This is a genomic window from Streptomyces aurantiacus (assembly GCF_027107535.1).
Classification (GTDB): Bacteria; Actinomycetota; Actinomycetes; order Streptomycetales; family Streptomycetaceae; genus Streptomyces.
This window is the reverse complement of record NZ_CP114283.1, coordinates 1-229,425: the sequence shown is the minus strand read 5'-3', so window position 1 is coordinate 229,425 and position 229,425 is coordinate 1. Positions and strand designations below refer to the sequence as shown.

Here is a 229,425-nt window from a genome sequence, read left to right as displayed (position 1 = left end):
TTCATGTCCCGCACCCGAGTCGTACGCCCCGGCCCCGTCCGTCTGGAGGGCCGGGCCTGGTCGGGCCGCGCGCCGGTCACGAAGGTCGAGGTCAGCACGGACGACGGTGTCTCGTGGGAGGCCGCCGAACTCGCCCCGCCGGACGGGGGTCCGTGGGCCTGGCGTCACTGGCACGCGCCCTGGACGGCGGCCCCCGGCCACCACGTCCTGACGGCCCGCGCCACGGACGCCGGGGGCTCGGCCCAGCCCCTCACCCAGCCGTGGAACCGCGGCGGCTTCGGCAACAACGAGGTCCAGCGAATCCCGGTGGTCTGCCTGTAGGGCCCCCGACCGCCCGCCCACCGGACCGGGTCACCGGATCTGGGTCACCGGATCTGGGTCACCGGGTTGGGGCAGCCGGCCGTTCGGCCGGGGGCGTGACGGGTCGTCAGCCATACGCTCGCCCCCGGCGCGACGCTGACCTCGCGCGGCCGGCGGAACCCGAGGGGCCGCAACTGGTCCCCGTGGCGGGCGGACAGCGTGATCGCGACGGCCGCGGCGCCCTGGTCGTCGACGGTCCGCAGTCCCGGGGCCAGCAGGTCGGCGACCACCGCGCGGTCCCAGGCTTCCGTGTCGTCCGGCGCGCACACGGTGAGCAGCGTCCAGTGCGGCTCGTCGGGCCCGGCCTCCTTCAGCACCGACGGCAGGACGGCGTGGTCCGGCAGGCAGGTGTCGAGCTCACGGGAGAGCAGGCTCCTGAGGTGCGGGCCGGGCAGCTCGGTACCGGATCCGGGCGGCAGCCAGATGCCGGCCGCCAGGAGCATGCCGTCGTCCCGCTCGGCCACCCACACCTCACCCTCCTCCAGGGCGTGGTGGGCCAGCATCAGCCGCATGGCGCGCTGAGCCTGTTCCCAGTCCATCGCGGGACCGTCCGCGACCGGGGCGGGGAACGGGCTCTGGGCCCGGGGCTGGGTGATCAGCCGCACCACGGCGGGCACGTCCACCAGCCCCGCCGCGCGCACGGTCGCCCGGACGGGAATCCGAAGAGTGGTCATGGTCATGGTCGTGTACTCCGTCTCACAGGACCCGGCTCATGCCGGGAAGGTCGGTCGTGACCGCGCGGCCCCGCCCGGAGGCGGACGGCGCGGGGCTGAATCGGGCGGCGGGCCGCAGCCCCGGCACGACGCCCGCCTTCGCCGCCGCCGACACCCCGTGCGGTACGCGGGACCGGGCGACGGACCCGCCGGGGCCCGGGCCGAAGCCGGCGCCGGGGCCACGGCCGGGAACGGCGAGAGCGCGGCCCTGGTGCAGCGGGGCGGGACTGCGGTCGTCGTGGGACCGGGGCCGGCTGAGCAGGACCACTCCGTGGACGGCCGCCGCGGCACCGGCGAGGGCCAGCAGTACACCTGTACCCCCGTACTGGACGCCCTCCCCGAGCAGGGTCACGCCGATGGCGGACGCGGCGACGGGGTTGACGAGGGTGAGCAGGGCGAGGGGCCCGCCGAGACCGCTGCGGTACGCCTTCTGGGAGAGCAGCACTCCGGCCACGGCGAACGCCACGGTCAGGGCCGCCGTCACGGCCGCGCTCCAGGTCGGTTCGGGCCCGAGGGCGAGCTTCTGCGCCAGCGTGGAACCGGCCCCGGAGGCGATGCCGGAGGCCGCCGCGAGAGCGAGGCCCCCGCCCGGGGCGGCGGAGCGGCCCGAGGCGGAACGGACGAGCACCGCGACGGCGGCCGCTGCGGCGAACGCCACCACCAGGACCTCGCCGGTCCCCAGCGTGTCGGCCGGAGCGCCGCCCGACGCGGTGGCGGTCAGCAGCGCGGTCAGTCCGACGAGGGTGAACGCCGTTCCGCGCCACTGGGTGCCCGAGGTCCGGCGGCGGGTGACCAGCGAGCCCAGGGGCACCGCCACCACGAGGCTCAGCGCGCCGAGCGGCTGCACGAGGGTCAGCGGCCCGTACCGCAGAGCGACCACGTGCAGCAGCGCGCCGGTGCCGTTGAGAGCGACGGACCCCCACCAGGAACCGCGGACCAGCGTGCCCCGCAGGCTCGCGGTGTCCGCGGCGGTCCGCTCCTGGACCACGGCGGCCGAGGCGTAGCAGACCGCGGAGACGAGGGAGAGGACGACGGCCAGGACCACCGGGGAGACGCTCATCGACCGGACTCCCCTCGACCATCGATACGAAACGGTTTCGTACAGGTACGCTACGAGGGCCCGGAACGAAACGCAAGCGTTTCTTTAATCCGGTACGAGGTCCTGGCCCGGCCCGGCCCGGTCCGACCCGGCCCGTCTCCGACCCGACAGGACCGGGCAGGAGATGTCGGGTCCGGCACAGTACGACCTTCCTAACGTGGAGGACGCAAAGGAAGGAGACCGAGTTGCTGGAGCGACTGAACGAGGCCCTGGAGCACATCGAGTCGCGCCTCGACCAGCGGATCGAGGTCACCGAGCTGGCACGGATCGCGATGACGTCGGAGTACCACTTCCGCCGGCTGTTCTCCGCCCTGGCGGGGCTCCCGCTGTCGGAGTACATCCGGCGCAGACGGCTCACCGTGGCGGGCGCGGAGGTGCTCGCCGGCGAGCGGACGCTGCTGGAGATCGCGGTGCGGTACGGCTACGGCTCGGGCGAGGCGTTCGCGCGGGCGTTCCGCACCGTGCACGGTGTGGGCCCCGGCGAGGCCCGGCGGACCGGAGCCTCACTGAGCTCGCAGCCCCGGCTCTCCTTCCGACTCGTCGTCGAAGGGAACAGCAGCATGCGATACCGGATCGTGGAGAAGGAACAGTTCCAGGTGGTGGGCAGGAAGGTCCGTGTCCCTCTCGTCCACGAGGGGATGAACCCGGCGATCGTGGAGTTCATCCGCGGCCTCGGCCAGGACACGCTCGCGCGGATCAGCTCGCTCTCCGACCAGGAGCCGGCGGGAATCCTGGGGGTGAGCGACAACCTCGACCCGAGCCGGGCGGAGGGAACCGAACTCGACTACTACCACGGCGTGGTGACCCGGGCCGCCGCCCCGGAGGACCTGGACGCGCTCGTCGTTCCGGCGGGGGCGTGGGCCGTCTTCGAGAGCTCCGGCCCGTTCCCCCTGGCACTGCAGCACATGTGGCGGGACGTGTTCACGCAGTGGTTCCCGTCCAACCCCTACCAGAGCAGGCCGGGCCCCGAGATCCTGCGCACCCGCCTCTCCCCGGACGCCGCGACGGCCGACGCGGAGCTGTGGCTCCCGGTGGAACGAACGGCCTCCTGAAGGGCCGGCGCGGCGGTCGGCCGGTGACGGCCCGACCGCCGCGCCGAGGCACCGGCGCCCCAAAGGGGCGCGGGGAACTGCGCACCCAGCCACAACCGCCCCGCAGCCGAAGCACCAACCCTCCAGCGGAACGCCTGGCCGACCGCTCAGGCGTCGAGCACCTGCCCGACCCGCTTCACGACGGGCGGTTCGACACTCCACGGGAAGTTGATCCACTCGTCGGTGCGCTTCCACACGTACTCGCACTTCACCAGCGACTGCGACTTCTCGTAGATCACGGCGCTGCGGACCTCGGCGACGGCACCGACACAGAAGTCGTGCACCAGCTTGAGCGTCTTGCCGGTGTCGGCCACGTCGTCCGTGATCAGCACCTTCTTGTCGGAGAAGTCGATGGTGTCGGGTACGGGCGCCAGCATGACCGGCATGTCGAGCGTGGTCCCGACCCCCGTGTAGAACTCGACGTTCACGAGGTGGATGTTCTTGCAGTCGAGGGCGTAGGCGAGCCCGCCCGCGACGAAGACACCCCCGCGGGCGATGCTGAGCACGATGTCGGGCTCGTACCCGTCGTCGGCGATGGTCTGGGCGAGCTCGCGGACGGCGGTGCCGAACCGCTCGTAGGTGAGGTTCTCGCGTACGTCACTCATGTCGCCGCCGCTCACGTCCGCGCCGCTCACACCTGGGTCCGGTGGAAATTGAGGAAGGACCGCGAGGCCGTCGGCCCGCGCTGTCCCTGGTACCGGGACCCGTACCGGTCGCTGCCGTACGGGAACTCGGCCGACGAGCTGAGCTGGAACATGCACAGCTGCCCGATCTTCATGCCCGGCCAGAGCTTGATCGGGAGGGTCGCGAGGTTGGACAGCTCAAGGGTCACGTGCCCGGAGAACCCGGGGTCGATGAACCCGGCGGTGGAGTGGGTGACGAGCCCGAGCCGCCCGAGCGAGCTCTTGCCCTCGAGCCGGGACGCCAGGTCGTCGGGCAGGCTGATGACCTCGTACGTACTGGCGAGGACGAACTCCCCGGGGTGCAGGATGAACGGCTCGTCACCCTCGGGCTCGACGAGCCGCGTGAGATCCGCCTGCTCGACGGACGGATCGATGTGCGGGTAACGGTGGTTCTCGAACACCCGGAAGTAGCGGTCGAGCCGCACGTCGATGCTCGAGGGCTGCACCATGGATTCGTCGTAGGGATCGATCCGTACACGCCCGGCGTCGATCTCGGCCCGGATGTCCTTGTCAGAGAGAAGCACGCCCCGAGGATACGCAGAGCGCGCGGGCCCGCCACAATCCGGTGATCGTGGCGGGCCCGCAGGGTGTGAAGGTGGTCGGTACCGCGTGACTGCTGTTGGTGCGAGGTGGTGCCGGGCAGCGCGTTCCTGCCGGTGCTCCACACGTGCGTACCGGATGTCAGGTGCCGGCTGCCCGGCACCTGACGGCTAGCGCTTCTCGAACAACTCCACCGGTACGACGTTGCGAAGCCGTGCGCAACGGGGGCAACGGACGAGCCGTCCCGGACCGAGCCGCTCGGCCTGCTGCATCGGAAGCGATGCGGTGCTGAACACGTGCCCTTCGGCACAACGAACGACGGTGTTGCGTTCCATCAAGTCCTCAGAGTCCCTTCCCCAAGAGCCGCGTCTGACTGACGAGGAAGCCACATTACGGGATGAAAGGGACGGCCTTCCAGCGGCGCTCCGATCCCGCCAGACCCCTCTCCAGCTCCTCCACCGTACGCCCCAACTCCCGCCACCCACAGCCCGGTCCACCCCCCGAAACGACCACAGGCCCCACGGGCTTCAGCGCCGGGGGCCTGGCATGAGGTATGGTGAATTCGCGTTTCCGACACCGGTACGAACAGCACATCTCCGGCGTCTCACGCGGGTGTAGTTTAGTGGTAGAACATCAGCTTCCCAAGCTGAGAGTGCGAGTTCGATTCTCGTCACCCGCTCCATGACAAAGGCCCAGGTCATCGACCCGGGCCTTTTTGCTGTCCGCTGTGATCACTCGCCGCGTGCCAGATTCATGCCAGAACGCTGATCGTCTGGATCATGGGCGTCTTCATCTGGCACGGCCGCAGCTTGCTGCACTTCCTGGCGTGCCTTGCGGACGGTCGCGTCGAGTCCGGCAGCAACTTCCTGCTGTCGCTCGTCGTCGGAGTGCTGATAGATCAGCGCGGCCTTCTCCGAGGACTGCCCGGCCCGGACCATCGTGTCCTTGAGCGTGGCACCCGAGCGCGTGGACAGCGTGTGTCCGGTGTGCCGGAGATCGTAGAACCGGAAGCCCTCCGGCATGCCGACGATCTCACGTGCCTTCCTCCACTTTCGGCCGAAGGAGCTGCGGCGAAAGGGGGCACCCTTCTCGCCGACGAAGAGCAGCCCATCGGGACCCGGCTGGGCGTACGACTCCAGGTGCCACCGGAGCTCCCGGCGGAGGAACGCGGGAAGGATCACAGTCCGGGTTCCGGCCTCAGACTTGGTGTCGCCCTGGACGCGTCGTCCGTTCATCCGCTCCGGCTCAGCGAGGCGAACGCGGATCCGCAGGGGGTCGAGGTCGACGTCCCGACGACGGAGGCCAGCCAGTTCCTCGGGCCGCATCGGACCGTACGCGCCGAGGTAGACCATGAGCCGCCATCGCATGCCGATGGCTTCGGCGAGCGAGTCGACCTGGACAACGGTGGCGATGCGCCGCTCAGCAGCCCTCTCCTTGCCAGCGCCCTTGATCCGGCACGGGTTGCGCTGGATCAGTTCGTCATCAACGGCGGTTTCCATGATGGCCTTGAGTAGCCGGTACGCCTTGGCGGTCATCGTCTTGCCGCCGTTGGCCCGCAGCTGGGCTGTCCGTCACTCACGGACGTGTGGCGCGGTGATCTCGTCCAAGTCGGACTCGGCAAAGCTGCCCAACAGGTACTTGTCGAGGAGATACCGGTAGAGGTCCTGAGTGAGAGGCGCGAGTTCCCGCTCCTCGACCCACTTCCCTGCGTAGACGCGGAAGCCCACCGCGCCTGCTTCGGGGTCCCGCCATTGACCACGCCGGATCTCCGTCTGCTTTTCAGCAAGCCAGTCGTCAGCGTCCGCCGTCGTTTCGAAGGTGACCGGGGCCGGTCGCATCACGCCGTCAGGACCCGGGTAGCGCGCCTGGTAACGGCCGGAAGGCAGCTTCCTGATGGCCCCGAACCGCCTTCGTCGGCCTCTGCTGTTGGCCATCAGGCAGCCCTCCTGTAGCGGGCACGGGGGCGCCTCAGCGGATGCACCATGCGGGATGCGATGAACTCCTCGACCGCGCTCTCCGGGATACGGACGTGCCGGCCAACCTTCACGTAGCGGATGCGCCGTTCCTCGATCAGGCGCCGAGGGAAGCGGACGGTCGTACCGAGCAGCTCGGCGACCTGGTCGACGGACAGGTAGCGCTCGGTCATTGGGTCGGTTCTCCTTCCGTTCCGGGAGCGGGTTCGAGGGATGCGGCGAGCCAGGTCTCACCGGCACTGAGGCCGGTTCCCGCGAAGACCCAGTGGGCGAGGACGAGCGTCGTTTCCTCGGTGTTCTGCGGTGCCGGGTTGGCTTGCTCGCGACGCCAGTCGGCGCGGGCGGTGCGGAGGGCACCGAGGGTGGTCGAGTAGCGGCGGGACTTCGTGGAGAAGTGGCCGCGGAAGCCGAGCATGTGAGCCCAGGCCCGGAGGCGGAGGTCTGCCAGCTCGGGGCGTGCGCCGAGGGTCCAGGCGGTGCGGATCATGCGTCGGGCATGGTCGGTGAGCTTGGCTTGGGCCAGCTCGGCGAGGAAGCGGATCGGTCGGTCGAGGGTTCCGGTCGCTGTCTCGGCACCCTTGGTGGCGTACTTGGCGATGTACGCGGCTACGGCCCGTTCGGTCAGCTCCTGGCCGCCGTCGAAGTCGGCGGTTCGGATCGGTCGGACGTCGAGCTGACGACCGAAGGTGAAGGTGTGGGCACGGCCGTCGAGGACCGGGCCGTCGACTTGTGCCGCGCGGGCGGCGGCTCCGATGGCGTCGGTGAGCAACTCGGCGGTGGCCCAGGCAGGCGGTGCAGTGTCGCCGCCCTCGGGGCCGTCGAGGCGGATAACCGCGTGGAAGTGGACGGCACCGCGCTTCTGGTACTCGGCGACCTTGGCGAACGAGATGCGCGCGTGCTCACGGAAGGCGCGTTGGGTGAGTCCGGCACGCTTGGCGACCTCACGGCGCAGGTAGATGGAAAACCGGCGCCACAGAGCCCCGGCATGGGCGTTCCAGAGGACGGACGCTTCGTAGTCGTACCTATCGGAGTCGAGGGGTGTGCCCAGAGCAGCGTCCTCCTGGTCGTGCCGGGCGCCACAACGGCAGGCACGAGCACTGGACGGGCGGTTGTGTACCGGCCCAAAGCCCGGAGCGGTGAAGGTCGCGAACACCCGCGGATGGGTGCCGACTTGTTCGGGGGTGCCTTTGCCGCCGCGGAGTCCGGCGGTGATCAGGTGGTAGGTGTCGCGGCGGTACGTCTCCGCGCAGGCCGCACAGCGGGTTGCGCGACGGTTGTTGCAGCGGACGAGGAGATGACCGGCCGGGAGGGTCGCTGAGTCCAGGTGATGCAGGGTGCGGCCGATCTCGCCGGTTGTCTTGTTGATCTCGTATTCGGTGCGGTGGCCGTCGAGGCGTACGGGGCGGGTGCAGCCGCCCAGGCCGGACAGTTGGCGGGCCAGCTCGGGCAGAGTGCCGAGGGAGGCCAGCATGGAGAGTTCCGCCAGCGGGGGCGGAGTCTGCCGGGTGATGATGGGGGTTCCTTTCGGCTGTTTCTGCGGTTGGGAGGAGCGGCCCCGGGGCGGCGGGATGCTTGGCGGCGTTGTTGCCGCCCCGGCGGCCGGTCAGCGCGTGTTGGCGCCGTTGACGAGCGAGCGCAGGACCACGGCGGAGATGGCGACGGAGATGGCCGTGATGGCGACGGCCGCCAGGAGCGCGGTGAGGACGACGCCGACGACGACCACGGCGGCGACCGCGCCGGCTCCGACGCCCACGTATGGGGCGACCTGGCGGCCGGCAAATGGAGCGGCCGGAGCCTGAAGGTGCTGGTGAGTGGTGACGGTTGTCGGCAGGGGCGGGGCGTCGGGCAGCTTGGGGCGGAACATGGCGGGACTCCTCTCAGTCGTGGGTGCCGTTGACGACGTCGACCCCGGAGCGGGTGCCGGACTCGATGGCGGGGGCGAGGATCGTGTGGGAGAGCCAGAAGCCGAACAGCGCGATCACGGCGGCGACCCAGAGGCGGACGCCGAGGAACTTGATCGCGGCCCAGGCGATGACGCCCAGGACGAAGACGAGCGGCAGTGAGACGGTCACGGGAGCTCCTCGGCGGTCAGGCGGGGCAGCGGTGGGTGCGGGCGGCCAGCTCGGCGGCGGCGCGGCTGTCGTAGTCCGTGGAGAAGCCACAGCGCGGAGCCGTGCAGGCGGCGGTGTGCTTCTCGTGGCCCCGGCCGTCGTAGCACGTGGCAACCTGGACGGGGCCGATGCGGACGACGTTGCGGAAGCGGCGGTTGGCGGTCATCAGGGGGACTCCTTCGGGTTGTCGTGGCCGTTGTGGTCGTCGTGGGTCTCGCCGGTGAAATCGGTGACGTGATCGGCCAGCCAGCGCAAGATCTCGTCACCCTCGTAGCTGTCGGCGGCGAGGATCACGGGCTCGGCGATCAGCACGGCTTCGGTGAGGCGGTTCTGTCGGGTCAGCTCGGCAGCGCGCTTGAGCGCGCGGAGCGTGGTCGGGCGCAAGGTGAAAGTCCTCCGGAGTCAGGTGAGTTGAGCGGCGATGGCTTCGGCGAGCGGTGCAGGTACGCCGAGGCGGGCGCGAAGCGTCGGGGTGTCGATGGCGGTTCCGGTCCGGGCGCGGTGTTCGTCGGCGACCTTGTGCGCCAGGGCGACGAGCGCGGGCGGGACCGGAGGTGTGGAGGGTTGGGCGGGATCCGTTGCCGCCGCGGGGAGTTCGGGTGCCGTGGCGGTCGGGGCGGACTCTGGTTCCTTCGCCGCCGGACCCTCTGTCGGCGACGGGGCGCCGTGGGCGAGCAGGGTTCCGCCGAGGAAGGCGACGGCGGGCCATCCGGCGACGAGGATGCGGAGCCAGGCCGGTACGTCGTCCAGGTCGAGCAGCCCGGCGGTGGCGACGTTTGCGCCCAGCGAGGCGGTGAGCGCAACCAGGAACCAGCACCACCCCGCCGCTTTCGCCTCGCCGGAGCGCAGTCGATGCCAGGCCGCCACCATCAGCAGGTCGACGGAGACCGGATAGGCCCACGCCTTCCACCCGCCCTGTCCGGCAGCCGAGGCCAGATCGTGAAGGTGGGCGAAGGACAGCGCCGCGGCGATGAGCGCTTGGATGAGTACGGCGTCGAGGCGGACGGGCAAGGCACGCACGGGCGACTCCTTCCGAGTCCGTTTCGGGCATGGAGGGGTAGGGAGTTGGCGCGGGATGGCCGCGCCGGCGGTTGGGTGGGATGCACCTAGTCGGTGACCGGGCGCGGTGTGGCCACCGGTTCGGCGACCGTCACGGGGACCGGCGGGACGTACGGCCGGAAGGGCACGAGCGCTGGTACGTCGGGGGCGAGATGCGCCGTCTCACGACAGGTGGCCGCAGCGTCGGCGAGGGTCATGTACGGAGTGCGGATGCGAGACCAGCCGCCAGAGGTGTCGCCGACGACGGCCAGACCGGGCAACTCGGCAGCGATGGCGCAGGCAGCGCCGACAGCTTCCGGGGCGATGTCGCCGAGCGCCATCTTGGCGGAGGCTTCGTCGTTGACGCGGTGGCAGACCCGGCCGGAGAGCTGAGCACGGAGCATGGTCGCTCCCTTGCCAAGCTCGGCGCCGAACCGCTGTCCGCAGACCTCCAGGTAGATACCGGCGGCGCGACCGAGCTGAGCGAGCCGGATCAGCTGAGTGACCATCTCGTCCCGCCGTTCCTCCTCCTTCCGCGTGGCGATGAGGAAGAGTTCGGCCACCTCGTCGATGAACAGCACGATGGGAGCCGGGCGTTCGCCCTCGGGCAGACCCCAGATGTCCGACGTAATCGACTCGTCCGGGGTCCCAGGGGCGATGCCCTGCCGGGCCTTGATCAGGTCGTAGCGGTCCTCCATTTCCTTCACGAGCACGGGCAGCAGCTCGGCCGATTGCTCCGGGTCGGTCGCCAGCGCGGAGAGCCGGGCGGCGAACGGCGCCAGCTCAACACCGCGCTTACAGTCGATGCCGACCAGGACCACCGGCTGAGCCGCCAGCCCGGTCAGGAGGTTGCGCAGGAACATGGACTTGCCCGACAGCGTGGCGCCGAGGACCAGTTCATGAGGTACGGCCCGGTAGTCCCGTACGAACGCGGTCGCGTCCTGCCGCAACGCCACCGGCACCCGTAGCAACCCGCCGTCGATCCGGCGAGGCATCCGCACCTTGCGCAGTACGTCGAAGCCGACGAGCCGCAGTTCCACGACCCCGGGCTTCACGTCCCGCACGTACACGGCGTGAACGCCCCAGGCATGCCGAAGCCGTTCAGCCGAGGCAGCCACGTCCGCAGGTTCCTGGCCCGGAGCCAACCGCAGCCGAAGCCGCAGACCGGTCGTGGTGGGCCGGATCATGCCCCGACGCGGAGGCACGGGCCGGACCTCACGGCGAGTCGTGGCCTTGACAGCCAGTACCCGCAGCCGGGACGGCGCGACCGTCAGGCCGCACGCGTCCATGGTCGAGGAGTACGAGGCCATCAGCCGGACCACCGAGACCGGCAGCCCGACCGTGGACCAGTACGCCGCCGGGTGGGCGTGCCGGGCGTAGGCCGCGCCGCCTATCGCAGCGAGCGGCCCGCCCAGCTCGGCCAACGTCACCAGGTCGGTCACGTCGATCAGCCCGCCTGGGCGACCGGGAAGGCACCCGAAGTGATGGCAGTGGCCCGGTAGGCGATGCCGTGCCGCTGCTGGCCGTTGAACACGCTCTCCCACGGCCGGGCGATCAGGCCCGGCAGGGAGACCGGAGCACCGACCGACAGCCCGTCCGTCACACCGCTCTCAGGGATGGTGACCTGGACCAGCGACGACTCCCCCTCGTCGATGAAGACGACGCCGACGGTCATCAGTGCCTCGCCGCTCACGGTGTCCTTTGCGATCTCACCGGTCTGCCGGTCGCGCACCTTCGGCGACGGCGCTTCGGTGAGCAGGATCGTTGCGGACGAGGCGTCAATACGGATCACACGCACAGAGATTCTCCTTCTGAGTGGATCAACCCGCCACATGACAAGTTGACTTGGCAAGTTCGAAGTTAGGGATGCCAGGTTGACTTGTCAAGTGAGCATCGAGGGGAACTCGCCCCGAAGGGGGCTTAGTTCAGTCGGTAGGTGTCTTCCAGCTCTTGCCGGTCGGCAGGCAGCAGCACCTCGACGACCTGCAAGGCCTGCCCCGAGGTGTCGCAGGCGATGACCAGCACACTGAGGACGGGAACACCCTCAGGGAGCTCCAGAAGTTCAGTCTCGCCACTGTCGGGCAGTCTCGCGGAGACCCGTTCCGTCACGTGGTCGAGGCGCACTTTCTTCCGCGTCTCAAGATGCTCGCGGACGCTGCCGCTCAGTGCTTCAGAAGTCTCCAGCTCGGTTCCCTCGACCAGGCCGGCGGGGAAGTACGACGAGACCAACTCGACCGCTTCGCCGTCCTCCTCGACCAGGAACCGGCGCATGAGAACCTGCGCCCGCTTGGGCAGTCCGAGCGCCGAGGCGATCCGAGCCGGAACGGGCACGCGGTTGACCTCAACCAGTCGGCCCGGCGCTTGTGACTCGTCGCGCTCCAGCGCCTCACGGCCGCGGCGGTCCCGCTGCTCGACAAGCTCGGGGCGACCCCGCACGATCGTGCCGTATCCCTGTCGGGACTCCAGCCAGCCGTCACGCTTCAGCAGCTCCAGCGCTCGCACGACGGTTGGGCGGGACATCGCGAAGGCTTGCACCAGTTGGTTTTCACTTGGCACCCGTGTGCCGGGCGGGTAGGTGCCGTCCTCGATGCGACCTTGAAGGGTCTGCGCGAGGCGCACGTACTTCGGTGGCTCCACTTCATACGCCATGAACGCCGCCCGTCGGGATTGGACCAGTCAACTGGTCAACCAGACTAGCGACACTTGCACACTCACAGTAGGAGGGGGCCGAATCCTTCGTTCGTCGGCCAGGCGTCAGCCACCACGGCGGAGACCACGGTCCCGCCGAATCGGCTGGGTCCGGAGTGCCATGAGTCGGCGATGGCGTCGACCAGGAACAGGCCGCGTCCGTGTGCGTCGTTGGCCTCTGGGCGCCGCAGTCGCACGTTCGCCGGGAACCCTGGATTGTGCACCTCGATCCGAAGCGACGTCTCCACGCGGTACCACTCAATGCGCACCAACCAGGGTTCATCCGCCCGTCCGTAGAGAATGGCGTTGGTGACCAGCTCCGAGACCATCAGCGTGCAGTCTTCGATCGAGCAGGCCGGGTTGTACGCGGCGACGAACTTCCGGAACCAGCTCCGGGCCCGCGGTACGGACTCCGGCGCCGGGTGCAGGATCATCGCCCCGAGTCGTGCGGTACCGAAACCGTCGCGGCCATCGGTGGTGTCATCCATCCGCGCTCACTCCTTGCCGCTGCCATCACAGTCGAGGCAGCGCCGTTTCGATGTGGCACGAACGCGGTCGTTGACCGTGGAGAGCGCCAGAGCGGTACGGGAGCCGACGCGTTTCCAACCGCGCCCCCGGCATCCCCGGCAAGCTAACCGCGCACCCTTGTCCGGCCGCTGACTCATCACGCCGTGCCCCCTTCCAATACAAGTGGCCTTAGCCACTTTGTGGATAGTGGCATTAGCCACTTGGAGAGTGCAAGTGGTTCGGCATAACTGACGCTCCATCAGGCGAGCGGGTAGCCCTGTTCGAAGGCCCAGCGATGCGGGGGATAGGTGGCTTCGGCGAACTCCAACGGCCGGTCCTGGAGGTCGAAGACGACATGATGAACGATCAGAACAGCTGATCCAGCGTCGAGTTGCAGGTCCGAGACCTCCTCGTCGGTGCCGCTCCGGGCGCACATACGGTCCTCGGCATAGCTGCCCTGGCGCCCCGTCATGTTCTCGACGTACATCAGCGTCCCCTCCTGAATCCGCTCAGGGTCCAGGAGCTTGGGCGCACGCTGGGCAACGTCCGGAGCGAACCACGAGGTAGACAGCGTGATGGGCCCGTCCTGGTTGCTGGTCACCCTCCGCCGGTGCACGGCCCGACGATCCTTGACCAGCCCCAAGGCTTCGGCAACATGATCCGGCGCATCCAGCCAACCAGCCGACGTGATCACCGCGTACTCACCGGGCGTGTAGATCTTCCCGGTCTGCCGGGCCCGGCCGTACAGCTCACGCGCCCGCCGGTTGACCGCCAGGCTGCGCACGTACGTGCCCGATCCCTGGCGCTTCTCGACGAGCCCCTGATGACTCAGCGCTTCCAGCGATCGTGCAGCCGTAGGCCGGGACACCTTCCAGTCCGCCGCCAACTGCCGCTCCGAGGGCACCTCGTCCCCTGGCCTAAGGTCTCCCCGAAGGATCTGATCGCGGATGAAGTGCGCGATCTGGAGATACTTCGGCTGAGCCTCCTCGATCTGAGGCATTTCACCCTCCTCGTCCAAGTGGCTATGGCCTCTAGCCACTATAGAGTGAGTGGTCAACCCTCGACCCCGTACGCTGACCGCATGAAGCGGTTGATCGTCGCAGCAGGAGGAGGGGGCGACGCTGTCGCCGCCGCAATGCTTCACGCCGCCCTCTACGGCGACGAGGACCAGGCAGTGATCCTCACGTACGCGTGGGACCGCCTCCTCATCGACCCGGTACCGGGCCCCCGAGGACCGGACAACTTCACCGGCCTCGAACAGCTCACCCCATCAGTCTGGACAGTGCCGGCGGACGCCCGCCCGATCGCTCCAGCAGGCTCCACACTCCCCCGCCTCGCGGCAGAGCTCCCGCACACGTTCGCGCTGATCGACCCGCACCACGGCGCCGAGGGCATCACGCGCCAACTCGAAGAGCTCATCGCCCACTTGTCACCGGAGTCGATCGATCTGCTCGACGTGGGGGGCGACATCCTCGCGCGGGGCGATGAGCCGACGCTGAAGAGCCCACTGGCCGATGCCCTCACGCTTGCCGCGTGCTGTCAGGTGAACGCGCCCATCCGGCTGCTGGTCGCAGGCCCCGGCCTGGACGGCGAACTGCCACTCGATGACCTCCGCGGCATGCTTGGTGCCCTTGTCCACGCCTTCACGCCGAAGGATGTCGAGCCGGTCAGCTCGGTGCTGGAGTGGCACCCATCCGAGGCCACCGGAATGCTGGCAGCCACAGCCCGAGGCGTACGCGGCACCTGCGAAGTCCGAGACGCCGGACTGCCCGTGGCGCTCACGGACGAAGGCCCCACCGTCCACGTGGTCGACCTGGACGACGCCGTCACCCGCAATCAGTTGGCCCGCACCATCCTGGCGACCGAGACGCTGGACGAGGTCGAGGCCCACAGCCGGGAAGTCTGCGGCTACTCGGAAATCGACTACGAGCGCAACAAGGCCGCATGGCTCAAGGACCAGCCGCCCACGGACCTGGTCCCACAGACCGTCTTGGCCCAACTCGACCAGTTTGAGGGCGAGGCCCGGCGCCGCGGAGTCACCCACACAACATTCCGCCACCTCACCGAAGCCCTCAACCTCAACGGCTCCCAGCGCGAGGACCTACGCCAACTCCTCATCAGCAGCCGCCCCGAGCAGTACACGGCACCCCTATGGAGCATCACGACCAACGACCGTGAGCGCACAGCATGAGCGCATTCAGCAGCGACCTTGATCTGAACGTGCAGGATGTGACGGGCAACGGCACCGAGGTCGACGTCGCGACCAACCTGCTAAACGGCGACATCAGGCTGTCGATCCTGTGGACGCAAGAGATCCTGCTGTCTGCCGACAGCGCGGACCAGGTGGCCCTAGCTCTTCAACGAGCCGCCGAACAGGCTCGCAAGACCACAGCGAACACGACGCCCGAAAGCACGACGAGCACCGATCAGGCCCAGCCGAAGTGTCTAGTCCCAGGTGATGGCTGAGTAACAACTTTCTCTACGGGTTCAAGGCTCGCTGCGCTCGCGCGTCCGGCGGCCAACGGCGCTCATCGATCATCGCCAACCCGGCCGCCACACACTCCGCCCAAGCGCAACAACGGCCCCGTACGGCCCGCATGCCACCGCCACCACGATCCGACCTCAGGAGGGAAGACACAACGGCGGGCCGGACCTCAACGCCCCGCTTCCGGGCCCACGCAGCACCCCTTTCCACCCGGTTGCCTACACCAGTAGGTCGGATCCACCGAGGGCCGCACCAAGCGCGGCGGCGCCGGCCGGTCGCCGCCGCGCCGCCTCAATGTCTCCGCCACCGGCCGCACGTCGCCGCCCGTCCGTCGCCGCACACAGCGGCCACATTCCAACACGGGCACGGGGACAAACGGTGATCCCCAACGGTGCAAGGCAAAGACGCTTCGTGTTACCCAAAGAGGCCGGATCGTGCTGGCGGTGGCATGCGGGCCGAAGCTGCCAGATGCGCGGGAGTTCGTACGGCCCGCTGATCCCCCACCAGGCCACCGGCCGGACGGCGAGCGCCGCCATAGGAGGGGAGAACCCCGCTGTGGCTGGGGCGGTCGGCTCCACGACTTTAGCCAGCCACTTTGGCGCGAGCCTCGAAGATCATGGCCCCAACGTCGTGCTTTAGCAGGCAGGTCCACAGACTGCCCGACGCGCCGGAAGCTTACGGGGCCATGATCACTCGCGCCAAAGCAGCTCCCGGCCAAAGTCGCTACGCCGACCTCGTCATCAAGGTATGGATGCATGCCACGGGCCCATTTCCATCCGCCCTCGTTCGTTGAGAATGTGAGGAAGCAGGGCAACTTGCGACCTGCCAGGGGACAGCGCACCCTGAGAGGACAGGGACGAGGGGGTGATGGCGAGAACTCCAGCAAGGAGAGAATCGTGATCCCACACCGATTCGAACGCTTCCATTACCATTTCACCGAAGACCCCAGGGCCCGGGGAAAGTATCTGGACCCCGACGTGTTGCTGGGTGTGGCATACGACGGCGAACACCAAAGGCCGGCATTCACGTCGGACGAGTCAGCCGCCAGATTTTATCTTGCGGAAATTCTCAAGGACGAGACGGATCCGGGCCTTCGAGCCATTGCGAGTGAAGACGAGCCTCGACAAGTACCCGACCTCACTCATGTAACGACGCGCGACCAAAGGAGAACCGCAACTAAACTCGTCCGTTTTCACCAGACGCATGGCGAAATTCCAGTCTTCGGCGCAGATGTTCTTGTTGAACTGGATGGAGAGCGCCAGCTCGTGTCAATTAATTGCCGCATTGGAGATGTCAATGATATCTCTCTAGTGCCTTCCCTGAAAAGCACTGAAGCACTTGCGATTGTGTCGCAGACCATTGGCATTGACCTTGATCCAGAAACCCTCCCATGCGCGAGCCTGGCCCTCTTCCAGTCCGCCGACGAGGTTTGGCATCTCGTTTGGCATCTGAGGGACATTCCGGGGCAGCCTGTCAGGCCGCAAAGCAGCACCCGCGAACAAGGGCGCGGGCTCGACCTTTCGCCTCGCGAAGAATCCGCGATGACCGGCTATTTGGTGGATGCCCACGGTGGGGAGATAGCGTTCTACTACGGAATGGCGCCGACTGCCACTGTTCCGACCAGACTCGACGGCGATGACGAAGACGGAATCAATCGCGTCTTTTGGGGTCAGTTCAAATCTGACACATTTTACTTCGATGACGTGACGCGCAAAATCCGTACGTTTGACATGCGCGGCGCAGACATCAGTTCCTGCGGGCTGCCCAACACCACCGTTTCCTCCTCGACTCCGACACTAGGTGTCAGCTTTAAGGGGCCCGTCACAGCTCACAGCAATGCCCTTCGGGTCTACACGTTCTATAAGGACGTGCTGGGCCGGGATGGGATTGACGATAAAGGCATGAATATCCTGTCTCACGTAGGCTGCACTTATGGAGGCCATAGCCCGGAATGGAAGAATGCAGTTTGGTGGAAAGGTCGCATGTGGTACGGGCAGACCCGCAATTCAAGCGGCGTCATGGTCAGTATGGCGCGCCATCTAGATGTAATTGCGCATGAATTGACGCACGGAGTGATCGAGACATCAAGTGAGCTGATCTACCGTGACCAGTCCGGCGCCTTGAACGAATCATTCGCAGACATATTCGGCGTCATTATCAGGAACTGGTATGAGGCGAATAACAGGTACGACCCATCAACTTGGTCTTGGGAAGTTGGCTCCGGATTGGGAGTGGCCGGATTGCCGCTTCGCGATCTTAGCGACCCAAGCCGTACTAGCGATCCTGTAAACATGCACGATTATCTACACACAGACGACGACTATGGGGGTGTACATTCAAATAGCAGTATACACAGCAAAGCCGCATATAACCTTCTAACGTCAACCGACGTCAGCGGGACTTCCATCCTATCCGTCGAAGATTGGGCGGTGATCCTGTATTTTTCTATGACGCGACTTCCGCCGTTGGCTTCCTTTTCCGACGTCCCGCAAGAAATGACCAGCGTGGCTGAGACTTTTCTCGCTGGCAGGCATCAAAAACTGCAAACTGTCCAGGCAGCAATAGATCGCGCTTATCAAATGGTGGGGATCTAGGGTTCTGCCGGTTACTGGCAGACCTCAGCAATCCCTGTCCGTTGTTCGCAGTCGAGCGGCACACCTGTCGATCGCCGGCCTGAACCTAGAAAGTGTTAGCCTTCTGGACGCAATGAGGTCGGAGAGGACAGTCAGTGCAGTAGGGCTCACTCTCACGACAGACGGTCATGCCGATCCGCCGTATGCCAGCCATTCGCAAGGGCGCCTCCTCACCCGCTCCTATCAGCCTCGCCAGGTCTACACGGCCATCACTGAGTCGGTTGGACCGGTCGGCCTTGCTGCCGTTGACACGAGCAGCTACGCGGAGCTGCCCTTGTCCAACGAGGAGAAGATCTTCCCCCAGCAGGAGTCGATACAAGGACGTCTCGGCCCCCTTGAAGCCAACTCTCTCGGGTACCTCTAGAGGTTCCCGCCAGACGACGGACTTACCCACTAGTGGCCGCAGCCGCTCGAGAGAAATAACAAGTCTGTCCGTAAGAGCGAGGCCAAGGAGTTTCGCGAACGTTGACCGCCTGAGAGTCTTCTCGCCCTCAACTAGATTCATTGCGTTGGCCAGTGCTGCATCAGGCAGCTTCGAAGAAGAAAGGGCAGCCGCCACTGCAGCTTGGACGGGACCCATCTCGTTTCCTGGGAAATGGAACCAAGCTTCACCGGCACGCTGCTTTTCCGCCCACACCGTCAGATCCTCGCGCGCATCGAGCCAATGAGCTCTCAACGGAGCATCCGACGCAGTCCCCGGCAGCGGGCGCAGGGCTTCTGCTGCAGCCTGCCCGAGCATCGGCGGCACAGCATTACCGATCTGTCTGAAGGCATCACTACGTACTCCCGCGAAGCGGAACCAGTCGGGGAAGGTCTGGATACGCGCAGCCTCCCGTACTGAGAGAGTCCGATGCTGCTCCGGGTGGATGAACCCGTATCCGTCCTTGGCGATATGCGCAGTGATAGTCCGACTAAGGTCGTCCCAGTCGAGCCTCTTGTACTTGTCCTTGAAATGTTCGGTGCCGTAACGCCGCAGATGTTCAGGGATGTCCCGGTACAGGGTACGAGAGGTCATACCCTCGAAAATTTCCCGGTCGTCAGGGCGAACATGCCGTGTCATGTGGTCATGCACGATCCCCCGATGTGCCTGCTCTCGCATCTGTTGCGCGAAGGTCGGCAGGCCACCTGGCTCGATGTAAGCGAGGGCACGGCCACCGATTTCTCCAGCACCGATGGCCGGAAGATCGCCTATGGCATCTCGTAGTGAAGTCCGCTTCTTCACCGCATCCGGCCACTCGATCCGATCGAAATCGTTGCGCGCCAGGAGGATGAGACGTTTACGGTGTTGCGGCACTCCGTATGTCCAAGCGTCGACGAGACGAACCTGGGTGACGTAGCCTTCTTGCTGCAGTTTGTCCTCGATCGTGCGCGTAACAAAGAAGTCGTCCCCGAGTCCCATATCTGGGACGTTCTCCATCAGGACAGCCCGTGGCTTGAGCGCCAGTACGATGTCGAGGTACGCGACCCACAGTTCCTTGCGCCGGTCGTGAGGATCCCTGCCATGCCTCTGCACAAGGCTACGAATCTTGCTACGTCCCGCTCTGCTGAACGGCTGACACGGAGGTCCACCAGCAACGAGGTCGATACCCGCCGGCCGCAACAACTCGACCAGCCGCTCCCGGTGCCCCGGGTTACCCAAGTCCAAGTGGAGGCTCAGACCAGGGAAATTGGCAGCATGAGTCTCTAGGGCGCGTTCGTCAGCATCGACGGCCGCCGCTACCTGCCAGCCAGCCTGCTTGAGGCCAAGACTAAGGCCGCCAGCACCGGAGAAAAGGTCAACGGCCAGCGGCCGGTGGTCGCCGTGCTCCGCAAGCCAGTTCGTGAAGGTCTCCGGTGTACAGCTGTTCTCGTGCGGATCGAGCTTGAGATAGTCACTCCGCTCGAGAGGCACACCGTAGTGACCCCCCACTGTCCAACCTCCGTTTAATGACAACAACGAGCACCAGGAGACCATACATCCACCCAGTCAGGCAAGGTCTCCCGACTTCCTGACCTGGGGCCTTCCGTCGGTGCTGGAACGGAAATGGCGCCCCACTCGGCTCTCCTGCTGGCGGCCCGTCAGGTGCGTGGACCCCAGTCCACCGCGCGAACGGCTTCCCAACACTGGGACTTCTTGCACCACTCCGTGACGTTTCCCGAGCCCGGGGCCGCGACCAGCAGCGGCCGCACGACGTCGACCGCCAGTTCAGGCACAAGGTCGTCGATCCACTGGGGGAGAGCCTGAGCGCGCCAGACAGTGTCTAGATCAACCTCGTCGCCGTACCGGTCTATCAGGAGCGCCACTGCGTAGGCAGTGGTCGGTCCCAAGTAGCCGCCCAGTCTCAATTTCTGGATCGTCTTGCGGGTGTACTCAAAGAGAATGCGCTTGGCCACCACGTGCTTGAAATGACCTGCGTCTGGAGAGCCCTCGAAAGCGTCGACGACGTCCGTCGTCCAAACTCGAAAGCACTTCTCCGCACCCAAACACACGTCGTGTGGGCGTCCCATGTAGGTGAGGTCGTACTTGGCCACATCGGTCTTGCTGAACTTCTTAGTCAGCGGGTACTCACGCGTGAACTTCGTCTTGTCAGCCTGCTTCTCCAAGGCGCTCAGGTCCACTTGGTACTGCCCGCGGACACGCTCGTAGTACCAGCGAGTCTGACGCGTGCTGCCCTCTGGGGCGGGTGCCCAGATCGACCGTGACAGTGCCTGCAGCCTGCGGTGGTACGGGCTGTTGGCTTGGAGGTCCGCTTCCTTGATCGCGTTTTGAGAGTTGGCGAAGCGGGAGATGTTCGGGACGAGCTCGTCCAGCATCTCCTGTCGAACAACGGTGATTTTCGCAGGCACCCTCACCTGAGAAAGGTCGACGCCTTTCTGCATCATGTGGTGAAGGGAAGCGGTGGTCTGCCCACCGTTGACGATCTGCAGGTCGACAAGCCGGGTCAATACCACTCCGCCGTCCGGCATCACAGTCGTGTCCGCCGTGGTCACGGTAGCGGACACGCCATTGTTATATGCAAGGAAGCGTCCCGGCTCCTGACGCACTGTTTCGCTGATTCCTTTGTTCACCTTGCCACGGGCTTGAAGATACGCGCGGACGTTGCGCTGGAGCAGACGACCACCGTGCTCCTTGTAGAGCTCAGCGAGGAGTTGGCCCGGCAAGACGGTCAGGAGGCAGTCGAAGTCCGGGTCGCCCGGCGCATTCAGGCATGGGAGAGGTTCGGCAAGCTCGATAACGGTCTCTTCCTCACGCCGCCCCGACGAAGCCAACCGGTGCAGACGGACGATGTCCCACAACTCGTAGGTGCACCGCAAACCTTCCATCTCACCCGGAGGCATCGACTCAACGGTGAGCCGAGCGTCGGTAAATAGGAAGATACGTACGCGGTTAACGCCTTCCCAAGCATCATGAATGCTCTGCGCCATCGAATAGGCGGAGTCGGTCTCATCCATCTCAAGATGGAGGCCCTTCCGGCACTTCTCTACGAAGGCCTGAGCCCGGCGCAAGGCACGCTGGACATCAGCCTTATGAATCGTCTGTGCCTTCCAGCCATGCTCCGCCGTGACGATGTCAAGGACCGATCCGCCATCATTTAGCGCATACCCGTATACCTCAGCCGTGCTACGGCCGAGCTGCTTACGGCAATAGCAGGGCTCGACGTCCTCCAAGACGCCGTCCTCGACAAGATATTCGCGGAAGACATCGACAAAAGCACCGTTAAACCTCGTGCCCACGGGAGAATCCGTGCGCGCTCGCGCGTCCTCATAGAGATACTCCGCGAACTCCGTGAGCTCGTCCTCGCTCAACCGTCCCCCTCCCCAGGGTGGCGCACACCGGCACCCAGCACAGCCAGAACCTGAGCCTCCCCGACCAAGGCCTGCCCGCAGGCACCAAGGTCCAGATCGTACGACAAGTTGGCTATGCCCTTGGGCAGCAAGTTGGGCACAAGCCGCGGGAAGTCTGCAGTGACCCGGTAGCACCGGCGTGCATCCAACTGCCATCGCTCGCCCTCGTAGTGACTGCGATGCACGTCAAACCATCCGGCCTCGACCAGGCAGTTCTCCAGTACCGCCCCCTGCCCGTCAACGCTGGGGTGGGCTCGCAGCTCGTCGACGAGATCGCACAGACTCGACCCTGCCTGATCGCTGCGCAGTTGCTGATGCACGAGCGCCAGGAAATCGAGTGAGCCCTCGTCCAGCTGCTCCTCTCCATGAATGCGGCACCGCAAGCGGTTGTTGCCGCGGTCCTTGGACCCTGTCTTGACCTCCAGGCCCCAAGCCCCCCATGCGAAATCCCGCACGCCACCCGCCGGCCCCAGCCATCTCGACACGGCGTCCCCGCCACAGGCAGGCAGCACAAGGTCCCGCAGGACCAACAATTCGCCGAAGAGACCGATCCTGGCTTCAGGCTTCAGCATCCCTCCCAGCCCCCGGCCCAGCACCCGCTGCCAGGAGGCAATCCTGCGCACCACTGCAGCCGCCGGCGCGACGGACGTGCGCTCGAGGTGATCGACAAGGTCTGCCAGCAGGGTGCAGAAGATGTGGGTGTCCGTGGTCGGCTGCGCCACGACTTCCACGTGTCCCTCCCGAAATGAGCAGGTGAGACCATTGGCCATGACGAGCTGCCGGTTCTCCAGCCGCTCGCCGCTCGCGATCACGAGGGCACGTTCCCGACCGGGAAACCGCACTTCGAGGAAGACGTCGAGAGGATTGTCGGGCAGCAGTCGGCGCCGTGAGCTGCCGTGGGACGCGGCACGGGCTCGCTCGATGGCGGCGAACGACTCGGCCACCTCTTGGGGGGTCACCCGCGTCACTCTTCGCCCTCCTCGGGGTCCTCGCCCGCTCCGGAAAGCATCCTCTGCAGCTCCCGCAGATAGATGTCGTTGACCCGGTAGCGCTTCGGGCGTGCAGTGGTGGAGACCGGTAGGGACAGCGCATAGCCGACGAGGGGAAGTCCCTTGGGCCGAACTTCGTCGACCTGGTCGCCCGGGTCCACTGGATAGACGAGAAGAAGACCCTCGCCCGGATCTCTACGGCTACGAATCGTATGGCCACTCGCCCTCGAGGAGGCCTTAACGCCCGCCACTTCCGGGCCCCCCGGCCCGATCGCCCGTTGCTGGTAGGCCTCAGCTGGCAAGCCAATAGCTTCATGGACCGGGCTCACCAGCACACCCACCTGGTAGTCGGTGCCTGCAGAGATGGTCTCCTGTAGACCAGCCAACTTGCGCTTCACCATGCGCAGTTCTCGGCCGTCGAGCGTAAATGTGCGCGACGCATTGCCTGTCGTTACCGCGACGGTCCACCTAGTCAACTCACCGCGGCTGTTCTGCTGAGAGATGTAGTCGACGAGCGTCTGCGGGTTGGCCTGCAGGGTGCGGGGCGAAGCAGCAAATCCATCAAGAAATTGCACCACAGCCGAGGCAGGCACGTTTTGGCGGAAGAAGCCTTGCGCACCGCGTCGCAACGGTGGAGGCACCTCGTCGCAGCCCTCAACCGCGGCCACCAGCCTCTCCAAGCGCGCATGGTTGTCGCGCAGAGCCTGCTCGTTGGTGCGCATGTAGAGAGTCTCAGGCCGCTGCCCGGAGGAACACAGAGACACTGAGGTGGAATTGCGCATCTTGGCCGCTGCGGTGACCTGCAGGTGCTCGTAGCCGTCCTGAACACGCATCCCGACGTCCTCCGGCGTGCGGCCGGTCTCAGCCAGGTAGGACACAAGGTCCATCAGTTCGCGGCTGGCCCGTGTCACGTGGACATAGGAGTCCACCAGCTCCTTGGTGGTGTACAGCCGAGTGACGTCCAGATAGCCGGGCCGGTAGCCGAACCAGCGCCCCATCTGCATGAGCGTGTCGTAGGTCTTAGACGTCCTGAGGTAGTAGGAAACCGTTAGTCCCTCCAAGGTCAAGCCCCTGGAGAGCTTGTCACCGCCGACCGCAATCACGGTCGCTGGCGTGCTCGCTTCGTACTCCAAGACGTCCGCGGCATCACCGTTGATGGTCTTCACCCCAGCGGCACATTCGGAGAGAACGCCCGCGATCAACGACTCGACCTGCTCCCAGGTGACCGACTCTCCCACCAGTCCGGGAAGGTCACTGCGCTCGGAGAGCTCCGTGTATGTCGGAACGAAGTCATTTTCCCACAACTCCCGTAGGCGCAACCGAAGTGCAGCTCCAGCAGCCCCTCGGTCTCCCCAAAGGTTCTCCATTCCTGTGAAATGGTCCGTCAGCTGCCGGGCCACCGCGAACTGGACCGCTTTATACCGGGTGACATGCACAAGCATCGTGTTGTGGCCGGATCGGCTTCCCAAATACTCGGTACGGGCCTTGCGTACCGCTGTAGCCAGCACGAACGAATCCAGCGCCTGCCGCAACGAATTGGGAAGCAGCCGGTGGGGCAGATGCTCTTTGCCGTGACCGTCAGGTACCCACAGGGCCTCGTCGGCCACCGCTCTGATGACGGGAAGCGGCTCACGGATGACGTCTGCAGACGCGTCGTCTAGCCCGAATACGACCTCGGGTCCGCAGTAGTTGGTCGGTGGGCGTAGAGCCACCATGAAATTGCGCGGAAAGAGATCATCCCGATAGTCAGGGTGATCGGTCCGGTCGTCTATGAAGATGTTCGCAAAGGGCGTTGCCGTGTAGCCGACATACGCTCGCTTCTCGAAGAGGTTCAACAGGTCACGAATACACTGGTTAATACGAGTCGGATCGTGCTCCGAGTCGCTGGCGTTCTTTCCACGCCGCGGCTTGCGGGTGTCCACCGAAGCATAGTCGGCTTCGTCGTCGATCAGAAGAAGCGGAAGGTCCCTGATGATTCGGCGGCCATCGTCCTGCGTGGCCGTGAAGTTCCCCAGCCAGTCCCTCAGGTTTTCCAGGATACGGGCGTTCTTCTTCACGACGGCCAGAAGGCGCACCCTACGCGGATCCACGGGCGTGCTCTCGAAGACGCTCGCGCTGAAGTCCTTGTCCCGCGTCGTAATCGACAGGCACAGCGGCGGATTCTTCATACTCAGATTCCCGACTCCGATATAGGTCGAGTCGTCAGTCTGTTGGCGCGTGAAACGACTGTTGAAGCCGAGGAACTCCAGGTCCAACCGGGCCTGAGTCTGGTGACGTAGACTCTCGTGAGCGCCGGTGAGGACGACTACAACCTGGTAGCCAGCATCAACGGCCTTGCAGATGAGGCCGGTGTAGTTGGCCGTCTTGCCCGACTGCACCTGTCCGTAGGTGAGGCCTTTCACCGACCATTCGCCCTGACGCTCAGGACTCTCAAGCAAAGAGAGCACCGTATTCGTGGAATCGCTGAGCGCCTCCACCGTGGGTGGCTTCCATCCCGAACGATGCGTGAGCCATGTCTTGTACCGATCCCAGTATGCCCACTCAATTTTTTCTTGACGGTCCGACAGCCAGGGCTGATGATCGTACGGATCCTCAATATGCACCGCAGGTGGCACCCAAACGTCGAATCGAGCCTCCAACTTCCGGGCGATCCGATCCGAGGACACGTCCTTCCCTGTCGCGGCCAGCATGGTGCGGACTGTCTCCGCGATGCCCCTGAGCGTTTCCGGCGTACGGTTCGACTTCTCCGTCTCCAGCAGCATCGCCTCGGCCATGCGGAGAGCGAGGGTCAGCGGATCGATACTCAACGTCATACTCCCGGGTTCATCTGACGGACGATCTCTGTGACCATGTCGGGGAATCGGTTAAACGGCTCCACAGACTTCAGGGCGCGAACGACAGCTGCCCGAGCTTGGGCATCATCGGGCAGAGCCGCAAGCATCACCACTAGGTCTGCCCTTGCTTCGGCCTCCTCCACGCCTTCTAGCGCCGCGTGGGGCATGCGGCCCAAGTTGTTCTCAGCCTCGATAGCAATCACGCCAACCGGGACAGTTCGCTCCACCATGCGGAGGAGGGCTTCGACATGAGCACTTGGACCCGCGGTCAGAGCTGCTTGTACAACAGGATGCTGACGATTAACCAGGTACCGGGACGTGCCGTGCCTGCGTTCCTGAATCCACCCGAACGTGAGCTCACGATCACGTCCCTGTCGTCCGGCCGTAATTGTGGCCCTACGACGAAAAACGGCCACCGATGCCTCACGGGCAGCCGCGGCGAGTCGCGTGAGATCCTCCTCGAGACCGGCAGGCGGGTGTACCCGGGACTTGCGTACGTCCACCTGCCAAAGGTGATCCGAAGCGGGATCCATGGAGATCTCGATTCTCGCCAAGCGAGTCTGCGGCGCGATCACCATGTCAGGCAGTCCGAGCCAACCGCCAGCGGAGACCATCCTGTCCCCGCGGTAAACGTAAAAGCCCTGCTGTGCGTTCCAACCACGCGGTCCCGCACTGTCTTTGATCTCGGCCTCGCTCAGCCGGGACGGGTGGGGCAGGACATATGGAATTACCTGAACCTGCCCGCCGGCCTCCAGTCGCTCCGTTCCCAAGTCCTGCGTCGCCATGTGCTGGCGGCAAAACGGGTCCCACGGCGCCAACACGTGACCACCCACTGTGAGGCGGAGCCTGCCACGCGCGATGTAGCGGTGAAACCACATCCTCAGCCGGCTACGGCTTTGCCCCAGTTTCCGAGCCAGAGCTGCGCCCTCACCCGCGTGATCGAGTCGCCTCCACAGGACCATCGTGCCTGCCCCCTCGAAGCCGATCTTGTGCGCGATACCAACGGCTTCTTCGTCGGCCACAACACGGACTCGCCAGTCGTCAGCAGCACGGACCAGGTCGATGTCCCATGTTCGACACACGAGACCTTGGGGCGTGCGGGACAGGACGGTGAGCACACGACACTGGGACAGAGACGCCGTCTTCAGCCCAAGGCCGAAACGCCCAAGATCGCCAATTCTCCGCTCCATCGTCGGCCCGCTCCCACCGAAGCGGACAGCTTCATGAAGCTCTCTCTCGCTCATACCATCGCCGTCGTCGACCACTGCAACCCAGGCAGCACCCTCATCGGTGCAGAATTCCACACGTACTTCGCGAGCCGAGGCTGAAAGACTGTTGTCAACGAGATCAGCAAGCGCAGTAGCCATGTCGTAGCCGAAGGCACGAAGCGAGTCCATCAACGCTGAGGCACGTGGTGCTACTACCGCCTCTAGCCCATCCGCATCGGGCATAGTTGTCCCCCACCACCGCTCTACATGCGCCTTGTTGAGCAGAGTAGGCGATCAAGATTCGACCAGTCACTGGTCTAGCGAGATCGTCAGATGCAAGGCCTCTTGGCGGCACTTGGCAATGTTCGGCAGCGCCGGAGATGCCGGGTAGGTGTTGACCCGGCTGTACGGGTCTAGCCACCGCGCCACCCCCAGGCGACGCGACGAGGCGTCAACTCTGCAGCGCTCATACTCGTCCCGCCTGAGGGTCGCTCACTTGGACCATGCGTGGACGAGTTCACCTCTACGGATCGCCGCCTCGGCTATGACCAGCGAAGTTCGTCTCACTCGACGCGGCCTCCGGAACCGTGTGCGCGCAGGTTCGAGTGCGACCAGGCCACGTCACCCTCCTCCTCCAGGCTTTGTGATCTTCACGTTGGCTGCTTCCTCGTGGCCAGCCGCTAGCATCGGCCCATGACGTCACATCAGGCGGATGCCGCGTAGGTCACCGCGCGAGGTGAGGGCCACCGTGCCCCATGGGCAAAGCGATGGTGCGGTGAGCACGCTGCTCATCAGCGCATGTCCTGGGCCGCCCGCGTGTGCTGCCGTTCACACGTACCTCTTCGTCGATGGCCTCGACGTCGTTGTGCGCAGCGATAGCAGAATGGCCGGCCTCGATCCGAGGCGACTGCTCCGCCCAGGCGGACCGCTCTATCCGACGGACATGCCGTGCACGGTGGATGTGGCAACCCAGGAGCAGCCCGAGCCAGGGCCGGACAGGCTGACCATCCGGGTCCGGCTCCGGGGCGAGACGGTCATCTGGTCCGACCTGATGTACCCGGGCCTCGATGGCAGGCCCATCGAGGAGGTTCGTTTCCGCCTGGAGCAGTACCTGGGCGAGGTCGAGCGGGCATACGCGGCGTTGCAGGGCCACCCCTTTGGTCAGTAGTTCGGGACGGAGAGGTCGTGCCAGACCCGTGCCAGATCGTGCGGGGAACCACGGGGAACACCGGTGAACCAGCCGACCTCCCGCCAGGCGCCGACACCGCTCAGCCGCAGGTCAGTCTTGGAGCAAGCCCCAGGTGCCCTTAGCTTCCCAAGCTGAGAGTGCGAGTTCGATTCTCGTCACCCGCTCCATCACGAAACCCCAGGTCAGTGGCCTGGGGTTTGTTTGTTGTACTAGTCCAATTTGAGGGTGCCGTGCCCCAGGACGGGTACGTCGCCCCTGGCGTGGACTCGGCCTCGGGGCACATGCGTCCCAGGGCTGAGTCCGACCGCCCCCACGGATTGCGCACGCGACATTGCCGAGGCGGCCTTCGGGCTCGCGCAGCGGGGGAACCTCAGAGGCGAAAGCCGTGGTGAACCGTGGCTACGGGTGGAGGCCGGCCTCACCCACGACGCGGACGCCCATCTCCTCCCCCGGGCGGACGGACAGGGGGCCCGCGACGCGGATGCCGACCGGGGTTTCATGGCCCTGGACGGCCACGGTGACCATGGCGTCGTGGCCGTAGTACGAGACGTCGGTGACCGTGCCCCTGACCGAGCCGTCGGCGTCCGTGTCGGTCAGGAGCAACTGTTCCGGGCGGAGCAGGACCGTGCCGGCGCGGAGCCCGTCGGGCGGGACGGCGAGGGGCACGACGCCCAGGGCGGTCAGGGCCGTGCCGTCGCCTTCTACGGTGCCGGGGAGCAGGACGGCGTCGCCGACGAAGCCGGCGATCCAGGGATCCGCGGGGCGCCGGTAGAGGTCCTGCGGGGTGGCGCACTGGGCGACCCGGCCGTCTCGTACGACGGCGACGAGGTCGGCGGTGGACAGGGCTTCCTGCTGGTCGTGGGTGACGAGGACGGCCGTGGCGCCGGTGGCCCGCAACGCGGACCGTACGTCCGCCCGCACTCCCGCCCGCAGTGCGCTGTCGAGGGCGTTGAACGGCTCGTCGAGCAGCACGAGCCCGGGTCGCGGGGCGAGCGCGCGGGCCAGGGCGACGCGCTGTTGCTGGCCTCCGGACAGCTCGTGCGGCATGCGGTCGCCGTATCCGGCGAGGCCGACCAGTTCGAGCATCTCGTCCGTGACGCGCCGTCGTTCGGAGCGGTCCGCGCCGGTCAGTCCGAAGGCGACGTTGCGGGCCACGCTCAGGTGTGGGAAGAGGGCGCCTTCCTGGGGCACGATGCCGATGCGGCGCCGTTCCGGCGGGAGGTGGACGCCGGGCCCGCTCAGGAGCCGGTCGCCGAGTCGGACGGTGCCCTCGTCTGCGCGCAGGAACCCGGCGACGACCCGCAGCATGGTGGTCTTGCCACAGCCGGAGGGCCCGAGGACCGCCGCCAACGCGCCTGCGGGGACGGTGAGTTCGAGGCCGCGCAGGATCGGCTCCCCGGCTCCGTAGGACTTGGTGAGCCCCTCGACGTGCAGTGCGTTCATCTCGTTCATGTCCGGTGCCTGCCTAGGAGGTACGAGGGGACGGCGGCCAGCAGGATCAGCACGGCGGCGTACGGGGCGGCTGCCGCGAAGGATCCGGCGCCGGTCTCGGTCCACAGCCGGGTGGCGAGGGTGTCCATGCCGGTGGGGCGCAGGAGGAGGGTGGCGGGCAGCTCCTTCATGCAGACCACGAAGGTGAGCGCGGCCCCGGCCGCCACGCCGGGCGCGGCCAGCGGCACGGTCACCTCGCGCAGCACCTGCCACGGCCGTCGTCCGAGCGAGCGGGCCATGTCCTCCAGGACGGGCGCCGACTGGAGCACGGCCGCGCGGGTCGCGGCCACCGCGACCGGGAGGAAGAGGACCGCGTACGCGCAGATCAGCAGCGGGAGTTGCTGGTAGAGCGGGTAGGCGTAGCGCACGGCGAAGAACACCAGGGCGAGCGCAACGGTGATGCCGGGCAGCGCGTGCCCCGCGTACGCCGCCTGCTCCAGCAGACGGGCGCCGCGCCCCCGGTGCCGCGCGGCGATCACCCCGACCGGCAGGGCGAGGACGGTGGTGAGACCGGCGCCCGCCGCCGCGACGCCGAGCGTGGCCCAGGCCGTCTCGGCGAGTCCGCCGAGGTCCCAGGTGGCCGAGGAGCCGACGGCCAGCCAGTACCCGAGGGTGCCCAGCGGGAAGGCGACGGCCACGGCCACCACCGCCGCGCACCACAGCAGGGCGAGCGGCCGCCACCGGCCGAGGGCGAACGGGACCGCCGGGCGGGCGGTGCCCGTACCGGTCCTGGCGTGCCCGGCGCGTCCGCGCGTACGGGCTTCGGCGGCCACCAGCGCGATGGTCATCACGACCAGCACCACGCTGAGGGCGGCGGCCGGTGTCCGGTCGAAGGAGGCGCGGTACGAGGTGTGGATGGCCCGGGTGAAGGTGTCGTACCGCATCAGTGACACCGCGCCGAAGTCGGAGAGCACGTACAGCGCGACGAGCAGCGCCCCGCCCGCGGCCGCCGGGCGCAACTGCGGGAGCGTGACCCGGAGGAAGGTCCGCAGCGGCCCGTGGCCGAGGGAGCGGGCGGCCTCCTCCTGTGCCGGGTCGATGCCTCGCAGCGCGGCGGCGACCGGCAGCTGGACGTAGGGAAAGCTGACCAGCGTCAGGGCGAGCGCGGCGCCGCCGAACCCGGCGAGGTCCGGCTCGGCCGACAGCCAGGCGAACGCGGCGACGTAGCTGGGCACGGCCAGCGGCAGCGTGGCCAGCACCGACCAGGCGCGGGCTCCGGGCAGTGCGGTGCGCACGGTCAGCCAGGCCAGCGAGATCCCCAGGACGAGGCAGGCCGCCACGACGACGACGGTCAGGCCGAGGCTGCGGCCGAGGAGGTCCAGGGTGCGTTCGTCGGCGACGACGTCCCAGGCGAAGGCCGGGCCGCGCTCCAGGGCGCGGACGGCGAGGTAGCCGAGGGGCAGCAGGGCGAACAGGGCGGCCACGCAGGCGGGGACGAGCAGGACCAGGGGTGGCCTGCTGCCGGCCGTACGTGTTTTCCGTGGCGGGCGGGACGGCGTACGTGTCCTTCCGGCCATGGACGGCGATGTGCGCACGGCAGGTCAGACCAGTCCGGCGTCCTGGAGCATGGCCAGTGTCTCCTGGAGGGACTCCAGCTTGCCGAGGTCGATGTCGGGCGACTGGAGCGACTCGAACGGCGGCAGGCCCTCGACGGTGCTGGTGACGCCCGCGGCCAGCGGGTACTCCTTGGTCGTGTCCGCGAAGTAGGTCTGCGCGTCCTTCGACAGCAGGTAGTCCACGGCCTTCTGAGCGGTCTCGCTCTGCCCGCTGTCCTTGAGGATGCCCGCTCCGGCGACGTTGATGAGCGCGCCGGGGTCCTTGCCGGGCAGGAAGTGCAGCTTGGAGTTGACCTTGTCCTCGCCCTTCTCGGCGACCCGCTCGTACCAGTAGTAGTGGTTGACCAGGCCGAGGGAGACCTCGCCGGCCTCGACGGCGTCCAGGGTGGCGAGGTTGTGGGCGTAGGTCTTGGCGCCGTTCGCCTTGAGGTCCTCCAGCCACTGGCGGGTGGTGTCGTCGCCCTTGAGGACGCGCATACCGGTGACGAACGCCTGGAAGGAGGCGTTGGTCGGCGCGAAACCGACCTTGCCCTTCCACTCCGGTTTCACCACGTCGAAGACGCTGTCCGGGACCTCGTCCTCGGTGACTTTGTCCGGGTTGTACGCGATGACGCGGACACGTCCCGAGAGGCCGACCCAGTCACCGTCGGATCCCCGGTACACCTCGTCGACCTGGTCGAGGGTGGCTGCGGGCAGCTTCTGCAGCATGCCCTCCTTGGACAGGGCGCCCAGCGCGCCGGCGTCCTGGGAGAAGAACAGCCCGGCCTTGGTGCGGTCACCCTCCTCCAGGATCTGGGCGGCGAGCTCCGCGCTGTCGCCATACCGCACCTCGACCTCGGTACCGACGGCTTTCTCCAACTTGTCCAGAAGTGGCTTGACCAGCTTCTCGTTGCGGCCGGAGTAGATGACGAGGGAGGAGCCGGCGCCGTCGTCCCCGCCGTCCTTGTCGTCGGAGCCGCACGCCGCGAGGGCGGGGAGCAAAAGACCGGCTGTGACCAGCGCGGTCATCCGGCGAACCGAGGGGCGTCGCATGGTGTGCCTTCCTGCAGGGCTCGCCTGAACGCCACCGCGGTCATGTCGGTGGAGAGCGAAGGACGAAGCGATCCTGTGCGTTTGCCGTGGCTTGATTATGACCATGTTATGAATAAGGTAAAGCTTGCCTAATCGTCAAGGGTTCAGTGCTTAGCGGACGTTGCCGCAGAAAGGGCGCGCCCCATGCCTTACCCATCCAAGTCCCTCTCGATTCCGTCTCCCGGGCGTGCGCCGGTTCCGGCTCCCCACCCAACGGCGACGCCTCGCCCGTCCGCTGTCCCGAGCGCACCTCCGGTGCCGCACGAAGACCCGAACCGCGTACCGTTCGCGCGTGGACTCGCGGCGTACGGCGACCGCGTCGCACTCATCACGCCGACGGGACAGCTGTCGTACCGCGAGCTGGCCGAGCGGGTGGCCGCGACCGCCGAGCGCCTCGGGCCCGTACGGCGGCTGGTGCTGCTGGCGGGGGCCAATCAGACCGATGCCCTCATCACGTATCTGGCCGCTCTGTCCGCCGGTCACCCCGTCCTGCTCGTCCCCGGCGACAACGAGAGCACCCTCCGCTCACTGACGGACGCGTACTCCCCCGACGTGGTGGCGCGTCCGGATGCCCGCGGGACATGGACCCTCGACGAAAGGCATCCCGAGAGCGCCCACGTCCTCCACCCGGACCTCGCCCTGCTGCTCAGCACCTCCGGCTCCACCGGCTCGCCCAAACTGGTCCGGCTCTCGCACGAGAACGTCCAGGCCAACGCCGAGTCCATCGCCGCCTACCTCGACATCACCGACACCGACCGCGCGGCCACCACCCTCCCCATGCACTACTGCTACGGCCTCTCCGTCCTCCACAGTCATCTGCTGCGCGGCGCGGGGCTGATCCTCACCGAACGGTCGGTGTCCGACGCCGCCTTCTGGGACGAGTTCCGCGCCGGGCGCGGCAGCTCACTGGCAGGAGTGCCGTACACCTTCGACCTGCTCGACCGGGTCGGCTTCGAGCGGATGGAACTGCCGCACCTGCGCCGCGTCACCCAGGCCGGGGGGCGGCTGGCGCCGCAACGCGTGACCCGGTACGCCGAGTCGGGGCGCCGTTCGGGCTGGCAGCTCTTCGTCATGTACGGACAGACCGAGGCCACGGCCCGCATGGCCTACCTCCCGCCGCACCTGGCCGCCGAGCGCCCCGAGGCCGTCGGCGTGCCGATACCCGGCGGCTCCTTCCGGCTGCGGCCGGTCGAGGGACACGACCCGGACACCGGTGAGCTGGTCTACTCGGGACCGAACGTGATGCTCGGATACGCCGAGAGCCCGGCCGACCTCGCCCTCGGCCGGACCGTGGAGGAACTGCACACCGGAGACCTCGCCCGGCGCGCGCCCGACGGGCTCTACGAGATCGTGGGCCGCCGCAGCCGCTTCGCGAAGATCCTCGGGCTGCGCATCGACCCCCAGCGCGTCGAGTCCCTCCTGGAGCAGCGCGGGGTCACGGCGTACTGCGCCGGGGACGGGGAGGCGCTCTCGGTCGCCGCCCTCGGAGATGCCGGTGACCAGGCACGGATCAGGCGGCTGGTGGCCCAGGAGTGCGGGCTTCCGCCCCGCGCCGTACGGGTCCGGGTCCTCGCCCGGCTCCCTCGCCTGGCCACGGGCAAGCCGGACTACGAGGCCGTACGGCGACTGACGTGCCCGGCGGACGAGGAGACACCCGGCCCGGGTCAGGACCTCCGCCGTCTCTACGCGGAGATCCTCGACCACGCCGACGTCACCGAGGACAGCAGCTTCGTCGGCCTCGGCGGTGACTCCCTGTGCTACGTCGAGATGTCCCTGCGTCTGGAGGAGGCCCTGGGCCATCTGCCCGCCGACTGGCACAGGAGGACGATCCGCGAGCTGCGCGCCGTGGCGGCGCCCACAACCGAAGGAACGCGAGGGGCCGCAGACGGCGAAGGCGGGCGGGAACCGTGGCGGGCCCCGCCACCCCCGGGACTCCGCAGGACGCTGCGCGCCTGGACCAGCCCGGAGTCGTGGCGGACCCGCCGCACGCTGGAGACCGGCATCGCGCTGCGCGCCGTCGGGATCGTCCTCATCGTCGGCTCGCACATCCGGCTCTTCGAGATCAAGGGCTTCGCCCACATCCTCATCTGCGCCGCCGGCTACAACTTCGCCCGCTTCCATCTGACCGACGCCGTACGCCGGGAGCGCGTCCGGCACCTGTGGCGCGGCATCGCCCGCATCGCGGTACCGAGCATGGCGTGGATCACGGGAGCGGTGCTCCTGACCGACGTCTACGACCCGGCCAACGCCGTACTGCTCAACAGCCTGCTCTCCCCGGGGAACGACCGCTTCGACCGGGCCTACTGGTTCGTGGAGGCCCTGGTCCACTTCCTTGTCGTCCTCGCTGCCCTCATGGCCGTGCCGCTGCTGGACCGGCTGGAACGGCGGTACGCGTTCGGCGTCCCGCTGGCACTCACGGCCATAGGCCTCATCGGCCGCTACGACCTGCTGGACCTGGCGCCCGCGCACCCCCACCTCAGCCCCACAGTGGTCTTCTGGTTGTTCACGCTGGGATGGGCGGCCGCACGGGCCGACACCGTACGGCAGCGGGCGCTGCTGACGGCGGTGCTGCTGCTCACCGTGCCCGGCCTGTTCCAGGACCAGCCCCTGCGCACGGGCATCGTGATCGTCGGTCTGGGGCTGCTGATCTGGGTACCGGTCCTGCCCGGCCTCGGCCCGCTCAACGCGCTCGCAGGCGTCCTGGCAAGCAGTTCCCTCTACATCTATCTGACGCACTATCAGGTCTATCCCTACCTCCAGGAGGACTTCCCGCTCGCTGCCCTGTTCGTCTCCCTCCTGGTCGGCATCGGCTACTCGACGGTCGTGACCCGGGTGACGAGGAGGGTCCGGTGGCTGTGACTGCGACGCTCCGCCACCAGGGGCAGACAGGTGTGATCGCGACCGCACATCGAGGCCAGGTAGCAGCTTGCGAGTCGGGCTCCCCGGACGCGCCACGAGCTGCGTCGGCGGCCGGCTGCCCTTTCTGTCTCTCCGTGCCCGCCGCGTGCCCCCAAGGGCGGGCAACCACAGTGAACAGAGGCGCCTCCTGTCCCACACGGCCACCACAGGGAGAAGGCATCTGCGCAGGTCAGATGCGTTGAGCCTGCCCAGGCGCCGTAGCTTCCCAAGCTGAGAGTGCGAGTTCGATTCTCGTCACCCGCTCTTCTTGAAGCCCCAGGTCAGCGGCTTGGGGCTTTTTCGTTGACAGGGCGTTTCGGCGTTCTGCCTGCGCCCCCGGATCACGCTCCGGCGGTCAGGCCCCAGGCCACCCAGGGCGGTCTGGTGTTCCTGTTGTTCTGGGGCGTGGGTGCGCTGGTCATGGGGGCGGTATTGGCCTCGAAGGAGGGGTCCGCCTGGTTTCGCGAAGTGATCGCGCCGGGGCTTCAACTGACGCGGCAAGCGCGCCTGCGTCTACCGCCGGGTTGCTCCCCGTGACTGCATGGAGACGCCGCGGATCGCTGAGCCGAGGGTTCTCGTGCCCCTGCCGTGCCCGATCGACCGGGAACTGACGGGAACCACGGTGGTCGACGGACAGCGCACACGGGAACGGCCCCCGACCGATTACCTGGTCAGGGCCGTTCACCTGCGGTGGGTACGGGATTTGAACCCACGGTCACACCGCTGCGACGACGGTTTTCGAGATTGCTCAGGTGCTGTCGGCGACCCGCATCCGCACGTGTGCAGGGAAGCCGGGGTTACGCATGTCGATTCGCGCGACCTTGTCCATCCGCCACCACTCGGCGCGCGCCCGCCTGGGCAATCAGCCCTCGGCCTGCGCAGGGAAGCGAACCAGGGGAACCGGCATCAGGCAGAGCGCGAAGGTCACCTGCGCCAGGACCGGGACGAAGAGGAGCGCCACGAAGTTCTGGAAGAGCAAGAACCATGTGGGCAGGAGGAGGAGCCCCGCCAGACGGATACGGAATGCCGCCCCCTTGCGCTCGTTGAGCAGCCCGAACAACAGGATGACCAGCAGCGAGGGGATGCCCACCATGAGCCCCACCGAGGCGATGGAGTCGTCCCACAGGTAGTAGGCGGTGTCCTCCCAGTACGAGCGGGTGCGAGGCAGGTAGGACACAAGCTCGTCCTGGCGGGGAGCTGTCAGGGCATAGACGAGCCAGGCCGCCACCCAGATCAGCAGGTAGCGACCGACGGCATCAGCGAGGCACAGGCCGACACGGCCGAGTCGACGCCAAGGAGAGGTGACCACGAAGGGCATAGCCCATAGTGACACCTTTTTTGAACGCGTTCAAGAAAATCGGGGGGTAGGCCAGGAGTGACTGGCGGTCCGGCCAGCGGTACAGCAGCGGGGAAGCGGCGACATCCTCGCCCGGAGCGGCGTCGAAGCCGCCCCGGGCGAGGGTCATGTGCGGGCAGGCGCCTACTTGGTCGTGAGGTAGGCGCGTTCGATCGTCTGGACCAGGGTGTTGCCCTTGCGGTCGGTCAGCCTGGCCCGCAGCGAAACGGAGCCCGCCTTCGCCGGGTGCGTCAGCGACAGGTGCGTGCCGCCGACGGCCTTGGTGGGCCGCCAGGTGGTGCCCTCGTCGTACGAGACCTCGAAGGCGAGCTTCTCGGGCCGCTGTCCGACGGCCGCTCCCTCGATGCGGAAGGGCACCTCGAACCGCTTGCCCGCCTTCGCCGTGCTGGAGAGGGTCAGCGCCGGGGTGAAGCGGATCACCGACAGCGGTAGCGCGGTCGGCTCGTTCTCGGGGGTCTTGCCGGAGCGGAAGGTCCACTCCGCCCTGACGTGGGTGCTGACCGGGTACACCGCGGGGTCACGGGAGTTGTCCAGGGTCAGGTGGTAGGTGCTGTCCTGGGCGGGAACGGTGTACTCGGTGAGGCCGTCGGTCGGCAGGACGTCGAGGTCGTCGGGGATCTCCTTGCCGTTGGCCTTGAGTGAACTCTCCACCGAGGTGTGCACGCTGGTGCCCCAGTGTCCGGCGCCGTCGCCGAAGAGCGGCAGATGGGCCCTGATGACGTTGCCGTGCCGTTCGGCGCCCGGGCGGTCCGTGCTCGGTCTCGGCGGGGCGTCCGCGGCAGCGCCCAGGGCCGGGCCGAAGACGCCGACGTTGAACCGCTCGGTGTAGCTCCGGCCGGCCTGCCAGGTCCTGGGGAACTGCATGAGGAAGGACTCGAAGCGCTTGTCGTCGTTCTCTCCGATGGTCTGCCACATGCGGAAGGACCACTTGACGCCATTGCCGAGGACGTAGTCGGTGGTGCGCAGGGGCAGGTCCCCCCTCAGGTCCTTGTCGCCGGGAACCAGGCCCCCGACGGGCGCGTCGGGACCGACGTCGACCTGGACCTTCCTGTCCGCGACGGTGGCGCCCGCCTGGAAGTCGACCTCGGCGAGCTGGTTCCGCTTCACCTCGGCGGCGAAACCGCCCAGCCGGCTGCCGCGGTCCCAGGCCAGGTGGTAGGTGACCGGTCTGCCCTCGTCGTCCTTGCTCGTCCAGTCACCGGAGTACAGGACGGACACCTCGCCGACGGACGGCTCGGGGCCGAGCCGTCCGAACCGCGCGCCCTGGAAGGTCGGGAGAATGAAGTGGCGCGTGCCGGCGACCGGCCCCTCGCCCCGGTCGACGCTGATCGTGAGCGTGCCCTCGGTGTTCTCGGCCGCCGTGTCGGGCACGGTGACGTCCACCGGCTGTGCCCGCCGGGCGTCGACGTCGACGATGGTGTCCTTGTCCAGCCGCAGCTTCGGCTGGACCAGTACGGCCAGGCCGGACGTGGAGTCGGGGTGGATCGAACCGTTGACGGTGTAGTCGCCCTTGGGCAGTCGTACCGTGACCTCGCCGTCCTCGTCGCTGGGGTGGTAGGAGTTGGTGCCGTCGTAGCCCTGCAAGGAGGTGGCGGCGTCGCCGGTCGGCCTGCCGTTCTCGTCGATGTGCCTCAGCGTCAGGTCGTACGCCTCGGCCTCGCGCTCCACCCCCACGGCGGTGCGCACGGCGACCTTGTCATCGGCCGAGACGGCGGACACCGAGCCACCGATGGTGCCGTAGCTACTGCCGGTGCGGGTGTCCGCGGTCACGTCGGCGCTCGCCCCGCCGCCCGCCGGGACCGTGAGCCGCTGCGGCGAGACGGTGAAGACGCCCTCCGCGGCGGGCTTGCCGTCCGCGGTGAACGCGTCGACGGACAGGTCCAGGGTGACCGGCTCGGTACCGAGGTTGCGGTAGGTGAGCTGCTTGGTCACCGGCTTGTCGTCGTCGTGCGGCCACTGCCGCATGCCGAAACCGATCGGCCCCTGCTCGGTCACGACGCTCTGGCCCATCGCCCGCACCACGTCGGTGCGGCCGGTGCCCTGCTGGAAGGAACTGTACGAGCCGGGCTCGGCGGAGCCGGTCAGGACCGCCTTGATGCGCTCGCCGCTCCAGTCGGGGTGCCGCTGGGCGAGGATGGCGGCGGCGCCCGCCACATGCGGGGTCGCCATCGAGGTGCCGTCGAGGGTGAGGTAGCCGGGTATGTCGGAGGGGTACTCGCCCTCGAAGACGCTGCCGGCTGCCGCGGCGGCCGTGATGGCGGCTCCGGGCGCGGTCAGGTCGGGCTTGACGCCGCCGTCGCCGACGCGCGGGCCGCGGCTGGAGAAGTCGGCGAGCCGGTCCGCCTTGTCGACCGCGCCGACGGTGAGCGCGGCCTCGGCGCTGCCGGGCGAGGCGACCGTCCGCTCGCCGAACTCGCCGTCGTTGCCGGCCGCGACGACGAACAGCGTGTCGGTCTCGGCGGAGAGCCGGTTGACCGCCTCCTCCATCGGGTCGATGCCGGGGCCGTCCGTGTCGCCGAGGCTGAGGTTGACGACGTCGGCGCCCTCGGCCACCGCCCATTCCATGCCCGCGATGACGCCGGAGTCCGAGCCGAAGCCCCCGTCGTCCAGGACCCTGCCGTTCAGGATCTTCGCGCCCGGGGCGACACCTTTGTACGTGCCGCCGGACCCGGCGGGAGAGGCAGCGCCCGTCCCGGCCGCGGTGGATGCCACGTGGGTACCGTGGCCCTGCCCGTCGCCGGTGCCGGACGCGTCGGAGAAGTTCTTCTCCGCGACGACCTTGCCCGCGAGATCGGGGTGGGTCTTGTCGATTCCGCTGTCCAGTACGGCGATCTTGACGCCGGTGCCGTCGTAACCGGCGGCCCAGGCCGTCGGTGCGCCGATCTGCGGCACGCTCCTGTCGAGGGTGGCCCGGCGTCTGCCGTCCAGCCACACCTTCTCCACCGCCGTCGAAGCGGTGAACTCCGCCGTTCCCACCGCATCGCGATCGGCGGCGCCGGTGCCGGTCACGGCGTCCCAGAACGCGGCGCCACGCTTGTTCACGGAGCGCATCGCCTTGCCGTTGACGACCGGCAGCGCACGGCCGAGCTCGGTCCCCGCTCGTGTGAACGGGCTCATCGCGGGCGCCTTCCTGCCCCGGAACGTGACGATCAGCGGCAGGTCGGCGCGGCCCGTGTCGTCGTAGCCGTCCGCCACCAACTGGGTCACATCGAACAGCCGTGGGTCCAGTTTGCCCCGTGCCAGCAGCAACTCCGCGTCGCCGGGCACCACATGGGTGTGTCCGACGACCGTCCGGACCGAGAACGGTATCCGTTCCCGGCCCTTCGCCCGCTCCATTCCGGTGACCCGGCCGGTGCCGTCCACCAGGACCCGGTCGCCGGTGACGAGTGTCACGGTCCTCACCACCTGGGCGGTACCGGCGCCGCCGGTCCGCTGGGCCACCGCCCCGGAACGCCCGTCGGCGGCCTCGCTGGACTGCGTGGCCTCAGCCACCCCGCCCAGCACAAGAGCCATGGAGGCCATCCCTGCCACCACGACCGCACGCCTTGGTCTCGCGCGTAACCCCACCTGAACTCCAGACACTTCGACATCGGACAGGAGCCGTCCTGCGACCCCGGAAACCCCGGAGCCCCACCCGTTCGCCGGAGGCTCGCCCTAGAGACGGACGGGGGCGTCATCGGGTTGGAAAAACATCCCGCTTCTTTCTGAAGATGCGTCAGCCAGGTGGACTGCTCGTCGGGGTGGCTCGTCCGGGTGGCTCGCCGGAAGCAGCCCAGCAGGCGGTGCCGCGAGGCGTGCCTCCGGCCGAGCCGGGCGACAGGGAATCATGCGGCCGGCGTCTCGCCTGCCCTGTCCGCGACCCCGACATCCAGCAGCGCCTCGTCCGCCGAGCCAAGGAAGTCGAGGGACTCCTTGTCGAAGACCCAGACCGTGCGGCCGTCGCGCTCCTTGAAACTCAGGCCGATGCCGGAGCGGCCGGTGTAGTCCTTGGCGTCGGCGATGACCGAGACGCCCGGGATCTTCGCGGCCGCACGGTAGAGCGCGGCGTCCAGTTCGGGCAGGAGCGTGGCGTCGGGCAGCATGTCGCCGATCCTCTCCAGCGCCGCGCTCTCCCTGGTCTGTCCCTCCCCCTTCGTGTCGGCGTAGATCTTCTCCAGCAGCGAATCGGGGGCGGTGGGCAGCGCCTGAAGCTCACGGAACGTGGTGATGTTCGGGTCGGGGCTCAGCCTCATGTCGTGCGTGCCCTTGGAGTACGAGGAGAACGGGTCCCGGTGCCGGAACGGCGGACCCACCAACACCGTGACCCGGCGCAGTCCCGGGCGCTTGCCGTCGACGGCGGTCCAACTCGCCTCGCGCAGGACCCGGATGTCCTTTTCCGAGAACTTCATGGAGCCCTGCGTGCGGACATAGACGTACTGGTCGTCCCTGACGGCCACGGACTTCTTCGCGGCGGCGACCTCGGCGATGCGGTTGAGAAGGTCGACCGCGTCCGCATCGGTCGTGGCGTTCGTGGCGGTCTCGGACCCGACGCCGCCGACAAGGACCGCGGCGACGATCGCCGCCGCCGTGGCGAGGGGTACGGCGATGGCGGCGAACCGGCGGCGGGGGACGCGCGCTCGTCGGCCGGGTGCCGTCGCGGTGTCCAGGAGTTCCGGGGCTTGCTCGGTGAGCTCTTTCATCAGAAGGTCCTTCAGCAGGTCGTGGCGGTCGCTCGTCAGGACCGGCTCACCCGGGCTCGGCAGCAGCCTGGCCAGTTCCTCGCGCTCTTCGGGGTTCATCGGTGCTTCTCCTGAGTCGACCGGGCCGTTTCGGGACGGCCACCCGGTACCTGTCCGGTGCGCGGGCCGAGTCCCGGCTTTTCCTGCTGAGGTGGAACACCGGTTGCCGCGGCGGCACTTGGCTCCCCCGGGTACCTGGCCGGGTACGCGGCCGGCTGCCCGGGGGGCGTGCGCCGGGCCAACTCCGCCTCCGACAAGGTCCGCAGGCGCTGCCTCGCCCGGGCGAGCCGTGACCGTACGGTGCTCGCCGGCACGCCGAGGGCCTCGCCCGCGGCCGCGTAGCTCAGCCCCGACCAGACGCACAGTGCGAACACTTCACGCTCGGCTCTGCGCAGCCGGCCGAGCGCCGTATGCGCGGCAGCGAGCCGCTCGGCTCTTTCCATGCGCCCGACGACGTCGTCGGCGAAGTCGGGCAGGGTGTCACGGTCCGCCGGGCGGCCGGGGAGCCGGGCGAGCGCGGCGCTGTGCCGGCGGGCGGCGCGCCGCGTGTTGCGCAGCACGTTGGTGGCGATGCCGTACAACCAGGGGCGCAGGCCGTCACCGTCGGGCAGGCCGGCGTCCTCGTCCGGGGCCGCGGCTTCGGGTCTCAGCTTCTCCCGGAGGCGCCAGGCTTCCAGGAAGGTCAGGGACACCACGTCCTCCGCGGTGCCCCGGTCCGCCGACAGGCGGGCGGCATGACCGTAGACGGCCCGGGCATGCGCGCCGAACAGTTCGGCGAAGGCTTCCGGATCGCCGGCGCGTATCCGGTCACGCAGGGAAAGTTCCACAACCAGCCCTGTCCGCTCGGCACCCGTCGTCTCTGTGGCGACGATCACATCCGGAGTGAATCCTCCAACTCGCCCCGCGTGCGGACGCCTTGGCGATGTACGCCGCCACGGCCCGTTCGGTCAGCTCCTGGGCGCGGTCGGAGTCGGCAGTCCGGATGCTTCGGACATCGAGCCGACGACCGAAGGTGAAGGTGTGGGCACGGCCATCTCGAACTGCGGTTCTGGTTGCCGCAGGGGTGTGGCCGCCGCTTCCCACAGTTTGGTGGTCCGCACGTAGCCGTAGACCACTGAGGCCATCGCCAGAAGGAGAAGTGGCCCGAACACCCCCGGATGTCGGGCCATCTCCATCGGCAGATAGCGGTACGACGCCAGGAGCGCGGCGAAGACCGCGGTGCCGTAGACGACCAGCTGGATTCCGGACCGGTCCCAGCCACGGTCGAGCGAACGCAGCGCCGCCTCGATCGTGAGCACGAACACCACGCCGGCGATGAGATCCACGCCGTAGTGGTAGCCGAATCCCAGCGTCGCGGTGAGGGTGGCGACCAGCCAGAACGTGCCCGCGAACCGCAGAATCCGTGGGGCTCTGCGGGTATGTATGAAGATCGCGGTGGCCCACGCCGTGTGCAGGCTGGGCATGCAGTTGCGGGGGGTGATCTCGTCGTACGACATCGAGTGCGGGGTGCTGATCGGCGGCGGCGTGTCCGGCCACAGGTTGGCCAGCGCCCAGTGCACGCCACCGGTGCCGGAGGCGCCCGGGCCGTAGGCGAAGACCGGTCCGACCACGGGGAAGATCATGTAGATGCCCGGCCCGAGAAGGCCGATCACCAGGAAGGTGCGTACCAGGTGGTGGCGCGGGAAGCGGCGTTCGACAGCCACGTTACGCAGCTGGTAGACCGCGACGACAATCGCGGCCACCGCGAGCTGCGCGTAGACCAGGTGGAGAAGACGGTTGCTCATCGGGCCGGCGGCCTCGACCATCCGGCCCACGAGCCACGACGGGTTCCCCAGCGCCTGATCGGCGGTCACCAGGTACGGATCGAGCACCGCCGGGCGGGCCTTCGAGGTGATCAGCAGCCAGGTGTCGCCCGTCTTGCGGCCGGCCACCAGCAGCAGGCCCAGACCGACGCCCTTCAGCAGCAGGACGCGTTCCGGGCCGGTGCGGCACGTGAGGGCGATGACCCCGCAGCCCAGCATCACCCACAACGCGCCGTTGCCGAAGAGATTGCCGTCGGTCATCTCGGCGTCGACGGCCCACCGCACCAGCAGGAAGACGACGTCGATACCGATCGCGGCGCCGGCGGCGACGAACCGTTGCCGCCAGGTGAGCACCACCATCATCAACGCCAGACCGCAGTACAGCGGCCCCGGTCTCGGGGCGAAGATCAGGGCCCTCACCTGGTTGGTGATCGGCCCCGGTTGACCGTAGCGGCGTGCGGCGACCTCCAGCACGACGAGGAATCCAAGAGCCACCACACCCGCCACGACCCACAGCATCACGCGCCAATGACGCCAAGCGATTGATGAAGCCATGCCGCTTATTCGCGAAATCACCCGTGATGCTCTTCCTGTCTATTTTTTGGCTGATTCACCCGAATGACTAGGCGAACGAAAAGCGACGAGGTGTCCATCGCGAGCTCGAACATGTTATCGGATCGGTGCGAAGCTGCGGCTTCGGCGGCCGGTTGGCCACCCGTTCTGAGAGATGCCCGGAGAGGCATGCGGGTTGCCATTCGGCGCCGTGATGGCCGACATCAACGGAGGACGGCGGACGGGCAGCCACCGACAAAGCGGGGCTTGGAGGTGGATGCCGTGGGAGACGAGCACACCCCTTCGCCCGGCGTTGAGCTGCCCGACCCGCATCGGGTCCCCGCCCGAACCGACGAGGCGACGGTGCCTGCGGCCCGGTACGTGACAGCGATCCCCTGGTCGGTGCAGCACCTCCCGCCCCGGTCTCGCTCGAACCTCCAGCCACACCGCATCCGCGATCGCACCGAGTCGGTGCCTCAGCCACTCCAATGAGGTTCCAGCCGTGAGCGACAGGTCAAGGGCGCTCAGGACGCAACGGGCCAGGGACGCTTGCGTCCAGGCGATCTCTCTTTCGGTGTCTGTGAACTGCGGCGAATAGTGGGTCCTGCCACCGGGCGTCACACCCCCGAACATCCCTCACAGCTGCACCTGCAGGGCAGCTGTCCGGGTCAGGAGTGTGTCTCGTCCGCTCGACTTCCATGCCGCAGGAGACACTCATGAAGCTGAGCAACGCCATCCGCCGTACCTCCGCCGCCCTCGCCGTCGGGGCGATGTCCCTCGGGCTGGTCACCGTGACCGGCGGAGCCGCGCAGGCCGTCGCCTCGTGCTCCGGGGACGTGTCGATCTACGGCACGCTGTCGGACGGCCGGCTGACGTACACGCAGGTCGCGCCGAACACCGGGAACCGCGTCAAGACGCTCATCGGCCCGGATCTCGGATTCACGCCCAAGACGATGGCGACCCTCAACTTCAATACGATCCTGGTCACTTCGACGGCCGGCGACCTCTACCGCGTCGACGTCCAGACCAACGGCACCTCCCTCACACTGGCGAAGGTCGTCAAGATCTGGGACGGCGGCTGGACCTTCGACAAGCTCGTCTACGACGGGGCCGGTCACCTCTACGGCACGGTCGACGGACAGCTCCACCAGTACCTGGTGTCGCAGGACAAGCCCTCGGGATCGGCCCACATAGGCCAGCACGTCGTGATCGACACCGGCTTCGTCCTCAAGACCCTGGCCGCCGCGGGCGACGACCGCCTGGTCGCCACGACCTCGGACGGCCGCCTGCTCAGCTACAGGATCAACGGCGTGAACGACTGGGACCGCTCGGTCCTGAAGTCGAGCGGCTGGTCCGCGGTGGACTCGCTCTCTTCCCCGGGCGGCGGCCTCTACTACGGCCGCACCAGCGGCGGCATGTACTGGTACCACGACTCGGACCCGACCGACGGTGACGGCAGCGACATCGCGTACCACCCCAACGACCCGGTGGACGCGTCCGGTTGGAGCCAGAGCCTGCTGTCGGCGTACGCGGACAACTGCGCCTACGTGGCCCCGGCCCCCGCGAAGTCCGTACAGGGCGGGACGATTCATCGCGGCGAGGTCATCACCCGGGCGAAGGACTGGTACAGCCGCAACGTCCAGTACAGCCAGAGCGCGTACGCCTCCGACATCGAGGGCGACGACACCTACCGCACCGACTGCTCCGGCTTCGTCTCCATGGCCTGGCACCTCACCACCTCGAAGACCACCGTCTCCCTCCCCGACGTGAGCACGCAGATCTCGAAGGCCGACCTCCGGCCCGGCGACGCCCTCAACGACAGCGGCACCCACGTGGTCCTCTTCGCCGGCTGGAAGGACCAGGACGCGGGCACCTTCTACTACTACTCCGAGGGCAGCCCGTCCTCGGACATGAACTACTCGACCGCGAACGTCTACAGCGGCACCATCGACAGCCACCCGGCCTCCTCGTACGTCGCCCTGCGCTACGACAAGATCGCCTGACGCGTCCGCCGTCGCCCCCTGTGCCCCGAAGGCCCCGCCGATCCCCGGCGGGGCCTTCGGGCGTGCCCGCGCGGGGTGCCACCCGTGACTGCCGGGCTCCGGCGGCCCACGCAAGAAGGGCGGCGCCCCCTCCGTCCGAGGGGGCGCCGCCCTTGCCGAGCGCGCTGGGATCCAGTGCCGGGCGGGTGCGCGAGCAGGTGGACCGGAATCAGTTCGAGTGGGCTACTGCCAGCCCGCGTCCGCAGGGGCGGCCTGCCAGCCGGCGTCGGCGAGGACGGTGGAGGCCGCAGCCGCGTCCGCCTCGGACAGGGACGCGACGGCCGGCGCGGCGAGGGATGCCGCGAGGGCGAGAGAGACGACCGCGGCGGCCTTGGCGATGCGAGTGCGGAGCATGGCTGATTCCGTTCCTGCCGGAGGTGAACTGCGGTGTCCGGCCTGCCCTCGCGTCCCGCGGTGACGCTCGGTCCGGCCGGTGATCCATAGCTTCGTCGCGGCTCAGGACCGAGAGAAGAGTTCAGGGATGGACGGAACGGGCCTTGGACTCATGCGTCCACACGGGCCGCTTCAGTCCACCGGCTGCGGCGCGAAGGCCAACGGCATCAGCGGCACCCCGGCCCCCGTCAGCCGCGCCGCCGCCAACTGCGGTACGTCACGCAGCAGTCGGGCGCCGACCTGGACCGCCCGGCCCTCCGCCTCCTCGATCCCGTCGGCCAGCAGATAGAAGCCGAGCGTGAGCAGGGTCGGGGAACGGGGATGTACGGCGACGTGCTCGACCCGGTCGCCCGCGGTGATCGCTGAGCGCACCACGGCCCGCATGTTCGTGGGCAGTTGTTCACCTGGAGGCACTTCCAGATGCGCGTGGACGAGGTACATGCCCTCCAGCGTCTCAGCGGATGGCGTCGGCCCGGCCCTCTCGCGGCTGGACGGTTGTGGCCGGGGCCCGTTCCGTCCTTCTCTGGTGACGATCCCTCACCCTCTGCGAAGATCCTGTTCGAAACAGGGGATGTTCGGTGCAGGAAGACCGTGCAGGAATACTGGGGGACCACATGCTGACCGCACTCGGCCTCGACTCCGTCGCGGAGACGGTGTACCGCGCCATGCTCAGACATCCGGCAACGGGTGTCGCGGCCCTGGCCGATTCCGTGGGACTGTCCGAGGAAGAGACGCGGGACGCCCTCGACACGCTCAGCGAACTGGCGCTGGTGCGCCCCGCCGCCGGGGACGCGGGCCGGCTCCGGGCGGTCTCCCCCGACATCGGGATGGAGATCCTGATGGCCCGGCAGCATGCCCAACTCGCCGCTCACCAGCAGCGATTGGAGGCCTCGCGGGCGGCCGCGGCCCAGCTCATCTCCGAGTACGCCGAACTCCGTCCGGCCGCCAGCCATCCCGGTGTGGAGCAGCTGGTCGGCCTCGACCAGATACGCGACCGGCTGGCCGTGCTCACCCGTGAGGTGAGCGAGGAGTTCCTGGCCTTCGCGCCGGGCGGTCCCCAGACCGCGGAGAACATGGCCGCGTCCCGGCCGCTCAACCAGGATCTGCTCGGCCGCGGGGTGCGGATGCGCACGATCTACCTCGACAGCGTCCGTTCGAACCGGCCCACCGTCGAACACGCCGACTGGCTCGCCCGGTTGGGCGGCCAGGTTCGTACGGTGCCGTCGCTGCCCACCCGGATGATCCTGATGGACCGGCGGATCGCCATGATCCCGGTCAGCAGCGACGACACCGCCGCGGGTGCGGTCCTCCTGTCCGGGCAGGGCACGCTCACCGCGCTGTGTGCGCTGTTCGAGGCCACCTGGGGTGCCGCCCAGCCGCTCGGCCAGGTCGTCCCCGTCGATCCGAACGGGCTCACCGGTCAACAGGCCACCGCCCTGCGCCTGCTGGCCGAGGGTCACACCGACGAGGCGATCGCCAAGCGGCTGGGGGTGTCGCACCGCACGGCCCGGCGGATCGCCTCCGAGCTGATGGACCGTCTCGGCGCGCGCAGCCGCTTCGAGGCCGGCGCACGCGCCGTTCAGCAGGGCTGGCTCCCGGCCCGCCCCTGACGCGCCTGCGGGCCGGGACCACCAAGGGCAGGGTGCCCCTGCGGCCCGGGCCCGAGCGCTTCAGGCCGTCGCCCGGGCCTCCGCGGGTGCCGGGACCTCCGCGGGTGCCGGGGCCTGCGCGGCTGCCGGGGCCGGCTGCCGCAGGACGGGGCGGCGCCGGGACGGCATCCCGAGCGTCGGGTTGGCGACGGCCCAGGCCGCGCCCTTGCAGATCAGCTCCTTGTAGAGGGCGGCGAACCGGCCGGTCAGGGCCGCCCGGACGGAGCGGTCGTCGGCGGTGACGTACTGGATCAGGCCGTCCCTGCGGCCGAGCGAGATGCACTGGTTGAAGTAGCGGACCGGTACGTTCGGGACCTTCCCGCCGGTCAGGCGTGCCGCGATGGCGTCGGCGGCCTGCCACGCGGTGGGGACGCCCGAGGCGCAGGACATCCGCAGCGGCTTGCCGCCCGGGCCCGCCACCAGGGCCGCGTCGCCGATGGCGTACACGTCGGGGTGCGAGACCGAGCGCATGGTCCCGTCGACCACGATCTGGCCGGTGTCGGTGACCTCCAGGGTGGTGGCCCTCGCGATCGGGTGGACGGCGAAGCCGGTGGTCCACACGGTGACCGCGGCCGGGACGGACGTGCCGTCCGCGGTGGTGATGTGCCCTGCCTCGACGGCGGTGACGGCGGCGTGCTCGTACGTGGTGATGCCGAGGCCGCCGAAGACCTTCCGCAGGTGCCTGCGGCCCTTGTCGGAGAGCCAGTCGCCGAGTGCGCCGCGGGCGGCGAGGGCGACGTCCAGGTCCGGGCGGGCCTCGGCGATCTCGGTCGCGGCCTCCACTCCGGTCAGGCCGCCGCCGACCACGACCACGGACTGTCCGGCGGCCAGGCGGGCCAGGTCCTCACGCAGCCGGAGCGCTCCGGGGCGGCCGGCGATCTCGTGGGCGTGCTCGGCGGTGCCGGGGACGCCCTGGTCGTTCCAGCCGCTGCCGAGGGCGTAGACGAGGCTGTCGTACTCCAGTTCCTCGGAGCCGTCCGCGTCGACGACGGCGACGGTCCTGCGGTCGACGTCGACGCCGGTGACCTTCGCGAGCCTCAGTTCGACGCCGGTGCCCGCGAACATCTCGCTGAAGGGGCGGGGTTCGAGGGGGCGGCCGACCGCCAGTTCGTGCATGCGGACGCGCTCGACGAAGTCGGGCTCGGCGTTGACCAGAGTGATGGCGACGTCTTCGCGGCGCAGCCGCTTGGCGAGGCGCCCGGCGGCGATGGCGCCGGTGTATCCGGCCCCGAGGACGATGATGCGGTGCTGCATGGCCGTACTCCTGTCTTCAGCGGATTCGCCCCTTGAACCGGGCGGCCCGCCGTTTCCTGACAGGAACCCGATGTGAAGCACCTCACATCGGGATCGTCCCGTGGTCGAACCGGGGTCAGAAGGCCTTGAACAGGGCTTCTCCGTGGTCCGTGGCCGCCCACAGCCGGTTCGCGCGTTCGAGCTTGTCGGGGTTGACCTGGTTGCGGAACGCGGCGATGCCCTCGGCCGTGATCTCCACGCACATGACGCCGACGACCCTGCCGTCGACGACCGCGACGACTGCGGGGCCGCCGTTGGCGGTCGTGACGTGGATCTCCGGTGAGCCGCCGACCAGGGCGCGCTTGGCCTTGCTGGGCTTGAACAGGCCCCGCATGAACTTCGCGACCGCGAGAGCGCCCTCGAACGCCCTGGCGCGGGCCGGGACCTTCCCGCCGCCGTCACCGATCGAGACGGCGTCCTCGGTGAGCAGCCGCACGAGCGGCTCGGTCCGGCCGCTGGTGGCGGCCGCGAGGAACTCGTCGACGATCCGCCGGGCGGTGGCCTCGTCGACCTCGGTACGGGCCTTGCCGTCCGCGACGTGCTTCTTGGCCCGGTGGTAGACCTGCTGGCAGGCGGCCTCGGTGATGTCGAGGATCTCGGCGATCTCCTGGTGCGGGTAGCCGAAGGCCTCCCGCAGCACGTACACCGCCCGTTCGTTGGGCGAGAGCCGCTCCAGCAGGGCGAGCACCGCGTACGAGACCGATTCGCGCTGCTCGGCGGTGTCGGCGGGGCCGAGCATCGGGTCCCCGCCGAGCAGCGGCTCGGGCAGCCACTGGCCGACGTAGGTCTCGCGCCGCGCCCGGGCCGAAGTGAGCTGGTTGAGGCACAGGTTGGTGAGCACCTTGGTCAGCCAGGCCACGGGGACCTCGATGCGGTCGACGTCGGCGGCCTGCCAGCGCAGGAACGTCTCCTGTACGGCGTCCTCGGCCTCGCTCGCCGAACCGAGCAGGCGGTAGGCGATGGCCTCCAGGCGGGGCCTCGACGCCTCGAACCGGTCCACGTCGTTCATGGTCAGGGCCATGGCACGGATCCTAACGCGCGCGGCAGGCGAGGACCGTTGCGCGATCGGCCGCACGGTCGGCGGGGCAGGCCTGCGCGGCCCTGGACGGCCCTGGACGGCCCTGGACGGCCTGGCAGTCGGGGAGTTGCCACTCAGGTCCCACGGTCCCAGGGTCCGCGGTCGTCCCCGGGGTCCGCGTGCCCCCAGCCCTGCTCAGCCCTGCTCAGACCAGTTCCAGCAGGGGTTCCGGACGTCGTACCGGCGCGGGCTTCGGGTCCCATGCCCTGGTGGTGCGTACGTAGCCGTAGATCACCGAGGCCGTCGCCAGGAGCAGCAGCGGTCCGAAGACCCACGGACGTCCGGCCATGTCCGTCGACAGATAGCGGTACGACAGCAGGAGCGCGGTGAAGACCGTCGTGCCGTAGGCGACCAGTTGGGTCGCCGACCGGTCCCAGCCGCGGGCGAGCGAGCGCAGCGCCGCCTCGACCGTGATGGCGAACACCACGCCGACAAGGAGATCCGCGCCGTAGTGGTAGCCGAATCCCAGCGTCGCGCTGAGCGTGGCGACGAGCCAGAACGTGCCCGCGAAGCGCAGGAAACGCGGGGCCCTGCGGGAGTGGATGAAGATCACGGTGGCCCACGCCGTGTGCAGGCTCGGCATGCAGTTGCGGGGCGTGATCCCGTCGTACAGCATCGGTTGCGGGTTGCTGCTCGGCGGCAGGACGTCCGGCCACAGGTTGGCCAGCGCCCAGTGCTCGCCGCCGGTGCCGAAGGCGCCGGTGCCGTAGGCGAAGACCGGTCCGACCACGGGGAAGATCATGTAGATGCCGGGCCCGAGGACGCCGACCGCCAGGAAGGTGCGCACCAGGTGGTGGCGCGGGAAGCGGCGCTCGGTCGCCACGTGGCGCAACTGGTACAGCGCGAAGACGACCGCGGCCACGGCGAGCTGCGCGTAGACCCAGTCGAGGACGTGGGCGGGGACCGGGCCGGCGGCCTCGATGACCCGGCCGGCCAGCCACGACGGGTCGCCCAGCGCGTGGTCGGCGGTCGCCACGTACTGGTCGAGCACCACCGGGCGGGTCTTCGAGGTGATCAGCAGCCAGGTGTCGCCCGTCTTGCGGCCGGCCACCAGCAGCAGGCCCAGCCCGACGCCCTTCAGCAGCAGGACGCGTTCCGGGCCGGTGCGGCGCGTGAGGGCGATGACCCCGCAGCCCAGCATCACCCAGAGGGCACCGTTGCCGAAGGGATGTCCCTCGGCCGCCTCGACGCCGGCCGCCCACCGCACCAGTACGAAGACGATGTCGATGCCGATCGCGGCGCCGACCGCGATGAACCGCTCCCGCCAGGTGAGCACCACCATCATCAGCGCCATGCTCGCGTACAGCAGGGGGCCCGATTTGGGGGCGAGCACCACCTCCTGCGCCTGCGTGGTGATCGGCCCCGGCAGGCCGTAGTGACGTGCGGCTATCTCCAGCGCGATGAGGAATCCGAGACCCGCCAGACCTGCCACGGCCCAGAGTCCCGCCCGCGGCTGACGCCATGTGGGGAACGTCGGTCTGCCGGGTATTCGCGAAAAGAGCTGCAACGGCATTTATCTTGATTTCTAGGTGATTTGCCAGGTTCTGGCCGAAAAACTGCTGATGAAGACGGGTAGCGGTTCAGGTGATGGACGGATGACCGGGTAATTCTCGCTGGTCGTCCTTCCGGTAAACAGACTCCCGCCGCAGGAAGACGGAAGGATCACAGTCCGGGTTCCGGGCCGGGGAGGGTCAGCGCGGGCGCAGCCGGCGGAGGAGGCGAGGCAGGCGCATGCGGGCGGCCGGGTCCAGCAGGATCTCGTAGGTGATCACTTCTGTGCGTGCGAAGTGGTGATCCAGGTGCGCACGCTCCGTGTACCGAGTGCTGTGTGGCCCGACATCCCGGACAGGTTCGGCGCGAGAGCCACCGGGATGCGCCCGCCCCCGCAGCGCCGTGCGGAACCGGACCGTCAGAGGGCCGTCGGTCCCGCCTGCACCAGGCCCGTCTGGTAGGCGATGACGACCAGTTGGGCGCGGTCGCGGGCACCCAGTTTCGTCATGGCCCGGTGGATGTGGGTGCGCACGGTCAGCGGGCTCACCGTGAGGACCTCGGCGATCTCGGTGTTGGACTTGCCCTCCGCCGCCAGGGCCATGACCTCGCGCTCGCGGACCGTGAGCTCGTTCAGCCGTTCCGGGGGCGCCAGTTGGGCCCCGGGAGCGGGCGCCGTGAGGAACCGGGTGATGAGAGTGCGGGTCGCGCCGGGCGAGAGCAGGGCCTCTCCCGAGTCCACGGTGCGCAGGCCGGCCAGCAGGGTGTCGGCCGTGACGTCCTTGCCGAGGAAACCGCTGGCACCCGCGCGCAGCGCCTGGGCCACGTAGTCCTCGGTCTCGAAGGTGGTCAGGATGAGGACGCGGGTCGCGGACAGTCCCGGGTCGGCGCAGATGGCGGACGTGGCGGCGAGACCGTCCACGCCCGGCATACGGATGTCCATGAGGACGATGTCGGGGTGGTGGGCCCTGGTCAGGTCCACCGCCTCCGCGCCGTCGGACGCCTCCCCGACCACCGTCATGTCCTCGCAGGAGTCGATCAGGATCCTGAAGGTGGCCCGCAGCAGGGCCTGGTCGTCAGCGAGCAGCACCCTGATACTCATGGCTTGTCTCCTTCTGCGGGATCCACCGGATCCACCGGATGTGGTGGACGTACTGGATGTACTGGTGCGGCCGGTTCCGCGGGCCCGGCGGTTTCTGCCGCCCCCGGCGCCGAGGGCTGGAGCGGCAGTGCGGTGGTGACCTCGAAGCCGCCTTCCGGACGGGGGCCCGCGCACAGTTCGCCGCCCACGGAGTGGGCGCGTTCGCGCATGCCCATGAGTCCGAAGCCCTTGCGCTGCTCGACCGCCGCGGCCGAAGGGGCGGCGGGGCCGTCGTTGCTGACCGTGATCAGGAGGCGGGAGTCGGCGTAGGCGAGCCGCACGTGGGCGGTCTCGGCGGCGGCGTGCTTGGTCACGTTGGTCAGCGCCTCCTGCACGATCCGGTACGCCGTCAGGTCCACACCCGGCGAGAGCGGCCGGGGTTCGCCCTCCGTGGTCACGGTGACGGTGACGCCCGCGGTCGCGCACGCCGTCACCAGATCGGGCAGGCAGTCGAGGCCGGGCGCCGGTTCCAGCGAGGGGGAGGCGGGGTCGTCGCTCTGGCGCAGCAGCCCCAGCGTGGACTTCAGCTCGCGCAGCGCGGAGGACGTGGTCCCGGTCAGGTCGGTGAGGATCTTCTTGGTCTGCCGCGGATCGGCGAGCGCGAGGTGGGCGGCGGTGCCCGCCTGGGCGTTGGCCAGGGCCAGGTGGTGGGCGACGACGTCGTGCAGCTCGCGGGCGATGCGCATGCGTTCCTCGGTGACGCGCAGCCGTGCCTCCTCCTCGCGGGTGCGCTCGGCGTGTTCGGCGCGGGCCTGTACGGACTGGAGGTAGGCGCGCCGCAGCTGGGTCATGCGGCCGGCGGCGAGGGGCAGCAGCAGCCAGAAGAGGGGGCCGATCACCCTGAGCACCAGGGAGAGACCGTCCATCGAGTCGGAGAACGTGGCCGCCAGCATCAGGGCCACCGTTGCGGTCACGCCCCAGGTACGTGTGGTCTTCCGGTCGCTGACGGTGGCGAGCCAGTAGAGCGCCGCCATGATGGGGGCCAGCAGCAGGGGGGTGAGCAGGTACCCCAGCCCGACCGCGATCACCGTACAGACCGCGGTCACGGCGAGGGAGGTGCGCGGGTGTTCGCGGTGCCTCAGCAGTGCGAGGCAGGACACACCCATGAGGATGACGGCGGCCTTGTCCTGGTCGGGCGGTTCGGCGCCCGGCATGGTGAGCGCGCTGCCGAAGGTCGCGCAGCCCATCAGCGCCAGGACCACGATCACGTCGAGAGCGCGGGGATGGCGGTCCGCGTAGTGCTCGACGCGGTCCGTGTAGCGCTCCATGCTGGCACTCATCTGTTCTCCGGTCGGTGGACTGGGTCCATCCTGGCCGCCCGCGGGCGCGAACGGCCGACAGGGGCCGCCCGTGTCATCGGTCTCGGGCGGCCCTTGCCGGGGGTGGGCGGTCGGGTCAGGTGCGCACCGCTTCCAGGTCGGCCGGGTCGGACGGGCCGGACGGTGCCGGGACCGTCTCGGGGCGGCGGCTCAGCGCCTCGCCCTCCACGTCGACGCGGGGCAGCAGCCTGTCCAGCCAACCCGGCAGCCACCAGGCCTTGTGGCCGAGCAGGGCGAGGACGGCGGGCACGATCGCCATCCGTACGACGAACGCGTCGAGGAGGACGGCGAAGGCCAGCCCGAAGCCGATCATCTTGATCATGGAGTCGCTCTCGCCGATGAACCCGGCGAAGACCGCGATCATGATCAGTGCGGCGGCCACGACGACCCTTGCGCTGTGCCGGAACCCGCTGGTGACCGCCTCGTCGGGCGATTCGCCGTGGACGTACGCCTCGCGCATCCGGGAGACGAGGAAGACCTCGTAGTCCATGGCCAGTCCGAAGACGATGCCCACCAGGAAGATCGGCATGAGGCTCATGATCGGACCGGTCTGTTCGACGCCCAGGAGTTCGGCGCCGTGGCCCTGCTGGAAGACCAGGACGACCACGCCGAGGGAGGCCAGCACCGACAGGAGGAAGCCGAGGGCCGCCTTGAGCGGGACGAGCAGGGACCGGAAGACCACCAGCAGGAGCACGATCGCCAGGCCGACCACGACGACCAGGTACGGGACCAGCGCGGCCTGGACCTTCTCGGAGATGTCGATGTTCAGGGCGGTGGTGCCGGTGACCTCGAAGGTCGCCCCGGTCTCGGACTCGACCCCGGGGCGTTCGCCCCGGATGGTCTTCACCAGGTCCTTGGTCTTCTCGTCGGTCGGCGCGGTGGAGGGCACGACCGCGAAGACGGCGGTGTCACCGGCTTCGTCGAAGCGGGCCGGGGAGACGGAGACGACGCCCTTCGTGGCGCCGATCTCCTTGGCGATCGCGTCCGCGGCGCCCTTCGGGTCGGAGTCGCCCCTGGCGTCCACGACCACGGTCAGCGGACCGTTGAAGCCCGGCCCGAAGCCCTCGGCGAGCGCGTCGTAGGCCCGGCGCTCGGTGGTGGAGGTCGCCTTCGCCTCGTCGCCGGGCATGCCCAGCTGCAGGTCGGTCATCGGCACGGCGAGAGCACCGAGGCCCACCACGCCGAGAAGCAGTACGGGCACGGGGCGGCGCAGTACGAACCGGGCCCAGCGGGTGCCTCCGTTGGTCTCGGCGCTCTTCTCGACCCGGCCGCTCTTGCGGTCCCGCCGGGTGAGCACGGCGTTCGGCCAGAAGCCGAGGAGTGCCGGGACGAGCGTCAGCGCGATCAGTACGGCCACGACGACCGCGCCCGCCGCGGCCAGCCCCATCTTGGTGAGCATCGGGATGCCGACCACCGCGAGTCCGGCCAGCGCGATGACGACGGTGAGTCCCGCGAAGACGACCGCGGACCCGGCGGTGCCGGCCGCGAGCCCGGCCGCCTCCTGCGGCGCACGGCCCCGGGCGCGTTCCTCGCGGTAGCGGGAGACCACGAAGAGCGCGTAGTCGATGCCGACCGCGAGGCCGAGCATCATCGCGAGCGTGCCGGTCGTCGTGGACAGGCCGAGCGCGTCCGACAGAGCCAGGATCGTGGCCATGCTCACCCCGACGCCGATGACGGCGGTCAGCAGGGGCAGCCCGGCCGCAGCGAGGGAACCGAAGGTGATCAGCAGGACGACCGCGGCGACCGCGATGCCGATCACCTCGGCGATGCCGCCCGCTCCGCCACCGTCGTCCATCGCGCTGCCGCCCGCCTCGACGGTCAGCCCGGAGTCCCGCGCCTCGTGGAGGGTCTTCTCCAGGTGGGTCCTGCCGGCGTCGGTGAGTTCGGTGGCCGTGACCTTGTAGGTGACGGTCGCGTACGCCGTCGTGCCGTCCTTGCTGACCGCCTTCGCCTTGAAGGGGTCGACGGCGGTCGCCACCTGCGTGCCGTCGGCCAGCTCGGTGACGGCCTTCTCGACGGCCTGCCTGTTCTCGGCCGCGGTGACCTTCTCGCCGTCGGGTGCGACGAAGACGACCCGGGCGGTCGCGCCGTCGGCCGACTGTCCGGGAAAGCGCTGCTCCAGCAGGTCGAACGCCTTCTGCGACTCGATGCCCGGCATGGAGAACCCCTCGTCGGAGGCTCCCGGGGCCTTGAGGGCGCCCAGGCCGACGCCGGCCAGGACGGCCGCCCAGACCAGGACGACGTACCAGCGACGCCGGAAGGCCAGACGGCCCATGCGATAGAGGAAAGTAGCCACGACAGGAGGTCTCCACATCTGGTGCCGGATGTCCGTCCAGGCTGTCCGGTGGGGTGCTGTCCTGTCGTCGTGCGCCTGCCGACACTCTCCGCTACTCAGATCGCAGTACGAGCGGGCCGGCAGGTCAGCCTCGGGTACGACAGGCGCGCCCCCGTGTCAGCCCCTCGTCCCGATCGCCCGCAGTACGGCCTGCGCCATGCCGCGCTCACCGCGCTCGTTGGGATGCACGGACGCGGCGGGAGCCTGCGGTACGAGCGGCTCCACCCAGCGGGTGTCCGGCCCGGCGCACGCGTCGCGCCCGACGGAGGGGGTGTACGTGTCGACGTAGGTCGCCCCTGCCGCCTCCGCCCGCTGCCGCAGCATGGCGTTGAGCTGCTGTTCCTTCTCGTGGAGGAAGTGCGCGTCACCCTTCGCGAGGCTCATCCGGCGGGCGCAGCCGGTGCCATCGGCAGGCAGGATCGCCGGATAGCCGACGACGTACACGCGGGCTTTCGGCGCGCGCCGCCCGATCTCGTCGAGGGCGCCGGAGAGCCGCGTCCCCGTCGCGCGGATCTTCGTCTCGACCTCGTCGGCCCTGCCGGAGACGTACGTCGCCCGGCAGGGGGCGTCGTCCGCGCCGGGTTCGTCGCCGTCCACCAGGAGGTGACGGGCGCCCGCCACCACGCAGGAGGTGACGGTCGAGGCGAAGCCGATGTCGTTGCCGCCGATGCCCAGGGTGACCAGCCCGGTCCGGGACGACAGCGCCGACAGCTGGGCGGCGTTGACCCCGTCGTCGGTCGACTGGGGCGCGGTGAGGTCGCCGATGGTGGCTCCGCCGCAGCTCACGTCACGGAAGTCGGCCTTCCGCAGGCCCAGTTCACCGGCGACGACCGCCGGGTAGTTGCGGTCGGACCGGTCGCATCCCGGGGGCTGCCCGGCCCGGTCCGGTATCCCCGGCTCCGCGGTGTAGGAGTCGCCCAGAGCCACGTACGGCCCCTTCGGCAGTTCCACCGCCATCGAGGCTCCGCCGTCACCGCCCCGCCCGACGGTGACCGCGGCGACCAGCACCCCGCACGCCGCCACCCCCGCCAGTCCGACCCGTATGTACATCCCCATCCGCGCGTCCGCCTTCCGGCTCAGGGGCCCGTACGGGGAAACGCGTGCGAGCGGCTCCCGCCCGTACGGGCGGCACGCGAGCCGCTCCCGGACACGCGTGAGACGCCCTCGGCTCCGCGCCGGACGCCCGACGACGGCCGGCGGTGCGGCGCCCGAACCCACCCCGGGTGCCTGTCCGCCGGCCTCTGTCCCCGCCCAGGCTTCCCGGTCGGGCACGGCCCGTCGTCGTGCCCCTGCAGACAATCCGGCTACTGAGAGCGCAGTACGCGCAGCCGGACACGTCCTCCTGACGCAGGCCCCGGAGCCCCGTCCGGGGACTGCGCCGGCGCCATGGGCGACGGGCCCGCGGTGACTGCCCGGCATCGCTATTAGACAGCCAGTCAAATTACCGAACCGTAACCTTCCGCCTGCTACCACGAGTAACTTACTCACAGGTAAGTTCCAGGCGAACTACTTCCCGGCGGCACGGCCGGACCCGCGGGACGCGAGTGCGACACCGTGCCGCCACCCCTGTGCACCTCTCTGCCGGCCGCATCACAGGAGGTTCGCCATGCCCGCACGCAGAAGGCTTCTCGCCGCGGCAGTCACCGCCGCCGCCTGCCTCGGCACCCAGGCCCTCACGACCACCGCCGCCACCGCGGCGGACGAGGTCGTGTCCCGAGGCGTCACGATCCCCGCGTTCTACAACCCGCCCGCCGCCCTGCCCGCCGCCGACGGCACACTCGTCCGCAGCGAGCCCCTCCCTCTCGCCCTGAGCCTGCCCACCCTCCACGGACCACTGCCGGGCAGCGCCACCCGGCTGATGTACAAGTCCACCGACTCGAACGGGAAGCCCGTCGCCGTCACCGGGGCGTACATCGAACCGACGGCCCGCTGGAAGGGCGACGGCCCACGGCCCCTGGTCGCGGTCGCGCCCGGCACCATGGGACAGGGCGACCAGTGCGCCGCGTCCATGGGCCTCGAACACCCGCTGACGTTCAACGGGCAGACGGTGTCCGTCGGCTACGAGGACCTGGCGATCTACCGCCTCCTCGCGAAGGGCGCCGCCGTGGTCGTCACCGACTACGCCGGCCTGGGCGCGACCGACCGGCTGCACACCTACGTCAACCGGGTCGACGAGGCACACGCGGTCCTCGACGCCGTCCGCGCGGCCCGCTCGGTCGACGGGGCCTCGGTCACCGCCGGCTCCCCGGTCGGCCTGTTCGGCTACAGCCAGGGCGGCGGAGCGACCGCCGCGGCCGCCGAACTCCAGTCCTCCTACGCCCCCGACGTCACCCTGGCAGGCACCTACTCCGGCGCACCGCCCGCCGACCTGACCTCCGTCACCAGGGCCATCGACGGCAGCGAGCTGGCCGGCGCGCTGGGCTGGTCGCTCAACGGGTTCCTCCAGTCCGACCCCGCCCTGAAGCCGATCGCCGAGGCGCACCTGAACACGGCGGGAAAGGCGGCCCTCGCCGACCTGTCCACCATGTGCGTCGGTGACGCGCTCTTCGGCTACGGCAACGCCAAGAGCACCAAGTGGACGACCGACGGCCGTTCCATCAGCGACATCGTCGCCGCCACCCCCGCGCTCCAGGCGTTCCTGGACAGCCAGCGCATCGGCAGGCTGAAGCCGTCCGGTCCCGTCCGGCTCGCGACGGGCGTCAGCGACAACCTCGTCCCGCACGGCCAGTCCCGGGACCTCGCCGTCGACTGGTGCCGCAAGGGAGCCGACGTCACGTACAAGGCCGTCCTCCTGCCGAACGTCGGCAGCGCGCTGCTCAACCACTTCGCCCCGCTGCTGACCGACCAGGGCGACGCCGTCGACTGGCTGGCCGACCGGCTGGCCGGCAAGCCGGCCGCCTCCAACTGCCGGACCATGCCCCTGCGGCCCTGACCTGGTTCACAAGGGCCGCGTCCACCGGACGCGGCCCTTCCGCTCACGGCGTCCCATCGGCAGAACCATGCATCCCGAGCGCGCCAATATCTGTGCCCGCGAAGTGAGAATTGAGCGCGACGCGCGATGAATATTACTTACCCGACAGGCGGAACGGATTTCCGCGCCATGCACGGCCGATCGCACCGTGCTACTGTCGATCTCAGTTGCAGTTGTGGTTCCCGAAATCTTGCAGGTGTCCCCACCAGTTCATTCGGGTGGGGATCCTTTATGGCTCCGGTTGTTTCCGGCGGGGTGATCATCACGGCGACACGGAGTACACGCAGTGTGAACTCCGACACCGCCCCGAAGGAGAATGACATGGCTTCCGGTACCGTGAAGTGGTTCAACGCAGAAAAGGGCTTCGGCTTCATCGAGCAGGACGGTGGCGGCGCTGACGTCTTCGCCCACTACTCGAACATCGCCGCCCAGGGCTTCCGTGAGCTGAACGAGGGCCAGAAGGTCACGTTCGACATCGCGCAGGGTCAGAAGGGCCCGACGGCCGAGAACATCGTTCCCGCCTGACGTCGGCACGCACTTCGCAGCTGGGGCCCGCACCTTGGGGTGCGGGCCCCAGCTCGCTGCATTTCAGGGGATTCGCGACCCGCTCGCCGGGATCCTCCGTCCGCGCTCCGGCCGAAAGATCTCCGGAGCTTCCCGTACGGAATGACCGGCAATGCCGCCGGATTCGCGCCACGCGCCCCGGCGAAGCATCCCGCGACCACTCCCCGCCGTTTGGATTCCCTATCCGATTCGGCTCTCATTTACTTCGGCTCGTTCTTGCAATTCTCTGCGCTGCTCGTTTTTCGCGGGAATTCCTTGATACGTGCCATGTCAAGGAAGGTTCCCCGTGAACCGCATGCGTACGAACGACCGCTACTCCCGCACTCGCTCCGGAAGTTCGGGCTCCAGTTCGGGCTCCAGCTGGGGCGGCAACCGCTCCGGTGCCCCGCGCCGTTCCGAAGGCGGCCACAGCCGTCGACAGAGCGGCCCCCAGGGTGAGTTCGCGCCGCCGAAGAGCATCACCCCGGCGCTGCCGGCCGTCGAGGCGTTCGCCGATCTCGGCATGCCGGAGCCGCTGCTCGCCGCGCTCGGCCACGAGGGCGTGACCGTGCCCTTCCCGATCCAGGCGGCGACGCTGCCGAACTCCCTCGCCGGCCGTGACGTACTCGGCCGCGGCCGCACCGGTTCGGGCAAGACCCTCGCCTTCGGCCTGGCGCTCCTCGCCCGTACGGCCGGCCGACGCGCCGAGCCGCGCCAGCCGCTCGCCCTCGTCCTCGTCCCCACCCGCGAGCTGGCCCAGCAGGTCACCGACGCGCTCACCCCGTACGCCCGCTCCGTGCGGCTGCGGCTGACCACCGTGGTCGGCGGGATGTCGATCGGCCGGCAGGCAGGCGCTCTGCGCGCCGGCGCCGAGGTCGTCGTCGCGACGCCGGGCCGCCTCAAGGACCTCATCGACCGTGGCGACTGCCGCCTGGGCGAGGTCGACATCACCGTGCTCGACGAGGCCGACCAGATGACCGACATGGGCTTCATGCCCCAGGTCACCGAGCTGCTGGACCAGGTGCGTCCCGGGGGCCAGCGGATGCTGTTCTCCGCCACGCTGGACCGCAACGTCGATCTGCTGGTCCGCCGCTACCTGACCGACCCCGTGGTCCACTCCGTCGACCCGTCCGCGGGCGCGGTGACCACCATGGAGCACCACGTGCTCCACGTGCACGGCGCCGACAAGCACCGGACCACCACCGAGATCGCGGCCCGCGAAGGCCGGGTGATCATGTTCCTGGACACCAAGCACGCGGTGGACCGCCTGACCGAGCACCTGCTGAGCAGCGGTGTCCGGGCCGCGGCCCTGCACGGCGGCAAGTCCCAGCCGCAGCGCACGCGGACCCTGTCCCGGTTCAAGACGGGGCACGTGACGGTGCTGGTGGCGACCAACGTCGCGGCCCGCGGGATCCACGTCGACAACCTCGACCTGGTCGTCAACGTCGACCCGCCCACCGACCACAAGGACTACCTGCACAGGGGCGGCCGCACGGCCCGCGCCGGCGAGTCCGGCAGCGTCGTCACCCTGGTCACCCCCAACCAGCGCCGCGAGATGAGCCGGCTGATGGTCGCCGCGGGCATCACCCCGCAGACCACCCAGGTGCGCTCGGGCGAAGCGGAGCTGAACCGCATCACCGGCGCCCAGACGCCCTCGGGCATCCCGGTCGTCATCACCGCGCCGGCCGCGGAACGCCCCCGGCGCAGCAGCTCCTCGACGTCCTCCTCGCCCCGTGGCCGCCGCAGCCGCGGTGGCCGGGGCCGTCCCATGGGCGACAGCGCCCGCCGCCCGGCGCAGCGCTCCTCCGCGGTCGACACCGCCGCCTAGGCCCGGTCGCGCCGACCCCGTCGCGTCCGGCCCGTCCCGTCCGGAACACCGCCCATCGCAGCAGGAGCACCCTTTGACACTGGCTCGGACCAGGCAGCGCCCCGCGTACTCCCTCCCCTCGGCTCCGGCCGCGGCCGAGGCCATGGATCTGTCCGGACCGCGGGTCTGCGACGACATGACCGTCGAGGTGGCCCTGTCCGTCATGGCCGGTGCTCAGGTCGGGTTCCTGCTCCTGTGCGACCGGGACGAGCAGGTGACGGGCTCGATCACCCGCAGCCGGCTCGTCGCCGTCCGTGACGGTTCCGCCTACACGGACCGGATCCGGCTGCGTGACATCCTTCGCGTCGACGGGCCGTTCGCACTGCCCGTGACCACCCTCCCCGCCGCCGCGGCGGTCTCCGGAGCCGGGCACCCGACGAGGTACCGGCAGCCCGGCGTCCTGTCCGCCGCCGTCGGCGAGCACCGTCCCGCCACGGGCGCGCTCGCCCTGTCACACTGATTCCACCGCCCCGCCCCGGGATCAGCCCGGTCCCTCTTCTTCCTTCACTGTGAGGCATCATGCGCTGCGTCATCGCCCGGTTCCCGTTCGACCTCACCAAGAGCGGTGTGCTGGACTCGATGAAGGGCATCAAGCCCGAGACCATCACGGGTGAGTCGGTGCTCATCGGCCGCCGCCAGTACCCCGTCAAGCAGGTCGGCGAGGTCATCACCCGGCAGGACCGCCGCGACTTCACCAGCGGCGAGGTCACCCGGGCCATGGCCCGGCTGGGCTTCACCTGCCGGAACAACCAGGCGATCGCGCCTGTCCCGCAGGCCTCCACGCCGCTCCAGACCGCGTCGGCGCTGCTCGGCAGCCCCAGTCCCATGGGACTGTGACGACGCGTACCGGAAGCTGACCCCACGGGGCGGCCTCAGGTACCGGTACAGCGACGAAGGGCCCCGCCGACATGTGTCGGCGGGGCCCTTCGTCGCTGTCGTGGTCCGGTCGGCCGGCGCCCTCCGTCCGTGATCCGTCAGGGCGCCGGGTACGGCGTCTCAGTGGTCGGAGTAGCTGAAGTCGCCCACGGTCCAGGCGCTGACGTCCTTGATCGCGACGCGGTACATCCCGCCGGTCTCGGGAATTCCGACGTTGCCCTGCAGGATCCGGGCGAGATGGAAGTGGAGGTGCGTGGGCGCCTCGCCGCGGTCGGCGCGGTCCTGCGGAGGGTCCGCGTTGAAGACGCCCGAGAACGTACCGAGATGGTCCGAGTCCTCGAGCACCTCCGACACCCGCTCCCTCCACACGGCTTCGGGAGCCAGTCGGCCGGTGATGACAGCACCGCCGGCGACCACGGTCAGCGACATCCGATTGCTCTGCCCGGCCTCCACCATGGCGGAGATGCCGACGAGCAGTTCGTCAGGGTTCGACATGAGGCCCGATTCTATCCAGCGCGCCGCGCCCGCTCCCCCACCCCTGGAGATGACGCCAGGATTCCTGGGACTCCCGCCGAGCAAAATCTGTGTTTGCCAGGGTAGACATTGGCCGCGCCTGTGGTTAGTGTTTCTCTCGTAGACGAGATCGAGCGAGACCCGACAGACACGAACTGACGGGTAGAAGTATGTGAAGTACGCAGGTCAGGGCGGTTGTGGAGTTCCGAAGCCAGTCGTTCGCAGGACGGTGACGGGACTGACGACCGCACTGGGTGGCTCGCGGTTCGAGGAGCCACCGAAAGCAACACCACAGATACCGAGAAAGGACGGAAGGAGCAGACGCCATCAGGATCGCCCGGCCGAGAGCGTTCGGACCGGGTACCGCAAGACCCCGGATTGGAAGGTGGTCCCCGGTCACGCAACCGCGATCCCCGCACACCGCGCCCTCTCCCGGGCCGGTCGGCGGAAACAGAAGGTCGGCGAGACAGTAACGCCGACAGATGGTGTTCAATTTCCTTCGGGGCCCTGGTGCCGTACGGCACCAGGGCCCCTCGACGCGTTGCAGAACGAGGTGACATGACAGCAGACAGTCCGTTGAGCGATCGTCTGGAAGACGACGACTATCCCGCCTACACGATGGGGCGCGCCGCCGAGATGCTCGGCACCACCCCGGGTTTCCTCCGGACCCTCGGTGAGGCCCGGCTCATCACTCCGCTCCGCTCCGAGGGCGGCCACCGGCGCTACTCGCGCTACCAGCTCCGGATCGCCGCCCGCGCCCGCGAGCTGGTCGACCGGGGCACCCCGGTCGAGGCCGCCTGCCGGATCGTCATCCTCGAGGACCAGCTGGAAGAGGCACAGCGCATCAACGCCGAGTACCGCCGCGGGACGCACCCGCCGTCGGACGGTGCCGGTTCCGCCTGAGCACGTCCGCCGAACCGGCCGGCCCGCCCCGCGCGGCCACCGGCCCGGCTCGTCCACGTACTGCGCGGGGGCGGCCGTCGCCGAGGCCCCCGCACCCCCGGACCCCGCGGAGGAACACCGGGACCCAGGGGCACTGGAGCACAAGGACCGCCTACGGGGCGTCGATCAGCTCGTGCGGCGGCACGGTCACCGTGCGGGCACCCGGCTCACCGGCCAGGACGACCTTGCGCAGCGCGACGTTGTTCTTGAGGTTGGTCTCCTGGAGCCGGTTCTCGGGGTTGGCGATCACCTGGATGTAGTACGTGCCGTTCGGCAGGTCGGTGACGTCGAAGGACTGGCCGGGACGGTACTGGGTGTACGTGTCGCCCGATCCGACGTCGAGGACCTCACGGACCGAGATCGAGTTCTGCTGACCGCAGGCCGTCGACAGATCGGTGTTCTCCGGGTGCCAGTTGGCGTTCTTCACCGTGTAGTCGACGGCGTCGGTGTTGGCCAGGCAGAAGGCCTCCTTGCCGCTGCGCACCTCCTTGGTCTGGTCCTCGCTCAGCAGCCGGTAGCTGGCGAAGTCCGTGAAGTGCCAGTGCTCGTGGCCCTCGCGCGGGTCCCACTCCATGGTGCCGGTGGGTGTGTAGCCGACCTGCTTGCCGTCGGCGTCGTAGAAGTACTGGTACGCGTCCATCAGGTCCTTGCCCGGGGCGCGGAAGCCGTCCACGACGAGCGGGGCGGGTCCCGCGTTCCAGACGTTCGCGCTGAAGGCGAGGTAGTCCTTGCCCGGGGCGTCGCCGTCCTCGCCGTCGGTGATGGCGATGTCCCAGGCGGGCAGCGAGCGCAGGTCGGGCTTGGGGACGTTCGCCGGGGCGCCCGCCCGGCCGGTGGGCCGCTTGGCAGCCGGCTTCAGTGCGGGCGCGATGCGCGAGCCGTCGGTGTGGCCCGGTCCGTCGCCCAGGTGGTGGGCCGTTCCGCGGTCCTCGAGGGCGTGCGAGAGGGCGGGCGGAGTGGGGGCGTCGGCCCCGCGCGGACCGTAGTGGTGGGCGGCGTCGGCGGAGGGCGCCCCGTGCCCGGCGCCGTGGCCCGCTCCGTGGTGGGCGGAGGAGGAGCGTGAGGAGGCCGCGCCCTGCCCGCTCCCGTCGCCGACGTCCCGGACCGTCACCTTGACGGTCGGCCGGTCGTCGGGGATGTCGAACAGATCGCGGTACTTCTCGGCGACCGAGACCCTGGCCGTGTACTCGCCGGCCGGCAGGTCGACGGGCTTGTCGTAGTCGACCGTGCTGGAGTTGGACGCCCAGCCCTTCTCGACGCCCCACACCGAGCCCAGCGTGAACGGGTTGGTGGGACAGCTCTCCGGATAGTGCGAGGTCGCGGGGGCGTCCGGGCGCAGCCGTCCGGAGGCGTTGTTGGGGCAGAACGTGCCCGCGCTCGACGCCACCTCCTCCCCCGCCGCGTTCTCGACCGTCACGTCGAGGAAGCCGGGCAGGCCGGAGAAGTCCTTCACCAGCCCGGCCGGCAGCTTCTTCGTCTTCGTGCTCGTGCCGTCGCGGAGGATCTGCTGGGCGACGACCGGGTCCTTGTACGACTTCCGGGTCACCTTGAACTCCAGCGGCGCGTCGTCGACCGTGACGTACGTGCCGAGGTCCAGGAAGACTCCGGCCTCCCCCTTCCAGCGGTCCAGCGTCACGGAGTTCGACGCGGCGATCAGTTTGAGCTTCGGCTTCCCCGCCGTGCTCGCCGGGGCCGCCCCGGCTCCGGGAGCGGCCCCGGCCCCCGTGACGACGACGGTGAGCGCGGCCAACCCGGCCAGCGTCGAACGCCTCAGGCGACTGCGGTGTTTCTGAGTGGTCATCGGTTCCTTCGTCTGCGAGTGCCGTGGTCAGGCGGCATCGGACTGGACAGCTCAGGACCGGCCGACGGCACGAACGCGCCCCACGCGCGCCGGCGCACCACGGCCGGAATCCATGAGCAGCCTGTGAGAGGGGCGAAAGCCGTGCCGGGGTTGCCTGTTGAGGAGGAAACGAACGGCCCGCGCAACGCGACGACCAGTCCAAAAGCTCCTCACGGCCGCCGACGGACCGGCATCCGGGGACCAATATCCGTTCACACGAAGGAGTGACGGGTGTGACTGGGGTGTCGTTACTGCGCGTGACGTAATGGCCCCCAGCACTCGGTGGTACCCCTGCCGCGCAGGGGTACGAGTTCGGCCGGTCGGACCCTCTTATGCAGGAGCCTTGCGAACAGCTGAACAGGTTAAGCGCTTCATCGACATATGGTCAGCGAATAATCTGCACACAGGACATGCGGAAACCTTTTGTTCCGGCTACCGAGAACATCGACGCGACTAACCAACGCAAGAAAGCCACGGCTTTTTCACCTTGTTGATTCCCCCGGTTTTCCGGCGCCCACACTTCACCGGTCACTCGAAAACCGATTCGCCCGTCGAACCGGCACACACGGGGTCGGCCCGGCCCCGCACACCCGGCACCGCCGACCCGAGAATCGGAACCACGCAGGAAGGAGGCCGGAAAGGCGCCGCGGGCGCCCCGCGGAGGGGCCGGACCCGGCAGCGGGGTCCGCTCCGGACGGTTGCCCCGTGCGAGTGATGTTCGACCCAACCACAAGCCTGCCGCGCCGGGAGGAAGTAGAAAGCTACGTGAGGCGCATCACGGGGGGCGAGCTCACCGACCGGCCTTACCCATAGAACCGGTGAGGCAAAATCCTTCCCGGCGGGGTATCACCGGTAGCTCGCCTCCTGTCGATGGTGTTTACTAGTGAGCGGTCTGAGCCTTGGCGGGTCCAGGCCCTTTCAGGGAGGCCCCGCGGATGGTTACCGCGGGGCCTCCCGCATCTTCCCGTACATCTTCCGGCAATGCATTCGGAAGACAATCCACCAGTTGCCGGTGCAACGAATTCTGGATTTGCTCGCGATATCCGGCGGCGAATTTCCTTAATCCGCGCCTTTCGATCGATGGAAATCCTGTTCCGCTTCCGTGCGCCACTCGCACGGCCTTCGCCACAGTTGATCTTGGGGCCTTCGGGCATGAAGAAGCCCCGCCCCCAGGGATTTGCAGCAACCCTTCTCGAGGGGTTTTACCGACGCGCCGAGGAGAGCCTCCAGAGGCTGTGTGCGCCAAGTGGGCGAGGGCGGTACGGTTCTGCTTGCAACGTCCTTGGAAGCCTCAGTCGCCCGGTCTCACCAGCCGGTCGCGCCATGTGGTGGAGAGGGCACTGGACCCGCCAACTCCTGTTCCTCGAACCGAAGGAGCTCAGACCCTCATGGCAACCGCCGTCGAGCGCGGCGTAGTTGTGCCGACCGCCCGGCCCGCCCCGGCATCGGACGACTCTGCCCCTCAGCGACCCGCTGTCCGCCCCTCACCCTGTGTGACCCCGGCCCTTCCCGCCGCCGACGCCCGAACCCGGGAGCCCGGAGGCGGGCCCACACCCGTGCCCACGTCCCGGCCGCGGGGGTGAGGACCGTGGCGTCCCCGTCCCCCGACACCCAGGTCTTCAACACCATCGAGGTACTGCACGGCCGCCAGCCCATGCCGCGGGGCAGCTTCCTCGACCACCTCCCGGCCGCCAAGTGGGCGCTGTTCGTGGCGATATGGGGCTCCGACGCCCGTACGTACCTCAAGGGCGAGGAACTTCCGCTGCGCCCGAAGGACACGAACATGTACATCGTGCTCGGCGGATGCGTCGTCCAGGAGCGGTTCCCCTTCGGCACGAAGATCGCCCGGTTCCGTGGGGTCGGGCAGGTCCTCGGCGAGGCCAAGCTGATAGAGCCGCGTTCGTCGGTACGGACGGTGTGCCTCGCCACCACCTGGGTGCTGCCCTGCGACACCCGGCGCGTGAACCTGCTGCTCGCCCAGGACCACGAGGCGGAGCGGGCCCTGCTGCGCAGCCTCGAGGACCGCAACCGGAGCGACGAGAGGATCTACGCCACCACGAACCGGTCACCACTGGCTCGGGTGAGCGCCCTGCTCCACCACCTCGCCACGATCGCCGGCACCAGGGACCCCGCCGACCCCTCCGGGCCCACGACGATCGTCGGTCCGCGCCAGCGGGATCTCGCGGAGGCGCTGCTGCTCGGCCAGTCCACCGTCGAGAGCGCCGTCGCCACCCTGCGGCAGAAACAGCTCGTCGACAGCAGGTACCGCCAGTTCGTCGTCAGCGACCTGGCCGCACTCAGGGCCCTGGTCACGTCCCAGTCCTGACGGCGGGACGCGACCAGGGTCCACGGCAGCACACGGGCCACACCCCACACGTCTTTCACCCGGGCACGGCACGGCTCTCCCACGACCGGCCGGGTCCCGGTTCCGAGAACGGAAAACCACATACATGTCCCCCTTGACGACGTCGCTCGCGCAGCAGGTCAACACGGTCTGGACGTCATGGCAGGTGATCGTCTCCGGGCTGGTCGGGGCCACCCTGGTGGTCCTCGCCATCCTGACCTACCGCCTGTCCAAGCGCGTCGCCGAACGCAACCGCCGCCATCACGCGGACGATCCCGACCTCGACCGGCTCGCGGGGTACCTCGACGAAACCCTCAAGGTCGCCTGCCGGTTCGCGCAGCACCCCGCCACCGAGCTCGACTTCGAGCCGCTGCGCGAGCAGCGTCATCTGCTGGAGAGCGACGACCGCGGCCGGCCGCTCCACGACGAGTTGGAGGAGGTCGTACGGCGTATCGACTTCTACGTCGAGAAGGCACTGCCGGCGTTCGAGGAGACGGCGATCCCCGACGGCTGGAAGGCCACGACGCTGCTGACGCGTGCCATGCAGCAGCAACAGGCCCTCGCCCAGCTCAAGTCGGCCGTCAAGGCGGCCCAGCAGGAGATCCACAGCCTGCGCAGCCGCTGAGCGCCGTCGTCACCATGTTCTGCCGTCCGGGCCCGGACGGCAGTGCCCGGACGCCGGCGGCCGGGGCCTGTCCTCCGGGCCCGGTGGTCGGCGGCCGGGGCGGGGCCTCCGCTCCGGCCGTTCCCCCGGCTGCCGCGGCGGGGTTCCGGGCGGGGCTCCGGGCGGGGCGGGGGCGCGATGTCCGGATGCGCACGGCATGCGCGTGAGCCCACGGCTGAATCCGTGCAGGAGCGTCACACAGGCTGCACACAGTGGCTCGAAAGCCTCGTTAGCGTTGCTGGCCGTTCGACCCCACGTACGACCGTGACCAGGCAGCGGCCCGGCGGGTCGACGACTGTCAACTCAGGAAGACGCTGATGGACTACTGCTCCTCGTGTCGTCGGCATCTCAACGGCGCTCTCGTGTGTCCCGGGTGCGGTGCCTACGCCCCGGACATCGCCCCCGGCACCGCCCATGCCACCGTCGGCCGCCCCACCGTCCAGCCCCGGGTCACCATGGCCGCCGGCAGCGCGGCGGCGGATGCCGTCGCGGCGTGGCAGCCCGCCGCCTCCGTCCCGTGGCAGGACGGCCGTCCCCATGAGGGGGCGACAGCCGGGCCGGACTCCGACGACGCCCCCGAGGCGGACCCGTACGGCGGCTTCGAGGGTGCGACGCCCGCGCCGCAGGGACGGGCGGCACGACGCCGCCAGCGCATCCGCTGGAAGAAGAACCAGCGCCGGGCCGTGGTCGCGACCGCCGTCGCGCTCGTCGGAGGCGGTCTGAGCTTCGCCGCGCTGGACCGGCACTCACCCGACCACGCGGAGGCGGCCACGGCGCCGGAGGCCCCCGGCCCGGGCTCCGCGGCGGAAGAGGCCACGCAGTACACCCGCCCGACGGCGGCACGGCCCGACGCCCGCCGGTCCTCGTCCGCTCCCGCCACGCAGTCGCCCGCGAAGGACCGGCCGCACCGGCGGACCGCCGCCGACCCGGCCTCCCTCACCCCGGAGGGCGCCCGCTCGGACGCCGTCCCGTCCGCGCCCACGACGCCGGCGTCCGACGCACGGTCGCGGACCTCGTCCCCGCCCTCCGACGACACGGCCGGCAGCGCCGCGCAGCAGCCCTCCGCGCCCGCCACCGACGGCACGGACGGGACAGGCGGAAACAGCGGTACGGGCGGGACGAGCGGCTCGGGCGGCACGGGCGGCACGGACTCGGGCGCCGCGCAGGCGAGCCCCGCGCCGACGGCGACCTCGCCGTCACAGCTCTGCCTGCTCGTGGTGTGCATCGGCTGACGGGAGCGGTGCGCCCGGTACATGGGCGGTACGACCGGTACGCGGGCGGTGATCCGCCCACCGTGCCCGCCGTCGACCACCGGACGGCCGTCGTCCGGCCCGTGAACGTGTCCGGCAGCGCCGGGTCGCACGGGCCCCGGTGACGGAGTAGACATGGTGGCATGAGCGAGAGTGATGCGCCTGGTGGGAGAGCGAGCCCGGGCATCGGGAACGCCATCGACTTCGCGGAGGTCTTCCAGGCGCTGCCCAGCCCCGTGCTGCTCCTCGCCCCCGACCTGACGATGGTCTGCGCGAACCGGGCCTACTCGAAGGTCACCGGGCGTCCCGCCGAGGACCTCGTCGGCCGCTTCCTGTTCGACGTGTTTCCCGACAGCCCCACCGACGGGGCCACCGGCGCCCGGACCCTGCGGGCGTCGCTGGAGCGGGTGCTGGCCACCGGCGAGCGGGACACCATGGCCCTGCAGAAGTACGACGTGGAGGTGCCCGGCAGGCCGGGCGTGTTCGAGGACCGCTACTGGAGCCCGGTCAACATCCCGGTCCTCGACGCCGACGGCCGGGTGTCGCTCCTCGTTCACCGCGTCGAGGAGGTCACGGCCCTGGTCCACGCCCGGCAGGCCGCCACGAAAGCACCGGGAGGCACGCTCAGCCGCGAGGACGCCATGACCGCCGACCTGCTCACCCGCTCCCAGGAACTGCAGGAACTCAACGAGCGGTTGCGCGAGGCCCACGCCCGGTCGCACGAGGTCGCCGTCACCCTGCAACGGGCGATGCTGCCCGGCGCCACGCTGCCGCCGCGCTCCTTCGCCGCCGTGCGCTACCGGCCGGCGGCCAGTTTCCTGAACGTCTGCGGCGACTGGTACGACCTGATCGACCTGGACACCGACCGGCTGGCCGCCGCGGTCGGGGACGTCGTCGGGCACGGCCTGGAGGCGGCCGGTGTCATGGGGCAGCTGCGCGGCGCCCTCAGTACCGCGATCCGCGCCACCGGCCGGCCCGCCGCCGCGCTCACGACGCTCGCCCAGCACGCGCACACCGTCGAGGGTGCGCTCGCCACGACCGCCGTCCAGGCCGTCATCGACCGGGCCGGGCACACCGTCACCTACAGCTGCGCCGGTCATCCGCCGCCGCTCGTCGCGCACACCGACGGGACCGTCGAGGCCCTCGGCGCGGCCACCGACCCGCCGCTGGGGGCGGGCGACGACGACGCGCCCAGATGCCAGGCGACCGTCGAGTACGCGCCCGGCGCCACGCTCGTCCTCTACACCGACGGGCTGATCGAACGCCGCGGCGAGGACATCGACCAGGGACTTCGCCGCCTGGGCGACAGCCTCAGGCGCCATCACACCCTCGACCCCGAGCCCCTCGCCGACGCCGTCCTGGCCGACCTGCTCCCGGCCTCGAGAAGCGGCCCGGACGACGACACGGCACTCGTGGTGATCCGGCTGTAGCGAGCCCCGGCAACCTCGTACCCGTTCCACGGTGCGGCGGTCGCCACCGGCGGCGGCCGCACAGCGCCCTGGTTCGCGACGACCTCGCTCGCCAACTCCCCGCAGGACCTCGGCTGTCGGGCGGCGCCGCTCCGCACTCGCGTGAGCGTACCGACGACGCACTCCCCACGTGGTGGAACGTCATGCGGCTGATGCCGACGCCCCGTTTACCCCGGCGGCTCCGGCTGTGATGATGTTGGTCCGGGGATACCCGTCCCACGGCCGGGGGAGGCCCGTATGGCAGAGGTGTACTTGCGCAGGCTGTCCCGGTGGCAGGCCGAGCAACAGCGGGACGAGATCGCGGACGTGCACGTCACCGCGTACCGGGGCGTGGCGGGGGAGGAATACCGTGACCGCCAGAGCTTTCTGCACCGGTTCGAGCAGCATGTGCAGCACACCGGCTTCGACATGGTGGTCGCCGACACGGCGGGGCTGGTCGGCTGCACCTACGGGTTCCGGGCGCCCCGTACCGGCGAGTGGTGGTCGGACTTCCACGGGGGGCTGCCCGCGGACATCGAGGAACTCACCGCCTCGGGCCGTGCCTTCCTGCTCGCCGAGCTGATGGTGCTGCCCGCCCACCGTCGCCTCGGCGTCGCCACGCGCATGGTCGAGTTGCTGCTGACGCGGCTCGACGCCGATCTGGTGGTCGCGGTCTCCAGCCGCTCCGGCGACGACGGCGACAGTGACAGCGGCGGCCCGGGGGGCGCGGTGGAGGCGGCCTTCCGTGCCTGGGGGTGGTCGAGGCTCGGGGTCCTCGGTCCTCGCGCCGTCTCGGACATCGGTTCCGGTACCGGCACGGGCCCCGGCCCGTACGCGGTGGCGCACGAGGCCTGGATCCGCAGGCCCCCGCAGTGAACCGGCGGCGCCCGACGGCCCCCGTGCGAGCGGGGCGGACTACGCGGTGGCCACCGGCGCCGACGCGGCCGCCATCAGCGGCTCCGCGTCCACCGCGTCGATCTCCGGAGGAACGACCAGCAGGTCCCAGCGGCCCCGGCCGGGGCCGAGCAGGCGGATGGTGTGCCTGCTGTGCGTCACCGAGGACCGGTTCAGGCGTACGACGTGATTGGCCACGAGCATCCGGCCGGGCGACGTCGACCACATCGCCGTGTCCACGGTGACGCCGTCGATCTGACCCCACGTACGGGGCAACGCGCCGATCAGCAGCGGAAGTTCGGACAGCAGGTCGCGCGAGTGGGGCCACCACGCCCCGTCGATACGCCGCGGCACGGTGCTGTGCGGGGCCAGACGCAGACGAACGAAGGGCTGGGAAGCCGGAGGTCCGAGGTCCGGGACGGTGGTCATGGGGCGCTCCTGTCTGGGGGCACGCGTGGGTTGTGCCGGTGGCTCGCCCGCGATGGGCCGCGGAACGGAACGGCTTGCTTCTCCGGCGGCTCGCGCGGGCAGGATCTCGTGCCGCTTCTGGCGCGCGTGCGGAACCGGCGGAACGTGAACGGTTTCGGCCCTCAGGGGGGCGGGCCCTGCCACAGGCACTGAACGGCCCGGCGTCGGCATGCGCCAAGGACGAGACCGGCTTGATCACCGGTGTACGACATGCCCTCGGTTCCCCCACCGTACCTCGGCCGGTGGGCAAGGAGACTTCCGTGGCCACCGGCCTGCGAGGCCGCGGTCCACGTCAACCTCCTCGTGGATCTCGCGGCTTCGGCTCCGGACCGTCCGGATCCGGTCACTCACCAGCAGAGTCGGAACGATTCGAGCACCCCTCTCCGCGGATACCGGGACGGCACGGCGGGCGGACCTTCACTGCACTAGGCTCGCCGTACGGCAGCCCGTGCCCCCGGCCCTCTCCGTGAAGTCCCTTTCCGCGCAACAGAGGCCCTGCGCAGGTCGAACCACCGGAGAGCCCCCCCCCGTGGCGCTGCTCCACAGCCGGAGGAGATGGGGCGCATGGGCCCGTATCCAAGCCTGTTCGACGAATGCCGTGTGGTCCGGGCACGCGGTGAGCTGGACCTGACGACCACCCCGGGCCTCGTCCGGGACCTGGAGGACGTCCGCCGCGGCTCCGGGCAAACCTTCCTCATCGTCGATCTGAGCGGCGTGACGTTCATGGACGGCAGCGTCCTGGACCCGCTGTGCGCGGCCTGGGACGAGTGCCGCAGGCGGCGCGGGTGGGCGCGGGTCGTCTACGTCCGCCCCTGCGTAGGTCTGCTGTTCCGGGCCGGCGCCGTCACCGAGCGGTTCCCCCGGTATGCGAGTGTCCAGGACGCCTGGCGGGGTCTGCTCGCCGATGGCCGGGAACAATGGGACACCGCGGCGGACCAACCCGCGTAGGGTGACAACGCAAGCTGGTCGGCGCCTCTCCCCGGGGCCCCGGCCGCGGCGGAACGGAATCCGGTGATCAGCGACGGCATGGCCGACGTGCTCCGGTCGCTACGCCAGGGCAGGCGCGGCGATCCGGCCCGGGAGTGTGCGCAGGCACTGGGTGCCGAGGGAGTCGCGCTGTCGCTGCTCGTGGGCTTCGGCCGGGCGCCGGAGCCGCTCTGGGGCCATCCCGAGGTGAGCGCGCGTTTCGAGGAACTCCAGTTCACGCTGGGCGAGGGCCCGGGCCCGGACGCGGTGCACACCGGGACACCCGTCCTGGAGCCGGACCTGGAGTGCGTACGGCCCGACCGGTGGCCCGTACTGCTGCCGTCCGCCCGGGAGTTGGGTGTGCACGGGGTCTGCTGCTTCCCGCTGGGCATCGGCGCCATCCGGGTGGGCGTACTGACCGTGCTCTGCGACGCACAACGCACCATGACCGAGCAGCAGTGCGTGGACGCCACGGCCCTGGCCGCCGCGCTGACCGGCACGTTCCTGAACCGGGACGGGCCCGGGAACCCGGGCTCGGACGGGAACGGCGGCGCGGCAGCCGACTGGTTCCTGGAGCGGTCGGCGGGACTGCATCGCGCGTCGGTGCACCAGGCGACGGGAATGATCAGCGTCCAGCTCGGTGTGCCCGTGGCGGAGGCCCTCCTGAGGCTGCGGGCCCACGCCTACAGCAGCGAGCGCCCCCTCAGCGAGGTCGCGGACGACGTGGTCGCCCGCAGGCTCCGTTTCAACGACAACGACAACGACGCCTCCGACGGCGGCTTCGACGGCGACATGAACGGGCCGTACTCGCCCGAAGGTGGAAAGGGATGATCGGCATGGCCCGCGAACAACGTCTGGCCGAGATCTTCGTAGAGGTCGCGGACTCCCTCGTCGAGGATTTCGACGTGATCGACCTGCTGCAACGGCTGTCCACCCGCTGTGTCGAGCTGCTGGACGTCTCGGCGGCCGGGATCCTGCTCGTGGACGCGCACGGCGAACTGCAGATCATCGCCGCGTCCGACGAACACACACACCTGCTGGAGCTGTTCGCGCTCCAGCACGACCAGGGCCCGTGCGTGGAGTGCTACCACACCGGAGCGGCCCGTACGAACATCGACCTCACGCACCAGGAGGCGGCGAGCTGGCCGCGGTTCGCCGCACGGGCCCGCGAGACGGGGTACGTCACCACGCACGCGCTTCCGCTGCGCCTGCGCAACCGGGTCGTCGGCGCGCTCAACCTCTTCCAGACCACGCCGCACCACCTCGGCGACGCCGACATCGCGCTCGCCCAGGCCCTCGCGGACGTGGCGACCATCGCCATCCTCCAGCAGCGCACGCTGGAGCAGTCGCATGTCGAGAACAGCCAGTTGGCGACCGCGCTGACCAGCCGCATCCTGGTCGAACAGGTCAAGGGGGTGCTGGCCGAGCGCTGGAACTCCTCCGTGGACGAGGCCTTCGCCGTGTTCCGCGCCTACGCGCGAGCCCATCGGTTGCGCCTCGTGGACCTCGCCGCGCGGATCATCGCGGGCGACTTCGACACCGCGGACATCCCTGCACCGGCACCGGCACCGGCACCGGCCGCGTCGGAGGAGCGCTCCGACTGACGGGTGACGACCGTCAGCCGACGCGGAAGCCCGCCTTGGCCGTGTCGAAGACCGGCCGGTACGTGTCCCACTGGGCTTCCGGTGCCGAGAGGTAGATGTCGTACTCCGTGCCGCCCTCCTCGCCGAAGCCGAAGTCGATGGCACGGAAGGCCCGGACCCGCCCCTGGAAGGTGAACTCCCACACCGCCGCGGGCTTCCCCCGGAACGTGGTGCGCAGCATGCGCAGGTTCAGGTACGTGTCGTAGTTGCGCTTGGTGTTCGCCTCGATGTTCTCGAAGTGGGTCACGGGGTTCTCGCCCGCCGGGTTCACGGTGCCGATGGTGAGCTCGGCCAGGCCCGACTCGTCGGTGTAGGTGATCTGCTCGGCGCTCGCCCTCTTGTCGAGGCGCTTCCAGCCGTCCGGGACGGGAAAGGAGACGCCCAGCGCCTTCTCCCTGACCAGATGGAAACCCTCGGGCACGGCAGGCAGGCCATCGTCGGGCGCGGGGGACGAGGTCGGCGTCGCGGTGCTCCGCGTCCCGCGGCCGTCGCCGCCCGACACCGCGTAGAGCCCGCCCGCCACCGCGGCGGCGGCCAGCGTCACGGCCACCGCGCTCCGGACGAGCGTGCGCCGCCTGCGGCCGCCGTCTCCGCCGTCGGCGGGGCGGGGGCCGGCGGCCGAAGGGGCGGGCCCCGAGACGGAAGGGGCGGGCCTCGTGGTGGAAGGGGCGGGCGCCGGCCCTGCATCGGGGAGTGTGCCGCCCGCCTCGGTCGTCGGGCTCGTCACCGTCCTCGGCGCGGCCGACGCCCACGCGGACTCCCTCGTGGCGCCCGGCGCCGCGTCCGGTGCCCGGGACGCCACGACCCGCAGCGCCCGCTCGGTCTCCTCCACCGACGGACGCTCTTGCGGGTCCTTCGCCAGCAGCATCTCGATGAGGGGTTCGAGCGGCCCGGCCTGCTTCATCGGGGCGAGCGGGTCGACGGCGATGGCGTACGCGGTCTCCATCGCCGTGTCCTTGCGGAACGGGGGCCGCCCCTCGACGGCCTGGTAGAGCGTCGCCCCCAGGGCCCAGAGGTCCGCGGCGGGGCCCGGCTTCTGTCCCCTCATCCGCTCGGGCGCGATGTAGTCGATCGACCCGATGATCTCGCCGGTCCTGGTCAGCGTCGAGGTACCGGTCGCCATGGCGATGCCGAAGTCGGTGAGCACCACGCGGCCGCCCGCGTCCAGCAGGACGTTGCCGGGCTTCACGTCGCGGTGCAGGACCCCTGCCGCGTGCGCCGCCCGCAGTGCGGCGATCATGCCGAGGCCGACCCGGGCCGCCTCCTCGGGAGGGACCGCGCCACCGCCCTTGAGCACCGCGTCGAGCGTGGTGCCGTGGACGTACTCCATGACGATGCAGGGCAGTCCCTCGTCGTCCACGACGTCATGGACGACGACCACGTTCGGGTGGGCGATGCGGGCGGCGCTGCGGGCCTCACGGCGGGTGCGTTCGTGGACGGTGGCGACATCGTCGTCGGTCAGGTGGTGCTGGACGTGCAGACGCTTGAGTGCGATCTCGCGGCTGAGGACCTCGTCCTCGGCACGCCACACGGTGCCCATGCCACCGCGGCCGATCCGCTCGATCAACCGGTACCGGCCGGCGATCAACCGCCCCTCGTCCGACACTGCGCGCCCTTCGCCGACCCTCTACGACGTATCCGTGTTCGGCGAACGTCCCGTTCGACCCTGGTCGACACGATAGTCGCAGGGGCCGCCGGGCACTGAGGCGGATGCCGTGCCGCCCGCCGCTCCCGCCGGGGCGGACGCGGCGACGGCGTCCTCCGGGCCCGGCGCCGCTCCTCCGGTGCCGGGCCCGCCGGTCAGACTCCCGCCGGGGACGGTCCGACCAGCTCCGACAGGACGTCCTCCATGGTCACGAAGCCGAGGACCTTGCCCGCCTCGCCGGTGACCGCCGCGAGGTGACTGCCCGTGGCCCGCAGCGCGGTGAGGGTGTCGTCCAGCGGGGTGTCGATGCGGACGCGGGTCACCGGGTGCAGGGCCGCCCGCGGGAAGGGACGGTCACGGTCGGTGACGCCGAGGGTGTCCTTGATGTGGAGGTAGCCGAGCAGCGTGCCGTCCCCGCCGGTCACGGGGAACCGGGAGAAGCCGGCCTCGGCGGCCGCGCGCTCCAGCCGCGCCGGGGTCACGGTGTCGTCGACCGTGCGCATCCGCGGGGCCGGGACGAGGATCTCGCCGACCGGGCGGGTGCCCAGCTCCAGGGCGTCGCGCAGCCGCTCGCCGTCGGCGGCCGTCAGGAGACCGGCCTCGCTGGAGTCGACGACCATCCGGGCGAGCTGGTCGTCCGTGAAGGCCGACTCCACCTCGTCCCTGGCCTCGACGCGCAGCAGCTTCAGCAGGGCGTTGGCGAAGGCGTTGATCCCGAAGACGACCGGCTTCAGCGCGCGGGTGAGGGCCACCAGCGCCGGGCCGAGCAGCAGGGCGGCCGGTACCGGCGCGGCGAGTGCCAGGTTCTTCGGGACCATCTCGCCGATCAGCATGTGCAGGTACGTCGCCACGGTGAGCGCGATCACGAAGGCGATCGGGTGCACCAGCCCGTCCGGGACGTGCGCCGCCTCGAAGGCGGGCTCCAGCAGATGTGCGATGGCCGGCTCGGCCACCGCGCCCAGCACCAACGACGAGACGGTGATGCCGAGTTGGGCGGTCGCCATCATCGCCGAGATGTGCCGCAGGCCCCACAGGGTCATCCGGGCCCGCTTGTTGCCCTCCTGGGCCAGCGGCTCGATCTGGCTGCGGCGCACGGAGATCAGGGCGAACTCCGCGCCGACGAAGAACGCGTTGGTCAGCAGGGTCAGCGCGCCGATGGCCAGCTGGACAGTGGTGGACGTGCTCATCGGGACTCCCGCACGCTCGGGCCGGCCGGCACTGCGGACGGCTCGTCGGACGGTTCGGTGATGCGGACGCGGTCGGCCCGGTGGTGCTCCACGTCGAGGACGTCCAGCCGCCAGCCGTCGAGGTCGAGGACATCGCCCTCGGCCGGGATGCGGGCGAGCCGGGTGGCGACCAGGCCGGCGACCGTCTCGTAGGGCCCGTCCGGCGCGCGCAGGCCTATCCCGGCCAGCTCGTCGATCCGTACACCGCCGTCCGCCTCCCAGACCGCGCGGCCGTCCGGCGAGGCGGGGGCGGGCAGCAGGTCGGGCACCTCGACGGGGTCGTGCTCGTCGCGGACCTCGCCGACGACCTCCTCGACGATGTCCTCCACGGTGGCCACTCCGGCCGTACCGCCGTACTCGTCGATGACGACGGCCATCGTGCGGGCCGTCCGCATGCGTTCGAGCAGGCGGTCGGCGGGCAGGCTGTCGGGCACCAGCAGCGGTGCCGTGGCCAGCTCGGTGACGGGGGTCACGGCCCGCCTGCCGGGATCCAGTGCCAGTACGTCACGGATGTGGACCGTGCCGACGACCTCGTCCAGGCTGTCGCGGTAGACCGGGAAGCGGGACAGGCCGGTGGCGTGCGTGAGGTTGGCGGCGTCGGCGGCCGTGGCGTGTGCCTCCAGTGCCCGTACGTCGACGCGCGGCGTCATCACGTTCTGGGCGGTCAGCTCGCTCAGGTGCAGCGTACGGACGAACAGCTCGGCGGAGTCCGGCTCCAGCGCGCCCTGGGCGGCCGAGTGCTGGGCCAGTGCGACCAGTTCCTCCGGGCCGCGTGCGGAGGCCAGCTCCTCGGCGGGCTCCAGGCCGAAGCGGCGTACGAAACGGTTCGCGGTGTTGTTGAGGTGCCGGATGAACGGGCCGAACGCCGCCGTGAAGCCGCGTTGCGGTCCCGCGACGACCTTCGCGACGGCGAGCGGGCGCGAGATCGCCCAGTTCTTCGGCACCAGCTCGCCGACCACCATCAGGACGACGGTGGAGACCACCACACCGAGGACGGTCGCCACCGTCGAGGACGCGCCGCCCAGGCCCGCCGCCTCCAGGGGCCCCTTGAGGAGCACGGCCAGCGACGGCTCGGCGAGCATGCCGATCACCAGGGAGGTGACGGTGATGCCCAGCTGGGCACCGGACAGCTGGAAGGTCAGTTTCCGTACGGCCTTCAGTGCGCCGTCGGCGCCCCGCTCGCCCGCCTCGGCGGCCCGCTCCAGGTCACCGCGCTCGACGGTGGTCAGGGAGAACTCGGCCGCGACGAACACCGCGCAGGCGAGTGTCAGCGACAGGGCGAGCAGAAGCAGCAGGATCTCCGTCACCGTGCCACCCCCGCTCCCGAACGCATGCGTCCCGGGCCGAAGACGGCACGGCTGGTACTGGGAGGTTCACCCATGGTGTTTCCGCTGCTCCTTTGGTCGTACTCACACGCTGGTCGTACCCACACGCCGCACCCAGTGTAAAGGAATCGCAAAGTGGCGAGTGGGGAGTGGGGGAACAGCAGGAGCGGGGGAACAGCGGGAGCGGGGGTGCGACTCACGGCACGGCGGTCCACGCCCGGCCGGCCCGTGGCGGGCCCCTGGAATCAAGTGTCGTCGTGGACGGCCGGTCCCTACGGTGGGTCCGTGCACCAGAACCCGGGACGTGTCCGACGCGGCCGACGCGCCCGTGGGCCGGTACGCACGCCCGCCCGCCCCGAGCGCCCCGCCCGGGCACGGCCGGGCGTCGCGGACACGACGGCCGCCGGGGCCGGGGTCGTACTGGAGGGCGCCGACGTCGTGGTCGCGGGGCACCTCTCCGCCAAGCGCAAGGACTTCGCCGCGCTCATGGACACGGCGGAGGCCGACCTGACGGCGCGCGGTGCCCGGGTGGTGGGGCGGGTCGTGCAGCGCCGGGGCGTCTCGGACGGCGGGGTGCGGAAGATGCACCTGCCGTACTCCTCGCGCACGCTGATGAGTTACGGGAAGGTCCGCGAACTGGCCGCGCTGTGCGAGCGTTCCGGGGCGGACGCGGTGGTCTTCCTGAATGTCCTGACGGAGCGTCAACACCTTGTCCTGACCAGGCTTTTGGGATGTCCGGCCGTGAGCCTGACCGAGGCTCCGCCGTCCGCGGCCGCCGACACCGGCCCGCACCCTGGGGCACCGGATTCCGGGACGACGGGCCGCCCTTAACCTTCTACATGTACGTAGAGCAAGACCCACCCGCACAGAAGGAGTGGACCCCTCAATGGTGTTCAGAAGGCTGCTCGGATCACTCGGCGTGGGCGGCCCCACGGTGGACACGGTCCTGGGTCCGGGCCCCGCCCTGCCCGGCGGCACACTGTCGGGCGAGGTCCGGCTCAGGGGCGGCGACGCGGACTTCGACATCGAGCACCTCACGCTCGAACTGGTCGCGGGCGCCGAGGCCGAACACGCGGACGGGGAGAGCGAGAACACGGTCGTCTTCGACCGGTTCACCGTCGGCGGCCCCCTCCGCCTCGCCGAGGGCGAGGAGCGGACCGTGCCGTTCACCGTCACGCTCCCCTGGGAGACCCCGGTCACCGAGCTGTACGGGCAGGAGCTGGGCATCGTCCTCGGCCTGCGCACGGAGCTGTCGGTGGCGGGCGCGAAGGACAAGGGCGACCTGGACCGGCTGCGCGTGACCCCGCGGCCCGTGCAGGAGGCGATCCTGGAGGCCTTCGGGCAACTCGGCTTCGGCTTCCGGTCGGCCGACCTGGAACTGGGCCGGATCGGCGGCACCGGTCAGCAACTCCCCTTCTACCAGGAGCTCGAACTCACCCCGTCGCCCGCCTACGCGCAGGCGGTCGCCGAGATCGAGCTGACCTTCCTCGCCGCCCCCGCCGGCATGGAGGTGGTCCTGGAGGCGGACAAGCGCGGCGGCCTCTCCTCCTCCGGCCACGACGCGCTCGCACGGTTCGCCGTCTCCCACGAAGGGGTCGGGCACCAGGACTGGAACACCGTGGTCGACGGCTGGGTCCGGCAACTGGTCGAGCACCGGGAGTCGTACGGTCCCGACGCCGCGTACGGGCACGACCGGCACGGGCGGTCGGTCCCCGGCGCCGGCACGGCGGTCGCCATGGGCGCGGCGGGGCTCGCCGCGGGTGTCGCCGGCGGCCTGCTGGCGGCCGAAATCGTGGACGAGGCGGGCGACTTCCTCGAAGGGCAGGAGTAGGAGAGGAGCGGGAGACGAGTGAGGAGCCGGACTCAGCTCTCCGTCTCGGGGCGGTACAGCAGTTCGCGCAGCAGCCGTTCGTCGTCCGGCTCCAGGGACGTCACGAAGCTGGCGAGCACGGCCTCCCGGTCCCGCGCGCCGTCCAGCACCTTGCGCATCCGGCGCGCGGCGAGGCCCGCCTCGTCCGAGGCCGGGGTCCAGGCGAAGGACCGGCCCTCCCGCTCCCGGGTCACCGCGCCCTTGTCCAGCAGCCGGGTCAGGATCGTGATCACCGTCGTGTAGGCGAGGTCGCCGCCGAGCCGCTCCTGCACCCAGCCCGCGGTGGCGGGGCCGTCCGCCGCGCGCAGGGCCGACAGGACCTGAGCCTCCAGCTCGCCCTGTCCCCGCCGCGGGGGACGCTGTCGCCGGTCCGTCATGTCCTGTCTCCTTCCTTATTTTCTACAGTGCTGTAGATTCTGCACCACGACGTACGTCCGTACCAACAAGGAGATCAGCGTGGGAGTTTCCCTGTCCAAAGGCGGCAATGTCTCGCTCAGCAAGGAGGCGCCGGGCCTGACCGCCGTACTGGTCGGCCTCGGCTGGGACGTGCGGACCACGACGGGCACCGACTACGACCTCGACGCCTCCGCGCTGCTGGTCGACGAGTCGGGCAAGGTCCTCTCCGACCAGCACTTCATCTTCTACAACAACCTGAAGAGCCCGGACGGTTCGGTCGAGCACACGGGTGACAACCTCACCGGTGAGGGCGAGGGCGACGACGAGTCCGTCAAGGTGAACCTGGCCACCGTGCCCGCCGAGGTCGCGAAGATCGTCTTCCCGGTCTCCATCCACGACGCCGAGAGCCGCGGCCAGAGCTTCGGCCAGGTGCGGGGCGCGTTCATCCGGGTCGTCAACCAGGCCGGTGGCGCCGAGATCGCCCGCTACGACCTGTCCGAGGACGCCGCCACCGAGACCGCCATGGTCTTCGGCGAGCTGTACCGCCACGGTGCCGAGTGGAAGTTCCGCGCGGTGGGCCAGGGTTACGCGTCCGGCCTGGCGGGCATCGCGTCCGACTTCGGCGTCGGCGTCTGACGAGCGCCGGACCCGGAGGGCAGGAACCGCATGTTCGGGCTGAGTGAACTCGCCGTCGTCCTCGTCGTCGTCATCGTCGTCCTGGCCGTGAAGAAGGGCCCGGAGCTGGCCCGTTCCGCCGGCAGGTCGGCCCGCGTCCTCAAGTCCGAGGCCCGGGTGGCGCAGGAGACCGAGAGGGCCGCGCGGCACGGCGGGAGCCGGGAGAGCGCGGAGAGCGGGCACGAGGGGCCGACGGCCCCCGGGTGATCCGGGGCGAGACGGTCGCCCGGTCCGGCCCCGCGCGGACCGACCCGGCCCGGCCCGCCGCGGAACCCGCAGCCGACCGGGGCCCCGCCGCCGGGCCGCGCGACAGAACCCGGTCGGCGGCGCCCCGGCGGCGGGCCCGCACCCGCGTCGGCAGTAGCGTCGGCCAGGTGCGTCGGACAGGTGCGTCAGCAGTCGCGGAACCCCGGTGACTGGTTGAGGATCTGCGAGCGCGGCGAGGTGAAACGGCGGTGGGTCTCGCCGCCGCGGGCCTCGGGGTGGAAGGCCGCGACGCGGTGGCAGTTCTGGAAGGCGAGGGCGACGCCGAAGTGCCGTTCCAGGCTGCCCCGGATCGCGTCGCTGGACAGGGCGCGCAGCAACTGCCCGCGCTCCCTCTCCGAGGGCGGCGGCGTCCGGTTGTCGGCGAACTCCGCGCTGCCCGCGAGCAGTTCGTCGGCCAGGCGGGCCACCAGGTCGTAGGCGTACGGCAGGGACGTGCGGACGGTTTCCACGAAGTCCTCCTCCCGCACCTTGCCCTGCTCGGCTTCGGCGAGCAGCTGCGGGGAGACGTCGAGCGACATGAGCGTGTCCTGTCCTTGGGTCGGGCGGGGGGAATCCCCCCCCCGGTCGGGCCGGGGCGTGTCCGCCGGACCGGGGGAGGCGAGGCGTCGCGGCTCGGGCGCGGGCTCGGGCGCGGGCTCGGGCGCTGGGGCGGCCCGGGCTCACGTGCGGGCGCGGACTCAGACCTGGGCCGTCAGAGCCGCGGGGCCGTGGCGGAAGTCCGGGTCCACCTGGGCCGCGAGGTCCAGGCCCGTCGCCCGGTCGGCCCACGCGGTGGCGTTGCGCAGGTGGAACTCGACCGCGTGCCGCTGGAAGGCGTCCCAGTCCTTCGTACGGGCATCGACCGCGTCCTTCAGCAGACGCAGCGTGTGGCTGTTGTGGGGCTCCAACTCGCCCTGGTTGCGCCCCTGTTCACGGGCGCGCACCCACGAGGAGTGCTCGCAGTACGCCAGGAGGTCCTCACCGACGTGCTCCTTGAGGAACAGCAGGTCGTCCTCGCCGGCGACCTTGTTGCCGACGACGGCGACCGGGATGCCGAACTCGGCCGCGTGGTCGCGGTACTGGCGGTAGACCGAGACGCCCTTGCGGGTCGGTTCGGCGACCAGGAACGTCAGGTCGAAGCGCGTGAACAGACCGGAGGCGAAGGCGTCGGCGCCGGCCGTCATGTCGACGACGACGTACTCGCCGGGGCCGTCCACCAGGTGGTTGAGATACAGCTCCACCGCGCCGAGCTTGGAGTGGTAGCAGGCCACGCCGAGGTCGCTCTCGTCGAAGGCGCCGGTCACCATCAGGGGTACGCCGTCCACCGGGCGCACATGGCGGCTGTGGATCTCGTCGTCGCCGAGCGGGCGCAGCAGCCGGGAGCCGCGGCCCGGCGGGGTGGTCTTGATCATGGCGTCGCGGGAGGCGATGCGCGGGTTGGTGCCGCGGAGGAAGTCCTTGATGTCTCCGGTGTGCGAACTCAGCGGCGGGGCACCGAAGTTCTCGTCCTCGTCGAGCCCGAGGGCGTACGCGAGGTGCTGGTTGATGTCACCGTCGATGGCGACGACCGGGGCGCCGGAGCGCGCCAGGTGACGGGAGAAGAGGGCGGACAGGGTGGTCTTGCCGCTGCCGCCCTTACCCACGAATGCGACGCGCATGGGGCCGCCCCCTACGCTTCACTGATGAAAACGAATGTCATGTGGGTAGAGTTACTGGGGAGGTCGGGCCGCTGTCAAATTGCGGTGGTACGGGGGTGGGGGTGCGGGTTTGCCGTGCGGGTGCGGGCCGTTCGTGGCTGGTCGCGCAGTTCCCCCGCGCCTCTTCGGATGGTTCCTCACGGCCGCCGTGAAGGCGAAAACCGGGGCGCAGCCCCGCTATCAGGGGCGCGGGGAACCGCGCGACCGACCCCCACCGGCCCGCACCCGACGGACCGCCCGGACGCCTACTTCTCCAGCGGAGCGTCAGGGCTCGGGACCAGGTCCCGGTCCGGCGCCGTCTCGGCCCTCACGGCGGCGGACCCCCGCGACCGGCCGGTCAGACGCATCGCCACCGGCTCCGTGAAGCGCGCGGTGAGCGGGCCGACGATCACCAGGATGAGGACGTACGCCGTGGCCAGCGGGCCGAGCCTGGGCTCGATGCCGGAGGTGACGGCCAGCCCGGCGATGACGATGGAGAACTCGCCCCGCGCCACCAGCGTGCCCCCCGCCCGCCAGCGGCCCTTCGCGGAGATCCCGGCACGCTTGGCGGCCCAGTACCCGGTGGCGATCTTCGTGCCGGCGGTGACGACGGCCAGGGCCAGCGCGGGCAGCAGCACGGGCGGAATGCTCGCCGGGTCGGTGTGCAGCCCGAAGAACACGAAGAACACGGCGGCGAACAGGTCGCGCAGCGGGGAGAGCAGCCCGTGCGCACCCTCGGCCACCTCGCCCGAGAGCGCGATGCCGACGAGGAAGGCCCCCACGGCCGCGGACACCTGGAGCTGCTGCGCCACACCGGCGACCAGCAGGGTCAGGCCCAGCACCACCAGCAGCAGCTTCTCGGGGTCGTCGCTGGAGACGAAACGGGAGATGTGACGGCCGTAGCGCACCGCGACGACGAGGACGAGTCCCGCGACACCGAGCGCGATGGCCAGCGTGGCACTGCCCGCCGCCAGACCGGCGCCGGCCAGCAGGGCGGTGATGATCGGCAGATAGACCGCCATGGAGAGGTCCTCGAGGACCAGGATGCTCAGGATCACCGGCGTCTCGCGGTTGCCGAGCCGGCCGAGGTCGCCGAGGACCTTGGCGATGACACCGGAGGAGGAGATCCACGTGACTCCGGCGAGGACGACGGCGGCCACCGGACCCCAGCCGAGCAGCAGCGCCATCGCCGCACCCGGCAGGGCGTTCAGGGCGGCGTCCACCAGACCTGCCGGGTACTGCGTCTTGAGGTTGGAGACCAGGTCGGTCGCCGTGTACTCCAGGCCGAGCATGAGCAGCAGCAGGATGACGCCGATCTCGGCGCCGATCGCGACGAACTCCTCGCTGGTGCCCAGCGGCAGCAGTCCGCCCTCACCGAAGGCCAGTCCGGCGAGCAGATAGAGCGGTATCGGGGAGAACTGGAAGCGTCCGGCGAACCGGCCGAGCAGTCCGAGACCGAGGATGATGGCGCCGAACTCGATCAAGAAGACCGCGGACGAGTGCACGTGTCACTCCCTTCCGAGTATGGTCGCGGCCGACTCCACGCCCTCGCGGGTGCCGATCACGATCAGGGTGTCCCCGCCGGCCAGCCGGAAGTCCGGCGTCGGCGAGGGGATGGCCTCGGCCCGGCGCAGTACGGCGACGATCGACACACCGGTCTCGGTACGCATACAGGTCTCACCCAGCAGCCGCCCGTTCCAGTGCGAGACCGACGACAGCTCGATCCGCTCGGCGACCAGTCCCAGCTCGGTCGTGGACAGCAGGCTGGGGCTGTGGTGGGCGGGCATCAGCGCGTCGATCAGCGCATCGGACTCTCCCGCGGACAGCCGTACGGAGAGCGCGCAGGCGTCCGGATCGTCCTTGCGGTACGCGCTGAGGGTGCGGCCGCCGTCCCGGTGCGCCACCACGGAGATGCGGCGCTGTTCGCGGGTGGTCAGGTCGTAGCGCACACCGATGCCCGGCAACGGTGTACTGCTGAGGCGTGGTGTGCCCATGACGGGTCCCCTGTCCGGTGTCGTTGCAAGGTGTGCGTTCACCCTACGGGGGCCCGCGCAGCGGGTTCGGCCGCGGCCCGGTGGGGGTCGGTCACGGCCCCCACACACCCGCGGACGACACCCGGCCGTACCTCAGCCGTACCGTCGGCCCGACGGTCCGTCAGTCCGTGACTTCGACCTTCCCGTTGACCTCGACCGCGGCAGCGGCCTGCTTCGGCGCCGTGACGCTCTTGAGCAGCTCGGCAAGATCGACGCCCGTCGTCGAGCTGAGCAGCTCGACACCCTGGGCGACGTTGTCCGCGACCGTCCGGGACAACTGGCTCGCCCCGTCCGTCGATATCACCGTCATCTTGTCGATCGCGCTGAGCGGCTCGGACGCCTTGGCGACGACCTGCGGCAGCACCTCGACCAGCATCTGGATCACGGCCGCGTCGCCGTACTGGGAGAACGCGTCGGCCTTCTTGCGCATGGCCTCCGCCTCGGCGGCCCCCTTCGCACCGATCGCGGCGGCCTCGGCCTCACCCTCGATGCGTACGGCGTCGGCGAGCGCGGCGCGGTGCGCCTTCTCGCCCTCACCGGTCAGCCGGGAGCGCTGCGCGTCCGCCTCGGCCTCCTTGACCTGGGCGATGCGCCGGGCCTCGGCCTCCTGCTCGGCCTGGTAGCGGGCGGCGTCGGCGGGCTTGCGGACCTTGGTGTCCAGCTCGCGGTCGGTCAGCGCGGCCTGCCGCTGGGCGACCTTCTCCTGCTCGGCGAGGACCTCCTGCGACCGGGCGGCCTCGGCGAGCGGACCCGCTGCGGCGGCACGGGCCGCGGCCTCGTCCGTCTCGGCCTTGATCTCCGCCGTCTTGAGGGCGAAGGTCCGCTGGGCGATCGCGATCTCCTCCTCGGCCTTCAGCCGGGCCTGCTCGGCGGCACGCCGGGCCACCGCCTCGGCGATGTCCGCCTCCTGCTTGGCGCGGGCGGCCTCGGGGCGGCCGAGGTCCTCCAGGTAGGAGCCCTCGGTGGTGATGTCCTGGATCTGGAAGGCGTCGAGCACCAGGCCCTGCCCGGACAGGCTCGCCTCGGCCTCCTCCGCGACCTGCCCGGCGAACGCGGCACGGTCCCGGATGATGTCCTCCACCGACATGCGGCCCACGATGGAGCGCAGGGCGCCGGAGAGCACTTCCTGGGTGAAGCCGACGATGCCGTCCTGCTGCATCAGGAAGCGCTGGGCGGCGGCGCGGATGGAGTCCTCGGTGCCGCCGACCTTGACGATGGCGACGCCTTCGAGGTTCGCCTTGACGCCGCGCAGCGTGACCGCGCCGCGCACCGAGATCGGGATGTGCCGCGACGACAGGTCGAGGGTGAACTTCTGCTGGACGAACGGCACGACGAAGACACCGCCGCCGACCACGACCTTCTGGCCGCTGTTGTCGGTGAACACCCGGCCGGTCTCCGGGTCGGTGGACTTCTTGCCGCGCCGCCCGGTGACGATGAACGCCTGGCTGGGGCCGGCCACCTTGTAGCGGGTGACGACGACGAGTGCGAGCAGGACGAGGAGTACGACGACTCCCACGACCGCGACGAGAACTGGACTCATGGTGAATTCCCCCCTGCCACCCCCAAGGCGGCAGATCAGTGCGGGTTACGGGACAACCTGCAAGCGGTGCTGACAGTAAGAGCGAGCGGTGAGAGCGGTGAGAGCGGTGAGAGCGGTGAGAGCGGTGAGAGCGGTGAGCACGAACGGTGTGGCGGGGACGGCAGGTGTGGTGGGCGGCGGTTCAGCGCCGGACCGGGCGGACCGCCACCGACGTCGGTGACAGGGACTCCTCGACCCAGATCTCGGCGCCCCGCGCCACCGCCTCGGGACTCTTCGCCGCGAGCTTCACCGGCTGGCCCGCGAGGTACACGAGCACCTCGCCGTAGCCGTCCGCCGGGATCGGGGTGACGACGGAGCCCGAACTGCCCACGAGGTCGGAGCCGCGGGGCGTGGCGGAGGGCTCGTCGCGCATGAGGGCCCGGCTGAACCGCCAGGTCAGCCAGCCCGCTCCGGCCCCGGCCCCGATGCCCACCGCGGTGGCGGGCCCGGCCCCGAGTCCGGTCGTACCGAGCACGAGTGCCCCGCCGAAGCCGAGCATCGACACGAACCCGGCGATGACCGGCAGCGACAGCAGCCCGTCGAAGAGCCCGTCCAGGAAACCCGCCCCGCCGAAAAGCCCTTCCAGTACGCCGTCGAAGACGAGCGTCAGGAGCAGCAGAACGATTCCCGCGATGCCGAGACCGAGAAACAGAGTCAACCGGTCCACCTCCCCCGCCTGTGCCGGTCACCTGTGTGGACCGGCATTGTGTCAGGTTCGTACACGTGTGCACATTGCCGGGCCACGGCAGCCTTTACGCGTTCTTGATGCCGCGTCGGCACCTGCCGGACGGACCACCCCGGATCCCTACACCGGTCCGGCATCAAGGGCGCGTAAAGACTGCCGGAATCCGGCAATGCGGCGGGCCCTCGGCCCGGGGCACGATGGTCGGGCAGAAACGGGGGAGCCACGGGGGACGGATCGGGCCCCGGTACCGGAAGACCGTCAGCGGACGTCCGGTACCGGGACCCTATCCCCCTGTTTCTCTTCTCCCCCTTCTCCCGCAATCCCTGGAACCTCCTCCGTGGCGAGTGAGCCGACGTCCCCCGCACATCTGCCGTATCCCGGCAGCGAGACCGGCCCTCGCCGCCCCGCACACCCCCCTCATGCGCTAAAAAGGCGTCAGCGGCTCATCGAGGAACCGGGGGACCAGATGGCGGGGCGGGACATACCGGAGGAGTACCTGGACGGGTACGCGCGCATCCTCGCGGACGCCTCCGCGACCGGCCGCCGGCTGACCCGCGACGAGCTCGACTCCCGGCGAGCGCTGGGCGAGCGGGCCGCCGAGGCGGGCTTCGGACTGCGCGCCCTGGTCGGCGCGCACCTCACCGCCGCCCGCCTGCACTGGCCGGCCACCGCCACCGAGAGCACGCTCGCCGCCGTCGAACAGGCCGTCGACGCGTTCGCCGAGGGCTACGAGAGGGCCCAACTCCTCGCCGTACGCCAGGAGGAGGCCGCGCGCCGGGAGTTCATCGACGACCTCCTGCACGGCCGCAGCGACCTGGGCCTGCTCGCCGAACGGGCCGAACGCTTCGGGCTGCGCCTGTCGCACTCGCACGCCGTCGCCGTGGCGCGCGGCAAGACCGGTTACGACGAGGGGGACACGGTTCCCCGCGAGGTGGAGCGCGCGCTGATCGGCCGGTTCGGCGACCGCAGCGTCCTCGTGACCACCAAGGACGGCCGTCTGGTGTGCATCGCACCCGGCGAACAGGACGACGTGCTCTCCTTCTTCGCCAAGCACGCGTACGCGGCCACCGACGGCGGCCAGGTCGCCATCGGCCGCTCCCAGCCCGGGCCCGGCGGGGTCGTCCAGTCCTACGAGGAGGCCCTGAACGCCCTCGACCTGGCCGACCGCCTGGAGTTCGACACCCCCGTGCTGCGCTCCGCCGACCTGCTCGTCTATCCCGTCCTCGCCCGGGACCGGCAGGCCATGGCCGACCTGGTGCTCAGCGCCCTCGGACCGCTGCGCGGAGCCCGCGGCGGCGCCGAGCCGCTCCTCGACACCCTCACCGCGTACTTCGACTCGGGCTGCGTGGCCGCGGAGGCCGCCCGGCGGCTGTCGCTGAGCGTCCGCGCGCTCACCTACCGGCTGGAGCGCATCCACAAGCTGACGGGGGCGAACCCGGCCGAGCCGGTGCACCGGTACACGCTGCAGACCGCGGTCATCGGGGCCCGGCTGCTGGACTGGCCCAAGAAGGATCTCTGAGGGCCTCACCCTCGGCCCCCTTCAGCCCCCTTCAGCCCCCCTCAGCCCTCCCGGCGCCGCTCAGTCCTCGCCGTCCCCGCCGTCCTCGTCCCCCGCCTCGTCCTCGTCGCCGACGTACTCGCCCGGCCCGGCCTGCGGGCCCTTGTCCGGCTTCTCCGCCTTGTTCCCGTCGTCCGCGGGGCCCGGCGGGACCACCGGGACCTCCTCCGAGACGGAAGGTGACGCGGAGGGCTCCGAGTTGACGTCGGGAGTGGTCTGCGGCTCCTCGGTCCGGGGCACCGTGCCCGCCGCGGGCTCCACGGGGGCCGGGTCGGAGGCCCCACCGGCCCCGGATCCGGCTGCCGGGCCCGCCGAGGGCGCCGAGCCCCCCTTGCCGGAGTCCCCCGCGGTGTTGTCCGGCGAGAACATCGACATGCCGGCGAGCACCGCGAGGACGAAGAGCACGGCACCGGCGAGGATGCCGAACACCCGGGGCCGTCTGCGGACCGCGGTCCCGACAGCGCCCCGGCCGCCGGCGGCCGGCCGCGCGCGGCGCGAAGGCCCGGAGCGGGCGGAGTGCGACGCGTGGGCCGAGTGGTCGGCGCGGGTGGAGTGCGCGGCCGGGGCGGCGGCCTGCGGCAGCCGGTACGTCGTCGGGGACCCGGAGTCCGCGCCACCGGACCGTGGTGGCGCGGCCGCGTAGGACTGCTGGGTCACCGGCTGCCGCGCCCGCGACGACCGGGTTCCCGGACCCGAGGACGACGCCGGTGAGGCCACCGGCAGCGGCTCGGCCCGCCCCTGCCAGGATCCCGCGGCGAACCAGTCCGCGACCTCCTGGGCCGTGGGCCGGTCCTCGGGCTGCTTGGCGAGGAGGCCGAGGAGGTAGTTCTCGAAGGCGGGCGGCAGCTGGACGCCGCGCTCGCGGGGCGGCACCGGCGCCATGTCGATGTGCTGGTGCAGGGTGACCGTCGCGCTCTCCCCCTGGAACGGCGGTCTCCCGGTGAGGAGTTGGTAGAGCACGCAGCCGAGGGAGTACACGTCGGAGGCCGCGGACGCCGGGCGGCCGAGGGCCCGCTCGGGGGCGAGGTAGAGGCTGGTGCCGACGATCTGGCCGGCCGTGGTGAGCGCGGACGAGGGGTCGTCGACGAAGCGGGCGATGCCGAAGTCACCGATCTTCACGGTGCCCTGGGCGTCCGCGAGGAGGTTGCCGGGCTTGATGTCCCGGTGCACGATCCCCTCGCGGTGCGCGGCGGCGAGCCCGGCGGCGGCCTGGGCGGCGACGACGGCCACCCGTTCCGTCGTGAGGGTGCCGGACGCGGTCAACTCCTGGGCGAGACTGCGGCCTTCGACCAGTTCCATCACCAGATAGAAGCGGTCGTCCCAGGCACCGAAGTCGAAGACGGCGACGACGTACGGATGACTCAGCCTCGCCGCCGTCTGCGCCTCCAGCCGGAACCGCGCGGCGGCCGCGCTGTCCGCCTCGTCCCCCAGCAGCAGCTTGACGGCCACGGACCGGCCGAGCACCTCGTCGGATGCCTGCCACACCTCGCCCATCCCACCGCGGCCAATGGACGCGTGCAACCGATACCGCTCCGCGACGAGCACCAGCGAATCATCCTCAACACAGCAGAAGGCCAACACGACTACCGCGAACGGCACTTCATGCGACGCAGAAGCGCAGGTGGGGGGAGATCCGCAGCAGGGGTCAGCCTACCGACACGCGACCGGGCCGATGTCCCGCCGGAGCGAGGGGCGCGGGCACCGGCGGCTCCGCCGCGCCCGCGCGCCCGTCCCGGCTCGGCCGGGGGACCACAATCCGGCCGGTTTCCCGCCCCCGGAAGGGCGGGAAACCGCACGGCCGGCCCAACTCAGCCCGTGACAGGCTCACTTGACTCGGGCCGCATCATCACACAGTCGAACTCGACGACCCGTCCGGTGGCGGGCTCCCGGGTCACGGGATACATCCCGGTCACCCCGAACCCCGCGGCCTCGTACGCGGCGATGGCCTCGCCCATCCCCGGGCTGCCCTCGTAGAGCTGGAGCGCCGCGACCTCGGACTGCATCCCGACGAACTCCGAGATCCGCTCCCCGGCCCCGGCGAACACCTCCATGTCGAAACCCTGCGTGTCCATCTTCAGATAGGGCCGGGGATCGGCGATGCCCTCCAGCGCCTTCTGCAGCACGTCGTCGAGCCGCCGGATCTCGATCTCCTCGGTGCGCCCCTTGGCGAACCGCTTGTACCGCTCCTTGCCGTACTCACTGGGCGGCAGCAGGGAGTTCATGGACTTCCAGTCGATGGAGATCGACTGGACGGCCTCCTCGCGCCCGAGCGCGAAGTTGTACACATGCCAGTCGGGGTCCTTCTCCGCGGACCGCTGGAGCTTCGCGAACGTGTCGGAGACCGGCTCGAACGACACGATGCGCCCCGTGTAGCCGAAGCGCCGCAGGCCCTTCCCGTACTGCCCGGTGTTGGCCCCGACGTCGAAGACACAGTTCACCCGGTTGAGTTCCAGCAGCGCGGCCACGTGCTGAGTGCACAGGTAGTGGGCCGCGGCGAGCTGGAACTCCCGTTCCCCGCTCGCCGGCACCTCCTCGTCGAGGAGCAGTCGCGCGCCGGTGTCACCGAAGGGAACGCTCTTCATGCTCCGCTTCGTGGAGCCGCGCGCCACCACCCAGGTATCCGCGCCGGCGTCCGTGACGGCGTACCGCCCCTTCCCGTGGGTGACCAGATCGGCCCCACTGCCCACGGGCAGGACGGTGCGATCGCCCCGCCGGAACACCACGGCGGTACCGGGACCGACATCGACCACCTTCACGCCTATCCGGGGAAGGATCCTGAGCAGTCTTCTGTAAAGGGTCTGCATCCGGTCAGCCTCGCAGAAGACGTCATGGATTCACTCGTACTTCACCGAACAACCTTTTCGCGAGTGGTGCGTCGCGTGGCGGTCCAGTTCGTACGCCGCTCTGATGAGCGGCACGTGGGTGAACGCCTGAGGGAAGTTGCCCAGTTGGCGTCGGGCGAGGGGGTCGTACTCCTCGGCCAGGAGGCCGACGTCGTTGCGCAGGAGCAGCAGCCGTTCGAACAGGTTGCGGGCGTCGTCCTCGCGGCCGGTCAGCCGCAGGGCGTCCGCGAGCCAGAAGGAACAGGCCAGGAAGGCGCCCTCGCCGCCGGCGAGGCCGTCGGGGCCCTCGGCCGCGCCGGAGCCCGTCGAGTAGCGGCGGACCAGTCCGTCGCCGGTCGCCAGCTCGCGCTCCACGGCGGTGACCGTGCCGACGACCCTCGGGTCGTCCGGCGGCAGGAATCCGGTGCGCGGGATGAGCAGCAGCGCGGCGTCGAGCGCGCGCGATCCGTAGGACTGCGTGAACGTGGCGCGTGCCGGGTCGAAGCCCCGCTCGCAGACCTCCCGGTGGATACGGTCCCGGATCTCGCGCCAGTGGGTGACGGGCCCGGGGCGCCCGTGGTCCTCGGCCATCCGGACCGCGCGGTCGAAGGCCACCCAGCACATGACCTTGGAGTGGACGTGGTGACGGGGTTCGCCGCGCATCTCCCACAGGCCCTGGTCGGGCCGGGACCACACCTTCTCCAGGTGGTCGAGCACGGCCCGCTGGAGCGCGATCAGATGCCGCTGGGGGCGCAGGCCGGAGCTCAGCGTCAGGGCGAGGGTGTCCATCAGCTCGCCCGGCACGTCCAGCTGTTGCTGCAGGGCGGCCCCGTTGCCGATCCGCACCGGCCGCGAACCCTCGTACCCGGCGAGCCAGTCGGCCGTCCACTCGGTGAGCCGGCGCTCGCCGCCGATGCCGTACATGATCTGGATGTCCTGGGGCCGCCCCGCCACCGCCCGCTCCAGCCAGCCCCGCCAGGCGTCCGCCTCGGCGGTGAAGCCGCTGCGCAGCAGCGCCTCCAGGGTCATGCCGGCGTCACGCAGCCAGCAGAAGCGGTAGTCCCAGTTGCGTACACCGCCGGGCTGCTCGGGCAGGGAGGTGGTGGGGGCGGCGACGATCCCGCCGGTCGGCTCGTAGGTGAGTGCCTTGAGGGTGATGAGGGAGCGGACGACCGCGTCACGGTAGGTGCCGTCGTACGTGAAGGGGCGCAGCCACTCGCTCCAGTACTCCTCGGTGCGGCGCAGCGCGTCGAAGGGATCCACGGGCTCGGGGGCGGGCAGGTGGGAGGGCTGCCAGGTCAGCACGGAGGGGATCCGTTCGCCCGCGGTGACGGTGAAGTCGGCGGTGTGGACCTCGCCGTGCGCGGCCAGCGGGACGGGGGTGGACAGCCACACCGACTCGGGTCCCGCGATGCCGTTCAGCTGCCCGTGCACACGGTGCATCCACGGCACCACGCTGCCGTACTCGAAGCGCACCCGCAGGTCCATGCGCAGGTCGACCGTGCCGGACAGGCCCTCGACGACGCGTACGACACAGGGGGCGCCGTCGCGGCGCGGCATGAAGTCGACGACGGTGGCCCGGCCGGTGTCGGTCTCCCACTCGGTCTCCAGGACGAGGGAGTCGCCGCGGTAGCGGCGGCGGGAGGTCAGGCCCTCGTCGACGGCCACCGGGGCGATCCGCCACCGGCCGTTGTTCTCGTCGCCCAGCAGCGCGGCGAAGCAGGCGGAGGAGTCGAAGCGGGGCAGGCACAGCCAGTCGAGGCTGCCGTCGCGGCCGATGAGGGCCGCGGTCAGCAGGTCTCCGACGAGGGCGTAGTCCTCGATCCGTCCCGGCATGGGGCCAGTCTGGGCGCGGGAGCGGGCGCGGGCATCTCGGGCTCACCCGGTCGGCCCGGTGCGCTGGTGGGACGTGCCCCGCGGTGGTGCCGTGGGACGAGATCCACCGTCGCCAGGAGCCGTAGGAGGCATCCGTGCTGAACCGTCCGTCCCGCCGGCCCCGGCGTACCGTCCCTGTCCTCGCCCCGGCCCTGGCGGCGGCCGCGCTGCTGACGACGGCCGGCTGCTCGGGCGGTGACGGCGGCGCCGGGACGGCGGCGGGCGAGCGGGCGGCCTCCGCCTCGCCCGTGGCCGCACGGGCGGCGTCACCCTCGCCGTCGGTCACCGTCGCCCCCACCCTCACCGAGGCGCAGGCGAAGTCCGCGCTGGTCACCGCCGAGGACCTGGGCGGCGACTGGGAGCAGACCCAGGGCGCGGCGACCTGGCGGGACGCCCTCCTCAAGGGGAAGGCGGACGTCGGCGACTGCCAGCGGCTGCTCGACGGCCTGTACGCCGAGAACCTGCTGGGCGAGCCCGCCGGGGCCCGCGCGGTGGCCGGGTTCGACGACGCCGACGACGGGGCGCAGCTGCGGTACCAGGTCGGGGCGTACGACCGGGCGGCACTGGACGCCTCGCTGGACTGGCTGCGGAAGGTGCCGGACACCTGCGGGCAGTTCACGGCCACGGACGTCCGCGGCGGGCAGGTCACGGTCCAGGCCGTCGCCGCGCCGCTGCCCGGCGTGGGCGAGGCCCGCGAGGGCCTGCACGTGACCGTGACCGGCGAGACCTCGTACCTCAGCCTGGACTTCGCCGCCGTACGGGTCGGCGACAGCGCGCTCTCCCTCACCAACGGCGGCCTGGCCGACATCGACAGCGACGACACCCGGCGGGCCGCCCAGCTCGGCACCCAGCGCCTCCAGGAGGTCCTGGCCGGCCGGACACCCGCGGCCCGGCCCTCACAGAGCGAGGGGCGGGGTGACGGGCGGAGCGACGAACAGGGTGACGGGCGGGGCGACGGGCGCGAGGACGAACAGGGCTGATCCCGCGGGCCCGGTACAGGGCCTGGCAGGTCCGGCAGGTCCGGCAGGTCCGGCAGGTCGGAGCGGGGCGGGTCAGGCGGGCGTGGGCGGCCGACCTGCGGCACACCACCGTCTCGCGCGGCCACTTCATGGCGGAGGAGGCTCCCGACGAGGTGGTCGAGGCGGTACGGGACCTGCTGAACGACGCGTGAGATCCCCCCTTGACCTCAAGCATTCTTGAGGTTGGAGGCTGGTCCCCATGAACACAGCAACGAACAAGCACACGGCGGACGCCGACGCGACAGACGGCGACACCGCGGACGGAAACGTGGCAGACGGAAGCGCCACGGTCGTGGACGTCAGGGGCGCGGGCGGACAGGACCGGCGTGCCGACATCGAGGCCATCGAGCAGGTGGTCGCCGCGGTCGAGCACGCCCAGCGCAACGAACTGCCCGACGCGTTCGTGAGCCTCTTCCGGCAGGACGCGATCTGGACCACCGGGCACGGCAGGAGACTCATCGGCCGGGACGAGATCTCCGAGTTCACGCACCGGGTACTGCCCGGAGCGATGCGGGACATGACGGCCACATACGAAGTGGTGCACGTGCTGTTCGTCCGGCCGGACGTCGCCGCCGTCAAGGTCCGCCAGCGGTACGCGACCCTCGACGGCCGGCCCGTGGAGGGCAGCCGGGAGGGCAGCCCGCTCTACGTGATGGCCAGGGAGGACGGGCGCTGGCTGCTGACCGCCTGCCAGAACACGCAGGTCATGGAGGAGTGATCGGGTAACCGGCCGTGCGAGGGGAGTAGTGGCAGGTGGCTGGGGGTGGTCCTCCAGGTGAAGCGTGAGCGAGTATGGGGTCATGACCGCGGCCCCTCGCGCCATGGCTCTCCTGGAGACCTGGCCGAACCTGGTAAGTGGCCCGCCCCGGTGCGCCGTTGGGCATGCCTTCGCTTCGGCGGGACACGAGATCGTCCACTTCCACTCCGACGACTCCGCCGACCTCTGCCTCACCTCCACGGCGGTCGAGCGCCTGCTTCCCCAACTCCTGCACACCAGCGCCATCAGAGTCCGCCCCGGCGCGTCATGGATCACCGTGCTCCTGGACTGCGACGCGGACGTCCAGCTCCTGCTCGGCCTCGTGAGCCTCGCCCTGAAGGAGCAGGGCGTGGTCCCGCCCCGCCGCCCGTCACCGCCCTGCGACTGGGAGCGTCCGGCGGCCGTCCCCGGGCCTCGTCCGGGCGCGGCCCGCCGCGTGGTGGACCGGATCATGGCGCACGGCCACTGAGCTCCCCTCCGGCGGGCTGTGCCTGGGGCTCACGCAGGCCCGCCGTCCACCGCTCCTCGATCCGCCCGACCCGCCACACCACCAGCGCGACCGCCCAGGTGGCGACGAACAGCCCCACGATGACGAACCCGACGACGTTCAGGTCGACTCCGGCCACCCCATCCCAGAACTCCCCGTGCAGGGAGAACCGTTCGGCGAGCAGATCGAGGAGTTCCACGGTCCCGACGAGGAGGGCGACCGCGACCGACAGCCCGGTGACGGTGAGGTTGTAGTAGACCTTGCGCACGGGCTTGGAGAAGGCCCAGCCGTACGCGAAGTTCATGAACGAGCCGTCGATCGTGTCGAGGAGCGACATGCCCGCGGCGAACAGCACCGGCAGGCACAGGATCGCGTACCACGGCAGCCCGGAGGCGGCCCCGGACCCGGCGAGCACCAGCAGCGCGACCTCGGTGGCGGTGTCGAAGCCGAGCCCGAACAGCAGCCCCAGCGGGTACATCTGCCACGGCCTGGTGATCGACCTCGTGACCCGGCCCAGCAGCCGGTTCAGCAGACCGCGGCTGTTCAGCTGCTCCTCCAGCGCGGCCTCGTCGAAGCGTCCGTGCCGCATCTCCCGGAAGACCTTCCAGATCCCGGCGAGGACCACGAGGTTGACCGCGGCGATGAGGTACAGGAAGGCCCCGGACACGGTCGTGCCGACCAGCCCGGTGACGTCGTGCAGGCGGGAGCCGTCGTCCGTGACGGGCCCGGCGACCGCCTTCACGCCGAGCGACAGCAGGAAGGCCAGCGCGAACACGACACTGGAGTGCCCGAGCGAGAACCAGAAGCCGACCGACAGCGGCCGCTGCCCCTCGCTCATCAGCTTCCGCGTGGTGTTGTCGATCGCGGCGATGTGGTCGGCGTCGAAGGCGTGCCGCATGCCGAGCGTGTACGCGGTCACACCGATGCCGATCCCGAAGGACTTCGTCCCGATGCTGTGGTGTTCGGGCGCCACGATCGCGACGAGCGTGAACCAGCCGATGACGTGCAGCGCCACGATGAAGGCGGCCATTCCGCCGAGCCGCACCCACTCCTCCCGGTTGAGGGAGGCACGCCAGGAGGAGCGGGTGGTCATCGGGGGTTCGCCTCACGTGCGTCCGGTGGAACTGTCCCCACCCTCACGCCACCTGGGCGCACCTGCAACTAATGCGCAGTAAAGCTCGCCCCAGGACTTGGCCCGCAACAGGTCCGCGGCAGGGAAAGTCCGCGCGCCTCAGGAGCGCGAGTCGCGGCCCGCGGTCGCCGAGGCCACCGGTGGCGCCAGGGAGGCGGGGGACTCGGGGGACGCCCTCTCCGGTGGCGCCGGGGACGCCGTGCTCCGCGCGGCCGGAGTCGCCGGGGCCGAGCTCAGCACCTGCACCACCGACCCCGGCCTGAGCTCCTTGTAGAGCCACATCGCGTCGTCGGACCGCAGACCGATCGCGCCACCGGTGATGTCGTAACCGCCGGGCGCCTTCTCGTTCCAGCTGAGGGCGAGGAGGTAGTTCGTACGGCCGTCGGGACCGCGCAGGGTCATCACCCAGGTCGTCTTGAGGTCGTACTCCTTCCCCTCGCCGAAGCCCGCCGTCTGGCCCGGCACCGTCGCGGTCGGGTACTTCGCGGTGACCGTCATCAGCCCCGTCGGCGTCGGCGTCCGGGCCCTCCCGGAGGAGATGGGCAGGGTCCGGCCCTCGGCGATCAGTTCGCGCCGGGAGAGATCCACGGTGGCGGCGACCGGGGCCGCGGAGGGCTCGGTCGTGGCCGACGGTGTGTGCGCGTAGGAGGCGGCGGGCGGAGTCGACCGGGTGTCCCCGTCACCGGTGAACGCCACGGTCAGGACCAGGGCCAGCGCCCCCGCACCGGCGGCGCCCGCCGCGGCCAGCGCGGCCCGCCTGCGCCGGCGGCGGCCCACCGCGCGACGGCGGATCTCCGCCCCCGCCACGGGCACGGGTGTCTCGTGCTGCTGGGCCAACTCGTGCAGGGCGACGGTCAGTTCGGATCCGCCGGGGCCCACGCCAGGGTCCTCGCCCGGGTGCCCTCGACCGGGCGTGAGTTCATCGGACACGGCCGCCCTCCCTCTCACCCAGTTCGTCGGCCTCGCCGAGCCGCCGCGCCAGTGCCGCCCGGCCACGGGACAGCCGGGCCTTGACCGTGCCCACCGGCGCACCGGTTTCGGAGGCTACCTGTTCGACACTCAAGTCGCACAGATGGTGCAGAACGACAGCCATGCGCTGCGCCTCCGGCAGCTCCCGCAACGCCCCCACCAGTACCGCCCGTTCCGGCCCCGGTCCGGGCGTGTGCTCCGGCGGCGGATTGCGGCGCACCAGTTCCAGCCAGCGCCGGGCCCGCCGCCAGCGGCTCACGGCGAGCCGCATCGCGACCGTGCGTATCCACGCCTCGGGCGCCCCCTCGGCGAGGAACTCCCGCCGCCGGTCCCAGGCACGCACGAACGCCTCCTGGACGACGTCCTGCGCCTCGCCGTGATCCCCGGTGAAGGCAAAGAGCTGCCCGGTCAGCCGGGGGAACGCGGCGGCGTAGAAGCCGTCGAACTCCTCCTCGGTCATACCCCGCCCCGCCCTCTGCCGCTGTCGTCGTGTTCGGCGTGCAACCCGGTCGCCTCCGCCGTGCGTACAGGTCTCGTACGTCACAGACGTCACAGAGGGCACGGAGGTTTCGGACGCCGCGTACATCGAAGCACAAGCACCACACAGGTCTGAGCCGGAGGGAGTGGCGCGCACCGGCGCGCTCGACTGACCATGGACGACGACTTCACCGCCCGTGCCGGGGCGTACTGGCCCCGGCTCACGCGTACGGCCCGTCTGCTCACGGGGAACGCCGCCGACGCGGAGAGACACGCGAGAGCGGCCCTAGCGGAGGTGTACGCACGGCGCCGGACCCCGGGCGACGACGCGGAGTTCTACGTCCGGCGGGCTCTGGTGCGTGGCTTCACGCGGCGGCGGCCCCGGCCGCTCGCCCGGTCCGGGCAGGCGCCGGAGCCGTACGTCCCCGACCCGCTCGACCCGCTCACCGAGGTGCTCGCCGCCCTTCCGCCCCGGCGACGGGCCATTGCCGTCCTGCGGCACTGGGACGGTCTGTCCCCTCGCGAGATCGCCGCGCTCCTCAACTCCTCGCCGGGGGCGGTCAAAGCGGTCGGACGCCGGGCGGAGAAGGCCCTGCGCGCCCATCCGGCACACGGCAAGGCTCCCCACGCTGGGAGGCCGCCCGTGTCCCGGCCGGTCCCCGTCGCCGAGGTCGAGGCGGCGGGCCGCACGCGCCGCCGCCGGCGCCGGCGCACCACGACCCTGCTCACGTCGGCGGCGGCCCTGCTCCTCGCGCCCCTGGTCGTGGGGGCCGTGCGCGGCACGGCCGGCGGGTCCGGCGACGGCTCGACTCCCCCGGCCAGGACGGCGGTTCGCGTCGTCACGCCCGGCGAACGCGTGAGCGCCGCACCCGGTGTGCAGTTCTGGCTCACCAAGGACGGCACGCACTGGTCGACACCGCGGCAGCCGAAGCAGTTCCGCGGCGCGGGTGAGGGCGAGGGCCCCGCCCTGACCGTCCGGTCGGCCCCCACGGCCGGGAAACGGCTGTTCCTCTCCGGCGTCCACCGGGGCACCCGCGAGGCGTCCCGCGTCGAACTGACCACTCCCGACGGCACGTTCACCGCCCGTGTCCTCACCCTGGCGGGAGCGCCCGGCTGGTCGGCCTGGTACGCGGACTCCCAACTCCCCGACACACAGCAGCCGTTGAAGGACGTCACCGTGAAGGCCTACGACTCCGCAGGCAAGATCCTCGCCCGGACGGACACCCCCTCATGAGCGCCCGTGACCGGCTGCACGGCGTCGGCTCCCGCCTCCGGCGGGCCCGCCTCCGGCTGCGCCGCACCCGCGTCCGCCGCCTGCGCCGCGCCCTGGCCGCGCTGCTGGCGCTGTTCCTGTCGGCGTGCGCCGCGCTCGTCGTCGCGTACCGGATGACCGGCATCCCCGACCCGCACCCCGAGACCGTCAGCCAGAGCACGGTCTTCGTGGACGCCGAGGGCGAGTACCTGGGCCGCCGAGGACCGGTCGACCGCCAGGACATCCCCCTCCGGCAGGTCCCGCGGCATGTCCAGGACGCCGTGATCGCCGCCGAGAACCGCTCCTTCCGTACGGACTCCGGGGTCGCCCCGACGGCGATCCTGCGGGCCGCGCTCGCGGCCGTGACGGGCGGCGAGCGCCAGGGCGGTTCCACGATCACGCAGCAGTACGTGAAGAACGCCCTGCTGACCCCCGAGCAGTCCCTCGAACGCAAGGCGCACGAGGCACTGATCGCCGTGAAGCTGGACCGCACGCGGTCCAAGGCCGACATCCTGGCCGGCTACCTCAACACCGTGTACTTCGGGCGCGGCGCCGCCGGTGTCGAGTCGGCCGCACGGAACTACTTCGGCGTCGGCGCGCGGGACCTGACCGTCTCCCAGGGCGCGGCCCTCGCGGCGATCCTCAACCTGCCCTCGTACTACGAGCGGGCGGGCGCGGACACCAAGGTGACGGGGACGCTGGAGCGCCGCTGGGCGTGGGTGCTCGACGCGATGGCGGACTCGGGCGCGATCAGCGGCCGCGAGCGGACGGCCGCCCGGTTCCCCGCCTTCCGCTTCTATCCGCCGGGCGGCACCGACGGGCAGCGCCAGTACCTGATCGACGCGGCGTCCGCCGAGGCCGCCGACCGGCTCGGCATCACGGAGGACGAGCTGGCGCGCGGCGGCTACAAGGTGCACACCACCTTCGACCTCGGCCTCCAGGACGAGACGGCGGAGCTGGTGCGCGAGCGGACGCCCGCAGACGTGAAGGGCGTCCGGCTGCACACCGCCGTCGTCGCGACCGTGCCCGGTGACGGCGCGGTCCGTGTGCTGTACGGCGGGTCGGACTACGCGCACCAGCCGTTCAACGACGCCGTCGACGGGGCGGTCGAGGCGGGCACGGTCCTCGACCCGTTCGCCTTCAAGGGCATGCGGCGCGACGGCCCGCTGGGCAGCCTCGCCGAGGAGATGGCGCCCACGCCGCTGCGCCTCAACTCCGCGTACGCCACCCTTGCCGCCGGCGGCAGGCACGCGACCCCGTACACGGTCGCGAAGATCACCAGGGCGGGCCGTACGGTCCACACCGCGCGTCCGAAGACGCGTACGGCGATGCACGAGAAGGAGGCGGCGCTCATCACCGAGCTGCTGAACGAGCAGGTCGCGCCGCCGGTCGCACCGGACAGCGCGTACGTGCCGGCCGCGACCGTGCCCGACCAGCCGGTCAGCCACTCCGCGGGCGCGGGCAGCGGGCCGGGCACGCGGACGGTGTGGCAGAGCGTGCACTCGCCGCGACTCGCCCTCACCCTCGCCCTGTTCGCCGAACGCGGCGGAAAGCCCGCCCGGGTCGCGGGCCTCACCGGCACGCTCCCGCCCGCCGAGTACGCGGCGCTGGAGACGAAGGACATCTGGCAGCTGGCCGGCTCACCGGGAGGCCGGGCCCCGGAGTCGGCGGTGCCCGCGCCCGCGGTCACCCGGACAGACCCGCCCGTTGGTGGGCAGGAAGGCGCCGTGGTGCCGTGGAAGGGTGCCCGGTGACCAGGTCCAGCCCACACCGCGCGTCCTGCTGACCCAGGCGGAGCTGGCGGCACTCGCCGACGCGGTGCACCGTGCCGAAGGGGTGCGGGAACCCGCGGAGCGGCTGCTCGACGAGCTGACGCTGACCCGGCGGCTCCTCGACGGCTGCCCGGCCGGCATCGCCGTCCTCGACACCGAGCTGCGCTACCTCTATCTCAACGACGCGCTCGCCCTCCTCAACGGCGTCCCGGCCGCCGAGCACATCGGCCGCCGGCTGCGGGACGTACTGCCGGGCCTGGAGTCCTCGGAGCAGCTGCTCCGGCAGGTGCTGCGGACAGGGGTTCCGCAGGTCATCACGGTCGGCGGGCAGACCCCGGCCGACACGGCGCGGGACAACCGCTGGTGGCTGGGCGCCTACCACCGGCTGTCCGCGCCGTCCGGTGAGGTCCTCGGCGTGGCCGGAGTCCTCCTGGAGGTCACCGACGCGCTGCGCGGCCGCGAGGACCTCGTACGGGCGCGCAACCGGATGGCGCTGCTCGACGAGGCGAACCGCAGCACCGGCGCGACGCTCGACCTCCGCCAGGCCTGTCAGGCGCTGGCCGACCTGCTGGTGCCGCGCTTCGCGGACTACGCGGCGGTGGACGTGGTGGACCCGGAGGGCACCCCCCGGGTGCCCTCCGACCGCTATCCGCTGCGTCTGCGCCGCATCGCGCTCGCCACCACCCCGGACCTGGCGGAGGTGTCCTCCCCGCTCGGCCTCCTCGGCGAGTTCGTCGTGCACCGGGCCGAATCCCCCATGGCCCGCGTACTGGCCGACCGCCGGCCGCTCGTCCTCAGCCACCCCGACGACGAGGCCATGCGTCAGTTCTCACCGTCGGCCGAACGCAAGGAGCACTACCTCCGGATGGGGGCGCACTCGGGGATCTTCCTGCCCCTGACGGTCCACGAGGAACTGGTGGGCGCGGTGATGGTGTTCCGCACCGGCGACTCCCCCCGGCTCACCGACGCGGACGTCGAGCTGCTGGGCGACCTCACCGCCCGTGCCGCCACGGGCATCGCCCACGCGGTCCGCTTCACCCGCGAGCACGAGACGGCCCTGGAGATGCAGCGGGCCTTCCTGAACGCACCCACGGTGACGGGCCCCGGTGTGGAGACCCTGGGCCGCTATCTCCCGGCGGGCTCGGGGGCGGAGGTGGGCGGCGACTGGTTCGACACGCTCGCGCTTCCGCACGGCCGGACCCTGCTGGTGGTGGGGGACGTCATGGGCCACGGGGTCCGCGCGGCGGCGGCGATGAGCGAGTACCGCTCGGTCCTGCGCACCCTGGCCGTCCAGAGCAGCACCCCGGACTTCATCCTGCTCCAGGCCGAACGGACCGCGCTCACCCTGGAGCTGGACCGGGTGGCGACCTGCCTGCTGGCCCTCCTGGACCCCCGCCGGGAATGCGCCACCTTCTCCAACGCCGGCCACGTCCCCCCGCTCCTCGTCACCCCCGACGGCACCCGGACCCTGCTCAGCCTCCCCGTCGCCCCGCCCCTGGGCGTGGGCCTCGGCTCCTTCTCGGCCACCACGGTCCCCGTCCCGCCGGGCTCGGTCCTCCTCCTGTGCACCGACGGCCTGGTCGAACGCCGCGACCGCGACATCGAGACCGGCCTCCACGCCCTCGCGACCCTCCCCATCAACCCGGCCGCGCCCCTCCCCACCCTCCTCGACACGGTCATCACCCACCTGGACCCGTCCACATCGGAGGACGACGTCGCCGTCCTCCTGGCCCGCACGGGCCCCACGAACCCGGAGACACCCCCACTGGGCTGGCTCCCCCAGGACTGGGTGAGGGGGCGGGGCTCAGCGCCGGGGTGAGCCCGGTCGCCGGCCGGGACGGCCTACCGCTTCTCGTACGGGTCCGAAGGCGCCCCCGTCCTTCTCACCGACACGGCGTCCAGGACCGGGCGGGCCGTGTCCGAGCCGGGTTCTCCCATGGGGTGCCAGGTTCCGGTGACCGTGACCCAGGTGTCGGGGGCCGGGGCGTCCGCGCCGCGGATCTCCACCTTCAGCGCCTGGGCGTCGGCGGCGCAGCAGGTGACGAGCAGCCGGGCGACGGACCAGGTGCCGTCGTCGGCACGGGTCACGAAGCCGGTCAGCCGGACCGTGCGGCCCTTGAGGGACGCCCCCGTGTCCCACTCCGCCCGGGAGGCGAAGGCGCCGAGGGTCAGGTCGACCGGGTTCCCGGCGGGGAGCTCGGGGAAGGTGCCGGCTCCTTGCGCGGCGACCCTCGCCTCCTCGCGTTCCGCGCTGTACGAGCCGAGGGCGGGCGGGGGGAAGAGGAGGAGGGCGAGGGCGGGAGCGGTGAGGAGCCAGGCGACGCGCGGATTGCGGGCGTGGTCGTGGCCGTGGTCCTGGCTGTGGTCCTCGTCCTGACGGTGGTCCTGGTCCTGGTCACGGCCTTCGTCCAGGTCATGGCCGTCGTCCTGGCCGTTGTACGGGACGTGGTCATCATCCTGGCCGTCGTCCGGGGCCGGGGAGTGGGTGGTCTTCTCGTCGTGGGCGTGGTCGTGGTCGCGGGCGAGCAGGCCCACCAGGCCGAGTGCGATCAGTGCCACGCCGGAGACGACGAGGTAGGGGCGGAGCCCCTCCTTCACGTACCGCAGGTACAGCTCGCTGAAGAGCGCGATCCTGAGCAGCGCCGCTCCGCACAGGAGCAGCAGCACGCCCTGGGGGCGCAGACGTATTCGCGGGCTCACAGCAGCCACCAGCCCACCAGCACGCTGCTCGCCACGGCCACCACCCACGTCACGGAGGAGAACCGCACCGCGAACGCCCGCCCGAAGGTGCCCGTCTGGAGGGCGATGAGCTTCAGGTCGACCATGGGTCCGACGACCATGAAGGCCAGCCGGGCCGTGGGGGAGAACCCGGTCAGCGAGGCCGCCACGAAGGCGTCCGCCTCGGAACACACGCACAGCACGACGGCGAGCACCGCGAGCAGCAGCACCGACAGCCAGGGCGACCCGGTGAACACGTCGAGCACGGACCGCGGCACCAGGATGTTGAACGTCGCCGCGGCGGCCGCCCCCAGGACGAGGAAGCCGCCTGCGTGCAGGAAGTCGTGCTGGAGCCCGTCCCTGAAGCCCCGCCATCCGCCGGGGGCGGCCGGCCCCCGGCCCGCGCGCCGTACGGAAGGCAGCCACTCCTCCTTGCCGAACCGCACCCACAGCCAGCCCATCACCACGGCGGTGGCGAGCGAGGCGACGAGGCGGGCGCCGACCATGGCCGGATCCCCCGGGAAGGCGATGGAGGTGGCGACGAGGACGACCGGGTTGATGGCGGGCGCGGACAGCAGGAAGGCGAGGGCGGCCGCCGGAGCGACCCCGCGCCGCATCAGGCTGTCCGCCACGGGTACGGACGCGCACTCGCAGCCCGGCAGCACGACCCCGGCCGCCCCGGCGACGGGCACGGCCAGCGCCGGGTTCTTCGGCAGCACGCGCCGGAAGACCCGCTCCGGCACGAACGCCCCGATCGCCGCCGACACGACCGTGCCCAGCAGCAGGAACGGGATTCCCTGTACGACGACGGCCGTGAACACGGTCCACCAGGCGGCCATCGCCGGGGTGGCGAGGTCGAGCGCGACCATCGGGCCGAGCACGGACCCGACGGTGGCGATGGTGATCAGCGCGACCCCGCCGACCACCGCGTACACCAGGGCACGGGCCGCCACCCTGGCCCCGTCGGCCACACTCCGTCGGTTCTCCACGCGCCTTGCTTCCCGCCCCGCCTCACCCGTTCGTACGTTCGGGCAGGTTATCGGGTACTTCTGTGCGGGACCCGCGGATGGGCCAGGAGAGACCTGTCGACGGGCGCGGCGCCCCTCAAGGGCATCGCGCCCGCGGCGGGCACGGGGAAAGGGCGCGGGGAACCGCGCGCCCAGCCCCCTTCGGCTCGCGGACGCGAACCGAAGCGCCCGGCGGAGCTCCTACTGGGGAATCGCGTTCGCCGCACTGATCAGCGCGGAGAACGCGATGACGGCAGCCCCCAGCGCGGCGATGAACCGAGCCGGGATGTAACGCGCGGCAATGCGTCGGAACACGGCGGCAACCTCGCATCGTCAACGTAGGCCAGCGTATTAAATGTGCGTCATCGTGCGTTTAACGCGCCGCTTAACCTAGGGCGTGTTCGCCTTCGGGGCAAGGGCCGCATTGAGCCGTTCGGGTTGCCGCCGGGGCTGTTTAACTCCCCCTTTTCAAGAGGAAGTTGGATAGCAGACGGGTGTAAGTCGCCTTACTGGCATGCTTACGCCATGGCCGAGCGCGACGACCCGGGAATCATCGGGCGCAGAGTGCAGCAACTGCGTACGGAACGCGGGCTGACACAGAAGCAGTTGGCGGAACCCGCCTACACCCCCGCCTACGTCTCCACACTGGAGGCGGGGCGCGTACGGCCCTCCGAGGAGGCCCTGCGGCACATCGCCGAGCGGCTCGGGGTCGCGTACGAGGAGCTGGCCACCGGGCGGCCCGCCCACCTGGCCACCGACCTGCGGCTGAGGCTCACGGACGCCCAGCGGACCCTGGCGACCGGAGAGGCGGAGATCGCCGCCGAGCAGTACACCGCGCTGCTCGCGGAGGCCGAGGCCCACCGGCTGGACGCCGAGTGCGCGGCGGCCCTCCTCGGGCTCGGCGAGTGCGCCCTGGACACCGGCGACCTGGCGACGGCCCGAATGCGGTTCGAGCAGACGGAGAAGCGGCTGGCGGACGCCCCGCTGCCGGTCCGGGTCCCCGCCCTGCGCGGCCGGGCGGTCTCGCACTACCTCGCGGGCGAACTCCGGTACGCCTGCTACCTGTTGGAGTCGACGCTCGACGAACTGAACCGGGGCGGACTGCACGACCCGGACGCCCTGCTGCTGCTCTACGCGGCGGTGATCGCCCCGTACATGGACATGGGAGCGCACGCGCGGGCCGCGCAGGCCGCCGAGTTCGCGCTCGCGCTGGCCCCACAGGTCGGCGATCCCGCGCTGCTGGCCCGTATGCACCGGTCCGTCGCCCGCACGATGATCGCCGAGGGGCGGATGGCCGAGGCCGACGCGTCCCTGGGAAAGGCGGCGGAGCTGTACCGGCAGCTCCAGATCCGCACCGAGCTGGCGAACTGCCACTGGATGCGGGGCTACCTGTACGCGCAGAACGGCGACCTGGAGCGGGCGGAGGCCGAGCTGCGCGAGGCGCTGGAGATGCATTCCGTCCAGCGCGCCGCGCTCTACACCAGTCAGGTCGCGGTGGAACTGGCGGACGTGCTCCACCGGCGCGGGAAGTCGCAGGAGGCGGCGACGCTGCTCCACGGCGTGCTGGGGGACCTCAACTCGGAGCGGGGGGCCGTCCATTCCGCGGCCGCGCACCGGTTGCTCGGCATCATCGCGGACGACGCCGGGGACACCGAGACGGCCGAGGAGCACTACGTCCGTGCCCTCAGCCTCCTCGAACGGGCGGGCGCGGCGGGCGATCTGGCCGATCTGTGCCGCCTGCTCGGCGACCTGCTCCGGCGTACGGGCCGGATCGACGCGGCCCTGGACGCGTACCGCACGGGACTCGGGCACCGCACCGCGCCCGGCACGACGACACTGGGCCCGGCACCGGCGCACCCACCGCTCTGAACCGCATCCACCGCTCCGAACGCGCACGCCTCACCGGGCGGAGCCGCCTCCCCGCGCACACCCCACCGGGCGGAGCCGCCTCACCGCGCCGCCGGCCCCGGGCGTCCAGCCGTCGCCCACGTCTACGCCCGCCAGGCCGGATCGCGTCCGAGGAAGCCCGCGAGCCGGTCCACGGCCGGCGCGTCCCCGGGCACGGGGACGATGTCACCGAAGGACATGCCCTCGCCCCGGTACCGCGGCGGCAGCGTGACCTCGGCGCGGGCCAGGACCTCCGCCGCCTCCCGCTCCGTGAAGGGGACCGGCCGGCCGGTGGCCACCGCCAGGTCCCAGCCGTGGACCGTGAACTCCATGAGCGCCATGTCGAACACCATGGCGGCGGGCAGCCCGCTCGCACCGGTCAGGGCCACCTCGCGGTCGAAGCCGTACTTCTCCCACCCGGCGACCAGCCCTGACGCGGCGGCGCGGAACTCACCTGCGGGGTCGGCCCCGCACCTGTGCCGCGCGGGGTCGGCGTCGTACGCGCGGCCGTTGCAGCGGGCCTCGAACAGCAGCAGCCAGCCGACGAGATGGCCGACCAGGGTCCCGACGTCGTACTCGTCGCACGGCGTCGGCGAACCGAGCTGTCCGGCCTCCACGCCCTCGATGAGGTCACCGGTCTTGGACAGAACACCTGAAAGCAGATCAATATCGGCCATGCCGCGAGTCTAGGAGCGCCCACGGACCCCGGTCTTGAAGAAACACGTCACGGAGGGGGCGCCCCGGACCGTCACGTCGAGGGCACCCCGGCGCGCGCCGGCCCGGGGTGCACCGCCGTCGGACGCTCCGGCTCCGTTTGCCGCGTAGCAGGTGTTACCCACTACCTGCCGGTACGTGTGACGATGTGCGACCAGCGATGTTGAAACCTCAATCGTCCCCACCCGCACGGCCGGTACAGCGAAGGAACAGGACATGACCGCCCCTGTCTCCGCGGCCCCCGCCCATCTCCTCGTCGTGGACGACGAGGAGGGCGCCCGCGGTGAACTCACCACGGCGATGGAGTTCCTCGGCTTCCGGGTGACCGCCGCCGCCACCGGCCACCAGGCCCTGGAAGCCCTCTCCCACCACAGACCCGACCTCGTGCTGCTCGACGTCGGCCTCCCCGGCCTCGACGGCTTCGACGTCTGCCGGACGCTGCGGACCCGGGGGCACACCATGCCGGTGATGTTCCTCGCCGGCCGCGACGACGTCGACGAAGGCGTACGCGGACTCGACCTGGGCGGCGACGACTTCGTCACCAGGCCCTTCGAGCTCAAGGAGGTCGCGGCACGGATCCGCGCCCTCCTGCGCCGTACCGCCGACCGCTCGGCCGAACACCGCACCCTGCGCGCCGGCGACGTACTGCTGGACGCCGTCACCTACGAAGTGTGGTCCGGCGGGACCCCCGTGCGTCTCACCACCACCGAGTTCGCCCTGCTGCGCTACCTGATGGAGAACCCCGGCCGCGTGCTGACCCGCGCCCAGATCCAGGAGCGCGTCTGGAACCACCGCGCCGAGGGCCCGGGCAGCGTCGACACGTACGTCTACTATCTGCGCCGCAAGCTGGGCACCCCCGGGCGGACGCTGATACGGACCGTGCGCGGGGCGGGCTACCTGCTGCGCGCGGACTGACCCGGGTGGTCCGCCCGCCGCGTCGCACCCGGTCTACCCGCATAGGGATTTCTGAGAGAAATCTGATGCGGGGCACACCATTTCGTGATCTTGGCTTGATTCACTCAGTACCTGGAAGTGCGCTCCCCGGCGGCTTCCGTCGACGAGGAAAGGCTCAGCCTCGTCACACCTGCGCCTGAAGCCGGCTGAGGTGCCGCTGGACGTCGTCCAGCGCGCCCTGCCGACGCCCCGGAACGCGCAGACGCAGGTCGGCCAGCGCGGGCCCGAGCTCACGGGCCCGCGCCGAGTCGTCGATACGGCCCCACTGGTGGTGCGCCCGGTCGACGGCCGCCTCCACCCCGGGCGCGTCCGCCGGCTGCCCCGCGGTCAGCCGTGCGTCGGCCACGGCCAGCCAGATCCGGCAGCTCAGCTCGGCGTCGCCCGCGAACTTGGCCAGATCCGCTCGTACCTCCATCCAGTGCACGACCTCGTCGGCGCCCGGCCCGTGCGTCCGCAGCGCCGCCCGCTCCCACCGCTCGGCCAGCGCGACGGCCTCGGCGTGACGCCCTCCCTGCACGGCGGCGGCGATCTCGGCGTGCGGGTCGGCGGGCGGGACGGGCGCGGGCACCTCCACGGGCACCACCACCGCCACGGGCACGGATGCGGGTGCGGCGGCAGGTGCGGGTACGGGTACGGGCTCGGCGGACGATGTGGGGTGGGCCGCCGGTGCCGTCCAGGCGGCTGCGGGAGCCGGGTTCGCGGGATCGACCGTCAGCAGCAGGTCTCGGCGGGCGGCGTCCGGGTCCTCGCCGTACGACCGGGTCAGTGCCTGCTGGTGGAGCTGCGCGAGCGGCGGGCGGTGACCACTGCGGAGGATCGTGGCCAGGGACTTCATGTACGTGGGCACCGCAACCGCGCGCCGCGGGGGAGGCGGGGCCACGCGGCCGTACAGCGCGGCGCCCGGTCCCACGGCGAGGGGCCGGGTGGCCAGGTACTGCCAGGTCTCCGCGTCGGCGTGCAGGTCGACGACCAGGGTCGTGGTGCCCGGGGTGCGCAGGCGGAGCTCTTCGGGGATCCAGTGCCACGGGAAGCCGGTGTAGCGGACGGTCGCGGGGGTCGTCCGGGCGAGCGCGAGGTGCGGAAGCCGCTGGCGGCGGTCCAGCTGGAGCTGCCCGGTGAGGAAGACCGTGAGCGGGCCGGGGGCCGTCGCGGCCGCGCGCAGCCGGGTGAGGACCGCCTGCGGTTCCAGGGGGTCGGCGAGTTCGACCACGTTCGCGGTGTCCGTGCCGGAGAGGACGGAGGGTGCCACCGCCGCGAGCACGGGGAGCACGGACGCGGCGTCCACGAGGCAGCTCCTGCCGGTCGGCGACGCCGCGAGCAGCAGTACGGTTCCTGGCATCGCCGTTGTCTCCTGCCCTTGGATCACCACGGTCAGCACCGTAACCGGTGCGGGTGCAAAGGGGGTTGGGGTGGGGGCGATAGAGGGCGGGTGATGCCGGTTTGTTCAGCCCTCGCGGGGTGTTCCGGGCCGGTCGGGCGGTTCACCGGGCCCCTGGTGCGCCCCGGCGGGCGCCTGCCGCACCGCGAAGATCGTCGTGTCGTCCGCGAGGCGGTCCGTGCTGTGGCGGAGGGTGCCCTCGCGGACCAGCTCCACCAGGTGGCGGGGGCGGGCGGCCGTGGGGTCGGCGGCGACGGCGCGGACGACATGTTCGCGGAGGGGGAAGAAGACGCCGTCGGCGTCACGGGCCTCGGTCACCCCGTCCGTGACGAGGAGCAGGGTCTCGTCGGGGGCGAGGGGCACCCGGCGGACCGGCGGGACTCCCGAGTCCGGCCCGGCAAGACCGCCCAGACCGAGCGGCAGGCCGTCACCGGGCGGCAGGACCCGCACCCCGGACGGCCCGACCACCAGCGGGGGCTCGTGCCCGAAGTTGACGACCTCGATGTGGCCTCCGGGGACGCCCGGCGGCGGGAACGCGACGAGGAGCGCGGTCGCGAAGCGCTCCACGCCCCGCGCCGGTTCCCCCTCCGGGTCCTCGCCCAGGTCCGTCACGTACTGCCGGTGGCGGCCCATCCGCACCTCCAGCCGTTCGGCGACAGCGGCCAGGGACGCCTCGTGGAAGCCGGCCTCGCGGAACGTGCCGAGCAGCGCGGCGGCCGCGGCGACGGCGGGCAGGCCCTTGCCCTGGACGTCCCCGAGGAGCACCCGCGTGCCGTACGGCCCCGGCTGGATGTCGTAGAAGTCGCCACCGACGCGTGCCTCGCTGTCGGCGGCCAGGTACACGGCCGCGTGCTCCAGCCCGGCCCAGGGGGACGGCATGGGGCGCAGCACGGTACGGCGGGTCGTGTCGGCCACGTCCTGCATGTGGAGCATCCGCCGCTCCTCCCGCACCCGCACGGCACACGCCGTCGTCGCCAGTGCCCCGCCCACCGCGACGAGGATGAAGTCGGGCAGCCCGGTCTGGTCCTGGTGCGGCCAGGCGGCGTCCACCTCGATGTACGTGACGAGGGCGAGCACGGCGAAGCCTGCCGTGCCCCCGACCCCGCAGATCGCCGCCGCGATGCCGGGCACGAGGACGATCCAGGAGATGATCCTGAACTCTCCCGAGGTGTTGCTGTCGACCGCGGCGATGGCGACGAGCAGCAGCAGGGGCGGCACCCAGGCGACGCTCCGCCCGCGCACGCGGAGCAGTTGCTGCCGCCCGGCGCGGCTGCGCGGGTCCGTGCCGCTCACTCGCCCAGCGAAGCATGGGCGGGTGCTTGGCGCACGCCGGGATGGTTCTTGGCGGCTCGTGTGTCGGGTGCGGGTGCGTGGGGGACGGTCGCGCGGTTCCCCGCGCCCCTCAAAGGCGGGGGCTGCGCCCCTGGCAGACGGGGCCGCGGCCCCCACCGACTTGCCGGGGCACTCCCCCAGGTGTGCTCTGGAAAGCGGGGGCGAGGAAAGAGAGGAGTGCTGTCATGGCTCATGCGGCACCCGCAACACCCGCGCCGGCCACGAAGCGGTCGGCGATCCCCGCGGTCACCGCGAAACTGGCGGTCCCCGCGCTGGCCGGCGTCGTCTACGGCCTGTGGACCTCCGGCATCGACCGGCACGCGGGCCCGATCACCGGCTGGAACGTCCTCCTGGGCGTGGTGTCGGCCCTCGTGTTCGCCGGGGTGATGTACGGCGTCCACACCTTCGCGCCGCGCCTGCCCCGCGAACTGCACGCGTTCGCGTGGGCGGCCTTCGCGGGCATCTCGTTCGGCTTCCTCTACAGCCTGTCGGACGCCAGCGTCCTCAAGTCCGCGGGCCTGTCCCTCGTCGTCACCGCGGGCGTGTTCGCGGTGGTGTTCTACCGCTTCTACACGACCGAGGACTGACCGGCGCCCGGCGAACGAAAGCGGTAGAGGCCGCACGAAAGCGGTTCCGGGCCCCGGCTTCTCGCCGGGGCCCGGAACCGCGCGGGCGTCCGGGCCTCACCCACCACTTCCCCGTCCCGGACGACCCGTCGTCCTCGGACTCACCGCCTGCCGGGCACCCACTCCCAGCCCGAGCCCGAGGCGTCCCAGGAGCCGGAGAAGGTCCAGCTCCACGTTCCGGACGCGGTCCAGGAGCCGGTGGAGCTCCAGGAACCCTCGTCGCAGCCGTTGCAGTTCCCGGTGTCGTGCCACCGGTCCTTCCAGTCCCCCTCGCAGGGGTCGGAGCACTTCGGCACCCCCGCCGTGCCGATGTCCACGAACGCGGCACTCGCCCAGGCCCGCGCCCCGACGAGCCAGTACCAGTACGGGTCGCCGAAGACCCGCGATCCGGTCGTGGCGCACGCGACCCGGTCCTGACTGCCGGGCGAGAGCCGCCCGAGGACGGCCGAGCCGGTGTCGGGGTGGGCCCGCAGGTTCAGTTCGCCGCGGGAGACGACGGTGCCCCACACGGGTTCCCCGTCGTCGTGGCCAAAGCCGCGGGAGTCTCCCGCGGTCGCCGTACCGGCGGCCGCGACGGCCAGCACACCACCGCTGACCAGGGCGATTCCAAGGGTCCGCAGAGCCGGGGTCACACGCATGATCGGCCTCCATTCCCCAGAACCAGGTAACACCCGTTCGGGTGAACCCTCCACCGGAGGCCCGTCGGGCACCGCCGTCACGGGCCCCGCGCACATCTCCCGCCGTCCGGCCGATGAGTTTTCGAACCGTCGGAGGTCTACATCCCGAGACGGATCGAAAACCGCGCCGCCGGACCGATGCCCTTCAGGGACGGCGGACGCACCCTTGAGGGGCCCCGGCAGCGAGGCGGGGGATCTCGGAGGACACCGGCAGGGCCACGGGCAGGCGACGAGCAACCACGTGAACGACGCGAATGGGCGGACCGACATGACGAGCAGCAAGCGCACCGACCAGTGGACCGGGCCGGCCATCGAGACGGCGGGCCTGGTGAAGACCTTCGGCGACAACCGCGCGGTCGACGGAGTGGATCTGCGCATCGAGGCGGGCACGGTCTACGGCCTCCTCGGTCCGAACGGCGCGGGCAAGACCACGACCGTGCGCATGCTGGCGACCCTGCTGCGTCCCGACGGCGGCGAGGCCCGCGTCTTCGGCCACGACGTCGTACGGGACGCGGACGCGGTCCGCAGCCGGGTGAGCCTCACCGGCCAGTACGCCTCGGTGGACGAGGACCTGACCGGCACCGAGAACCTCGTGCTGCTGGCTCGCCTGACGGGCCACGCCAAGAAGGCCTCGTACGACCGCGCGGCCCAGCTGCTCGACGCCTTCGGCCTGTCGGAGGCGGCCGGCCGGCAGGTGAAGAACTACTCCGGCGGCATGCGGCGCCGCATCGACATCGCCGCGTCCATCCTCAACACACCCGACCTGCTGTTCCTGGACGAGCCGACGACGGGTCTGGACCCGCGCAGCCGCAACCAGGTCTGGGAGATCGTGCGGGCGGTCGTCGCCCAGGGGACGACGGTCCTGCTGACGACCCAGTACCTCGACGAGGCCGACCAGTTGGCGGCCCGGATCGCGGTCATCGACAAGGGCAAGGTCATCGCCGAGGGCACCAAGGGCGAGCTGAAGGCGTCGGTGGGTGCGGGAGCGGTCCACGTACGGCTGCGGGACGCCGACCGCCGCCCGGACGCCGAGCGGCTGCTCCGGCAGGCCCTGGACGCCGACGTCCAGCTGGAGCCGGACCCGGTGGCGCTGACCGCCCGGGTCGGCAACAGCGGCCGGAACGGGAGCGGGGCCGCCGAGAAGGCGTCCCGGGCCCTCGCCGAACTCGCCCGAGCGGGCATCACCGTCGACAACTTCTCCCTGGGCCAGCCGAGTCTGGACGAGGTGTTCCTGGCCCTCACCGGAAAGTCCGAGCACCCGCAGACGCCGTCCGACACACAGCCCGAGACGCGGCACGAGTCGCAGCAGAAGAAAGAGGCCACGGCATGAGCACCGCGACCAAGTCCACCCCCACCGCGGACGCCGCGGACCTCGCGCCGGTCCGCGCCGAGAGCCTGGCCGAGGTCCTCGTCTCCGGCGAGCGGCCACCGCGCCCCAACGCGCTGCAGACGTCCCTCACCTTCGGCTGGCGGGCGATGCTGAAGATCAAGCACGTCCCCGAGCAGCTCTTCGACGTGACCGCGTTCCCGATCATGCTGGTGCTGATGTACACGTACCTGTTCGGGGGCGCGCTCGCCGGTTCCCCGCGGGAGTACATCCAGTACCTGCTGCCCGGCATCCTCGTCATGTCCGTCACCATGATCACGATGTATACGGGTCTCGCGGTCAACATCGACATCGAGAAGGGTGTCTTCGACCGCTTCCGCTCACTGCCCATCTGGCGTCCGTCGACGCTCGTCGGTTATCTGCTCGGGGACGCCCTGCGCTACACGATCGCGTCCGTCGTGATGCTGGCGGTCGGGCTGATCATGGGCTTCCGCCCGGACGGCGGTGTCCGGGGCGTGGTGGGCGGCGTCCTCCTCCTGATCGTCTTCTCCTTCGCCTTCTCCTGGGTGTGGACGATGTTCGGCCTGCTGCTGCGCACGGAGAAGTCCGTGATGGGCGTGAGCATGATGATCCTGTTCCCGCTGACCTTCCTCAGCGACATCTTCGTCCGCCCCGAGACGATGCCCGGCTGGCTGCAGGCCTTCGTCAACAACAACCCGGTCACGCACCTCGCCTCGGCGGTGCGCGGCCTGATGGACGGCTCCTCGCCGACCACCGAGATCGCGTGGTCGCTGGGCTGGGCCGCGGTGCTGATCGCCGTCTTCGGCCCGGTCACGATGAGGCTCTACAACCGCAAGTGACCCGGCGGGGCCCGAGCGGCCGAAGGCCCGCGGGTCCCCCGAAAGAACGCAATCCGCGTCCGGATGCAGTCACCCCGGCCGTGCCCCGATGGCGTGGGGCACGGCCGGGGTTCTTCCTTGAGGGGTGCGGAAAGTCCTCTCGGCGGTGCTGATCGTGCTCGCCTGCGTCCTCGTGCCGCTGGGCGGCCTCTCGGCGTGGGCGAAGTACGAGATCGGCGACACCGGGCGGTACGTCGAGACGATGGCGCCGCTCGCCGCCGGACCCGACGTGCAGGGCGCGATCGCCGACACGGTCACCGACGGGATCATGAGCGAGGTCGAGGTGGTCGGGCCGCTGGAGGGCGAGGTCCGCGCGTACGTGCGCAGGGCGGTGCGGTCCTTCACGGGTACGGAGGCCTTCCGCGCGGCCTGGAACACGGCGAACCGGGCCGCCCACGACGCCGTCCTGCGGGCCCTGCGCAGCGACAGCGAGGGTGCCGTGACCCTCGACCTGGCGCCGGTCACGGCCCGGCTCAAGGCGCAACTCGCCGACGACCGCGTGCCGTTGGCGAACCGCATCCCCGTCGAGCACACCGAGGTCACGGTCCTTCGGGCCCAGGAGCTGAGCTCCCTGCGAAAGGGGTTCCACATGCTGGAGGTCGCGGGTTTCTGGCTTCCTCTCACGGCCGTCGCCCTGGCCGCCGGCGGCATCCTCCTGGCGGTACGCAGACGCCGCGCCGTCACGGCCACGGCACTCGGCCTGGCCCTGGGCGCCGCCCTGCTGGCCCTCGCCACGGTCGCCGGACGGGCCCTGACCCTCGCCGGCCTGCCCCCGCACGTCTCCCGGGCGGCGGTGGGCGCGGTCTACGACGCCCTCACCTCGACCCTGCGCACGGCCACCTGGTTCATCCTCGCCCTCGGGCTCACGGTGGCCCTGGCGACCTGGCTCACCGACCACCGCGCGCGACGTCGCGCAGCGTCCGCAGCGCCTGCCCCAGCACCGGCACCGGAACCGACGCGAGCCCGAGCCTGACGGCGTCCGGCGCGCCCTGCGGCCCCACGGCGAAGGCGGGCCCGGGAGTGACCGCGATGCCACGCGCGGCGGCGGCCGCCGTGAAGGTGTCCGCGCGCCAGGGCGCGGGCAGCTCCCACCAGGCGTAGTACGCGTACGGATCGGCCCGCACCGCGAATCCGCCGAGCAGTTCCGCGACGATCCGCTGCCGCCGGGCCGCGTCCGCCCGCTTCTGCCCGACGAGCGTCTCGACCGTCCCGTCCCGGATCCACCGCGTGCCCGCCTCCAGCGCGAACCGCCCCGCCGTCCAGCCTCCCGACCGCAGCGCCCCCGCCACCGCGTCGACCCGTTCCTCGGGCACGACGAGGAAGCCGACGGTCAGTCCGGGCGCGACACGCTTCGACAGGCCGTCGACGACGTGGACGCGCTCGGGAGCGTAGGCGGCGAACGGCACGCCCTCCGCGTGGAGGAAGGACCAGATGCGGTCCTCCACCACGGGCAGGTCCAACTCCCGCACGACATTGGCAAGTTCACGCTTGCGTGCGTCACCGGCCGTCACCGAGGTGGGATTGTGCAGCGTCGGCTGGACGTACAGGGCGGAGAGCGGCGCGGCGCGGTGGGCGGCGACGACGGCGTCGGGCCGCAGCCCCTCCTCGTCCGTGGCGAGGGGGACGAGCGGGCATCCGATCCGCGCCGCGATCTCCTTGACCAGCGGATACGTCAGCGCCTCGACGCCGACCCGCCCGCCGGGCCGTACCAGCGAGGCGAGGACGCCCGCGATGGCCTGTCGCGCGTTCCCGGCGAAGAGGAGCTGTTCCGGGCGGGGCCGCCACCCCGACCCGGCCAGCAGTCCGGCGACGGCCTCCCGTGCGGGGGCGGTCCCGGTGGCGGGGACGGTACGGGTGGCCTCGCTCAGCACGTCGGTCCGCAACAGCGGCGCGAGTCCGCCCGCCAGCAGCTCCGACTGGCCTTCCACGGACGGGTAGTTGAGCTCCAGGTTGACGGCCGCCTCGCTCGTGGCTTCGGCGAGGGCCCGGCCGGACGGCACCGGCGCGGCGCGCACGAAGGTGCCCCGCCCGACCTCGCCGACGACGAGTCCGCGCCGCACCAGCTCCCCGTACACGCGTCCGGCCGTGGATCCCGCGATGCGCCGCCGCCGGGCGAACACCCGCTGCGGCGGCAGCCGTTCGCCGGCCTTCAGCCGCCCCGAGTAGATCTCCTCGGCCAGCCGGTCGGCGATACGCCGGTAGTCCTCCACGCCCACCCCTCCCTGGATTGCACCGAGAGCAAAGATCCTATTGCACCGAGGAGTTGCCTCGATCTAGGGTCCGTTTCATGGCTCCCTTCCTCGCATACGAGGACAAAGGCGTGCAAGCCACCACAGCTGTGCCCCTTGTCCTGATCCACGGCCATCCCTTCGACCGCACGATGTGGGCTCCCCAGGTGGCGGCCTTCTCCCCGGCCCGCCGGGTGATCGCCCCGGACCTCCGCGGCTACGGCGCGTCCCCCGTGGTCCCCGGGATCACACCGCTCTCCGTCTTCGCCGAGGACGTCGCGGCACTCCTCGACGACCTCCGAGTACCCGAGTTCGCCCTGGCAGGCCTCTCGATGGGCGGCCAGATCGCCATGGAGTGCTACCGCCTGTTCCCGGAGCGGGTGCGGGCCCTGGTCCTGGCGGACACCTTTCCGGCCGCCGAGACACCGGCCGGAAAGGTGTCCCGCAACGCGACGGCGGACCGTCTGCTCCGCGAGGGGATGGACGGGTACGCCGACGAGGTCCTCCACAAGATGGTCGCCCCGTACGCCCGCCCGGAGGTGGCCGCCCACGTCCGCCGCATGATGACGGGAACGCCCGTCGAGGGGGCCGCGGCCGCCCTGCGGGGGCGCGCGGAGCGTCCCGACTACCGCGAGCTCCTGACCCGGGTCACGGTCCCCACGCTGGTGGTGGTGGGCGAGGACGACGAGTACACCCCCGTGGCGGACGCGCAGGCCATGCACGAGGCCGTTCCGGACTCGGTCCTCCACGTCGTCCGCAACGCCGCGCACATGCCGAACCTGGAACAGCCGGAGGAGTTCAACGAGGCCCTGGCAGGGCTGCTGGCCCGGCTCTGACGGGAGGGGCGCCGGGGGCGCTCCGTGACCCCTGACGGGGCCCTCTCGCGCAACCCTTGTCACGCTCCCTCCGTCTTTGAGGGAGGATCCATGCAGATGGACGGGGTGGGAGGGACTGACGGGGTGGGAGGGGTGGGCGTGCGCAGTGCGACGGCCGAGGCGGGCCAGTGGACCGAGGACGAGGACATTCCGGTGTCGCGGCACGGCGGCACACGGGCGGGCGCGTGGTTCGCCGCGCTGCTGCTGCTCTGCGTGAGCGTCGTCATGGGCTGCCGCATCGCCGACACCGACGCCGTCACCCCCGTACCGCAACTGCTCGCGTTCCTGCCCTGGCTCCTCGCCCCCACCGCGGTCGCCCTCGTCTTCGCCGCACTCTCCCGCTGGCGCATCGGACTCGTCTGGGGTGTGGCCGCCCTCGCCGTGATCGCCTGGTACATCGAGCCGTACGGAAAGACGATGGAGCCCGGGGGCGTACCGGCCGCCGAGATCCGCGTCCTCACCTCGAACGTCGAGTTCGGCCGGGCGACGGACGCCCTGATCGAGGCGGTCGGGAAACAGCGGCCCGATCTTGTCTTCGTCCAGGAGTGCGAGCGCACCTGCGAGGAGAAGCTGGAGCAGGCCTTCGGCAAGAGCAGCAAGAGCAGCAAGGCCGAGGGGAACGGGAAGGGTAAGGGGCTCTATCCCTACCGGCAGGCGGTCGAGGGCACCGGATCCGACGGGTCCGTCATCCTCAGCCGTCACCCCCTCACACCGGCGAAGGGCATCCCCGCCACCTTGGGCATGCCCGGCGCCACCGCCGACGTGAAGGGCCACGCGATCCGTCTCCAGCTGGCCCACCCCATGCCGCCGCTCCCGTCCCACCTGGGCACCTGGCGCAAGGAGCTGTCCGGCCTCCGCGACTACGCCGCCGCGAACGTCGCCCGCCCGACCATCGTCGCCGGCGACTTCAACGCCTCCCAGGACCACGCGGCCTTCCGCCGCATCCTGGACACCGGCTTCATGGACGGCGCCCGCCTCACCGGCGACACCCGCACTCCGAGCTGGCCCGCCCTGACGGCCCCGGCCTTCGGCACCCAGATCGACCACGTCCTCGTGTCCCGGAGCTTCTCGGCCACCAGGACCCGGTTCCTGGACCTCGGGGACACCGACCACCGGGCACTCGTCGTGGACCTGACCCTCCACAAGAACCCCTGACGCGACGTGGGCCGCCCCTGTGCAGGAGGGACGGCCCACGTCAGTGGGGGGTGGGGTGGTACATCCGGAGGGGGACCCGACGGTCCCGGTGGTGGATCAGTCCTGGTTCACCTTCGCCAGCGCCTTCGCGAGCCCGTTGGCCCACAGCTGGTTCACGCGCGCCCGCTCCTGCGCGTTGGGGTTCGCGTTCCGGCAGGACGTACCCGGCCCGCCGCCCGACATCAGCTCGCTGCACGGCCCGGAGTAGTGGTCGGGCAGACCGAGCACGTGGCCGGTCTCGTGAGCGGTCACGCGCGTGGAGTCGTACCGCTGGTTCTGCGCGTAGTCGAGGAATATGTAGCCGCGCCCGTGCCCGTCCGTCGAGGCGTACGAACCGCGCGAGTCGTTCCCCTCGCGGTACGTGAAGTCGGCGCGGGAGCCGGCCTGGAGCTTGACGTTCGAGACGGAGCTGTTCCAGATCTGCGTACTGCGGGCTATCTGGGCGCTGAAGGACGGCGCGGCCGAGGCGTTGTAGACGACGGTGACGGCGGCCGCCGCCGGGTTCGCGGCCCGCTTCTCGGCCACGGACTCCAGCACGGCGTCGAAGAAGGCCCGGTTGGCTCTGGCCTCTTCACCGGAGCCGTTGTAGCCCGCTGCGGCAGCGGCGGACACCGGGTCCGGCGCCGGGGCCGCCACGGCCGGGACGCTGCCGAGCGCGGCCCCGGTGAGGCCGAGGCCCACCGCGAGCGAGAGCATGGGAGTGGACAGTCGCATCGATGACTCCTTGAGTGGGGGGTGAAGTCGTCACCGGTGAGTGTCGGCGCCTGTGAGGCGGCTGTGATGATGCCAACTGGCGATAGGACACCCCTATCGGCCCGGAACCGATCGCCCAACTCGCCTCTTTTGGATGAGGTTTGTGCGTCTGGTGAAAGCTGTACTTCCGCCTTAGGCTCCGACGGCATGGACCTCGAGGTGAGGCACCTCCGCGCACTGTGCGCCATAGCCGACACCGGCAGCCTGCACCGGGCCGCCCGCCAGCTCGGTGTGGCCCAGCCCTCGTTGAGCACCCAGCTCAAACGCATCGAGCAGGAGCTCGGCGGCCCCCTCTTCCTCCGCGAACGCACCGGCTGCCGGCCGACCCCGCTCGGTCTCGTCGTCCTCGGCCGCGCCCGCCCGCTCGTGGCCGAAATGCGCGCCCTGGTGGCGGAGGCGCGGGCCGCCGCCACCGACGCCGACGGGCCCCAGCTCCGTATCGGCTCCACCGCGAGCCGCGCCCTCGCGGGCTGGCTGCGCCGGCTGCGCGCACGGCAGCGGGAGCCGGTCCTCCAGATGGACGTCTCGCCGAACGCCCTGCTGCGCATGCTCGCCGACGGACGGCTCGACGTGGCCTTCGTGCACGAGGTGGAGGGCAGTCCGCTGCGCGTGCCGGACGGGCTGGCGTTGCGCGTCCTCATCGAACGCGAGCCGCAGTTCGTCTCGCTGCCGGCCGACCATCCGGCGGCCGGACGCCCGGAGGTCCAGCTCTCCGACCTGGCCGAGGACCGGTGGATGATCGATCCGTCGGTCGACGGCGAGTGGGACGCCGTGCACCGCATGCTGCGGACGGCGGGCCTCAGCCCCCGGGTGCTGCACGGGGATTACCACACGGCCGCGTCCCTGGTCGCCACCGGCGAGGTCGTCACCGTGTGCCAGCCGACGTGCCAGCCCCGCCCCGAGATGGCGGTGCGGCGGATCCAGGGGGACCCGCTGGGCGTGCGGCTGCTGCTCGCGGCGCGTACGGAGGGGGAGCTGGACTGCGTCTATCCCGAGCTGTGGGAGGCGTACGCGGAGGTCGCCCGGGAGGCGCCGGGGTACCGGGAGTGGCTGGATCGGGTGGGTGTGTGACGGGTGGCTGCCGCCGGCTTGTGGGAGACCGCCGTCAGCTCGTGAGTCGTGTGCGGGTGGGTGGGGGCTGGGCGCGCGGTTCCCCGCGCCCCTGACAAACAGGCGGTTGCCGGCGCCGTTGAAGACAGAGCTGAAGACAGAACACGGCCCGGCAACGGCATGGGGCGCCCCTCCAAGTAGGGCGCCCCAGCACCGTGCGTACGCCTGATCGCCCGCCGCGTCTGTGGCGTTGGCGGACGTCTCAGACGCCGATGTCGCAGCCGTCCTTGCGCCAGACCGCCACCACCGACGGGCGGACGATCTTGCCGGGCCCGTCGGGCCAGACACTCGCGGGCTTCTCGACGGTCGCGCCGCTGATCTCACCCGGGTGCTGCACCGCCACGAGGACACGGCGGTCCTGCACGATGGGGCCGCAGGTCTCGGCGCCCTTCGGCACGGTCAGGAACTGCTTCAGCTCACCGCGCCGGTCGCCCTTGGTCGCCACGCCGAACAGGCCGTCGTGGGAGCCGAGCTGGGCACCGTCGGTGGAGATCCACAGGTTGCCGTGCGGGTCGAAGGCCACGTTGTCCGGGCAGGAGATCTGGCTGACCCTGTCCTTCGGGAAGCCCGCGAAGTACGTGGCCGGGTCCTTCGGGTCGCCCGCGACGAGGAACAGCGACCAGGCGAAACTGGTGGCGTCGGCACGGTTGCGGCGCTCGGTGAGCTCCAGGACGTGCCCGTGCTTGTTGGCGTTGCGCGGGTTGGCCTCGTCCGCCTTGGCGTTCGAGCCGACACCGCGGTTGGTGTTGTTCGTCAGGGCGACGTACACCTTGCCGGTGTGCGGGGAGGGCTGGATGTCCTCGGGGCGGTCCATCTTCGTGGCACCCACCTTGTCACCGGCGAGCCGCGTGAAGACGTACACCTCCTCGGCGGTCATGCCCGGGACGTGCGAGACGGCGCCCTTCGCGGTGGCCGTGGCCAGCGGGATCCACGTACCGCTGCCGTCGAACTCGCCGTCCGCCGGGAGCTTGCCGGTGCCGTCGATCTCGATGGCCGGGGAGTCGCCGGTGAGCTTGGCGACGTAGAGGGTGCCCTCGTCGAGGAGGGTCATGTTGTGCTCGCGAGCGGACCGGCTGTTGCCGTGGCGCATCCGCTTGCTGCCGACGAACTTGTACATGTAGTCGAAGCGCTCGTCGTCACCGGAGTAGGCGACCGGGCGGCCGTCGTCCGTGAGGCGGATGGTCGCGCCCTCGTGCTTGAACCGGCCGAGCGCGGTGCGCTTGCGGGGCGTCGAGGTGGGGTCGTACGGGTCCAGCTCGACGATGTAGCCGAAGCGGTGCACCTCGTTCGGCTCCTGGGCGACGTCGAAGCGCTTGTCGAAACGCTCCCACTTGCGCTCGCTGGCCCCGGTGCCGATGCCGTAGCGGGCGTCCGTCGGCCGGCTCGCGTTGGCGAAGTACTGGTTGAAGTTCTCCTCGCCGTGCAGCGTGGTGCCCCACGGGGTCTCGCCGCCGGCACAGTTGTTGAGCGTGCCGAGGACCTTCTTGCCGGTCGGGTCGGCCGAGGTCCGAAGGAGGGCGGAGCCGGCCGCCGGGCCGGTCACCCTGAACTCGGTGGTCGCGGTGACGCGGCGGTTGAGGTGGTGGCGGGGGACGACGGTGAGCTTGCCGCTCCTGCGGTCCTCCTCGACCACGACGACGCCCAGACCGTGGGCGGCCCAGGCGATCTCCACCTGCTCGCGGGTCGGGTTGGCGGCGTCGTATCCCCTGAACATCAGGATCTCGTCCGTGTACTCGTGGTTCGCCACGAGCACCTGGCGGCCGCGCTCGCCCGGCAGCGGGAGCAGGGCGAGGAAGTCGCAGTTGTAGCCGAACTGGCCCGCCTGCGCCTTCGCGGTCTGCTTGTCCGGGTCGAAGGCCGGGGCGCCGCGCAGGATGGGCTCGCCCCAGCGGACGACCACGTTCTGGGCGTAGCCCTCGGGGACGGTCACGGCGTCGGCGGTGTTCGGCGCGACGGCGGTGAAGCGCAGGCCGCGGGCCGCCTTGTCCTTCGTGAACGCGGCGGGAGCGCCCTCGGCCGACTGTGCGGCGGCGGGCGTCGCACCGGCGCCGACGACCGCCCCTCCGGCGGCCGCGGTCACGGTCACGGCGGCCGCGGCCCGCATCATGGAACGGCGGCTGAGCGCTCCGGCGATGACGTCGCCGACGTATTCGTTGGCGCTGGTGTTGGGCGCCGGGTGGAAGCAGGCGTCACCACAGCGGAACCGACAGGTCATCTCGGATCGGCCGCCCGGGTGTGAGCCGGTCGGACCGATCAACGGCAGCAGGTTGCGCACGTTCCCTCCCCTATGTCTGTGTCGGGCGTGACGCTAGGGGCACGCGCGTGCGAGGGCGCGGACGTGAGGTGAACGGAGAGTGAACTGGCAGGAGCTAGCAGGGTATTGACCCCGACTGGCGTGCGGGAACCGGACCCGTGTTTGGGCCCGATAAAGATCTTCGGTCCTGGCGGCTAACCTTACGTGTCCGTCCTGGCCAGGGATTGACGGAACCAACTCACGCGAAGGGTTGCGCACATGGGCATTCTCACCCGCCTGCGGAATGCGTTCGGAAAGTCACGCAAGGGGGACGCCGACACCGCTGCGGCCCCTTCCGCCCCGGTTGCCGAGCCGACCGTGCCGGCGGCCCGGCAGGAGACGGCTCCCGAGCCCACGCCTGCGGCAGCCGAGCCCGAGGTCTCTGTCCCCGCACCGGCCACCGAGCCCAGGGCCGAGCGCGGGCCCGAGCCCAAGGCGTCCGTGGTGGACGACCTGGTTTCGGCGGCGTTCGACAACGTGACGGTCCCGAAGCAGGCACCTGCGGCGACCAAGCCGGCAGAGGCGAAGACGGAGCCCGCGGCGAAGACCGACCCCGAGGCCAAGCCCGAGGCGGAGCCTGCCGCGAAGCCGGAGCCCGTGGTGGCGGAGGCCGAGCCGGAGGCCACACCCGAGCCTGCCGTGGCTGCCGAGCCCGAGGCCGAGCCCGTCGCGGCTGCCAAGCCCGAGGCCGAGCCCGTCGCGGCTGCCAAGCCCGAGGCCGAGCCCGTCGCCGCCGAGCCCGAGCCGGAAGCGGCACCGGAGCCGGAGCCCGTCGTGGCGGAGGCCGCCCCGGCGGCCGAGGCGGAAGCGACACCCGAGGCCGAGTCGCAGCCCGAGCCCGTTGTCGCCGAGGTGGCCCCTGAGAAGGAGCCCGAGCCTGTCGTCGCGGCCGAGCCCGAGCCGACGCCCGAGCCGGTGGCCGTCGATACCGACGCCGAGCCCGAGCTGATCATCCAGATCGTTCCGGAGCCCGAGGTCGAAGAGGCCGTCGAGGCGGACCCCGTCGTCGAGGTCGCGCAGGAGTCGGCGGCCAAGGCCGTCGCCGCCCCTGAGCCCGAGGCCGAGGCCGAGGCGGTCGCGGCCGAGGTGGCCCCCGAGCCCGGGGAAGAGGTCACCGAGACGGCCCCCGCGGCCGAGGTGGCAGAGCAGTCCGAGCCCGTCGCCGCGCAGGCGGACGAGCCGTCGGCCGCCGACGGCGACGAGGCCCCGCAGGGGGCACCGGCAGCCGACGACGAGAGCAGCACGGGCGGTGGTGCGAAATCCGGCGCGGCCGATGGCGAAGCCGATGCCGATGCCGTTACCGAGCCGGAGCCCGAGACGGGCGCGGCGGGGGAGCCGGCCGCTGGGGCCACCCCCGCAGTCCCCGCCACAGTGATCACATCCCGCGCCCCCGGCCTCCTCACCGCCTTCGAGGCCGCCGCCACCGCCCTCGAGAACAGGGACCTCACCGGCACCCGCGCCAAGGTCTACCTCGTACTGGACCGCTCCGCGTCGATGCGCGCGTACTACAAGGACGGCTCCGCGCAGGCCCTCGGCGAGCAGACGCTCGCCCTCGCCGCCCACCTGGCTCCGGAGGCGACCGTCCAGGTCGTGTTCTTCTCCACCGAGCTGGACGGCACCGGCGAACTCACCCTCGCCGAGCACGACAACAAGATCGACGAACTGCACGCCGGCCTCGGCCGCATGGGCCGTACGAGCTATCACGCGGCCGTGCAGGAAGTGATCGCCCTCCACGAGAAGTCGGACGCCCCCGCGGGTCCCGCCCTCGTGGTCTTCCAGACGGACGGTGCCCCGGACGCCAAGACCCCGGCCACCCAGTCCCTCACGGAAGCCGCGAAGAGCCACCCCGGCATCTTCTTCTCCTTCGTCGCGTTCGGCGAGCACGAGAACAAGGCCTTCGACTACCTCCGGAAGCTGAAGACGGACAACACCGCCTTCTTCCACGCGGGCCCGACCCCGCGCGAGCTCACGGACGCGGAGATCTACGAGGGCGTACTGGCGAACTGGCGCCCGTAACCAGCGCCGTATCCACCCCCCTCACACCCCTGGGCCGCCCCCTTCTCACCCCGTAAAACGAGGAGCGGGCGGCCCACCCGTGTCGGCTACGATTTCAAGGTTCGTAAGACGGTCGAAAATCGCGGCACCACATCGCGATCCGTCACCACACGTAGCGACTCGGGAGCAGCCCGCAATGGCTCGACACCTCATCACCAGCGCCCTTCCGTACATCAACGGGATCAAGCACCTGGGCAACATGGTGGGGTCCATGCTCCCGGCGGACGTGTACGCCCGCTACCTCCGCCAGCGCGGTCACGAGGTCCTCTACATCTGCGCGACGGACGAGCACGGCACCCCGGCCGAACTGGCGGCCAAGGAGCAGGGTCTCCCCGTCGACGAGTTCTGCGCGCAGGCGCACGACGCCCAGAAGGCGGTCTACGACGGCTTCGAGCTGGCCTTCGACTACTTCGGCCGCAGCTCCAGCCCGCAGAACGCCGAGCTGACGCAGCACTTCGCCCGCAAGCTCAACGAGAACGGCTTCATCGAGGAGCGCGCGATCCGGCAGGTGTACTCGCCCGCCGACGGCCGCTTCCTGCCCGACCGTTACGTCGAGGGCACGTGCCCGCACTGCGGTTACGACAAGGCGCGCGGCGACCAGTGCGAGAACTGCACGCGCGTCCTGGACCCCACGGACCTGATCAACCCGCGCTCGGCGATCTCGGGTTCGACGGAGCTCGAAGTCCGCGAGACGAAGCACCTCTTCCTCCTCCAGTCGAAGCTCCAGGGCGAGGTGGAGGCGTGGATCGACCAGGTCGCGGACGAGTGGCCGCAGCTCGCCTCCTCCATCGCCCGCAAGTGGCTGACCGAGGGCCTGCACGACCGCGCGATCACCCGTGACCTGGACTGGGGCGTGCCGGTCCCGGCCGACACCTGGCCGACGCTGGCCGCCGAGGGCAAGGTCTTCTACGTCTGGTTCGACGCACCGATCGAGTACATCGGCGCGACGAAGGAGTGGTCGGACGCGGCCCCGGCCGGCGAGAGCCGCGACTGGAAGTCGTGGTGGTACGAGCCGGCGGGCGCGTCCGACGTGCGCTACACCGAGTTCATGGCGAAGGACAACGTCCCCTTCCACAGCGTGATGTTCCCCGCCACGGAGATGGGCGTGCGGGAGCCGTGGAAGAAGGTCGACCAGCTCAAGGCCTTCAACTGGCTGACGTACTACGGCGGGAAGTTCTCCACGTCCCAGAAGCGGGGCGTCTTCACCGACCAGGCCCTCGACATCCTGCCCGCCGACTACTGGCGTTACTTCCTCATCGCCAACGCCCCCGAGTCGGACGACTCGTCGTTCACGTGGGAGCACTTCACGGCGACGGTGAACAAGGACCTGGCGGACACCCTCGGCAACTTCGTCAACCGCGTCCTGTCCTTCTCGAAGAAGCGCTTCGGCGAGGAGGTCCCGGCGGGCGCGGAGGCGGGCGAGCCGGAGACGCGGCTGGGCGAGGAGATCGCGTCGCTCCTCGCCGAGTACGAGACCCAGATGGAGGCGCTCCAGTTCCGCAAGGCCGCCGCGGCTCTCCGCGCCCTGTGGTCGGCGGGCAACTCCTACCTGGAGGAGAAGGCCCCCTGGCTGGAGATCAAGACCAACCCCGACGGGGCGGCCCTGACCCTGCGCACGGCGATGAACCTGATCCACCTCTACTCGGTGGTCTCGGAGCCGTTCATCCCGGCCTCCTCCAAGGCGATGCGCTCGGCGTTCACCCTGAAGGACGACACGGCGACGTGGGTGACACCGACCGAGGCGAGGTCCCTCGACTCCCTCCCCGCCGGCACACCGTTCACGGTCCCCCCGGTCCTCTTCGCCAAGATCACGGACGAGGACCTGGAAGCGTACAAGGAGCGGTTCGGCGGGGCGCCGGAGTAACAGCCACCCGTGTCCGGAAGGGGCCGATGGACTCGCTGAGACGGTCTTTCCTGAGATTCGACCGGCGTCACGGCGGGGCCGAGCCGCCGCCCCGGGTCCAGGTGTCCATCGCCCGTCATCCGGTGGGCTCGGGAGTGGTGTTCGGCGTTCTCCCGCGCCACGCACATGAGCTGGGCGCAGGAGAGGCCTCCTTCTGCACGGGCGCGGGAAGGAGCGGATGCTTTTCCCCGGCCCTATTGCTCGTCTGCCGCCGACGTCGACCTCAGCACGCCGATCTTGTCGATGCGGTGTTCCGGATTTCCTCTGTCGTCGCGCCAGTGGTTTCCCGCCGCGTCGTCCTCCGGTGTGGCGCAGGTGGAGATGGTGATCATGGCCTGGGTGGGGCGCCTGCCAGGGAAACCCGGTACCGGTGCACGCTGTTCGGCGAGTGAGCGCTCGGAGCGGAACGAGGTCTCCCTCGTGCCGGTGATCACGTACTCGTAGACCGTGCCGCCCGAAGTGACGCGGACCGCGTCGCCCTCGCCGAGACGTGGGAGGTCGCGCAAGGGACCGCCGGCGGAGAGACGGTGGGCCGTGACCAGGTAGTTGCCGACCTCGCCGGGGGCGACGCCGCCACGGCTGCCGTACGGGCTGGCGCCGACGCCGCGGTTCTGGATCCGGGTGCCCGGCCAGTCGTCGGTCGTCCCCTCGTACGGGACGACGCGCAGATCCTTGAGCCCGATCTTCGGGATGCTGAGCGAGCTGGTCAGGGCCCGGGTGCCGGTCTCGCGGGGTGTCGGCGTGGCAGAGGGGGTGGCCCGTGAGGGCTCGGCGGGGGTGGTCGCCGGACCGGTCACGGTGGACGCCGCCGGTCCGGGGGCACCCGAAGACACGTCGGCTGCGCCCTCGCCGCCGGAACAGCCAAGAAGCAGGCCGACGACGACGCCCGCGAGGGCGGCGGGACGGGTTCGGGTGCAGGTTCGCTTACGGGGCATGGCACTCGGGATCGGTCGCCGGAAGGGCGTGCGCACCACCTCGGCCGGTGGGCGGTTGCCTGAAGGGAGAACGACGGGAACGGGCCGGGCGTTCCCCGTCCCCGGACGACGCGGCCCGGGGGAAGTGGTTGATCGGCGCCATCAGGTCCCTCCAGATCCACTTCGCCTGGGGATCGACCAGGCGTGACTCGGTGAACTCCGCGAAGTCCGACATGATCAACGAGCTACGCGGCACCCAGGTCGCACCACACGTACTTGCCCCTGTTGCCTTCTCTCGCCAGTGGGTGCCAGCCCCAGACGTCCGCGCAGGCCCGGACGAGGGTCAGGCCTCGGCCCGTCTCCGAGTCCACGGAGGCCTGGTCCAACGCCGGTGCCGGTTCAGGGGGTTCGGGGTCCCCGTCCCACGCTCCGATCCGCAGGACTCCGTCCCGCCAGGTACGCCTGGGTTCCGAGCTGCGGAAACTGCGCGAAGCAGCAGGCCTGAAGGCCCGCGAGGCCGCGGAACTGCTCGGAGCCGACTCCGTCCAGATGAGCCAGATCGAGTACGCCATCGCGGGCGTGAGCGAGACACGCATACGCCGTCTCGCCGCGCACTACGCCTGTGTGGACGAAGAGTTGATCGCGGCGCTGGTCGCGATGGCCACCGATCGCACGCGCGGCTGGTGGGAGGAGTACCGGGGCTTGCTGCCCACCTCGTTCCTGGACCTGTCCGAGCTGGAGCACCACTCCAACTTTCGGTGGGACGTGGACTGCCTGTACGTGCCGGGTCTTCTCCAGACAGAGGAGTACGCCCACGGGGTCTTCTCACACAGAGTGCCCGCGCTTCCTCAGAGTGAGCTCGGCCTGCGCGTTGAGCACCGGATGAAGCGGCGCACCATCATCGAGGGCGCGCAGCCCACTCCGTACACAGCAGTGATGCACGAAGCAGCCCTGCGCATCAGGGTCGGCAGCCGCGCCGCTTCACGCGCCCAGCTCGCCCGCGTCCTGGAACTCTCGGAAGCGGATCACGTGACCGTGCGGGTGATCCCGTTCGACCTCGACGGGTTCATCGACGCCGGGAGCGCGATGGTCTTCGCGGGGGGCGCGGTTCCCCAGCTGGACACCGTCGTACGAGACGCGCCGCACGGCTCGGCGTTCGTCGACTCCGAAGCCCAACTCAACAGTTTTCGAACGCTTTTCCATAGAGTGGAAGGTGCGTCACTCGAACCCGAACGGTCGCGTGACTTCATCCACCGGCTGGCGAAGGAACTGTGAGGCGCACCATGCAGACCCCCGACAACTGGCAGAAGTCGTCCTTCTCCGGTGGCGGCGACGGCAACGCCTGCGTCGAACTCGCCACCACTCCCCACACCGTCCACCTCCGCGAGAGCGACGACCCCGCCATACAGCTCGTCACCACCCCCACTCCCCTCGCCCACCTCCTCCACGGCATACGTTCCGGCGGGTTCCAGGGCGTATGAGTGGGGCCCGGGACGACCCCAAGTCCCGGGCCCCACTCATGTCCTGAGGGCTGGGTCAGGAAAGAACCCCGGCCCCCGTCGTCCCCAGCAGCTCCGTCGGCAGACTCTTCGCGGAGGTCTGGAGGCCGGCCGTCAGGGCCGGCTTCCAGTTCACCGTCGTCTTCAGCTTCTTCGAGTTCGCCGAGTTGTACGCGGCGACGATGTCCGTCGCCTTGCCGTTGACGAGGTTGCCGCTGCCCGCGACCGAACCCGTTCCGTCACCGCTCAGCAGCTTGGCGACCTTCGCACCGGACGGCAGGGTCCAGGAGTTGTGCTCGGCGACGACCTGGGCCTTGGCCCGCGAGTCGAGGCTGTACTTGGGCTCGTAGCCGTTGAGGGTCGTCGTGTCGTACACGTTGTTGTAGAGGTGGATCTGGCCGATACGGGCCAGCGGAGCGCGCTGCGTGATGCCCTTCCACACGTTGTGGTGGATGGAGACCCGCAGCTTGCCGACGCTGTCGGTGTCGCTGCTGCCGATCAGCATCGTCTTGTCGTGGTTGGTGAACTGGTTGCGCTCGACCGTCACCAGGTCGGAGCCGTTGGTGATGTCCAGGGCACCGTCGTGGACCTGGTACTTGCGGCCGAAGTACGTCTTCTCGGACTTGTCGAAGAACGGCGCGTCACTGAACGTGTTGTGGTCCGCCCAGACATGGGTCGCCCCGCGCAACGTCACCGAGTCGTAGTTCGAGTTCCACTCGCCCGCGGAGCCGTCCGTCGGGTCCCACTGCGGGAAGCAGTCCTCGGTGGCGGTGAGGGAGAGGTTGCGGATGATGACGTTGTCGACGTCCTGCACCTGGAGGCTGCCGCCGGTGATCCCCGCCTTGCTGCCCGGGACGCCCACGATGGTGGTGTTGGCGGGCACCCGGAAGACGATGTTCTTCTTCTGCTTGGTCTGCGCGGCGGCGCGGGCCTTCTCCTGCGTGCCCGCGGGGGCCTTCTTGCCGTACGTGGCCGGGTCGAACGCCTTCAGGTACGCGGACAGTGAATAGCCCGTCCCGGAGGCGTAGTCGGCGCAGGTCAGCTTCTTGCCGGCGTCGTCCGTGTTCGCGTCGATCGTCCCCTTGACCTTGATGATCTTCGGGGTGGAGTTCGTCTGGGAGCCGAGCGCCTTCACCAGCTGGGCCCGGGTGCTGACGGTGAAGGTGTGCGCCGAGTCGGCCTTGGCGCCACCGGTCGTTCCTGAACCGGAGGCCGCCCAGCCGTCCTTGGCGGGCAGGACCTGGTGCGCCAGGTCGACGGCACCCGCGTTCGCGTTCATCACGAAGGTGCCGGCGCCGAGACCCGCGGCCGCGACGGCGGCGACGGAGACGAGGACGGTGCGCCGCTTACGAAGGGACCTGCGGTGGGAGGGGGATGCCACGGATGAGTCCTTACGTGGTTCTTGTGGGGCTCGTGCGTTGTGTGGAGCTCCCGTGAACGGAGTTCCGACTCATCTGTGGTCGCAAGGCTCGGAAAGGTTGCCGTGAGTTCTTCGACCGCCCGCTCAGGACACGGTCGGCCGCCCGCTCAGGACACGGCGGGCCCCGTGACGAACCGTCCCTTGGTGTCGTACGGCCACACGTTGGGCTTGCAGCCGCGCATGCCCTTGATCTGCTGCATCATCGCCGGGGCAGGCTTGCCGGCCCCGGGGCACGTGACGTGGCCGTGGCCCAGGAAGTGGCCGACCTCGTGGTTGATGATCAGCGCCCGGTAGGCGTCCACGTCGTCGGCGTAGACCGGAGTCGCCAGCAGCCACCGCTTGAGGTTGACCACGACGTCCTTGCCCACGCTGCAGTTGACCTCGCCGCGGGTGTTGAGGCCGTACTTGCCGCAGATGGCGTCCACCGTGCCCGGTGTGGCGAGCCGTACGACGAAGTCGGTCGTACCGCTGGAGACGCGCCGGAAACCCGACCGGCCGTCCGCCGTCCAGCCGCGCCGGTCGGCGAGGATTCCCTCCACCTGCCGGGCGACGTCCGCCGCCGACTGCGTGAGGCCGTCCTCGACGACGACCTTGTAGCGCAGGACGCCGGCGCCCTTGCCCACGGTCCCGCTCCCGCCGCCGGCGGTGGCGAACGTGCCGGGGCCCGTCGCGGGAATGGAGGCCGAGTCCGGCGGGTCGACGCCCTCCCCATCGGCGTCGGAGTCCCTGTCAGCCTGCTCGTCCGGCCCGGCGTCCGGCTCGCCCCCGGCGTCCGCCGACGCCGTGCCGCCGCCACTCGGTTCCGCCGGCTCCGAACGCTCCGGTGCCGGGACCGGGGCGGACGGCCGCGCGGCGTCGGAGGCTCCGTCGTCGGAGCTGGACGCCGCGGGTGTCGTCCCGTTCACGATCAGGGCGCCGACGGATAACACCGCCAGCGCGGCCAGGCCCCCCAGCAGGGGCCCTTTCCCTCTCCCGCCGCCATGTCCGCCGCCGCTGCGCGCGGAACCTCTGCGGCGGCGCCGTGATCGCGTGGTCGAAGGTGCGTCGGTCGCGCGGCGATTGATCATCGTCATGGACATCAAGAGGGAATACGTGACGCGATGGTTTCCGGCTCAGAAGACTCATAAGACTCAGAAGACGGAGAACGAAAACAGACAACAGAACAGAGGGCAGAGAGCAGAGAAGTGCCCCGGGCCGGACCCGGCCCCGGACGGCCGGGCCCCGGGCCCCTTCGAGACGAAAGGGACCCGGGGGCTGCTCGGCCGGAAGGTCACCCCGGAACTCGGCGACCTCGATCACGAGTCCTTACGGCTTGGTCAGTTGCGTCCAGCCCTCGTTCCAGACGAACGTCGTGCCGTTGGTGTCTCCGTGCGTCTCCCAGACCTCGCCACCCGTGGTCAGCACCTTGATCCAGGCGTCGTTCCCCTGGGCGGAGATGGAGACGGCACAGGCGGTCCTGGGGAACCTCGGGTTGTCGGCGTTGGTGAGGTCCTGCCAGGCGTATGCCCCCTGAGGCTGCATGGGGTTGAGCTCCCGTCGCCCCGCGTACGCCTTCCCGCCGGTCAGTACGGCACTGAACTCCTCCGAGTTCGAGGGCGCGTACGAGTCGATGTCCGAGCACGGGCCCGCCGCGCCGGTGTCACCCTTGGGGCCGGGCGGGCCCGTGGGGCCCTTCGGGCCGGGCGGACCCGTGGGACCGACCTTGCACTTGTCGTGATGCCCGTCGGTGGACGGCGCCTGCGCCTTCCCCTCCGGTCTCGGACCGTTCGGATTGTGGGGCCTGGGCGGATGGTTCGGCTTCTTGCAGCCGTCGCCCGTCGAAGGCGCCGACAGGCCCCACGGGCCCGGTACTCCGGACGGACCCGACACGCCGGACGGACCCGACACGCCGGTCGGACCCGACGGCCCTGACAGACCGGACGGGCCCGTCGCGACGGTGCCGGCAAGCGGCGCGACCGTGCGCGACGCGGCCACGGCCGGGTTCGCGACACCGGCGAGCGCGAGGGCGATCGAGACGACGGCTCCGCCGGTCAGCAGGACGCTGCGGGCGGGAAGCGGGCCGAGGGACGACCTGGTCCCGGGTGCAGGACTCATGCACTGCTCCTTCTGATCCGGTGCACCGCTGCACTGCCGCGTTGATGCGCAGATTCACGGACGCACGAATGCACAGATGTACGGATTTTCCGGAAGCGAGTTCGAGCTTCCTCGGGGTACATCGGACCGCGGCTCCGGCGACTGAAGAGTTTTCCGGAACGATCAACAGATCAGCCGACAGGCGAAACCCCAATGGGCGCCTGCGTGACAGCGAATCGGGAACCGGTCGCGGCGAGCCTCACCAAGGCCGACGGCGTCCGGTGCCTACGGTCTCCCGCGCCGAGTCACCGGGAGTGGTGTTGCCGTGAAGCCGTCCATCTGCCTGTGCATGATCGTCAAGAACGAGGCGAAGGTCATCGAACGATGCCTCGCCTCCGTCCGGGACCTGATCGACAGCTGGGTCATCTCCGACACCGGTTCGACGGACGGCACGCAGGACCTGATCCGTACGGCGCTGGACGGCATCCCCGGCGACCTCCACGAGGACCCCTGGGTCGACTTCGGCCACAACCGCAGCCGGAACATCAGCCGCGCCCGGGGCCGGGCGGACTACCTGCTGCTGCTCGACGCGGACCTCGTACTCCGCCAGGACGGGCCCCTGCCGCCGCTCACCGCCGACTCGTACATGCTGCGGCACGAGGGCACGACCGAGTACCGCATCAAGCGTCTGGTGCGCGGCGACCTGCCCTGGCGGTACGAGGGCGTCACCCACGAGTACCTCACCGCCGACCGGGACCACACGCAGGAGAACCTCGACGCCGTCGTCGTCGAGGACTTCGCCGACGGCGGCTCGCGCGACGACAAGTTCGAGCGCGACGCGCGGCTCCTCGGCGCCGAGCTGGAACGGGACCCCGCCAACACCCGCACCGTCTTCTACCTCGCCCAGACCATGCGCGACCTGGGCAGGACACCCGAGGCGATCGATTTGTACGAGCGACGGGCCGCGATGGGAGGCTGGCCGGAGGAGGTGTACTACGCACTCCTCCAGGTGGGAATCCTGAGCGCGGAGCCTCAGGCCCGTCCCGGCTCAGGTTCCGGGGCCGAGGTAGGCGCCGACGGCTGGGCCGGCGCGGTGGACGCCCTCACCCGGGCCTGGGAAGTCCGGCCACAGCGGCTGGAGGCCTGCTACGAACTCGCCTCGCGCCTTCGCGTCCAGGGCCGCCATCACAGCGCGCACGCTGTCGTCCGCGCGGGGCTCGACCGGGAAGCCCCGGACGACCTCCTCTTCGTACAGCCGTGGGTGTACCGCTGGGGGCTGCTGTTCGAGTACTCGATCACGTCCTACTGGGTGGGCGACCCTGCCGCCTCGCTGCGGGCCTGCGACCGGCTCCTGGCGATGCCGGACCTGCCCGACGCGCACCGCCGCCAAACGCTCACGAACCGGGAGTTCGCACAGCGGCGCGTCGGCGCCGGCTGAAGGCCCCACTCCTGTTACGGGACCCCGCTCCTGGCATGGGCACGATTCATCCGTATGGTTTCGCCATGGCAGTCCCCCAGCTCATCCCGATCGCCTACGAGCCGCGCCACCGCACCGAGGCCATCGGTCACTACGCGGCGGGGCAGTTCCTGGGGTCGGTCACGTACGCCTTTCCCGAGGGTTTCCGCCCCGCCGACGGCTGGGAACAGCACAAACGACTGTTCACCGTGCTCCACACCTTCGACGCCGAGGGCCGTCACCGCGACTCGGAGATCTGGTGCGCCGGCACGTGGGCCGAGCAGCAGCGCACCCCGCACGGGCCGGACTCGGTCCTCTCCCAGGCACAGGCCCACCTCGCGAAGCTCCTGCGCAGCCTCCCGCGGCGGCGCTACACGGACATCGCGATCCGGCCCTTCCAGCTCACCCGCGACGGCGTGCTGTTCGGCCTGCTGACCGGCGAGGACGAGGGGGAACCGTGGGGCGAGCTGTACCCGGAACGGCTCGGCTTCGGACCGCCCTGGGACGGCTCGTACGACACCTGAGTCGGTACGTCGCGTGCTTCGTACGTCACGTGACCTCGTACGTCACCTGAGCTCGTACGTCACGTCACGTCACGTCACTGCGGTCGGCGTCAGGCCGCCTGTGCCTTGATGTGGTCGATGACCTCGTTGAACTCCTTCGTCGGCGAGAAGTCGACGTACTCGCAGTCCTCGAGCGCCTCCGGTACGTGGCCGGGCGCCCAGTAGAAGGCCTGGCCCTCCTCGTAGATCTCGTCCCCCGACTTGGTGCTCATCCTCAACCGGCCCTTGAGCAGGTAGCCCCAGTGGGGGCACTGGCACAGGTCGTCGGGAAGGCCTTTGACCGCCGGCGCCATGTCCGTCCCCTTGGGCAACCGTGCGAAGGCGACGCTCATGTCGCCCCCGACCTCCTGCGTGCGCAGCTCCACACCGTTGCCCTCGATCGCGACGGGGGTGTCGTTCCGCGTCATTGCCGTCATGATTCCTCCACGGCCGACGGGCTACGGGGCCCGGGTGCTGTGGGTCGGCCCTTGTGGATCGACCCCTGCGCCCCGGCCTCCGTGTCTCGGCCCCGTGTCTCGGAAATCCCGCCTCCCCCCAGTCTGGACCCGGGGGTCACGGAGTGCGACAGCTCGCCGGTTCGCGAAGGCCCGGCCGGATCTCGTCATGTCCGGACGTGATCTCGGTGGTGCGGCCGTTGGCCTGGGGAAGGCCGGCCCGAGGGCGGAAGGTCCGCGGAACGCGGGCCCGCCGACGGGGCGATGCCCAGTGCTGTCCGGGCCGCGCGGACGTGGTGCATGCCCTCCTGGGCCGTTCGCGTCACGACCACGTACTCGGCGGGGGTGCGGGCGGCGGCCAGCTGAAGCCGGGCGGTGCGGTGGCGCTCGGCGGCGGCCGACAACTCGCGGGCCGCGATGCGGTCGGCCCGGGCACCCGCTCCGAAGACGGACAGGCTGCCGCCCAGCCGGACCACCCAGCGGTTCGCCTCGGCCTCCGCGTCCAGACCGGACACGGCGCCCGCGCCGTACGACCGCCGCTGTGCGACGACCGCGGCCACCGTCCCGGCGATCAGGAACAGTGCGAGCAGCATGAACCCCATGGTTTCCTCCGGCGCTTCGTGGTGCTGCGCGGGGCGATCACACCCCGCCACAGTTTCCATGACACGCCCCGCCGCTGTGCACTCCCGACGAGAGGCCTGTGCGTCGACTGCGAGCTTTCCGGAGTCACGAAGTCCCGGAAGGGCGGCTGGCGTCGGGGTGCCGGCGGGCCCCGGCCGCGGACGGCCACCGACAGCCACGGGCGGCCACCGACGTCCGAAACCGTCGGCGTCAGCGTGCCTCGCCCGTCGCCATCCGGCCCTTGACCAGCGTCGGTTCCGGTTCGCCCCGGCCGGTCGCCGTACCGTCGCCGCCGTTCCTGCGGATCAGGGCCACCCCGATCACGGCGAGGATCGACGCCGCCGACAGCGTGTAGAGACCGCCGTTCGTGCTGCCCGTCGAGTCCTTGAGGTGGCCGAACAGGGTGGGGGAGACGAAACCGCCCAGGTTTCCGATGGAGTTGACGACCGCCAGACCCGGCGCCGCGATCTTCAGGTCGAGGCCCGACTGGGCCATCGGCCAGAACAGGGTGGCCGCACACTTCCCGCCGACCGCGGCGAGCGTGATCGCGGCGAGCCCGAACCAGGGGGAGCCGAGGGTGGCGAGGAAGGTACCCGTCGCCGACAGGACCAGGGCGGCGGCGAGATAGGGGCGCCGGCCATCACGTACGCGGGAACTTGGGGAACGTAGCGGAGGCAAATCTTCCGGGTCAATGGGTTGGACTTGCAATCACACATATGAACGACTGGGTGAGCGGGCCCGGAATCGAATGTTCCGGGCCCGCTCCGCGCGGCCGGCTCGGCCGGCGGCAGGACTCAGTCGGTGACCGGGACGATCAACTTGCCGCAGCCGACGCCGAGTTCGAGGACGATGCTGAAGCCCCCGGCTGCACGGCGTCGCCCGTGCCCTCGTGGGTCGCGTCCGGGTCGACGCCCATCGTGATGGTGCCGAGGACGCCCTTCGCGATGCCGTTCTTCTTGTACTTCAGCTTGAGGAGACCGCCCGTCGTGCCGGACTGGTCGTAGATCGTGTCCTCGGTGAGCGTGGTGCGCTCGGTGGTGCTCGTGGAGTACGGCTCGACCTCCGCGGAGGCGAGCACCGACTCCTCGTCGAAGAAGAACTGGCCGGTGTGGCAGGTGTTCCCGCCCTCGTACCCGGCGTCCGTCCAGGTGCCGCCGACGTGCACCTTGGTGTGGATGTGGACGCAGCGGCCCCGGTACCAGCCCGGGAAGACCGTCTTGAAGGTGACGAAGCCCTGCCTGTCCGTCCTCCACGTGCCGCGCAGGTAGCGCTTGTCGTCGGTGGGCTCCTCGTGGACGCCACCGCCACCGCCGCCTCCCTCGGGAGGGGAGCCGGTCGGCGTACCGGACGGAACGTCGGTGGGTGTCCCGCTGGGCGGCGTACCGCCGCCACCGCCGCCGCTGGAGAGGTCCTCGTAACCGGAGTAGAGGCCCAGCGCGTCGCAGTGCCAGATGTCGACGGCGGCGTTCCTGAGGGGCTTGCAGGTCTCGTTGTCGATCACCTTGAGGCGGAGGGTCAGGGGGATGCCCTCCCTGTCCTCGGTGATGTCCTGGCGGAGCTTGTCGGCGTCGATGTAGTACGGGCCCTCGGTGGTCTCCGACGTGAGCTTGTAGCACGTCGGGGACGAGGTGGAGGAGGCCGTGGAGGAGGCGGTCGGCGAGGCGCCCTTCTTCGTCTGGCCGGCGTTCGCGGTCGCGGCGATCGTGCCGCCCACGCCCACCGCGGCAACCGCCGCGCCACCTGCCACGACGACCTTTCGGCGCGTCACGTTCCGCTTGTGTTTCGGCCCTTGGGCCGTCTGGTTTCCCTGGATTCCGGTCATGGGGAGGGAAGTTAGGCAAGCAGCCTGTCAGGGGCGTGGGCGCCGACTGTGCGTTGCTGTGCGCATGAAGAACGTGGCGGGAATTCGCTCGCGGCCCGGCAGTTGCCTCGCGTGGCGCGGGGGGTGCGGGATCCACGGGGGACGGCTGGTCGCGCGGTTGCCCGCGCCCCCGTGTGTCGCGGTGCGTGTCGCGCTGATGAGCTGCCGGGAGCCTCGGCGGCTCGGCGCGACAGGTCGCCGGTCAGGGGGCGCGGTCCGGGATGCGCGCCAGACGGACGGGTGGGGCTGCTGACTCGGCCGCGCCCCGAAGCCGGGGCGACGCGCACTGTCCGGAATTCTCCGTCCGGTCCGGGGGAGCAGCGGGGATCACCCATATGGGTGCCCGCAGGCCCGCTCCTCGCCGTCGGTCCGGCGCCTTCGGCCGGGCGCTCCCGTTCGGCACTCCCGACCCGGCACTCCCGGTCGGGCGCCGTCCGTGACGGCGCCCTCGCGAGTCCTACTTCGCCGGGTTCACCGGCTTGCGCACCGAGAGGTGCAGCTCACGCAGCCGCGTCTCGTCCAGCTCCGTCGGCGCGCCCATCATCAGGTCCTGCGCGTTGCCGTTCAGCGGGAACGCGATGGTCTCCCGGATGTTCGGCTCGTCGGCGAGGAGCATGACGATGCGGTCGACGCCGGGCGCGATGCCGCCGTGCGGAGGGGCGCCGAAGCGGAAGGCGCGGAGCATGCCCGCGAACTGCTCCTCGACGGTCTCACGGTCGTAGCCCGCGATCTCGAAAGCCTTGAGCATGATCTCGGGCTCGTGGTTCCGGATCGCGCCGGAGGACAGCTCGACGCCGTTGCAGACGATGTCGTACTGCCAGCCCAGGATGTCCAGCGGGTCCTGGGTCTCCAGGGCCTCCAGACCGCCCTGCGGCATCGAGAACGGGTTGTGCGAGAAGTCGATCTTGCCGGTGTCCTCGTCCTTCTCGTACATCGGGAAGTCGACGATCCAGCAGAAGCGGAAGACGCCGTCCTCGAAGTGGCCGGCCCGCTTGGCGGTCTCGACGCGCACCGCGCCCATGATCTTCGAGACCTCGTCGAACTCGCCCGCGCCGAAGAACACGGCGTGACCGGCGGCCAGCTGGAGCCGCTTGGTCAGCTCGGCGACGTTCTCCTCGGTCAGGAACTTCGCGATCGGGCCCGTCAGCGAGCCGTCCTCGGCCACCCGCACCCAGGCGAGGCCCTTCGCGCCCTGCGAGACCGCGTAGTCACCGAGCTGGTCGAAGAACTTCCGGGACTGCGCGGCCACGTCCGGCACCGGCAGGGCCCGTACGTGCTTGCCCGCGAAGGCCTTGAACTCCGAGCCCTCGAAGATGTCGGTGATGTCGACGAGCTCCAGCTGGGCCCGCAGGTCCGGTTTGTCGGAGCCGTACTTCAGCATCGACTCGCGGAACGGGATCCGCGGGAACGGGGAGGTGACGTTCCGGCCGTTGCCGAACTCCTCGAACAGCTCGGTCATGAGCTTCTCGATGGGCTGGAACACGTCCTCCTGCTCGACGAAGGACATCTCCACGTCGAGCTGGTAGAACTCGCCCGGCGAACGGTCCGCACGCGCGTCCTCGTCACGGAAACAGGGCGCGATCTGGAAGTACCGGTCGAAGCCCGAGATCATCAGCAGCTGCTTGAACTGCTGCGGGGCCTGCGGCAGCGCGTAGAAGCGGCCCGGGTTCAGGCGCGACGGGACGACGAAGTCGCGAGCGCCCTCCGGGGAGGTCGCGCTGAGGATCGGGGTCGCCATCTCGTTGAAGCCCAGCGTCGTCATCTTGTGACGGATCGCGGAGATGACCGACGTGCGCAGCAGGATGTTGCGGTGCATGCGCTCGCGGCGCAGGTCGAGGAAGCGGTACTCCAGGCGCCGCTCCTCGTTCACACCGTCCTCGGTGTTGATCGTGAAGGGGAGCGGGGCGGCCGCGCCGAGCAGCTCGACCTCACCCACCTCGACCTCGATCTCACCCGTCGGCAGGTCCGGGTTCACGTTCTCCGCGCCACGCGAGACGACCTTGCCGTCGACCCGGACGGTGGACTCCTTGGAGACCTTGTCGAGGGCCGCGTACGCGGGGGTGCCGGGTCGGGCGACGAGCTGCGTGATGCCGTAGTGATCGCGCAGATCGATGAAGAGGATGCCACCCAGGTCTCGGCGATTGTGCAGCCAGCCGCTCAGCCGGACGTCGCTGCCGACGTCAGAGGCGCGGAGCTCGCCGCAGGTGTGGGACCTGTACCGATGCATCGTCGTTCATCCAGTCTTCGCGGATCGGGGACGTGTTTCACGTGAAACACGTGCAAGCGTACCGGCCACCCCAAGGTCACCGTCCGCAATAGTTCCGGGGCCCGGCGCCCACCCCCGCCTCACCTGCCTCAGTGGCACCCTTCGTTCACCTCTTCATACAGTGGGTCAATGCGCATCGGTGATCCCCTTCCCTCTGTAGGGGACGTCCTCGCCACTCTGTCCACCGGCCTGTGGAGGTGGGACGACGCCGCCGGGAAGGTCACCCTCGACGCCGAGGCCTCCCGGCTCCTCGGCCTGCCCGCGGAGGCGGCCGTACTGACGGAGGCGGGCGTACGGGCCCGTTTCCACCCCGTCGACTGGAACGAGGTCAACGGGGTCGTCCAGCTCGCCGCCGCCGAGGGCACGCTCGCCGAGTTGCGCCTTCGGGTGATGGACGAGCAGGGCCATGTGATCCGGACCGTGCGCAGCCGCTCCAAGCCGTCGTTCGACCCGGGCACCGGCTCGTACCAGCTGATCGGCACCCTCCAGGAGGTCACCGAACAGTCTCCGGGGGCCGCCGCCCGTACACCGGTCACCGGCGACTGGAGACGCTCGCGCGAGGCGTTCCTGCTGGACGCGGGGCGCGCGCTGGCCGAGGCACGGTCCACGGAGGAGGTGCTGCGGGTCGCCGCCGGCCTGTCGATGCCCGGGTTCTCGCCGGACGGGCTGGCCGTCTTCGGCGCGGAGGGCGACCGGCTCACGGTCATCGGGCACCACGGGCACCAGCCCGGGGACGAGGAGCCCTTCACCCAGATGCCGCTGGACACGGACTATCCGGCCGCCGAGGTCGTCCGCGCGGGCCGTGCCGTCTATCTCTCCTCACCCGACCACTACCGCGACCGCTATCCGGCCGCCTGGCCGCTCGCCCAGCAGTTCGGCCGCCAGTCCTGGGCGTTCCTGCCGCTCACGTTCGCGGGGCGCACGATGGGCGCGTGGATGGCGGCCTTCACGTATCCGGTCACCTTCACGCCCGACGAGCGCTCCGTACTGACGACCGTGGCGCGGATGCTGGCCCAGGCCCTCTCGCGGGCCGGAATCGCCGAGTCCGAGCGGGAGCTCACGGACGGCCTCCAGCGCTCGATGCTGCCCACCCTCGGGCCGCAGATCCCCGGGATGAGCGTCGCGGCCCGGTACGTGCCCACGGGCGGTGGGCTCCAGGTCGGCGGCGACTGGTACGACATGATTCCGCTGCCCGGCGGCACCTCGCGGACGAGCCCCGGGGCCGGCCGCTTCGCGCTGGTCATCGGCGACGTCCAGGGCCACGACGTACGCGCCGCGGGGCTGATGGGCCAGCTGCGGATAGCGCTGCGGGCGTACGCCTCCGAGGGGCACCGCCCGGACGCGGTCCTCTCGCGCGCCTCACGCTTCCTGTACGGGATCACATACGACGAGGAGATCTCGGACCTGCGCTTCGCGACCTGCCTGTACGTCGAGGTCGACCCGGAGAGCGGCGTCCTGGAGATGGCCAGGGCCGGGCACCCCGACCCGGCGATACGCATGGCGGACGGGACCGTGCTGACCCGGACCACCGCGGGCGGGCTGCCGCTCGGCATCGACCCGGACGCCGACTATCCGACGACGCGGTTCGTGCTGGAGCACGGCGAGACGATGCTGCTGTGCACGGACGGGCTGATCGAGACCGGCGGGCACGACCTGGACACCGGATGGCTCAGGATCCGCAAGATCCTGGAGAGCCACGACGGCGACATGGAGGTACTCGCCGACGCGCTGGTCCAGGCCGTGCACGGGCCCTCCTCGCACCACACGACCGGGCCGCTGGCGGACCGCCGCGAGGACGACATAGCGGTGCTGCTGCTGTGCCGGGCGGGTGAGGAGGGCTGCGATCCCGACGGTTCGGTGACCGAGCGGCCCGCAGTACGGCGCACCATGCTGACCGTCGCGCAGGCCGAGCCCCAGAAGGTCGCGGGGGCCCGGCAGCAGTTGCGGGAGTTCCTGCACGACTGGACCTCCGCCGACCAGGTCGACTCGGCGGTCCTGCTGGTCTCCGAGATGGTCACGAACGTCCTCGTCCACACGGACGCGGACGCGCTGCTCGTCGCCGAGATGACGGGCCCCGCGGGCGCCCGCCGCATCCGGATCCAGGTGACCGACGGCAGCGACGACCTGCCCCACAAGCGACAGCCCGGCGAGCTCGCGTCCTCCGGGCGGGGCCTGGTGCTGACGGAGCTGCTCGCCGACGCCTGGGGGGTGGACCCCCGGGGCGAGGGCAAGAGCATCTGGTTCGAGCTCTACGAGGAGGAGGCCGGGCCCGACGAGGACGGCCGGCCCGGGCTCCCTGAGGGCTCCGCGGCCCCACGGTGATGCAGACGGCATGGCGGCGCGCCCCGAGGGCTGAACGGGGGGGGCGCCGATGACGGCAGCCGGGCCCTCTCATCGACGGCGTGAGGGCCCGAGCGACGGCAGAATCGATACCTCTGCCCCTATCGGGTGAACATCCTTGCTGTGGACATGAGTTGCGCTTTCGCCTGCCTACTTTCCGGAGCGGAGGTGAGGCTCGATGTACGAGCAGAACAGCACACGGCAGGACCGGTCGGCGGCGCCGCGACGGGACGCGATCGATGTGAACGACTTCGTGTTCGCGGCCACAGGGGCGCGCCTGAGGAGGCTTACCCTGCCGGACGGCTCCCACTGGTTCCCCGCGGTCGACGTGTGCAAGCAACTGGGCTACAGCCACACGGGCTCGGCTCTGCGCAATGTCGCGGACAAGGCCGACTTCGGAAGTGCCGAGAGTGTGCTTGGGAAGCACACTCTCAGCATTCCCGCAGGTCGAGAGTGGCGACGAGACATGAACCTCGTGAGTCTCGAAGGGCTGATCCGACTGGTCAACGGCTGCACGAAACAGCAGTCCCAGCCCTTCAAGGCATGGGTGGCCTCGGTCATCGCATCCATCCAGCGCGACGGCTCCTACACCCTGGAACCGGCCCCCGTTCAGCCCGCTCCCGACGGCGCGACCGCATACGTCATGCCCCAACGGATCGCCGACGCCATCGTGCGACTCGAAGAGCGGAACATCCGGGCGGACGAGTTGCTGCTCGCCGGCCAGGAGGAGCGCGGCGAACTGCTGCGGCAGATCAACCGCAGCCAGAATCTGATGGCTGAAGCGCTGCAGCAGATCGCCGAGGCCCTCCGGCGTCCGCACAGCAATCCCCGGCCCACCGCCGTGCCGGAGCCGGAGCCCGAACTGACGCCGCAGGGACTCCTCGCCTCCTGGCAGGCGAAGAACCTCGTCGTCACGGGAGACGTCCACGCGGTGGCCGCCTACCTGGCCCCGGCTCTTCTGCGGGGCGGCGCCCGCTACCGCTTGGAGGAGATCGCCGCCCGTACGGGTCTGTCGCAGGAGCGCGTCCATGACTGCGTACGGATGCTGATCAAGCGACGGTGCGTGCGGCAGGCGGGGTGTGATGCGGACGGGGCGCCGGTCTACGTACTGCCGTAGTGCCTGAGAGAGGCATACGGAAAGGCCCGAAGCCGCAAAACGAGATTGCGGCTTCGGGCCTTTCCGTATCGTATCGGACCGCACGGATCCGTCGTATGGGAAAACTACATCCCGCCCTCGGACATCCCGTGGACCGCCGGGACCGTCCCCAGCCGCCCCTTCTGGAAGTCCTCGAAGGCCTGCTGGAGCTCCTCGCGGGTGTTCATCACGAACGGGCCGTAGTGCGCCATCGGCTCACGGATCGGCCGGCCGCCCAGGATGACGATCTCCAGGTCGGGCGTGTTCGCGTCCTGCTCCTCGTCCGCGCGGACGGTCAGCGAGGAACCCTCACCGAAGACGGTCGTCTGGCCGGTGTGCACGGGCCGGCGCTCCGCGCCGACACTGCCGCGGCCCGCCATCACGTACGCGAGGGCGTTGAAGTCCTCGCGCCACGGGAGCGTGAGCTCGGCGCCCGGCGCCACGGTCGCGTGGATCATGGTGATCGGCGTGTGCGTGATGCCGGGGCCCTCGTGACCGTCCAGCTCACCGGCGATGACCCGCAGGAGCGCGCCGCCGTCGGGGGTGCTGAGCAGCTGGACCGAGCCACCGCGAATGTCCTGGTAGCGCGGCGCCATCATCTTGTCCGCGGCCGGCAGGTTCACCCACAGCTGGAGCCCGTGGAAGAGACCGCCCGACACGACGAGCGACTCCGGCGGAGCCTCGATGTGCAGGAGGCCCGAGCCCGCCGTCATCCACTGGGTGTCGCCGTTGGTGATGGTGCCGCCGCCACCGTTGGAGTCCTGGTGGTCGAAGACGCCGTCGATGATGTAGGTCACGGTCTCGAAGCCGCGGTGGGGGTGCCAGGGGGTGCCCTTGGGCTCGCCCGGCGCGTACTCCACCTCGCCCATCTGGTCCATCATGATGAACGGGTCGAGGTGGCGGTAGTTGATCCCGGCGAACGCGCGACGGACCGGGAAGCCCTCTCCCTCGAAGCCGCTCGGCGCGGTGGTCACGGTGAGCACGGGACGGGCCACGGCCTCGGCCGACGCCGCCACACGCGGCAGGGTCAGCGGGTTCTCGACGGTCACTGCAGGCATGTCGGTACCTCCTTGTGCTCCGAGTTTAGTTGAACGTAGAACTTTCTGCCACCGGGAACACAGAACGCCCGGAGGGCATTCCCTCCGGGCGTCGCTCGTGGAACGGGGCGCGCCGGCCGTCCGAGAAGCAAGGGCGGCTAGCCGTACATACGGCGCATCGCGAAGTCCACCATCTGCTCGACCGCCTTCGCGTCGAAGACGATGCGGTGCTCACCCTCCATGTCGAGGACGAAGCCGTAGCCGGTGGGGAGCAGGTCGATCACCTCGGCTCCGGTGATCACGAAGTACTTGGACTCCTTGCCGGCGTACCGGCGGAGCTCCTTGAGCGAGGTGAACATCGGGATCACGGGCTGCTGGGTGTTGTGCAGCGCCAGGAATCCGGGGTTGTCGCCTCGCGGGCAGTAGACCTTGGACGTGGCGAAGACCTGCTGGAAGTCCTCGGGGGTCAGCGACCCCGTGGTGAACGCGCGCACCGCGTCCGCGAGCGACGGCGGCGACGGCTCGGGGTAGAGCGGCTGCTGCTGGCCGTACCCGCCGACCCCGCCGACGCCACCGGGCATCTGCTGCTGCGGGGGCGGCTGGGACTGCGCGTACTGCTGCTGCCCCGGTCCCACGTTCTGGTCGTAGCCGTACATGGGGGCAAGACTACCGAGGGCATGGGGCACAAGGTCGCCGATGCCGGATTTCCTCGAACAGGTGGCGGATTCATGGACCCGCACCCGAAGGTGGACCCCGAAATGTAGAGCCTGCTCACACTTGGGCGTTCAGGGGTTGATTCTTATTACCGACGGGTAGCATCATCGTAGCTACTAGTTGGTACGTGAACCAGATGCGCACCAGACTCGAACCAGGTACGAGCCCTCGTCACCGAGGACTCACCACCTCCCCGATCTTTCAACGGAGCCGTCGCCATGGGGCACTACAAGTCGAATCTCCGCGACATCGAGTTCAACCTCTTCGAGGTGCTCGGGCGCGACAAGCTGTACGGCACCGGCCCGTTCGCGGAGATGGACACCGAGACCGCCAAGAGCATCCTCGAAGAGCTGACCCGCCTCTCGGAGAACGAGCTGGCGGAGTCCTTCGCGGACGCCGACCGCAACCCGCCGGTCTTCGACCCGGAGACCAACACGGCGCCCGTCCCGGCGTCCTTCAAGAAGTCCTACCAGGCCTTCATGGACTCCGAGTACTGGCGGCTCGGCCTGCCCGAGGAGATCGGCGGCACCACCGCCCCCCGCTCCCTGATCTGGGCGTACGCGGAGCTGGTGCTCGGCGCGAACCCGGCGGTCTGGATGTACTCCTCCGGCCCCGCCTTCGCGGGCATCCTCTTCGACGAGGGCAACGAGGTCCAGAAGCACATCGCGAAGATCGCCGTCGACAAGCAGTGGGGCTCCACGATGGTGCTCACCGAGCCGGACGCCGGCTCGGACGTCGGCGCCGGCCGCACCAAGGCGGTCGAGCAGGAGGACGGCTCCTGGCACATCGAGGGCGTGAAGCGGTTCATCACGTCCGGTGAGCACGACATGTCGGAGAACATCCTTCACTACGTACTCGCCCGCCCCGAGGGTGCCGGGCCCGGCACCAAGGGCCTGTCCCTCTTCCTCGTCCCGAAGTACGAGTTCGACTTCGAGACCGGCGAGCTGGGCGCCCGCAACGGCGCGTACGCGACGAACGTCGAGCACAAGATGGGCCTCAAGGCCTCCAACACCTGCGAGATGACGTTCGGCGACCGCCACCCCGCCAAGGGCTGGCTCATCGGCGACAAGCACGACGGCATCCGCCAGATGTTCCGCATCATCGAGTTCGCCCGCATGATGGTCGGCACGAAGGCGATCTCCACGCTCTCGACGGGGTACCTGAACGCCCTGGAGTACGCCAAGGAGCGCGTCCAGGGCCCCGACCTCGCGCAGTTCATGGACAAGACCGCGCCCAAGGTCACCATCACGCACCACCCGGACGTGCGCCGCTCGCTCATGACGCAGAAGGCGTACGCGGAGGGCATGCGCGCCCTCGTGCTGCACACCGCCGCACTCCAGGACGACATCCAGGTCAAGGAGGCCGAGGGCGAGGACGCCTCCACCCTGGAGGCGATGAACGACCTGCTCCTGCCGATCGTGAAGGGCTACGGCTCCGAGAAGGGCTACGAGCAGCTCGCCCAGTCGCTGCAGACCTACGGCGGCTCCGGCTTCCTGCAGGAGTACCCGATCGAGCAGTACATCCGGGACGCGAAGATCGACACGCTGTACGAGGGCACCACCGCGATCCAGGGCCAGGACTTCTTCTTCCGGAAGATCGTCCGCAACCAGGGCGCGGCGCTGAACTCGCTCGCCGAGGACATCAAGAAGTTCCTGGCGCTCGGCACCGGCGGCGAGGAGCTGTCCGGCGCCCGCGAGCACCTCGCCAAGGCGGCCGTCGAGCTGGAGGCCATCGTCGGCCTGATGCTCACCGACCTCGCGGCCACCGAGCAGGACGTCAAGAACATCTACAAGGTCGGGCTGAACACCACCCGCCTCCTGATGGCCTCGGGTGACGTCGTCGTCGGCTACCTGCTCCTGAAGGGCGCGGCCGTCGCCGCCGAGAAGCTGGAGACGGCCGCGGCGAAGGACAGGTCCTTCTACACCGGCAAGATCGCCGCGGCGAAGTTCTTCGCGGCCAACGTCCTGCCCGGCGTCACCGGCGCGCGCAAGCTCGCCGAGGCCGTCGAGCTGGACCTGATGGAGCTGGACGAGGCCGCCTTCTAGCCGACCGGAGCGGGCGGACGGAATCGGCCGACCGCACCCGGCCGGAGCCCGTGGAAGCGGGCGGACGGTGCCACCGGGGACGTGATCCGTCGCCTTCGCGGCGGATCATCCCCACCCGTCCCGCCGTCTGTACACACCCCACACGAGGGCCCGTTCCCATCCCCGGGAGCGGGCCCTCGTACGTCGTTAAGGTGAACCCATGCGCACACCCCCACGCTTCGACCGCGGCCACACCGACGACCTCATGTCCTTCCTGGCGACGAGTCCGTCCCCGTACCACGCCGTGGCGAACGCCGCCGAGCGGCTGGAGAAGGCGGGCTTCCGCCAGGTCGTGGAGACCGACGCGTGGGACGGGACCAGCGGCGGGAAGTACGTGCTGCGCGGCGGCGCGATCGTGGCCTGGTACGTGCCGGAGGGCGCCGAGCCGCACACCGCCTTCCGCATCGTCGGGGCGCACACCGACTCCCCCAACCTGCGGGTGAAGCCGCGTCCCGACAGCGGCGGGCACGGCTGGAGACAGGTCGCTGTCGAGGTCTACGGCGGGCCGCTCCTCAACTCCTGGCTCGACCGGGACCTGGGTCTGGCCGGGCGGCTGACGCTGCGGGACGGCTCGACCCGCCTCGTGAACGTCGACCGGGCTCTGCTGCGGGTGCCGCAACTCGCCATCCACCTCGACCGTTCCGTCACCGCGGAGGGTCTCAAGCTCGACAAGCAGCGGCACCTGCAGCCCATCTGGGGCCTCGGCGACGACGCGCGTGACGGCGACCTGATCCGCTTCCTGGAGCAGGAGTCGGGGATCACCGAGGGCGAGACCACCGGCTGGGACCTGATGGTCCACCCCATCGAACCGCCCGCCTACCTGGGCCGGGGCCAGGAGCTGCTCGCGGGCCCGCGCATGGACAACCTGCTGTCCGTGCACGCCGGTACGGCCGCGCTGGCGGCCGTGGCCACCGCCGAGGAGCCCCTGCCGTACATCCCGGTCCTCGCGGCGTTCGACCACGAGGAGAACGGCTCGCAGTCGGACACGGGCGCGGACGGGCCCCTGCTCGGCAGCGTGCTGGAACGTTCGGTCTTCGCACGCGGAGGGTCGTTCGAGGACAGGGCGCGTGCCTTCGCGGCCACGGTCTGTCTCTCCTCCGACACGGGCCACGCAGTGCACCCGAACTACGCGGAGCGCCACGACCCGACGCACCACCCGCGCGCGGGCCAGGGCCCGATCCTCAAGGTGAACGTCAACAACCGCTACGCCACGGACGGTTCGGGCCGCGCGGTCTTCGCCGCGGCCTGCGAGAAGGCCGGCGTGCCCTTCCAGACCTTCGTCTCCAACAACTCCATGCCCTGCGGCACGACCATCGGCCCCATCACCGCGGCCCGCCACGGCATCAAGACGGTCGACATCGGTGTGGCCATCCTGTCGATGCACAGCGCCCGCGAACTGTGCGGCGCGGACGACCCGTTCCTGCTGGCGAACTCGCTCGTGGCGTTCCTGGAGGGCTAGGCCCTGTCGTCAGATTGCCGTCGTCCGCCCGAAGGGCGGGCCGGGCGGCGTCTGGTGCGTGCTCTCGGCGTGCCGGCCGGAAGCCCTCGTACTGGACGTACTTGGGCGTTCGGCCGGTGCGGCAAGTGGGGGTCCCCCCGGCCGGTGGCTGGGGGAGCGTGCCAGGCGTCGCCCGGCAGACGGGAATGTGACGACAGGGCCTAGGGAGCCGGGTCCCCTGCATGGAGGGACCGGGTCCGGGTACCCGCAGTGGACCCGGGAACCGTACGGTCTCCGGGCCCGGCACGACACCGTGTGCAACAGGAGGCGACACCCATGGGCCTGGGCGGGTGCATCATTCTGATCGCCGCAGGGGCGATCCTCACGTTCGCGACCGACTGGGACATGCAGGGGGTCAACCTCGACCTGGTCGGCATCATCTTCATGATCGTCGGGTTGATCGGCGTGGCGACCTTCAGCAGCATCGCCAAGCGGCGGCGGGTCGTGGTGCCGCCGACCGCACAGGTGGTCGACGACCAGCGTCGCCACAACCCCAGCGGATACAGCGACGGTTACGGCGCCTGATCGGCGTACGCCCCGACCGTCCGTCCCGCGAGGACGAGCGAGTGCCGGTCCGTCCCACCGTCGGTGCGGCCGGACCGGCACGTCCGCGCTCCTCACCGGCCCTCACGCGAGCGCGTGGCCCGCGGTCGTGCCCCCGTGGGCCGGGCACCTCGTCGTACCGGTCGCCGGTCGGTCCGGCCTCCCTTCCCGGCCGCGGCGGGAGACGGGAATCAGCCTGTCGGCCTATCGCCGGCGTTCCCGGCCTCTCGCCGGGGAAGCGCTGAAGACATGAAATTCCTCGTACGCGACCGGATCCTGGGTATCGGTGACGACTACTGGATCGAGGACGAGCGGGGCCGCAAGGCCTTCCTCGTCGACGGCAAGGCGATGCGGCTGCGGGACACCTTCGAGCTGAAGGATCCGCAGGGGCGTGTGCTGATCGACATCCGCAAGAAGATGCTCGCCCTGCGGGACACGATGGTCGTCGAGCGGGGCGGCGAGCCCCTGGCGACCATCCGCCGCAAGCGACTGTCGCTGCTCCGCAACCACTACCGCGTCGCCCTCGCCGACGGCACCGAGCTCGACGTCAGCGGCAAGATCCTCGACCGGGAGTTCGTCGTCGAGTACGACGGGGAACTGCTGGCGCACATCTCGCGGCGCTGGCTGCGGCTGCGGGAGACGTACGGCGTCGAGGTCGTACGGGAGGACGCGGATCCGGCGCTGCTGATCGCGGTCGCGGTGTGCGTCATCCACCTGGCGGAGAAGGAGAACGGGTCGGACTGACGGAGTTCTTCCGCCCCCGCCGCCCCGCCACGCGTCACCGGCGAGGCGGCGCGACCCCCAGCAACCGGTCCTTCAGGGCCGGGAACTGTTCCCGCGTCGTACCCACCTTGGACGGGTCGAACGACACCGTGAGGACCTCCTCCCCGGCCCCCGCCTCCGCGAGAACCTCGCCCCACGGATCGACCACGATCGAGTGACCGGCCTGCGGAACCCCCGCATGCGTCCCGGCCGTTCCACACGCGAGCACGAACGACTGGTCCTCGACCGCCCGCGCCTGGGCGAGCAGGGTCCAGTGCGACCGGCGGCGCTCGGGCCACCCCGCGGAGACGACGAGCGTCTCGGCCCCGGCGTCGACGAGCCCGCGGAAGAGTTCGGGGAAGCGGAGGTCGTAGCAGGTGGCGAGGCCGAGCGTGGTCTGCGGCAGCCGGACGGTGACCAGCTCGGAGCCCGCGCTCATCAGCACCGCCTCGCCCTTGTCGAAGCCGAAGCGGTGGATCTTGCGATATACGGCGGCGAGTTCACCGGAAGGAGAGAAGACGAGAGAGGTGTTGTAGAGGGACCCGTCACCCGTGCCGGAGCCACCGCCGGATGCGGGCGTCCCGGCACCGACCGCGATCTGTTCAGCACCGGACGGGACCCGTTCGGGGATCGAGCCCGCATGCAGCCACACGCCCGCGTCACTGGCCGCCTTGGCCATCACCTCGTACGTGGGCCCTTCGAGCGGCTCGGCCTCGGCGCCGAACGACTCGTAGGCGAAGGCTCCGGTCGTCCACAGCTCGGGCAGGATCACCAGATCGGCACCGGCCTGTTGCCGTACCAACGAGGCGACGCGCTGCCTGCGGGCGTCGACCGATTCGCCCTCGTCCACGGCGATCTGGAGCAGAGAGGCGCGCACACTACCACCGTCCTGGCATTCGAACCGTTGATCCGGGCCTACGATCGTCACACGAAAGCACTGCCGGGGTGCCTCACAGCAGCGTAACTTAGCGTCCCAAGACACCCGCTGCCTGTGCACTGCCCGCGCCCAACCGCCCGAGGGGTCCCGTTCCGTGAGTCTGCATCCAAGCCTTCAGTCCTACGCCGACGCCTGGACCCACTCCATCGACGCGATATCCGAGCTGGTGACGCCCCTGGTGGAGGGCGAGTGGAACCGGCGGACCCCCTGCCCGGGCTGGTCGGTGCGCGACCTCGTCTCCCATGTGATCGGCCTCGACTGCGAGATGCTGGGCGACCCCCGGCCGATCCACACGCTCCCCCGCGACCTCTACCACGTGACCAACGAGCACCAGCGGTACATGGAGATGCAGGTCGACGTCCGCCGTCACCACACCGCTCCGGAGATGACCTCCGAGCTGGAGTACACGGTCATCCGCCGCAACCGCCAGCTGCGCAACGAGTCGCGCCAGCCCGACGCGCTGGTGCGCGGCCCGCTCGGCACCGAGGTCACCCTCGAAGAGTCCATGCGCAACCGGGCGTTCGACCTCTGGGTGCACGAGCAGGACCTGCGCACCGCTCTCGGCCGGCCGGGCAACCTCGACTCGCCGGGCGCGTACGTCGCCCGCGACGTGCTGCTCAGCAGGCTCCCGAAGGTCGTCGCCAAGGACGCGGGCGCGCCGGCGAACTCGGCGGTCGTCTTCGACGTCCACGGGCCCGTCGAGTTCCTGCGCACGGTCCGGGTCGACGCCGACGGTGTCGGTTCGATAGACGGCGCCCCCTCCCTCGGCCCGGCCGCCACCCTCGCCCTCGACTGGGAGACGTACTTCCGTCTGGCCTGTGGCCGGGTGACCCCGGAAGCGGTGTCGGACCGCCTGAAGACAGAGGGCGACCCGGAGCTGACGGCTGCGATCCTTAGGAACTTCACCGTCACGCCGTGATGTTTCGGCCGGTCCGCCCGTGTCTCAGCCCCTCCGGCGTCTGAGGAGCGGGGCCCGGGGCGGAGCCCCAGGTTCGGGACGGGAAGGGGCGGTGGGGGCGAGAAGACCCACCCCGCCCGCTCACGCGGTCACGCGGTCACGCGGTCACGCGGTCACGCGGTCACGCCGGAACGTGCACCGTCTCCACCCGGCTGGCGACCAGCCGTTCCCGTTCCCGCCGAGCCGCCTGCTTCCGCAACCGCAGAATCTGGCTGAGGCCGAGCGCCTGCAGGACGAACACCGCGGAGAACGCGACGGTGTAGCTGCCTCCCGTGGCGTCCAGCAGCACCCCGATCGCGAACAGCGTCGTCATGGAGGCGACGAAACCACCCATGTTGGTGATGCCGGAGGCGGTGCCCTGGCGCTCGGGCGGATTCGCCGGACGGGCGAAGTCGAATCCGATCATCGACGCGGGACCGCAGGCTCCGAGGACCGCGCACAGCACGACCAGCAGCCACATCGGCGCACGGTCGGCCGGGTAGGCGAGCGTGGCGCCCCACACGGCGGCCGTCGACAGGACCGTGCCGAGGGCCAGCGGCAGCCGCGCCGCGTGGTGCCGGGCGACGATCTGCCCGTACACGAGGCCGATGAGCATGTTGGAGAGCACGACGAGCGTGAGGAGTTCGCCGGCCGTCGCCCGCGACAGGCCCTGGGCCTCGACGAGGAACGGCAGTCCCCACAGCAGCAGGAAGACCATCGCGGGGAACTGGGTCGTGAAGTGCACCCACAGCCCGAGCCGCGTCCCGGGCTCCCGCCAGGACGCCGCGATCTGGCGGCGCACGTACGCGGCGCCCCGGTGCGGGAACGGCTCCGGCTCGTGCCCCTCGGGGTGGTCCTTCAGGAACGCCAGCATCAGGGCGAGGACGACGACACCGGCGACCGAGCTGCCCGCGAACGCGGCCGTCCAGCCGACGCCGTGCAGCAGCCGGGCGATGACGAGCGTCGAGACCAGGTTGCCCGCCATGCCGACGAGCCCCGCGAGCTGCGCGACCATCGGCCCGCGCCGGGCCGGGAACCAGCGCGAGCCGAGGCGCAGCACGCTGATGAACGTCATCGCGTCACCGCACCCGAGCAGCGCGCGCGAGGCCAGCGCCGTCCCGTACGTCGGGGAGAAAGCGAAGCCCAGCTGGCCGATGGTGAACAGGACGACGCCGAGGGTCAGCACCCTCTTCGTGCCCAGCCGGTCGACCATCAGACCGACCGGTATCTGCATGCCCGCGTAGACGAGGAGCTGCAGGATCGAGAAGGTCGAGAGCGCCGAGGCGTTGACGTGGAAGCGGTCGGCGGCGTCGAGGCCCGCCACCCCCAGCGACGTGCGGAAGATGACCGCGACGAAGTAGACGGAGACGCCGACGGACCAGACCGTGACGGCTCGCCGGCCGCCCGGCGGGTCGCCGGGGAGCGTCAGGGAGGACGACGAGGACGAGCTCATCGGACGTCCCCCCGCGCCAGGTTGGAGAACCAGCTGACGTGCCGGTGGACCAGCGCGACCGCCGCCTCCGCGTCGCCCGAGCGCAGCGCGTCGAGGATCTCCTGGTGCTCGCTGAGCGTCTTGGTGATCCGGTCGGGATGGGCGTGCATCACGGCGACCCCCATCCTCAACTGACGGTCGCGCAACTGGTCGTAGAGGCGGGAGAGGATCTCGTTGCCCCCGCTGCGGACGATCTCGGCGTGGAAGCAGCGGTCGGTGACGGCGGCGCCGGCCAGGTCTCCGGCGGCGGCCTGCTCCTGCTGTTTCGCCAGGAGTTCGGTGAGGCGCTCGATGAGCGCGGGCGAGGCCGGTACCGCCTTGCGGATCGCGTGCTCCTCGACGAGCTGCCGGGTCTCCACCACGTCCGCGATCTCCTGCGCCGAGACGGGCAGGACGAGGGCGCCCTTCTTCGGGTAGAGCCGGATCAGGCCCTCGACCTCCAGCTTGAGCAGCGCCTCGCGCACCGGTGTCCGCGAGACACCGACGGCCTCGGCCAACTCGCCCTCGGTAAGCAGCGTCCCGCCCTCGTAACGCCGCTCCAGCACGGCCCGCTTGACGTGCGCGTAGACACGCTCGGCCGCGGGCGGCTGCTTCACGGCCCGCTCGTCGGTCTGCCGGTCGGGCGCGGGCGCGGCGGGGGACGGGGCTGAAGGCATGAGCACAGCATAGATACAACATGGACGCATGGTCGCGAGTGGTCCAGGATATGGACGAGGTAAAAAGACACACCCCGGCTCAGCAACCGTGCATCTTTTTGTGCTAGTTACGTGTCTCAAGAGAAGGTGCCACTCCAAGTGGTCGTCTTCTTGGGGCATTTGGCACCTAATCGGTGCTTTCAACGTAATCGGGGTAATCGACTTGAATACCGGTATAAAGGGTATGCGGATCCGCAGAGCTGCCGGCGTGGTCCTCACCACCGGAGCCGTGCTCGCGACCGGAGCCCTCGGCACGGCGCCCGCGCAGGCCCTCACGAAGCCCACGATCGCCGCCAAGGGCGGTTTCGTGATGAACAACGGCTCGGGCACGTCGCTCTACACCAAGGCGGCGGACACGCGCCGTTCCACCGGCTCCACGACGAAGATCATGACCGCGAAGGTCGTGCTGTCGCAGCCGAACCTCAACCTGGACTCCAAGGTCACCATCCAGAAGGAGTACAGCGACTACATCGTCCGCAACAACGCCTCGTCGGCCCGTCTGATCGTCGGCGACAAGGTCACCGTCCGCCAGCTCCTGTACGGCCTGATGCTGCCGTCCGGCTGCGACGCCGCGTACGCGCTGGCCGACAAGTTCGGCTCCGGCTCGACGCGTGCCGCCCGCGTGAAGTCGTTCATCGGCAAGATGAACAAGCAGGCCAGGGACCTCGGCCTGCCGAACACGAAGTTCGACTCGTTCGACGGCATCGGCAACGGCTCGAACTACTCGACGCCGCGCGACCTGACGAAGATCGCCAGCAGCGCGATGAAGAGCGCCAACTTCCGCGCGATCGTGAAGACGAAGAAGTACACGGCCAAGACCGTGACGAAGACCGGCGGCACCCGCACCATGGCGCCGTGGACCAACACCAACGGTCTGCTCAGCAGCTACACCGGTGCGATCGGGGTGAAGACCGGCTCCGGCCCGGAGGCCAAGTACTGCCTGGTCTTCGCCGCCACCCGCAACGGGAAGACGGTCATCGGTACCGTCCTCGCCTCGACGTCCATCTCCGCCCGGGAGTCGGACGCGAAGAAGCTGATGAACTACGGGTTCGCCCGATAGCCCTGTAGCCCGATGGCCTGATGGACGGACGACGGACCGCGCCGTTGCCCGCACCCCTGGAAAGGGGGCGCGAGCAACGGCGCGGTCTTTTGCTCCGGTGGGCGCCGGGAGCTGTGCGACCAGCCCCCGCTCACCCGCGGTCCTGCCGCCTACCCCCAGGTGATCAGTCGCTTGGGCTGCTCCAGGACCGCCGCCACGTCGGCGAGGACCCTGGAGCCGAGCTCCCCGTCGACCAGGCGGTGGTCGAAGGACAGGGCCAGCGTCGTGACCTGTCGCGGTTTGACCTTGCCCTTGTGGACCCACGGCTGCGGCTTGATGGATCCGACGGCGAGGATCGCGGACTCGCCCGGGTTGAGGATCGGTGTGCCGGTGTCGACGCCGAAGACGCCGACGTTGGTGATGGTCACCGTGCCGCCCTGCATGGCCGCCGGTGAGGTCTTCCCCTCGCGGGCGGTGCCGACCAGCTCCCCCAGCGCCTCGGCGAGCTGCGGCAGCGTCTTGGCGTGGGCGTCCTTGATGTTCGGGACGATCAGGCCGCGGGGTGTGGCCGCCGCGATGCCGAGGTTCACGTAGTGCTTCTGGACGATCTCCTGGCCGGCCTCGTCCCACGAGGCGTTGACGTCCGGATTGCGCCTGATGGCGACCAGCAGGGCCTTCGCGATCAGAAGCAGCGGATTCACCCGCAGCCCCTGCATGTCCTTGTCCTGCTTGAGCTCCTCGACCAGCTTCATCGTGCGCGTCACGTCGACCGTGACGAACTCGGTGACGTGCGGCGCGGTGAACGCCGAGCCGACCATCGCCGCCGCCGTCGCCTTGCGCACCCCCTTGACCGGGACCCGGGTCTCCCGCGCGCCGTCGTACGGGGCGAGCGGGGCCGGAGTCCGGTCCTGGACGGGAGCCGGCGTCGCCGCGGTGACCGGAGGCGCCTGGGCGGGGGCCGGGGCCACCGCCGCGTGCACGTCCTCGCGCGTGATGATGCCGTCCGGGCCGGACGGCCTGACCGCGGCCAGGTCGACCCCGAGGTCCTTGGCCAGCTTGCGCACCGGGGGCTTGGCCAGCGGACGGGCCGCCGGACCGGCGTGTCCGTTCAGCTCGGCCTGGACCACCGCGACCGCGGCGACCGCCTCGGACTGTTGGGACGGAACGCTCCTGCGGGGACGGCGCCTCGTGGAGGACTCCGCGACCCCGTACCCGACGAGGACCGGCTTGCGGCCCTCCGGCTTGGGCTTCTGCGCGGCGGCGTCGGACTCCCCGGAAGGAGCCACGGGCTCCGCCGAGGGGACCGGGGCCTGGGCCGGCGCGGCCGGAGCGGCTCCACCGGCCACGTCCACCGCGATGATCACCTGGCCGACGTCCACCGTCGTCCCTTCGGGAAAGCGCAGCTCGTGCACCACCCCGTCATAGGGAATCGGCAGCTCGACGGCGGCCTTGGCGGTCTCGACCTCGCAGACCACCTGACCGTCGGTGACGGTGTCGCCGGGCTGGACGTACCACTTGAGGATCTCCGCCTCGGTCAGCCCCTCGCCCACGTCGGGCATCTTGAACTCGCGCAGCCCCGAGGCGGTTTCAGTCATCGTCGTCACGACCCTCTCCTCAGTACGCCAGCGAGCGGTCGACGGTGTCGAGCACCCGGTCAAGGCCCGGCAGGTACTCGTCCTCCAGGCGCGCCGGCGGATACGGGGCGTGGTAGCCCCCGACCCGCAGCACCGGCGCCTCCAGGTGGTAGAAACACCGCTCCGTGATCCGGGCCGCGATCTCCGCGCCCGTCCCCAGGAACACCGGCGCCTCGTGCACCACGACCAGGCGGCGGGTCTTCTCGACCGAGGCCTGGATGGAGTCGAAGTCGATCGGGGACATCGACCGCAGGTCCACCACTTCGAGGGACTTGCCCTCTTCCTGGGCGGCCGCCGCGGCCTCCTGGCAGACCTTCACCATCGGCCCGTACGCGGCCAGGGTCAGATCGGTGCCCTCGCGCACCACACGTGCCTTGTGCAGCGGGCCGGGGATCGCCTCGCGGTTGACCTCGCTCTTGTCCCAGTAGCGCCGCTTCGGCTCGAAGAAGATCACCGGGTCGTCGCTGAGGATGGCCTGCTGCATCATCCAGTAGGCGTCGCTCGCGTTCGACGGGGAGACCACCTTCAGGCCCGCCACGTGCGCGAAGAGCGCCTCGGGGGACTCCGAGTGGTGCTCGACCGCGCCGATGCCGCCGCCGTACGGAATGCGGATCACGACGGGGAGCTTGATCTTGCCGAGCGCTCGCGCGTGCATCTTCGCCAGCTGCGTGACGATCTGGTCGTACGCCGGGAAGACGAACCCGTCGAACTGGATCTCGACGACCGGGCGGTAGCCGCGCAGGGCGAGGCCGATCGCGGTGCCCACGATGCCCGACTCGGCGAGCGGGGTGTCGATGACCCGGTCCTCGCCGAAGTCCTTCTGCAGGCCGTCCGTCACCCGGAAGACGCCGCCGAGCTTGCCGACGTCCTCACCCATGATCAGGACCTTGGGGTCCGCGTCGAGGGCCGTGCGCAGCGATTCGTTGATCGCCTTGGCGAGCGCCATCTTTTCCGCTGTCATCGCTACTTGCCCTCCCCTTCATCGGCGAACGACGCCTGGTAGGCCGCGAACTGGGCCCGCTCCTCGTCGACGAGCGTGTGCCCGTCCGCGTACACGTTCTCGAAGATGGCGAAGTGGTCCGGGTCCGGCATGGCGCGGACGACTTCGCGTACTCGTTTACCCAACGCCTCGCTCTCGGCTTCGAGTTCCGCGAAGAATCCCTCGTCCGCGTGGTTTGAGTCCTCCAGATACGTACGCATGCGCTGGATCGGGTCCTTCACCTCCCACGCCTGGCGCTCCTCGTCGGCCCGGTACTTGGTCGGGTCGTCCGAGGTGGTGTGGGCGCCCATGCGGTACGTGTAGGCCTCGACGAGCGTGGGGCCCTCGCCGCGGCGGGCCCGCTCCAGGGCCCACTTGGTCACGGCGAGGCAGGCGAGGACGTCGTTGCCGTCGACGCGGACGCCCGGGAAGCCGTAGCCCTGCGCGCGCTGGTAGAGCGGGACGCGGGTCTGGCGCTCGGTGGGCTCCGAGATGGCCCACTGGTTGTTCTGGCAGAAGAACACGACGGGCGCGTTGTAGACAGCGGAGAAGGTGAACGATTCAGCGACGTCGCCCTGGCTGGAGGCGCCGTCCCCGAAGTACGCGATCACGGCCGAGTCGGCGCCGTCCTTGGCGATGCCCATGGCGTAGCCGGTGGCGTGCAGCGTCTGCGAGCCGATGACGATCGTGTACAGGTGGAAATTGTTGCTGTTCGGGTCCCAGCCGCCGTTGTTCACCCCGCGGAACATGCCGAGCAGGTTGGCCGGGTCCACTCCGCGGCACCAGGCGACGCCGTGCTCGCGGTAGGTCGGGAAGACGTAGTCGTCCTCCCGGGTGGCCCGTCCGGATCCGATCTGGGCGGCCTCCTGGCCGAGCAGCGAGGCCCACAGGCCCAGCTCACCCTGGCGCTGCAGGGAGGTGGCCTCGGCGTCGAAGCGTCGGGTGAGCACCATGTCGCGGTACAGCCCGCGGAGCTCTTCGGGGGTGATGTCGGCTACGTACGCGTCATACTCGCCATTCTCGACGCGCTTGCCCTCGGGCGTCAGCAGCTGTACAAGGTCGGGCTGGGAGCCCGGCGGCTTCTTCGCAGCGGTGCGCTTGGTACCGGCGCTGCGTCGCGGCTTACGCGCGGCAGTGCTCTCCACGGTCACGTGTGCTCCTCCGTCGGTCCGGCCCCCGGGGTTGCCGGGAACTGGGTCCCCCTCGGCTCGTCGTGAGCCTGGGGGAGCGGCTCGCCTGATCTCCGTACCCGTGCACGGGGTGGGTGCCCTCGGCCGGGAACAGGCGTGACAGGTGCCCCGGCGAGCGCCCTGCAACAATCACGTTACCCAGTGCTCCACATTACTGTGAAACCCATCCTGACCTGCGATTTTGATCGGATTTCCAAGTACTTTCCACTCGGACTTCCACGTACTTCGCGCGAGTCGGGAACAGCTGCTGGTCACAGCACTGGTTACAGCCTTGCAGGGGGCCGGAACACCGGCACGTTATCCCGGTCACCCCGGGGACGGGAAGGGTTCCACTGGCGCGAACGGAAAGATCGTGTGTGAGACTGGCTCCGTGCGCGAAGAAGGAAAAATCACCGTATTTCTTCTCGACGACCACGAAGTAGTCCGCCGGGGAGTCCATGAGCTGCTTTCGATGGAGGACGACATCGAGGTGGTCGGCGAGGCCGGTACGGCGGCCGACGCGCAGGCGCGGATTCCGGCCACGCGCCCGGACGTCGCCGTCCTGGACGTGCGTTTGCCGGACGGCAGCGGAGTCGAGGTCTGCCGCGAGATCCGCTCCCGGGACGAGTCGATCAAGTGCCTCATGCTCACCTCGTACGCCGACGACGAGGCCCTCTTCGACGCGATCATGGCGGGCGCCTCGGGTTACGTACTGAAGGCGATCCGCGGCGACGAACTGCTCTCGGCGATCCGCGACGTCGCGGCCGGCAGGTCCCTCCTCGACCCGGAGGCGACGGCCCGCGTCCTGGAGCGGCTGCGCGACGGCGGCGGCCCCAAGGGCGACACCAGGCTCGCCAAGCTGACCGACCAGGAGCGCAGGATCCTCGACCTGATCGGCGAGGGACTCACCAATCGCGCGATCGGCGAGCGGCTGCACCTCGCCGAGAAGACGATCAAGAACTACGTCTCCAGTCTGCTGGCCAAGCTCGGCATGGAGCGGCGGGCACAGGCGGCCGCCTACGTGGCCCGGCTGCAGGCGGAGAAGCAGCGCTGAGCGCCCGGGGCATCCACGGGTCGGGTTTTCTGCGCACTACGTAGAGGTCGATCAGGGATACCCGGACGAGACGGATCCGGGACCTACGTCCTGCCCCGGAAGGGCCCGGAGCCCCTGTCCCCGCCTCCTCCCGGTACCTCAGATTGGGGACATGCCGACCGACGAACAACGCGCCGCCGGCCTGCTCGGCCGCGTCGAGTACGGCCGGGTGGCGGCCAGTGCGCGCGCCCTGCCCTTCCTGGCCCCGGCCCGCCACATCGTCGCCGAGGACCGTGTTCTGCTGCGGATGCACCGGGGGCACGGCCACCACCGGGTGTGCGCGGGCAGCGTCGTCGCGTACGGCGTGGACAACCTGGGCTCCGCGCACGCGGGCGAGGAGCAGTGGTCCGTCCAGGTCGTCGGGGTGTGCGAGACCGTCGAGCCGACCGCCGCCCAACTGGAACGCTTCGGCCCCGGCCCGCTCCGTGTGGACGGCCTCCCTTTCGACCCGGTCTATCTGGGCATCGCGCCGCGCTTCACCACCGTGCAGTGCATGGGCGGCGACCCGGAGCGCCCGGGCGGGCACCGTACGTGACATCCGTGAGGTGGGGGGCCCGTCCGGTGCCCTAACATCTGGCGCGTGCCGCGCTCATCTGTTCCGCCCGCTCCCTCCCCCGCACCCCCGTTGGGCGCCCTGCTGCGGCGGTATGCCGCCGGGGCCCCGCTGGCCTGCGAACCCGTCGACCAGGGGCTGCTCAACCGCGGCTACCGGCTCGCCACCACCCGGGGCCGGTACTTCCTGAAGCACCATTTCGACCCCGAGACGGCCGACCCCGCGGCGATCGCCCGCCAGCACGACGCGACCCGGCGCCTCGCCGGCCTCGGCCTCCCGGTGGCCCCGCCGCTGACCGGAACGGACGGCCGTACGGTCGCCGTCGTCGGCGGCCACGCGTACGCGCTGCATCCCTGGATCGACGGACGTCACCGCAACGGCGCCCAGCTCACCGAGGAGCAGTGCCGGCGTCTCGGCGCCCTCCTGGGGGTCGTCCACGCGTCCCTGGAGCGGGTGATGCCGCCGCGGCGGACCGAGGAGCGGACCGAGAGCGCCGACCCGGCGGACACCTTCGCCCTCATCGACGACCTGCTCGCCCGGGTACGCCGCCACCGCCCGGCGGACGCCTTCGACGAGCTGGCCGGACACCGTCTCCTGGAGCGTCGGGACCTGCTGGAACGGCACGCGGACGCACGGCCCCCGCAGGGCGGCTCGGTGGGCTGGGTGCACGGGGACTTCCACCCCTTCAACGTGCTCTACAAGGGAGGCGCCCCCGCCGCGATCGTCGACTGGGACCGGCTCGGGGTCCAGCCGCAGGCCGAGGAGGCGGTCCGCGCGGCGGTGATCTTCTTCGTGCGCCCCGCCGGCACGCTCGACCTGACGAAGGTACGGGCCTACGCGCGCGCGTACCGCCGCTCGGCGCGGGCCGCCCCGTCCGAGCTCTCGGCCGCCGTGCACCGGGTGTGGTGGGAGCGGCTCAACGACTTCTGGATGCTGCGCTGGCACTACGAGCGCGGGGACACCCGCGCCGACCCGCAGTTCCCGGCGGCCTCGGCGCTGGCGGTGTGGTGGACGCGGCGGTACGACGCGGTGAGCGAGGCGTTCGTGGGGTGACGCTCCGCCGAGGAGACTGCGGACACGGGCGGATGACACGCACGCGCGCGGGGACCCCGATACCGGGCTCCCCGCGCGCGTGAAGGGTGTTGCGGAGGTGCCGGGTCAGCCGCCGCTCCCGCCATCCACTTCACCGATGACGCCCGTCTCCTCGTCCGTCGGAGTCGGATCGCCCGACGGGGTCGTCTCCTCGTCCGTCGGAGTCGGATCGCCCGACGGAGTCGTCTCCTCGTCCGTCGTCTTGCTCTGCGAGGGCGAGGGGGACAAGCTCGGCGATGGTTTGTACGACGGCGTGAAGTCCGGATCGCCGCCCGTGCCGGTGTCCTGGTCCGTAGCCTCGTCCGACGCCTCGTCGGACGCGCTCTTGCTCGGAGTCGAGTTCTTCTCGGTCTCCGAGGCGGTCGGCGACTTGCTCGTGTCGCCCCCACCACCGCCACCCCCGTCGCCGTTCAGCGCCAGGGCCACCCCCGCCGCGATCGCGACCACCGCGAGGACCGCGAGGATCCACAGCTTGCCGCGGCCGCTGCCCCGGTTGCCGTGACCCTCGAAGCCGCCGTCGTCGCCGCCTCCGCCCCGGCCCGAGGGCAGCATCGGCGAGGGGATCTGGGTGGTGCCCGAGTCGCCGGGGTGCGGCAGCCCGGCGCCCGCGAGGCCCATGGCCGGAGTGCTGAGGCCCTCGTGCGCCTGCACAGGACCGGTGTTCCAGGTGCCGGTGTGGCCGCCCTGGTCGTACAGCATCTGCAGCCCGTACTGGGTGAGCCCGCGCATCTCCTCAGCGGTCTGGAACCGGTCGTCCGGCTCCTTCGCGAGCGAGCGCATGACCAGACCGTCGAGCTCGGGCGGCACCCCGTCCGAGACCTCGGAGGGCGGCACCGGAATGTCCTGGACGTGCTGGTAGACCACCGACAGCGGTGTCTCACCGGTGAACGGCGGCCGCAGCGCAAGCAGTTCGTAGAGCAGACAGCCCGTCGCGTACAGGTCGCTGCGGTGGTCGACGGCCTTGCCGAGCGCCTGCTCCGGAGAGAGGTACTGGGGCGTGCCCATGACCATCCCGGTTTGAGTCATCGTCGACTGGACGCCGTGCAGGGCGCGGGCGATGCCGAAGTCCATCACCTTCACCGCGCCGGTTTGAGTGATGATCACGTTCGCGGGCTTGATGTCCCGGTGGACGATGCCGTGCTGATGCGAATAGGCAAGCGCTTCCAGCACGCCGGAGACGATGATGAGCGCCTGCTCGGGTCCCGGGGCCTCGGCGTTGATGAGGAGGTCACGGATCGTGCGGCCCTCGACGAGCTCCATGACGATGTACGGGACGACCTGGTGGCCGACCACGTCCTCGCCGGAGTCGTAGACCGCCACCACCGCATGGTGGTTGAGGCCCGCGACCGACTGGGCCTCGCGCGTGAAGCGGGCCTTCGAGACGGGGTCTTCCGCCAGGTCGGAGCGGAGCAGCTTGACCGCGACGGTCCGCCCCAGACGGACGTCCTCCGCCGCGAACACCTCGGCCATGCCGCCCCGGCCGAGTCTGTGCGTCAGCCGATACCGGCCGTCCCCGACCAGTCCGCCGTTACCCCACAACTCCGGCGCATCTGACATACCGCCGCCAGTCGCCTCGGGGTCGGACGGGCCCTGAGCGCGCTGCTGCTGTGCCATCAGTCCTCGCCGTCGTTTCTGTCCGCACCGGTCGAAGTACGCGCGGTGGTTGTTACGGTCTCCGTCGTGCCACGCTACAGCCTCTGCGCGAAACGCCGGTCCGGGATGGACGGGCCATGGAACCCGCAGCCGGCCCGCGGGTGCAAATCCTGTGTACCGGCGGTAGGGCACCTGTAACGCTTCCGCGACTCTTCTTTCGCGTACGGTCACGGAACGGGCACCGAGCTTGACGTGTCGGTGCCCTCCGGCAGACTTGGCCGGAATAACACCAGAGATCACCGGCCGCGGGAGCCACACCAGCAGCTTTCGCCCGCGTGACGGCGCACGGCCGATGGGGGACGCAGAAAGATGAGCCAGGACGGCGCACATGGCCGGTACGTGGGGCGCTCGGTCGCCGGCGGGCGCTACCAACTGCGCGACTTGCTCGGCGAAGGCGGCATGGCCTCGGTGCATCTCGCGTACGACTCGGTGCTCGACCGACAGGTCGCGATCAAGACGCTGCACACCGACCTCGGGCGTGAGCAGGCCTTCCGTGAGCGTTTCCGCCGCGAGGCCCAGTCGGTGGCGAAGCTCTCACACACGAACATCGTCTCGGTCTTCGACACCGGCGAGGACGACCTCGACGGGGTGACGACTCCGTACATCGTCATGGAGTACGTCGAGGGCCGCCCGCTCGGCTCGGTCCTCGACCAGGACGTCACGCAGCACGGCGCGATGCCCGCCGACAAGGCCCTGAAGATCACCGCGGACGTGCTGGCCGCTCTGGAGATCAGCCACGAGATGGGCCTGGTCCACCGCGACATCAAGCCGGGCAACGTCATGATGACGAAGCGCGGCGTGGTCAAGGTGATGGACTTCGGCATCGCCCGCGCCATGCAGTCCGGTGTGACGTCGATGACCCAGACCGGCATGGTCGTCGGCACCCCCCAGTACCTCTCCCCGGAGCAGGCCCTCGGCCGCGGTGTCGACGCCCGCTCCGACCTGTACTCCGTGGGCATCATGCTGTTCCAACTGGTCACCGGACGGCTGCCGTTCGAAGCGGACTCGCCGCTGGCGATCGCGTACGCGCACGTCCAGGAGACGCCCGTCACGGCCTCCTCGATCAACCGCTCGCTGCCGCCCGCCGTGGACGCCCTGATCGCCCGCGCGCTGAAGAAGAACCCGAACGAGCGTTTCGTGAACGCCGAGTCGATGCGCGACGAGTGCCTGCGCGTCGCCCAGTCCTTCCAGGCCGCGCCTCCGAGCATCGTGCCGGGCGTGCAGACGTCGAGCGGCGCCGGTGTGGGCTCCGCGGTGTTCCCGCCGGTCGACCAGTCGGTCCAGGCACCGCAGGGGAGCGTGCAGACGCCGTACCAGCCCGGCCCCTACGGTCCGCCGACTCCGGCGCCCTCGCACACGCCCGCTCCGTCGTACGGCTATCCGCAGCAGGGCGGCTACCAGACGCCGCCCCAGACCGCCGCGTACTCCCCGCAGCAGGGCCTGTCGACCCCGCCGCCTTACACGATGTCCCCGCAGGCCTCGGCGCCCTCCGGCGGTGGCGGCGGCAAGAGCAACATGCCGGTGATCGTGGGCTCGATCGTCGTCGCGCTCGTCGCCATCGGCGGGCTGATCGCCGCGCTGACCCTGGGCGGCGGGGAGGACGACAAGAAGGCGGAGGCCTCCGAGAGCGCCCAGGCGTCGGCCACCGAGGAGGTCGCCGGGCACAAGGGGCCGGACACCACGAAGAAGATCGACAAGACCGTCTGCACGGAGCCCGACGAGTCGTACGACGACGCCGACAAGATCAAGGTCCCGGACTTCAAGTTCAAGAACATCGAGTCCGTGAAGGCGTGCTTCCAGGCGGCGGGCTGGCAGTACGAGTCCAAGTCGGTGAACGAGAACGCCTACGGGGAGGGGACCGTCATGACCCAGATCCCCGAGGCGGACACGGACGTCGACCCCAAGGACATGCCCAAGATCCAGCTCTACGTGTCGACGGGCAACCCCGCCTGATCCCGTCGCCCGCACACACGGAAGGGGCCCGGCAGGAATGCCGGGCCCCTTCCGTCTGGCCGCTCTCCAGGAATCGTCTGCGTTGCCTGCGTTTTCCGTGACGCCTGTGGCGCCCGTGTCTACCGCGCCGTCCGCGCGTCGTGAGGGCCTACAGGTACGGACCGCCCGTGCGGCCGCCCGCCCGCGGGTCCAGCTCCTCCTCGCCGCCGCCGGTACCCGGGGGCAACGCCCGGCGCATCTGCTCCAGCTGGGCCCTGGCCGCCATCTGCTGGGCGAACAGGGTGGTCTGGATCCCGTGGAAGAGGCCCTCCAGCCAGCCGACCAGCTGGGCCTGTGCGATCCGCAGTTCGGCGTCGGAAGGGATTCCCTCGTCGGTGAACGGCAGGGACAGCCGCTCCAGTTCCTCGACGAGATTGGGGGCCAGACCGTCTTCCAGCTCCTTGACCGAGCTGGCGTGGATCTCCTTGAGCCGGACCCGGCTCGCCTCGTCCAGAGGTGCGGCACGCACCTCCTCGAGCAGCTGCTTGATCATGCTCCCGATGCGCATGACCTTGGCGGGCTGTTCCACCATCTCCGTCACCGGGACCTCACGGGAGTCCTCGTCTCCACCGCCGCCGAGAGCCATCCCGTCCTGGCCTACGACCAGGATCTGAGGGTTCTCCGGCGACCTTTCGTTCCTCGGCATCTCCATGCCGCCATTCTCTCGCACGCGTACACCTCCTCACTCTGCTGCCCCCTTCCGAGCGTGATCCACCCTGTAGGGACCGGCGCTCCGCGTCAGGAGGACGGCGCCGGCGGAGGCGGCGGCTCCGTGGCCGCCGCCTCCGCGAGCCGCAGCAGACGGGCCTCGCAGTGGTCCAGCCAGCGGATCTCGGCCTCCGCCCGGAAGATCAGGTGCTCCAGGACGAGCAGCCGGGCCACCTCGTCGCGGTGCGCGGGAGCCTCCGCGAGCGCCCGCGCCCTGAGCCGGGTGTGGGCGTGCATGGCCTCCGACAGATGCCGCCGCTGTGCCTCCACGATCGCCCGTACGTCCGCTCCCGGTGCCCCGACCGCCATGGCCAGCTTGATCGCCAGTTCGTCGCGCGGCAGGTTCGTACGCTCGACGGGGCGGGTGAACCAGGACCGCAGCTCGGCCCCGCCCTCGTCCGTCAGCGCGTACAGCACGTGTCCCGCCTCGTCCGCGCCCTGCTGTACGACCAGACCGTCCCGCTCCAGGCGGGCGAGGGTCGTGTAGACCTGGCCGATGTTCAGCGGCCAGGTCGAGCCGGTGCGGGCCTCGAACTCGGTGCGCAGTCGCGCCCCGTAGCGGGGACCGCGCTCCAGGAGCGCCAGCAGACCATGGCGTATCGACATGACCGACCTGTACCCCATACACCCCTATGAGCCAACGTTTCACCGAGGGTTACGGACGGTGAGGCCGAGATGCCCGTCCGGACACCCCGTGTGAGGCTGATGCCGTTGGTCTTGGCTTCTCCGTACCGGGAGGGGGTCACCGACGTGGCTCCATGGCTCAGCACACTTCGCGTGACCGGCCTGCTGCTGTTCCTGCTGGCGGGTCCCGTGGACACACCGCATGCGGCCGCGTACGAGCCCGGCCCCGCCGAGTCGCGTGCCGGCAGCCGTGCGGGAGAGGGACGTGAGCGCCCCGGGCGGGAGGCGACACCGACGGACGAGGACAGCGCGGCGGCTCACCCGGACAGCTCAGCGGGCCGGAGGAGCCCGGGGGCCTCCGTCGCTCCCGAGTCGCCCTCCGCGGACACCGCTGCACCCACCGAGCGGCCCGACCGCCCGGTGGACGCGCACGAGGCCGCCGACCACCCCGTGCGCACCTCGGAACCCGTCCTCCGGGTGCTGCCCCTCGGCAGCGGACTGGTCCTCATCGGTCTCGGCCTGGGCCTCGCGTTCCTCGCGCTGCGTACGCGCCGGAGCTGAGGCGGCACGGGAACGGCTCCGCCCCCGAAGAACGGGGCGGAGCCGGAACCCTGTCGAGGGCCGAGCACCGCTCGCTACGCCAGGGTGAGCAGCACCTTCCCGATGTTGCCGCTCTCCTCCAGCACCCGGTGCGCCGCGGCCGCCTCGCTCATGGGCAGCTCCCGGTCGACCACCGGACGCACGTGCCCGGCGGAGACCAACGGCCACACGTGCTCCCGTACGGCCGCGACGATCGTCGCCTTCTCACCGGCCGGGCGGGCCCGCAGCGAGGTCGCGGTGACGGCGCCGCGCTTGCTGAGGAGCGTCGCGATGTTCAGCTCGCCCTTGATGCCGCCCTGCATGCCGATGATCGCGAGACGTCCGTTGACCGCGAGGGCCTTGACGTTGCGGTCGAGGTACTTGGCGCCCATGTTGTCGAGGATGACGTCGGCGCCCGCCCCCTCGGTGGCGGCCTTGATCTCCTCGACGAAGTCCTGCTCGCGGTAGTTGATGAGCACGTCCGCGCCGAGTTCGGCGCAGAAGTCCAGCTTCGCCTTGCTGCCCGCGGTGACGGCGACCTTCGCACCGACGGCCTTGGCCAGCTGGATCGCCATGGTGCCGATACCGCTCGCTCCGCCGTGCACCAGGAGCGTCTCGCCGGGGCGGAGGTGGGCGATCATGAAGACGTTGGACCAGACCGTGCAGGTCACCTCGGGCAGCGCGGCCGCCCTGTCCAGGCCGACGCCCTCGGGCACGGGCAGCAGTTGCCCGCCCGGGACCACCACCTTCTCCGCGTACCCGCCGCCCGAGAGCAGCGCGCACACCTCGTCCCCGACGGTCCACTCCGAGACACCGGGTCCGAGGGCGGCGACCCGTCCGGAGCACTCGAGTCCGGGGTAGGGGGACGCGCCGGGCGGTGGGTCGTAGAACCCCTGCCGCTGGAGCAGATCGGCGCGGTTCACCGCGCTCGCCGCCACCTCGACCAGCACTTCGCCCTCTCCGGGCACCGGATCCGGGACCTCGTCCCACACCAGCGCCTCGGGCCCACCAGGTTCAGGAATCGTGATCGCTCGCATGCGGGCGAGGCTACTCCCGGCAGCCGCCGGGGCGGGGGCCCGGGCACTCAGTCGTGGGGCAGCGGCCGCATGTCCGGCGCGACCTGGGTGTGCGGGCTGACCCGCACGATGGTGATCAGACGGTCCGTCAACTGCACCTTCCCGATGGCCGGGTCGTCGTAGCCGAGCACGCGGTGCCCTCGTACGACACTCACCACCAGGTCCTCGATCTCGCGGACGCTCTTGCCGACCTCGGCCTTTATGACGGTCCGTTCGACCATGTCGAGTCCGCTGCCCTGCTGGATGAGGTCCTCCATGACCATGCCCGCGCTGGGGCTGAGCACGGAGAGCCCGAGCAGGCGGCCGGCCGCGCTCGCGCTGGTGATGACGGCGTCGGCGCCGGACTGCTTCAGCAGCGGCGCGTTCTCCTCCTCACGCACGGCGGCCACGATCTTCGCCTTGCGGTTGAGCTGCCGGGCCGTCAGCGTGACGAGCACGGCGGTGTCGTCGCGCTGTGTCGCGATGATGATCTGCCGGGCCCGCTGCACCTCGGCCCGGATCAGGACGTCACTGCGCGTGGCATCGCCGACCACCCCCGCGAAACCGTCGGCCGTCGCCGCCTCGATCACCTTGGAGCTGGGGTCGACGACCACGACCTGCTCCTTCTTCAGCCCCGTCGCGCACACGGTCTGGATCGCCGAGCGGCCCTTGGTGCCGAACCCGATGACAACGGTGTGCTCCCTCAAAGCGGCCCTCCAGCGGTTCAGTCGCCATTCCTCCCGGGTGCGTTCGGTGAGAACTTCGAGAGTGGTGCCGACCAGGATGATCAGGAAGAGCACGCGCAGCGGCGTGATCAGGAAGATGTTGGTGAAGCGGGCGCCGTCGCTGACCGGGGTGATGTCGCCGTATCCGGTGGTGGAGAGAGTGACGGTCGCGTAGTAGAACGAGTCGAGCAGGTCGACCGGCCCGTCCGAGCTGTCCTTGTAGCCGTCACGGTCGAGATAGACGATGAAGGCCGTGCCGACCAGCACCAGCAGCGCGATGACGACCCGCTTGGTGACCTGGCGCAGGGGGCGTTCCACCCGTTGCCGGGGCAGCTTCACCCGATGGGTGACTAGGCGTTCGTCCGCCTGTCGGGCGATCGCGTCTTGGCCCGGAAGTTTCACGTGAAACACACCCCGATCCCGGCCATCGCCCAGGGCAGGTCGAGGATCTCCAGTTCCTGGCCGGGCCGCGCACCGCCGGGCGGGACGACGGCGAGCGCGTCGGCCACGGCGATGCCCCGCAGCATGGCCGGTCCGTTGTAGTGCAGCGGCACGGCCCGGTCCCCACGCAGCACGACGGGAATCAGCCGGGTGTCGTACGGGTGACCGTGCACGGCGTCCTGGAGGGGCAGCGTGTACGGCTCCGGGGCCGCGCGTCCCGCGAGGGTGCGCAGCAGCGGCTCGGCGAGCGTGAGGAGGCCGGAGACCGCGGCGAGCGGATTGCCCGGCAGACCGACGAGGTGCCGGCCCTCCTTGAGACGTGCCAGGAGCATCGGGTGCCCGGGGCGCACCTTGACACCGTCCACCAGCAGTTCGGCGCCGATGCGGCGCAGGACGGGGTGGACGTGGTCGACAGGGCCGGCGGCGGTGCCACCGGTCGTGACGACCAGGTCGGCGTCGGAGTTCTTGATGGCCTTGCGCAGCGCCTCGGCGTCGTCGCCGAGCCTGCGCACCGCGATGACGTCCGCGCCGAGGGCGCGCAGCCAGGGCGGCAGCATCGGTCCGAGCGCGTCCCGGATCAGCCCGTCGTGCGGCCGGCCCTCGGTGAGCAACTCGTCGCCGAGGACCAGGACTTCCGCACGCGGTCGGGGGAGGGCGGAGACGGTGTCGTACCCGGCGGCGGCGGCGAGCCCGAGCACGGCCGGGGTGACCAGCGTGCCCGACGGCAACAAGGGGTCGCCGGAACGGCACTCCTGGCCGCGGGGGCGGATGTCCTGACCCGGCACGACGTCCCGGGTCGCGTGCAGCCGGCCCTTCTCGTCGGTGCGGCCGTGCTCGCTGCGGATCACGGCGGTGACATCCAGGGGGATGCGCGCGCCGGTGGCGATCCGGACCGCCTCGCCGTCGGTGAGCGGTTCCGGCTGGTCGTGACCGGCGAGCACTCCTTCGGCCCGGACGTCCCACGGGCCGGGCCCGGCAACCGCCCAGCCGTCCATCGCGGACGTGTCGAAGGACGGCAGGTCCGTGAGAGCGCCGAGCGGAGCGGCAAGGACGAGGCCCAGCGCGGCCTCCAGGGTGACGGAGACCGGGGCGTCGGGACGGCGCGGGGCTCGCTCCGCGATGACACGGGCCTTCGGCCAGGGCGTGGCGGTGTGGTGCCCAGTGCTGTCCTTCCGGCTGCCGTCCTGCGGGGACGGCGAAGGGACGGAGCGGGGGGCTCCGGCCGTTCCGGAGTCGTCGGGCACCTTGGCACCGCCTTCCTTGGCCAGGGCGAGGGCCTCGTCGACGTCGAAGTCGACCTCCTCGTACTGCCCCGAGGCGGTCATCCGGCGTCCGGCCGGACGTCACCGGCGGGGCGGGCGGCTGGGGCGTCACCGGTGCCGGGAGCGGCGGTGGCACGGGTCCCGGGCGCCCGCGTGGGGTCCGTGCCCGGCGGGGTCGCCGTGACGTCGGTCTCCGCCTCCGCCTCCGCAGCCCATCGCAGCGCCAGCGCCTCAGCCTTGCGCGCGACCTCCGCGACCACCTCCGGGCCACCCCCGGCCCGGCCCGCCGCGTACCCCACGAGGAACGTCGTCAGCGGGGCTGCCGGACGGGCCACGCCGTGGGCGGCGTCGCGGGCGAGGTCGAGCAGGGTGCCGGTGTCGACGTCCAGGTCGATGCCCAGTTCGTCCTTGACTGCGGTAATCCATTCGTCCAACACGTGCCCATGCTCCCTGATACGTGCCCGGGCGGCGGCGATGTCGTCCCAGGTGTCGCAGTCGAAGGACGCGACGGGGTCGGTGATACGGGTCAGTTCGAGCGCGCCGGTGAGCCGTCGCAGCGGCAGGCCGGTCAGTTCACCGTGCTCGGCGCGCAGGACCGCCAGCTCGCGTCGCAGGGCCGAACCACGGTACGCGGCCACGAGAGGCTGGTCGCGGCCGCCCGTGTCGGTGAGCAACACGCCCTCGCCGTCCGTCTCGTGAAGAGCGGTCAGCAGCCTCCGCACCGTCTCCCTGTCCAGGAACGGGAGGTCGGCGGAGAGCACCACGACGTACTCGGCGGTGGTGTGCCGCAGTCCGGCGTCCAGTGCGGCGAGCGGGCCCGCGCCGGGCGGGTCCTCGCGGGCCCACGTCACCGGGCGGGCGGTGGGCCGGGGCTCGGCGACGACCACGGTGGTGGCCGCGCCGGAGCAGGCGGCGAGGACCCGGTCGAGCAGTGCGCGGCCTCCCACGCGTACGCCCGGTTTGTCGGCGCCTCCGAGGCGGCGGGCGGCGCCGCCGGCGAGCACGACGGCGTCATGGCTTTCCGTAGCGGGTGCGCCGGAGGAACCGGAGGACCCGAGGGGGCCGGAACCGGGCGCGTTGGGAGGCTCGGACGCGGTCACCCCCCGAGTATGAGCGTCCGGTGGATCATTTCCACCCCCGCGCACAGCATGTGGACGGGGGTGGTGGCGGGGCCGGAGGGGCCCAGGAGGTCACAGGGTCCGCAGCAGCACCGCCGGCTGTTCCACGCAGTCCGCCACATACCGCAGGAAACCGCCGGCCGTTCCGCCGTCGCACACCCGGTGGTCGAAGGTGAGCGAGAGCTGCACGACCTGCCGCACCGCCAGCTCGCCCTCGTGCACCCAGGGCTTGGGGACGATCCGGCCGACGCCGAGCATGGCCGCCTCGGGGTGGTTGATGATCGGAGTGGAGCCGTCGACGCCGAACACCCCGTAGTTGTTCAGCGTGAAGGTGCCGCCGGTGAGTTCCGCCGGTGTGAGCTTCCCGGTGCGGGCCGACTCGGTGAGCCGGGCGAACTCCGCGCTCAGCGACTCCGCGCCGCGCGCGTGGGCGTCCTTGACCACCGGCACGACGAGTCCGCGCTCGGTCTGTGCGGCGAACCCGAGGTGCACCTCGTCGAGCCGTACGACCTCGCGGGCGTCCATGTCGACCGTCGAGTTGAGCTCGGGAAAGCGGGCGAGCGCGGCCGTGCAAACGCGGGCGAGGAGCGCGAGGAGGGAGATTCTCGGCCCGCCGGCCTCGTTCATCCGCACGCGCGCGTGCATCAGTTCCGTGGCGTCGGCGTCCACCCAGCAGGTCGCGTCGGGGATCTCGCGGCGGCTCCGGGAGAGCTTGTCGGCGACGGCACCGCGGACGCCCTTGAGGGGGATGCGGGTGCCTGACGCGCGCGCGGGTGCCGCGGTGGCCGGCGCCGCCTGACTCCGCTCGACGGGCGGGGCGCTCGCGGTGGCCGCACCGCTGAGAACGGCGTGCTCCACGTCGGCGCGCGTGATCAGCCCGTCGGGCCCCGATCCCGCCAGCGCCCGCAGGTCGAGCCCGTGTTCGCGGGCCAGCCGGCGCACGAGCGGGGAGATCACCGGCACGGGCCCGTCGCTCCGGCGCGGCGAATCGACACCGGCCCCGTCGACGAGCGGTCGCCGTTCCCGTACGGCGTTTCGGGCGACCGCACCGGACGCGGCAGCGCCGGAACCGGCGGGCGCCGCGGCGACAGCCCGATCCCGTTCCGGACGCCCGACGAAACGGCCTTCACCGGGTCCTGTTCCTGCTCCGCCCCCGGCGCCGGTCCCGGTCTCGACCCGCCCCGCTCCCACTCCCACTCCCGCGGCATGCGCGCCGCCGGGCTCCCCCGGTGACCGGTGGCCCGGAGTCGCGCCGGACGCGGGCGGCCGTACCCGGCGGCGGCGCGCCGGAGGCGCCTGCGTGCCGTAGCCGACCAGCACGTTCCCCGAGCCCTCGCCGCCGGAGCCGGGCGCGTCGAAGTCGGGCGCTCCGGAAGCAGGTGCTCCCACCGCCACCGTCAGCAGCGGGGCGCCCACCGGAAGTTCCGTTCCCTCGTCGCCGTAGCGGGCCGTGACCACGCCCCCGTACGGGCAGGGGACCTCGACCATCGCTTTGGCCGTCTCGACCTCGACGACGGGCTGGTCGACGGCGACGACGTCACCGACCTGGACGAGCCAGCGGACGATCTCGGCCTCGGTGAGCCCCTCGCCGAGGTCGGGCAGCTTGAATTCGAGGACCTGTGCCATCAGCTCTGCGCCTCCCACTGCAGCCGCGCCACGGCGTCCAGGATCCGGTCGACGCCGGGCAGGTGGTGCCGCTCCAGCATCGGCGGCGGATACGGGATGTCGAAGCCGGCCACGCGCAGCACCGGCGCCTCCAAGTGGTGGAAGCAGCGCTCCGTGACGCGCGCGGCGATCTCCCCGCCGGGCCCGCCGAAGCCTCCCGACTCGTGCACCACGACGGCCCGGCCGGTACGGCGCACGGACGCGGCGACCGTCTCGTCGTCGAACGGCACCAGGGAGCGCAGGTCGACGACTTCGAGGTCCCAGCCCTCGGCCCCGGCCGCTTCCGCGGCCTCCAGGCAGACGGGCACGGACGGACCGTACGTGATGAGCGTGGCACTGCGGCCCGGCCTGCGGACCACCGCACGGCCGATGGGCTCGACGGCCTGCGGCTCGTCGGGGTTCCAGGAGTCCTTCGACCAGTACAGGCGCTTGGGCTCCAGGAAGACGACCGGGTCGTCGGAGGCGATGGCCTGGCGCAACAGGCCGTAGGCGTCGGCGACCGTCGCCGGCGTGACGACGTGCAGCCCTGGAGTCGCCATGTAGTACGCCTCGGAGGAGTCGCTGTGGTGCTCGACGCCGCCGATACCGCCGCCGTAGGGCACCCGCACGGTGATGGGCAGCGGCATCGCCCCGCGCGTGCGGTTGCGCATGCGGGCCACGTGCGAGATCAGCTGCTCGAAGGCGGGGTACGCGAAGGCGTCGAACTGCATCTCCACGACCGGCCTGAGCCCGTACATGGCCATGCCGACCGCCGTGCCGAGGATGCCCGCCTCGGCCAGCGGCGTGTCCGTGACCCGGTCCTCGCCGAACTCCTTCGCGAGCCCGTCGGTGACGCGGAAGACGCCGCCCAGGGCGCCGACGTCCTCGCCCATGACGTGGACGGTCGGGTCGTCGGCCAGCGCGTCGCGCAGGGCCCGTCCGAGGGCCTGCGCCATGGTGGCCGGCTTCACCGCGACGGTGGTCATCGCGTGTTTCCTTCCGGCTCGTCCTCGTGCTGACGCGCCTCGGCGTCCAGCTCGGCCCGCAACATGGCTTCCTGCTCCAGGAGTTGCGTCGTCGGCTGGGCGTAGACCTCCGCGAAGAGGTCCATGGGGTCGAGCGCCGGGTCCTGGTTCATGCGCTCGCGCAGGTCCGCGGCCATCGCCTCGGCGTCCTCCCGCGCGGCCCGCATCCCGTCCTCGTCGAGCAGTCCACGATCGGTCAGCTCGCGCTCCAGGAGTGCGATCGGGTCGTGCGCACGCCAGGCCTCGACCTCCTCGTCCCCGCGGTAGCGCTTGTCGTCGTCGGCGTTCGTGTGGGCCTCCATGCGGTACGTCACCGCCTCCACGAGCGTGGGACCGCCGCCCGCGCGTGCGTGGGCGATCGCCTCGCTGAGTACCTCGTGCACGGCGGCGGCGTCGTTCCCGTCGACCAGCCTGCCGGGCATTCCGTACCCCACGGCCTTGTGGGCCAGGGAAGGGGCGGCGGTCTGCTTGGCGAGCGGGACGGAGATCGCGAAGCCGTTGTTCTGCACCAGGAAGACCACCGGGGCCTGCCACACGGCGGCGAAGTTCAGCGCCTCGTGGAAGTCGCCCTCGCTGGTGCCGCCGTCGCCGACCAGCGCGAGCGCGACCACGTCGTCGCCCTTGAGGCGGGCTGCGTGCGCGAGGCCCACGGCATGCGGCAACTGGGTGGCGAGCGGAGTGCACAGGGGGGCGATGCGGTGCTCGTGGGGGTTGTAGCCGGTGTGCCAGTCGCCGCGCAGGAGGGTCAGCGCCTGTACGGGGTCGAGGCCCCGGGCGACGGCGGCGAGGGTGTCCCGGTAGCTCGGGAAGAGCCAGTCCCGCTCCTCGAGGACGAGCGCGGCGGCGACCTCGCAGGCCTCCTGGCCCGTGGAGGAGGGGTAGACGGCGAGGCGGCCCTGCTTGGTGAGGGCGGTGGCCTGCGCGTTGTACCGACGGCCGCGCACCAGCTCCGCGTACAGACGGCGCAGCAGTCCCGGGTCGACCCGCTCGGCCGCCTCGGTGCCGAGGACGCGGTGGGGTGACGCGTCGGGCAGCAGCGGCGCTGGGTCGGTGCGGGGCTGCCAGGCGGGCGGCGGCGTGGGCCGGTATGCGCCTCGCTGCTCCAGGACCGTCATGTCGGCACCTCCTCGTGGGAGCGACTTCGAGAGGCCTGCCGTGAGTGACACGCCTCACCTACCGATTGTTCGGTCGTCGGCACATTTTGGCTACAGGCACCTTCAGGCTGTGGACAAACGGTTCTCCACAGCCTGAGATGGATGCAGTACGTCCATGGTAGGGAGGCGGGGGGACATGGCACCTGAACAAATGGCCGAGGGGCCGGAGGCCGGGACCGCCCTGCCGCCGCCGCGCCCGCTCGACTCCACCGACCAGGACATCCTGCAGATGCTCCAGGCGGACGGCCGTGCCTCGATACGGTCCGTGGCCGAGCGGGTCCACGTCTCCCGCGCCAACGCCTACGCGCGCATCAACCGCCTCGTCGAGGACGGCGTGATCCGCGGTTTCGGTGCCCGTGTCGACCATGAGCGGGCGGGGCACGGCACCTCGGCGTACATCACTCTCAAGATCGTTCAGAACACCTGGCGCACCGTGCGCGAGCAGCTCAGGCTGCTCCCCGGGGCGTCGCACATCGCGCTGGTGGGCGGCGACTTCGACGTCCTGCTCCTGGTGCACACGCCGGACAACAGGGCGCTGCGCGAGCTGGTGCTCACCCGGCTCCAGGCCATCCCCGAGGTGCTCAGCACGAGGACGCTCCTGGTGTTCGAGGAGGAGGACCTGGAACCGCAGGGGTGATCGGGCGCACGCCCTCAGGGCGGGCCTTGAGCGGCTTTCCTGGAGCCACGGGGAGGGCGCTGGGCCGGCGGTGGGGCAGGGAGCCGCGCAGGCGGCCAGGAGCCGCCGCAGGACGGCCGGGGGCCGTCCGCCCGTCCGCCCGGCCCGCGGCTCCCGGAAGCCCGAGACGCCGACCCGCGGGCCCTCCAGGTACCCGGCTCAGCCCTGCTGCCGGAGTCCCCCGAAGACCATCAGCACCACCGCGTCGGCGACCTCGCGCTCGCCCATGCCCCGCCCGTCCGGGCGGTACCACTCGACGATCGAGTTGATCATCCCGAAGACCAGCCGGGTCGCGAGCCGGACCTCCACGTCACCGCGTACGTCCCCGTCGGCGGCCGCCGCCTTCAGGAGGGCGGCCACCTCGTGGTCGAAGTCCCGGCGCCGTTCCAGGGCCCACCGCTCGGTGTCGGTGTTGCCGCGCACCCGCAGCAGCAGGGTCACGTACGGCAGCTCGGCGGTGAGCACCTCGACCATGCGCCGGGTGACGTACTCCAGGCGCTCCACGGCACGCCCCACGCGCGCGTGCTCCTCGTCGAGGATCCCGAAGAGGCCGTCGAGCGCCCGGCTGACGGCCCGGCGCAGCAGCTCCTCCTTGCCCGTGACGTGGTGGTAGATCGACGACTTGGAGATGCCGGCCGCCTTGGACAGGTGCTCCATGGAGGTGCCGTCGTAACCACGCTCGTTGAAGACCCGCACCGCCACGGAGAGCAGCGTCTCCGGGGTGTAGGTGTCGCGCTTGGCGGTGGTCATGAGGTGCCCTCCCGCTTGTCGGCGGCGTGCCCGTGGCGGTAGAGGGCGAGAGAGGGTGCGTAGCGGCCCGAGGGTTCCCGCAGGTGCAGTTCCTCCAGGAGGTCGTGCGCCCAGGTCTTGCCGAGCCTGCGGCACCATTCGAAGGGACCCAGCGGGTAGTTGACGCCCAGCCTCATCGCCGTGTCGACGTCCTCCTCGGTGGCCACGCCCTTGGAGACGGCGTCGTGCGCCAGGTCCACGATCCGCGCCACGGTACGGGCGACGATCATGCCGGGGGCGTCCCCGATGACGCTGACGTCCTTGCCGAGCGCCTGGAAGAGCCCGGTCGCCTCGGCGAGGGTCTGCGGCTGGGTGTCCTGCGAGCCGGACAGGGCGATCCGGGTGGCCCTCCGGTAGTCGAGCGCCAGGTCGAAGTAGACGACGTCACGGAACTCGACCGCGGTCTGGCCGTCCGCGAGGGCCAGCTGGCCGCCGCTGGGGAGCACCAGGCGCGTGCCGTGGTCCTCCTCGTCCTCGCGGACCTGGATGCCCGCCTCGCGGATCAGCGCGAGCAGCTCGGAGGCGGGGCCCAGGTCACCCTCGGCGACGACGTAGGCGGGCGGCTGGGCCTTGTCCGCGGTGTGCGGCTCGGGACGCTCGGCCCCCGCCCCGTGGTCGTACCAGCCCTGTCCCGTCTTGCGGCCGTGCCGGCCCGACTCGACGAGTCGGCGCTGGGCCAGCGAGGGCGTGAAGCGCACGTCCTGGAAGAAGGCCTCCCACACGGAGCGCGTCACGGACTCGTTGACGTCCTGGCCGATGAGGTCGGTCAGTTCGAAGGCGCCCATCCGGAAGCCGCCCGACTCGCGCAGGATCGCGTCGATCGTCGCGGGGTCGGCGGCCTGGGACTCGTAGACCGCGAACGCCTCTGCGTAGAAGGGCCGCGCGATGCGGTTGACGATGAAGCCGGGGGTGTCGGCGCAGGCGACCGGGGTCTTCCCCCAGGCACGGGCCAGCTCGTACGCGCGCGTGGCCGACGTGACGTCGGTCGCGAACCCGGAGACGACCTCGACGAGGGGCAGCAGCGGCGCGGGGTTGAAGAAGTGCAGCCCCACGAAACGGCCGGGGTTGCGCAGGGCGCCGCCGATCGCGGTCACCGCCAGGGAGGAGGTGTTGGTGGCGAGCAGGCAGTCGTCCGCGACGATGTCCTCCAGCTCGCGCAACAGCTGCTGTTTGACGTCCAGCCGCTCCAGGACGGCCTCGACGACCAGCCCGGAGTCGGCGAGGTCGGCGAGGCTTTCGGCGGGGCGCAGCCGGGCGCGGGCGGCATCCCGCTCGGCGCCGGTCAGCCGGTCCTTCTCGACGAGCCGGTCGAGGCGGACGCCGATCGCTTCGGCCGCCGCCCGGGCACGGCCGGGCGCGGTGTCGTACAGCCGCACAGGGTGGCCCGCGACGAGCGCGACCTGGGCGATGCCCTGGCCCATGGTGCCGGTGCCGACGACGGCCACGGGGCCGGCGAGGTCGAGTGCTGTCATGCTCGCGATCCTCCCGCACGGGGTTTTCCACAGGTTCAGCGGACCCCCTTGTCCCGACCGATCGTTCGGTTACTCTAACTCTGTCCGGCTGTTTCTGCCCAGGTCATGAGCTCGACGAAGAGTTCGTGAAACGAGGAGTTGGTCCCGCATGGCCGCCGCACCGACCGCGCACGAGCTCATCGCCAAGCACCGGCCCACCCTTGACCAGGCGCTGGAAGCGATGCGCACGCGCGCGTACTGGTCGCCGCACCCCGAGCACCCCAAGGCCTACGGGGAGAACGGCAGCCTGGGGATGACCGAGGGCAAGGCCGCCTTCGACGCCCTGCTCGGGAGCCGCCTCGACCTCGGACAGCCCGGCACCGACGACTGGGTGGGCGGCGAGGTCTCGCCGTACGGGATCGAGCTGGGGGTCACCTACCCGCACGCGGACGTCGACACCCTGCTGCCCGCCATGCGCGCCGGGCAGCGCGCGTGGCGCGACGCGGGCGCTCAGGCGCGCGCGGTGGTGTGTCTGGAGATCCTCAAGCGGATCAGCGACCGTACGCACGAGTTCGCGCTCGCGGTCATGCACACCAGCGGCCAGGCCTTCATGATGGCGTTCCAGGCCGGCGGCCCGCACGCCCAGGACCGCGGCATGGAGGCGGTGGCGTACGCGTACGCGGAGCAGGTCCGCACCCCCGACAACGCCGAGTGGACCAAGCCGCAGGGCAAGCGTGACCCGCTCGCGCTGACCAAGCAGTTCACGCCGGTGCCGCGCGGCGTCGCACTGCTGATCGGCTGCAACACCTTCCCCACGTGGAACGGCTATCCGGGCCTGTTCGCCTCGCTGGCCACGGGCAACGCCGTACTGGTGAAGCCCCACCCGCGCGCGGTGCTGCCGCTGGCGCTCACCGTCCAGGTGGCCCGCGAGGTGCTCGCCGAGACGGGCTTCGACCCGAACCTGGTGGCACTGGCCGCCGAGCGGCCCGGCGAGGGCATCGCCAAGACCCTGGCCACCCGCCCCGAGATCCGGATCATCGACTACACCGGTTCGACGGAGTTCGGCGACTGGCTCGAGGCCAACGCCCGCCAGGCGCAGGTCTACACGGAGAAGGCCGGCGTCAACACGGTGATCGTGGAGTCGACCGGCGACTACAAGGGAATGCTGTCGAACCTCGCCTTCTCCCTGTCCCTCTACAGCGGCCAGATGTGCACGACCCCGCAGAACCTCCTCGTCCCGCGCGCCGGCATCCGTACGGAGGAGGGCCCCAAGTCGTACGACGAGGTGGTCGCCGACCTCGCGAGGGCCGTCGACGGGCTCCTCGGCGACGACGCCCGGGCGAACGCCCTGCTGGGCGCGCTCGTGAATCCGGACGTGAAGGCCCGTCTGGAGGCCGCGGCCGGGCTCGGCGAGGTCGCCCTCGCCTCACGGGAGATCGACAACCCGGAGTTCCCGGACGCGGTGGTCCGTACGCCGGTGATCGTGAAGCTCGACGGCGGCAAGCCGGACGACCAGGCCGCCTACATGAGCGAGTGCTTCGGGCCGGTGTCCTTCGCCGTCGCGGTCGACTCGGCGGCGGACGCCGTGCAGCTGCTGCGGCGGACCGTCCGTGAGAAGGGCGCGATGACCGTCGGCGCGTACACGACCTCGGACGAGGTCGAGGAGGCCGTGCGGGAGGCGTGCCTGGACGAGGCGGCCCAGCTCTCGCTGAACCTGACCGGGGGGGTGTACGTCAACCAGACGGCCGCCTTCTCGGACTTCCACGGCTCGGGCGGCAACCCGGCCGCCAACTCGGCGCTGTGCGACGGGGCGTTCGTGGCCAACCGCTTCCGCGTGGTGGAGGTCCGCAAGGAGGCGTGAGCGCCCCCGCAGGCGCGGGGAACCGCGCGTACGGCCACGGACGACCCGCGCCGTGGCCGTGGCACTGCCAGTGGCAGTGGAGTGCGCCTACGAGGCACTCCAGTGGAAGAGGGTCATCGCCACGCTGGTGGCGAGGTTGTAGCTGGACACCTGGGGCTTCATCGGCAGGGACACCAGGTGGTCGGTGCGCGCACGCAGTTCGCCGGACAGGCCACTGCGCTCCGAACCGAAGGCGAGGACGGCGTCGTCCGGGAGCTTCAGCTCCCGGATGTCCGCGCCCTCCGGGTCCAGTGCGAACACCGGTCCGGTCGGCAGCTCTTCCACGGCCAGGCGCTCTACGGCCGTGGCGAAGTGCAGGCCCGCTCCGCCGCGCACGACCGTGGGATGCCACGGATCGAGCGTGCCGGTGGTGACGACCCCGGTCGCGCCGAAGCCGGCCGCGAGGCGGATCACCGCTCCGGCGTTCCCGAGGTTGCGCGGCTGGTCGAGGACGACCACGGGCGCGGTGCGCGGGGTGCGGGCCAGCGCCCGCAGGTTGGCCTCGCGCGAGGGACGTACCGCCAGGGCGGCCACCGCGGTGGGGTGCGGGCGCGGGACGAGCTCCCGGTACGTGGCCTCCGGCACCTCCGTCAGGAGGGCGTCCAGCGTGTCCCGTACGTCCGGAGCCAGCTCGTCGGCGAGAGCGAGCGCGGCCTGCCGGTCGGTGGTGACCGCCACCGGGACGTCGGCCCGGAAACGCACCGCGTGCTTGAGGGTGTGGAAGCCGTCCAGTAGTACGGCGGTGTCGGCGAGCCGGTGCCAGGCGGCGACGGGCTCGGGGTCGCGGGGGTCCCTCATGCCGTGAAGCCTACGTGCGGGTGCTCGGCCGGCTCCGGGGAGCGCGGGGCTTGTTCCTCGTCCTCCTCCCGCTTCCTGCGCTCCTTGCGCGGGCGCGGAAGCGCACGGCCGAGGCGGGACGACAGCCCTCCACGCGCGCGTGCCGCCCAGCCGCCCAGCCGGCGCAGGAAGGACGTCGGCAGGAAGACCGCGTCGGCGGCGATCATCGCGAGCGAGAAGAACGGCAGGCCCAGCACGACGGCGATCACGGCGTGCTCGGTCATCATGGCCGCGAGCAGGACGTTCTTCACCCGCCGGTTGAACAGTGTGAACGGGAAGGCGACCTGCACGGCCACCGTCCCGTACGTGACGAGCATGACCAGCGTGCCGTGTGCGGACAGGAGGTCGGACAGGGCCGGCCAGGGGGAGAAGTAGTCCAGGTGCAGCGGGTAGTAGACGGCCGTGCCGTCCTGCCAGCGCGATCCCTGGATCTTGTACCAGCCGGCGGTCGCGTAGATCAGACACGCCTCGGCCATGATCACGAAGAGCGCGGCGTTGTGGACGAGGTTGGCGACGACGTCGAGGAAGACGCGCGGCTGGACGCTCCTGCGGGTGTACCGGCCCGCCAGCCACCACAGGGCCTGGGCGGCCCACAGACCCCAGTAGACCGTCCGCCAGCCGCCGAACAGACCGCTGTCGATCTTCCCGGCGAGCGTGGCGGCCGCCAGGAGGAGACCGAGCACGGCCCACAGGGCGGGACCGACCCGGTCCGGGGGGAATCGTCCTTCGCGCGCGCGTGCCCCCGCCGCCCGGCGCTCGCGCCGCGCGTCCAGTGACCACACCTGGCCGCAGCGCGTGAACACCAGATAGATCGCCATCAGGTGGATGACGTTGTCGCCGCCGTCCCCCATGAAGATGCTGCGGTTCTGGAGGGAGAGCACGCCGACCAGGAAGAGCACGGACATGGTGCGGGTGCGCCAGCCGAGCAGCAACAGGGCGCTCGACAGCACGGCGAGCAGGAAGACGATCTCGAACCAGACCTGACTGCCGGACCACATCAGGGCCGTGAAGGCGTGGTTGCTCGCGGTGAGCTGCTGGGCGAGGTCCCAGCTCCAGGGGCCGTCGGGCCCGTACATCTCCTGCCGGTGCGGGAACTCCCGGAGCAGGAAGAGCAGCCAGGTCGCGGCGAAGCCGATCCTGATCACCGCGGTCTGGTACGGCCCGAGCGCCCGGCCGGTGAGACGGGAGACGACCTGCGCCAACGTCCGGTCGAGCCGGTGCTTGCGATCGAAACGACTGATCCGCCCGGCCAGCCGCTCCCGTCCGAGGCTGCGCATCCGGTGGGGGTCGTGGGTGCCTGCCGGGGCGCCGACAGGGGTGTCGGCGGGGGCGCCGAGCGGGGCGCGGCCGGGGGTGCCCGAGGGAGCGGTCACGGGGAGTCGTCCAGGAGCACCCATGGAGGGACCCTGTCCGGGGGTGCCCGCCGGGGCGGAGGCGTCCGGCGGGCCCGGTGGGACGGAGGCGTCCGGCGGGCCCGGTGGGACGGAGACGGCCGGCGAGCCTGCGGGTCTGCTCGCAGGCGTGGTGTTCTCCGGCGGGCTCGGCGGATCGGTCTCGTCCGGCGTACCCGGTGGAGTGCTGTCGTGGTTGCTCATCGCGCGTTCCCCGCCGTCTCCGTGGAGTCCGCGGGCCGCGTCCCGGCCGCCCGGTCGGTCTTCGACACCGGCCACCAGGGCAGCTGCCGCAGGACGGGCTTGTCGGACACCTGCTCGCGGCTCCACTCCGGCGGCGGCACGTTGGCCGTACGCGAGCGGACCTGGACCTGCTGGATGACCGCCCCTCGGCCGCCCGCCTCCTCGCGGTCCAGGCGCAGGACCACGATCCGGCGCAGATAGCGCTCGGAGAGGTCGCCGCGCAGGCCGTTCGGGCGGTTCGCGGTGTCGTGCGTGGCCACGAAGAAGTCCCAGGCCCGGCGCAGTTCGTTCTGCTGGGTGTGGCTGGGCAGCAGATTGCCGTCGATGGCCCGGCCGTCCAGCGCGGAGAGGTCGTACCAGCGGGTGGTCCTGATGGAGCCGTCCACGGCCCGTACGTCGGCACGGACCTGGACCGCGATGTTCTGCTGCAGCGGATTGGGCGCGAAGAGCTTCCAGTTCTGCTCGAACTCCGGGTAGACCCATTCGTCTATCGCCTGCCCGTGCTGCTTGGTGACCGTGTTCGACGGCGCCACATGCAGGAACACCATGCCGATGTGCACACAGGCGACCACCGCGACGAACGCGAGCGCGAGCGCGGCGGCGATCTGGAAGGGAAGGGAGAGAGCGGCGATGCCACCGGAGGGAGGGGCGTCCGCGGAGGGAGGCGATCCGGCCGGGCGGGAGACAGGGGCGGGCGGCCCTTGGCCGTAAGCCAACGAGTCGTGCACCACCGGGTCGCGCACCACTGAATCGAGCACCACCGAATCGTGCGCCGCGTGGCCGTACGCAGCCGGCTCGTGCACCCCGTGATCATGCGCAGTCGGCTCGTGCACCGGGTCACCGAGCTGATGCGGGACCCCGGCGGAACCGTCCCCCGGGGCCGCCCGGCCGTCCGGCGGAGGGGTGCCGGGGGCGGTGGCCGCGGGCTCGCGCGGCACGGGCCGGGCGTTCGAGCCCTCGTCGTACGCGTCCATCCCCACCCGTTTCCCCATGTCTGCCCGACTGTCGTCGCCCGTCCCGCGACGGCCGCACCGGAACGGTACTCAGACCCACCCGTCCGGCACAGCCCCAGGGGGCACAGCGGCCACCGGCCGTCCACAGCGGTGGACACCTTACGGCTCCGCTCTGCCCCCGAATCGAACGTACCGAACGATCGGTCGGCGCCTTCTCTCGCGCTCCTTGCCGTAAAGGGACGACGACCGGCCCATCCCCGTTCCCTTCTTCTAGAACCTGTTCTATCTTGACGTTCCGCCAGGTCGACTCAACGGATCAAGCGATCGAACCGATCAATCGGATCAGCCGGGAGGACGGGACCGTGGACTTCACCTTCACCGAGGAACAGCAGGCGGCCGTGGAGGCGGCGAAGGCGGTCCTCGCGGGGGTCGCGCCGGACGGCGTGCCCAGTCCCGCGCTCACCGCTGGAGCCGTCGCGGACGACTTCGACCGCGTCCTGTGGGCCCGGCTCGCCGACGCGGACCTGCTGAGCCTGCTGCTCGACCCCCGCCACGGCGGCGCCGGTCTGGACGCCATCGCGCTGTGCCTGGTGCTGCGGGAGTCGGCGAGGGTGCTCGCCCGGGTGCCGCTGCTGGAGAACACGGCGGCCGCCGTCGTCGTACAGGCGTACGGCGGCGAGGAGTTGAAAGCCGATCTCCTCGCGCGGACCGGCCGGGGCGAGCTGGTCCTGACGGTCGCCGCGAACGGGCGCACCGGCCATGACAGCGCCGAACTCGCCGTGACCGCACGGCAGGAGGGCAATACCTGGGTCCTGGACGGACTGCAGACGGCGGTGCCCTGGGCGCAGAACGCCGACTTCGTCCTCGTCCCCGCCCTGAGCAGCGGCTCGGGCCGCTCGGTGCTCGCCCTCGTACCCCGCGTCCACGAGGGCGCGACGTTCGCCGAACAGATCTCGACGTCGGGAGAGCGACTCGGCGAACTCCGCCTGGATTCCGTACGCGTCCCCGTCCGAGACGTCATCGAAGCCGATGGCGCCTGGGAACGGCTGCGGGACCTCCTCGCCACCGGGACGTGCGCGCTGGCGCTCGGCCTGGGTGAGGGCGTACTCAGGATGACGAGCGAATACACCAGCAAGCGGGAGCAGTTCGGGTTCCCGGTCGCCACGTTCCAGGCGGTGGCCGTGCAGGCGGCCGACCGCTACATCGATCTGCGCGCGATGGAGGCCACCCTCTGGCAGGCCGCGTGGCGGATCAGCACGGGGGCGGGCGGGCCCCTGCCCGCGTCCGGTGACGTGGCCGTCGCCAAGATCTGGGCCTCCGAGGGCGTACGCCGTGTCGTGCAGACCGCACAGCATCTGCACGGGGGATTCGGCGCGGACACCGACTACCCACTGCACCGGTACCACGCCTGGGCCAAGCAGCTGGAACTCTCGCTCGGCCCGGCGGCAGCACACGAGGAGGCCCTGGGGGACCTTCTGGCGGCGCACACGCTGGGGTGACCGAAGGCCGCCCGCCGCCCGGAGTTCGCTACAGCACGAACCCCGGCTGCCCCTCCGCGTTCACCACGGGGCGGCCCGTGGCCGCCCAGACCTGCATGCCGCCGTCGACGTTCACCGCGTCGACGCCCTGCTGGCTGAGGTACATCGCGACCTGCGCCGACCGGCCACCCGAGCGGCAGATCACGTTGACCCTGCCGTCCTGCGGCGCCGCTTCGGTCAACTCGCCGTACCGCGCAACGAATTCACTGATGGGGATGTGCAGTGCCCCCTGGGCGTGACCCGCCTGCCACTCGTCGTCCTCCCGGACGTCCAGCAGGAAGTCTCCGTCCGCGAGATCCCCGACCTCGACCGTGGGCACACCAGCTCCGAAACTCATGTCCCCGACGCTACCCGACCGGCCCGTTCCACAGAGCCGCGGATCCGCCCGGCAATCCCACCCGCCAGGGGCCCCGGCCACCACCGCGTTCCGGAAGCAGGGACGCATCCGGAAGCCGGCCACGACCGACCGCGGCCGACCACTCAGACGCCTGCGGCTTGCCGTCCGCCCCCGCCTTGTGCCGCCGCTGCCGAAGCCGGCCACGCGCCCGGCGCCGGCCACGCCCCCGGCGAACCCTTCTCAGGCACCGCTGCCGAGCAGCCCCGCCAGCTCCGCCTCCCGCTCGCCGACCTGTGTGAGCAGTTGCTCGGCGATCTCCTCCAACAGCCGGTCGGGGTCGTCCGGCGCGATCTTGAGCATCGCGCCGATCGCGCTCTCCTCCAGGTCGCGGGCGACGAGCGCCAGCAGTTCCTTGCGCTGGGCGAGCCACTCCAGACGGACGTAGAGCTCCTCGCTGCGACTCGGCCGCCACTCCTCGGGCACAGGACCGGCCGCCCACTCCTCGGACAGCTCCCGGAGCAGGGCCTCGTCCCCACGGCCGTAGGCGGCGTTGACACGAGCGATGAACTCGTCGCGCCGCGCGCGCTCCGTGTCGTCCTGCGCCAGGTCGGGGTGCGCCTTGCGGACGAGCTCCCGGTAGAGCTTGCGGGCCTCGTCGCTCGGCCGCACCCGCTGCGGTGGACGCACGGGCTGCTCGGTGAGCATCGCCGAGGCTTCCGCGGACAGCCCGTCCGAGTCGAGCCAGTCGTGGAACAGCTCCTCGATCCCCGGCATCGGCATGACCCGGGCCCGGGCCTCCTGCGCCTTGCGCACGTCCTCCGGGTCGCCGGTGCTCGCGGCACGCGCTTCGGCGATCTGTGCCTCCAGCTCGTCGAGCCGCGAGTACATCGGCCCGAGCCGCTGGTGGTGCAGCCGGGAGAAGTTCTCCACCTCGACCCGGAACGTCTCCACGGCGATCTCGAACTCGATCAGCGCCTGCTCGGCCGCACGCACGGCCCGCTCCAGGCGCGCCTCGGGCCGCTCCGCCTCATCGCCCCCGGCACCGCTTACGGGCTCGTCCTCCGCTGGTCCGCCCTCGGCTGGTTCGTGGCTCCTGCCCGCGCCCGTCGACGCGGAGGCGCTCGATTCGGCGCCGGTCCTGACGGATGCCTCGGCCTCCGCTTCGACGTGCGCCTCCTCGGCGACCGCCTCCCCAGCGCTCGGCTCACCGGCGACCGGCTCCGCAGAGGGCTCGGACGGCGGCTCGGACGGGGACTGATCAGCTTCCGGGGTCGTCACCCGACCAGCCTAGGCCACGGCCCCACCGGCCACCCGGAGCTCCCTCGGACAAGGGCTTTCGCCCCTGCCGCCGGTTCCTCACCCCCGCCTGGCCACCGTTGAAAATCCCCGCCGCCCAGGTCCCAGCCCTCAGGCTCTGCCCGCCACCTCCACGGCGGATACCGGCTCGCCGGCACGCAGGGCCCCCGGCGTACAGGCTCACCGCCGCGGAGGCTCCCGACGCCGATGCACGAGCCCGCCCGTTGCCGTTCAGACCCCCAGCTCGCCCGCGATCCGCCCCGCGCGCACGGCTGCCACCAGCTCCGCGTGGTCGGCCTCGGTGCGGTCCGCGTACGCCATCGAGAAGGAGGCGACCGCCTCGTCCAGCTCCTCGCTCTTGCCGCAGTAGCCCGCGACCAGCCGCGGATCGGCACTGTGGGCGTGTGCCCGCGCCAGCAGCGCCCCCGTCATCCGCGCGTAGTCGTCCACCTGGTCCGCTGCCAGCGCCGCGGGATCGACGCTGCCCTTGCGGTTGCGGAACTGCCTCACCTGGAACGGGCGCCCCTCGACGGAGGTCCAGCCGAGGAGGTTGTCACTGACGACCTGCATGCGCTTCTGGCCGATGACGACCCGGCGGCCCTCGTGCGCCACCTCCGGCACCGCGAAGCCGACCGTCTCCAGATGCGGCACCAGGACGGACGTACGGGCCTCCTTCACCTGGAGGACGAGCGGCTCTTCGCGGTGGTCCAGCAGCAGCACCACGTACGAACGCGTGCCCACGCTGCCCGTGCCGACCACGCGGAAGGCGACATCGTGCACCGCGTACCTCGCGAGGAGAGGGCGGCGGTCCTCGGAGAGCGTGCCCAGGTACTCCTCCAGCGACAGCGCGACCGCGGCGGCCTCGGCGTCCGGGACGCGACGCAGCACGGGAGAGGCGTCGACGAACCGGCGCCCGCCGCCCTCCACCTCCTCGGTGGACTTCGCCGCGAACCGCCCGCTGGTGTTGCCCCGCGCCTTCTCCGAGACCCGCTCCAGCGTGCCGAGCAGGTCGTGTGCGTCGGCGTGCGAGACCAGCTCCTCGTCCGCGATGGCGTTCCACGCGTCCAGGGCCGGGAGCTTGGCGAGCAGCCGCATCGTGCGCCGGTAGGAGCCGGCCGCGAAGTGGGCGGCCTTGCGGCACGTGTCCTCGTCCGCTCCCGCCTCACGTGCGGCGAGCACCAGCGAGGTCGCGAGACGCTTGAGGTCCCACTCCCAGGGCCCGTGCACCGTTTCGTCGAAGTCGTTCAGGTCCATGACGAGGCCGCCCCGCGCGTCCCCGTACAGGCCGAAGTTGGCCGCGTGGGCGTCGCCGCAGATCTGCGCGCCGATGCCCGTCACCGGCGTACGCGCCAGGTCGTACGCCATCAGGCCGGCCGAACCGCGCAAAAAGGCGAAGGGCGTGGCCGCCATCCTGCCCACCCTTATCGGGGTGAGCTCGGCGAGGCGGCCGCGGCTGGACTCCTTCACCGCCGTCAACGCGTCCGGGCGGTCGCCGTCCGCGTCGAACGACGCGTGCACGCTGCGCGGGACGCGTGCCCGAAGGTCCTTGCCCTCCTTCTTGGACAAGTCCTCCGCGGGCCATCCCGCGAACCCGTCCACCTTCGGAATCCTCATCGTCCCGGTCACCGCACCGCCGGTCTCGCTCACCCGAATCGCCTCCCCCGCACACGAACATCAACTCGTGACGACGGTACCGCCGGGCGCCGATTCGCGTGAGCCCCTGTGGACAACTCCGCGGCTGTGGAAAACACACAGCTCAGAAGCGGCAGCCGGACCCGGATCCCCTCCCGGCCGCCAGGGGGAGGACACGCACCGAGCAGATCGGCTCACAGGCCGACAGAACCGCCCGACGCGGAAGTGCGCCACCTGCCCGCGGTGACGACCGGATCCACGGACCGCCACCACAGTGAGTAGGGCGCGCGCCCCGGCCGTACCGCCCGCCCCGGGGATCCGGACACCTCGCCGGGCCCCGCAGACGGGCGGAATCCGCCTCACGCCCCCGCGAGCCTGTTGATCCCCTCGGGCTCCAGCACCCGGTCCTCCGCCCCGTCCCGGGCCACCGCGATCATCGCCAGGCCCATGTGTTCCGTCGTGGTGATCCAGCGGGGCGCCAGCCTCCGCAGGACGGGCAGCAGCCTCCCGGTCAACGCGTAGAAGACGCGGTACACCCGCGTCTTGGACGTGATCCCGTCGAGCGGCTGGACGAGCCCCGGCCGGAACATGTACGCCTCCACACCGTCCAGCGCGAGCAGCGCGTTCTCCGTCTCCCCCTTGACCCGCGCCCACATGACCCGCCCGCGCGCGGAGCTGTCGGTCCCCTGCCCGGACACGTAACAGAAGGTCAGCCCCGGATTCCACGAGGCCAGGGGGCGCGCCACCGCGAGCGTGAGGTCGTACGTGACGGTGCGGTACGCGGCCTCCTTCATGCCTGCCGACGAGACACCGAGGCAGAAGAAGCAGGCGTCGTACCCGGAGAGTCGCTCCTCCAGCCCGCCGAGGTCCATGAGATCGGGCCGAACGACCTCCCGCAGCTTCGGATGCGAGACCCCCAGCGCCGTACGGCCGACCACCAGCACGCTCTCGACCGCCGCGTCCCGAAGGCACTCCCGCAGAACCCCGCGGCCGACCATCCCGGTCGCCCCGAAGAGGATCACCTTCACGAAGCCCCACTCCCCTCACGTACTCCGGACCGGCAGCATCCCAGGTGCTGCTCCGAGTCACGAACACAGGACCAGCGACGCCCTCCGTACCGAAAAGGCAGGACCCGACCGTGAGATACCTCACCGTCACGGGCCCAGCTCTGTGAACGGACGACCGCAACCCAACCCCGTCCCACAACGAGAAACGGGCCCCCGTCAGAACTTTCGTCCTGACGGAGACCCGTCTTCTGCTGGTGCGCGAGGGGGGAGTTGAACCCCCACGCCCTTTCGGGCACTGGAACCTGAATCCAGCGCGTCTGCCTATTCCGCCACCCGCGCATTGGGTGTGTCGTCCGTCTCTCACAAGGGGGGTGAGCGCCTTCCGACATCCAGAAGATTAGCACGCTGGATGGGGTGGATTCACATCCGTTTCCGCGGGCAGCGGGAGGGCAGCGGCAAGGCAACCGGCCCCCGTGTCACCCCACCATCACCTGCGGGAGCACCTCCTGTGGCGCCCCGGATCCCACCGCTCCCACCCTCCACGTACCAACCGGAACCGGTTCACGTATCAACCTCGTACCGGTCCCGGCCATCTGCCCTGGAGAGGGCCGGGACCCACAGTCGGGTGCGGGACACTGTGGTGAGGCCGCCTCTACGATCCTTCCCATACGGAGTACCGCGGGAGAGTTCGAAGAGGAGCTCGGGCGGGAACTTCGGGAGGGGACTTCAGTGGACGTCGACTTCTGTCGACCGGTCCGACAGGGGGAACCAGCCGATTTCCCGGCGCGTGGATACGATCAGTAAGCAGTACCAGGGCAACGACGACGGAGGAGGTGCCCCATGGGAGTCCTGAAGAAGTTCGAGCAACGTCTCGAAGGTCTGGTCAACGGCACCTTCGCCAAGGTGTTCAAGTCCGAGGTCCAGCCCGTGGAGATCGCGGGAGCGCTTCAGCGCGAGTGCGACAACAACGCCACCATCTGGAACCGCGACCGGACCGTGGTCCCCAACGACTTCATCGTGGAGCTGAGCACGCCGGACTTCGAGCGTCTCAGCCCCTACTCGGGCCAGCTCGGCGACGAGCTGGCCGGCATGGTGCGCGACTACGCCAAGCAGCAGCGCTACACCTTCATGGGCACCATCAAGGTCCACCTGGAGAAGGCGGACGACCTCGACACCGGCCTGTACCGGGTACGCAGTCGTACGCTCGCCTCCTCCGCGAACCAGCAGGCCGCTCCCGAGCGCGCCCCCGCGGGCCCGCCCCCGGCGGCCGCCCGCGGCCAGGCCGGTGGCTACGGCTATCCGCCCGCGGCCGCTCCTCCCATGCCTGCCGCGCCGCCGCCCGGCGGCCGTCCGGCCGCAGCACCCGCGGGCCAGCGGCCCGCCGCGGCCCCGCAGCCGGGTGGCCGCACGCGGCACTGGATCGAGGTCAACGGCACCCGCCATCAGATCTCCCGCCCGACGCTCGTGCTGGGCCGCAGCACCGAAGCCGACGTGCGGATCGACGACCCCGGCGTCTCACGTCGGCACTGTGAGATCCGGACCGGAACGCCCTCGACCGTCCAGGATCTCGGGTCCACCAACGGCATCGTGGTGGACGGGCAGCACACCACCCGCGCTACGCTCCGCGACGGCTCGCGGATCGTCGTGGGCAGCACCACCATCATTTACCGGCAAGCCGAAGGGTGAAGCGGGGGCAATGTCAGAGCTGACCCTCACGGTCATGCGGCTGGGTTTCCTGGCCGTACTGTGGCTGTTCGTGATCGTGGCCGTGCAGGTCATCCGCAGCGACCTGTTCGGAACGCGCGTCACACAGCGCGGGTCGCGACGGGAAGCCCAGAGGCCGCAGCAGACCGCGCGCCAAACCGCGCCACCACCGCAGCGCCAGCAGGCGGCGCCCAGCGGCGGCGGCCGCCAGCGCCGTGGCGCTCCCACCAAGCTGGTCGTCTCCGAGGGCACCCTCACGGGCACGACGGTCGCCCTGCAGGGGCAGACCATCACGCTGGGCCGCGCACACGACAGCACCATCGTGCTGGACGACGACTACGCCTCCAGCAGGCATGCCAGGATCTACCCGGACCGTGACGGCCAGTGGATCGTCGAGGATCTCGGGTCCACCAACGGCACGTATCTCGACCGGACCCGACTGACGACTCCTCTGCCGGTTCCGCTGGGCGCGCCGATCCGCATCGGCAAGACCGTCATCGAGCTGCGGAAGTAGTACCACGTCATGAATGAGCGCGAGCGGAGCGAGCGAGCAGCGGCGGTCCACACGACGGACCCCGGCACGCTCCCGACCGGAGGGTGGGCACCGTGCGGATGTACCCGGAGCCGACGGGCGAGGTGCGCATGAGTCTGTCACTGCGCTTCGCCGCCGGATCGCACAAAGGCATGATCCGCGAGGGCAACGAGGACTCCGGTTACGCCGGTCCCCGCCTGCTCGCGATCGCCGACGGGATGGGCGGCCAGGCCGCCGGTGAGGTCGCCTCCTCCGAGGTGATCTCCACCATCGTCGCGCTCGACGACGACGTGCCCGGCTCCGACATCCTCACCTCGCTCGGCACGGCCGTTCAGCGCGCCAACGACCAGCTCAGGATGATGGTCGAGGAGGACCCCCAGCTCGAGGGCATGGGGACGACCCTCACCGCGCTCCTGTGGACCGGTCAGCGGCTCGGCCTCGTGCACGTCGGTGACTCCCGCGCCTACCTCCTGCGGGACGGCGTGCTGACGCAGATCACGCAGGACCACACGTGGGTCCAGCGCCTCGTCGACGAGGGACGCATCACCGAGGAGGAGGCGACCACCCACCCGCAGCGGTCCCTCCTCATGCGCGCGCTGGGAAGCGGCGACCACGTCGAGCCCGATCTCTCCATCCGTGAGGTCCGCGCCGGCGACCGGTACCTGATCTGCTCCGACGGGCTGTCGGGGGTCGTCTCCCACCAGACGATGGAGGACACCCTCGCCAGCTATCAGGGCCCCCAGGAGACCGTGCAGCAGCTCATCGAGCTCGCGCTGCGCGGCGGCGGCCCCGACAACATCACCGTCATCGTGGCCGACGTCCTCGACATCGACGGCGGGGACACCCTCGCCGCGCAGCTCTCCGACACCCCGGTCGTCGTGGGCGCGGTCGCCGAGAACCAGCACCAGCTGCACGACAACGGCGCCATGCAGACGCCCGCCGGCCGCGCCTCCAGCCTCGGCCGGCAGGTGCCCGGACAGGGTGGCGGCGGTGAGTTCGGCCCGCCCGGCAGCGGCGACACCACCGGTTACGTATCCACGGCGGGGTTCGGCGGCTACTCCGACGACGACTTCGTCAAGCCGAGCTCCGGGCGGAAGTGGCTGAAGAGATCTCTCTACATCGTGCTCGCGCTCGGCGTCATCGGCGGCGGTCTGTACGGCGGATACCGCTGGACCCAGACGCAGTACTACGTCGGCGCCAACGACGAGCACGTCGCGCTCTACCAGGGCATCAGCCAGGACCTTGCCTGGGTCTCGCTCTCGAAGGTGGAGAAGGACCACCCCGAGATCGAACTCAAGTACCTGCCGCCGTACCAGCAGAAGCAGGTCAAGGCCACGATCGCGGAGGGCGGGCTGAGCGACGCCCGGTCGAAGATCGAGGAACTGGCCACCCAGGCGTCCGCCTGTAAGAAAAACTCCGAACGCCGCAAGGCCGAGAGCGAGCAGAACGCGAAGACCGGCGAGGGCGAGGCCGGCGGTGTCACGGGAACCACACGTACCTCCGCCGCGTCCAAGGCCACACCGACGCCGACGGCACCCTCCTCGGGGCAGCAGTCGCCGTCACCCGACCCTTCCAAGTCCACGACCGCACCCACTCCCACACCCGGCCCCAGCCTCTCCGACGAAGAGCAGAAGCTGGTCTCGCTGTGCGGTAAGCAGTAAGCAGCCGTGAGGGGCCCTGTCACGCCATGAGCAGTTCTACCAACCCGTCGACGCACCAGACGTCCACGATCGGCTCGATCGGCACGCCGAGCAGACGTAACACCGAGCTCGCGCTGCTGGTGTTCGCCGTGGTCATCCCGGTGTTCGCCTATGCCAACGTCGGTCTGGCCATCAATGGCTCGGTGCCTCCGGGACTGCTGAGCTACGGCCTCGGTCTCGGCCTGCTCGCGGGCGTCGGCCACCTCGTCGTACGGAAGTTCGCGCCGTACGCGGACCCGCTGCTGCTGCCTCTGGCGACGCTGCTCAACGGCATCGGACTGGTCGTCATCTGGCGCCTGGACCAGTCGCAGCGACTGCAGGCGCGCAGTACGTTCGTCGAGGCGGCCCCTCGGCAGCTGCTCTACTCCGCGCTGGGTGTGGCCCTCTTCGTCGCCGTACTGGTCTTCCTCAAGGACCACCGCGTCCTGCAGCGCTACACGTACATCTCCATGGTGGGCGCGCTCGTCCTGCTGCTCCTGCCGCTGGTCCCGGGACTCGGCCAGAACGTCTTCGGCGCGAGGATCTGGATCAAGATCCCCGGCCTCGGCACCATCCAGCCCGGTGAGTTCGCGAAGATCGTCCTCGCGGTCTTCTTCGCGGGCTACCTCATGGTGAAACGCGACGCACTGGCCCTCGCCAGCCGCCGTTTCATGGGCATCTACCTGCCACGCGGACGCGACCTCGGCCCGATCATCGTCGTCTGGGTCATCTCGATCCTGATCCTGGTCTTCGAGACCGACCTCGGTACGTCGCTGCTCTTCTTCGGCATGTTCGTGATCATGCTGTACGTCGCCACCGAACGGACCAGCTGGATCGTCTTCGGTCTGCTGATGTCCGCGGTCGGCGCCGTCGGCGTCGCCTCCTTCGAGACGCACGTCCAGCAGCGTGTCCAGGCCTGGCTCGACCCCATGCGCGAGTACACCCTCAGCCAGGAGGGCGTGGCCGGTCACACCGAGCAGTCCATGCAGGCCCTGTGGGCCTTCGGCTCCGGCGGCACCCTCGGCACCGGACTGGGCCAGGGCAACTCCGACCTCATCGGCTTCGCCGCCAACTCCGACTTCATCCTCGCCACCTTCGGCGAGGAGCTGGGCCTGGCCGGCGTCATGGCGATCCTGCTGATGTACGGCCTGATCGTGGAGCGCGGCGTACGCACCGCCCTCGCCGCCCGCGACCCGTTCGGCAAGCTGCTCGCGATCGGTCTGTCCGGCGCCTTCGCCCTCCAGGTCTTCGTCGTCGCCGGCGGCGTCATGGGCCTGATCCCGCTGACCGGTATGACGATGCCGTTCCTGGCGTACGGAGGTTCCTCCGTCATCGCCAACTGGGCGCTCATCGGCATCCTGATCCGGATCAGCGACACCGCCCGGCGCCCCGCGCCGGCCCCCGCACCCAACCCCGACGCCGAGATGACCCAGGTGGTCCGACCGTGAACAAGCCCCTGCGCCGGATCGCGATCTTCTGCGGCCTCCTCGTCCTCGCCCTGCTCATCCGCGACAACTGGATCCAGTACGTCCAGGCGGACACGCTGAAGAAGGACCCCAAGAACCGCCGCGTCGCCATCGCCCGCTACGCCACCCCGCGCGGCGACATCATCGTCGACGGCAACCCGATCACCGGGTCCACCAAGACGAGTGGCGACGACTTCAACGACTTCGAGTACAAGCGCACCTACAAGGACGGCGCGATGTGGGCCCCCGTCACGGGCTACGCCTCGCAGGCCTTCGGTGCCACGCAGCTGGAGAGCATCGAGGACGGCATCCTCACCGGCAACGACGACCGGCTCTTCTTCCGCCGCACCCTCGACATGATCACCGGCGAGAAGCAGGAGGGCGGCAATGTCGTCACCACGCTCAACGCCGCCGCGCAGAAGGCCGCGTACAAGGGTCTGTTGAAGCAGGGCAAGGGTGCCGTCGCCGCGATCGACCCGGAGACCGGGGCGATCCTGGCACTGGCCTCCACCCCCTCGTACGACCCGTCGTCGTTCGCCGGGAACTCCACCAAGGTCGACGGCAGTGCCTGGGAGAAGCTCCAGAAGAAGAACAACCCCGACAACCCGATGCTCAACCGGGCGCTGCGCGAGATCTACCCGCCCGGATCCACCTTCAAGGTGGTCACCGCCGCCGCGGCGCTGGAGAACGGCGTCTACGACGACGCCGACGAGAAGACCGACTCGCCGCTGCCGTACACCCTGCCGGACACCACCACCGAGCTGAAGAACGAGGGGAACATCCCCTGCAAGAACGCGACGCTGCGCGAGGCGCTGCGGGTGTCCTGCAACACCGTCTTCGGCAAGCTGGGCGTCGACGTCGGCAAGGAGGACATGCTGGAGGAGGCCAAGAAGTTCGGCTTCAACTCCGAGCAGTTCGTGCCGATCCGTTCCAGCGCCTCCGTCTTCCCCGAGAAGATGGACCGGCCGCAGACCGCGCTCAGCTCGATCGGCCAGTTCGAGACCGCCACGACTCCGCTGCAGATGGCCATGGTGTCCGCGGCCATCGCCAACGACGGCAAGCTCATGAAGCCGTACATGGTCGACAAGCTCCAGGCGCCGAACCTCGACGTCATCGCGCAGACCGATCCGGAGCAGATGAGCGAGCCGCTGTCCGAGAAGAACGCCCAGATCCTTCAGTCGATGATGGAGACGGTCGTCAAGGAGGGCACCGGCACCAAGGGCCAGATCAACGAGGACGGCGTCACCGTCGGTGGCAAGACCGGTACCGCCCAGCGTGGTGTCGACAACAGCGAGAACCCGTACGCCTGGTTCATCTCGTACGCGAAGCTCGACGACGGCAGCTCTCCGGTCGCCGTCGCCGTGGTCGTCGAGGACGAGAGCGCCAACCGTGACGACATCTCCGGCGGCGGTCTGGCCGCTCCGATCGCAAGGGACGTGATGAAGGCAGTCATCGACAGCAAGAAGTGACCCCGCTCACGTCCCCTTCGCATCGGTGCACGTTGCGATACCGGTCCTGTATCGGGTGACGGTTGTGGCCAGGTCAGTCAAGGCGAGCCGGGTACGGTATGCCCGGACAGCACACCGCCGGACCACACGTGGTGTGGTCCGGACCGTCGGAAAAGGCTGGTAGGTAGCTATGGAAGAGCCGCGTCGCCTCGGCGGCCGGTACGAGCTGGGCCACGTGCTCGGCCGTGGTGGCATGGCGGAGGTACATCTCGCCCATGACACCCGGCTCGGCCGCACGGTGGCGGTGAAGACGCTGCGGGCCGACCTCGCGCGCGATCCGTCGTTCCAGGCCCGGTTCCGCCGGGAGGCCCAGTCGGCCGCCTCGCTCAACCATCCCGCGATCGTCGCCGTGTACGACACGGGTGAGGACTACATCGAGGGCATCTCCATCCCGTACATCGTGATGGAGTACGTCGACGGGTCCACGCTGCGCGAGCTGCTGCACTCCGGGCGCAAGCTGCTGCCCGAGCGCACCCTGGAGATGACCATCGGCATCCTCCAGGCCCTGGAGTACTCGCACCGTGCCGGTATCGTCCACCGCGACATCAAGCCGGCCAACGTCATGCTGACGCGCAACGGCCAGGTCAAGGTCATGGACTTCGGTATCGCCCGCGCGATGGGCGACTCCGGCATGACGATGACGCAGACCTCGGCGGTCATAGGGACGGCGCAGTACCTCTCTCCCGAGCAGGCGAAGGGCGAGCAGGTCGATGCCCGCTCCGACCTGTACTCGGCGGGCTGTCTGCTGTACGAGCTCCTCACGGTCCGCCCGCCGTTCATCGGGGACTCCCCGGTCGCGGTCGCGTACCAGCACGTACGCGAGGAGCCGCAGCCGCCGAGCGTCTTCGACCCCGAGATCACGCCCGAGATGGACGCCATCGTCCTGAAGGCGCTCACCAAGGACCCGGACTACCGCTACCAGTCCGCCGACGAGATGCGCGTGGACATCGAGGCCTGCCTCGACGGCCAGCCCGTCGCGGCCACGGCGGCCATGGGCTCGGTCGGTTACGGCGGCTACCCGGACGACCAGCCGACGACGGCCCTGCGCTCGTCGGACGGCCAGCACACCGCGATGATGCCTCCGGTGAATCCGGACGACGGCGGCTTCGGCTTCGACGACCGGGCCGGCCGGCGCCGTCAGCAGCAGCAGAAGAGCAACACGTCGACGATCCTGCTGGTCGTCGCCGGTGTGCTCGTGCTGGTCGGCGCGATCCTCATCGGCAAGTGGGCGTTCAGCGGGGACGGGGGCGCGGGTGACGATTCCTTCCCCGCGCCGAACTTCGTGAACACGACAGAGACCGACGCCAAGCAGAGGGCGAAAAACCGCGAGCTGGAGCTCACCATCAACCGGAAGGCGTGCGAGAACACGCCCAAGGGCAGCGTCTGCGACCAGAACCCCGCGGCGAAGACCGACGTCAACAAGGGCGACACGATCACGCTGACGGTGTCGACGGGGGCGCCGAAGGTGGCGGTTCCGAACGTGATCGGGGAGGACGTGGACGAAGCCACGTCCGAGCTCGAGGGTGACAACTACGAGTTCAAGGTCGAGACGAAGTCCAAGGAGTCCGAAGAGCCCGTGGGCTCCGTCCTGAAGACGGACCCCATCTCGGGCAAGGAGGTGGAGAAGGGTTCCACGATCACCCTCACCATCGCCAAGGAGAAGAAGCAGGTCACTGTTCCGGACGTCACCGGCCAGTCCTGTGACCAGGCCAAGGCCCAGATGCAGCAGAACGATCTGACGGGCACCTGCACAGACGTGGAGACCGACGACCAGAACCAGGTCGGCAAGGTCATCGCGACGGTGCCCGCGGTCAACTCGCAGGCCGAGCCCGGCGACACGGTCACCATCCAGATCGGCAAGGCGAAGGAAGAAGAAGAAGAGGACGAGAAGTTCGCCATGCCGAAGGTGACCCAGATGACTCTCGCCCAGGCCAAGCAGGTTCTGGCACAGAACCAGCTGCAGCTCGGCAACATCCAGGGCTCGCAGGACGACAACGCCATCGTGCTCGCCAGCAACCCGCAGGAGGGCCAGCAGGTGAAGGCCGGCGACAGGGTCAACCTCGGCACGATCGACGCCGGACAGCAGAACAACGGCGGCAACGGCAACGGCGGCGGCCTCTTCGGAGGCAACACCGGTACGGCGCCACGCACCGAGGGCTGACGCCTCGTACTACGCGCTACGACGGAGCTCTCGTCACCCCTGGGCAGAGGGGTGACGAGAGCTCCGTCGTGTTTGGCCGGGCAGGGCTTCCGGAAACCCGCCTCGACCCTCCGTGCGAGAACCGACCACACCTTCATACCGCCCCTACCCGTTGAGCTGACGGGTGGGAAGTCAGAGCCTTCCGCTGGCCCAGAGGCCACTGCACCAGCGGAAGGGGTAGAGCGTGATCAACGAAACGGCTCTGCTGGAATCCAAGACCCTGCGCGACAGCGCGCTGTCGCGCACGGAAGTGCTCGACAAAGTCAAGGCACTGTCACTGCTGCCGGACGGCATGCATGTGACTACGGCGATGGCGGCCGCATACTTCCAGGTTGGCATCAAAGCCATCCGTTCTCTGGTGGTCGACCACCGAGCAGAACTGGAAGCCAACGGCTACCGGGTTTTGACAGGTCCAGAACTGAGCTCCTTCAAGGAGCTCAGTGGGAATCAGTCACGCACAGCATCCCTTGCGCTCCTCTCCCGCCGTGCCGTCCTCAACGTCGCCATGCTCCTCCGCGACAGCGAAATCGCCCGTCAGGTACGCACATATCTCCTCGACATGGAGTACCAGGCGCGCACACGGCCTGTGGATACCCCTGTCGACAGAGATGCCTTCTCCCTCGACGACCGAATCGACCAGCGCATCACCCACATCCTCGGCCGAACCGTCGTCCCGATGTTCAACTCCCTGATCGAGACATCCAGCGAGCAGCGTCAGGAGCTGATCGCCCTGCGCACCGGCGTCCAGCGCATCGAGCGGCGGCTCCGCCAGCACAATGCACGACTGCAGCGGCTGGCAAGCCCACACGGAGACCGGCCTCTCGCCGGTGTCATGGCGTCCCTCGACGCCCTGAGCGGGGCTGAGTTCGAGGAGCGCGTCGCCGAACTGCTGCGCCTCGACGGCTGTACCGCAGTCGTCGTACGAGGCGGCCGCGGAGACCGGGGCGTGGACATCACCGGCCGTACCGCCGACGGGCGGCATCTCGTCGTGCAGTGTAAGAGATTCGCACCCTATGTCTCCGTCGCCAGTCCCGACATCCAGAAGTTCCTCGGCGCGGCCAAGGTCCTGCACAACGCGGACGTGGCGCTCTACGTCGCCACATGTCCGTTCACGCGCGACGCTCTGAATATCGCGGGCGACGGCGGCATCACCGCCGTACCTCGCGCACTACTCGAGGCATGGGCTTCAGGTACGTCGCTGGACGTCCTGGGATAGACACCTGCCACGCGCGGAAGCCCCGAAGTCGCAAGAGAAAGTCGCGGCTTCGGGGCTTCCGCCATGCTAGGTGACTGGCCCTCCGGAAGAGGACCAGTAAGTTCAGCGCAGCTCCGCCGGCGGCGTCCGCTCGTCGTTCACCTTCTCCACCCGGTCCAGCTCGCCCCAGACCACGTACCGGTAGCGGGACGTGTAGACCGGCGTGCAGGTCGTCAGCGTGATGTAGCGGCCCGCCTTCTTCTTCCCCGACTCCTTGGGGACGGGCGCGAGAACCTTGACGTTGAACTTCGACGTCTCCGGAAGGGTCGCGTAGACCTTGTAGACGTACCAGTCGTCCTTGGTCTCGAAGACGATCGCGTCGCCCTTCTTGAGCCGGTCGATGTTGTGGAACTTCGCGCCGTGGCCGTCGCGGTGGGCGGCCAGCGAGAAGTTCCCCTTCTTGTCCTGCGGAAGGGCGGACTTGACGGGGTCCGTGTAGTAGCCGGCGATGCCGTTGTTGAGCAGCTTCGCGGAGGTGCCCTTCTTGACCAGCACCTCGCCGCTGCCCATCGCCGGGACGTGCAGGAAGCCGATGCCGTCCTTGGTGTCCAGGCCGACCGGGCCGCGGTCCTCGGCCCAGTGGTCGCGCACCTTGTCGCCCTGCTTGTCGGCCTCACGGTCCGCGATCACGTTCGTCCACCACAGCGAGTAGGCGACGAACAGCCCGAGGATCAGACCCGCGGTGATCAGGAGCTCGCCGAAGACGCTGACGGCCGCCGCGATCCGGCCGCCGCCACGCCGCCGCCGCGGCGCGGGCGAGGACGCCGACGCGTCCGTGTGCTCTTCGTGGTCGGTCGTCGCTGCCACTGCGTTTTCCCCGTCTGGTGTCTCAGAAGTTCTGATGTCCATGAATCGTGGGATGCGGTCCTGGAAAGCCCGTCATGCGCTTCCAGGAACTCCCACGCGTGCTCAGCCGACGAGTGCGTCCGGTTTCCCCTCGCTGCGCGGCCGTTCCTCGACCATGGTGCCCCAGACGATCATCCGGTACTTGCTGGTGAATTCCGGGGTGCAGGTGGTGAGGGTGATGTAGCGGCCCGCCGACTTGAAGGTCGATCCCTTGGGGATCGCGTCCAGGACGGCCGTGTTGCTCGGCGCGGTCACCGGCAGGATGGACGCCATCTTGTAGACGAAGTACTTGTCCTGCGTCTCGACGACGATCGCGTCGCCCGGCTTGAGCCGGTTGACGTACCGGAACGGTTCGCCGTGCGTGTTGCGGTGCCCCGCGAGCCCGAAGTTGCCCGTCTTGGCGTCCGGCATCGCGGTCTGCAGGCCCTTCTCGGCATAGTGGCCGACCATGCCGCGGTCCAGGACACGCTTCTTGTCGATGCCTTCGGCGATCGGCACGACCACGTCCAGCTTCGGGATGCGCAGAAGGGCGAATCCCTGCCCGGGCTCGAAGGTGCCCGGGTTCCGCTTGCCGTTGGCCCAGTCGTTCTGGAGGCTGCTCGCCTCGCTGCCCGCCTGCGCGTTGGCCCTGATGTTCGTCCACCACAGCTGGTAGGTCACGAACAGCAGCATCAGTACACCGGTGGTGATGAACACCTCGCCGATCGCCCGGCTGGCCATCACCGCCGCGCCCGGCTTCCGCGCCTTGGCCGCGCGGCGCGCGGCCACGCGCGAGAGGGGCGCACCGGTGTCCGCCTGTTCCTCGTGGGTCTCGCCGACTCCACCTGCCCCGCCGGCCCCGCCGTGCTTCCCGTGACGCCTGGCGGCCTTGCGCCGGGCCGCACGGCCGCCTGAGAGAGCCTCCGCGTCCGCGGGCCGTACGGGGGCCGCAGCGGGCGCGGAGGGCGTCGGGAAGCCGGATATGGACTCGGCCCCGACGACGGGCAGCGCCACCGTCTCGTCGGGGGCGGGCGTCGTGCCGTACAGCGGCGAGGAGGGCGAAGAGGCCTGGGAGCGCCGGGAAGGGCCAGGGAAGGGTGCCGTCGGGGCGTAGGCGGCGTCGTACGGCGCCTGCGGGGCTCCTGACGGCCCTGGCGCCCCTGCGTACGGCGTTCGGGCCTCCTGGTACCCAGCACCCGCCCCGGGCTCCCCAAGGCCCGTCCGCGGCTCCTGGTACGGCCGCGGCGACGCGGTGAACGGCGGCTGCGGTTCCGTGAACGACATCGGTGGCTCTGCGAACGACGTCTGCCGTTCCGCGTAGGGCGGCTGCGGTCCGGCGTACGACGACGACCGGGCGTCCGGGTAGGACGGCTGCGGCTGCCCGTACGAAGCCTGTGATTGCACGTGGGGCGACTGGGGAGCGGTGTACGGCGGCAGCGGTTCGGAATAGCCGTGCGCCGGCTCCGCGTGCGCGCGGCGCACCGGCTCCGCGGGCGACGAGGTGCTCTGCCCGACGCTCCAGTCCCGCGTGTACGCCTGCGGGTCGTACCACTCCTGCTCCGGTGCCGCGTGCCGGCGTCGGCCCGGGAGGGGGTCGCTGAGCGGGTCGGCGAGCCCGTCGACGGCGGCCCGCATCGCGCCACCCGTCCGGCCGTCACCGGTCGGCCCGGCATCAGGGTTCGCTTCGAAGGCGGTCGCTCCCTCGAAGGCGCCCGTCGCCTCGAACGCCGCAGCGCCCCCGTACCCGGCGTCCTCGCCGTACGGGGCGGCACTGTCGCGCTCGGGGCGCAGGGCGGTCACGCCGTGGCCCTGCCCACCACCGGGGCGAGCCCCACCGACCTGGCGACGGCTCCCTGGTCGCCGCACTCGACCAGCCAGTTGGCCAGCATGCGGTGCCCGTGCTCGGTCAGCACGGATTCGGGGTGGAACTGCACTCCCTCGACCGGGAGTTCACGGTGCCGGAGCCCCATGATGATCCCGTCGTGCGTGCGGGCCGTGACCTGGAGGTCGGCCGGCACGGTCTTCGGTTCTGCGGCCAGCGAGTGGTAGCGGGTGGCGGTGAAGGGGGACGGCAGCCCGGCGAACACGCCCGTGCCCTCGTGCTCGACGAGGGACGTCTTGCCGTGGAGCAGCTCGGGCGCCCGGTCGACCACCCCGCCGTAGGCCACCTGCATCGACTGCATCCCGAGGCAGACCCCGAAGACGGGAACTCCGGTCGCCGCGCAGTGCCGCACCATGTCCACGCAGACCCCGGCCTCCTCGGGAGTGCCCGGGCCGGGCGACAGCAGGACACCGTCGAACCCGTCCTGCGCGTGTGTCATCGCCACCTCGTCGTTGCGCAGCACCTCGCACTCGGCGCCGAGCTGGTAGAGGTACTGGACCAGGTTGTAGACGAAGCTGTCGTAGTTGTCGACGACGAGAATCCGTGCGCTCACTGGTTGTCCACCGTCACGTCGTTGAAGGGCAACAGCGGTTCCGCCCACGGGAAGACGTACTGGAAGAGCACGTAGACCGTCGCGAGGGCCAGCACGATGGAAAGCAGCGCCTTGATCCACGTGTTCCCCGGCAGATGCCGCCAGATAAAGCCGTACATGCCGTCCCTTCCGTCGCACCACGGCACCAGACTCACGCCGTACCCAACCAGACTAACGGCGGAGAGCCTCCGGTTTCCCAGCCTCCACAGGCTGGGTCGCATCAAGGTGCGCCCAGACGATCAGCCGGTGGCTGTGTCCCCATTCCGGTTCGCACGTGGTCAGCGTCAGATATCGGCCCGCTCGCGTGTACCCGGACTTCTTCGGCACGGGGTCGATGACCGCCGTGTCACGAGGCAGCGTCTTGTAGGGCTTGGTGTCGATGCGGTAGGTGAACCACGTCGTGCCGTCGGTCAGCACCACCGCGTCTCCCGGACGCAGCCGGGGGAAGTCCTTGAACGGGTCCCCGTACGTACGGCGATGGCCGGCGACGGCGAAGTTGCCCTGCTCGCCGAGACGCGCGGTGCTCGCGTAGTGGCCCAGGCCCTTCTTGAGGGTGTTCGTTCTCGTGCCTTCGAGGACGGGCTTGTTCCACGTGAAACCGAGCCGCGGAATGTACATGACGGCGAAGGGCTTGCCGTCCTTGTACGCGGCGGGTTTCCCGGGAGCCGCCTGAGGGTTCTCCGTCGCCGTCGCTTCCCGGGGCCCGGAGGCCACGGCGCTCCTCGCCCACTGGTCCTGGAGCTGCGCGATCTGGTCGTCCATCGCGGTGTCGGCCTTCACACCCGTCCAGAACAGCACGTAGACCACGAAGAGCACGATCACGGTGCCCACCGTGATGCACAGCTCGCTGAACGTCCTGACGACCACTCGCACCGGCACAAGGCCCCCCAGCGGCAGCTGCTCCACTACTTCACAGCCTTCTACCCCATGGGCTCGCGCTCCACAGGCCTTTGGGGCTTCCGCTCCACGGACGTGGCCGGCCCCGTCGGACCATGGCAGGTTCCGCTCCGCTACTCCACGGGCTTCGCGTAGTGCAGGTCCACCGTGCCCGAGTAGCCGGGAAGAGTCGCCGTCCCGTTCTCCTCGACCTTCCAGCCGAGCCCGTAGACGTTGACGTACACCATGTAGTTCTGGATGGCGGGCGAGGCCGAGAGGGCCTTCTGCAGCTTCTCCGGGTCACCGACCGCCTGGATCTTGTACGGGGGCGAGTACACGCGGCCCTGGAGGATCAGCGTGTTGCCGACACAGCGGACGGCACTGGTGGAGATCAGCCGCTGGTCCATGACCTTGATGCCCTTGGCTCCGCCCTGCCACAGGGCGTTGACCACGGCTTGCAGGTCCTGCTGGTGAATGACCAGATAGTCGGGCTGCGGCTCGGGGTAGCCGGGCAGCTTGGCCGTCGCGTTCGGAGGCGCGTCGTTGAGGGTGACCGTGAGGGCCCTGCCCCTGAGCTTCTGGGTGCCCGCGTTCTTCTCCAGGGCGGCGAGCTTGGCCTCCTCCGCCGCGGTGCTGCCGTTGTCCCGCTCGGCGAGGGCCTCGACGTCGTCGCGCAGTGATCCGTTGCTCTCGTCGAGCTGCCCGTTCTTGTGACTGCGCTCGTGGATGAGATCGGAGAGCTTCAGCAGCGAGGCGTCCGTGCGGATGTTGGTGCCCTTGGCGGTGTCGAAGCTGGTGAAGAAGATCAGTCCGGCCAGGGCGAAGACGGCCGCGGTCAGCACCCGTACCGGCTTGAATCGCCGGATACGGTCCGGGCTGGAACCCGACTGGGGAGAGTCGGCAGAATTGCTCAACGTACCCTTATCTCCTTCGGCGCCGCGGAAGCACTACGCTAACGGACGCCCGGGGGAGCGCTAAGAGTCCCCTTGTACGCTGCCCGGAGTCAGCCCACGTTCCCTGCGCGGCCACGCAGCGCATCGACAGGAGAGACCCTCGTGCCGAAGTCACGTATCCGCAAGAAGGCCGACTACACGCCGCCCCCGGCGAAGCAGGCGACCAACATCAAGCTGAACAGCAATGCCTGGGTCGCCCCGGTCATGCTGGCCATGTTCCTCATCGGCCTCGCCTGGATCGTCGTGTTCTACGTGACGGACGGGTCCCTGCCGATCGATTCGCTGGGCAACTGGAACATCGTGGTCGGCTTCGGCTTCATCGCCGCGGGATTCGGCGTTTCCACTCAGTGGAAGTAGCGCCCGCTCAGGGCGTCGAGGGCTTGCACGAGTGCGGTGCGAGCCCTCGTCGGCAATCCCTGGCCCAAGGTGTCCGCTGAGTTATCCACAGCGGTTTCCACAGTGGGGAAAAGGTCAGAAGATCTGTGGATAACCCATCGGGTGTTGACGCCGGTGTGACTGACCTACCGGGATCCGGAAGCGTGTTCGCCCCCTGTCCTGCCTGGGGAAACCCAGGTCAGAGGCAGGGGGCACACTTGTTCCCCAACAGCATGCACAAGATCCGCCACCGTCTGTGGACAACGTGGACTTCCGTTGACTCTCCGCGGCCTCGGTGTGACTTTCCTGTGACGCCACAGGCGATCCCGCCGGGCCTCGACGCGGGCGGGCTGAACGGACCGGTCCCCGGTGACGCGGGCACGCCGGCTCGCAGGACACCGAACGGCTCGCTCAGGTGAGCTGACCCGTCCTGACAAGGGTCATGATCACGACCGCGAGCAGGACCAGCGCGCAGGCGCCGTACTGAACGAGCGCCCGCCGTTCCCGGGGCGCGTGCACCATCGCGTAGCCGATGAGGACACCGCCGACGAGGCCGCCGATGTGGGCTTCCCAGGCGATGTTGCTCCACCCGAAGGTGAAGATCAGGTTGATCACCAACAGCGCGATGACCGGGCGCATGTCGTACTTGAGCCGCCGCATCAGGATGGCCGTCGCCCCGAAGAGACCGAAGATCGCGCCGGAGGCTCCGAGCGAGGGCTGGTTCGGCTCGGCGATCAGATAGGTGAGTGCGCTGCCCGCGAGGCCGGAGACCCCGTACAGGGCGAGATAGCGGGCACGGCCGAGCGCCGCTTCCAGGGGCCCACCGATCCACCACAGGCTGAGCATGTTGAAAGCGATGTGCATATAGCTTCCGTGCAGGAACATCGCCGTGACCATCCGGTACCACTGGCCCTCGGCGACACCCTCGACACTGCCGAGCAGCGGCACGAACGCCCTGCCGATCAGGTCGAAACTGTCGGTGAAGCGGTCGCCCACGGAGAGCTGCACCATGAAGACGGCGAGGTTGATCCCGAGAAGGATCTTGGTGATCAACCGGGGGTCCGCGGTGATCGTGCCGCCCGCGAGGGTGCGGGGCTGGGAGGCACTCGGCGCGTGTCCCGTGCCGGACCCGTCCCGCACGCACTCGGGGCAGTGGAAGCCGACCGAAGCACTGATCATGCACTCGGGACAGATGGGGCGCTCGCAGCGGGTGCAGCGGATGCCGGTCTCCCGGTCCGGGTGCCGGTAGCAGGTGGGCAGGCTCGGGGCACCCTGCGGTTCCTGCGGGCTGCCTGGCGCCTGATCCATGGGGTCCCCTCATCCTTTGTACGCACTTGGTACGCAACGCACCGCCCCGCTCATCCTTACGGATGGGCGGGGCGTTTGGTTCCCTTCGCGAGCCCTCCGGCACGGGGCCGGGGCCGGGCTCACCGACGGGTATCGGTCAGCGGGTCTCCACGACGACCGACTCGATGACCACTTCCTTGACGGGACGGTCCGTGCGCGGGTTGGTCTGCGCCGAGGCGATGGCGTCCACGACCTTCTGGCTGGCACCTTCGGTGACCTCACCGAAGATGGTGTGCTTACGGGTCAGCCAGGCCGTCGGGGAGACGGTGATGAAGAACTGCGAGCCGTTGGTACCCGGGCCGGCGTTCGCCATGGCCAGCAGATACGGCTTGTCGAAGGCGAGGTCCGGGTGGAACTCGTCCTCGAACTCGTAGCCGGGACCGCCGGTGCCGTTGCCCAGAGGGTCACCGCCCTGGATCATGAAGCCGCTGATCACCCGGTGGAAGACCGTGCCGTCGTACAGCTTGTCCGTGGACTTCGCACCCGTGGCCGGGTTGGTCCACTCACGCTCGCCCTTGGCAAGCTCGACGAAGTTGCGGACCGTCTTGGGCGCGTGGTTCGGCAGGAGCCGCACTTCGATGTCGCCGTGGTTGGTCTTCAGGGTGGCGTAGAGCTGCTCGGCCACGATCTGCCTTCCGTTGTCCTTTGTGACTCCCCGATCCTCGCACGGACCGCACCGCCAGTCCTCCGTCACCGCCGTTCGGAACACTTCAGCCGCTTCGCACCAAACAGGCGCGCGGTTCGGGGATCCGTGGCATTGTCGTCGCAAGCTCCTGTTGCACCGTATTGATCGGTTATTGCACCAAGTGCTCCCGAAGTCAGCATTCATGACCCGGATGCCCGCCCTCGCATGCCCCGAAGTGCTCCGGCAGGCATGATCCGCATAAGGGTGGAAAGGTGAACTGTGACTTTCTGGGGGACGGCCCCAAGCCCCCATGTACGCCACCGAGGAGGAGGATCCCGTGACCCGCAAGGACAGCGTGCGCGCGGCGGCCGAGTCGGCGAAGGACAGCGTGCGGCACGCCGCGGAAGTGGTGGCGCCCTACGCCGACACGACAAAGGACCGAGCCACCCACTACGCGCATGAAGCACGCGTCAAGCTCGCGCCCAAGGTGTCGTCCGCCGCTCTCCAAGCCGCCGAACAGGCACGCACTCAGTACGACGCACATCTCGCACCTCGCCTTGAGCAGGCACTCACCCATGTGCCGCCCAAGGTCGACCAGGCCGCACACGAGGCCGCCGTTCGTACCCGCAAGGCTGCCCGACAGGCAGCGGACTACTCCCGGCCCAGGATCGAACAGGCCAGGGCTGCGGCCGGGCCGGTCCGTGACCAGGCCACCTCCCGCAGCACGGCGGCTCTGGCAGCACTGCGCGGCCAGGTGACGGCCAAGGAGATCGAGAAACTGGTCCGCAAGCACGAGCGGCGGGCCAGGGCCGGCCGCCTCGCGAAGGGCCTTGCCGTCCTGGGCATCCTGGCCGGCGGCACCTTCGCCGCCTGGAAGTGGTGGGACAAGCAGGCCAACCCCGACTGGCTGGTCGAACCGCCTGCCGCCACCGAGGTCCCGGAGACCGGACGTCTGACGTCGGTCGACGGCACCGGTCAGGAAGACCTGGACCCGGAGGTCCAGGCCAAGCAGGCCGAGGCGGAGGCAGCGGCGGACCACAAGGACCGCGGCTGACCCGGCCGGCACTTGTCGCACTGCGCGTAGGACATGCACGGCACGCAAGGCGCTGACAATGGACATGCTGCACAGCTGTGGGGCAGGAGGCTCACCCCTTCTGCCCCACAGTCATGTTTCACGTGAAACAGACACCGCTTCATACGGAACGGACACTGCCCCACTCGGGCGGCGCCGCCTCCCGCAAGCCGGCACCGGCGGGCCGACAACGCCCATCCGATGTGGGCGCCGGTCGCCCGACTACTGCGTAGGCGGCGCCGAGTTCCTCACCAACCGGCCCTCGGTGGCGCCCGCCTGACACGGCGCCAACTCCTCAGAACCGGCATCACCCATGACCGCGGGGGCGACGGTCGCACATGAAGCTGCCGGAGAACGTCCTGACTCAGGACCACCCCGCCCCGCACTGCATCTCTGCCGCTCGCGTCCTGCCCGCATCCCGCCCCGCGGACCCCGTGAGCGCACTGTTCACGCCACTCTCCCGTGATGACGTTTGCAACGAGCCGGGCGCGCCACATCGACAGAGACCCCCTTAACGGAATGCAGTGCCCCGATCACGCATTTCCGTTCACAGCAGCTCACGGAAGCCTTCACGACTCCTGCGCGCGATCCTCACGCCACCGCAACCACCCGCATGGTGCCCGTACGGCCCAGGATCCGACATGCATTTGCGAAAACAATCGCAAATATCGCAACGGGGTATCTGTGATGCGCATCACCACACACGCCGGTCGTGGCGCACCAGCACCCCGCAAGGCGGTTCATCGGAGAGTGGCGAGAGCGCGTCACCCCACGACAAGCGCTCAAATCCCGTCCGCCTCAGCCCTGTTGATCAATCCGGCACCCGATGACGCATCCCGAAAGCACTCGAGATCAAGAAATCTTCCGCCGCCCTGCAGTCCGACACTCCGGCCCCCGAGCCGGGGCGGTCCCCCGGAGTTCTCCACGACGGCCGCCCCTCTGACGGGCCACACCCTCCAACCCATAAGAAAACCCCCTCCGACCTGCGCAAAAGCAGGTCGGAGGGGGTTTTTCCGTGGAGCCTAGGGGAGTCGAACCCCTGACATCTGCCATGCAAAGACAGCGCTCTACCAACTGAGCTAAGGCCCCGAAAGCGATGCATACGCCGGAAGGATCTCCTTCCGGACCTGCACCGCAGACCAGAGTACCGGGTCACCCCGGGTATCCCGCAAAATATTGGGGGTCCCCGTGTACGACCACTCTCCGTAAGATGCTCGGCGTGGTTCGCTACAGCGAACCACGGTATTTGGGGAAGCGATGGGGAGACGCGCATGGACGCCGCACAGCAGGAAGCGACCGCTAGAGCCCGGGAGCTGCAGCGGAACTGGTACGGGGAGCCGCTGGGGGCGCTCTTCCGTAGGCTCATAGATGACCTGGGTCTCAACCAGGCGCGTTTGGCGGGGGTGCTCGGCCTGTCCGCACCCATGCTGTCCCAGCTGATGAGCGGCCAGCGGGCCAAGATCGGCAATCCCGCGGTGGTCCAGCGCGTGCAGCTGCTGCAGGACCTTGCGGGACAGGTCGCCGACGGTAGTGTGAGCGCCGCCGAGGCCACTGAGCGCATGGACGAGATCAAGAAGTCTCAGGGGGGCTCGGTGCTCAGCAACACCACGCAGTCGACGACCAGTTCGGGCGGGGCGCCCACGGTGAAGCGCGTGGTGCGCGAGATTCAGTCATTGCTGCGCTCGGTGGCCGCGGCGGGGGACATCATCGACGCGGCGGACACTCTCGCCCCGACCCACCCGGAACTGGCAGAGTTCCTCCGGGTGTACGGGGCCGGCCGCACTTCGGACGCCGTCGCCCACTACCAGTCCCACCAGAGCTGACACACCGCCCGGCCGCCGAACAGCCCGGCTCCGGACGCCTGTCGGTCGTCAGACAGCCGGGATCCAGGCAGTCGGGCACCTCGAAGAGGCCGCCGCACCGACCGCCGAAGGGGGAGCGACGCACGACCATGGGTGAGGTCTTCGCCGGCCGGTACGAACTGGTCGACCCGATCGGACGCGGGGGAGTCGGTGCCGTCTGGCGCGCCTGGGACCACCGGCGGCGCCGGTACGTGGCCGCCAAGGTCCTCCAGCAGAGCGACGCCCACTCGCTGCTGCGGTTCGTGCGCGAGCAGGCGGTGCGGATCGACCACCCGCATGTGCTCGCTCCGGCCAGCTGGGCCGCCGACGACGACAAGGTCCTGTTCACCATGGACCTCGTCGGCGGCGGCTCGCTGGTGCACCTGATCGGGGACTACGGCCCCCTGCCACCGGCCTTCGTCTGCACACTGCTCGACCAGCTGTTGGCGGGGCTCGCCGCGGTGCACGCGGAGGGGATCGTCCACCGCGACATCAAGCCCGCCAACATTCTGCTGGAGGCGACCGGCACGGGCCGTCCGCGACTGCGACTGTCCGACTTCGGCATCTCCATGCGTCTCGGTGAGCCACGGCTCACCGAGACCAACTACGTGGTGGGAACGCCCGGATACTTCGCGCCTGAGCAGATGCTCGGCGCCGACCCGGACTTCCCCGCCGATCTCTTCGCCGTGGGTCTGGTGGCCCTCTATCTCCTGGAGGGTGCCAAACCCGACGCCAAGGCACTGGTCGAACACTTCGAGGCCCACGGCACACCGGGCGCCCCGAAGGGCGTTCCCGAGCCCCTGTGGCAGGTCGTGGCGTCTCTGCTCGAACCGGATCCGCAGGCTCGGTTCCGCACCGCCACAGGAGCGCGCAAGGCGCTCGCCTCGGCCAGGGAGCTCTTGCCGGAGCCCGGGCCCGACGACGAACTGATCGAGATCTTCGACCAACTCGGCCCGCTTCCCGCCGGGTTCGGCCCCGAGGGCCCTCTCACGGCCTCGCCTTCCTCCGGCCGGACCCGGTCCCAGGGGCACGACACCGTGCCTCAGCAACCCGGCCCCAGTGCCCCGCCACCGTCCTCGCGGGCAGGCGCCGTCCCTCCAGAAGATCGAACGGGCACAGCATGGCCGGAGCCACCGGCAGTCGGCGCCTCGTCGTCCGGGACCCACACGGGAGCCGTCTCCCCAGGGGGCCACCCCTTTTCCGAGCACCCGACCGGCGACGTGTCCTCCGGCGCGCACCCGGACACCGCTGGGCCCCAGCCGGATGCCGTATCGCCGGACGCCCCCACGGGCGCCGCCCCGCCCGCTCCTCCCACGGGCTCCATATCTCCACAGCCCCACGCCGGCATGAGCGCGGAGCCCTCCGCGGAATCCGTGCCGCCCCACGTCTCCTCCGCCGGCACACCGCCCCAGCCGACCAGCGCTCCCGTCCCCCCGCAGCCGCCCCCGTCCGACACCGGCAGCTTGCACCCGCAGGGCACACCTCGGGGCACCGCTTCGCGCGTAACAGGGCACCCGTCGCAGCCCACTCCACAAGAGCACCACCACCCGCAGACCCAGACACCGGCTCAGCCGGAGCAGCCCTCCACTCCCCCCGCCGCTCCCGAGTACCCACACCCCGGCCACGCCCAGTCGCTGCCGTACGAACCCACGCACGTGCCCTCCCCCCAGGCCTCGTACCCGTCGCTCCCGGCTCCTTCGCCCCCTCCGCATCCACAGCTCCACCCGCAGCCGCAGCCGCAGCCACACGAATCCGCCGCTACTGCTTCATACACCGCTCGGGACATTCGGGTTCCCGCTCAGTCGCAGCCGGTCGCGCGGCATCGCGCCAAGCGGGCACGACGACGTCCCGGGCCATCCATGGCGGTGGCCCTTCCGGTGCTCCTGCTCGCGCTGGTCTGCTTCGCGGTCGGCTTCTGGGCACTGGCACGGATCTGAACCGGCCCCGGACCGGTGGGTCGCTGGGGCGGCGGGCTACCGGCCCCGCGGACGTCCGTACGTCCGTGCGGCCACGCCGCCACCCGGCGCCACTCCCTCGGCCGTTTCCGCAGCCGCCCGCCGCCGGGCGATCACCGTCCACATCCCGAGCCCCAGAACCAGGACGCACCCCGCGCCGATCCCGCCCGCGGCCACCGCCTTCATCGCGGCGTTTCCGGCCGGGCCGTCGTCCTGCCCGGTCGCCGCACTGCCGCTCGCCGCGGCGTCCCGGTCCCCCGCGGTGACCTCGAACACGTCACGCGGCGCGGCGCGGCCGCCGTACACGGGCGCCGCCTTGGCCGCACCGCTCACCCGCACGCGCAGCGTCAGCTCGAACGGCCCGTCGCCGAACTTGTCGGCCATCCCCGCACCGAGATGAACGGCGAGGTAGTACCAGCCGGCGAACCGCATCCCGCCCACCTGGTCGTCGACGGCGTACCGGTTCTCGTACGCGACCGGCGGCAGCGGTTCCAGAGCGGTCTCCTTCCGCGTGCCGTCGTATCCGGTGTCGGCGTCGTCCACCAACGCGCGCGTGGGGTTGTGGAGCGACATGACGAGGGCGTTTCCGAGGAAGCCGTCGCCGTCCGCCGGTCCCAGTCCGGCGGTGGCGCCGACCTGTTGCCCCCAGTCGACGGGAACGCGGTAGAAGAGCGTCTGTCCGGCCCGGATCCGGTCCTTCCAGACGCCCTGTTCCAATGAACGCGCCTCGCTGAAGCTCGATCCGCCCTCGCGGGTCCTGGCCGCGCTGTCGAGTGCTTCAGGGGAGGCGGAGTCCCACACCTGGGGGGCGGTCGTCGGGGCGGTCTTCTCGAGCGCGGGCTCCGACACGTACTGAAGCTCCAGTTCCCAGTCGTCCGGCGAGGATCCGGCGCGGCTCGTGCGCTCGACGAGCACCGAGTACGTACCGGCGCTCTTGCAGGAGTAGGTGCCGGGGCCGGCCCGGCGCGACGCCCAGGCCGTGAGCGGGCGAGGGCTCTCTGTGGGTCCGAAGCGGGCGGCGCCGGCGTCCCCGGAGAAACACTTGTGACCGTCGGGATCCTGCAGGGACACCTTGATGCCGTCGGAATACACGACCTTCGTGCCCCGCTTGGGGACGGCGGTTGCCGACACGTACGCGCTGGACGTCCTGTCGAGCCGCAGCCCGTAGTACAGCTTGCCCTTGTCTCGGAGGGTGCTCCGGTAGATCGCACCGGGCTTCAGACGTTCGGCGTCAGCAGTCGTCGCCGCGCCCTCGACCCGCACGGCATCGGCGGCGAAGCGGTACGGAGGGGGAGTGCCGGCCGCTGTCGCCCGGTCCGCCGGTGCCACGACCGAGAGCAGCGCCGCCGCTCCGGCCAGGACCGTACGGCCGCGCCACCATCCCGTGCGCCGCCCCATCACGCGCCCCCTCACCCCGGACCGTCACCCATCGGGCTCCTCGGGCCGGCGCCGTTCCGACGCTGTGTTCGAACGCCCGCGAAGCCTCGACCATCCTGCCTGTCGGACCGCCGCGCCACCCCTTCTTCCGTGACACAAGCGCTTCCTGTGACGTTCCGCGCGCTCCTGACAGGAATGAAGCCCCGGGGCAACACAAAACCCCGACCGCGAGGCGGCCGGGGTCTGTACTGAGACTGTCGTCGATGCTCACGAACCCGTGGGCACGGAGTCGGTCGCCTCCGTCCACAGATCCTGCTCGGCGCGATCCGCCTGGATCTGGCGGTACACGAGGAGCCCGCCGATGGCGGCCAGTGCGACCAGGAGAAGCTTCTTCACCGCGAGACCTCGTCTTTCCTTGGTGTTGGGGGCCTTCTGGCGCCCGACTATACACACCGGCCGATACCGATCGGTGACCTGCGTCAACAGCCAACTCCCGCCCGGCGCACAGCAGTACAACCGGACGACGCGGCTCCCGTCACGGCTCGACGAGTACCCGCACACCCCGACTTTCACCTCCTTCTGCTGCCTTTCGGCCTTCTTGGGGCCATCCGAGTGGTGTTGATCTGAAGATCGACGCGCCACGGGCGCGGATCCACCACTTCGCGGCCTCCATACACATCATGAGGAAAGTACGCAAATCGCCCAACCTGAAAGTGAGGGGCCATGGCCAAGAACCGGGTCATGAAGCTGTGGACCGCGGTCATCACCGCGTTCATCACGCTGTGCACGACGCTCGGACTCGTCACGACGGCCGGTGCGGCCACGGCTGTACAGCAGCCGGAGAGCCCGCGCAAGAGCAGCGCGAGCGTGATGTTCCCGACGACGGTCCACTGGGCGTGGGCATTCACCCGCTCCCTGCCCCCCACCATGAAGCAACGCATCCGCGCCGAGGCACACGGCTCCTCACCGAGCTGCCGCCACCGCGCACCGGCGGACACGGACGAGACCTCCGACGAGGAGGCGGATTCCGCCGCGCCATGCCCGGATCAGACGTAGCCAGGCGGCGTCCTCTCTCTCCATGGACCCGCCCCTGTCTGACCCGACCTCTACGTAGACCCCCTTTACCTGTTTCACACGTCACGTCCGGGCGAACTTGCGTACGCAATCGGACACACGGAAAGACCCCCAACCGGTACTGGTTGGGGGTCTTCGTCTGCGGTCAGGAGGACCGGGGAGGGTTGCGGCACAGACAGAACGGATGCCCGGCCGGGTCCGTGTAGACCTGCCAGCCGTAGCCGGACTCGCCGACGAAGCTCTTCTGGAGGGTGGCTCCCAGCTCGGTCGCCCGGCGGTTTTCGGGCTCGAACTCGTCCACTTCGAAGTCGAGGTGGAACTGCTGCGGATGCTCCTGACCCGGCCAGGTGGGCGGCTGGTAGTTCTCCACCCGCTGGAACGACAGCTCGACGCCGTCGTTGCGCAGGTTGACCCAGTCCTCCTGGCTGATGTCGGTGTTGATCTCCCAGCCCAGCAGCTCGGCGTAGAACTCGGCCAGCTTCCAGGGATCGGGACAGTCAAGGATGACATCGGTGAACGTCAGCATCCGATCATCATAAAACGCGGCGCCTGACGACCGCGATGCTCGCCGAGCCACTGGAATACCGACTCGTCGGCTGATGTCGGCCGGGATGCCAAAGACCCCCAACCGCGATCGGTTGGGGGTCTTCTGGCTGGTGGGGCTAACAGGATTTGAACCTGTGGCCTCATCCTTATCAGGGATGCGCTCTAACCAACTGAGCTATAGCCCCGCCGCGCTCTGCGGTGTATGTCCCGCGCGCTGACCTCTGAAGATTAGCGCACGACGGGGTCAGTCCCAAAATCGGTATCCGCGCCCCGCTCCAGCCTGCCCCGACAGCGCGAGAGCGCACCCCGGACAGGGATGCGCTCTCGCCGTGAAGCGGTGGTGACAACGTTTACTCGTCCTCGGCGAGCGTCAGCTCGACACCGCCGACGAAGCCCGCGGAGAGGTTGTAGATGAACGCGCCGAGCGTGGCGAGCGCGGTGGCGAGGACGACGTCGATGACAGCGATGATCGACGTGAAGATGAGCACGCGCGGCAGCGACAGGAACGACTGCAGGTCGAAACCGTTGGACTCGTTCGAGCCGGTGGCCTCGGAGATCGTGCCGCCCACCGTGGAGAAGACACCCATGGCGTCCATGACCATCCACAGCACCGCGGCCGCGACGATCGTGCAGATGCCGAGCGCGATGGAGAGCAGGAAGCTGACCTTCATCACCGACCACGGGTCGGCCTTGGACACCCGCAGACGCGCCTTGCGGGTGCGGGGCGTCGTACGGGCCCCGGTGCGCGGCAGGCGAACGGCGGGGCCGGCGGCGGGTGCCGCCTGCGCCGGGTACGCCTGCGGCGGGTGGTAGGGCTGGGCGGCCTGCTGCGGCTGCCGCTCCCCCGGCAGGGGCGAGGCCGGAGCCGGGGGCCCCGCCGTGCCCGAAGGTGCCCCCGGGCCCGGAGGCGCCGGCGAGGCTGGGGCCGCACCGGCCGCGTACTGCGGCGTCTGTGGGCCTCGGGTGTCCGTCACAGTTCCCCCCTGGGATCCATGAGAGTCATGGGAGTCAGTCGCCTCCGTGGCGGGGCCACGGCCGCCGTCCGTATCCGTATCGGTCGAACCGGCGCCCGTGGCTCCGCTCACGATGACTCACTCCTCGCGCTACTCGTCCGAGGACCGCTCGCCCTCGTCCGTGCCGGCGACCGTCTCGACCTCGTCCGAGTCGTCGACCACCCCGTCGACTTCCTCGGCCTCGCGACCGGCCTCGGCGTTACGTGCGATGCCGACGACGGCATCGCGCTTGCCCAGGTTGATCAGTTGGACGCCCATGGTGTCACGGCCCGTCTCCCTGACCTCGTTGACTCGCGTACGAATCACACCGCCGGACAGCGTGATGGCGAGGATCTCATCGGTCCCCTCGACCACCAGCGCGCCGACGAGAGAACCGCGGTCCTCGACGATCTTGGCGGCCTTGATACCCAGGCCACCGCGACCCTGGACGCGGTACTCGTCGACGGCGGTCCGCTTCGCGTACCCACCGTCTGTGGCAGTGAACACGAACGTACCGGGTCGAACAACATTCATCGAGAGCAGCTGGTCCCCCTCGCGGAAGCTCATGCCCTTGACGCCCGAGGTCGCACGGCCCATTGGACGCAGTGCGTCGTCCGTCGCCGTGAACCTGATCGATTGTGCCTTTTTGCTGATCAGAAGCAGATCGTCCTCTGCCGAAACCAGTTCGGCTCCGATCAGTTCGTCATCGGAACCGTCCTCCGTTTCGCGGAGATTGATCGCGATCACGCCGCCCGAACGCGGTGAATCGTAATCCTTCAAGGGCGTCTTCTTCACAAGTCCGCCCTTGGTGGCGAGCACCAGGTAGGGCACCGCGTCGTAGTCGCGGATCGCGAGGATCTCGGCGATCGCCTCGTCCGGCTGGAAAGCCAGGAGGTTGGCGACGTGCTGTCCACGCGCGTCACGCCCGGCGTCGGGAAGCTCGTACGCCTTCGCCCGGTAGACGCGGCCCTTGTTGGTGAAGAACAGCAGCCAGTGGTGCGTCGTCGACACGAAGAAGTGGTCGACGATGTCGTCTTCCTTGAGCTTCGTGCCGCGTACGCCCTTGCCGCCGCGCTTCTGCGAGCGGTAGTCCTCGGTCTTGGTCCGCTTGATGTAGCCGCCGCGCGAGATGGTGACGACGATGTCCTCTTCGGCGATCAGGTCCTCCATGGACATGTCGCCGTCGAAGGGCACCAGCTTGGAGCGGCGGTCGTCGCCGAACTTCTCGACGATCGCGGCGAGTTCCTCGCTGATGATGCCGCGCTGACGCACGGGCGAGGCCAGGATCTCGTTGTACTGGCGGATCTTCGCCTGGAGTTCGTCGTGCTCGGAGACGATCTTCTGGCGCTCCAGGGCGGCCAGGCGGCGCAGCTGCATCTCGAGGATGGCGTTCGCCTGGATCTCGTCGATCTCCAGGAGGCCCATGAGGCCCTCTCGGGCGATGTCGACGGTGTCACTGCGCCGGATCAGCGCGATGACCTCGTCGATGGCGTCCAGGGCCTTCAGGAGGCCACGCAGGATGTGCGCACGCTCCTCGGCCTTGCGCAGCCTGAAGCGCGTACGGCGGACGATGACCTCGATCTGGTGGCTCACCCAGTGGCGGATGAACGCGTCGAGCGACAGCGTGCGCGGCACGCCGTCCACCAGCGCCAGCATGTTGGCGCCGAAGTTCGTCTGCAGGTCGGTGTGCTTGTAGAGGTTGTTCAGGACGACCTTGGCGACCGCGTCCCGCTTCAGGACGATGACCAGGCGCTGGCCGGTACGGGACGACGTCTCGTCGCGGACGTCCGCGATGCCGCCGACCTTGCCGTCCTTCACCAGGTCGGCGATCTTCTGCGCGAGGTTGTCGGGGTTGACCTGGTAGGGGAGCTCGGTGACCACCAGGCACTGGCGGTTCTGGATCTCCTCGACCGCGACGACCGCGCGCATCGTGATGGAGCCACGACCCGTGCGGTACGCCTCCTCGATGCCCTTTCGGCCCACCACCAGAGCACCGCTCGGGAAGTCGGGGCCCTTGATGCGCTCGATCAGCGCGTCCAGGAGCTCCTCGTGCGAGGCCTCGGGGTTCTCCAGGTACCACTGGGCGCCGGACGCGACCTCGCGCAGGTTGTGCGGCGGGATGTTGGTGGCCATGCCGACCGCGATGCCCGCCGAGCCGTTGATCAGCAGGTTCGGGAAGCGGGCCGGCAGGACGGTCGGCTCCTGGGAGCGGCCGTCGTAGTTGTCCGTGAAGTCGACGGTGTCCTCGTCGATGTCCCGGACCATCTCCATGGACAGCGGCATCATCTTGCACTCGGTGTACCGCATGGCGGCGGCCGGGTCGTTGCCCGGAGAACCGAAGTTGCCGTTGGAGTCCACCAGCGGCATCCGCATCGACCACGGCTGCGCGAGTCGCACCAGCGCGTCGTAGATCGAGGAGTCGCCGTGCGGGTGGTAGTTGCCCATGACGTCGCCGACGACGCGGGCGCACTTGTAGAAGCCCTTCTCGGGCCGGTAGCCGCCGTCGTACATGGCGTACAGGACGCGGCGGTGGACGGGCTTGAGACCGTCCCGTACGTCGGGCAGCGCACGCGACACGATGACGGACATCGCGTAGTCGAGGTATGAGCGCTGCATCTCGGTCTCGAGCCCGACGGGCTCGACACGCAGGGAGAACGCGCTGTCCTCTTCAGGGGTGATCGGAGTGTTCTCGTCGGTCATTGCTGGTGCAGATCCTTTCTGACGCGGTCAGCTGAGACCGACTCAGATGTCGAGGAAGCGGACGTCCTTGGCGTTGCGCTGGATGAACGCGCGGCGCGCCTCGACGTCCTCGCCCATGAGGACCGAGAAGAGGTCGTCGGCCTGGGCGGCGTCGTCGAGCGTGACCTGGCCGAGGACGCGGTGCTCCTGGTCCATGGTCGTGATGCGCAGCTCCTCGGCGTTCATCTCACCGAGACCCTTGAAGCGCTGGATCGAGTCCTCCCTGACGCGCTTGCCGTTCTGCCGGCCCAGCTCGATCAGGGCGTCGCGCTCGCGGTCCGAGTACGCGTACTCGAAGTCGTCGCGGCCCCACTTGATCTTGTAGAGCGGCGGACGGGACAGGAACACGTGCCCGGCCTCGACCAGCGGCCGCATGAAGCGGAACAGGAAGGTCAGCAGCAGGGTGTTGATGTGCTGGCCGTCGACGTCGGCGTCCGCCATCAGGATGATCTTGTGATAGCGCAGCTTCGCGATGTCGAAGTCCTCGTGGACCCCGGTGCCGAAGGCCGAGATCAGCGCCTGGATCTCCTGGTTCTGCAGGATCTTGTCGATCCGCGCCTTCTCGACGTTCAGGATCTTGCCGCGGATCGGGAGGATCGCCTGGTACTGCGGGTTCCGGCCGGACTTGGCCGAACCGCCGGCGGAGTCGCCCTCGACGATGAAGATCTCGCACTTGATCGGGTCGTTCGACTGGCAGTCGCTCAGCTTGCCCGGCAGCGACGCCGTCTCCAGGAGACCCTTGCGGCGCGTCAGGTCGCGGGCCTTGCGGGCCGCCACGCGCGCGGTGGCCGCCTGGATGGACTTGCGGATGATGTCCGCGGCCTCGTTCGGGTTGCGGTCCAGCCAGTCGCTGATGTGCTCGTGGACGACCTTCTGGACGAAGGTCTTCGCCTCGGTGTTGCCCAGCTTGGTCTTGGTCTGGCCCTCGAACTGCGGCTCGCCCAGCTTGATCGAGATGATCGCCGTCAGACCCTCGCGGATGTCGTCACCCGTGAGGTTGTCGTCCTTCTCGCGGAGCAGCTTCTTGTCGCGCGCGTACCGGTTGATGAGGCCGGTGAGCGCCGCACGGAAGCCCTCCTCGTGCGTACCGCCCTCGTGGGTGTGGATGGTGTTGGCGAAGGAGTACACGCCCTCGCTGTAACCGCCGTTCCACTGCATCGCGACCTCGAGGGAGAGCATGCGCTCCTTGTCCTCGGCCTCGATGTCGATCACGGTGGGGTGGACGACCTCGCCCTTGCGGGAGTTGAGGTACGTCACGAAGTCGACGATGCCGCCCTCGTAGTGGTAGGTGACGGTCCTGACCTCTACGGGCTCGTCCGCACCGGCCTCGTCGGCGCCCACCGTCGCCTTCGCCGAATCGCGCTCATCAGTGAGTTTGATTGTCAAACCCTTGTTGAGGAACGCCATCTCCTGGAAGCGCCGCGAGAGCGTCTCGAAGGAGTAGTCAGTGGTCTCGAAGATGTCCCCGTCGGCCCAGAAGGTGACCGACGTGCCGGTCTCGTCCGTGGTCTCGTGCTGGGCCAGCGGGGCCGTCGGGACGCCGAGCTTGTAGTCCTGCGTCCAGCGGCGGCCCTCGGTCCTGATCTCCACGGCCACCTTGGTGGACAACGCGTTCACGACGGAGACACCCACGCCGTGCAGACCGCCGGAGACCGCGTAGCCGCCGCCGCCGAACTTGCCGCCCGCGTGCAGCACGGTCAGTACGACCTCGACGGCGGGCTTGCCCTCGGAGGGGACGATGCCCACCGGGATGCCGCGGCCGTTGTCGACGACGCGGACGCCGCCGTCGGGGAGGATCGTCACGTCGATGGTGTCCGCGTGGCCGGCCAGCGCCTCGTCGACGGAGTTGTCCACCACCTCGTACACGAGGTGGTGCAGTCCGCGCTCACCGGTCGAGCCGATGTACATGCCGGGTCGCTTGCGGACCGCGTCCAGACCCTCGAGGACGGTGATGGCGCTGGCATCGTACGAGGCTGTGACCTCGCCGTTCGAGGTCTGAAGCTCGATTTTCGCGCCCGCGTCGGTGGACGGGATGTTCTCGTTGGGGTTGCCGGAATCGGCCACGAAGCGCCCTTTCTGGCACAGCACAAGCCGAACTCCCGGCGGGTGGCCGGAGCGGCTGCGGCGTGTTGCGTTGGTAAGCCTTTGTCAGCGTTGCTCGGTGTGTCCCACAAGTGGGGCGGTATTAGCTTCCAGTCTACCGGTAGCGCCGACAGTGATGGGGGTTTGCCGGTACCTGAGTCCGCATGTGCCGCCCTGAACCGGTCTCCGCCGACTCCCCATATGTGGCCCAGGGCTCAAAGAGGCGCAGAGCGGCACTCAGCGCTTCGGGGTGTCAACCCCCCGCTACGGACGGCATACCGTCCGGTCTGGCTCAACCGTAGGTGTCGCCGGGACCTGTGCTGCCGGGGGCGCGCAAGGGGCCGAAGCGGTGGGCGGGGCCCCCGGGGCCGAGCACCTTGATCAGCCTCACCGTGCCGTGCCCGAGGTCCTCGTTCAGTCGCGCGACCAGCTGCGGAGCCAGCAGCCGCAGGTTGGTCGCCCAGGCGGTCGAGTCGCACCGCACGATCAGTACGCGCTCGTCCTCGTCGTACTTCTCCGGCACGCAGTGCTTGGCCAGGTCGTCCCCGACGATCTGCGGCCAGCGGCCCATGACCCCGCCGACCGCGGCCGGTGTCTCCCAGCCGCGCTCGGTGATGAGCCGGTTGATGGCGGAGCCGAGCGCCATCGGGTCCCGCCCGTCGGCGTGCGCGCCGGAGCGCAGGCCTCCACGGCGCGCCTGCTTCTTCTCCCGTGCCGCGTCCCCACGCGCGCGTGCCTGCTCCTTGGCCGCCCGCAGCGCCACGCGCGCGAGGTCCACGCCGGAGGGCTCGGGGGTGTCTTTCGGTTCAGGTGTGTTCTCGCTCATACGCGTTCCACCGCGCCCTCGGACACGACGAACCGCGTCCCCGTGAGTACGTCCGGTACGTCGTCGTCGACCGCGGCCGTCACCAGCACCTGCTCGCCCGGTGCGACCAGCTCGGCGAGGCGCTCGCGGCGGCGGGTGTCCAGCTCGGCGAACACGTCGTCGAGGACCAGCACCGGCTCGTTGCCCTCGGCCCGCAGCAGGTCGTAGGAGGCCAGGCGCAGGGCCAGCGCGTACGACCAGGACTCGCCGTGGGACGCGTATCCCTTCGCGGGCAGCTGGCCGAGTTTGAGCAGCAGTTCGTCCCTGTGGGGGCCCACGAGCGTGACGCCCCGCTCGATCTCCTGCTTGCGGGTCTCCGCCAGGGCCGCCATCAGCTCTTCGTACAGCTCCTCGCGCGCGTGACCGGTGATCCCGGGCGAGGAGGGCTTGTACTCGAGGGTCACCGGCCCGCCGCCCGGCGCCAGCTGCTCGTACGCCTTGTCGGCCAGCGGCTGGATCGTGGCGACGAGGTCGAGTCGCTGTGCGAGCAGCTCGGCGCCGACGCGGGCGAGGTGCTGGTCCCACACGTCGAGTGTGGACAGGTCCATCGTGCGGCCGCCGTGGCGGCGGGCGAGCGCGGCCGACTTCAGGAGCGTGTTGCGCTGCCTCAGGACACGGTCGTAGTCCGAGCGCACGCCCGCCATGCGCGGGGAGCGCGCGGTGATCAGCTCGTCGAGGAAGCGGCGGCGCTCCCCGGGGTCGCCCTTGACCAGCGCGAGGTCCTCGGGGGCGAACAGCACGGTCCGTACGATCCCGAGCACGTCACGGGGCCTGACCTGCGAGGACCTGTTGATGCGGGCGCGGTTGGCCTTGCCGGGGTTCAGCTCCAGCTCGACGAGCTGTTGGCGTTCGCCCTGCTTCACGTTGGCCCGGATGATCGCGCGGTCGGCGCCCATCCGCACGAGAGGTGCGTCGGACGAGACGCGGTGGCTGCCGAGCGTGGCCAGATAGCCGACCGCCTCGACAAGGTTGGTCTTGCCCTGGCCGTTGGGCCCCACGAACGCGGTGACGCCCGGGTCGAGCGGGACCTCGACCAGGGCGTACGAGCGGAAGTCGGCCAGCGACAGATGCGTGACGTGCATGGTCGTTCGCCGACCTCCCCCAGGGCTGTGGATCCGCGGAGCGGACCTGTGGATGCTTCTTCTTCCCGGACTACTTCTTCTCGACCGCGTGGCCGCCGAACTGGTTGCGCAGGGCCGCGACCATCTTCATCTGCGGTGAGTCGTCCTGGCGGGACGCGAACCGTGCGAAGAGCGAGGCGGTGATCGCGGGCAGCGGCACGGCGTTGTCGATGGCCGCCTCGACCGTCCAGCGGCCCTCGCCGGAGTCCTGCGCGTACCCGCGCAGCTTCTCCAGGTGTTCGTCCTCGTCCAGGGCGTTGACCGCGAGGTCGAGCAGCCAGGAACGGATGACGGTGCCCTCCTGCCAGGAGCGGAAGACCTCACGCACATCGGTGACGGAGTCGACGGCCTGCAGGAGCTCCCAGCCCTCGGCGTAGGCCTGCATCATCGCGTACTCGATGCCGTTGTGGACCATCTTGGAGAAGTGGCCGGCGCCCACCTTGCCCGCGTGGACGAACCCCGCCTCGCCCTCCGGCTTGAGGGCGTCGAAGACGGGCTGGACCCGGGCGATGTGTTCGGCGTCGCCGCCGACCATCAGGGCGTAGCCGTTCTCCAGGCCCCACACACCGCCCGAGACGCCCGCGTCCACGAAGCCGATGCCCTTCGCCGCCAGTTCCCCGGCGTGCTTCTCGTCGTCCGTCCAGCGGGAGTTCCCGCCGTCCACGACCACGTCACCGGGCTCCAGGAGCTCGGCCAGCTCATCGATGGTGGACTGGGTCGCGGCACCCGCCGGAACCATCACCCACACCACCCGCGGCCCCTTGAGTTTGCCCACCAGTTCGGTGAGGCTGCTGACGTCGGCGAGGTCCGGGTTGCGGTCGTATCCGATGACGGTGTGGCCTGCGCGGCGAATGCGCTCGCGCATGTTGCCGCCCATCTTGCCGAGGCCGACGAGACCGAGCTCCATCAGGTTGTTCCTTCACTAGCGATGTGGCAGGAGAGCACTTTCGTACCTGTGTCCGAGCCTAAACCCGGACGCTCCTGCACACCTGTGGGCATAGCCGCTCAGACGTACGCCCTCACCTGCGGCTCTTCCGTCAGCCGCTGAGCCGCACCGGCATGATCAGGTACTTGTAGGCCTCGTCCGCCTCGGCGTCCAGAGCGGGCTTGCCACTGAGGAGCGCCGGCTTGGTGGACGTCGTGAAGGAGAGCTGCGCGACCGGGGAGTCGATGGCGCTCAGTCCGTCGAGCAGGAACGTCGGGTTGAAGGCGATCGAGACGTCGTCACCCTCCAGCTGCGCGTCGACCCTCTCCACAGCCTGTGCGTCGTCGCTGGAACCTGCCTCCAGGATCAGCACGCCCTGCTCGAAGCTCAGCCGCACCGGGGTGTTCCGCTCGGCGACCAGGGCCACACGCTTGACGGCCTCCACGAAGGGGGCGGTCTCGATGACGGTGATCGAGTTGAACTCCGTCGGGAACAGCGAGCGGTACTTCGGGAGGTCACCCTCCAGCAGACGCGTGGTCGTCCGCCTCCCCGCGCCCTCGAAACCGATCAGGCCCTCGCCCGCTCCGGAGCCGGACAGCGCCAGGATGACGCTGTCGCCGCTCGTGAGGGCCTTGGCGGTGTCCAGGAGCGTCTTGGCGGGCACCAGGGCGACCGCGGACGCCTCCGGGTTCTCCGGCTTCCACAGGAACTCACGGACCGCGAAGCGGTAGCGGTCGGTGGACGCCAGCGTGACCGTGTCGCCCTCGATCTCGATGCGCACGCCGGTGAGGACGGGCAGCGTGTCGTCGCGGCCCGCGGCGATGGCGACCTGGGCGGCGGCGGAGGCGAACACCTCACCGGGGACGGTGCCGGTCGCGGACGGCATCTGCGGCAGCGCCGGGTATTCCTCCACAGGCAGTGTGTGGAGTGTGAACCGCGAGGAGCCGCAGACCACGGTCGCCCGTACACCGTCTGTGGAAATCTCCACCGGCCGGTTGGGGAGAGCGCGGCAGATGTCGGCGAGCAGGCGGCCGGAGACGAGCACCGTGCCTTCCTCGTCGATCTCGGCATCCACGGAGACCCGGGCCGAGACCTCGTAGTCGAAGCTGGAGAGGCTCAGCGCGCCCTCCTCGGCCTTCAGAAGGAGGCCGGCGAGCACAGGCGCCGGCGGACGGGCCGGGAGGCTGCGTGCCGCCCAGGCCACTGCCTCCGCGAGTACGTCGCGTTCCACCCGGATCTTCACCGTTGCCGCCTCCGTCTGTTGCCGGCGCTCTCGCCCTGCTTCGCCTTCGTCTTCTGACTCGGTGTCGCTCAGCCCACTGATGGGCAGGACGCCGGGGACCAGTCTGACGCACCGCACTGACAGTCGGCGCCCCTCGGGGTCAAGTCGTTCCGGGCGGCACCCGAGGTGCCGAGCGGGAGTTGTGCACAGCCCCGTCTTCTAAACGATTGCCAGGCTCTCTCTAGTTGTCAGTAGTAGTAGGGGCTGTGGATACCGTGGATAACCCCGTATTCGCAGGTCAGGGTCTGTTTTTTGTCCACTGGCCCTGTGGGCGGAGGCGGTGGATAACAGGCGTCTTCTGTGGACGGGGGAAAGTTCTGCACACCCGATGCACAGGCAGGGGGTAGTTCTCCCCAGCGCCGTCCCCAGCTTTACCCACGTTCCCCACAGCCCAACCCGGCACCTTCGTGTGACGCCTTTCACTCGACACGGTGAGAAGGCGCGTCGGGTTGCCGAACAGTGGACAGCGGTGTGGAGAAGCTGAAGATCGCTGGGGACAACCGCCCCCAGCCTGTGGGCCGCCGGTGGACAACTTTCTGCACAGCCTGTGGATCTTCTCGCTGTCCACAGTCTGTGGAGATCGTTCGTCCACCGATCCACAGGCATCTGAGCTGGGCTGATGTTCTTTCGGCAGTGCACCCTGTGGACACGAACTGGACAACTTCGCGGTCCCCAGGATGTGGACGCGAGAAAGTCCACGAATCTGTGGAGGGCGGCCGTAACCAGGCCTCTATTCGAACACCTGGTGGCGTTCAGGTAACCCCGAAGCGGCTCCGGACACGGCTCGGGAGGGCTTCCGGAGCGCCCGGGAGGGGTGCGGGGGCTCTCGGATGCAGGTCCTCGCGGGGCGTAGGAGGGCTCTGAGAGCGGCCGACGGCGTCCTCGAACCGCGTGCCGGAGCGGTCGGCGACGCACCTGGAACGCACAGGGGACGCTCGCCGACACAGCGGAAGGCGCCCTCGGGAAAAATTCCCGGAGGCGCCTTCGGCGACGTACCGCCGTGGGTGTCAGCCGTTCTTGATGCGGTTCGTGAGCTCGGTGACCTGGTTGTAGATCGAGCGGCGCTCGGCCATCAGCGCGCGGATCTTGCGGTCCGCGTGCATGACGGTCGTGTGGTCGCGGCCGCCGAACTGCGCGCCGATCTTCGGCAGAGAGAGGTCCGTGAGCTCGCGGCAGAGGTACATGGCGATCTGGCGTGCCGTCACGAGGACCCGGCTGCGGGAGGAGCCGCACAGGTCGTCCACCGTGAGGCCGAAGTAGTCGGCGGTGGCAGCCATGATGGCCGGCGCGGTGATCTCGGGGGACGAGTCCTCGCCGCCGGGGATCAGGTCCTTGAGGACGATCTCGGTCAGACCGAGATCCACCGGCTGCCGGTTGAGCGACGCGAACGCCGTCACCCGGATCAGCGCGCCCTCCAGCTCGCGGATGTTGCGCGAGATGCGGGACGCGATGAACTCCAGCACCTCCGGCGGGGCGTTCAGCTGCTCCTGCACCGCCTTCTTACGGAGGATCGCGATACGCGTCTCCAGCTCGGGCGGCTGGACGTCGGTGATCAGACCCCACTCGAAACGGTTCCGCAGCCGGTCCTCCAGCGTCACCAGCTGCTTGGGCGGACGGTCGCTGGAGAGCACGATCTGCTTGTTCGCGTTGTGGAGCGTGTTGAAGGTGTGGAAGAACTCCTCCTGCGTCGACTCCTTGTCCGCCAGGAACTGGATGTCGTCCACGAGCAGGATGTCCATCTCGCGGTACCGCTTGCGGAAGCTGTCGCCCTTGCCGTCGCGGATGGAGTTGATGAACTCGTTGGTGAACTCCTCGGAGCTGACGTACCGCACCCGCGTGCCCGGGTAGAGGCTGCGGGCGTAGTGCCCGATCGCGTGCAGCAGGTGCGTCTTGCCGAGGCCGGACTCCCCGTAGATGAACAGCGGGTTGTACGCCTTGGCCGGGGCCTCCGCGACGGCGACCGCGGCCGCGTGCGCGAAACGGTTCGAGGCACCGATGACGAAGGTGTCGAAGAGGTACTTCGGATTCAGGCGCGCTGTGGGCTCGCCGGGGCCCGTCGCCGGAGCCGGCTGTGCGGCCAG

General features: G+C 70.3%; 198 protein-coding genes, 4 tRNA genes and 2 pseudogenes (1 of these 204 only partly in view). 79 read left to right on the top strand and 125 right to left on the bottom strand.

Annotation, left to right across the window (positions count from 1 at the left end):
- Positions 1-321, top strand: partial view of a sulfite oxidase gene (locus tag O1Q96_RS02735; RefSeq protein ID WP_269253443.1) — the 3' portion only. 822 nt of this gene lie to the left of the window's left edge; only the last 321 of its 1,143 coding nucleotides appear in the window; the start codon falls outside the window, past its left edge; the stop codon is at positions 319-321.
- 44 nt (positions 322-365) lie between these two features.
- Here O1Q96_RS02735 and O1Q96_RS02730 read toward each other — a convergent pair whose 3' ends face one another.
- Both O1Q96_RS02730 and O1Q96_RS02725 read right to left on the bottom strand, forming a co-directional pair.
- Positions 366-1,040, bottom strand: a complete 675-nt coding sequence (locus O1Q96_RS02730) for a hypothetical protein (RefSeq protein ID WP_269246686.1) — start codon at positions 1,038-1,040, stop codon at positions 366-368.
- A 16-nt stretch (positions 1,041-1,056) separates the two neighbouring features.
- Positions 1,057-2,133: a DMT family protein gene (locus O1Q96_RS02725; RefSeq protein ID WP_269246685.1), complete on the bottom strand. Its 1,077-nt coding sequence runs from the start codon at positions 2,131-2,133 to the stop codon at positions 1,057-1,059.
- A gap of 224 nt (positions 2,134-2,357) precedes the next feature.
- Here O1Q96_RS02725 and O1Q96_RS02720 point away from each other — a divergent pair, with 224 nt between their 5' ends.
- Entirely contained in the window at positions 2,358-3,224 is an 867-nt protein-coding gene (locus O1Q96_RS02720) for an AraC family transcriptional regulator (protein ID WP_269246684.1), read from the top strand.
- A gap of 146 nt (positions 3,225-3,370) precedes the next feature.
- Here O1Q96_RS02720 and O1Q96_RS02715 read toward each other — a convergent pair whose 3' ends face one another.
- Complete coding sequence (locus O1Q96_RS02715; RefSeq protein WP_217454272.1) at positions 3,371-3,868, bottom strand: phosphoribosyltransferase; 498 nt, start codon at positions 3,866-3,868, stop codon at positions 3,371-3,373.
- A gap of 26 nt (positions 3,869-3,894) precedes the next feature.
- Entirely contained in the window at positions 3,895-4,470 is a 576-nt protein-coding gene (gene dcd, locus O1Q96_RS02710; protein WP_217454233.1) for a dCTP deaminase, read from the bottom strand.
- A gap of 624 nt (positions 4,471-5,094) precedes the next feature.
- Here dcd and O1Q96_RS02705 point away from each other — a divergent pair.
- Positions 5,095-5,168: transfer RNA gene (locus O1Q96_RS02705), tRNA-Gly, on the top strand.
- A gap of 49 nt (positions 5,169-5,217) precedes the next feature.
- On the opposite strand, the pseudogene O1Q96_RS02700 reads toward O1Q96_RS02705, so the two are convergent.
- The 13 genes and pseudogenes from O1Q96_RS02700 to O1Q96_RS02640 form a co-directional block, all read right to left on the bottom strand.
- Positions 5,218-6,420 (bottom strand): annotated as a pseudogene (locus O1Q96_RS02700) (tyrosine-type recombinase/integrase).
- Positions 6,420-6,632, bottom strand: coding sequence for an excisionase family DNA-binding protein (locus tag O1Q96_RS02695; RefSeq protein ID WP_269246683.1), 213 nt, complete (start codon positions 6,630-6,632; stop codon positions 6,420-6,422). The pseudogene O1Q96_RS02700 and the gene O1Q96_RS02695 overlap by 1 nt, the downstream one beginning before the upstream one ends.
- A complete protein-coding gene (locus O1Q96_RS02690) occupies positions 6,629-7,930 on the bottom strand; it encodes a replication initiator (protein WP_269246682.1) in 1,302 nt (433 codons plus the stop codon). Before O1Q96_RS02690 ends, O1Q96_RS02695 begins: the two co-directional genes overlap by 4 nt.
- 132 nt (positions 7,931-8,062) lie before the next feature.
- On the bottom strand, positions 8,063-8,323 hold the full coding sequence (locus O1Q96_RS02685) for a SpdD protein (protein ID WP_269246681.1): 261 nt from the start codon (positions 8,321-8,323) through the stop codon (positions 8,063-8,065).
- A gap of 13 nt (positions 8,324-8,336) precedes the next feature.
- Positions 8,337-8,531 carry a hypothetical protein gene (locus O1Q96_RS02680; protein ID WP_269246680.1) on the bottom strand — a complete coding sequence of 65 codons (195 nt, stop codon included), beginning with the start codon at positions 8,529-8,531 and terminating at the stop codon, positions 8,337-8,339.
- A gap of 16 nt (positions 8,532-8,547) precedes the next feature.
- Positions 8,548-8,736 (bottom strand): mobile element transfer protein, encoded by a 189-nt coding sequence (locus tag O1Q96_RS02675; RefSeq protein WP_269246679.1) that lies wholly within the window; start codon positions 8,734-8,736, stop codon positions 8,548-8,550.
- Positions 8,736-8,954, bottom strand: a complete 219-nt coding sequence (locus O1Q96_RS02670) for an RING finger protein (RefSeq protein ID WP_269246678.1) — start codon at positions 8,952-8,954, stop codon at positions 8,736-8,738. Before O1Q96_RS02670 ends, O1Q96_RS02675 begins: the two co-directional genes overlap by 1 nt.
- A gap of 18 nt (positions 8,955-8,972) precedes the next feature.
- The gene (locus tag O1Q96_RS02665; RefSeq protein ID WP_269246677.1) at positions 8,973-9,590 is read right to left on the bottom strand and encodes a DUF2637 domain-containing protein; all 618 of its coding nucleotides are present in this window, start codon (positions 9,588-9,590) and stop codon (positions 8,973-8,975) included.
- Positions 9,591-9,676: 86 nt separating this feature from the next.
- Positions 9,677-11,050: an FtsK/SpoIIIE domain-containing protein gene (locus O1Q96_RS02660; RefSeq protein ID WP_269246676.1), complete on the bottom strand. Its 1,374-nt coding sequence runs from the start codon at positions 11,048-11,050 to the stop codon at positions 9,677-9,679.
- A gap of 5 nt (positions 11,051-11,055) precedes the next feature.
- Positions 11,056-11,406, bottom strand: a complete 351-nt coding sequence (locus tag O1Q96_RS02655; protein ID WP_269246675.1) for an SCO3933 family regulatory protein — start codon at positions 11,404-11,406, stop codon at positions 11,056-11,058.
- A gap of 122 nt (positions 11,407-11,528) precedes the next feature.
- Positions 11,529-12,257, bottom strand: a complete 729-nt coding sequence (locus O1Q96_RS02650) for a GntR family transcriptional regulator (protein ID WP_269246674.1) — start codon at positions 12,255-12,257, stop codon at positions 11,529-11,531.
- 62 nt (positions 12,258-12,319) lie between these two features.
- Complete coding sequence (locus O1Q96_RS02645) at positions 12,320-12,784, bottom strand: ATP-binding protein (RefSeq protein ID WP_269246673.1); 465 nt, start codon at positions 12,782-12,784, stop codon at positions 12,320-12,322.
- 278 nt (positions 12,785-13,062) lie between these two features.
- Positions 13,063-13,803 (bottom strand): GntR family transcriptional regulator, encoded by a 741-nt coding sequence (locus O1Q96_RS02640; RefSeq protein WP_269246672.1) that lies wholly within the window; start codon positions 13,801-13,803, stop codon positions 13,063-13,065.
- Between the two features lie 81 nt (positions 13,804-13,884).
- Between O1Q96_RS02640 and O1Q96_RS02635 the strand changes: the two genes are divergently transcribed.
- From O1Q96_RS02635 to O1Q96_RS02625, 3 genes are all read left to right on the top strand, one after another.
- Entirely contained in the window at positions 13,885-14,994 is a 1,110-nt protein-coding gene (locus tag O1Q96_RS02635; protein WP_269246671.1) for a DUF1152 domain-containing protein, read from the top strand.
- A complete protein-coding gene (locus tag O1Q96_RS02630; protein ID WP_269246670.1) occupies positions 14,991-15,269 on the top strand; it encodes a hypothetical protein in 279 nt (92 codons plus the stop codon). Before O1Q96_RS02635 ends, O1Q96_RS02630 begins: the two co-directional genes overlap by 4 nt.
- Before the next feature lie 915 nt (positions 15,270-16,184).
- Positions 16,185-17,882: a M4 family metallopeptidase gene (locus O1Q96_RS02625; protein WP_269246669.1), complete on the top strand. Its 1,698-nt coding sequence runs from the start codon at positions 16,185-16,187 to the stop codon at positions 17,880-17,882.
- A gap of 85 nt (positions 17,883-17,967) precedes the next feature.
- Here O1Q96_RS02625 and O1Q96_RS02620 read toward each other — a convergent pair whose 3' ends face one another.
- From O1Q96_RS02620 to O1Q96_RS02600, 5 genes are all read right to left on the bottom strand, one after another.
- The gene (locus O1Q96_RS02620) at positions 17,968-19,812 is read right to left on the bottom strand and encodes a DNA cytosine methyltransferase (protein ID WP_331276021.1); all 1,845 of its coding nucleotides are present in this window, start codon (positions 19,810-19,812) and stop codon (positions 17,968-17,970) included.
- Positions 19,813-19,979: 167 nt separating this feature from the next.
- Entirely contained in the window at positions 19,980-21,707 is a 1,728-nt protein-coding gene (locus O1Q96_RS02615) for an AIPR family protein (RefSeq protein ID WP_269246667.1), read from the bottom strand.
- Positions 21,704-22,714, bottom strand: a complete 1,011-nt coding sequence (locus O1Q96_RS02610) for a PD-(D/E)XK motif protein (RefSeq protein WP_269246666.1) — start codon at positions 22,712-22,714, stop codon at positions 21,704-21,706. Before O1Q96_RS02610 ends, O1Q96_RS02615 begins: the two co-directional genes overlap by 4 nt.
- The gene (locus O1Q96_RS02605; protein WP_269246665.1) at positions 22,711-25,542 is read right to left on the bottom strand and encodes a Z1 domain-containing protein; all 2,832 of its coding nucleotides are present in this window, start codon (positions 25,540-25,542) and stop codon (positions 22,711-22,713) included. The genes O1Q96_RS02610 and O1Q96_RS02605 overlap by 4 nt, the downstream gene beginning before the upstream one ends.
- A gap of 2 nt (positions 25,543-25,544) precedes the next feature.
- Complete coding sequence (locus O1Q96_RS02600) at positions 25,545-26,966, bottom strand: ATP-binding protein (protein WP_269246664.1); 1,422 nt, start codon at positions 26,964-26,966, stop codon at positions 25,545-25,547.
- A gap of 586 nt (positions 26,967-27,552) precedes the next feature.
- On the opposite strand from O1Q96_RS02600, the gene O1Q96_RS02595 reads away from it, so the two are divergent.
- Entirely contained in the window at positions 27,553-27,945 is a 393-nt protein-coding gene (locus O1Q96_RS02595; protein WP_269246663.1) for a hypothetical protein, read from the top strand.
- A 420-nt stretch (positions 27,946-28,365) separates the two neighbouring features.
- Here O1Q96_RS02595 and O1Q96_RS02590 read toward each other — a convergent pair whose 3' ends face one another.
- The 3 genes from O1Q96_RS02590 to O1Q96_RS02580 are packed head-to-tail and all read right to left on the bottom strand — an operon-like array spanning position 28,366 to position 32,045.
- Entirely contained in the window at positions 28,366-29,409 is a 1,044-nt protein-coding gene (locus tag O1Q96_RS02590) for an ABC transporter ATP-binding protein (protein ID WP_269253442.1), read from the bottom strand.
- 5 nt (positions 29,410-29,414) lie between these two features.
- Positions 29,415-30,974, bottom strand: a complete 1,560-nt coding sequence (locus O1Q96_RS02585) for an ABC transporter permease (RefSeq protein WP_269246662.1) — start codon at positions 30,972-30,974, stop codon at positions 29,415-29,417.
- A gap of 24 nt (positions 30,975-30,998) precedes the next feature.
- Entirely contained in the window at positions 30,999-32,045 is a 1,047-nt protein-coding gene (locus tag O1Q96_RS02580) for an iron ABC transporter substrate-binding protein (protein WP_269246661.1), read from the bottom strand.
- A 294-nt stretch (positions 32,046-32,339) separates the two neighbouring features.
- Here O1Q96_RS02580 and O1Q96_RS02575 point away from each other — a divergent pair, with 294 nt between their 5' ends.
- Entirely contained in the window at positions 32,340-34,943 is a 2,604-nt protein-coding gene (locus O1Q96_RS02575) for an AMP-binding protein (protein WP_269246660.1), read from the top strand.
- 901 nt (positions 34,944-35,844) lie between these two features.
- On the opposite strand, the gene O1Q96_RS02570 is transcribed toward O1Q96_RS02575, so the two are convergent.
- From O1Q96_RS02570 to O1Q96_RS02550, 5 genes are all read right to left on the bottom strand, one after another.
- Positions 35,845-36,300 (bottom strand): hypothetical protein, encoded by a 456-nt coding sequence (locus O1Q96_RS02570; protein WP_269246659.1) that lies wholly within the window; start codon positions 36,298-36,300, stop codon positions 35,845-35,847.
- Between the two features lie 162 nt (positions 36,301-36,462).
- Positions 36,463-39,861, bottom strand: coding sequence for a S8 family peptidase (locus O1Q96_RS02565; protein WP_269253441.1), 3,399 nt, complete (start codon positions 39,859-39,861; stop codon positions 36,463-36,465).
- 302 nt (positions 39,862-40,163) lie between these two features.
- A complete protein-coding gene (locus O1Q96_RS02560) occupies positions 40,164-41,117 on the bottom strand; it encodes a CU044_5270 family protein (protein WP_269246658.1) in 954 nt (317 codons plus the stop codon).
- Entirely contained in the window at positions 41,114-41,884 is a 771-nt protein-coding gene (locus tag O1Q96_RS02555; protein ID WP_269253440.1) for an RNA polymerase sigma factor, read from the bottom strand. The genes O1Q96_RS02560 and O1Q96_RS02555 overlap by 4 nt, the downstream gene beginning before the upstream one ends.
- Positions 41,885-42,004: 120 nt before the next feature.
- Positions 42,005-43,414, bottom strand: coding sequence for a phosphatase PAP2 family protein (locus O1Q96_RS02550; protein ID WP_269246657.1), 1,410 nt, complete (start codon positions 43,412-43,414; stop codon positions 42,005-42,007).
- A gap of 713 nt (positions 43,415-44,127) precedes the next feature.
- On the opposite strand from O1Q96_RS02550, the gene O1Q96_RS02545 reads away from it, so the two are divergent.
- A complete protein-coding gene (locus O1Q96_RS02545; RefSeq protein WP_269246656.1) occupies positions 44,128-45,414 on the top strand; it encodes a tachylectin-related carbohydrate-binding protein in 1,287 nt (428 codons plus the stop codon).
- Between the two features lie 222 nt (positions 45,415-45,636).
- On the opposite strand, the gene O1Q96_RS02540 is transcribed toward O1Q96_RS02545, so the two are convergent.
- Positions 45,637-45,807 (bottom strand): hypothetical protein, encoded by a 171-nt coding sequence (locus O1Q96_RS02540; RefSeq protein WP_269246655.1) that lies wholly within the window; start codon positions 45,805-45,807, stop codon positions 45,637-45,639.
- 171 nt (positions 45,808-45,978) lie between these two features.
- Complete coding sequence (locus O1Q96_RS02535; RefSeq protein WP_269246654.1) at positions 45,979-46,287, bottom strand: hypothetical protein; 309 nt, start codon at positions 46,285-46,287, stop codon at positions 45,979-45,981.
- A 173-nt stretch (positions 46,288-46,460) separates the two neighbouring features.
- On the opposite strand from O1Q96_RS02535, the gene O1Q96_RS02530 reads away from it, so the two are divergent.
- The gene (locus O1Q96_RS02530) at positions 46,461-47,456 is read left to right on the top strand and encodes a helix-turn-helix domain-containing protein (protein WP_269246653.1); all 996 of its coding nucleotides are present in this window, start codon (positions 46,461-46,463) and stop codon (positions 47,454-47,456) included.
- 60 nt (positions 47,457-47,516) lie between these two features.
- On the opposite strand, the gene O1Q96_RS02525 is transcribed toward O1Q96_RS02530, so the two are convergent.
- From O1Q96_RS02525 to O1Q96_RS02495, 7 genes are all read right to left on the bottom strand, one after another.
- Positions 47,517-48,749 carry an NAD(P)/FAD-dependent oxidoreductase gene (locus O1Q96_RS02525; RefSeq protein ID WP_269246652.1) on the bottom strand — a complete coding sequence of 411 codons (1,233 nt, stop codon included), beginning with the start codon at positions 48,747-48,749 and terminating at the stop codon, positions 47,517-47,519.
- Positions 48,750-48,864: 115 nt separating this feature from the next.
- Positions 48,865-49,809, bottom strand: a complete 945-nt coding sequence (locus O1Q96_RS02520; RefSeq protein ID WP_269246651.1) for an RNA polymerase sigma-70 factor — start codon at positions 49,807-49,809, stop codon at positions 48,865-48,867.
- 202 nt (positions 49,810-50,011) lie between these two features.
- On the bottom strand, positions 50,012-51,379 hold the full coding sequence (locus O1Q96_RS02515) for a phosphatase PAP2 family protein (protein WP_269246650.1): 1,368 nt from the start codon (positions 51,377-51,379) through the stop codon (positions 50,012-50,014).
- 396 nt (positions 51,380-51,775) lie between these two features.
- Positions 51,776-52,456, bottom strand: coding sequence for a response regulator transcription factor (locus O1Q96_RS02510; RefSeq protein ID WP_269246649.1), 681 nt, complete (start codon positions 52,454-52,456; stop codon positions 51,776-51,778).
- Positions 52,453-53,775, bottom strand: coding sequence for a sensor histidine kinase (locus O1Q96_RS02505; RefSeq protein ID WP_269246648.1), 1,323 nt, complete (start codon positions 53,773-53,775; stop codon positions 52,453-52,455). The genes O1Q96_RS02510 and O1Q96_RS02505 overlap by 4 nt, the downstream gene beginning before the upstream one ends.
- A gap of 115 nt (positions 53,776-53,890) precedes the next feature.
- Positions 53,891-56,110 carry an MMPL family transporter gene (locus tag O1Q96_RS02500; RefSeq protein WP_269246647.1) on the bottom strand — a complete coding sequence of 740 codons (2,220 nt, stop codon included), beginning with the start codon at positions 56,108-56,110 and terminating at the stop codon, positions 53,891-53,893.
- Between the two features lie 156 nt (positions 56,111-56,266).
- Positions 56,267-57,205, bottom strand: a complete 939-nt coding sequence (locus O1Q96_RS02495) for an SGNH/GDSL hydrolase family protein (protein ID WP_269246646.1) — start codon at positions 57,203-57,205, stop codon at positions 56,267-56,269.
- 550 nt (positions 57,206-57,755) lie between these two features.
- Between O1Q96_RS02495 and O1Q96_RS02490 the strand changes: the two genes are divergently transcribed.
- From O1Q96_RS02490 to O1Q96_RS02470, 5 genes are all read left to right on the top strand, one after another.
- Positions 57,756-59,081, top strand: coding sequence for a lipase family protein (locus tag O1Q96_RS02490; protein WP_269246645.1), 1,326 nt, complete (start codon positions 57,756-57,758; stop codon positions 59,079-59,081).
- 360 nt (positions 59,082-59,441) lie between these two features.
- Positions 59,442-59,645, top strand: coding sequence for a cold-shock protein (locus O1Q96_RS02485; RefSeq protein WP_107017975.1), 204 nt, complete (start codon positions 59,442-59,444; stop codon positions 59,643-59,645).
- 325 nt (positions 59,646-59,970) lie between these two features.
- On the top strand, positions 59,971-61,491 hold the full coding sequence (locus tag O1Q96_RS02480; RefSeq protein WP_269246644.1) for a DEAD/DEAH box helicase: 1,521 nt from the start codon (positions 59,971-59,973) through the stop codon (positions 61,489-61,491).
- A gap of 73 nt (positions 61,492-61,564) precedes the next feature.
- A complete protein-coding gene (locus O1Q96_RS02475; RefSeq protein WP_419586414.1) occupies positions 61,565-61,990 on the top strand; it encodes a CBS domain-containing protein in 426 nt (141 codons plus the stop codon).
- Positions 61,991-62,049: 59 nt separating this feature from the next.
- Positions 62,050-62,367: an SCO5918 family protein gene (locus O1Q96_RS02470; RefSeq protein ID WP_269246643.1), complete on the top strand. Its 318-nt coding sequence runs from the start codon at positions 62,050-62,052 to the stop codon at positions 62,365-62,367.
- A 159-nt stretch (positions 62,368-62,526) separates the two neighbouring features.
- Here O1Q96_RS02470 and O1Q96_RS02465 read toward each other — a convergent pair whose 3' ends face one another.
- Positions 62,527-62,901, bottom strand: a complete 375-nt coding sequence (locus O1Q96_RS02465; RefSeq protein ID WP_269246642.1) for a hypothetical protein — start codon at positions 62,899-62,901, stop codon at positions 62,527-62,529.
- Positions 62,902-63,477: 576 nt separating this feature from the next.
- Between O1Q96_RS02465 and O1Q96_RS02460 the strand changes: the two genes are divergently transcribed.
- Positions 63,478-63,822 carry a MerR family transcriptional regulator gene (locus O1Q96_RS02460; protein WP_269246641.1) on the top strand — a complete coding sequence of 115 codons (345 nt, stop codon included), beginning with the start codon at positions 63,478-63,480 and terminating at the stop codon, positions 63,820-63,822.
- Between the two features lie 151 nt (positions 63,823-63,973).
- Here O1Q96_RS02460 and O1Q96_RS02455 read toward each other — a convergent pair whose 3' ends face one another.
- Positions 63,974-65,662 carry a lysyl oxidase family protein gene (locus O1Q96_RS02455; RefSeq protein ID WP_269246640.1) on the bottom strand — a complete coding sequence of 563 codons (1,689 nt, stop codon included), beginning with the start codon at positions 65,660-65,662 and terminating at the stop codon, positions 63,974-63,976.
- A 1,627-nt stretch (positions 65,663-67,289) separates the two neighbouring features.
- Between O1Q96_RS02455 and O1Q96_RS02450 the strand changes: the two genes are divergently transcribed.
- The 5 genes from O1Q96_RS02450 to O1Q96_RS02430 all read left to right on the top strand — a co-directional run bounded on the left by O1Q96_RS02450 (position 67,290) and on the right by O1Q96_RS02430 (position 72,283).
- Entirely contained in the window at positions 67,290-68,027 is a 738-nt protein-coding gene (locus O1Q96_RS02450; RefSeq protein ID WP_269246639.1) for a Crp/Fnr family transcriptional regulator, read from the top strand.
- 124 nt (positions 68,028-68,151) lie between these two features.
- The gene (locus O1Q96_RS02445) at positions 68,152-68,670 is read left to right on the top strand and encodes a hypothetical protein (RefSeq protein ID WP_269246638.1); all 519 of its coding nucleotides are present in this window, start codon (positions 68,152-68,154) and stop codon (positions 68,668-68,670) included.
- Between the two features lie 356 nt (positions 68,671-69,026).
- On the top strand, positions 69,027-69,941 hold the full coding sequence (locus O1Q96_RS02440; protein ID WP_269246637.1) for an SCO2400 family protein: 915 nt from the start codon (positions 69,027-69,029) through the stop codon (positions 69,939-69,941).
- Positions 69,942-70,102: 161 nt separating this feature from the next.
- Positions 70,103-71,389 (top strand): PP2C family protein-serine/threonine phosphatase, encoded by a 1,287-nt coding sequence (locus tag O1Q96_RS02435; RefSeq protein WP_269246636.1) that lies wholly within the window; start codon positions 70,103-70,105, stop codon positions 71,387-71,389.
- Positions 71,390-71,665: 276 nt separating this feature from the next.
- Positions 71,666-72,283, top strand: a complete 618-nt coding sequence (locus O1Q96_RS02430) for a hypothetical protein (protein ID WP_269246635.1) — start codon at positions 71,666-71,668, stop codon at positions 72,281-72,283.
- A 39-nt stretch (positions 72,284-72,322) separates the two neighbouring features.
- Here the strand turns inward: O1Q96_RS02430 and O1Q96_RS02425 are convergent, their stop codons facing one another.
- Positions 72,323-72,730: a DUF5994 family protein gene (locus tag O1Q96_RS02425; RefSeq protein ID WP_269246634.1), complete on the bottom strand. Its 408-nt coding sequence runs from the start codon at positions 72,728-72,730 to the stop codon at positions 72,323-72,325.
- A 603-nt stretch (positions 72,731-73,333) separates the two neighbouring features.
- On the opposite strand from O1Q96_RS02425, the gene O1Q96_RS02420 reads away from it, so the two are divergent.
- The 3 genes from O1Q96_RS02420 to O1Q96_RS02410 all read left to right on the top strand — a co-directional run bounded on the left by O1Q96_RS02420 (position 73,334) and on the right by O1Q96_RS02410 (position 75,339).
- On the top strand, positions 73,334-73,717 hold the full coding sequence (locus O1Q96_RS02420) for an STAS domain-containing protein (RefSeq protein ID WP_269246633.1): 384 nt from the start codon (positions 73,334-73,336) through the stop codon (positions 73,715-73,717).
- 78 nt (positions 73,718-73,795) lie between these two features.
- Positions 73,796-74,566 carry an ANTAR domain-containing protein gene (locus O1Q96_RS02415; RefSeq protein WP_269246632.1) on the top strand — a complete coding sequence of 257 codons (771 nt, stop codon included), beginning with the start codon at positions 73,796-73,798 and terminating at the stop codon, positions 74,564-74,566.
- A complete protein-coding gene (locus O1Q96_RS02410) occupies positions 74,563-75,339 on the top strand; it encodes a GAF and ANTAR domain-containing protein (protein WP_269246631.1) in 777 nt (258 codons plus the stop codon). Before O1Q96_RS02415 ends, O1Q96_RS02410 begins: the two co-directional genes overlap by 4 nt.
- Positions 75,340-75,352: 13 nt before the next feature.
- On the opposite strand, the gene O1Q96_RS02405 is transcribed toward O1Q96_RS02410, so the two are convergent.
- The 3 genes from O1Q96_RS02405 to O1Q96_RS02395 all read right to left on the bottom strand — a co-directional run bounded on the left by O1Q96_RS02405 (position 75,353) and on the right by O1Q96_RS02395 (position 79,556).
- Complete coding sequence (locus tag O1Q96_RS02405) at positions 75,353-76,984, bottom strand: serine/threonine protein kinase (protein WP_269246630.1); 1,632 nt, start codon at positions 76,982-76,984, stop codon at positions 75,353-75,355.
- Positions 76,985-77,178: 194 nt separating this feature from the next.
- On the bottom strand, positions 77,179-78,210 hold the full coding sequence (locus O1Q96_RS02400) for a hemolysin family protein (RefSeq protein WP_269246629.1): 1,032 nt from the start codon (positions 78,208-78,210) through the stop codon (positions 77,179-77,181).
- On the bottom strand, positions 78,207-79,556 hold the full coding sequence (locus O1Q96_RS02395; protein ID WP_269246628.1) for a hemolysin family protein: 1,350 nt from the start codon (positions 79,554-79,556) through the stop codon (positions 78,207-78,209). The genes O1Q96_RS02400 and O1Q96_RS02395 overlap by 4 nt, the downstream gene beginning before the upstream one ends.
- A 303-nt stretch (positions 79,557-79,859) precedes the next feature.
- On the opposite strand from O1Q96_RS02395, the gene O1Q96_RS02390 reads away from it, so the two are divergent.
- Positions 79,860-80,405, top strand: coding sequence for a hypothetical protein (locus O1Q96_RS02390; RefSeq protein WP_269246627.1), 546 nt, complete (start codon positions 79,860-79,862; stop codon positions 80,403-80,405).
- 55 nt (positions 80,406-80,460) lie between these two features.
- Positions 80,461-81,405, top strand: coding sequence for a sporulation protein (locus tag O1Q96_RS02385; protein WP_269246626.1), 945 nt, complete (start codon positions 80,461-80,463; stop codon positions 81,403-81,405).
- A 32-nt stretch (positions 81,406-81,437) separates the two neighbouring features.
- On the opposite strand, the gene O1Q96_RS02380 is transcribed toward O1Q96_RS02385, so the two are convergent.
- The gene (locus O1Q96_RS02380; protein WP_269246625.1) at positions 81,438-81,821 is read right to left on the bottom strand and encodes a BlaI/MecI/CopY family transcriptional regulator; all 384 of its coding nucleotides are present in this window, start codon (positions 81,819-81,821) and stop codon (positions 81,438-81,440) included.
- Between the two features lie 79 nt (positions 81,822-81,900).
- Here O1Q96_RS02380 and O1Q96_RS02375 point away from each other — a divergent pair, with 79 nt between their 5' ends.
- Positions 81,901-82,476, top strand: a complete 576-nt coding sequence (locus O1Q96_RS02375) for a TerD family protein (RefSeq protein WP_217454268.1) — start codon at positions 81,901-81,903, stop codon at positions 82,474-82,476.
- A 30-nt stretch (positions 82,477-82,506) separates the two neighbouring features.
- Positions 82,507-82,722, top strand: a complete 216-nt coding sequence (locus O1Q96_RS02370; RefSeq protein ID WP_269246624.1) for a twin-arginine translocase TatA/TatE family subunit — start codon at positions 82,507-82,509, stop codon at positions 82,720-82,722.
- Between the two features lie 185 nt (positions 82,723-82,907).
- On the opposite strand, the gene O1Q96_RS02365 is transcribed toward O1Q96_RS02370, so the two are convergent.
- The 6 genes from O1Q96_RS02365 to O1Q96_RS02340 form a co-directional block, all read right to left on the bottom strand.
- Positions 82,908-83,300: an SCO5389 family protein gene (locus O1Q96_RS02365; RefSeq protein ID WP_269246623.1), complete on the bottom strand. Its 393-nt coding sequence runs from the start codon at positions 83,298-83,300 to the stop codon at positions 82,908-82,910.
- Positions 83,301-83,459: 159 nt separating this feature from the next.
- A complete protein-coding gene (locus O1Q96_RS02360; protein ID WP_269246622.1) occupies positions 83,460-84,419 on the bottom strand; it encodes an ATP-binding protein in 960 nt (319 codons plus the stop codon).
- Positions 84,420-84,703: 284 nt separating this feature from the next.
- Positions 84,704-85,942 carry a cation:proton antiporter gene (locus O1Q96_RS02355; protein ID WP_269246621.1) on the bottom strand — a complete coding sequence of 413 codons (1,239 nt, stop codon included), beginning with the start codon at positions 85,940-85,942 and terminating at the stop codon, positions 84,704-84,706.
- 3 nt (positions 85,943-85,945) lie between these two features.
- A complete protein-coding gene (locus O1Q96_RS02350) occupies positions 85,946-86,431 on the bottom strand; it encodes a cation:proton antiporter regulatory subunit (RefSeq protein ID WP_269246620.1) in 486 nt (161 codons plus the stop codon).
- 160 nt (positions 86,432-86,591) lie between these two features.
- Positions 86,592-88,010 (bottom strand): flotillin family protein, encoded by a 1,419-nt coding sequence (locus O1Q96_RS02345; protein WP_269246619.1) that lies wholly within the window; start codon positions 88,008-88,010, stop codon positions 86,592-86,594.
- A 181-nt stretch (positions 88,011-88,191) separates the two neighbouring features.
- Entirely contained in the window at positions 88,192-88,707 is a 516-nt protein-coding gene (locus tag O1Q96_RS02340) for a hypothetical protein (RefSeq protein ID WP_269246618.1), read from the bottom strand.
- A gap of 493 nt (positions 88,708-89,200) precedes the next feature.
- On the opposite strand from O1Q96_RS02340, the gene O1Q96_RS02335 reads away from it, so the two are divergent.
- On the top strand, positions 89,201-90,253 hold the full coding sequence (locus O1Q96_RS02335) for a PucR family transcriptional regulator (protein ID WP_269246617.1): 1,053 nt from the start codon (positions 89,201-89,203) through the stop codon (positions 90,251-90,253).
- A 60-nt stretch (positions 90,254-90,313) separates the two neighbouring features.
- On the opposite strand, the gene O1Q96_RS02330 is transcribed toward O1Q96_RS02335, so the two are convergent.
- The 3 genes from O1Q96_RS02330 to O1Q96_RS02320 form a co-directional block, all read right to left on the bottom strand.
- The gene (locus tag O1Q96_RS02330) at positions 90,314-91,813 is read right to left on the bottom strand and encodes a serine/threonine-protein kinase (RefSeq protein ID WP_269246616.1); all 1,500 of its coding nucleotides are present in this window, start codon (positions 91,811-91,813) and stop codon (positions 90,314-90,316) included.
- 287 nt (positions 91,814-92,100) lie between these two features.
- The gene (locus O1Q96_RS02325) at positions 92,101-93,096 is read right to left on the bottom strand and encodes an FkbM family methyltransferase (protein WP_269246615.1); all 996 of its coding nucleotides are present in this window, start codon (positions 93,094-93,096) and stop codon (positions 92,101-92,103) included.
- Positions 93,097-93,126: 30 nt separating this feature from the next.
- Positions 93,127-94,950 carry a glycoside hydrolase family 15 protein gene (locus O1Q96_RS02320; RefSeq protein ID WP_269246614.1) on the bottom strand — a complete coding sequence of 608 codons (1,824 nt, stop codon included), beginning with the start codon at positions 94,948-94,950 and terminating at the stop codon, positions 93,127-93,129.
- A gap of 134 nt (positions 94,951-95,084) precedes the next feature.
- Here O1Q96_RS02320 and O1Q96_RS02315 point away from each other — a divergent pair, with 134 nt between their 5' ends.
- The 4 genes and pseudogenes from O1Q96_RS02315 (at position 95,085) to O1Q96_RS02300 (ending at position 97,234) form a co-directional block, all read left to right on the top strand.
- Positions 95,085-95,969, top strand: coding sequence for a hypothetical protein (locus tag O1Q96_RS02315; RefSeq protein WP_269246613.1), 885 nt, complete (start codon positions 95,085-95,087; stop codon positions 95,967-95,969).
- 62 nt (positions 95,970-96,031) lie between these two features.
- Positions 96,032-96,160 (top strand): annotated as a pseudogene (locus O1Q96_RS02310) (alpha/beta hydrolase); the annotation flags it as partial.
- Positions 96,161-96,207: 47 nt separating this feature from the next.
- Positions 96,208-96,726 (top strand): SgcJ/EcaC family oxidoreductase, encoded by a 519-nt coding sequence (locus O1Q96_RS02305; protein WP_269246612.1) that lies wholly within the window; start codon positions 96,208-96,210, stop codon positions 96,724-96,726.
- Between the two features lie 82 nt (positions 96,727-96,808).
- The gene (locus O1Q96_RS02300; protein WP_269246611.1) at positions 96,809-97,234 is read left to right on the top strand and encodes a luciferase domain-containing protein; all 426 of its coding nucleotides are present in this window, start codon (positions 96,809-96,811) and stop codon (positions 97,232-97,234) included.
- Here O1Q96_RS02300 and nicT read toward each other — a convergent pair.
- From nicT to O1Q96_RS02285, 3 genes are all read right to left on the bottom strand, one after another.
- Complete coding sequence (gene nicT / locus O1Q96_RS02295) at positions 97,215-98,345, bottom strand: Nickel transporter NicT (protein ID WP_269246610.1); 1,131 nt, start codon at positions 98,343-98,345, stop codon at positions 97,215-97,217. The genes O1Q96_RS02300 and nicT overlap by 20 nt on opposite strands.
- Positions 98,346-98,483: 138 nt before the next feature.
- Complete coding sequence (locus tag O1Q96_RS02290; RefSeq protein ID WP_269246609.1) at positions 98,484-99,314, bottom strand: L,D-transpeptidase; 831 nt, start codon at positions 99,312-99,314, stop codon at positions 98,484-98,486.
- Entirely contained in the window at positions 99,304-99,813 is a 510-nt protein-coding gene (locus O1Q96_RS02285) for a SigE family RNA polymerase sigma factor (RefSeq protein WP_269246608.1), read from the bottom strand. Before O1Q96_RS02285 ends, O1Q96_RS02290 begins: the two co-directional genes overlap by 11 nt.
- A 192-nt stretch (positions 99,814-100,005) precedes the next feature.
- Between O1Q96_RS02285 and O1Q96_RS02280 the strand changes: the two genes are divergently transcribed.
- The 3 genes from O1Q96_RS02280 to O1Q96_RS02270 are packed head-to-tail and all read left to right on the top strand — an operon-like array spanning position 100,006 to position 104,673.
- Positions 100,006-101,064: a sigma factor-like helix-turn-helix DNA-binding protein gene (locus O1Q96_RS02280; protein ID WP_269246607.1), complete on the top strand. Its 1,059-nt coding sequence runs from the start codon at positions 100,006-100,008 to the stop codon at positions 101,062-101,064.
- Positions 101,061-102,836 (top strand): transglycosylase domain-containing protein, encoded by a 1,776-nt coding sequence (locus O1Q96_RS02275; protein ID WP_269246606.1) that lies wholly within the window; start codon positions 101,061-101,063, stop codon positions 102,834-102,836. The genes O1Q96_RS02280 and O1Q96_RS02275 overlap by 4 nt, the downstream gene beginning before the upstream one ends.
- Positions 102,826-104,673: a SpoIIE family protein phosphatase gene (locus O1Q96_RS02270; protein WP_269246605.1), complete on the top strand. Its 1,848-nt coding sequence runs from the start codon at positions 102,826-102,828 to the stop codon at positions 104,671-104,673. The genes O1Q96_RS02275 and O1Q96_RS02270 overlap by 11 nt, the downstream gene beginning before the upstream one ends.
- 23 nt (positions 104,674-104,696) lie before the next feature.
- On the opposite strand, the gene O1Q96_RS02265 is transcribed toward O1Q96_RS02270, so the two are convergent.
- Together O1Q96_RS02265 and O1Q96_RS02260 are read right to left on the bottom strand one after the other, a co-directional pair.
- The gene (locus tag O1Q96_RS02265; protein WP_419587034.1) at positions 104,697-105,542 is read right to left on the bottom strand and encodes a TIGR03943 family putative permease subunit; all 846 of its coding nucleotides are present in this window, start codon (positions 105,540-105,542) and stop codon (positions 104,697-104,699) included.
- An 8-nt stretch (positions 105,543-105,550) separates the two neighbouring features.
- Positions 105,551-106,561, bottom strand: a complete 1,011-nt coding sequence (locus tag O1Q96_RS02260) for a permease (RefSeq protein WP_269246603.1) — start codon at positions 106,559-106,561, stop codon at positions 105,551-105,553.
- A 543-nt stretch (positions 106,562-107,104) separates the two neighbouring features.
- Here O1Q96_RS02260 and O1Q96_RS02255 point away from each other — a divergent pair.
- On the top strand, positions 107,105-108,448 hold the full coding sequence (locus O1Q96_RS02255) for a helix-turn-helix domain-containing protein (protein ID WP_269246602.1): 1,344 nt from the start codon (positions 107,105-107,107) through the stop codon (positions 108,446-108,448).
- Between the two features lie 122 nt (positions 108,449-108,570).
- Here O1Q96_RS02255 and O1Q96_RS02250 read toward each other — a convergent pair whose 3' ends face one another.
- Positions 108,571-109,143: a TIGR03086 family metal-binding protein gene (locus tag O1Q96_RS02250; protein ID WP_269246601.1), complete on the bottom strand. Its 573-nt coding sequence runs from the start codon at positions 109,141-109,143 to the stop codon at positions 108,571-108,573.
- 253 nt (positions 109,144-109,396) lie between these two features.
- Here O1Q96_RS02250 and O1Q96_RS02245 point away from each other — a divergent pair, with 253 nt between their 5' ends.
- Entirely contained in the window at positions 109,397-110,095 is a 699-nt protein-coding gene (locus O1Q96_RS02245; protein ID WP_269246600.1) for a response regulator transcription factor, read from the top strand.
- Between the two features lie 163 nt (positions 110,096-110,258).
- Here the strand turns inward: O1Q96_RS02245 and O1Q96_RS02240 are convergent, their stop codons facing one another.
- Positions 110,259-111,473, bottom strand: coding sequence for a hypothetical protein (locus tag O1Q96_RS02240; RefSeq protein WP_269246599.1), 1,215 nt, complete (start codon positions 111,471-111,473; stop codon positions 110,259-110,261).
- 105 nt (positions 111,474-111,578) lie between these two features.
- Entirely contained in the window at positions 111,579-112,805 is a 1,227-nt protein-coding gene (locus tag O1Q96_RS02235; protein WP_269246598.1) for a PP2C family protein-serine/threonine phosphatase, read from the bottom strand.
- A 224-nt stretch (positions 112,806-113,029) separates the two neighbouring features.
- On the opposite strand from O1Q96_RS02235, the gene O1Q96_RS02230 reads away from it, so the two are divergent.
- Entirely contained in the window at positions 113,030-113,431 is a 402-nt protein-coding gene (locus O1Q96_RS02230) for a hypothetical protein (RefSeq protein ID WP_269246597.1), read from the top strand.
- A gap of 140 nt (positions 113,432-113,571) precedes the next feature.
- On the opposite strand, the gene O1Q96_RS02225 is transcribed toward O1Q96_RS02230, so the two are convergent.
- Entirely contained in the window at positions 113,572-114,108 is a 537-nt protein-coding gene (locus tag O1Q96_RS02225) for an SH3 domain-containing protein (protein WP_269246596.1), read from the bottom strand.
- A 307-nt stretch (positions 114,109-114,415) separates the two neighbouring features.
- Between O1Q96_RS02225 and O1Q96_RS02220 the strand changes: the two genes are divergently transcribed.
- The 3 genes from O1Q96_RS02220 to O1Q96_RS02210 all read left to right on the top strand — a co-directional run bounded on the left by O1Q96_RS02220 (position 114,416) and on the right by O1Q96_RS02210 (position 117,346).
- The gene (locus O1Q96_RS02220; RefSeq protein WP_269246595.1) at positions 114,416-115,477 is read left to right on the top strand and encodes an ATP-binding cassette domain-containing protein; all 1,062 of its coding nucleotides are present in this window, start codon (positions 114,416-114,418) and stop codon (positions 115,475-115,477) included.
- On the top strand, positions 115,474-116,334 hold the full coding sequence (locus O1Q96_RS02215) for an ABC transporter permease (RefSeq protein ID WP_269246594.1): 861 nt from the start codon (positions 115,474-115,476) through the stop codon (positions 116,332-116,334). The genes O1Q96_RS02220 and O1Q96_RS02215 overlap by 4 nt, the downstream gene beginning before the upstream one ends.
- Positions 116,335-116,458: 124 nt before the next feature.
- Positions 116,459-117,346 carry a hypothetical protein gene (locus O1Q96_RS02210; RefSeq protein WP_269246593.1) on the top strand — a complete coding sequence of 296 codons (888 nt, stop codon included), beginning with the start codon at positions 116,459-116,461 and terminating at the stop codon, positions 117,344-117,346.
- Here O1Q96_RS02210 and O1Q96_RS02205 read toward each other — a convergent pair.
- Positions 117,261-118,583: an aminotransferase-like domain-containing protein gene (locus O1Q96_RS02205; RefSeq protein ID WP_269246592.1), complete on the bottom strand. Its 1,323-nt coding sequence runs from the start codon at positions 118,581-118,583 to the stop codon at positions 117,261-117,263. The genes O1Q96_RS02210 and O1Q96_RS02205 overlap by 86 nt on opposite strands.
- A 77-nt stretch (positions 118,584-118,660) precedes the next feature.
- On the opposite strand from O1Q96_RS02205, the gene O1Q96_RS02200 reads away from it, so the two are divergent.
- Together O1Q96_RS02200 and O1Q96_RS02195 are read left to right on the top strand one after the other, a co-directional pair.
- Entirely contained in the window at positions 118,661-119,437 is a 777-nt protein-coding gene (locus O1Q96_RS02200) for an alpha/beta fold hydrolase (protein ID WP_269246591.1), read from the top strand.
- A 138-nt stretch (positions 119,438-119,575) separates the two neighbouring features.
- Entirely contained in the window at positions 119,576-120,631 is a 1,056-nt protein-coding gene (locus tag O1Q96_RS02195) for an endonuclease/exonuclease/phosphatase family protein (protein ID WP_419586413.1), read from the top strand.
- Positions 120,632-120,727: 96 nt separating this feature from the next.
- Here the strand turns inward: O1Q96_RS02195 and snpA are convergent, their stop codons facing one another.
- Positions 120,728-121,384, bottom strand: coding sequence for a snapalysin (gene snpA, locus O1Q96_RS02190; RefSeq protein WP_269246590.1), 657 nt, complete (start codon positions 121,382-121,384; stop codon positions 120,728-120,730).
- Positions 121,385-121,570: 186 nt separating this feature from the next.
- Between snpA and O1Q96_RS02185 the strand changes: the two genes are divergently transcribed.
- Complete coding sequence (locus O1Q96_RS02185; protein WP_269246589.1) at positions 121,571-122,494, top strand: LysR family transcriptional regulator; 924 nt, start codon at positions 121,571-121,573, stop codon at positions 122,492-122,494.
- Positions 122,495-122,735: 241 nt separating this feature from the next.
- On the opposite strand, the gene O1Q96_RS02180 is transcribed toward O1Q96_RS02185, so the two are convergent.
- Positions 122,736-124,808, bottom strand: coding sequence for a PhoX family protein (locus O1Q96_RS02180; RefSeq protein WP_269246588.1), 2,073 nt, complete (start codon positions 124,806-124,808; stop codon positions 122,736-122,738).
- Between the two features lie 237 nt (positions 124,809-125,045).
- On the opposite strand from O1Q96_RS02180, the gene O1Q96_RS02175 reads away from it, so the two are divergent.
- A complete protein-coding gene (locus tag O1Q96_RS02175) occupies positions 125,046-126,842 on the top strand; it encodes a VWA domain-containing protein (RefSeq protein WP_269246587.1) in 1,797 nt (598 codons plus the stop codon).
- Between the two features lie 175 nt (positions 126,843-127,017).
- Positions 127,018-128,745, top strand: coding sequence for a methionine--tRNA ligase (gene metG, locus O1Q96_RS02170; RefSeq protein ID WP_269246586.1), 1,728 nt, complete (start codon positions 127,018-127,020; stop codon positions 128,743-128,745).
- A 233-nt stretch (positions 128,746-128,978) separates the two neighbouring features.
- On the opposite strand, the gene O1Q96_RS02165 is transcribed toward metG, so the two are convergent.
- The gene (locus tag O1Q96_RS02165; protein ID WP_269246585.1) at positions 128,979-129,719 is read right to left on the bottom strand and encodes a class E sortase; all 741 of its coding nucleotides are present in this window, start codon (positions 129,717-129,719) and stop codon (positions 128,979-128,981) included.
- A 411-nt stretch (positions 129,720-130,130) separates the two neighbouring features.
- On the opposite strand from O1Q96_RS02165, the gene O1Q96_RS02155 reads away from it, so the two are divergent.
- Complete coding sequence (locus O1Q96_RS02155) at positions 130,131-130,973, top strand: helix-turn-helix domain-containing protein (RefSeq protein ID WP_269253437.1); 843 nt, start codon at positions 130,131-130,133, stop codon at positions 130,971-130,973.
- Positions 130,974-130,981: 8 nt separating this feature from the next.
- Positions 130,982-131,179 (top strand): DUF397 domain-containing protein, encoded by a 198-nt coding sequence (locus O1Q96_RS02150; protein WP_269246584.1) that lies wholly within the window; start codon positions 130,982-130,984, stop codon positions 131,177-131,179.
- A 55-nt stretch (positions 131,180-131,234) separates the two neighbouring features.
- Here O1Q96_RS02150 and O1Q96_RS02145 read toward each other — a convergent pair whose 3' ends face one another.
- The 3 genes from O1Q96_RS02145 to O1Q96_RS02135 all read right to left on the bottom strand — a co-directional run bounded on the left by O1Q96_RS02145 (position 131,235) and on the right by O1Q96_RS02135 (position 134,711).
- Positions 131,235-132,578: a pectate lyase family protein gene (locus O1Q96_RS02145; RefSeq protein WP_269246583.1), complete on the bottom strand. Its 1,344-nt coding sequence runs from the start codon at positions 132,576-132,578 to the stop codon at positions 131,235-131,237.
- Between the two features lie 146 nt (positions 132,579-132,724).
- Positions 132,725-133,684, bottom strand: coding sequence for a DUF3152 domain-containing protein (locus tag O1Q96_RS02140; RefSeq protein WP_269253436.1), 960 nt, complete (start codon positions 133,682-133,684; stop codon positions 132,725-132,727).
- 238 nt (positions 133,685-133,922) lie between these two features.
- Positions 133,923-134,711 carry a collagen-like domain-containing protein gene (locus O1Q96_RS02135; RefSeq protein WP_269246582.1) on the bottom strand — a complete coding sequence of 263 codons (789 nt, stop codon included), beginning with the start codon at positions 134,709-134,711 and terminating at the stop codon, positions 133,923-133,925.
- Between the two features lie 304 nt (positions 134,712-135,015).
- Between O1Q96_RS02135 and O1Q96_RS02130 the strand changes: the two genes are divergently transcribed.
- Positions 135,016-136,128 carry a tetratricopeptide repeat-containing glycosyltransferase gene (locus tag O1Q96_RS02130; protein WP_269246581.1) on the top strand — a complete coding sequence of 371 codons (1,113 nt, stop codon included), beginning with the start codon at positions 135,016-135,018 and terminating at the stop codon, positions 136,126-136,128.
- A gap of 65 nt (positions 136,129-136,193) precedes the next feature.
- Positions 136,194-136,670 (top strand): hypothetical protein, encoded by a 477-nt coding sequence (locus O1Q96_RS02125; RefSeq protein ID WP_269246580.1) that lies wholly within the window; start codon positions 136,194-136,196, stop codon positions 136,668-136,670.
- 89 nt (positions 136,671-136,759) lie between these two features.
- Here O1Q96_RS02125 and O1Q96_RS02120 read toward each other — a convergent pair whose 3' ends face one another.
- The 5 genes from O1Q96_RS02120 to aspS all read right to left on the bottom strand — a co-directional run bounded on the left by O1Q96_RS02120 (position 136,760) and on the right by aspS (position 141,852).
- A complete protein-coding gene (locus tag O1Q96_RS02120) occupies positions 136,760-137,125 on the bottom strand; it encodes a cupin domain-containing protein (RefSeq protein ID WP_269246579.1) in 366 nt (121 codons plus the stop codon).
- 185 nt (positions 137,126-137,310) lie between these two features.
- The gene (locus tag O1Q96_RS02115; RefSeq protein ID WP_269246578.1) at positions 137,311-137,736 is read right to left on the bottom strand and encodes a hypothetical protein; all 426 of its coding nucleotides are present in this window, start codon (positions 137,734-137,736) and stop codon (positions 137,311-137,313) included.
- Between the two features lie 238 nt (positions 137,737-137,974).
- Entirely contained in the window at positions 137,975-138,442 is a 468-nt protein-coding gene (locus O1Q96_RS02110) for an MFS transporter (RefSeq protein ID WP_269246577.1), read from the bottom strand.
- 136 nt (positions 138,443-138,578) lie between these two features.
- The gene (locus O1Q96_RS02105) at positions 138,579-139,586 is read right to left on the bottom strand and encodes an intradiol ring-cleavage dioxygenase (RefSeq protein ID WP_269246576.1); all 1,008 of its coding nucleotides are present in this window, start codon (positions 139,584-139,586) and stop codon (positions 138,579-138,581) included.
- A gap of 496 nt (positions 139,587-140,082) precedes the next feature.
- Positions 140,083-141,852: an aspartate--tRNA ligase gene (gene aspS, locus O1Q96_RS02100; protein WP_269246575.1), complete on the bottom strand. Its 1,770-nt coding sequence runs from the start codon at positions 141,850-141,852 to the stop codon at positions 140,083-140,085.
- Positions 141,853-142,020: 168 nt separating this feature from the next.
- Here aspS and O1Q96_RS02095 point away from each other — a divergent pair, with 168 nt between their 5' ends.
- Together O1Q96_RS02095 and O1Q96_RS02090 are read left to right on the top strand one after the other, a co-directional pair.
- Complete coding sequence (locus O1Q96_RS02095) at positions 142,021-144,213, top strand: SpoIIE family protein phosphatase (protein ID WP_269246574.1); 2,193 nt, start codon at positions 142,021-142,023, stop codon at positions 144,211-144,213.
- Positions 144,214-144,409: 196 nt separating this feature from the next.
- Entirely contained in the window at positions 144,410-145,348 is a 939-nt protein-coding gene (locus O1Q96_RS02090) for a BRO-N domain-containing protein (protein ID WP_269246573.1), read from the top strand.
- A gap of 104 nt (positions 145,349-145,452) precedes the next feature.
- Here O1Q96_RS02090 and O1Q96_RS02085 read toward each other — a convergent pair whose 3' ends face one another.
- Together O1Q96_RS02085 and O1Q96_RS02080 are read right to left on the bottom strand one after the other, a co-directional pair.
- Positions 145,453-146,424, bottom strand: coding sequence for a pirin family protein (locus O1Q96_RS02085; RefSeq protein WP_269246572.1), 972 nt, complete (start codon positions 146,422-146,424; stop codon positions 145,453-145,455).
- A gap of 137 nt (positions 146,425-146,561) precedes the next feature.
- Positions 146,562-147,059, bottom strand: coding sequence for an SseB family protein (locus tag O1Q96_RS02080; RefSeq protein WP_269246571.1), 498 nt, complete (start codon positions 147,057-147,059; stop codon positions 146,562-146,564).
- A gap of 276 nt (positions 147,060-147,335) precedes the next feature.
- On the opposite strand from O1Q96_RS02080, the gene O1Q96_RS02075 reads away from it, so the two are divergent.
- The 4 genes from O1Q96_RS02075 to O1Q96_RS02060 all read left to right on the top strand — a co-directional run bounded on the left by O1Q96_RS02075 (position 147,336) and on the right by O1Q96_RS02060 (position 151,986).
- On the top strand, positions 147,336-149,162 hold the full coding sequence (locus O1Q96_RS02075; protein WP_269246570.1) for an acyl-CoA dehydrogenase: 1,827 nt from the start codon (positions 147,336-147,338) through the stop codon (positions 149,160-149,162).
- A 199-nt stretch (positions 149,163-149,361) separates the two neighbouring features.
- Positions 149,362-150,660, top strand: a complete 1,299-nt coding sequence (locus O1Q96_RS02070; RefSeq protein ID WP_269246569.1) for a M18 family aminopeptidase — start codon at positions 149,362-149,364, stop codon at positions 150,658-150,660.
- Positions 150,661-150,975: 315 nt separating this feature from the next.
- Complete coding sequence (locus tag O1Q96_RS02065) at positions 150,976-151,224, top strand: hypothetical protein (protein WP_217455181.1); 249 nt, start codon at positions 150,976-150,978, stop codon at positions 151,222-151,224.
- A gap of 267 nt (positions 151,225-151,491) precedes the next feature.
- A complete protein-coding gene (locus O1Q96_RS02060) occupies positions 151,492-151,986 on the top strand; it encodes an LURP-one-related/scramblase family protein (protein ID WP_269246568.1) in 495 nt (164 codons plus the stop codon).
- Between the two features lie 34 nt (positions 151,987-152,020).
- On the opposite strand, the gene O1Q96_RS02055 is transcribed toward O1Q96_RS02060, so the two are convergent.
- On the bottom strand, positions 152,021-152,881 hold the full coding sequence (locus O1Q96_RS02055) for a carbon-nitrogen family hydrolase (protein ID WP_269246567.1): 861 nt from the start codon (positions 152,879-152,881) through the stop codon (positions 152,021-152,023).
- A gap of 154 nt (positions 152,882-153,035) precedes the next feature.
- Between O1Q96_RS02055 and O1Q96_RS02050 the strand changes: the two genes are divergently transcribed.
- Complete coding sequence (locus O1Q96_RS02050; RefSeq protein ID WP_269246566.1) at positions 153,036-153,860, top strand: maleylpyruvate isomerase family mycothiol-dependent enzyme; 825 nt, start codon at positions 153,036-153,038, stop codon at positions 153,858-153,860.
- 160 nt (positions 153,861-154,020) lie between these two features.
- Here the strand turns inward: O1Q96_RS02050 and O1Q96_RS02045 are convergent, their stop codons facing one another.
- Both O1Q96_RS02045 and O1Q96_RS02040 read right to left on the bottom strand, forming a co-directional pair.
- Entirely contained in the window at positions 154,021-155,331 is a 1,311-nt protein-coding gene (locus tag O1Q96_RS02045) for an MFS transporter (RefSeq protein WP_269246565.1), read from the bottom strand.
- Positions 155,328-156,026, bottom strand: a complete 699-nt coding sequence (locus tag O1Q96_RS02040; RefSeq protein ID WP_269246564.1) for a GntR family transcriptional regulator — start codon at positions 156,024-156,026, stop codon at positions 155,328-155,330. Before O1Q96_RS02040 ends, O1Q96_RS02045 begins: the two co-directional genes overlap by 4 nt.
- 202 nt (positions 156,027-156,228) lie before the next feature.
- Between O1Q96_RS02040 and O1Q96_RS02035 the strand changes: the two genes are divergently transcribed.
- Complete coding sequence (locus O1Q96_RS02035; protein ID WP_269246563.1) at positions 156,229-157,125, top strand: D-alanyl-D-alanine carboxypeptidase family protein; 897 nt, start codon at positions 156,229-156,231, stop codon at positions 157,123-157,125.
- 149 nt (positions 157,126-157,274) lie between these two features.
- Here O1Q96_RS02035 and O1Q96_RS02030 read toward each other — a convergent pair whose 3' ends face one another.
- Genes O1Q96_RS02030 through pdhA (O1Q96_RS02020) form a run of 3 tightly spaced genes read right to left on the bottom strand, consistent with a single transcriptional unit; the run spans position 157,275 to position 160,868 of the window.
- Complete coding sequence (locus tag O1Q96_RS02030; RefSeq protein WP_269246562.1) at positions 157,275-158,708, bottom strand: dihydrolipoamide acetyltransferase family protein; 1,434 nt, start codon at positions 158,706-158,708, stop codon at positions 157,275-157,277.
- Between the two features lie 10 nt (positions 158,709-158,718).
- Positions 158,719-159,699: an alpha-ketoacid dehydrogenase subunit beta gene (locus tag O1Q96_RS02025; RefSeq protein ID WP_269246561.1), complete on the bottom strand. Its 981-nt coding sequence runs from the start codon at positions 159,697-159,699 to the stop codon at positions 158,719-158,721.
- A 2-nt stretch (positions 159,700-159,701) separates the two neighbouring features.
- Positions 159,702-160,868, bottom strand: a complete 1,167-nt coding sequence (gene pdhA / locus O1Q96_RS02020) for a pyruvate dehydrogenase (acetyl-transferring) E1 component subunit alpha (protein WP_269246560.1) — start codon at positions 160,866-160,868, stop codon at positions 159,702-159,704.
- A gap of 409 nt (positions 160,869-161,277) precedes the next feature.
- Between pdhA (O1Q96_RS02020) and O1Q96_RS02015 the strand changes: the two genes are divergently transcribed.
- From O1Q96_RS02015 to O1Q96_RS02005, 3 genes are all read left to right on the top strand, one after another.
- Positions 161,278-161,940 carry a response regulator gene (locus O1Q96_RS02015; RefSeq protein ID WP_269246559.1) on the top strand — a complete coding sequence of 221 codons (663 nt, stop codon included), beginning with the start codon at positions 161,278-161,280 and terminating at the stop codon, positions 161,938-161,940.
- Positions 161,941-162,091: 151 nt separating this feature from the next.
- Positions 162,092-162,514, top strand: coding sequence for a pyridoxamine 5'-phosphate oxidase family protein (locus tag O1Q96_RS02010; protein ID WP_269246558.1), 423 nt, complete (start codon positions 162,092-162,094; stop codon positions 162,512-162,514).
- A 45-nt stretch (positions 162,515-162,559) separates the two neighbouring features.
- Positions 162,560-163,585 carry a phosphotransferase gene (locus O1Q96_RS02005; protein WP_269246557.1) on the top strand — a complete coding sequence of 342 codons (1,026 nt, stop codon included), beginning with the start codon at positions 162,560-162,562 and terminating at the stop codon, positions 163,583-163,585.
- 105 nt (positions 163,586-163,690) lie between these two features.
- Here O1Q96_RS02005 and O1Q96_RS02000 read toward each other — a convergent pair whose 3' ends face one another.
- A complete protein-coding gene (locus O1Q96_RS02000) occupies positions 163,691-165,238 on the bottom strand; it encodes a protein kinase domain-containing protein (RefSeq protein WP_269246556.1) in 1,548 nt (515 codons plus the stop codon).
- A gap of 348 nt (positions 165,239-165,586) precedes the next feature.
- Between O1Q96_RS02000 and O1Q96_RS01995 the strand changes: the two genes are divergently transcribed.
- Positions 165,587-167,230, top strand: a complete 1,644-nt coding sequence (locus O1Q96_RS01995; protein WP_269246555.1) for a protein kinase domain-containing protein — start codon at positions 165,587-165,589, stop codon at positions 167,228-167,230.
- A 148-nt stretch (positions 167,231-167,378) separates the two neighbouring features.
- Here O1Q96_RS01995 and O1Q96_RS01990 read toward each other — a convergent pair whose 3' ends face one another.
- Both O1Q96_RS01990 and O1Q96_RS01985 read right to left on the bottom strand, forming a co-directional pair.
- Positions 167,379-167,921: a bacterial proteasome activator family protein gene (locus O1Q96_RS01990; RefSeq protein ID WP_217455211.1), complete on the bottom strand. Its 543-nt coding sequence runs from the start codon at positions 167,919-167,921 to the stop codon at positions 167,379-167,381.
- 86 nt (positions 167,922-168,007) lie between these two features.
- Positions 168,008-168,583: a PadR family transcriptional regulator gene (locus O1Q96_RS01985; RefSeq protein WP_269246554.1), complete on the bottom strand. Its 576-nt coding sequence runs from the start codon at positions 168,581-168,583 to the stop codon at positions 168,008-168,010.
- Positions 168,584-168,694: 111 nt separating this feature from the next.
- On the opposite strand from O1Q96_RS01985, the gene O1Q96_RS01980 reads away from it, so the two are divergent.
- Entirely contained in the window at positions 168,695-169,162 is a 468-nt protein-coding gene (locus O1Q96_RS01980; protein WP_269246553.1) for a hypothetical protein, read from the top strand.
- 74 nt (positions 169,163-169,236) lie between these two features.
- Here O1Q96_RS01980 and O1Q96_RS01975 read toward each other — a convergent pair whose 3' ends face one another.
- The 7 genes from O1Q96_RS01975 to pdhA (O1Q96_RS01945) all read right to left on the bottom strand — a co-directional run bounded on the left by O1Q96_RS01975 (position 169,237) and on the right by pdhA (O1Q96_RS01945) (position 177,565).
- The gene (locus tag O1Q96_RS01975; RefSeq protein WP_269246552.1) at positions 169,237-170,217 is read right to left on the bottom strand and encodes an NAD(P)H-quinone oxidoreductase; all 981 of its coding nucleotides are present in this window, start codon (positions 170,215-170,217) and stop codon (positions 169,237-169,239) included.
- A gap of 47 nt (positions 170,218-170,264) precedes the next feature.
- Positions 170,265-171,362 (bottom strand): potassium channel family protein, encoded by a 1,098-nt coding sequence (locus tag O1Q96_RS01970; RefSeq protein ID WP_269246551.1) that lies wholly within the window; start codon positions 171,360-171,362, stop codon positions 170,265-170,267.
- Positions 171,359-172,726 carry a molybdopterin molybdotransferase MoeA gene (locus tag O1Q96_RS01965; RefSeq protein ID WP_269246550.1) on the bottom strand — a complete coding sequence of 456 codons (1,368 nt, stop codon included), beginning with the start codon at positions 172,724-172,726 and terminating at the stop codon, positions 171,359-171,361. The genes O1Q96_RS01970 and O1Q96_RS01965 overlap by 4 nt, the downstream gene beginning before the upstream one ends.
- Positions 172,723-173,763, bottom strand: coding sequence for an NTP transferase domain-containing protein (locus O1Q96_RS01960; protein WP_419586412.1), 1,041 nt, complete (start codon positions 173,761-173,763; stop codon positions 172,723-172,725). The genes O1Q96_RS01965 and O1Q96_RS01960 overlap by 4 nt, the downstream gene beginning before the upstream one ends.
- A 90-nt stretch (positions 173,764-173,853) precedes the next feature.
- Positions 173,854-175,407, bottom strand: coding sequence for a dihydrolipoamide acetyltransferase family protein (locus O1Q96_RS01955; protein ID WP_269246549.1), 1,554 nt, complete (start codon positions 175,405-175,407; stop codon positions 173,854-173,856).
- Positions 175,407-176,411 (bottom strand): alpha-ketoacid dehydrogenase subunit beta, encoded by a 1,005-nt coding sequence (locus O1Q96_RS01950; RefSeq protein ID WP_269246548.1) that lies wholly within the window; start codon positions 176,409-176,411, stop codon positions 175,407-175,409. Before O1Q96_RS01950 ends, O1Q96_RS01955 begins: the two co-directional genes overlap by 1 nt.
- Positions 176,408-177,565: a pyruvate dehydrogenase (acetyl-transferring) E1 component subunit alpha gene (gene pdhA, locus O1Q96_RS01945; protein WP_269246547.1), complete on the bottom strand. Its 1,158-nt coding sequence runs from the start codon at positions 177,563-177,565 to the stop codon at positions 176,408-176,410. Before pdhA (O1Q96_RS01945) ends, O1Q96_RS01950 begins: the two co-directional genes overlap by 4 nt.
- Positions 177,566-177,755: 190 nt before the next feature.
- Between pdhA (O1Q96_RS01945) and O1Q96_RS01940 the strand changes: the two genes are divergently transcribed.
- Complete coding sequence (locus O1Q96_RS01940; RefSeq protein ID WP_269253434.1) at positions 177,756-178,241, top strand: Lrp/AsnC family transcriptional regulator; 486 nt, start codon at positions 177,756-177,758, stop codon at positions 178,239-178,241.
- A 198-nt stretch (positions 178,242-178,439) separates the two neighbouring features.
- On the opposite strand, the gene O1Q96_RS01935 is transcribed toward O1Q96_RS01940, so the two are convergent.
- Both O1Q96_RS01935 and O1Q96_RS01930 read right to left on the bottom strand, forming a co-directional pair.
- Entirely contained in the window at positions 178,440-179,030 is a 591-nt protein-coding gene (locus O1Q96_RS01935; RefSeq protein WP_269246546.1) for a TetR/AcrR family transcriptional regulator, read from the bottom strand.
- Positions 179,027-180,541: a 3-hydroxyacyl-CoA dehydrogenase gene (locus O1Q96_RS01930; protein ID WP_217457882.1), complete on the bottom strand. Its 1,515-nt coding sequence runs from the start codon at positions 180,539-180,541 to the stop codon at positions 179,027-179,029. The genes O1Q96_RS01935 and O1Q96_RS01930 overlap by 4 nt, the downstream gene beginning before the upstream one ends.
- A gap of 148 nt (positions 180,542-180,689) precedes the next feature.
- Here O1Q96_RS01930 and paaN point away from each other — a divergent pair, with 148 nt between their 5' ends.
- Positions 180,690-182,381, top strand: a complete 1,692-nt coding sequence (gene paaN / locus O1Q96_RS01925; protein WP_269246545.1) for a phenylacetic acid degradation protein PaaN — start codon at positions 180,690-180,692, stop codon at positions 182,379-182,381.
- A gap of 87 nt (positions 182,382-182,468) precedes the next feature.
- On the opposite strand, the gene O1Q96_RS01920 is transcribed toward paaN, so the two are convergent.
- The 3 genes from O1Q96_RS01920 to O1Q96_RS01910 form a co-directional block, all read right to left on the bottom strand.
- On the bottom strand, positions 182,469-183,218 hold the full coding sequence (locus tag O1Q96_RS01920; protein WP_269246544.1) for a TrmH family RNA methyltransferase: 750 nt from the start codon (positions 183,216-183,218) through the stop codon (positions 182,469-182,471).
- Positions 183,215-184,534: an HTTM domain-containing protein gene (locus tag O1Q96_RS01915; RefSeq protein WP_419587033.1), complete on the bottom strand. Its 1,320-nt coding sequence runs from the start codon at positions 184,532-184,534 to the stop codon at positions 183,215-183,217. Before O1Q96_RS01915 ends, O1Q96_RS01920 begins: the two co-directional genes overlap by 4 nt.
- A gap of 314 nt (positions 184,535-184,848) precedes the next feature.
- Positions 184,849-185,865: a DUF5819 family protein gene (locus tag O1Q96_RS01910; protein ID WP_269253432.1), complete on the bottom strand. Its 1,017-nt coding sequence runs from the start codon at positions 185,863-185,865 to the stop codon at positions 184,849-184,851.
- Positions 185,866-186,206: 341 nt separating this feature from the next.
- Between O1Q96_RS01910 and O1Q96_RS01905 the strand changes: the two genes are divergently transcribed.
- Entirely contained in the window at positions 186,207-187,343 is a 1,137-nt protein-coding gene (locus O1Q96_RS01905; protein WP_269246543.1) for an acyl-CoA dehydrogenase family protein, read from the top strand.
- 28 nt (positions 187,344-187,371) lie between these two features.
- Here O1Q96_RS01905 and O1Q96_RS01900 read toward each other — a convergent pair whose 3' ends face one another.
- The 5 genes from O1Q96_RS01900 to O1Q96_RS01880 form a co-directional block, all read right to left on the bottom strand.
- Positions 187,372-187,701 (bottom strand): rhodanese-like domain-containing protein, encoded by a 330-nt coding sequence (locus tag O1Q96_RS01900; RefSeq protein ID WP_269253431.1) that lies wholly within the window; start codon positions 187,699-187,701, stop codon positions 187,372-187,374.
- Between the two features lie 258 nt (positions 187,702-187,959).
- On the bottom strand, positions 187,960-188,997 hold the full coding sequence (locus O1Q96_RS01895) for a J domain-containing protein (protein WP_269246542.1): 1,038 nt from the start codon (positions 188,995-188,997) through the stop codon (positions 187,960-187,962).
- Positions 188,998-189,246: 249 nt separating this feature from the next.
- On the bottom strand, positions 189,247-190,629 hold the full coding sequence (locus O1Q96_RS01890) for a DUF2252 domain-containing protein (RefSeq protein ID WP_269253430.1): 1,383 nt from the start codon (positions 190,627-190,629) through the stop codon (positions 189,247-189,249).
- A 377-nt stretch (positions 190,630-191,006) separates the two neighbouring features.
- Positions 191,007-191,675 (bottom strand): Rossmann-fold NAD(P)-binding domain-containing protein, encoded by a 669-nt coding sequence (locus O1Q96_RS01885; protein WP_269246541.1) that lies wholly within the window; start codon positions 191,673-191,675, stop codon positions 191,007-191,009.
- Between the two features lie 231 nt (positions 191,676-191,906).
- Positions 191,907-191,993: transfer RNA gene (locus O1Q96_RS01880), tRNA-Leu, on the bottom strand.
- 501 nt (positions 191,994-192,494) lie between these two features.
- Between O1Q96_RS01880 and O1Q96_RS01875 the strand changes: the two genes are divergently transcribed.
- The 7 genes from O1Q96_RS01875 (at position 192,495) to O1Q96_RS01845 (ending at position 201,959) form a co-directional block, all read left to right on the top strand.
- The gene (locus O1Q96_RS01875) at positions 192,495-193,340 is read left to right on the top strand and encodes an FHA domain-containing protein (RefSeq protein ID WP_269246540.1); all 846 of its coding nucleotides are present in this window, start codon (positions 192,495-192,497) and stop codon (positions 193,338-193,340) included.
- Between the two features lie 10 nt (positions 193,341-193,350).
- Entirely contained in the window at positions 193,351-193,872 is a 522-nt protein-coding gene (locus O1Q96_RS01870) for an FHA domain-containing protein FhaB/FipA (protein WP_269246539.1), read from the top strand.
- Positions 193,873-193,970: 98 nt separating this feature from the next.
- Positions 193,971-195,551 carry a Stp1/IreP family PP2C-type Ser/Thr phosphatase gene (locus tag O1Q96_RS01865; protein ID WP_269253429.1) on the top strand — a complete coding sequence of 527 codons (1,581 nt, stop codon included), beginning with the start codon at positions 193,971-193,973 and terminating at the stop codon, positions 195,549-195,551.
- Between the two features lie 26 nt (positions 195,552-195,577).
- Complete coding sequence (locus O1Q96_RS01860) at positions 195,578-197,017, top strand: FtsW/RodA/SpoVE family cell cycle protein (RefSeq protein ID WP_269246538.1); 1,440 nt, start codon at positions 195,578-195,580, stop codon at positions 197,015-197,017.
- Positions 197,014-198,504 carry a peptidoglycan D,D-transpeptidase FtsI family protein gene (locus tag O1Q96_RS01855; RefSeq protein WP_269246537.1) on the top strand — a complete coding sequence of 497 codons (1,491 nt, stop codon included), beginning with the start codon at positions 197,014-197,016 and terminating at the stop codon, positions 198,502-198,504. The genes O1Q96_RS01860 and O1Q96_RS01855 overlap by 4 nt, the downstream gene beginning before the upstream one ends.
- A gap of 169 nt (positions 198,505-198,673) precedes the next feature.
- Positions 198,674-200,704 carry a Stk1 family PASTA domain-containing Ser/Thr kinase gene (gene pknB / locus O1Q96_RS01850; RefSeq protein WP_269246536.1) on the top strand — a complete coding sequence of 677 codons (2,031 nt, stop codon included), beginning with the start codon at positions 198,674-198,676 and terminating at the stop codon, positions 200,702-200,704.
- Between the two features lie 223 nt (positions 200,705-200,927).
- Positions 200,928-201,959, top strand: coding sequence for a restriction endonuclease (locus O1Q96_RS01845; protein ID WP_269246535.1), 1,032 nt, complete (start codon positions 200,928-200,930; stop codon positions 201,957-201,959).
- Positions 201,960-202,061: 102 nt separating this feature from the next.
- Here O1Q96_RS01845 and O1Q96_RS01840 read toward each other — a convergent pair whose 3' ends face one another.
- The 6 genes from O1Q96_RS01840 to O1Q96_RS01815 form a co-directional block, all read right to left on the bottom strand.
- Positions 202,062-202,805 (bottom strand): class E sortase, encoded by a 744-nt coding sequence (locus O1Q96_RS01840; RefSeq protein ID WP_269246534.1) that lies wholly within the window; start codon positions 202,803-202,805, stop codon positions 202,062-202,064.
- A gap of 102 nt (positions 202,806-202,907) precedes the next feature.
- Positions 202,908-204,107, bottom strand: a complete 1,200-nt coding sequence (locus tag O1Q96_RS01835) for a class E sortase (RefSeq protein ID WP_269253428.1) — start codon at positions 204,105-204,107, stop codon at positions 202,908-202,910.
- Positions 204,108-204,619: 512 nt separating this feature from the next.
- Positions 204,620-205,258 carry an aminodeoxychorismate/anthranilate synthase component II gene (locus tag O1Q96_RS01830; protein WP_269246533.1) on the bottom strand — a complete coding sequence of 213 codons (639 nt, stop codon included), beginning with the start codon at positions 205,256-205,258 and terminating at the stop codon, positions 204,620-204,622.
- Positions 205,255-205,416, bottom strand: coding sequence for a hypothetical protein (locus O1Q96_RS01825; RefSeq protein ID WP_217454282.1), 162 nt, complete (start codon positions 205,414-205,416; stop codon positions 205,255-205,257). Before O1Q96_RS01825 ends, O1Q96_RS01830 begins: the two co-directional genes overlap by 4 nt.
- Positions 205,417-205,468: 52 nt before the next feature.
- Complete coding sequence (locus O1Q96_RS01820; protein ID WP_269253427.1) at positions 205,469-206,170, bottom strand: class E sortase; 702 nt, start codon at positions 206,168-206,170, stop codon at positions 205,469-205,471.
- Positions 206,171-206,307: 137 nt separating this feature from the next.
- Positions 206,308-207,087 (bottom strand): DUF881 domain-containing protein, encoded by a 780-nt coding sequence (locus O1Q96_RS01815; protein ID WP_269246532.1) that lies wholly within the window; start codon positions 207,085-207,087, stop codon positions 206,308-206,310.
- A 141-nt stretch (positions 207,088-207,228) separates the two neighbouring features.
- On the opposite strand from O1Q96_RS01815, the gene crgA reads away from it, so the two are divergent.
- Positions 207,229-207,483, top strand: a complete 255-nt coding sequence (crgA, locus tag O1Q96_RS01810) for a cell division protein CrgA (RefSeq protein ID WP_269246531.1) — start codon at positions 207,229-207,231, stop codon at positions 207,481-207,483.
- A 429-nt stretch (positions 207,484-207,912) separates the two neighbouring features.
- Here the strand turns inward: crgA and O1Q96_RS01805 are convergent, their stop codons facing one another.
- Positions 207,913-208,809: a rhomboid family intramembrane serine protease gene (locus O1Q96_RS01805; protein WP_269246530.1), complete on the bottom strand. Its 897-nt coding sequence runs from the start codon at positions 208,807-208,809 to the stop codon at positions 207,913-207,915.
- Positions 208,810-208,945: 136 nt separating this feature from the next.
- Positions 208,946-209,473, bottom strand: a complete 528-nt coding sequence (locus O1Q96_RS01800) for a peptidylprolyl isomerase (protein WP_217454278.1) — start codon at positions 209,471-209,473, stop codon at positions 208,946-208,948.
- Between the two features lie 337 nt (positions 209,474-209,810).
- On the opposite strand from O1Q96_RS01800, the gene O1Q96_RS01795 reads away from it, so the two are divergent.
- Complete coding sequence (locus tag O1Q96_RS01795) at positions 209,811-210,527, top strand: DUF5324 family protein (RefSeq protein ID WP_269246529.1); 717 nt, start codon at positions 209,811-209,813, stop codon at positions 210,525-210,527.
- A gap of 1,034 nt (positions 210,528-211,561) precedes the next feature.
- Here O1Q96_RS01795 and O1Q96_RS01790 read toward each other — a convergent pair.
- Positions 211,562-211,634 (bottom strand) — tRNA-Ala (locus O1Q96_RS01790).
- A 182-nt stretch (positions 211,635-211,816) separates the two neighbouring features.
- Between O1Q96_RS01790 and O1Q96_RS01785 the strand changes: the two genes are divergently transcribed.
- Both O1Q96_RS01785 and O1Q96_RS01780 read left to right on the top strand, forming a co-directional pair.
- Entirely contained in the window at positions 211,817-212,368 is a 552-nt protein-coding gene (locus tag O1Q96_RS01785) for a helix-turn-helix domain-containing protein (protein ID WP_217454276.1), read from the top strand.
- A gap of 128 nt (positions 212,369-212,496) precedes the next feature.
- On the top strand, positions 212,497-214,323 hold the full coding sequence (locus O1Q96_RS01780) for a serine/threonine-protein kinase (RefSeq protein WP_269246528.1): 1,827 nt from the start codon (positions 212,497-212,499) through the stop codon (positions 214,321-214,323).
- Positions 214,324-214,359: 36 nt separating this feature from the next.
- On the opposite strand, the gene O1Q96_RS01775 is transcribed toward O1Q96_RS01780, so the two are convergent.
- Positions 214,360-215,739, bottom strand: a complete 1,380-nt coding sequence (locus O1Q96_RS01775; RefSeq protein WP_269246527.1) for a hypothetical protein — start codon at positions 215,737-215,739, stop codon at positions 214,360-214,362.
- Positions 215,740-215,985: 246 nt separating this feature from the next.
- A complete protein-coding gene (locus O1Q96_RS01770; protein WP_003999697.1) occupies positions 215,986-216,114 on the bottom strand; it encodes a DLW-39 family protein in 129 nt (42 codons plus the stop codon).
- Positions 216,115-216,441: 327 nt separating this feature from the next.
- Between O1Q96_RS01770 and O1Q96_RS01765 the strand changes: the two genes are divergently transcribed.
- Positions 216,442-216,774 (top strand): DUF6344 domain-containing protein, encoded by a 333-nt coding sequence (locus tag O1Q96_RS01765; RefSeq protein WP_269246526.1) that lies wholly within the window; start codon positions 216,442-216,444, stop codon positions 216,772-216,774.
- A 163-nt stretch (positions 216,775-216,937) separates the two neighbouring features.
- Here O1Q96_RS01765 and O1Q96_RS01760 read toward each other — a convergent pair whose 3' ends face one another.
- From O1Q96_RS01760 to dnaA, 10 genes are all read right to left on the bottom strand, one after another.
- Entirely contained in the window at positions 216,938-217,318 is a 381-nt protein-coding gene (locus O1Q96_RS01760; protein WP_269246525.1) for a VOC family protein, read from the bottom strand.
- A 128-nt stretch (positions 217,319-217,446) separates the two neighbouring features.
- Positions 217,447-217,523: transfer RNA gene (locus O1Q96_RS01755), tRNA-Ile, on the bottom strand.
- Positions 217,524-217,688: 165 nt separating this feature from the next.
- Entirely contained in the window at positions 217,689-218,423 is a 735-nt protein-coding gene (locus O1Q96_RS01750; RefSeq protein ID WP_269246524.1) for a DUF3566 domain-containing protein, read from the bottom strand.
- Positions 218,424-218,441: 18 nt separating this feature from the next.
- Positions 218,442-221,030: a DNA gyrase subunit A gene (gyrA, locus tag O1Q96_RS01745; RefSeq protein ID WP_269246523.1), complete on the bottom strand. Its 2,589-nt coding sequence runs from the start codon at positions 221,028-221,030 to the stop codon at positions 218,442-218,444.
- Between the two features lie 42 nt (positions 221,031-221,072).
- Positions 221,073-223,133, bottom strand: coding sequence for a DNA topoisomerase (ATP-hydrolyzing) subunit B (gene gyrB, locus O1Q96_RS01740; RefSeq protein WP_269246522.1), 2,061 nt, complete (start codon positions 223,131-223,133; stop codon positions 221,073-221,075).
- Between the two features lie 310 nt (positions 223,134-223,443).
- Positions 223,444-223,977: a DciA family protein gene (locus O1Q96_RS01735; RefSeq protein WP_269246521.1), complete on the bottom strand. Its 534-nt coding sequence runs from the start codon at positions 223,975-223,977 to the stop codon at positions 223,444-223,446.
- Positions 223,974-225,098 carry a DNA replication/repair protein RecF gene (gene recF / locus O1Q96_RS01730; protein ID WP_269246520.1) on the bottom strand — a complete coding sequence of 375 codons (1,125 nt, stop codon included), beginning with the start codon at positions 225,096-225,098 and terminating at the stop codon, positions 223,974-223,976. The genes O1Q96_RS01735 and recF overlap by 4 nt, the downstream gene beginning before the upstream one ends.
- Before the next feature lie 70 nt (positions 225,099-225,168).
- Entirely contained in the window at positions 225,169-226,044 is an 876-nt protein-coding gene (gnd, locus tag O1Q96_RS01725; RefSeq protein WP_269246519.1) for a phosphogluconate dehydrogenase (NAD(+)-dependent, decarboxylating), read from the bottom strand.
- A 130-nt stretch (positions 226,045-226,174) separates the two neighbouring features.
- The gene (gene dnaN / locus O1Q96_RS01720; RefSeq protein WP_269246518.1) at positions 226,175-227,305 is read right to left on the bottom strand and encodes a DNA polymerase III subunit beta; all 1,131 of its coding nucleotides are present in this window, start codon (positions 227,303-227,305) and stop codon (positions 226,175-226,177) included.
- 1,046 nt (positions 227,306-228,351) lie between these two features.
- The coding region (dnaA, locus tag O1Q96_RS01715) for a chromosomal replication initiator protein DnaA (protein WP_269246517.1) at positions 228,352-229,425 on the bottom strand (1,074 nt) is incomplete at its 5' end.

Bases quoted from the DNA above. Each gene is read 5' to 3' on its own strand.
- aspS (WP_269246575.1), bottom strand. From the start codon at position 141,852: ATGCATCGGTACAGGTCCCACACCTGCGGCGAGCTCCGCGCCTCTGAC.
- O1Q96_RS02065 (WP_217455181.1), top strand. From the start codon at position 150,976: ATGGGCCTGGGCGGGTGCATCATTCTGATCGCCGCAGGGGCGATCCTC.
- O1Q96_RS02725 (WP_269246685.1), bottom strand. From the start codon at position 2,133: ATGAGCGTCTCCCCGGTGGTCCTGGCCGTCGTCCTCTCCCTCGTCTCC.
- O1Q96_RS01825 (WP_217454282.1), bottom strand. From the start codon at position 205,416: ATGTACGGCTTTATCTGGCGGCATCTGCCGGGGAACACGTGGATCAAG.
- O1Q96_RS01780 (WP_269246528.1), top strand. From the start codon at position 212,497: ATGGGTGAGGTCTTCGCCGGCCGGTACGAACTGGTCGACCCGATCGGA.
- O1Q96_RS02250 (WP_269246601.1), bottom strand. From the start codon at position 109,143: ATGGCCGATATTGATCTGCTTTCAGGTGTTCTGTCCAAGACCGGTGAC.
- O1Q96_RS02565 (WP_269253441.1), bottom strand. From the start codon at position 39,861: ATGGCCTCCATGGCTCTTGTGCTGGGCGGGGTGGCTGAGGCCACGCAG.
- O1Q96_RS01930 (WP_217457882.1), bottom strand. From the start codon at position 180,541: ATGACAGCACTCGACCTCGCCGGCCCCGTGGCCGTCGTCGGCACCGGC.
- O1Q96_RS01785 (WP_217454276.1), top strand. From the start codon at position 211,817: ATGGACGCCGCACAGCAGGAAGCGACCGCTAGAGCCCGGGAGCTGCAG.
- O1Q96_RS01975 (WP_269246552.1), bottom strand. From the start codon at position 170,217: ATGCGAGCGATCACGATTCCTGAACCTGGTGGGCCCGAGGCGCTGGTG.
- O1Q96_RS02410 (WP_269246631.1), top strand. From the start codon at position 74,563: ATGATCGGCATGGCCCGCGAACAACGTCTGGCCGAGATCTTCGTAGAG.
- gnd (WP_269246519.1), bottom strand. From the start codon at position 226,044: ATGGAGCTCGGTCTCGTCGGCCTCGGCAAGATGGGCGGCAACATGCGC.
- O1Q96_RS02440 (WP_269246637.1), top strand. From the start codon at position 69,027: ATGGACTACTGCTCCTCGTGTCGTCGGCATCTCAACGGCGCTCTCGTG.
- O1Q96_RS02230 (WP_269246597.1), top strand. From the start codon at position 113,030: ATGGCTCATGCGGCACCCGCAACACCCGCGCCGGCCACGAAGCGGTCG.
- O1Q96_RS02150 (WP_269246584.1), top strand. From the start codon at position 130,982: ATGCAGACCCCCGACAACTGGCAGAAGTCGTCCTTCTCCGGTGGCGGC.
- metG (WP_269246586.1), top strand. From the start codon at position 127,018: ATGGCTCGACACCTCATCACCAGCGCCCTTCCGTACATCAACGGGATC.
- O1Q96_RS02220 (WP_269246595.1), top strand. From the start codon at position 114,416: ATGACGAGCAGCAAGCGCACCGACCAGTGGACCGGGCCGGCCATCGAG.
- snpA (WP_269246590.1), bottom strand. From the start codon at position 121,384: ATGCGACTGTCCACTCCCATGCTCTCGCTCGCGGTGGGCCTCGGCCTC.
- O1Q96_RS02415 (WP_269246632.1), top strand. From the start codon at position 73,796: ATGGCCGACGTGCTCCGGTCGCTACGCCAGGGCAGGCGCGGCGATCCG.
- O1Q96_RS01995 (WP_269246555.1), top strand. From the start codon at position 165,587: ATGAGCCAGGACGGCGCACATGGCCGGTACGTGGGGCGCTCGGTCGCC.
- O1Q96_RS02200 (WP_269246591.1), top strand. From the start codon at position 118,661: ATGGCTCCCTTCCTCGCATACGAGGACAAAGGCGTGCAAGCCACCACA.
- O1Q96_RS02460 (WP_269246641.1), top strand. From the start codon at position 63,478: ATGACAGCAGACAGTCCGTTGAGCGATCGTCTGGAAGACGACGACTAT.
- O1Q96_RS01920 (WP_269246544.1), bottom strand. From the start codon at position 183,218: ATGAGGGACCCCCGCGACCCCGAGCCCGTCGCCGCCTGGCACCGGCTC.
- O1Q96_RS02000 (WP_269246556.1), bottom strand. From the start codon at position 165,238: ATGGCACAGCAGCAGCGCGCTCAGGGCCCGTCCGACCCCGAGGCGACT.
- O1Q96_RS02075 (WP_269246570.1), top strand. From the start codon at position 147,336: ATGGGGCACTACAAGTCGAATCTCCGCGACATCGAGTTCAACCTCTTC.
- O1Q96_RS02650 (WP_269246674.1), bottom strand. From the start codon at position 12,257: ATGGCGTATGAAGTGGAGCCACCGAAGTACGTGCGCCTCGCGCAGACC.
- O1Q96_RS02350 (WP_269246620.1), bottom strand. From the start codon at position 86,431: ATGGGCACACCACGCCTCAGCAGTACACCGTTGCCGGGCATCGGTGTG.
- paaN (WP_269246545.1), top strand. From the start codon at position 180,690: ATGGCCGCCGCACCGACCGCGCACGAGCTCATCGCCAAGCACCGGCCC.
- O1Q96_RS02525 (WP_269246652.1), bottom strand. From the start codon at position 48,749: ATGCAGCACCGCATCATCGTCCTCGGGGCCGGATACACCGGCGCCATC.
- O1Q96_RS02540 (WP_269246655.1), bottom strand. From the start codon at position 45,807: ATGCTCCGCACTCGCATCGCCAAGGCCGCCGCGGTCGTCTCTCTCGCC.
- nicT (WP_269246610.1), bottom strand. From the start codon at position 98,345: ATGACCACCCGCTCCTCCTGGCGTGCCTCCCTCAACCGGGAGGAGTGG.
- O1Q96_RS02345 (WP_269246619.1), bottom strand. From the start codon at position 88,010: ATGAGTCCAGTTCTCGTCGCGGTCGTGGGAGTCGTCGTACTCCTCGTC.
- O1Q96_RS01875 (WP_269246540.1), top strand. From the start codon at position 192,495: ATGGGAGTCCTGAAGAAGTTCGAGCAACGTCTCGAAGGTCTGGTCAAC.
- O1Q96_RS02070 (WP_269246569.1), top strand. From the start codon at position 149,362: ATGCGCACACCCCCACGCTTCGACCGCGGCCACACCGACGACCTCATG.
- O1Q96_RS02120 (WP_269246579.1), bottom strand. From the start codon at position 137,125: ATGACGGCAATGACGCGGAACGACACCCCCGTCGCGATCGAGGGCAAC.
- O1Q96_RS02040 (WP_269246564.1), bottom strand. From the start codon at position 156,026: ATGCCTTCAGCCCCGTCCCCCGCCGCGCCCGCGCCCGACCGGCAGACC.
- O1Q96_RS01935 (WP_269246546.1), bottom strand. From the start codon at position 179,030: ATGACCACCGCCAAGCGCGACACCTACACCCCGGAGACGCTGCTCTCC.
- O1Q96_RS01910 (WP_269253432.1), bottom strand. From the start codon at position 185,865: ATGGACGCGTACGACGAGGGCTCGAACGCCCGGCCCGTGCCGCGCGAG.
- O1Q96_RS02085 (WP_269246572.1), bottom strand. From the start codon at position 146,424: ATGCCTGCAGTGACCGTCGAGAACCCGCTGACCCTGCCGCGTGTGGCG.
- O1Q96_RS02430 (WP_269246635.1), top strand. From the start codon at position 71,666: ATGGCAGAGGTGTACTTGCGCAGGCTGTCCCGGTGGCAGGCCGAGCAA.
- O1Q96_RS02490 (WP_269246645.1), top strand. From the start codon at position 57,756: ATGCCCGCACGCAGAAGGCTTCTCGCCGCGGCAGTCACCGCCGCCGCC.
- O1Q96_RS02685 (WP_269246681.1), bottom strand. From the start codon at position 8,323: ATGTTCCGCCCCAAGCTGCCCGACGCCCCGCCCCTGCCGACAACCGTC.
- O1Q96_RS02715 (WP_217454272.1), bottom strand. From the start codon at position 3,868: ATGAGTGACGTACGCGAGAACCTCACCTACGAGCGGTTCGGCACCGCC.
- O1Q96_RS02730 (WP_269246686.1), bottom strand. From the start codon at position 1,040: ATGACCATGACCACTCTTCGGATTCCCGTCCGGGCGACCGTGCGCGCG.
- recF (WP_269246520.1), bottom strand. From the start codon at position 225,098: ATGCACGTCACGCATCTGTCGCTGGCCGACTTCCGCTCGTACGCCCTG.
- O1Q96_RS02590 (WP_269253442.1), bottom strand. From the start codon at position 29,409: ATGAACGCACTGCACGTCGAGGGGCTCACCAAGTCCTACGGAGCCGGG.
- O1Q96_RS02025 (WP_269246561.1), bottom strand. From the start codon at position 159,699: ATGACAGCGGAAAAGATGGCGCTCGCCAAGGCGATCAACGAATCGCTG.
- O1Q96_RS02455 (WP_269246640.1), bottom strand. From the start codon at position 65,662: ATGACCACTCAGAAACACCGCAGTCGCCTGAGGCGTTCGACGCTGGCC.
- O1Q96_RS01890 (WP_269253430.1), bottom strand. From the start codon at position 190,629: ATGAGGATTCCGAAGGTGGACGGGTTCGCGGGATGGCCCGCGGAGGAC.
- O1Q96_RS02640 (WP_269246672.1), bottom strand. From the start codon at position 13,803: ATGCCTCAGATCGAGGAGGCTCAGCCGAAGTATCTCCAGATCGCGCAC.
- O1Q96_RS02175 (WP_269246587.1), top strand. From the start codon at position 125,046: ATGGGCATTCTCACCCGCCTGCGGAATGCGTTCGGAAAGTCACGCAAG.
- O1Q96_RS01990 (WP_217455211.1), bottom strand. From the start codon at position 167,921: ATGGAGATGCCGAGGAACGAAAGGTCGCCGGAGAACCCTCAGATCCTG.
- O1Q96_RS02550 (WP_269246657.1), bottom strand. From the start codon at position 43,414: ATGGCTTCATCAATCGCTTGGCGTCATTGGCGCGTGATGCTGTGGGTC.
- O1Q96_RS02125 (WP_269246580.1), top strand. From the start codon at position 136,194: ATGGCAGTCCCCCAGCTCATCCCGATCGCCTACGAGCCGCGCCACCGC.
- O1Q96_RS02515 (WP_269246650.1), bottom strand. From the start codon at position 51,379: ATGCCGTTGCAGCTCTTTTCGCGAATACCCGGCAGACCGACGTTCCCC.
- O1Q96_RS01735 (WP_269246521.1), bottom strand. From the start codon at position 223,977: ATGAGCGAGAACACACCTGAACCGAAAGACACCCCCGAGCCCTCCGGC.
- O1Q96_RS02305 (WP_269246612.1), top strand. From the start codon at position 96,208: ATGAACACAGCAACGAACAAGCACACGGCGGACGCCGACGCGACAGAC.
- O1Q96_RS02185 (WP_269246589.1), top strand. From the start codon at position 121,571: ATGGACCTCGAGGTGAGGCACCTCCGCGCACTGTGCGCCATAGCCGAC.
- O1Q96_RS01765 (WP_269246526.1), top strand. From the start codon at position 216,442: ATGGCCAAGAACCGGGTCATGAAGCTGTGGACCGCGGTCATCACCGCG.
- O1Q96_RS02445 (WP_269246638.1), top strand. From the start codon at position 68,152: ATGTCCCCCTTGACGACGTCGCTCGCGCAGCAGGTCAACACGGTCTGG.
- O1Q96_RS02385 (WP_269246626.1), top strand. From the start codon at position 80,461: ATGGTGTTCAGAAGGCTGCTCGGATCACTCGGCGTGGGCGGCCCCACG.
- O1Q96_RS02645 (WP_269246673.1), bottom strand. From the start codon at position 12,784: ATGGATGACACCACCGATGGCCGCGACGGTTTCGGTACCGCACGACTC.
- O1Q96_RS02690 (WP_269246682.1), bottom strand. From the start codon at position 7,930: ATGCTGGCCTCCCTCGGCACTCTGCCCGAGCTGGCCCGCCAACTGTCC.
- O1Q96_RS02010 (WP_269246558.1), top strand. From the start codon at position 162,092: ATGCCGACCGACGAACAACGCGCCGCCGGCCTGCTCGGCCGCGTCGAG.
- O1Q96_RS02400 (WP_269246629.1), bottom strand. From the start codon at position 78,210: ATGAGCACGTCCACCACTGTCCAGCTGGCCATCGGCGCGCTGACCCTG.
- O1Q96_RS02335 (WP_269246617.1), top strand. From the start codon at position 89,201: ATGGCGGGGCGGGACATACCGGAGGAGTACCTGGACGGGTACGCGCGC.
- O1Q96_RS01915 (WP_419587033.1), bottom strand. From the start codon at position 184,534: ATGCGCAGCCTCGGACGGGAGCGGCTGGCCGGGCGGATCAGTCGTTTC.
- O1Q96_RS01805 (WP_269246530.1), bottom strand. From the start codon at position 208,809: ATGGATCAGGCGCCAGGCAGCCCGCAGGAACCGCAGGGTGCCCCGAGC.
- O1Q96_RS02560 (WP_269246658.1), bottom strand. From the start codon at position 41,117: ATGAACCCCGAAGAGCGCGAGGAACTGGCCAGGCTGCTGCCGAGCCCG.
- O1Q96_RS02105 (WP_269246576.1), bottom strand. From the start codon at position 139,586: ATGACCGGAATCCAGGGAAACCAGACGGCCCAAGGGCCGAAACACAAG.
- O1Q96_RS02545 (WP_269246656.1), top strand. From the start codon at position 44,128: ATGAAGCTGAGCAACGCCATCCGCCGTACCTCCGCCGCCCTCGCCGTC.
- O1Q96_RS02080 (WP_269246571.1), bottom strand. From the start codon at position 147,059: ATGTACGGCTACGACCAGAACGTGGGACCGGGGCAGCAGCAGTACGCG.
- O1Q96_RS02420 (WP_269246633.1), top strand. From the start codon at position 73,334: ATGGGCCCGTATCCAAGCCTGTTCGACGAATGCCGTGTGGTCCGGGCA.
- O1Q96_RS02115 (WP_269246578.1), bottom strand. From the start codon at position 137,736: ATGCTGCTCGCACTGTTCCTGATCGCCGGGACGGTGGCCGCGGTCGTC.
- O1Q96_RS02505 (WP_269246648.1), bottom strand. From the start codon at position 53,775: ATGAGTGCCAGCATGGAGCGCTACACGGACCGCGTCGAGCACTACGCG.
- O1Q96_RS01955 (WP_269246549.1), bottom strand. From the start codon at position 175,407: ATGGCACAGGTCCTCGAATTCAAGCTGCCCGACCTCGGCGAGGGGCTC.
- O1Q96_RS02535 (WP_269246654.1), bottom strand. From the start codon at position 46,287: ATGTACCTCGTCCACGCGCATCTGGAAGTGCCTCCAGGTGAACAACTG.
- O1Q96_RS02695 (WP_269246683.1), bottom strand. From the start codon at position 6,632: ATGACCGAGCGCTACCTGTCCGTCGACCAGGTCGCCGAGCTGCTCGGT.
- O1Q96_RS02360 (WP_269246622.1), bottom strand. From the start codon at position 84,419: ATGCGCGTCGCATTCGTGGGTAAGGGCGGCAGCGGCAAGACCACCCTG.
- O1Q96_RS01965 (WP_269246550.1), bottom strand. From the start codon at position 172,726: ATGACCGCCTCGGGGCAGTACGAGGAGGTCGACTTCGACGTCGACGAG.
- O1Q96_RS02095 (WP_269246574.1), top strand. From the start codon at position 142,021: ATGCGCATCGGTGATCCCCTTCCCTCTGTAGGGGACGTCCTCGCCACT.
- O1Q96_RS02060 (WP_269246568.1), top strand. From the start codon at position 151,492: ATGAAATTCCTCGTACGCGACCGGATCCTGGGTATCGGTGACGACTAC.
- O1Q96_RS02135 (WP_269246582.1), bottom strand. From the start codon at position 134,711: ATGAGTCCTGCACCCGGGACCAGGTCGTCCCTCGGCCCGCTTCCCGCC.
- O1Q96_RS02325 (WP_269246615.1), bottom strand. From the start codon at position 93,096: ATGCAGACCCTTTACAGAAGACTGCTCAGGATCCTTCCCCGGATAGGC.
- pknB (WP_269246536.1), top strand. From the start codon at position 198,674: ATGGAAGAGCCGCGTCGCCTCGGCGGCCGGTACGAGCTGGGCCACGTG.
- O1Q96_RS02245 (WP_269246600.1), top strand. From the start codon at position 109,397: ATGACCGCCCCTGTCTCCGCGGCCCCCGCCCATCTCCTCGTCGTGGAC.
- O1Q96_RS01950 (WP_269246548.1), bottom strand. From the start codon at position 176,411: ATGACCACCGTCGCGGTGAAGCCGGCCACCATGGCGCAGGCCCTCGGA.
- O1Q96_RS02225 (WP_269246596.1), bottom strand. From the start codon at position 114,108: ATGCGTGTGACCCCGGCTCTGCGGACCCTTGGAATCGCCCTGGTCAGC.
- O1Q96_RS02280 (WP_269246607.1), top strand. From the start codon at position 100,006: ATGGACGACGACTTCACCGCCCGTGCCGGGGCGTACTGGCCCCGGCTC.
- O1Q96_RS02465 (WP_269246642.1), bottom strand. From the start codon at position 62,901: ATGTCGAACCCTGACGAACTGCTCGTCGGCATCTCCGCCATGGTGGAG.
- O1Q96_RS02510 (WP_269246649.1), bottom strand. From the start codon at position 52,456: ATGAGTATCAGGGTGCTGCTCGCTGACGACCAGGCCCTGCTGCGGGCC.
- O1Q96_RS01835 (WP_269253428.1), bottom strand. From the start codon at position 204,107: ATGTCGTTCACGGAACCGCAGCCGCCGTTCACCGCGTCGCCGCGGCCG.
- O1Q96_RS02495 (WP_269246646.1), bottom strand. From the start codon at position 57,205: ATGGGGATGTACATACGGGTCGGACTGGCGGGGGTGGCGGCGTGCGGG.
- O1Q96_RS02165 (WP_269246585.1), bottom strand. From the start codon at position 129,719: ATGCCCCGTAAGCGAACCTGCACCCGAACCCGTCCCGCCGCCCTCGCG.
- O1Q96_RS02520 (WP_269246651.1), bottom strand. From the start codon at position 49,809: ATGGCCCTGACCATGAACGACGTGGACCGGTTCGAGGCGTCGAGGCCC.
- O1Q96_RS01870 (WP_269246539.1), top strand. From the start codon at position 193,351: ATGTCAGAGCTGACCCTCACGGTCATGCGGCTGGGTTTCCTGGCCGTA.
- O1Q96_RS02240 (WP_269246599.1), bottom strand. From the start codon at position 111,473: ATGCCAGGAACCGTACTGCTGCTCGCGGCGTCGCCGACCGGCAGGAGC.
- O1Q96_RS02275 (WP_269246606.1), top strand. From the start codon at position 101,061: ATGAGCGCCCGTGACCGGCTGCACGGCGTCGGCTCCCGCCTCCGGCGG.
- pdhA (WP_269246547.1), bottom strand. From the start codon at position 177,565: ATGACGGTCCTGGAGCAGCGAGGCGCATACCGGCCCACGCCGCCGCCC.
- O1Q96_RS02630 (WP_269246670.1), top strand. From the start codon at position 14,991: ATGAGCGCATTCAGCAGCGACCTTGATCTGAACGTGCAGGATGTGACG.
- O1Q96_RS01940 (WP_269253434.1), top strand. From the start codon at position 177,756: ATGGCCGAGGGGCCGGAGGCCGGGACCGCCCTGCCGCCGCCGCGCCCG.
- O1Q96_RS02285 (WP_269246608.1), bottom strand. From the start codon at position 99,813: ATGACCGAGGAGGAGTTCGACGGCTTCTACGCCGCCGCGTTCCCCCGG.
- O1Q96_RS01985 (WP_269246554.1), bottom strand. From the start codon at position 168,583: ATGTCGATACGCCATGGTCTGCTGGCGCTCCTGGAGCGCGGTCCCCGC.
- O1Q96_RS01760 (WP_269246525.1), bottom strand. From the start codon at position 217,318: ATGCTGACGTTCACCGATGTCATCCTTGACTGTCCCGATCCCTGGAAG.
- O1Q96_RS02215 (WP_269246594.1), top strand. From the start codon at position 115,474: ATGAGCACCGCGACCAAGTCCACCCCCACCGCGGACGCCGCGGACCTC.
- O1Q96_RS01865 (WP_269253429.1), top strand. From the start codon at position 193,971: ATGTACCCGGAGCCGACGGGCGAGGTGCGCATGAGTCTGTCACTGCGC.
- O1Q96_RS02570 (WP_269246659.1), bottom strand. From the start codon at position 36,300: ATGCCCTTCGTGGTCACCTCTCCTTGGCGTCGACTCGGCCGTGTCGGC.
- O1Q96_RS02580 (WP_269246661.1), bottom strand. From the start codon at position 32,045: ATGCGACGCCCCTCGGTTCGCCGGATGACCGCGCTGGTCACAGCCGGT.
- O1Q96_RS02380 (WP_269246625.1), bottom strand. From the start codon at position 81,821: ATGACGGACCGGCGACAGCGTCCCCCGCGGCGGGGACAGGGCGAGCTG.
- O1Q96_RS02600 (WP_269246664.1), bottom strand. From the start codon at position 26,966: ATGGACTCGCTTCGTGCCTTCGGCTACGACATGGCTACTGCGCTTGCT.
- O1Q96_RS02470 (WP_269246643.1), top strand. From the start codon at position 62,050: ATGCGCTGCGTCATCGCCCGGTTCCCGTTCGACCTCACCAAGAGCGGT.
- gyrA (WP_269246523.1), bottom strand. From the start codon at position 221,030: ATGACCGACGAGAACACTCCGATCACCCCTGAAGAGGACAGCGCGTTC.
- O1Q96_RS02675 (WP_269246679.1), bottom strand. From the start codon at position 8,736: ATGACCGCCAACCGCCGCTTCCGCAACGTCGTCCGCATCGGCCCCGTC.
- O1Q96_RS02370 (WP_269246624.1), top strand. From the start codon at position 82,507: ATGTTCGGGCTGAGTGAACTCGCCGTCGTCCTCGTCGTCGTCATCGTC.
- O1Q96_RS01775 (WP_269246527.1), bottom strand. From the start codon at position 215,739: ATGGGGCGGCGCACGGGATGGTGGCGCGGCCGTACGGTCCTGGCCGGA.
- O1Q96_RS02090 (WP_269246573.1), top strand. From the start codon at position 144,410: ATGTACGAGCAGAACAGCACACGGCAGGACCGGTCGGCGGCGCCGCGA.
- O1Q96_RS02635 (WP_269246671.1), top strand. From the start codon at position 13,885: ATGAAGCGGTTGATCGTCGCAGCAGGAGGAGGGGGCGACGCTGTCGCC.
- O1Q96_RS01860 (WP_269246538.1), top strand. From the start codon at position 195,578: ATGAGCAGTTCTACCAACCCGTCGACGCACCAGACGTCCACGATCGGC.
- O1Q96_RS02300 (WP_269246611.1), top strand. From the start codon at position 96,809: ATGACCGCGGCCCCTCGCGCCATGGCTCTCCTGGAGACCTGGCCGAAC.
- O1Q96_RS02485 (WP_107017975.1), top strand. From the start codon at position 59,442: ATGGCTTCCGGTACCGTGAAGTGGTTCAACGCAGAAAAGGGCTTCGGC.
- O1Q96_RS02365 (WP_269246623.1), bottom strand. From the start codon at position 83,300: ATGTCGCTCGACGTCTCCCCGCAGCTGCTCGCCGAAGCCGAGCAGGGC.
- O1Q96_RS02045 (WP_269246565.1), bottom strand. From the start codon at position 155,331: ATGAGCTCGTCCTCGTCGTCCTCCCTGACGCTCCCCGGCGACCCGCCG.
- O1Q96_RS02530 (WP_269246653.1), top strand. From the start codon at position 46,461: ATGCTGACCGCACTCGGCCTCGACTCCGTCGCGGAGACGGTGTACCGC.
- O1Q96_RS02435 (WP_269246636.1), top strand. From the start codon at position 70,103: ATGAGCGAGAGTGATGCGCCTGGTGGGAGAGCGAGCCCGGGCATCGGG.
- O1Q96_RS02140 (WP_269253436.1), bottom strand. From the start codon at position 133,684: ATGATCAATCGCCGCGCGACCGACGCACCTTCGACCACGCGATCACGG.
- O1Q96_RS02425 (WP_269246634.1), bottom strand. From the start codon at position 72,730: ATGACCACCGTCCCGGACCTCGGACCTCCGGCTTCCCAGCCCTTCGTT.
- O1Q96_RS02255 (WP_269246602.1), top strand. From the start codon at position 107,105: ATGGCCGAGCGCGACGACCCGGGAATCATCGGGCGCAGAGTGCAGCAA.
- O1Q96_RS02585 (WP_269246662.1), bottom strand. From the start codon at position 30,974: ATGGCCGGAAGGACACGTACGCCGTCCCGCCCGCCACGGAAAACACGT.
- O1Q96_RS02320 (WP_269246614.1), bottom strand. From the start codon at position 94,950: ATGCCGGGACGGATCGAGGACTACGCCCTCGTCGGAGACCTGCTGACC.